We start from the raw sequence: 230,686 nt of genomic DNA, 5'->3' as shown, positions 1-230,686 counted from the left end.
GCAACAATCCCCGGGAACTGATGTATATATTTACACGAGCATTGTTTTTAAAGACGTCTTGAATGGTGTAGTAACTGCACAAACAAATACCGGAGTAGCGGTTTATACAACTTCAGATGGAGGAGATACTTGGACAACAGGTTCTGGCTTAGTTGGTGTACCTTATAAATTAACATACGTAAGTGGTGATACTTATTTCTTGGTAACTAACGGTGGTGATATTCAAAAGTCAACTGATAATGGTTTGACTTGGGCTTCTGTTTTTTCTGGTGGTGGATTACTTCTTGGTATTGAATTTTACGATGCAAATATTGGTATTGCAACTGCAGAAAATGATGTATTTAAAACAACCGATGGAGGTGCAACATGGGTTGGTTATGAAGTAATTGAAGGTGCATTATGGCGCGATGTAGCTTGGTTAGATCAAGACAATGTTACTTTAGTTGGAACTCCAGAACTTATATTTTCTTCGGAAGACGGGGGAGATACCTGGCCAATCAATAATTTAGATACTTCAACATTAAATGAAGCCCTATACGAGGTGCTCTTCACTCCAAACGGAACAGGTTATATTATTGGTTCTCAAGGTGTAATGTTTCGCAAAACACCAGAAACTAACGACTTTGCTATCATGTCCAGATATGATACTACTACGGAAGAATGGACGACTCTTGGAAGCCTTGGTTTTCCATTAGATAATACGCTAAGTGGTGGGTACAACATTTCGGGTGATGGGACTATGGTAATTGGTAATTCTTGGGCTGAGCCAGCACCGGGAACGTCAGGTTTAGGTGCGCACGCTGTAGCTTGGACGGAGGCAACCGGAATCATTGATTTAGGGACTCTTTATCCAGACGTTAACAGAAGCACCAGAGCGGAAGCTGTTAGCGACGATGGTAATGTCATCGTAGGATGGCAAGATTTTAACGGTCCATGGAAATCGGCTGTATGGAGAAAAGATGCGAACGGAGATTTTCTTCCTAACGAATATTTACTATTAGACCCTGCCGGAGACCCAACAGATGAATTTAATCAATTAGGTGAATGTAGCGCTATTTCTGGAGATGGAATTGTAATTGGAGGTCGTGGAGATTATGCAAACAATTACGAACCTTGGATTTGGACCGAAGCAGAGGGATATACGTCATTAGGAACTTTAGCTCCAAATGGTACAGGAAGTATCACTGGAATGAATCATGATGGATCTATAATTATTGGGTATTTTCAAATTGGACCTTGGGATCCAAACGTACCATTTATCTGGACTACAATAGGCGGATTACAAGATTTCCATACCTTTATTTCTGATGTACTAGGATATGATATTGGCGAGGGTCATATTTATGCTCCTAATTCAATTTCATCAAATGGTGAGTTTGTTACAGGATGGGGATTTGATCCAACAATAGGGCAATTTGGTGAATTGTATACTTTCCGACTGCAACTACCTACAGTGCCATTAAATAATTCTTGTACGGATGCAGAAGCTCTGAATTGTGGTGATTTAGTAACAAATTCAACCATTTTTGGAACCGATAGCGGTGGAAACGCTTCTCCTGATGTATATTATAGCTATACAGGTTCGGGTAGTGCAGAAACAATCACGTTAAATGCTTGTGGTGATGACACTACTTTCCCTACAACTGTTCGTGTTTACAGTGATTGTACGTTGAGTACTCAAATTGCATTTAACGACAGTTCTTGTGTAAATCAACCTGAGTTGGAGTTCGAATCGGATGGAACGAGTACATATGTTATAATGGTAGAAGGATACAGCAGTACTGATGCTGGAAGCTTTCAGCTTGAGTTAACTTGTGAACCAATTATCTTAGGTGTTGGAAGTTTCAATCAGTCCAATATCGTTTTATCGCCTAATCCGGTACAAAATGTATTGCAGTTGTCCTCTCAATTTGAAGTAGATAACATACTTATCTACTCAGTTACAGGGTCGGAAGTACTATCTCAAGAGATTAAAAGCACCAACGCAGAAATTGATTTCTCTTCATTATCGGATGGTGTGTATTTTGTTAAAACAATTTCGGGTGATGCTATAGACACCTTCAAGATTATCAAGAATTAGATTCGTTTTTTAATAGTTGATTATTTTATTAATCCCTCTGAGAGAAATCTCAGGGGGATTTTTACGTCAAACATTTAAAGGTTTTTAGTATCTTCGAAAGGCAATCTAAAAAATGTAGTCAACTATCTATTATGAAGAAAATAAACATCGAGCTAAAATGGGCCATCTTATTCACCATTATGTTCTTAGCATGGATGCTTTTAGAGAAAACACTTGGCTGGCATGATGAAAAAATCGCCGATCACTCTTGGCTTACCTTATTTTTTATTCCATTCGCCGTTTTACTCAGTGTTTTGACCATTCGTGAGAAAAGAAGACGCTATTACAAAGGTTCAATTACCTGGTTACAAGCCTTTAAAGCTGGTGTTCTAATGAGTTTATTTGTTGCAATTTTATCTCCCATCGCACAATATATTACACATAATTATATCACACCTGAGTACTTTGTAAATGTTAAAAATCATTCAATTACAAATCAATTAATGACTATTGAAGCTGCAAACGAAGCTTTTAACATCAATAGTTATTTTTGGCAAGCTGCTATTGGTGCTTTTATTGGTGGTGTAATTACGTCAGCTATTGTCGCATTTTTTGCACAACGGAAAAGACCTAAAAAGGCAAAAAATAAAATTGATTAAGTATTGATTTCGATAGGATTTGATTATTAGATTCCTTAAGTTCTAAACGTGTAATCTCTCAAGTTAACTCACAACCTATGCTATTTAAGTCCTGTTTAAGTGTCTTTTCAGGAAAGGAATTTGAACTAAGAAAAGCCCTAAGAATCCCAATCCGTAAATGGTGATTTTGGAAACTTTCACTTCGGAAAATGGATTATGAATACTAACTTTTTCGATGGCGTCGAAGATTCCGAAGAAAGAAACATGAGACAAAGGAACTATAAATAATACTGAAGAAACTAGTAATACTACCAACCCTATAAAAACCCAAGCCATTTTTGAAATAAGAGGTTTGTATATTTTTTTAGCAGCTTTTTGCGCTACCACAGACATAACGTTAGTTAAAAAATCGGTCGATGGTTGTTGTAAACCCGCTTCTTTAATCAACTTTTTACTAATGTCATCTATTTTTTTATATCGCTCTTCCATTTGTATTTGATATTTCCGGCAGGATAGAATGTTTTAACAAGGTAAATAATTTTTTCCTGCTTCTAAATAATTTTACTTTAATGTTTTCTTCGGAAAGCTCTGTAATGCCGCTTATTTCCCGAACCGAGAGGTCTTCAAAATAATAGAACGTTATTATGGCCGCTTCCGACTCTGATAATTTACCTATGCAATCCCTAATAGCTTTCTTTCGTTCCTCATCCTGAAGAAATTGCAAGGCATTATCAATGCTCTCTACAGTACCTTCAGTAATATCTTCAATAAGCTCAATCCCTCTGTGTTTCTTGTTCTTCCGAAGCGAATCCAATGCCTTTCTATATACAATACTATACAACCAGCTGGAAAATTTGGCCTCTCCTCTATAACTTGACAAAGATTCAAAAGCCTTAATAAACGAATCCTGAGCTACTTCTTCTGCCTCTTCTTTCGACTTTAAAATACGCACAGCAATGGTAAATACAAAATCCTGATATTTCTCCACGAGATATCCAAAAGCCATGGTATCACCTGCCAAGGTTTTTTCTACATATTGTTGGTCAATGGTTGAGCTCATTGTTACATAAGACGTGAAGTGTTGTAATTTGGTTACAATCTTTTTCATAAAAAAAATAAAGAAAACTGTAACCTGAATTTAAAATGCGTCGTCTTAGTAGCAAATAATCATTAATCAATCTAAAAAATCAATTATGGAAGTACTAATAGTAGGAATTATATTCGGAGTTATTTTTGGAATCATTTATCTGTTCGTTTCTGCCAGAAACAGGGAACGGCTCGCATTAATCGAAAAAGGCGCAGACGCTTCTATTTTCTATGGTAAAGACCGTAAAATCACACCCGTTTGGAAAGTAATAGTAATCAACCTTGCTTTGCTATCTATGGGTATCGGTTTGGGCATATTTATCGCAGGAATACTTGACTATTCACTGGGAGTTGAAGAAGAGGTAGCCTATCCTGGAACTATATTCTTTATGGCAGGTCTGGGGCTTTTTGCCGGCTATTATTTTACAAAAAAATTGAATCATGACGCTTAATGCGACTTGTTTTTAGTGGGAAGGCCATTTTGAAATAGCGATATTTTGAAATGGTTTTTTCTTTGTAAAACGAATTGATATTTTCATTAAATAAAAAGGCCCAATTACAAATGTATTGGGTATTTAAAGCGAGAGTAGCTTTTGAAGAAATTGAAAAGGTAAAAAGCTAATGTTTTATTTCAATATCACATTACTATAGGTTGCGTTAATGGTAAACATACTTTCAGGGTTTTTATTTTTATGAAACCCTTTCACCAGCACATTTTCTTTATTTTTGGTTGCATTCAACTCCATTGATTTGGGATATTTCACGGTCGATTTCTTTCCGTTAAAATAAAAGGAAAATGGTGTTTCAGGAATTTTCACGCTTGCATCTGTGTTTTCCAGGATTACATCAATCGCTTCAAAATTATTAGCCAATTTATTCACGTAAAGATTTCCGAAGGAACCTGACAAAAAAGCATTCTTATAAATGGTGTTGATTACTACGTCGCTGGAATTCGCCTTTAAATTGATCTTCTGCACCTCATTAATTTTACAATCATCTACATAATTAATCTGAAGCACCCCATTTACCCAGTTGTTTACTGCTACCGGTGCATAGGAAGCATTGATGAGGGTGTTCCCCCCATCAATACTGTTTGCTGTAAAAGGTGCATATTTTAAAGTCGCATTTATGTTATAAACATCGGCCATTTTCACTTCTCCATGACGCACATTAATGTCCGTTTTGGTTCCTTTAGGCATTTTTATAATAATTTTCTTCTTAGCATTAGAGTGCTTACTGTTAGCTTTTTTGTTTCCATCCATAATAATAATTTTCTTGTTATTATCATCAAAAAGACCCTCATCAGAATCATCAAACTGCTTTGCCCATTGCTCAATATCTTTTCCTAAACTCTCTCCCCATTTTTCCATTTCCTTACCAAAATCCTCACCCCAATCTTCCATCTTCAATTCAAATTCTTTGCCCCAGGCTTCCATTTTCTTTTCAAATTCTGGCCCAAATTTAAGTTCAAATTCATTCCCGAATTTTTCACCCCAATCTTCCATAACAACTTCAATATTATCAGTCCACTTATCCACATCTCTCAACCACTTATCTACAGCTTTCACGCTAACATTAGTATCATACTTTTTATTCAATTTTGCCACATAACCGTTTTTATCTTTTTCATATTCGGTAGCATCAAAGGTCATTGTTTTAGAGTGATTGATATTAATTTGGTTCCTATCATCCCCCCATTTTACTTTAGGTCGGGAGTTGTTAAAAGGCCAAACCGGCATTTTTTCAAGATTCGGAACGTCGGGAACAACTACATCCCAGTTCAAATTTCCTAATTCTTCAAAAAGAGGCATTTCTTTAAGGTGTTCCAAACCTCTCAAAAGATCATGCGATTCAGAATTTCCCCATAGATTGGCCGATGAAGAGCTTATCACAACTTTTTTACTGTTTCCAAGAACGTTCAGATTCCACTTGTCGAATATTTCTTTTTTGTCTTTTTCTGAAAGCTTATTCCCTTCAATAAAAGCCTCAACTTCAACATAATCTTTATTCCATGTCTCAATAATCACATCCGAATAGGCAACATCGACCGAAACTAACGCGTCTTTATTTACCTTAAAGCTCTCCTTGAAACGATCTTGCGAAAGCACTAAGGAACTAACCAACAGCAATAATACTGTGATTAATTTATGATTGATAACTGTTAAATTGCTCATTTTCTAAATTTTTAAGTTCTTTTAATTTGTTTTTAAGTTTGAACAGCATTTCCAAACGTAATTTCAAATTATCGATTAAAGCAGTCACTGTTTCCTCAGTTGGTCCTACTTCATTCATTTCACTATTTAGGCGAATATATTCTTCATCCAATGTTCTAATCCGAAGCATATATCCATCTATAACTTCTTTATTCTCATCCGTTATTTTTAAAGAGGCCAATTGTACATTGATTCCAGTTTCATAAAACTCTTCTATCTTTTTCAAATCCGGCGAAATATCACCTAATGTAAATTGAGGTGCCGCTTCTTTCTGGGGAGTTTCAACATCAACGACCTGCGTATCTATCCTATCCTTTACAGCTAACTGTTGATAGCCAAAATATGCCAAGCCGATAAGTACAATACCAACTGCTGCGATTTTCATCCATACAAATGATCTATTCTTTTGTTTCTTCGGAAAAGATTCTGCTAAGCGCGCTTCAAATCGGGCTTCATGTCCTGTATTCAACTTCGGACCGACTTCCGTTCGCTCTTTCATCATTTTTCTAATATCCTGTGCCATAACGCAAATGTTTTAATGTTTCCTTTAATTGTCTCTTCCCTCTGTGCAAATTGGTTCTTGAAGCACTTTCAGAAATTCCTAAAACCTCTGAAATCTCCTGGTGGTCATAACCTTCTAATAAAAATAGTTGCACTACCACTTTATAATTTTCTGGAAGTTTCTCTATCGCATCTTTAATTTCGGTAACAGTAGTTTCATCAGAAACAGACCAGTTACTTTCTTCTTCCGCAATATGAACCACTTCTTCGTTAATTGGTTCTGCAACAATTTTTTTGGATTTGATGGTATCCAGACATGTATTAATTACTATTCTCTTTAACCAGGCTCCAAAGGTGACGTCCCCTTTGAACTGGTTAATTTTCCGAAACGCTTTAATAAACGCTTCTTGCATGGCATCTTCTGCCACCGCTGTGTCTTTCATATAGCGGTTCGCTACAATAAACATTCCTTGGCTGTACTGCTTATAAAGCTGCATTTGCGCCTTGGCATTGTTCTCCTTGCATTGTTCAACTAATAGTGAGTCAGACACTTTTTTGGATGGTTTTTTGGTTGCTGTTCGGTTTAAAGACGACACAATTTTCTGAATGTTTCAGAAAGTGAAAATAAATTTACTACCTTTCTTAATCTAAGATGCAACATTATGAGCAAACTTATCAAAATACTATTATGGCTAGCGGGATTGACGTTAGTATTATACTTCGTAGTTGGACCAATTATGAAGAGCCAAACGAAAAAACATAGTCCGGAAAAAACCGTAGTATACGAAAAAGATAATCTAAAGATCGACGTATTCTATTGCAGTCCGGCAAAAAAAGATAGAGAAATATTTGGGAGCCTCGTACCCTACGGTGAAGTTTGGAGAACTGGAGCCAACGAGGCTAGTACCTTTACTACAAATAAAGACCTTGAAGTTGCTGGCGAAACCTTAGCCGCTGGAAAATATACTTTGTGGACCATTCCAGGGGAAAATGATTGGAAGATTATTTTTAATAATAAAATGTACGATTGGGGAGTGACCATTACAGGGCAGGTTGCCTCGCGTGAAGCTGAGTATGACGCTTTAATAGTTAATGCTAAGGCTTCAAAAACTTCTGCAATTATGGAGGATTTTACAATTAATTTTTCCGAAACTTCCCCTCTAACAACAGTAATGACAATTGCTTGGGACGATGTAATAGTCCCGGTAGCCATTCGTAAAAAACAATAACGGTGAATATTTACTATCCAAAATGAAAAAATATCAAGATTTCGAAAAACTAAATCGTTTGTTAGTTGGCAGTTTTGAGGCCGAAAAGCTATATTTTAATGCAGCAAATGAAGCTCCAAAAACTGAAATCAAACGGTACTTAAATTATATGTCGGTAGAACGTAATCGCATGAGTCATGATATCTCTAACGAATTACATTCACGGGATATTGAACCTTTAAAAGAAGATGTCGAAAAAAACAACCTCGATCATTCCAAAAAGATAAAAGAAGGCATAGGATTAGAAAAAGTAATACATCAATGTCTCACGAGAGATAGAAATAATATTATACGTTACAACGAACTATTGGAACGTAAACAACTTCCCGATTCAATTTTAGATATTCTAAAAAAACAACTTTTAAAAATTGAGAATTACATCATAAACGTTGAAAAGTTGCTAGAATAGTTCTTTTAACGAAACTTTATCTTAATAAATTTATAAATATTTATGATTCACATGAAGGATATCATAAATTTATTAAATGGAGAAAAACTACAAGGAATTTAATAAGCTCAACCTTCTATTATTGAGTTTTTTCGATTGTGAAAAAATTTATTATAATGCAGCACAAGATGCTCAAGTAACTTCAGTAAAAAGGTTTTTAAACCATATGGCTACTGAGCGAAATAGGATGAGCTTCGACATTTCAAATGAATTATCTAGTCGAAAAATAAAACCGTTAAAAGATTTTAGTGATAGCGGAGTTTCTAATAGATCTTGGAAGGAGATTAAAGAAGCATTGGTAAATCACAACGAAACTGAACTTCTATTATCTTGTATTTCAAAAGACGAGGAGAATGTAAAAGCTATGACAGAATTGATCGATACAAATAAACTACCGGATTCCGTTCTTGAAATGCTCTACGAAAATCGCAAAAAACTTCATTGGTATATTAAACAAGCAAGGGAACACCTTATTGAACATTTTGAGAAAAGCTCGAAAAAAGAAGAAATCTACGAGGAAAAACTCTTAAAATCAGAAAAAGATAAAGGCAAAGTTATAAATATAAAAAGAGCATTTTAATAATGCTCTTTTTATATTTATAGTTGTTGGTGGATGCTATTCGTCTAACAACAAATTAAGAGTTACCGTAATATTATCCTTTGTCGCTTTTGAAAACGGACAAATTTCATGAGCCTTATTAATTAAGTCCTCACCGGTTTTAACATCGACTCCCGGAATATAGCAATCTAAGGTCGCTTCTAAAAATGCTCCGTCTTCATCTTCACAGAATCCAATAGTCGCAGTCACACTGAAATCATCTGATAGTTCTATTCGCTTTTTCTTAGCAATTACTTGAATAGCCCCCCCAAAACATGCACTATAAGCACATCCAAAAAATTGTTCCGGGTTTGCGCCTTTTCCGCCGTCACCGCCCATTGATTTTGGCACTGAAAGATCCATATCTATATTTCCTGCTTCTGTTGACACGTGTCCGGCTCTTCCTCCTACCGCTGTAGAAGTTGCTTCATATAATGTTTTCATTTGTATTATTTTTGTGTTATAATCCTTCAATATACCACCGAAAGATGGCTTTTTAAAAACAATATTCATAAAATTGTCATAAATTCACCTAATGGCAGAATTGAGAAAAAAGGAAGGAGCTTTAAATGAAAAAGAAGGAGTTTTGCAACCAAATTCGGTTAGCACTGAAGCTTCGGCTGCCATCATATTGAATAGAAAAAAGAAATCTTCCGCAGAAAAATTAATCAAGGAGTTACTAAAAGGAGATACTGCAGCTCTAAGCCAAGCCATTACCTTAATTGAAAGTACCGCATCTAGGCATCAACTGCAGGCAAGACAAATTATCGAAGCTTGTTTGCCACATGCAAATAAATCAACACGACTTGGTATTACTGGTGTGCCTGGAGTTGGCAAAAGCACCTTTATCGAACAAATTGGAAAACGTTTTATCGATCAAGGCAAGAAAGTTGCAGTCCTTGCAATAGATCCTAGTAGTTCCTTAAGTAAAGGCAGTATTTTAGGTGATAAAACCCGAATGGAGGAACTTGTAAAAGAAGTCAATGCTTTTATTAGACCCTCGGCAAGTGGCGATACTTTAGGCGGAGTTGCACGCAAAACGCGTGAAAGTATTATCCTATGTGAAGCTGCTGGATTTAATACAGTTATCGTTGAAACTGTGGGGGTTGGTCAGAGTGAGACGGCTGTCCATTCTATGACCGATTTCTTTTTGCTATTAAAATTGGCAGGAGCCGGAGATGAACTTCAGGGAATAAAACGAGGTATCATGGAAATGGCCGATACCATCGTTATTAATAAAGCAGATGGAGAAAATATAAAAGCTGCAAAGTTGGCGAAAACCGAATTTAATCGTGCCTTGCATTTATATCCTATAAAAGACAATGGGTGGACTCCAAAAACAGTTACTTGCAGCGCCTTAGAAAATGAAGGAATTGATGATATTTTAGCAACTATTCAGCAGTATTTTACAGAAACCACTAAAAACGGAAGCTTTCAGAAAAAAAGAACAGCACAAAACAAATTCTGGCTTATTGAGACCATTAATGACAGTCTAAAAACTGAATTCTACGAAAACCCTTCCGTAAAGAAAGAATTGAAAACACAATTGGAGTTAGTAGAAAAGAATTTAACGACTCCTTTTGAAGCTGCGAATAAAATTTTAAATGTTCAGTAATCACTATTTCTTCAATTGTTTCATAATGTCTTCCATCATCTCTACTTGAACTTGCTGAATAGTTAACAATTCTTCCTGTTGATGCATAATAAGATGATCGATCTTTTCATGAAGTATCCTAATTTCTAATTCCGATTTTAAATTGATCATATAGTCGTCACTAGCTCGTGCACGATCCTTTTCTTCCTGCCGATTCTGACTCATCATAATTACCGGTGCCTGCAATGCCGCAAGGCAGGATAAAATAAGGTTGAGTAGTATAAATGGATAAGGATCAAATGCCTTGCTAAGCAAAAAAAACATATTAATAATAATCCATACCACGATAAAACTTCCAAAAATAATAATGAATTTCCAGCTTCCACCAAAGGATGCAATGCGGTCTGCCAAACGCTGTCCGTATGTAAAATTCGTTTTTAATTCGCTGATATTTATTTTCGTTGTAAGAGTTTCCTGACCTTCAATAGAACTTAGGACGTCCTTTTCTAAATCGCTCAGCTCACCAATTTCATTAAAAAGATAATTAGCTACATATTTTTGTCTATACTGATTTAATTCTGTGATAGAAATCATACCATTCCGGTTAAAATGAGGGTGCTCCTTTTTAATAAGGTCAAAAATTGATTTACGAACAATCTTGGCCTGTATTTTTTCACTTTCCGGAAATTCATTTTTGGAAATGGAACTGAAGAATGTTGTCATAATTTTGTGGATTAAAACCACTTAAATTTACAAACATTAGCATTAATTTAAATCGGTTTGACGCATTAATTGCTACCTTTATTTAGAGTCAAATGGATTCTCTTATGCCAAAAAAATTAAATCAGCTCGCAGCAACTGCTATATGCGGGAATGATATTAGTTCATCTTGTTTGTATGTATCGGCACTAGCAATTGTCTATGCGGGGCAATATGCCTGGCTATCCTTACTAATGGTAGCTTTGGTACTTTTTCTCTTTAGAAAAATATATGGAGAGGTTGTTGGTGCATTACCCTTAAATGGAGGTGCGTACAATGCGCTACTTAATACCACGAAAAAATCTACTGCTTCAATTGCGGCAGCTCTTACGGTGCTATCGTATATGGCAACTGCAGTGATTTCTGCAAGTGAAGCAATAAAATATCTTCATAGTATTTGGGGATTTATTCCGATTATCTATACAACGATCCTGCTTCTATTAGTTTTTATGGCGCTGGCAGTTATAGGTATTGGAGAATCATCGAAAGTGGCTATAGTTATTTTTATTTTTCATCTATTTTCTCTTAGTCTTCTTTGCGGTTTTTGCATCTTCTATTTTTCTGAAAATGGCTTCGAAATACTCGCTACTAATTTTGAAAATCCAATGGAAGTAGGTTTAATTACCGCCCTCTTTTTAGGATTTTCGGCCGCTATGCTAGGAATAAGTGGCTTTGAAAGCTCCGCCAATTATGTAGAAGAACAAAAGAAAGGCGTATTCCCAAAAACACTTCGAAATATGTGGATTGTTGTTACAATTTTCAATCCGTTAATTGCTTTTTTAGCTTTGGCAATAATCCCTATGGATCAAATTATTCCAAACCAAGATGCCCTGCTTTCTTTTATGGGAACAACCGTTGGTGGAGACTGGTTGTCCTTTATAATTGGTATTGACGCAGCCATGGTGCTTAGTGGTGCCGTGCTTACATCTTTTGTGGGTGTTGGTGGATTGATGGAACGAATGACACTCGATCGAATTCTGCCCAAATTTCTTAAAAAGAAAAATAAAAAAGGAAGTTCGTATTTTATTTTTCTACTGTTCTTTGTGCTTTGCACCTCGATTCTCATTGTTACAAAAGGAGACCTGGCTAAGCTTGCCGGAGTTTATACCATTGCCTTCCTGTCGGTAATGGTGCTATTTGGAATAGGAAATTTAATGCTAAAGATAAAACGTAAACGACTACCACGACCGGAGCGTTCTTCCTGGTTCGGATTGATTATTGCAATTATTTCCGTTATTGCTGCGATTATTGGCAATATCATTCTCAACCCTCATTATTTGGCCATTTTCATTGAATATTTGATTCCAACCCTGGTTGTGGTTTATTTTATGCTCTATAGAATGTATATTTTAAAGACATTTTTGTTGTTTCTGAATTATCTATTTCCTGAAAAAGGTAAACTCTTCCGAAGCATCAGTCAGAAAACCAGACGATTAATGAACGAGATAAACTCTCAACAATTTGTTTTTTTTACAAACCACGATAATGTAGCTACATTAAACAAAGTGATGCTGTATATTAAAGAAAATGAAACTACGAAAAAAGTGAAAATTGTTGCTATTTTGGATGCTGGTGAAACTGTCGCACCTAATCTTAAAACAGATGTAGGAGTATTAGACAGAGCATATCCCGAAATTGCTATTGAATTTATAGAAGAGCGAGGTATTTTTAGTCCCGACAAGATTCAAGAACTCTCGAAACGATGGAAAATCCCTACGAATTTTATGTTTATAGGATCCCCGGGGCCGGATTTCCCCTATAGCATACAAGAATTAGGCGAGGTTCGATTAATTATATAATTTAGATTTTAAGAACTACACTGTTGTTTCAACATACCTTTTAAAATTATCAAGAATAGCCTGCCACCCCCCTCGTTGCATTTCTATAGAGTTCATTGACTCGGCATCGAATTTCTCTATCAATTTTGTCGTGCCATCTTCGGAAATGAATTCAACACTAACTTCCCTTCCGTCTTCTAGCGTATATGTTATTAATTTCTTCGGAATTATCTGGTTATACACACCTTCAAAATCAAAACCCATACTGCCATCTTTAGCTTCCATTCGAGAACTGAAGCTTCCGCCTTCTTTAAGATCATTTTTTGCCTTTGTAGTATGCCAATCCTCTGAAGCACTATTCCAATTTAATATGTGTTTTTCTTCGACCCACATACTCCAAACCCTCTCTATTGGCGCATTAATGACTACGTCAACTTTAATTACATCCTTTTCCATTACTTAGACTTTTGCTATTAAAAATAATAAAGAATTAAACAATATTAAAATAAGGAAGAATAATTAACAAAGAGTGACAAAATTAGAATTGCTATTTAAAAAGTAATTGAAACTCCCACGACATTTATATCGCCTATTTTGGAGAATGAATAATTAGTTTCAAAAGTGGTTTTCCTTTCTCCAACAGAATCATCAATTTTCTTGGTGATTCTTCGGTTCGAAGCATTTTTGCCAATGGCATAGCCTATTAATATCGCTAAGGGGTAATCGGATACCCAATGCACTCTGGAGCTCATCATTTGAAAACCTAAAACACCCATTAAAGAATACCCAACCGGCTTTATCCATTTTTTTTCGGGATAATTGGTTGCCAACACTGTAATAGTAGCCATTAAGGTGGTAACATGGCCGGAAGGCATCGCATCGTAACTTGGCGTGTGATCCTGATAGGCTTTAAAACTGGGAAAAGGTGTCCAATGCCCCCCAGGATTACCGTTTTCAATAGCAGCGCTTGGGCTTTCCCTTCCTGTAGTCCTTTTCATTACCTGAACCACAACTCCTGAGGTGAGGAGCACTTCCATCAGTACGCTGGCTGTATTTATAGCTCTGTAATCATTATTTATTTTGCCGGAAGTGTATAAGCCTGCACTTATAAACATGGGGACCAGACCATATCCTAAATAATAAATGGCACCATTAATATCTTGGGGAATTAGCTCCACTCCCAACACACGAATATAGCGTACATCATCGGCCAGCCCCCAAGGTTCACCAATTTCCTGTGCATTGTCCAATAATTTTTGATCTACAGGAATTAGCGCTGCAGTACTTCCCAATGCCATCCCTGTCCATAATATGTTTTCTTTTTGAATTAAGAAACTCCCAAAGTCAACCATATTTTGAGGTTGGTTGGTAAGAATGTCAAAGAATTTTGGTTTGGTATAACCGTAACTCACCCCGTTTCCAACATCAAAATACTGTATTTCTGAATTGAGATTATCCTTTTTTTGTGACAAGGCAATTCCGAAGAAAAACAATCCAACAAACAATAAAATGATATGTTTTTTATCCATGTATTTAAAGATAGTAAAAATTTGTCCTGTTAAAATTTATACGTTAAACCAAGTAAATAGGTATCATCTCCTCCTTTAAAACTGAGTTCATAATGATCTCTTTGTTGTGGCGTGGTGAAAATATAAGTACTTCCAACCCCAACTACAATACCTCCTAAAACATCCCACATATCGTGACGATCATTATAGCCTTCTAACCTGCTGTAGGCCACGAAACCGGCCAAAGCATAGGCAGGAGCACCATATTTCCAACCATATCTACGCTGAATAAAAGAAGCACCCGAAAATGCAGAGGAAGTGTGACCAGAAGGGAATGCGTGGCCATCTGTTGCGCCTTCAGGTCTTGGTTTATTAATCGCGTATTTTAGTCCATATGTCAATGCCAGCGTTGTTGCATACGACTTGGTTAATTGCCAAAGCCCCTCTTTATCTTTAAAAATTATAGTACTTAAAGCGGCTCCTGCAGGAAGCGCAATTTGAAGCACGTCACCTATATCCTGAATCGTTTTTTCTGTTTTATCCTCACCGCTAAGATGAGATTGACCGAAAATTGGAGTACAGGAAATGAACACCACGATTAAAAGTAGTCGTTTCATAAAATTAGTTTAATTAAACACTTAAGTAACACAAACATTTAGCGCCTTTGGTAATAGTTCTATCTTTATTGTATCCTTTTCAATTTTAAGGCGTTCTCCATCTTTTTGAGCTTTAAAAATGTGGTCATTACTTTTTCTAACTATTAGCGAGTTCGTTTTTATAAACTCGACTTCTTTTAACCAATAGTGCTTTTTTATAAAAAACAAGATGGTAAAAAACACCATTTTAATTGATGAAAGCTTGGGAACAATGATAACATCAAGAACACCATCTTGCAACGATGCTTTTGGAGTTAGGCTCATTTTATAGCCCATTTCATTTGAATTGGAAACAAATAGTAGAAAGGGGTACACCTTTTTTTGTTCATTCAAATAACTGATTTCAACACAATTTGAATAATTATAAGTTTTCAAAGCCTTTATCACTGCTTTAATATATCCCCATAATTTTCTCTTCTTATTATCCTCAAAATCTGAAATTACGTGGGCATCAAATCCAATTCCTGTATTACTAAAGAAGTACTCATTGTTAATACTTCCGGTATCGATCTTAATTACTTTGAAATTTTTAATAATTCTCAATGCCTTTACCGTATCCCTTGGAATTTTTAAGTTAGAAGCTAAGCCATTCCCCGACCCCATTGGTACTATCCCGAGAATCACATTGGTACCCACCAAACATCCTGCAACTTCATTAATGGTGCCATCACCACCGCAAGCGACAATCACTTCTGCTTTTTCTTTTATAGATTCCTTTGCTAGTTCTATGGCATGACCGGCAAACTCTGATTCCTTAATTTTTATATCATATATGTCATTTCCAAACACCTTATTCATTAGTTCGGGCGATAGCTTATTCCTCCCGGATCCGGCTACAGGATTGACTATAAAATGTATTCTAGTTATCAAGTCCCAGGGTTTTAAGTTTTAATCCGCCGTTCGAAAAAAGATAATCTGCCACCTGATAATACGAAATGGTTTCTTGCAAATAATTTGAATCGGCTTCCTGTGTAATAAGTTCGTTTGTTGCCTTGTCCCAACGATAAAAGTTAGATTTTTTCTGATCGCCAAGAACCATTAATTGATCACCTTTTAATAACCCAAGTTTTCTATAATTACCTATAAAAGCTCTTTCTTCGGAAGGCTGCATAGATAAGATGTCTCTACCAAATAGATTAGAGTCATATTTCCAATGCAACAATGAAAATAAGGTGGGAAACATATCAATTTGAGATGACATTTTTGATATCTTCTCGGAAGGAAGTCCTGAATTATAAATAAGCGCTGGTATGTGATAATTTTTGATATCCAATTCTTGTTTTCCGGCACTGGAAGCACAATGGTCTGCCATGATCACAAAAACTGTGTTCTCGAACCATGGTTTCAGTCTTGCTTTATCTAAAAACTCTCCAATGGCAAAATCTGTGTATTGTACCGCCCCATGTCTATTACTCCCGGAAGGAATTTCGACCGTTCCTTCAGGATAAGTATAAGGTCTGTGATTGGAAGTAGTCATCACGAAATCGAAAAATGGTTGCCCATTTGCATGTGCTTTATCGGCTTCCTTTATTACTTTATTGTAGATATCTACATCTGCCACGCCCCATGCATTTTCAAAAGTAACCTCCTCATCTTCAATATTCGTCCTTTGTGTTTTTACATTAGCATCTAACAAAAATCCTCGACCTCTATCTACTATATCGAAACCATTTCCGCCGAAAAAAGTATTCATATTGTCAAAATAACCGTCCCCGCCATAAAAGAAATTTCTTTGATAGCCCATCTGTTTAAAGATTTCGCCAATCGTGAATAATGACCCATTATTCTCCCTTTTCACAATACTTCTGCCGGGCGTTGGCGGGATAGAAAGTGTAATTGCTTCCATGCCTCTCACCGTTCTGGTACCAGTTGCAAAAAGATTTGTAAAGAATAAGCTTTCGTTCGAAAGTGAATCGAGATTCGGAGTGAGCTTGTGTTCATTTCCAAACGACCCAAGAAAATCTGCACTCAAGCTTTCAATACAGATAAATATCACATTAGGTGTTTTCTTCTGGAGAGTATCGCCAGTGTTTACTGTTCTGAAAATAGAATGATCTGATGTATTCTTTAAAAGATCTCCTTCGGAAGTGAATTTGGAATTTACTTGATCGAACGCTTCTGAAGCATCAATGGAATTATAAAATTCGGTATAGGAAAGTTCGTTATTTCTGAAGGCTGCAAAAAAGGAATAAATACCCGATTTTGCCAACTCATTATTGTATCGATTCTCACTGAATTCGGCATCTTTGTTTTCAACGAATAATGCAAAAATGACAGTTATAATACCGAAAATTAAAACAGGTAGTATCTTTTGTTTGAAAGTAGAATTACCATTAAATGTAGCTTTAAACACCTCTTTTTTAATTGTTAAGAATAGTAATCCAGCCAATAAAAGCAGTATTGCACCAACTAATAAGGGAATTGGATAAGACTCATGTATGTTATTAACTACTTCATAGGTGTAAATTAGATAGTCAACGGCTATAAAGTTAAATCTCCGCTGAAATTCCTCCCAGAAGGTAAACTCAGCAAAAAACGAAAAAAGAAAGATGATCAAGCCAAGGGAATATGCAAAATAGGTAATCACTTTATCGACAAATGAACCGTACCATTTCTGAGGAAAAATAAGTAGATATAAGGCATAAGGCAAAGCAAAGAAGGAAACTGTCCCCAAATCGAACAAAAAACCAATTACGAAGGTATTTCCAAGCACAAAAAAAGAACTTTCAGTGTTTGAAAAACTCCAGATTAAAAGTATCAATCTAACAATAAATGACAAGGTTAAAAACGTAGCAACGAAATACCACAGTAGCCTGAACCTGTCAGGAAAAAGTTTAGAAAACACCATAAATCTGGTTAGAGTTGTTTTGGCTTATGCCAAGCTGCTAATATAATTAATTTTACCAATCGTCTCCATCATTATCTTCCACTTCATTTCTAACATCATCATTTTCGAGCAATTCTCTATATTTCAAAATAGAAATATATCCTAATATGAAGCGACGATCCGAACTAATAAAAATAAATAGTGCTGTTTAATCTATAAACGTGAAACCAATCAAAGAAAGTATTTAAAAAGTGTTTTTAAACCAAGTAACCTGAGCTTCCAAGCCATCCTTCAATCTGGTTTGGGGATTGTATCCCAACAGTTTTCGAGCTTTATCGATATTGGCTTTGGTACGTGACTGATCTCCCGGTCTTGCAGGTTTGTGATCTATAGCTATCTTTTTCTGAAGGATTTCTTCAACAGTTGCAATTCCGTGGGCAGTAGTGTTTTCTTCTTCGGTACCCAAATTGAAAATTTCGCCATTGCAAACGGATTCCTTTCCAATTACACTTACCACTCCATCGATAATATCCTGTACATAGGTAAAGCTGCGCAGATGTTCTGAGCTACCTTCATACAATGGGAAAGGCTTATTGTTTAGACCACAATCGATCAAGCGGGTATATAATTTATCCGGGCGTTCCCGAGGTCCATACACCGAATACAATCGCAAAGAACAAGATTGTAATAAGTTTCTTCGTGAATAAGCGAGTACCAATTGCTCTGCGGCCAATTTGGTCACTCCATACCAGGATGCGGGTAATGGAGCCTGATCTTCTGTTAAGGTAGCAACAAGTCCGTAGATAGAAGAAGTCGCAATATTTACAAAAAATGGTTTTTTATCAAGAACCTCTACTGCATCCAACAGACGTTGAGTAGCTTCTACATTATTACTCTTATAATCTTTAAAACTACTAGCAGCAGAAATGCCGGGTTGGGCTGCAAAATGAAAGATATGTGACAAATCTTCTGTAATCTCTTCGCTTAAATCATCGAATCTTAAGTCAATATCGCGAACCAATATTCCTTTTTCTGCTAATGCATCCGCATTTAGACGCTTCAGAGAAATATCGTAATAATTCGAAAAATTATCAATTGCAACTACCTCATGGCCCAAATCGGCTAATCTTTCCGAAGCATGGGAACCAATAAAACCAGCGGCACCGGTAACTAATACTTTCATTTAATTTTTTGTATTCATTATACTATTCAAAAGTAAACAAAATCGAACTTTAGAAAACCGATTCCGTAAAAAGTTAACAAATCCATTTATCATAGAGATAAACATTTAAACCGTTCTCCTCTTAAACTAAAAAAAATTACTTTTGCAGAAATATTTCACATTCGCCGTATGTACGAGTTTACAATAATAGTTCCTGTTTACAATGAGGAGGAAAATCTGGAACGTGTAGAAAAAGAACTACTGGACTATAGTAAAATTGCGACGAAGAAAACTTCTATTCTCTTTGTAAATGATGGTTCCAAGGATAATAGTCAGGAGTTAATCGAAGCTATTTGTAAGCGAAACGAAAACTTTAATTTTATAAATTTTACAGAAAATCGGGGATTAAGTGCTGCGATAAAGGCTGGTTTTGATTCAGTTGAAAGCGAATTAGTTGGCTACATAGATTCTGACCTACAAACGGCCCCCGAAGATTTCAATCTGTTACTAGCCAAAATTGGCGAATACGACCTGGTGACGGGGGTTCGGGCAAATCGAAAAGATTCTTTTGTAAAAAACATGTCATCTACCATTGCTAACGGGATACGCCGTGCATTTACGCATGATGGTATGGATGATACCGGCTGTCCATTAAAAGTGATCAAATCAGACTATGCCAAGCGAATCCCAATGTTTAAAGGCTTGCATCGTTTTTTACCAGCGATGATCTTGCTTCAGAATGGGAAGATAATTCAGGTACCTGTGCAACATTTTCCTAGAATGGCGGGCACGGCGAATTTTGGTGTCTGGAATCGATTAATTGGACCATTAATGGATTGTTTCGCCTATTTATGGATGAAGAAAAAGTACATTAATTACGAGATTAAGAATAAAGGATGAGCAACTGGCTGATTTATGGAATTGGCTTTTTAGCTCAAATTCTCTTTTCCGGAAGACTGCTACTGCAATGGATTCTTTCTGAAAAAAGCAAGAAAATTGTCACTCCATCTTTATTCTGGAAGCTGAGTTTACTCGCATCATTTCTACTATTTGTCTATGGGCATCTTCGCGATGATTTTGCGATCATGTTAGGGCAAGCACTTACCTATTACATTTATATTCGGAACCTCCAATTACAAGGCGAATGGCAGAAATCCCCGAAGGTATTGCAGTGGTTTTTATTATTCTTTCCGGCTATTGTTGTGATCTACGCATATAATAACGGAGCCTACGATTTGCAGGAACTATTCCACAATGACGATATTCCTTTATGGTTGCTACTCCTAGGGATTGTTTCTCAAATTATCTTTACCCTTCGATTTATTTATCAGTGGATGTATTCTGAAAAGACCAAAGTTTCGCAGTTACCGGTAGGATTCTGGCGAATGAGCGTAATCGGGGCCTCATTGATCCTTACCTACGCTATATTTAGAGAGGACCCCGTTTTGTTTGTGGGTCATATTGCCGGATTAATTATCTATATTCGGAATATATTTATCTGGAAAAAACAATTTAATGCAGGCGATTAATAAAAACCATTTACTGCTATTACTTCTCACATGTGTTGCTATTTTCTTTGTGAATCTGGACGCTCTACCTGTAAATATTATGGAAGCTCGAAATTTCACAACGGCTAGGGAGATGCTTCAGGATGGTCATTGGTTGCTCACAACTTTAAACGGGGAAGCCAGATATCAAAAACCACCTATGCCCACTTGGCTTACGGCTTTTTCGGCAGCTATCTTCGGAATTAAAAGCGTAGCTGCCATGCGATTACCGGCTGCGTTAATAACCCTCATTCTAGTACTTGTTAGTTATAAGCTTTCAGAAAAAATCACTCAAAATAAGAGTTACGCATTTATAAGTTCATTGGTATTGGCAACTTCCTTTTATATAGTGGCCTCGGGACGTGACGGACAATGGGATATCTATACGCATGGTTTTATGATGGTATGTATTTTCCAATTATACCTATTGTTTAGTCAGGAGAAACGTAAATATCTTCATGCATTATTAGCAGCTGTATTTTTTGGATGCTCCTTTTTGAGTAAAGGTCCGGTGTCTTTTTACGCTTTACTCCTACCCTTTTTAATTGCCTACGGAGTGGTTTACAAATACAAAAAATTTAAATCGAGAGTGATACCGCTTGTCGTATTTTTGGCAGTGGCGCTGGTACTTTCCGGATGGTGGCATTGGTATACTTATACCTACGACCCAATTACCGTAGCACAGATTACAGAACGGGAAACTTCGAATTGGACAGGTTATAATGTGCGGCCGTTTTACTATTATTGGAGCTTCTTTATTCAAAGTGGTATCTGGACTATTCCTGCATTTATTAGTCTTTTGTATCCTTATTTAAAAAGCAGGGTTTTTAACAAAAAAGCATATCTATTTACCTTTTTATGGACCATGGGATCGGTAATTTTGCTTTCCCTAATTCCTGAAAAAAAATCACGCTATTTACTACCGGTGCTTATCCCAATGGCTTTGAATATTGGGTTTTACATAGAATATTTGATTCGGAAGTTTGCAGATTTAAAGGATAAGCGAGAAACTATCCCTGTCTATTTCAATTTTGGATTGATTGCAATTATAGGGCTCATTTTTCCAATTGCCGGTTATATTTTTCTGAAGGATGGGCTGGAAGGAAGCTGGATAAGGTTTGCTATACTTGCAATCGTATTATTTTGTATAGGATTTTTTATGCTTCGGAATCTCTTCCGAAGAAAAATTCTACCCGTATTTTATTTAACTATTGCTTTCATCGCATCAGTTACGACCATTGGGTTACCGCTTGTAAGTGCGATTACCATCAATGATGAATACAAACCGCTTTCACTTCTAAATGACTGGCAGGCTTCGGAAAATCTGAAGGTGTACGAGTTTACCTATTTCACACCGGAATTAATTTGGGATTATGGCGATGAAATCGAGGTATTAGCTGTAGATGGAAAGATAAATATTCCTTCCGAAAAGCGGTTCGGATTGTTGGTTGGAGAGGAAGAAACTGAAAAATTTAAAGAAGTTTTTAGTGCTTATACGATCGAAAAAATTACCAGATACGACATGAATCCTCAGGGGAAGGAACATAGGTCACATAAAACCAGGCTGTATCGGGATTTGTATTTGCTTCAGAAATAGTACTGCAGTCAAGGCTTCACAATGTACTTCCTGTGAGCCCACTGTTGTAATCTAAATATTCCCCATCCAATAATGCTTCCGAAGAACATACCGGTAATAACATCCAGCGGATAATGAACACCAAGATAGATACGGCTATACCCTAGCATGACCGCCCATAAAATAAGTAGAAACTGAAGGTAATAATATTTCTTACGCAAAAGCAGCCCTAGAAATACAGCTACGGCCATAGAACTGGCGGCGTGCGCAGAGAAATAGCCAAACCTTCCACAACCATCGGCTATAAAACGCATACTGGCCTGCAAGCTTTCCACTTTACACGGTCGTGGTCGCATAATATTGTATTTAAAAAGGTTCGCCAACTGATCGGTTGCTGTAACCAACACAGCTGCAGCGAGCATTACGACAAGCGTACCTTTTACTCCAAGTTCACGATATACAAGATATAATAAGATTGCGTAAAGAGGGATTGACGACCATTTTTCGGTCACAATCAGCCAAAATCCATCCCAGGTTTCGCTGCCTAAATTATTAAGAAACAGGAAGAGTTGAGTATCATATTTGAGTAATTCCTCAATCATTTTCGTACTGCTCTATTTCACGATCGTAAAACTCGGTTGCTAGTTTGATGAAATTTTCGGTTTCGGTTTCGAGCTCCTTTTGATCATGAGCATCAAAATCTTCTAACCATTCTACCTCGTCGTCTTCAAGATTTATAATAAATCGAGGAAATTGTGTGTGAACAACAAAAATGGCTGTCGGATAATCACTATTATCACCCAGTATAAATTTTGGAAACTCCATGATATATGTTTTATAAATTCGTTAGATCAGTTTCATTAAGCGGATTGATCAATCATCTCTTCGTTGGGTTCCACTTCTGTAAGTTTATTTTCTTCGGAAGTGATGATCAATTTCTTCGAAAGATAATTAAATCTGATGAAAAGCATGATAGCGGAAGCAGTAAGTCCCGCTAATAATCCTAGCCAAATTCCGCTACTCTCGTAATCAGTATGCATGCTAAGATAGTATGAAACGGGGAAACCAATAAGCCAATAGGCAATAAAGGTTAGCACCATAGGTATTTTCACATCTTGCATACCTCTCAAAGCTCCAAGGGCAACAACTTGTATGGCGTCACTTATTTGGAAAATTGCTGCTATAAACAAAAGTGTGGATGCAATACTCACTACTTCATTATTATCGATTAGATTACTAATATCATCAAGATCCAGATATAATTCGGGCAACATGGTATTAAAGACCATAAATAGAGCTGCAAAAACAACTGCCAATAGTATGGTCAGCACAAAAATTGAAAACGCAATTCTTCTTAATTCTTTAAAATTTTGAAGCCCTTTTTGATTCCCAACCCGTATCATGGCAACTACACTGAAGCCCATCGCCACCATAAAGGTCATTGAAGACAGGTTTAAGGCAATTTGATTGGCCGCCTGTGGATTTTTTCCTAAAATCCCAGAAAGCCAAATAGCGGCTGTAAATACAGCTACTTCAAAAAACATTTGCATTGCCGATGGGAATCCGAGGTTAATTATTTTCATAAGCATTTTCTTACTTAGAGTAAAGAGCTTAATATGAAGCACGAAAGGCTTCGATTTGGGATGCTTGGCGAGTAAATACCATAGATGAGCTACCATTATAACTCTGGATGCCAATGTTCCGATAGCCGCTCCAACAACGCCAAGTTCGGGAGCTCCGAACTTTCCGAAGATAAACATATAATTGAGAAGCACATTAACTAGATTGGCCAAGATAGTCGCATACATTGGGTAGCGGGTCATTGACAAGCCATCACTGAACTGCTTAAATGCCTGAAAGATTATTAATGGTATTAAAGAAATTGCGACCAAAGTCAAATATGGCATTGCCAAATCAACAACCTCTGCTGGTTGTTTCATAGCATACATCAATGGTTTTGCGAACATTACCATTAAAAAGAGGGCGATTCCAAGGACGGTACATAAAAATAGTCCGTGTTTAAAAGATGACTTACCAGCCTCAAAATTTCCTTCACTATCGGCTTCAGCGACTAAAGGGGTTATTGCGGTTGAAAACCCAATTCCGAGAGACATAGCGATGAACATAAAACTATTTCCGAGGGATACCGCTGCCAACTCTGCTGTTCCCATTTGTCCAACCATGATATTATCGACCAAAGCCACTACAGTGTGTCCTAACATCCCCAGAATTACTGGAGTTGCTAAGGACATATTAGTCTTAAATTCTTTAGTATATGCGGAGAACAATTTGATAAATTTTGAGGTGCGAAGGTAAAAAAACCAAGCCTTGAAAGTGCATAAACTTTCTTATATTTAACATTTAAAGCAATCTTATGCAATCGAAAGCTACAACACCTGAAGCCTATTTGAAAGAACTCCCGGAAGAACGAAAAGAGGTTATCTCCAAAATCCGCAGTAAAATTCTTGAAAATCTTCCTAAAGGATTTGAAGAAACTATGAGTTACGGGATGTTGGGTTATGTGGTTCCTCATTCTAAGTATCCGGATGGCTATCATTGCGATCCCAGAACTCCTTTGCCGTTTATTAATCTTGCTTCACAGAAAAATCATGTAGGTTTCTATCATATGGGCATTTACAGCGATCCGAAGCTTATGGAATGGTTTACAACCGAGTATCCAAAACACGTATCGGGAAAACTAGACATGGGTAAAAGTTGTATTAGGTTTAAAAACATGAAAAAAATACCCTACGATCTTTTGGGAGAATTAGCTTCTAAGATGACTACAGATCAATGGATTGAGCGTTATGAAAGTGCGATAAAAAAATAATTATATCTTACCATCGAATCGAAAGGCATATTAGCGAAATTTTTGAAAACACCTGAGTTAATCATAAACTCGGACTCGTTTTCCTTTACTAGCTTTTTTACTTCTGAAGCCAGCGTATCGCTATCAGAAATAGAATTTCCAAATGAGCTGATAATTGGCAAACAAGCGGAATTTTTGTTTGAGACACTTCTGAAGCTTTCGTCTCGTTATATTATATTGTTGTCTAATATTCAGATTCAAGGCAGAGATAGAACGCTAGGTGAGCTAGATTACCTTGTTTTAGATCGTAAAACGAGCAGCACGCTTCACATTGAATTGGCATGCAAGTTCTATTTATTCGATGCCAGCTTAGGCGATTCTCCGGAAGCACCTTGGATTGGCCCCAATAGAAAAGACCGTTTAATAGATAAATTGGGAAAGCTTAAAAAACAACAGTTTCCATTACTTTATAGAAAAGAAACTCGCGAGCAACTTTTGCCTTTACAAATTGATATCAATTCAGTGCAACAACAACTTTGTTTAAAGGCATTTTTATTTATTCCGAAGGAGCTGTCTAAAGAAGTATTTCCGAAGAACTATCAATCGTGCATTTATGGATATTGGATACATTCTTCCGATTTTTCTTCTGAAGATAAAGATGCACTTTACAGAATAACCAATAAAAAAGAATGGTTATTACCTCCAGTAAATTTATCTGAATGGCAGCATTTTTCCGAAGTAGAAAAGAAAATAAAAGAATCGATAGGAAACAAAAAGTCGATTCTTATCTACAAAAAACGCAATACTAACATACAGCCTATTTTTGTAATCTGGTGGTAAAAAAAAAGACCGTTCTTTCGAACGGTCTTTTTAGTTTTAAACAGTATAAACTTATACTCTTTTCTTCATTGCTAGTGTGAAGAATTGACCTGAAATAAGTCCTGATGTAGGCTCTGGCGCTACAACAAGAAAAAGTTCATCCACTTGTAAACTTAGGTTAAACCCAGTAATAGTGAAAGTCGCTTCATTTTCTCCAGCTAAAATAACAATTTCTGAATCAAACGAATAGTTTTCAGCAGGTACATTAGTACCAGATTCAACTACTGAAATTGTAAAAGTTCTATCTACCGATGAAGCATCAGTAATATACAAAGTAGCAGAAGTAGTTTTCTCAGTCTGTCCCGGATTAAAAGTCATTGCTCCAGTTGCTGTAGTAAAACCAAGAATCGGTTCAAATTCAGATGGTGCATCATCATATGTTTCACAGGAAACACTAACTAAGGCTATCATTATAATAGCAAATACTATATTTATTTTTTTCATCTTTTTTACGTTTTTAGATTAATACCCAGGGTTTTGAACAATATTATTGTTCGAATCAATAATCCCCTGATCTATCGGTAATTGAAATTTAGTGCTTCCAGCGCTCAAAGTTAGAATTTCGGAAGGAACTCCAGTACCGTCGGCTTCATCACCAGCGTTAGTTCTTTCGATAGGTAATCCCCATCTCTTAAGATCGTAGAAACGTTGGTATTCGAAAGCGAATTCTAAACGTCTTTCCAAACGGATTGCATCTCTAAGTGCAGTTCCAGTTTCGCCACTTGGTGGAGCAGTGTATCTTCTAGATCTCACTTCATCAAGAGCATTTCTTGCTGGCACTTCACTTCCAAGGTTAAATAAAGCCTCTGCCTTATTTAATTTTGCTTCAGCAGCACGGAAAATTTTAATGTCAACAACACCATTAGTTTGACCAGTTTTACCTAGTAACTTACGGATAGCGTTATAATCTTTACCATTAGAATCTGTACCAAAAGTGATATAAGCAGCTTTTCTGATATCATCTGCTGAGTAAGTGTTAAACAATTCAAAAGAAACAGCATATTCTGGTAAGAAAGTTCCGCTTAACGGTCCTTGACTCCATGTAACACCAACTCCTGCGTTTAATACGCTAGCTTCATTAGGAATAGAAAATATTAATCCGTCTTGGCTTGAATCATCCCAAACATTAACAACATTTGCACGTGCAGCTACAGAAGTTGTAACAGCATTCGCAGCATCTATTGAGTTCTGCCATTGTCCCATATATAAATATACTCTAGACAATAAAAGATTTACAGCATTTCTATTTAATCTACCTGGATCATTAGTCACATTTATACCTGCTACTGCATCTGTTAAATCAGTGACAATTTTTCCATAGACTGCACCAACAGTCTCTCTTTCCGGAGTTATGTTTGGATCAGCTTCTGTTACATATGCAACACCAAGGCTTCCATTTGCATCACCTGATTGAGTAGGTATTTTTCCAAAATTCTTTACTAGATCGAAATGAGCCATTGCTCTCAAGGCTTTTGCCTCTGCTACAATATTCGTCTTATTCTCTCCTTCAAAAGTTTCAGCAAAGAACAATACCTGATTTGCGCGATATATCAAAGAATATGCATCACGATACAAATTCCCTAAATTACTCTGACTAGGAGAATATCTGAAGTTATGAATGGTAGATTTACTTGTTCTACCAGATATCGCCATAGTTACATTATCGCTCATTACGTCTGGAGCACTTAATAACGCACCAGCATCACTTGCACCGTAATATCCTGTTGAAGTCGAACCATCTCGACCAACTCTCACCAAGGCAATATAAACACCACGGATACCATTTTCAAAATCATCTACCGAAACGAAAGCGTTATCAGTAGCAAGCCCGTCAAAAGGCAATTGATCCAACTGTTTATCACAAGAAACGATAGTTCCAGCTAAAACGACCAACATTGTTATTTTAAATATTATATTTTTCATTTTATAATTTTTTTTTAATTAGAAACTTACGTCTAAACCTACTTGAATAGATTTAGTATTAGGGTAACTATATAAAGTAGCTTCACCTGGTGCTACAGAATCTGCAAAAGAGATAGTTTCACCTGATGATAATCCTACTTCAGGATCACCAAAGAATTTAGTAAAGGTCAATAAGTTCTGTCCTTGAACATATACTCTTAAGTTACTAAGTGGAGATTTCTCTAAGGTTTTCTTTGGAAATGAATACGAAAGCGTAACATTTCTCATACGAATATAATCTCCTCTTTCTAGAAAACGATCTGTATTAGCAGCCAATGAACCTTCGTCATTTCTATAAATTGGACTCATGCTCACGTCTGTATCTCCAGGTTGTTGCCAGTAATTGAATGCTTCAGTTGCTTGATTTGCATCTACAGCTAAACCATCTGAAACTACATTACTCTTAACAAAGTTGTTAATCCAGTTACCATACTTGAATACAAAATCGGTACGAAGACCAAATCCTTTGTAAACAATGTTGTTAAAGAAACCACCTTCTTTATCAGCGATAGTAGATTTCCCTTGGAATACTCTGTTTTGATTATCATCTTCCGGCATTTCGTCTGCAAAATATGTGTTACCATCTGCACCATAATACATAGGACGACCAGTGTTAGAATCTAAACCAGCATAACGAATTAAGAAATGCTCGTTAATCTTAGTTCCTTCATCCCATCTAATGTTAAATGTGTTAGGTGGGTCAATTGGAGCTCCATTTGGAAGAGAAACAATTTCAGATTTAGTCAGTAATAGAATATTTCCTCCTATTGTCCAAGTTACATCCGGGCTTCTTACAATATCAGCTTGTAATGATAATTCAATACCTCCATTTTCAATTTCAGCCGCATTACCTGCTACTGTATCAACTCCAGATTCATCAGATCTAGGAATATCAAATAATAACTCGGTAGTATTACGAACGAAATAATCTCCAACAAAACTTATTCTTCTATTAAACATATTAAGTTCAATACCAACATTTGTTGTTTGAGTAGTTTCCCATTGTAATTCCGGGTTAGGGAAGTTAGAAGGTTCAGTTGCAAGACCTCCTGGATATTGAGCAAATCCTACAAAACCTTGAGCTTCGTATCTATCAATACCAGATCTGTTACCAACAGTACCAATTGCTGCTCTAATTTTAAGATCATCAATGGCATCTACTTTAAAGAAATTTTCTTTTGCTACGTTCCAACCAATACTTCCACTATAGAAAGTACCATATTGTACATCACTACCAAAGTTTGAAGAACCATCACGTCTAATAGAAGCAGAAGCTAAATATCTTTGGTTAAAGTCATAATCGGCAAAAGCACCATAAGAAACTAAAGTCAATCTATTTCTTGTTGTAGAAGCGCTATCGGTAAAACCGGCATTACTTTGAGTCGTTAACAACGGTGAACTAAAACCTCTACTAATTGCAGAAAGCGTGTTAACCTCGTTAAAGTTATATTCAAAAAGACCAAGAATATTTAAGTTATGATTTTCAGTAATAAGCGTATAATTCAATCTATTACTAGCAGTCATATCTAAACGTTGCGTATTTGCATCCGTTTTTCTTCCTGGGAAGTCAGCATTTCCAATAAGATCATCTAAAACCCCTCCAGGTTTTGAGTAAGTTTCTCTTCTTCTATTTAAATGGTTTACAGCAAAACTAAAACCATAACTTAAACTTTTAGAGAACTTCACTAACGCATCTACATTGGCCAAAGTAATATTTTCTACTTCAAAAGCTGGCTCAGTTTCCAACGCACGTCTTACAGGATAACCTGTTGTAGTAGTGTTGTAAATTGGTTCACCATTTTCATTATAAGTAATCTGATCGAACTCATCCAATACAAATTCTGTCTCATAAGGATTTACATCCAACATGTGACGGAATGGATTCTGAGAGTTATTTCTATCTCTTGGCTCATCACTTAAAGATCGTGCATAACCAACATTCACACCAACTGACAACCATTCTTTCGCGTCAAAGTTCACGTTCAATCTAGAGTTCAATCTTTCAAAACCAGAAATCTTATCAATGATCCCTGTATTTTTGTCATGACCTACAGAGAAAAAGTAATCCATTTTCTCAGCACCACCATCGATAGAGATGTTATTGTTTTGAACGTAACCATCCTTCAACACTAACTCTTCCCAATCTAATGCATTTCTTGTTAAACGATCACGCTCAGGAGATCCTGGTTGAGTAGTAACCCCTGGCAATGCAGCAGCTCCAGCAACACCAAGAGCATACATATCTCTTTCGTATTGTAATTTCTGAGTTGCATCCATCATAGTATAATTAAGATCTACTCTTGTAGTAGTACCAAATCGTGAGCTATAACGAACCGTTGCGTCTTTATTTCTATTTCCAGTTTTAGTAGTAATTACTACAACACCGTTAGATCCACGAGAACCATATCTTGCAGTTGTAGCGGCATCTTTTAAAATTGTAATGTTTTCGATATCACTAGTTGCAATATTTCCAAGCTCCTCTTCACGGATTGGAGCACCATCTACTAAATATAAAGGAGATGATCCACCAGCACTCAATGAACCTGTACCTCTAATACGTACAAAGGCCCCTTGTCCTGGCTTTCCGTTAGCAGCAGTTACCTGTACCCCGGCAGCTTTACCTTGTAAAAGGTTATCCACACTCGTAGTAGGTGCCAACTGAGATATTTCACTCGCAGAAATAGAAACAACGGCAGATGTTTGTACCGTCTTATTTCTAGTAGAATATCCTGTTACAACTACTTCTTCAAGAAGTGCTCCAGGTCTTAACGACACACTCATGGTGTTTGAAGCTCCAACTTTAAGTTCTTGAGTTTCAAAACCAACATAACTAAATGACAGTGTTTGTCCCACTGCAGCTGAAATTGTGTAATTCCCATCAAAATCAGACTGGGTTCCTGTATTTGTCTGTTTAATTATTACGTTAGCCCCAGGCAACGGCAAACCAGCATCATCTGTAACAGTTCCTGTAACTGTTTTTTCTTGTGCTAGTACCATAGTCATATTAAAGAATATAAGCACTAACCATAAATAGTAACTTTTTTTCATAAAAAAAAATTTAATTATTAATAGAGTTAATTTAAATTTCAATCACAAAACCCTTAAAATTCGTTAAAATCTTAACTTTTATTAAACATTTTTGCAAAAATCAACAAAAAGTAAAATTCAGCTACAACCTTCCAAGGGTCTATTTGACGGGCGAAATATACTAAAAAAATACTTATTGGTGCATTTTTTTAAAATAGTCTTTTATATTTTTTTTAACTCAGCGTTAATTTCAAGTTAACTTGGATTTTTTAATATAAAACTTCTAAAAAACCTAGTCTCGCCCACAATTTCATTTTTTCAGAAATAAACCAATTATTTAACAATAAGTCTAAATCTGAAACATTATCATCTTAATATCGAAAATAATTAGTCTTGTTTTGTCTCTCGTCGAAAGCAAACCTTACGAATTCGAAAAAAACATCACAATAAAGATTAGTTTTTTATCGATTTTAGCTCACTTTTCGTACCGTATTTATCAAATAGATACACTAAACTCGCCATGGTTGCGCCACCTAATTCCAATTCACGTTGGTTTACTGCTTCAAAAGTATCGCTTGCAGCATGATGGTAATCAAAATATCGTTGAGAATCGGGTCGTAATCCCGCCAATACCATTCCTTTTTCCTTTAAAGGTCCAATATCTGCACCGCTACCACCCTTTTCGAAGTAATGTATTAAATATGGTTTAAATAAAGTCTCCCAACTTTTTACCTGAGCAAAATCCTCATCATCAATATCGAATGAAAAGCCTCTTGGTGTAAAGCCCCCAGAATCACTCTCCAATGCAAATACATGGGTTTCTCCTTTCAGTTTTGCCTCTTCTGCATATTTCCTTCCACCTCGTAAACCATTTTCTTCATTCATAAATAACACCACCCGAATGCTGTGTTTGGGCTGATAATTTATTTTTTTAAACAATCGAAGTACCTCCATCGACTGAACACAGCCTGCACCATCATCATGAGAGCCATCTCCAAGATCCCAAGAGTCGAGATGTCCACCGACTACCATATATCGATCCGGATATGTACTTCCGGTTATTTCACCTATCACATTATAAGATTGTACATCCGGATAAATTTTGCAATTTTGTTTGAAGTAGAACTCAAGTGTTGGAAGTAGTTTTAGCGTATTACTTAGCAATTCTGCCCCTTTAGTGCTAATAGCACAGGCTGGTATCCGTTCACTTGCCGGAGCATCGCCATACGTCATAGATCCAGTATGCGGAAAATCATCTAATCTTAAGTTCATGGATCGAACCACTACTCCAACTGCACCGTATTTAGCCGCTTCCATGGCACCAGCATATCGCTGATCCACACAACCACCATAAGCTTCGAAGGTGTGGATAAGATCAGCTTTCATTGGACGGTTATAAAATACGATTTTACCTTCAATTTGAGCTCTTCCATAACGCTCAAGATCCTCTATCCCTTGAACTTCAATAACTTCGGCCTTTATTCCAAGATCGGGTGTAGCTACCGACCCACCTAGTGCGCAAATATTTGTAATAATTGACTTACCTGGTCCGGTTTCCAAATATGCGTATTCGGGAAAACCTCTGGTCCATTTAGGCACCATAACAGGTTGAAGCCATACTTTATCTAAGCCTAGCTTATTTAATTCGGCTTCAGTATAATTAACCGCCTGCTCCGCATTTAATGTTCCCGAAAGTCGTCCGCCAATCTTATTTGATAAGTAATCCAACCAATCATAGCTCTTTCCGTTTAGAAGAGCCATGTCATAAATAGAACGCATAGTGAGCGAATCTTGCACATTCGATGTTTGTGCAATTCCTTCCGAAGCGAAAAGAATGCAAACAAATAATAAGGTAAGTTTTTTCATAGGTGTGATTTCGAGACTATTTTTCTTGAAGGCTTATTTTTCAGAAGCAAAACTAATCATTTTCAAGTCGTTTTCTGTAATCGTCTATCTGCGCCTTAATTTTTGGATCCAACTCTGGCTCCTTTATATCTGTATACTTCTGAAGCTCCTCCAATAAAATTTTAGCGACAATATATCGAGCTGAAGGCTTATCGTCCGATGGAATTATATACCAAGGCGCGTGAGGCTTGGAAGTTCTGTTAATCGCATCCTGATAACATCTCATATAATCGTCCCATAATTCTCTCTCATCCAAATCTCCTGGTGAGAATTTCCAATTTTTATTGGGTTTATTAAGTCTTCGTAACTGTCGGTTTTTCTGTTCGTCTTTTGAAAGGCTCAGAAAAAATTTAAAAATAATCGTGCCATTTTCCGAAATGGTCTTCTCAAAGTCATTAATCTGCTGAAAACGTTTATTCCAGAAAGCCTCATCTATATCAGCTACACTTTTCACATCCGGAAGGTTCTCGCCCAAAATATAATTTGGATGTACTCTGGTGACCAATACATTCTCATAATGTGTGCGATTGAAAACTCCAAACTTTCCACGAGCAGGCAGTGCAATATAATGCCGCCATAAATAGTCGTGCTTTTTCTCCAAATCGGTAGGCACTTTAAAACTATGTACCACAACACCTCTTGCGTTGAAATCTTTAAAAACTTCCCGAATAAGGCTATCTTTTCCTGCAGTATCCATTCCCTGAAGACACACTAACACCGCATATTTGCCATGGGCATAAAGTGTATCCTGTAGTTTTCCTAGTTTCTCTCTTGTCTCTTCGAGTTCATTTTCTATTATATCTTCGGAAGCATCCAGATCGCAAAGTGTCTTTTGATTTTTAATATCGATCGGTGACGTTACCTTATATTCCTCTAATTTAATTTCCTTCATATCGGGCTTATTTACTGGCAAATAATTTTACATCCTCTTCGCTTACTTTCGTTCCTCCTAAAATAATAAGACGCTCTACTACATTTCGAAGCTCCCTAATATTTCCTGTCCAATCGTACTCTTGAAGCAATTTTAATGCTTTTTCTGAAAAAAACTTCTGAGACGTTCCGTGTTCTTCAGCAATTTTTTTTGTAAAATAATCTACCAATAACGGAATATCCTCTCTTCTTTCATTTAGAGGAGGAACCTTGATTAAAATAACAGCTAATCTGTGATATAAATCTTCCCTGAAATTTCCTTCAGCAATTTCCTTTTTTAGGTCTTTATTTGTGGCGGCAACTACTCTAACATCAACTTTAATATCTTTATCACTTCCTACCCTTTGCACTTTATTCTCCTGCAATGCTCGTAATACCTTGGCCTGAGCCGACAAGCTCATATCCCCAATTTCATCAAGAAAAATGGTGCCTCCGTTAGCGGCTTCAAATTTACCTGCCCTGTCTTTAACAGCAGATGTAAACGCACCTTTTACATGTCCAAACAATTCACTTTCTATCAACTCACTAGGAATCGCCGCACAATTCACTTCGATCATAGGACCTTTAGATCTCACGCTTTTTTGATGTATCCAATGTGCGACCAATTCTTTTCCCGTCCCATTAGGTCCGGTAATAAAGACTCTGGCTTCGGTTGGAGCCACCTTTTCAATCATATCTTTAATTTGAGCAATTCCAGATGACTCTCCTATCATCTGATAATTCTTACTCACTTTCTTCTTAAGGAGCGTATTTTCGACCACAAGCTCTTTTCGGTCGAGTGCGATACGTACGGTATTCAACAATCGATTAAGGTCGGGCGGTTTTGAAATATAGTCGAAAGCTCCCAATCGCATCGTATTTACTGCCGTATCCAGATCGCCATGACCTGAGATCATAACCATTGGGATTTCGGGCTTAATCTTTTTTGCAGCTTCCAGTACTTCCACACCATCCATCTTAGGCATTTTGATATCACAAAGCACAAGATCGAAGTCTTCTTTTTTGATTAACTCAATACCTGCGAGCCCATCTTCCGCTTCGGAGACTTCATAACTTTTATTCTCTTCTGATAATATTTTAACTAGCACTCTTCTAATTGCAGCTTCGTCTTCTATAATAAGTATTTTCGGCATGTTTAATATTTAAATTTTATTCCAGTTCTAAAATATAGCGAATTTTCATCGTTAATAGAATATACTTTAGCTCCATCTTTATCTTCCAGTCTGAAATTGTTATAAAGCGTATGACCGCCATAGGCATAGTACAATAGGTGTTTTGTAAAAAAGTGTTCGTATCCCAAGCCGGCAACAACATTGGTCATTGAAATATTATCTGCGATACCAGTCTGGCCCGATTGCACCGGAAAATTTTGCTGTATGTTAGCAGAAAAGTTATCTAATGTTACAAATGCCTGCAGTGCGTCCTTATGATTATCATTGAGATAGTAACGAAGGTTACTTTTTGGCACTCCTATAGTATAAGTCCAATTTGGCCTGAATTCTTTGTTTAAATTAATTAATGGTAGCGGATAATTTCTGCCCGGCGTTGTAGAATATGCAAGTCCTAAGATGAGTCTGGTCTTTGCATCCGGTGAATCTTCGCTATTAGACCAAATGGCATAGATTGCACCATCGTAAACAATATCATCACTCACCAGGCCATCATTAAAATCGGATCTTATACTAACACCTCCTTTAACACCAATTCGCCAATAATCTGTTAGTTTCCAAGTATAACCCAGATACAGGTCCATTCGTTGAACTGCGTTGGTCACTCTTCCACCAAAAGCCTGAATTGCGGCAATATCCTGGGCGTCTTTTATTTGAATATCGGTATATCTGTATTCTATTCCTGTTACTAAGTAGTTCTTTTTTTCTCTACTCAGTAAGAAAGGAACCTGTATTAAAGCTCGATAGCGCTGAATAGAATTATTTGAATTTGAAAATGGTACTTGTAAAAACTCAATTCTTGCTAAATCTGTACTTTGTGCATTTAATTTAGTGAGCAGACAAAGTAATAGTATGTAGAATACTAGCTGTTTTTTCATATAATTTTTTAATTAATCTTCCAGCATCGAGTTGGAAGAATCTTCTTTTACTGGCTGAGTGAACAAGTGAACATCTCTTTGTGGAAAAGGAATAGAAACTCCATTTTCTCTAAAAAGTGAATCTATACTAAAACGAATTTCACTTTTTATACGAGGATCGGCGAAACTATCATTCACAAAAAAGAGAACGCTAAAATTTAGAGAAGAGTCTCCAAAGTCTTCAAATAATACAAATGGCTTAGGAGATTTTAACACACCCTTCTGATTTTCAACACTTTTAAGCAGAAGATTTTTTACTTTCTCTGTATCACTTCCGTATGCGACACCAACACTTACAGATTCTCTGGTAGTGCGGTGGTTTTGGGTGTAATTATATATTGTTTCGGTTATGAATTTATGATTCGGAATAATCACGATTTTATCATCTCTAGTTATAGCTCTAGTTGTTCGAAGCTTAATTTCAATAACGCGCCCCACTTTCCCATTTATTTCCACAATATCTCCTACTAAAAGTGATTTGTCAAGAATAATAAAAATACCCCCAATTATATCTTGAAAAAGCTCCTGTAAGGCGAGTCCTAGTCCAACTAACAGTGCGGCAGATGCGGCTAAGAAAGGAGTGACGTTAATACCTGCCAAACTTAAGGTAGCAAAAACGACAATAACGTAGGTAATATATTTTATAAACTTAAAGACACTGATAAATTTATTCTTATCGGTAGCGTCCATTTTACGGGTGAAGAGCATTCGTATCCACTTCAGAAGAAAACTGGCAACCACAAATGAGAAGAGCACTAATATCAATAGACCTACGGTGATATTAATTTCCTTATTCCCGCTTCCGAAGTGAAAACCAAATTCTAGGAATTCTCGAATACCTCCCCAAATATCATCAGTGACAACCTCCTTAATCTGCTCAGTAACATTTTCCTGCACTATCTTATTTTTAATATTTTAGCCATTTGATTAATTCTCTGTAACTAGGCTTTTTACCATACATTAAAATTCCTACCCGATAAATCTTTGCTGCAAACCATACCGTTCCTATAAATGTAGCAAATAAAATGATTAATGAAATTATTTGCTGCCAAATAGGGACACCAAACGGGATACGCATGAGCATCACCACCGGCGATGTAAACGGTATATACGAAAATACCTGTGAAACGGTTCCGTGTGGATTATCGATCACAGTAAAAAACCCAACATAAATCGCGAGAATCAATGGCATTATTATAGGTAGCATAAACTGTTGGGTATCTGTCTCACTATCTACAGCTGCCCCAATGGCAGCATACAACGACGCGTATAATAAATAACCTCCTATAAAGAAGAACAGAAACATGATTGTTAAATTAACAATTGGTAGATTATTAATTTCCATAATCACATTCCGCGCAATTTCCTGAGTGCCACCATCAACTGCCTGATTAATCACTTCCTGTTGCGGCGTTTGAACTGTCGAAGGGTCGATACCAAAGATACCTGTGATCACAATGCTAAAAACACCCAATAATATTACCCACGCTAAAAACTGTGTAATACCTGCGAGAGAAGTCCCAATAATTTTCCCAAGTAGCAATTTCATTGGCTTTACAGACGAAATGATCACTTCTATAATTCTACTGGTCTTTTCTTCAATTACAGAGCGCATAATCATATTTCCGTAAATGATGATAAACATAAAAAGCAAGTAACCTGCGACGCCACCAAAACCGAGTTTTAAATAAGAACCCATCTTTGAAGTTTCCTGTCCTTTAAAAGTCTCTTGATGCGCGTTCACCCGAATATGTAACTCACGAATTACTTCTGAATTAATTCCAGCGTCCTTTAATTTTAAGGAATTCACTTTTCGTTCAACTACATTTTCCACTTCATTCATTATTTGCAAAGAAGGAGAATCTTCTGAATAAAATGTCACCCCTTCCGCCAGGGTTTCAAGGTTTTCAGAGTTTGGAATATAAAGAAGTCCGTAATTTTCAGATTCTTCACTTATTTGCTTTGCTTCGGAAAGAGATAGCTTATCAAGTATGTTATAGGAAATTGTGGATGTATTTTCGAAATCTTTCAGAAACAAACCACTTTCATCTAAAACTGAAACGATACGTACCTGATCGTTATTTAATTGCGATAAATAAGCCACCAAGCTAAAGATTCCAACCATAATCAACGGACTCAAAAACGTCATGATTATAAAGGACTTGTTGCGTACCTTATTTATATACTCTCTCTTTATAATTAATGGAAGATGATTCATTAGTTGTGTTAGTTATTTTTTACTGTTTCAATAAAAATATCACTTGCAGAAGGAATCACTTCAACAAAATGATTCAATTGACCTTTGGAGGTTAAAAAACTCACAAGCTCATTTGGCGAGGCTTTTTCCGGTATTTTTATTTTATACTGCAATTCGTCATTAATGCTTTTAAATGAGGCTGGAGAAACGTCAAAACGCTCTCTTATTAAGGAGTTTACAGCTTCTTTATTTTCAGTAAGCAACCCAACTTCGTAAGTGTTAGATCTGTATGCTCTTTTTATATCTATAAGTTTCCCATCCAGAATTTTATTGGATTTATGAATTAACGCGATATGATCACACATTTCCTCTACAGATTCCATTCTATGTGTGGAAAAAATAACGGTTGCACCTTCGTCTCTTAAATTTAAAATCTCATCTTTAATTAGATTCGCGTTTATAGGATCAAAACCGCTAAAAGGTTCATCGAAAATGAGCAATTTTGGTTGATGAAGTACAGTAACAACAAATTGAATCTTTTGCGCCATACCTTTGGAAAGCTCCTGAATTTTTTTGTCCCACCAATCACCAATTTCCAATCTGTCGAACCAATATTTAAGACGTATTTTGGCCTCTTGCTTAGACAGTCCCTTTAACTGAGCTAAATACAAAACCTGTTCACCTACTTTCATGGTTTTATACAAGCCTCTTTCTTCAGGCAAATAACCTATATGTCGAATATCATCGGGCGCCAATGGTTTTCCATCGAGAAAAACCTCACCCGAATCTGGCATTGTAATTTGATTAATTATTCTTAAAAATGTTGTCTTCCCTGCTCCATTGGGGCCTAAGATGCCAAAAATACTCCCTTTGGGAACCTCTATTGAGATGTTATTTAATGCTTTATAGGGTCCAAAAGATTTTGAAACATTGGTCGCCTTTAAAAGTTTTTCCATAATTTTTTAGTTGTGTAAATATATCGAATTGCTCAGGAAGCCGATAGTCAATTAAGAGTAATTTATGCTATTTGTAGTAAAACATTCTCCTTTGTTACGTCCTCCTGCTTTCTATTTTATAATTGCTTTACCCTTAGCACTTAAAAGCAAAACCCACCCTCCATTTGCATGGAGGGTGGGAAAAAATTGCTATGAAAAAGAAAAATTATCACTACTTAGAAGTAGCGATATCCAAATATAAACAAAAATATCAAATTAACGTTTATTTAAGAAAACATATCTTTTACTTTCTCGAAAAATGACTTGTCTTCCTTTTCTGGCTTTGGCTGAAAATGGTCGTCATTACTCATCTTTTCGAAAAATTCTTTTTGTTCTTTGGAAAGTGTTTTAGGTGTCCAGACATTTATATGAACTAACAAATCTCCCGTTCCGTATCCATTAATACTTGGAATTCCTTTATTTCTAAGTCGAAGAATCTTCCCACTTTGGGTTCCCGCATCGATTTTAATTCTTACTCTTCCGGTAACTGTTTCTATTTCTTTAGAAGTCCCTAATGCAGCTTCAGAAAAACTCACATAAAGGTCGTAATGTAAATTATCACCCTCCCTTTGCAGGCCTTCATGAGGTAGTTCCTCAATAGCTACAAGTAGATCTCCGGGGATGCCATTTCCAGGCGCATCATTTCCTTTCCCGCTAACTTTTAATTGCATTCCATCAACCACTCCCGCCGGGATTTTAATCATCACCGTTTCTTCTACAGACAACATTCCATCGGCATCGGCATTGGTTGGTTTTTTATCGACTATTTGCCCTGCTCCACTACATGTACTACAAGTCGCAGACGTTTGCATTCGTCCAAGAATCGTATTCTGGATTCTCGTTACTTGCCCACTTCCGTTACATGTACTACAAGTTGTATATGTAGTCCCCTGAGCTACCTTTTTACGTTTTACTTTTATTTTCTTTTCAACTCCATTCGCTATCTCCTCTAAAGTAAGTTTTACGCGAATACGAAGGTTACTCCCTTTCACAGTTCGGCGACCACCGCCACCAAAACCACTAAAGCCGCTAAAACCACCACCTCCGCCAAAGATATCACCAAACTGACTAAAGATATCATCCATATTCATTCCGCCGCCGCCGAAACCACCACCACCTTCAAAGGCTTGATGTCCAAATCTGTCGTAACGAGCTTTCTTATCAGCATCACTCAACACCTCGTAGGCCTCTGCTGCTTTTTTAAACTGCTCTTCCGCCTTGCTGTCGCCTGGATTTTTATCAGGGTGAAATTCTATGGCTTTTTTGCGATATGCCTTTTTAATCTCGGCAGGTGAAGCACTTTTAGATATCCCTAATATTTCGTAATAATCTTCTTTCATCAGTTACTATGTTGTTTTTGCTGAAGTCTTTTTAGAATTCTTTGATGATCCACATCTATTTTGAATATGGAAAATACTCATCTATTTATTGTCCGATAACTACTTTAGGAAAACGAATTACTTTTTCACCTAAGGTATATCCTTTTTCTAAAACGTCGATCACCTTCCCTTTTAGATCATCGTTCGGAGCCGGAATTTGAGTAACCGCTTCAAGTATTTCAGCATCAAAAACATCTCCCTGTTTAGTATCGATACTTTCAAGACCTTTAATACGAAGTGCTTCTACCAACTTATTGTTGATTAATTCAACACCAATAAGCAGGTTTTTATCATCGCTCTTTTCAATCTCCTTCATAGCGCGATCGAAATCATCCAATACCGGAAGTAATGAAACCATCACATCCTGACTAGCTGTTTTAAAAAGCTCGATACGCTCGCGGCCTGTTCTCTTTTTATAATTCTCGAATTCAGCAAAAAGACGCAAGTAGCGATCCTTCTCTATTTGTAAATCGTTCTGTGCCGCCTCCAAAAGTTCTAATTCAGTATCGTTTTCTGATACCTGACCTTCTTCCATTACTACTTCCTCTTCAACCAAATTTTCGATGTTTTTATCTTTCTTGCCCATAAATGACATACTTTTTTCTGTTTTTCTGAAGGATGCAAAAGTACTGCCATTTCTTTATAAATGTCAAAATGTCACAGAATTATTTTATTAATCCTTTAAGACAAATCTTCAGAAGAGATAAATACATTTGCCATTCAAACCATAAACACATAATATAATGAAAAAGTCCATCTTAAAAATTTCACTTATTGCTTTTATTTCTTTGGGAGTAGTATCCTGCAAAGACAGTAAAGACAAAACAAATGAAGCAACAATCGAAGCTGCCGAGGCTAGTAACACGGCAACCGACTATACTGTTAATACTACCAATTCGGTGATTAGCTGGGAGGGTAATAAACCAACCGGTTCGCATGTGGGTAACATCAGATTATCAGCAGGAAGTATTTCAATCAATAAAAATGAGATAGAAGCAGGAAATTTTACCATCGATATGAATTCTATCGTGGATAAAGATCTGGAAGGCGAGGATAAAGCAAACCTTGAAGCCCACTTAAAAGGTACAGTAGCGGGGAAAGAAGGTGATTTTTTCGATGTGAATACTTATCCTACAGCTACTTTTGAAATAACTAATTCAACTACTTCAGCACCTGGTAAAACCACAATTAAAGGAAATCTTACTATAAAAGATAAAACAAATCCGATCGAGTTTCCAGCAACCATCACCCTTACAGAAGGAAAATTACTTATAAAGAGTGAAACTTTCAGCATTGATCGTACAAAATGGGGTGTGAATTACGGTTCGAAATCTATTTTTGACAACCTTGGAGATAAGTTTATCTCAGACGAAATGAAATTAACTGTAGAACTGCATGCTACAAAATAATTGACAATATTGTTGGTTTGAACCCGGTCGAAGTCAGTTAAATATGGCTTAAAAAATTATCGTCCGGGTTCAGGTCGACATTTGCAGTTATATTACACAATTAATCTAGGACAATAAGTTAGTTGTAGCCGCATCAATATTCGAATACTTGAACATATAACCAGTTTGCTCGATTTTACTGGAACTTACCAATTGACCCTCGGTCACCAGACCTGCCATTTCTCCTAACATCAATTTTAAAAGAAATTTTGGAATATTAGGCATCCAAAGTGCAGCATCAACTTTTTTAGCAATGAGTTTTGTAAGCTTGGTATTAGTTACCGGAGTAGTAGCGACCCCATTGTAGACGCCCTCGAGTTCTTCTTTTATGATAAAGAAATACATTTCAACCAGATCTTCGATGTGAATCCACGACTGCCATTGTTGTCCATCACCAAGAGGTGCTCCCACACCCATTTTAATTGGTTTAATAATTTTTGGAAAGGCTCCCTCATCCTTCGCTAGTACCATACCTGTTCTTAATATCGCTACATCCATTCCTAATTCCCTAAATCTCGATGCCGCTTCTTCCCATGCAACAACAACCTCTGCAAGAAAATTTTGTCCAACAGCATCACTTTCTTCTGTGTACAATGCGGTTTCCGAAGGAGGATAAATCCCAATCCCACTGGCCGATATAAAATGAGTTACATTATGTTCACATCCCTTGAGTGCGGTAAAAAGTAAGTTTGCAGTTTGAACTCTACTTTTGATAATTACACGTTTATAGCTTTTTGTCCAGCGTTTTGCAATGTTGGCCCCTGCCAGATGAACAATTGTAGTCACACCTTCAAATGCTTCTAAATCGATATCATTTTTGTCAGGATTCCAGTAAAAGCCTTTGTAATCACTTTCGTTTTCGATTTTTTCTTTCCGAGTAGTTAAATAATGAACATTTATACCTTCAGCGCGGCACTTTGCAGATAATCTGCTACCTATAAATCCTGTAGCCCCGGTAATTAAAACCTTCATTTTTATTTTAAATTTACGAGATAAACTAATGATTGGCAAAGGTCTTAACGCAACATTATGATTGATAGTTGTTTTTATTTATTGAGCGAAAGAATACCTATGTTAGATTTCAAATGAAGTAAATGTAAAATTACTTATCGCTTAAAATAATTACTTAACAGCACGGAGCATTTGAGAAAAAAAATCTCGAATACTCCTTACTTAACAGCGCGGAGCATTTCACGTTTTCCTGGGGGGCCTGGGAGACGTTCGGTTGTAAATCCAACGGTTTGCATTGCTCTACGTACACTGCCTTTCGCAGCATAAGTCACCAATACACCTTTAGGCTTTAAAGCATCATACATTCTTTGGAATACAGCTTCTGTCCATAGTTCAGGTTGTACTCGTGCACCGAAAGCATCATAGTAAATAAGGTCGAATTCTGAAGTTGCTTCAATTTCTGAAAAGAACTTTTTCTGTTTCCTTAGTTGAAAGTTTTTATGTATTTCTGAAGGCTTTTCCCATACAGATGTATGTAGTATTTGGAATTCATCTTCCGAAGCATTTATTAAGGAAGGATAATTTAATTGTGCTATTTCTGAAGCCGATACAGGATATCCCTCCACACCGGTATAATCAATTTTCCAATCGCGTTCTATAGCTTGTTGAAGGGTTAAATACGCATTGAGTCCCGTTCCAAATCCGATTTCGAGTATGGAAATGGACTTCGTATCCCTTTTCTCCACAGCATAATGTAAGCCTGTCTTTATAAAAACATGCACGGCCTCAGCAATTGCACCGTGTTTAGAATGGTATTGCTCATTCCACTCCGGAATATGAATAGTAATAGACCCATCTCCGGTGGTTAAGAATTCACGTTTCAAATTTTACTGCTTTTCCGGGCTTTCTACTTCCGGAATTAAGACTCCATTAGAAACAAACGACAAGGTGCGTTTAGGCTTTGTTATTGCAGCAATTTCTTCTGGTGATTTTCCAGCATCTTCAGCATAGTGACGTTGCTCGTCAACGCTCACTTCTTCCACAAATGCTTTTCCTTCAACGATCACTTTCTGTCCTGCAATATCTTTAGGCATAAAGAATCCGTAGTCTTTAAACTTCACCATAGCCTCTTCTTCGCCCATATCCATGCGCATCCAACAGCCTTTACTTTGGCAAACAGATTTTACTTCAGATTGAAACTTTAGGTTTAAAGTATCACCCGGTTTTAAACTTTTGAAACGCTCCTGAATTTCAGCGTCATTTAGTACATTTTCAGCTGTAATCTTGTCACCAAAAGATTGGTAATTAACGGCTATCTCTTCTGTTTCAGAAGAAACGACTTCCTTCTTTTTATCATTGTTACAACCAACCGCAAACAGTGCCATCAAGGCGACAAAAAGTATGTTTTTCATTTTAAGATATTCAGAAATTAATAATAATATAAGTTAAAGCAAATTTATCATTTTTTTAGATTTTTTGTGGTTAATATTTTACCTATTTTTGTAGACTAACAACCGTTCACATGAATAAAGTCACACAAGATCAAATTAAAGTCCAAAAAATAGGAACCTCAAAAATTGATCAAGTCGATTTCAATAAGCTGTTATTTGGAAAAGATTTTTCAGACCATATGTTTGAGTGTGATTATATTGACGGTAAATGGCAAAATCCGACTATCCGTCCTTTCGGCCCTTTAACACTATCGCCTGCCGCGAAAGTGTTTCATTACGGGCAAGCTGTATTCGAAGGAATGAAAGCATATAAAGACGATAATGGCAAAGTATTTCTTTTCCGCCCGGATGAAAATCAGAAGCGAATAAACAAATCAGCTGTAAGAATGGCAATCCCGGAATTCCCGGAAGCTCTTTTCTTTGAAGCATTGCATAAATTAATCGACCTGGATCGTGATTGGATTAAACCCGGAAACGGAAACTCCTTATACCTCCGACCATTTGTTATGGCAACACAAGCTGGAGTATCGGCTTCGCCATCGGATGAATATAAATTCATGATATTAATGTCACCAGCGCAGGCCTACTATACTGGTGATGTACGTGTCGTTATTGCAGAGCATTACAGCAGGTCTTCTAATGGAGGAGTTGGAGCGGCAAAAGCAGCAGGAAATTATGGTGCACAGTTCTATCCAACAAATTTAGCCCGTGAAAAAGGATTTCAACAAGTGATCTGGACCGATTCAGATGAGCACAAATATCTGGAAGAGGCAGGAACCATGAATGTTTTTTTCAGAATTAACGATACGCTCATAACTGCACCTATCAGTGATCGTATATTAGATGGGGTGACTCGTAAAAGTGTGATCGCTCTTGCAGAAAAAGAAGGAATTCCAATAGAAGTACGTCCGGTATTAGTTTCCGAAATAGTCGCAGCAGCTAAAAATGGCACACTAAAAGAAATCTTCGGAGCAGGTACTGCCGCCGTTATTAGTCCGGTGAGTGCCTTTGGTTACAAAGAAGATGTGTACGAGCTTCCTTCTACAGATGGAGGTTATTCTACTAAGTTTAAAAAAGCATTAATGGATATACAGTACAACCGAAGTGAAGATACTTTTGGTTGGAGATATGAGATTTAGAACCCTCATTTAACCCTCATCCTAGCCTTCTCCCAATGGGAGAAAGAATCATTTAAGGTTTCATATTTTAGTGCTTTATTCCTTTTCCAGAATAGCTTTGATGTTTGGCTTAAAATAATTTGGGCCTTTCAATACTTTTCCATCTTCCCGGAAAATTGGTTTTCCATCAGTTCCCAACTTACTCATATTACTACGTTGAATTTCGTTAAAGACTTCCTCAATTTTATGCTGCATTCCATGTTCAATAATGGTTCCACACAATATATAGAGCATATCCCCTAGGGCATCTGCTACTTCCACAAGATCGTGGTTATTTGCTGCCTCCAGATACTCTTCGTTTTCCTCCCGCATTAGCTCATAACGCAAAAGGTTCTTTTTAATGTCTAAATCGGCGGTTGGATTATTCTCAATCCCCAATCCGAAAGCGGAATGGAACTCATGTACAGCTGCTATTTTATTTTTCATATAATTACCTGAATTTCTACTTTACAATTTATACTATTTCATTTTATGGCGTTCCCCTCCTTCACTAAGGTTCGGTGAGTCGCGCTTTCACTTCTCGCTTTTTTCATTTCCGCTCTGGCGAAAATAAAAAAGAGCTCAGACAAACCGTTCTATCGCTAACGCAAATGACTTTCAGGCAAATTCCAAAAGCCAAATCTCAAATTCCATATTCCATATTCCATATTCCATATTCCATATTCCAAAAAACGAAATTAAAACACCATCATCATCTCAGTTTTTGTAAACTTTATTAGCGAATAAAGAATCGAGACGTAATAGTAGTAGGTCTTTACAAATTTGTATTTTTGCAATCGTAAAACTACAAATTTATGTTCAGTACCGGTCAATTGGTCTTCGCCATTTTATTTTTTATCGGATTTGTAATCTTAATAATCTTTAGTTACCGGAAAGACAAGATGCTTCACAAAAAACATTACAAAGGCAGCTTTTGGATATTAATTGGCTTTATTGTTTTTGTATTGCTTTTACTTGGAATAAAGACATATTTAAAAGGATAAAAAAAACCTCCTTGCTTTCACAAGGAGGTTTTTGCTTCCGAAGAAAAAACGAACTTAGTTCTTCTCTGGTAAATTATTGTAGTTTTTAGAATATTCCATCATCTGTGATGCAAACGATTCAGGCTGCTCTATACTAAAGCCTTCAATCTCTCCACTGTCGCTCATATCTGCAACGATTACAGGATTTACAAATCCACTGTAAGGAGCTGATGTAAACTGCTTATTACGCTCTAAAACCTCAGCATGAATTGCTTGATCAACTTTTACACCGTAACCTTCAACCAAAGCTTCCACAGCAGCGTAATCACCTTCAGACTTAATACGTTGTGTTTCACGTAATAATTGTCCGAATAGACCATGTAACTTATCGTAATCATTGATCTTGAAATAGGTTTTTCCATCACGGGTCACCTTTTCAATAACGTTGTCAGCTTTTCCTTTTTCATAAGCCCAGGCAGATACCCATTGACGATTACGCATATGTGCTTCTTCCACGTCGTCACCCAAATTCAAACGAATCAATTGTGTCATCATTCCATTTCTGATATAACCATCGTAAGCAGCTCTTCCTACCATTTTCCAGTCATCCACCAATCCAAGTTCCTGAATTTTAGGATTGTATAGATAATAAAGACCTACTAAATCTGCACGACCTTCTTCCAAAGTAGAAGCATAATTTTTTAGCGTCTCCTTTGTTTCACCAACTCCAGGGTTTAATTGTCCTGAAGCATGCCCGATTACTTCGTGCAAAGCAGTATGCAACTTATCACCTACCTGCCCGTACTTTTCTTCCAATTCAAATTCTTCTTCGCTGTTTACATATTCTTTTAAACGTCCAGAACTTCCAGCGTTGTTATAAGCATGAATGATATTCCCTAAAGAAACCGACTTACTTCCAACCTCAGCACGAATCCAGTTTGCGTTTGGTAAATTCACGCCAATTGGAGTACTTGGTGAAGCATCTCCAGCCTCTCCAGCAACATTCACAACTTTATAAGAAACTCCTACAACATTCTTTTTTTTGTGCTCTTCCATTAAAGGTGAATTATCTTCAAACCATTGAGCATTTTCAGAAAGAACAGCCATTTTTTCAGACATATCAAAATCCTTAATCTGTACAATTGTTTCGTAAGAACCTCTATATCCTAATGGATCGTTATATACCTCAATAAAACTATTTATATAATCTACATTACCATCGGTAGCAGCAGTCCAAGCTACATTATAGTCATCCCATGTTTGTAAGTCACCTGTCTTATAATACTTAATCAACAGACCTAAAGCATCACCTTGTGCTTTATTTTCGGCTACTCCTTGTGCTTTTTCTAACCATTCTACAATCTTATCGATCGCAGAACCATAAAGTCCGCCAGACTTGTAAACACGTTCCTTCAATACACCATTTTCTTTTACCAACTGAGAATTTAAACCATATGATAACGGCTTTTTAGGATCTGGAGATTTCTTTGCTGCATAAAACGCTTCAACATCCTTGTTAGTCACATTCGGTCCATAAAAGTTCACTGCAGAAAGACCTACATTGTCAACTCCTTTTCCTTGATTTACTTTTTTAGCATCTTTATCGTTAAAAATCACCTCAAAAGCTTCTCCTTCTAGCTTAGTACTTGTAGCTGCAAGTAATTCTTTTAAGTATTCTGAAGAAAAATCAGGTTTCATCTTATCATTAGAATAATGATGATGGATCCCGCTTGAGAACCAAACTCTTTTCATGTAAACTTCGAAGTTTTTCCAATCTTCTGAAGCCTTATCGCCATCGTAGTTTGCGTAGATATTCTCCAACGCTTTACGAATCGTAAGGTTATGTCGATAGTTTTGGTCCCAGATGATATCTCTACCTGACAAACCTGCTTGAGTAAGATAATATACCAGCTTTTGTTCCTTCAAGGAAAGATCATCCCAACTTGGAATCTGATACCTCAACACTTTAATATCGGAAAATTGCTCTACCAAATAATTAAAATCATCGGTCTTCACCTCGGCAACTTCCGGCTCCGGCATATCTTTAGTTCCTTCTTTACAAGAAAATAAAAGGGCAGTACTCATAGCTATCGCTATAACAAAAGTATTCTTCATTTTATTCATTTTTAGTTTTGACAAATGTAACAAAATAATAGAAGTGATTATCATTCCGAAAATTTGTTTAAAATATGCTGCAATACCTTAAAAAATAGCCAACTAACGGGTTTAAGCAATAATAATTTCATTTCAACACATAATGATTTTTTTCAGATTCAAAAGGAAGGACAAAAATTGATTATCTTTAACATCTATAATCTAATTCCCTATAACCATGAAAATTTTAAAGTATCTATTCTTTCTTATTCTAATCGTATTAATTGGCGGTGCCATCTATTTTGGAACCAAGGACGGAAACTATGATATAACAGATACAAAAGTAATTAAGGCTCCTGCAGAAGTAGTATTTAACATCGTAAATGACTACAAAACATGGGAAGAATGGGGACCCTGGAAAAAAGAAGACTCTACTATGATTCTCACCTATGCCGAAAAAACTGAAGGTGAAGGAGCGTCTTATTCCTGGAAAGGCGAAATGGATGGTTCCATGACTACAACGAAGGTAATCCCAAATAAAGAAATTGAACAAGATCTCACCTTACTTACGCCCGGAGGTGAAAGAAACCCCAAAGTATACTGGAATTTTGAAGAGGTTGAGGGAGGCACGAAAGTCACTTGGGGCATGAAAGGAGAACACCCTTTAATGGATAAGGTTTATTATGCGACTAGTGATATGGATTTTGACTCACAAATGCACGAAATGAATCAAAAAGGACTAGAAGGTCTTGAAACTCTTGTAATGAAAAAAATGAATGAATATTCTATTAATGTTGATGGTGTTACTAATTATGGTGGAGGTTATTATATGTATAACACTACCTCATCAATGCAAAGTGATGTCGGTCAGAAAATGGGCCCAATGTTAGGGCAGGTATCGGGATATATGCAAGAAAACAACATTCAAATGGCAGGAATGCCTTTTACAATCTACAACCAAATTGATGAAGCCAATGGAAATGTGATCTTTTCGGCTTGTATTCCTGTGAGGGAAAAAATTATCACCCCCGCAGGAAGCCCTGTTCTTTGTGGTTTTATGCAGCCCATTACAACTATAAAAACTACGTTAAAAGGAAAATACGAGCATCTGCCTGAGGTATACAAAGAAGCGAAGAAGTACATAGCCGAAAATAACCTGATAATTCACCCTACTGCCAAAATGTTTGAGGTGTATAGTACCGATCCGGGAGAAGTGCCAAATCCGGCTAACTGGTTGACCGAAGTCTATATTCCAATCCTTGGAAGTGGAATTAGTAATAATTAATTCATGAAGCAATTACTCCTTGTCTTTTTAGGTGGCGGCTTGGGTAGTTCACTCCGATATTGGATTGGCACTTTACTTAACAGCCCAAAAGATGGGATTCCATATGGCACCTTTGCAGCCAATATAATTGGAAGCCTAATTATTGGAATAATTTTAGGAATTGCACTCAAAAACAACTCCCTATCGAATAATACGGTGTTGTTTCTAGCCACTGGATTCTGCGGCGGATTTACGACCTTTTCAGCATTTGCGTACGAGAATCATGTTTTCCTGAAATCCGGAGATCTTACTTCCTTTGCCTTTTATACCTTCGGAAGTCTCGTTGTTGGGTTTGCCGCTGTGTTTTTAGGAATGTGGCTTACCAAACTAATTTAGTGCTTTCCAAAATCTTTTACACCAGCTTCAATTCTAATAAGAAGATCGTTCTGTTTAGGTGGAATCGGACAAGAATACTTAATACTATATGCGCAATACGGATTATAAGCTTTATTAAAATCTATGAATATTGTTTTTCCTTCAGGAATGCGAGCGTCCAAAAATCTACCGCCTCCGTAAGATCCGTCACCGCTGGTTAGGTCTGTAAAGGGTAAAAACAAATAATCTTCATACCCTTCTTCTTCATAGGGAGTAGTACTTTGAAATAAATCCAGCTTAAACTGTTTCCCGTCTATTTCAAATTGTGCTTCTCCGTATTTTACATATTCCGGAAGACGATCTGTGGTAGTTGGCATAAGAAAAGGTTTCTCATCTGGAGTGCGATTAAAAATGGCTTCAACTTGAAAATCTAAGTTTATAGGGTAATACTTTAATTCCTTAAAGTCTTTCAAATCCTTCTCGTCCAAAATTGAAGTTTCAGGATCAGCAAATTTCTCGCTTTCTGAGATTTGATAGGCTTTAATTTCATCAATAATTTCCTGTTGTGCCCAAATCGTATTCGCAATTAGCAGCAATATTAAAATTATATGCTTTTTCATAAAAGAACATTTTCGTAAAAATATAAAACTAATTAAACTTCTGTATCTTTATCCCTTCTGAAAAAATTTCAATGTATTTAAAAAGGAGTTTCATCATTTTTATTTTGCTTCAAATAAGCATGGTGTCGCTTTACGGACAGCATATTGGGCTTCATAAAAAATCCTTGAAAGTCCTTGCTTCCGAAGAAAAAATAAACGTCATTTTTGCTTACGACGAACTCACCTTCGATGGGCGTTATATTTCCGAAAAAGACTTCCTAAAAATCACCACTTCAAGAATAAGTAATAGAGAAAATTCTTTGGTAGCTAATCAATGGAAAGCAGATTATCTCAAAGCCAAAAAGATTATCTGGCCGGAAGCTTTTATCACCGAATTAAACACTGCCTTAGGGCAATATAGAAACGCACCCGCCTTTGTTTTAAACGATCCTACCACCAAATATACCATGGTAATTCATACATATTGGATGGACTTTGGATGGGATATCGGGCTCATGAAAAGACCTGCGAAGGCGACTATGACTATCTACTTTTATCTTTCATCCGATCCTGAGAATTTTATCGCTTCTACCAAGCTGAAAAAGCGAGAAGGTTTAGTTGCAGATAGCCGTTATGGTAATAATTTAGGCTCAATTCCATCACTCGAAAGCATGCAACATGTCTACGAACGAATTGCCCCGGACCTGGCGAAAGCCCTTAAAAGAATTGTAAAAAAATAATGAAGCAACTTACCACTAGTTTATTGGCAGCATTCTGCCTCCTATCAACTTCCATTTTAGCACAACACATCGATATCGATAAAAAGGCACTTTCTTTTTTGGCTTCGGAAGAAACACTCAATATTCAAATTGACTTTAACGGAGTAGTGATTGATAATAACGTCTCGGAATCAGATTTCCTTGTAAAAATGCATAAAAAAATAGTAAACCATAGAGATCAAGCTGAAGCAGATCAATGGGCTAAAGATTATGTTGAGTTTAAAAACGAAATTTGGCCAGCTACGTTTATTGAAGTCTTAAATAATAAACTGAAAGATTATAAAAATGCACCTCAGTTTATTGAGAACAATACTGATGCTAATTATCTTCTAAAGGTTAAAATACCATGGATGTATTATGGGTATGACGCCGGAATTGTAAATGAACCCGCAAAAGTGACCATGCTTTTAGAATTTTCGAAAAGTGATGCTCCAAACGAGCCACTATTTACAACCGAAATTAGTCGTGCCATGGGAAAATACAATAAAACCGATGGCGATGGTGAAGGTGTTGGCCCCAGCTTAAATAGGATGCGAAAAGCAATAACAACAGCTGCGTATAAACTTGCTAAGGCACTAAAAAGAGTTGTAGATTAATTCCGAATCGATTTTTTTGCTACATTTGACACTCAGAAAAGTAGAAATGAAAAATTACTTATATACCAGAACATGGACCACAGATCGTGAATCACGATGCCGGTTTCGTATGTGTTGATTATAAGTAAATAGAATATATCAATATAGAAACGTCCGGCCATTTAGCCGGACGTTTTATATTTATACTACCAATCATGAGAAAAATATACCAAAACTACATAAGTAATTTTCAAGGCCTTTCGAAAGAGATTTGGCTCTTGTCTCTCGTTACATTTATTAATCGAGCCGGTGCCATGGTGATACCTTTCCTATCACTTTATCTGGTAAATTCGAAAGGATTTACATTACCGCAGGTTGGCTGGATAATGACATCTTTTGGATTAGGATCGCTTGCTGGAACCTGGTTGGGTGGTAAATTAACAGACTCTATTGGGTTTTATAAGGTGATCGTTTTCAGCTTATTTATAAGCGGGGTAGGATTTATACTGCTTCAGTTTATTGATACATTTTACGGTTTTTGTGCCGCGATATTTTCATTGATTTTTGTTGCCGACGCCTACCGACCTGCCATTTTCGTAGCAGCAGATACCTACAGCAAACCGGGAAATGTAACTCGAAGTATAACCCTCATCCGATTGGCAATTAATCTTGGGTTTTCAATAGGGCCGTTAATTGGTGGAATTATTATCGCCAGTATTAGTTACACATCATTATTCTGGATCGACGGAATTACATGTATCCTAGCATCTGTAGGTTTGTTTTTACTTCTGAAGCCAAAAGAATCAAAAGAAGAGTTGAAAGGAAAGGCGATTGTAAAAGAAGGTATCTCACCCTATAAAAACGGGGTTTATATGTTATTCTTTATAATTATGGTAGCGAACGGAATTATGTTCGTACAATATTTTAGCGTAATGCCGCTATACTATGAACAGGCCCATTTTCTAACCGAAGACCTCATCGGGTGGCTATTCTTTATTAACGGTGCGGTAATCGTTATTTTTGAGATGCCATTAATCGCTTGGTTAGAAAAGAAAAAACTATCTAAAACCATGGCAACATTCTGGGGAATCGCTCTATTAGCCATAAGTTTTATTGTCCTAAATGTAAGTTCTTGGAGCGGAGTTTTGGTCATTGCTATGTTACTAATGACGCTTGGTGAGATGATAGGATCTCCCTTTTCGAATGCATTGGCATTAGAAATGTCTCCAAAAGGCCGAAAAGGAAGCTATATGGGATTATACAGCATGAGTTTTTCGCTATCCCATATTTTTGGACATAATGGCGGCATGAATATGGTAGACAGCTTTGGGTATACCAATACCTGGAACTATATTTTCATCTTTTTAGTAGGTATAGGTGGTCTGTCTCTTTGGTTGCATTATTTATTAAAAAAACCTTCAGAAGTAGTACCTTCGGATGGAATAAAATGCAAAGCTAACGTTTAATATATATGAATATAAAGTATGTTCTTTTAGTTGTTTTCTTCGGAATTATCTCTTGCGGAAATCCTTCGGAAAAGAAAGATGTAGCGAATACTTCCGAAGTAGACATCATAGAAAATAGTAAGGTTTTTCCGAAGCTCGACACTTCGCGATATAATGTAGGTTTTTTAATAATGGACGGAGTTTACAATACAGAACTCACCGCACCTTTCGATATTTTTCAACACACTATTTTCAGAGAAAATATAAAGGCAATGAATGTGTTCACCGTTGCGAATACCGATAAACCTATTCGCAGTTTTGAAGGCATGCGTATTCTTCCAGATTTTAATTATCTAAAAGACAGTATTCCTATCATCGATATTCTGGTTATACCAAGTGCCGAACATCATCTCGACAGCGATCTAGAAGATCAGGAAATGCTTAATTTTGTGAGACGAACTAACAAAGATGCCCAATTTATGACTTCACATTGTGACGGAGCATTCGTACTGGCAAAAGCTGGATTGTTAGATAAGACTGTTTCTACCACCTTTCCTTCAGATATAGATGCAATGCGAGCAATGTTCCCGAAATTGGACATCAGGAAAGATGTCTTGTTTGTACATGATGGAAAATACATTACCTCAGCAGGCGGTGCCAAAAGTTTTGAAGCTGCTCTCTATTTGTGTGAGTTCTTGTATGGCAAAGAAATCGCTCAATCTCTAGCTGGAGGCCTCGTAATTGACTGGGAACTTGAAAATGTGCCGCATTTAATTATTGAAAAGACCGAATCCCATTAAATTGGTTTTATTTTATTATTCGCAACTACATGAGAGAGCACAATCTGTGTTTTAGTTTCTCCATAAGTAATTAACTGATCGATAAAACTTTCGAGGTGTTTTTGGTTTTTAAGAACAACTTCCATTACAATATTTTCATTCCCCGTTATTCTATAACAATTGAGGACTTCATCGTAAGTTTTTACCTTTTCCAGGAATGGCTTTAACTTACCCATAAAAGCACGTAAGGTGATAATCGCTTTTAGTTGATAACCTGTTTCGAAAGGAGAGACCATGGTTTTATAAGAATGAATAACCCCCGAATCTTCCATCTTTTTAATACGTTCATTTACTGCAGGCGAACTTATACCAACACGTCTACCAATCTCCGCATTAGACATTCGCGCATTCTCCTGCAAGCAATTTAAAATATTCCAGTTTAGTGAATCTATTTTCATTTGTACAATTTTACGTATTAAAAACATAAAAATTAAAGCAAATATACGTTTTTACTTTAAAATCGATAGTTTAATATGAAAACTTGTCACTAAATTTGAGACTCTTTGATAAAAGAATAATTAGATAACAATGATACCGGTAATGCCCAACAAATTCCCCCAATCACCTATGTACAAGAAGGCTATGGATATATTTACACTATCCCGAAATATTTCTTCTTATCTGGTGCATGATTTAGCGTCTTTACATTCTAATGGCTCCGAAGATCCGAACATTTATTTTACAGGAGATATTGTACAACAATCTATTTCTTTAGCTCCCGAAATCCTTAAAGCTGAAAGTCAGCCTTTCGCAGAAGAAAAGCACAAATACGCCGCTTCTGTGATTCGCTTAACGAATTCTTTATATAAAAACTGTGAGCGTTTGGAACGTTCTCATAGTAATGGTAAAGACTTTCTTCCTATGCTTAGAACTGAAATTAAGAAATTCAGGAAACTACAACGTAGCTGGATGCTAACTTTATAGTATCCTTATCTAAGACATTATATTTTTCTTAAAAATCTTGAATCGAATTTAAGCGAACTGCTTGTTACTATTTTTAATTCCGAAAATAAGGTGTGATTTGGGTTGATTAGAATATTGCGTTCTTGTTTTAGAACTGCAGAAGGTACTGAAAGCCCTAAACTGCTTTCCGAAGTCAACCATTTAGAACCATGCACCTGCGTATTTGCAGTAAACGGAACAGCATTCCATGTTTTGATAGACCTTTCCGGATTAAATATTGTAACTGCATCATCAGGGACGCTGACTTCTAAAAAAGAATAGTCGCTGTCCAGATACTTAAAATCCATATGCACTAAAATTTCGAGAATACAGAGCGACAAATGTTCAGAAAAATACAACATTGCATCTCCGGGTTTATTCCAACGCCCTCCAAATAAACGGGCACCTTCTCCACTAAGATCTTTTATAAATTTGTTTTTTGTAGCCCTGTATAGTTTCAATACAATATCGATTAAGAATAAACACCCTGTTCTATTCTTCCCAAAATATCTTTGATAAGTTTTGTGCCAAAACTGGTATCGAGATAATCCAGCGGTTTTTTATAGTTTAAAACACGAATTTCACTATTTACCCAATGACTAAAATTCTCTATAGACCCTAATACTTCGATACCACGGCTTATAACTTCGGCAATTTCAAGAATTTGCTCAGTGCTATAAACATTGAGTAACTCATTATCATTTTTACGTTGTATTGTTCTATGTGAAACATGAATAAGGTTACTCATTTTTTCCATAGAAATACCTAAAATATTACTTACCGTAGCAACCACCGATTTTGGCAAACCTTTACGCGTAATTTCTATTAAATCGATATCACTATTGATGACCCGCCCCACTTGCACACTACCACCCAAAACACTTACTATTCTATCGTATTTGTTTTGAAGCCCGTAGAAAACTTTTGGCTCTTTGGTTAAGTTTTGAATTTTTAAATTTCTCATGACCACGACATTTGACACAAATATACTATTTTTTGTCGTGTTTAAAAAATTATTCTTAACCTTTTCCCCTATATTCTAGCATTTTACATCTAAAATACAAATCTAAAGATGTCTTGAAAATTACATATTTCTTCGATACTGACCCCCTACTTCGAACAAAGCAGAAGTAATTTGCCCTAAAGAACAAACTTTGGTTGCTTCCATCAACTGTTCAAAAATGTTATCGTTATGGATGGCCGCATATTGAATTTTCTCAATAGCTTGCTCAGTTAACGATTTATTTCCCGAATGTAGATTCTCCAGCGTTTGGATTTGGAATTGCTTTTCTTCCTCTGTTGCACGTATCACTTCCGCAGGCAGAACAGTTGGTGACCCGGTACTACTTAAAAAAGTATTTACACCAATGATTGGAAATTCACCATTGTGCTTCAAAGTTTCATAATACAGACTTTCCTCCTGAATTTTGCTGCGTTGGTACATGGTCTCCATGGCTCCCAATACACCACCTCGCTCAGTAATACTATCAAATTCTTTTAAAACCGCCGTTTCAACAAGATCTGTAAGTTCTTCAATAATAAATGATCCCTGAATAGGATTCTCATTCTTGGCAAGTCCAAGTTCCTTATTGATGATTAACTGAATGGCCATTGCTCGACGGACACTCTCTTCTGTGGGAGTTGTAATAGCCTCATCGTATGCATTCGTGTGTAAAGAGTTACAGTTGTCATAAATTGCATATAAAGCCTGTAAGGTTGTTCGTATGTCATTAAAGTCAATCTCCTGCGCATGTAACGATCGTCCCGATGTTTGAATGTGATATTTCAACATCTGTGCTCTCGGATTAGCTCCGTACTTTTCCTTAAGTGCCTTCGCCCATATTTTTCGTGCTACTCTTCCAATCACCGAATATTCCGGATCGATTCCATTACTAAAGAAAAATGAAAGGTTCGGTCCAAAATCATTGATATCCATGCCACGGCTCAAATAATACTCCACATAAGTAAAGCCATTTGACAAGGTAAACGCTAATTGTGTAATAGGATTCGCACCTGCTTCAGCTATATGATATCCGCTAATTGAAACAGAATAAAAATTGCGCACCTTCTTTTCTATAAAATACTCCTGAACATCTCCCATTAATCTCAAAGCAAATTCCGTAGAAAAAATACAGGTATTTTGCGCCTGATCCTCCTTCAGAATATCTGCCTGCACAGTACCTCTAACCTGCATCAAGGTATCAAACTTTATTTTAGTATAGACATCCAAAGCTAATACCTGATCACCAGTCACTCCTAAAAGCATAAGCCCTAAAGAATTATTGCTCTCTGGTAATTCCCCTTGATAGGTAGGTCGTTTTACCCCTTTTTCCTTATATATTTCATCAATTTTCGCCGAAACTTCCTTTTCTAGTCCATTTTCAGTGATGTATTTTTCACAATTCTGATCGATGGCAGCATTCATAAAAAACCCTAAAAGCATCGGTGCCGGGCCATTGATAGTCATACTAACTGAAGTCATTGGATGACTAAGATCGAAACCGGAATACAATTTCTTGGCATCATCAAGACAGCAAACAGAAACACCTGCATTCCCAATTTTTCCATATATATCCGGTCTGTGATCCGGATCGTTACCGTATAAAGTCACACTGTCGAAAGCAGTAGAAAGTCGTTTTGCAGGTAAGCCCATACTCACATAATGAAAACGCCTGTTGGTACGCTCTGGTCCTCCTTCTCCTGCAAACATTCTTGCTGGATCTTCCCCTGTTCTTTTAAAGGGATATAGACCTGCCGTATATGGAAATTCTCCCGGAACATTCTCCTGAAGCGTCCAATGTAAAATATCGCCCCATGCCTTATATTTTGGCAGCGCTACTTTAGCGATCTGAGTATGAGATAAGGATTCGGTATGAGTATCAATTTTTATCTCCTTGTCTCTCACTTTAAAAGCATAGATCGGATTTTTATATTTATTGACTTTTTCTTCCCAACCTGTAATTACCTCCCAATTGTAAGGGTCCAGATTTAGTTTTACACGATCAAATTCGCCCAAAAGAAGTTTGATTAGATCTTTGTTTTCTTCGGAAGTGGTCACAGTTTCATTCGCGATTCCTGCTTTATCCAGCTCAGGCATTTTTCCGGAAACTGATTCTATTGTTTTGAATATTCCGTATAATTTTTGCGCGAATTCAGCTTGATCGCTTGCTTTTTTATCGTAAGCTCTGTTACTTTCTGAAATTTCTGAAAGATAGCGTGTCCGTGCCGGCGGAATAACAAATATCTTTTCAGACATTTCATCCGAAATCACATAATCACTTTTTAAATCTGAAGCCGTTTTTTCCACTATTTCATCCATAATGGCCTTGTACAGCTTATTCATACCCGGATCATTAAACTGTGATGCGATAGTACCATACACAGGTAAATCATCCTGATGCGTTTCCCACAATTGATGATTACGCATATACTGTTTCTTCACATCTCGTAACGCATCCAATGAACCGCGTTTATCAAATTTATTGATGGCTACCAAATCGGCAAAATCCAACATGTCAATTTTTTCCAATTGAGTTGCCGCTCCAAATTCAGGAGTCATAACATAAAGTGAAACATCACTATGCTCTATAATTTCTGTGTCACTTTGCCCAATTCCTGAAGTTTCCAGAATAATAAGATCGTATTCGGCCGCTTTAAGCACCTGGATAGCCTCCTCAACATATTTAGATAAGGCAAGATTACTTTGTCGAGTCGCCAAACTACGCATATAGACACGAGGAGAATTAATGGCGTTCATTCTAATTCTATCTCCCAGTAAAGCTCCGCCTGTTTTTCGTTTCGATGGATCGACAGAAATTAAACCAATTGTCTTTTCAGGAAAATCGATTAAAAATCTTCGAACTAATTCATCTACCAATGAGGACTTCCCTGCTCCTCCAGTTCCAGTAATACCTAGAACTGGCGTCTTAGTTTCTTTATTTTTTTGATGTATCTTCTGAAGGGTTTCCCTGGCAATTTCCGGAAAATTTTCGGCTGCCGAAATAACTCTTGCAATGGCACCCGGTATTTTTTCTGAAAGCTTATCTAACTCACCATTCAATTTATCACCAATCGGATAATCCGAAGTTTTTACCAAATCGTTTATCATTCCTTGAAGTCCGAGCTCCCGCCCATCATCAGGTGAATAAATTCTGGTTATTCCATAGTCCATTAATTCTTTGATTTCCGAAGGCAAAATAACACCACCACCACCACCAAAAATCTTGATATGTTCTGCGCCTTTCTCCTTAAGTAAATCGTACATATACTTAAAGTACTCGTTATGTCCTCCTTGATAAGATGTCATCGCTATTGCATTTGCATCTTCTTGAATAGCAGTATTTACAACTTCTTCAACACTTCTGTCATGTCCTAAATGAATGACCTCCACACCAGTGGATTGAATAATACGACGCATTATATTTATTGCTGCGTCATGACCGTCAAATAAGGAAGCGGCTGTTACTATTCTCACTTTATTAACAGGGATGTAAGGAGCTTGTTGTTGCATCTAATTTTACTTTAAACTAATGAGGCACAAAATTACGGAAATCCTAGTAAAATTCCATCTCTGTCGGGATATTAGATTACAACCAAAAAATTAGAATACCTTTTATGTTTTTTCATATTTTTTTTGTATATTGCAATCTATTATTAAACAATTAAAATCTAAACATTATGAAAAAAATTTACTTTTTAGCTGTTGCAGTTATGGCGTTTACTTTTGCTGCTAATGCTCAATTTGCTCTCGACGACTTTGAGGCATACAATCTAGGACAAATGGGAACTCAAGCTGCTCATTGGGACACATGGTCTGGAAATCCTAATACTGGTGAAGATATTACAGTAGTAGATATTGAAGCTCAATCTGGTTTTCAATCAGGTTTAGTAGGACCAGGTGGAGGTTCTCCAGAACAAGATGTTATCTTGAACTTAGGAAATAAAACTTCATCAACTTGGACTGTAAAATTTGCAATGTTCATCCCTACTGGAAAAACTGGTTATTACAATTTACAAGGTCAACTTGAGCCAAATGGTGGAGCTGGAAGTGGAGCTGGTGTATTTAATTCTCCAAACTTAGTATTCAACAATACTCAGGCTGCAAATGGTGCTCCTGGTCTTGGTGGTGCATATCCTAATGTAACTGATCCTGATCCAACGTATTCTTGGGCTTACCCAGAAAACGCTTGGTTTGATATTGAAATTTTCTACGATGTTACTAACTTAACATGGCAAATGAAAGTTGACGGTGTAGATGTACCTGCTCAACCATTTGATGCTGATGCTACTGTAGGTGGTATCGACTTTTATGCAATCGACGCTAACAATACATTCTATATAGATGATGTATTATATGTTGAAGGTGCAATTGGAGCTACAAATGATTTCGCTGCAGATAATTTCAAAGTTTATCCAAATCCTGTACAAGACATATTAAACATTAGCTCTAAAGTTTCTGTTGATACTGTTACTGTATATGATGTACTTGGAAAAGTTGTTCTTCAAGCTCAACCAGGAGTTATTTCTCCTAAAGTTGACATGAGTGCACTTTCTTCTGGAGCTTACTTGGTACAAGTAACTATCGGAGATGCTTCTAAGACTATCAAAGTTATCAAATAAGAATATTAATTTCTTATTTATATAAGCTAAAGACCCTTCTTACGAAGGGTCTTTTTTTTATCTTTACATTCTGAAAAAATCAATAATACCACTACCATGAATTTAAAAAAGATCGCCTTAGTTTGTTTATGTTTTATCTCCGTTTCCTGTGCCGAACTTCAGCAGGTAGTTAATACGCTCCCAAACGGACAAACAGGAACTGGAATTGATATTGCAGCAGGATTAAGACAAGCACTTGACTTTGGAATCGATAAGCAGGTTACCAAACTCACGCAAAAAGGTGGATTCTATAATAATTCTCTCGTAAAAATAATGCTGCCGGAAGAGCTCCAAAAAGTAGACAAGACGTTGCGTGATATTGGATTGGGATCCTTAGCAGATGAAGGCCTTGAAGCAATCAACAGTGCTGCAGAGAACGCCGTAGGTGAAGCTACCCCTATCTTTGTGAATGCAGTTAAGCAAATCACCTTCAATGATGCTAAAAATATCCTCCTTGGCTCAAATACAGCTGCAACATCCTATTTAGAAACTAAAACTTCTAGCGTACTCTACACCAAGTTTAATCCTGTGATTAAAAATTCATTCTCCAAGGTAGGAGCAGATCAGATTTGGGCAAATATTATTAACAAGTATAACTCCATCCCTTTTGTGAATAAAGTAAACCCGGATTTAACAGATTATGTGACTTCAGAAGCTCTTAAAGGGGTGTATAAAATGATTGGAGTGGAAGAGCAACAAATTCGAACTAATCTATCTTCACGTACAACGACATTATTGCAACAGGTATTTGCACTTCAGGATTAATGCAAGCTTTTAAAGTAAATAAATGAATCCTTTAATCTTGATCCATACCAGCTAAAATATTCTCCATCAACTAAAAGCACCTTGCATTCAAGTGTGTTCTGAAGTTCTACAACATCACTTTGTTTAAAAGGAAATGGTTCAGTTGAAAGCAACACCAAATCTGCTTTTTTAAGATCACTTAGTTCGACCTCCGGATATCTAGACAGTGGATCGACATCTATATTTTGAAAATGATTTAACTGAAGGAGTTCATTAATAAATGTCTGCCTACCAGCTATCATAAATGGATTTTTCCAAATGAGATAAGCGACCTTCATTTTTGGCTTATCCTTTATAAATTCTGAAAAAAGCCCCAATTTACTATTGATTTGACTAGATATTCCTAAAGCTTTTTCAGAAACTAAGAAAATCTCCCCTAGCATCTTTATCATTTCCAAGGCATCTTCAATCGTGTAAATATCACTTACCCAAACCGGTGAAATTTGAGAGCACAATGCTACAATCTCCTCTGTGTTCTCTTCTTTATTACAAATTATTATATCCGGGGATAATTCTTTTATTTTCTTAAAGTTTACATTTTTAGTGCCTCCAACAATCTTTGTAACTTTCCGAAGAGAAGATGGATGCACACAAAATTTAGTGATACCTACAAGAGCATCTCCTAAACCCAAATCGAACAGTAATTCAGTTTGCGAAGGCACCAAAGACACAATTCGCTTAGGCACTCCTTTAAGAGGAACTATTCTGTTAAGTTGATCTCGCATCCTTTTTATAATAGAAGTATTTTATTGATTCAAGGATAAGTGGACAATTTCTAAAGGTCTTTTTTATATGAAAGTTGCGATACTCAATACGCACACAATTTAAGTTAGAGTAGACAATATCTTTTCCATTTGCAATTGCAATTTCTTAGCTTCAATTGCTGCCGCCTTATCAAAATCCCTCTCGTTTGAAGCGTAAAGTATTCCACGGGATGAATTAATAAGCAATCCAACATCCTTGTTCATACCATATTTGCAAACATCTTCCAAATTACCACCTTGAGCCCCGACTCCAGGCACAAGTAGAAAACTATCAGGTACAATTGCCCTGATTTCTGTGAGATACTCGGCTTTAGTAGCACCTACAACATACATCAGATTCTGTGAATTTTCCCATTGCCTTGATGTAGCAAGCACTTTTTTATAGAACTCAGTTCCATCAGTCAATTTAGTCTGAAAATCGAAAGCACCTTCGTTTGAAGTCAGGGCTAAAAGAATGGTATGTTTATCAGGAAAACTTAAAAATGGTTCCACCGAATCTTTACCCATATAAGGTGCGACAGTTACGGAGTCGAAGCCTAAATCCTCAAAAAAAGCCTTGGCATACATTCTAGAAGTATTACCAATATCACCACGTTTCGCATCGGCAATAGTATAGATTTCCGGGAAATTAGAATTGAGATATTTTATTGTTTTTTCAAGTGCCTGCCATCCTTTTATCCCATACGCCTCGTAAAATGCCGTATTTGGTTTATAGGCAACAGCCAGATTTTGAGTTGCATCGATGATGGCTTTATTAAATTCGAAGATTGGGTCCTCTTCATTTAATAAGTGCTTCGGAATTTTTGCAAGGTCAACATCCAGACCAACACATAAAAAAGATTTTTTTCGATGTATTTCAGAAACCAGCTTAGATATTTTCATTTGCTATTTATAATTTATCGCTCTTTTTCCCAAACTTCAAAGAAACCGTAATTCTACAGTTTTCATAATCTACTAGAAAGTCTCACCCGATTCTTTTAGTTTTTCAGTATTACTCACCAATTGCAATTCATCGATTATTTTTTGGATATCCCCATCGATGATGTTACTAAGATCATAAAGTGTTAATCCAATTCGATGTTCTGTAACTCGACCTTGTGGATAATTATAGGTTCTAATCTTTGCACTACGGTCACCACTTGTAACCATTGACCCTCTTTTTATAGCATCCTCAGCTTGTTTCTTCGCCAATTCGAGATCATATAATCTTGATCTCAATACTCTAAAAGCCTTGTCCTTATTTTTATGCTGCGACTTTTGATCTTGACATTGTGCTACAAGTCCAGTGGGCAAGTGTGTAAGTCGAACGGCAGAATACGTTGTATTCACCGATTGTCCTCCCGGTCCTGACGAGCAGAAAAAATCGACACGCACGTCTTTTGCCTCAATTTCGACATCAAATTCTTCAGCCTCCGGAAAAACCATTACAGTGGCGGCACTGGTATGCACACGACCTTGTGTTTCGGTTTGAGGAACACGTTGTACACGATGCACCCCTGCTTCAAATTTCAATGTTCCGTATACATCATCTCCTTCAATTTCCATCTGGATTTCTTTAAACCCACCACTAGTACCTTCACTAAAATCGATTACGCTTGTTTTCCAACCTTTACTTTCACAGTATTTTGTATACATTCTAAATAAATCGCCGGCAAATATACTCGCTTCATCTCCTCCTGTTCCTGCACGAATTTCCATCACCGCATTCTTTGCATCTTCAGGGTCTTTTGGCACCAGTAAAAATTTAATCTCATCTTCTAATACAGGAATTCTTGATTTAGCCTCATCCATTTGCATTTTAGCCATTTCCACCATCTCAGTATCACTTCCATCCGATAATATCTCCTCAGCTTCTTCTATGTTGTTAGTAAGCTCGATATACTCTTCGCGCTTACCCATCAAGATCCTGAGGTCCTTATATTCTTTCGTTAGTTGTACGTATCTTTTTTGATCAGTAATAACATCTGGCTGAATGATAAGATCGCTAACCTCATCGAACCTTTGTTTTACTATTTGAAGCTTTTCTAACATAAATTATAGTATCAATATACCTTCTCAACAGGCAGATGCAAATTTACGATAAATAAGACAGTTTCGTCAAAAGCCTAAAGAAATCTTCAGAAAGGGAAGCAACCTATTTTGAGTTGATTTTAAGTGATGTTAAAACAACTTCTGATTCAATTTTTCAACGTCCTTTTTCCCTAGTAGACAATAATGAACCAATAGACACATGCTAAGCAATAATAATCCTCGAGCAATATGTATTGATGCAATTCCGAATGCGATATCGTAATATGCAATTGCCCTAAATACTTCAGCAAAAATAAAGGTGAAGACAAATAGAACAAATACCAAACTTGCTTTTGAACTGTAGATATAATTATATAGAATCGCTAAAAAGCCCAGAAATACAAAACTCATTGCGCTGATAAGAGTAAATACGTAGTGCGTACTGCTAAGAGTCAGTTCCCGTATCATCTGAACAAATTCATATAATAAGTAACCGTCAATCAAAACCATAACTACAAATATCACAGTTAGAAGTGTATTCATCTTCCGGAAATTGACCTTTGGTGCCACGGCATTTATTAAGACTAATGATGATAATAGAAATAGAATCATCGATATAATTGCCAACCAGTTGCTTTCATATCCAATGGTTGCGAAACTCGATAAACCACTAATAAAAAGAAATAAAAAAATTAAGGAATGTATCTTTTTACCTTGAAATACATATAACAAGCTCAAAAACGACATATAAATTAAGCCTCTAATCAATCTATATGTTAAAAAATCCCCTGTTGAGTGAACTATAATACCTAGCACAAAGAAAAATATTGAAGTAAAAATTAATATTTTTTTATACTGCTTTCTTAGGAGTAAACTCTTTGCTGTAGCCAAATTTATTTTATTAAAAGAACATTTTAAATCCTCAGTCTAATTAATACTCAAACACTCCAAATTCACTTTTAATGGTGAGCTTTTTCTCTTCTGAAGCAGCTACCCTCCCAATTATCTGCGCTTTTATATTAAAAGATTCAGATATCTCTATAAGATCTTGGGCAATATTCTCAGGAACATATAATTCCATTCTATGTCCCATATTAAAGACCTTATACATTTCCTTCCAGTCGGTTTTACTCTCTGCCTGTATAAGACGAAATAATGGTGGAACCTCTAATAGATTATCTTTAATGATGTGAAGCTTGTTTATGAAATGTAAAATCTTAGTTTGTGCGCCGCCACTACAATGCACCATTCCGTGAATATCGGTATTTGAATACTTCGATAGTATTTTTTTAATAACTGGAGCGTAAGTTCTAGTCGGTGACAGCACTAATTTACCGGCATTTAAGGGAGTATCCTTAATATTATCTGTTAATTTCTTTGTGCCGGAATAAACCAAATTCTCCGGTACCGATTTGTCAAAGCTTTCAGGATAGGTATTTGCCAGATATTTTGAAAATACGTCATGACGTGCCGAAGTTAGCCCATTACTTCCCATACCGCCATTATATTCAGTTTCGTAGGAGGATTGACCATAAGAAGCCAAGCCAACAATGACATCGCCCGCCTTTATATTTGAATTATCAATGACTTTACTTCGTTTCATTCTTGCGGTAACTGTAGAATCCACAATTATCGTTCTTACTAAATCCCCCACATCTGCAGTTTCCCCACCAGTTGAATGAATACTTACACCATAAGCAGCAAGCTCTTTTATTAGTTCTTCAGTTCCATTTATGATTGCGGAGATCACCTCTCCAGGAATAAGATTTTTATTTCGGCCAATAGTTGAAGACAGCATGATATTATCTACGGCACCTACACAAAGTAAATCGTCAATATTCATTATTAGCGCATCCTGAGCAATACCTTTCCATACAGAGATATCTCCGGTCTCTTTCCAATACATATAAGCGAGTGAAGATTTAGTACCTGCACCGTCTGCATGCATAATAAGACAATAATCGTCATCACCGCTTAAGTAGTCAGGTACGATCTTACAAAACGCTTGCGGAAATAGACCTTTGTCTACATTTTTTATTGCATTATGAACATCTTCCTTTCCGGCAGAAACTCCTCTTTGGGCATAACGATCTGATATTTCTTTACTCATGACTGTATCTTAATAGTGCAAAAATACATAATGAAAAAACGTCCCAAAAGAATAGGACGTTTTTTATGTATATATGTTTGTTTAAATTAATCCCAGTCTGGCATTGCTGCACCTGTAAACAAAAGATCTTCCGCTTTTGAACCATCCAATGTAATAGTATAAATTGCAGGGACAGCAGTTAAGTTATTGTTCTTTCTAGTAAATATAACTGTTCCTTCTGCTGGTGAATAACGAGGATATAGGTCATTCTGACCAGTTACAGCTTCAGAATCTAAAATGGATTCAGTGCCGCTCGCTAAATCGAACTGATACATTCTACTTTCGATTATTCTATAATTCGAATTTTGACTTTGACTATCATCTTTAGTGTAAAGTACGGTTTGCCCATCGAAAGAAATGTTTATTCCTCCAATCGCACCAGGCTCATCTTCAAGAACTAATTGGTCTTCAACGCCAGTACCGGAGGTAATATCCAGAGTAAAGATACGAACATTGTATCCATTAATGTCGTTGGTTTTTAATACGAGTAAATTCTCATTAAACTGAGGAGTATCTACTTCAGAAATTAATGAACCATCAGTCGTTTGAAATACCAATGTTGCGCCTCCAGCATCCGGATCAATTCTATATAATTTGTCGAAATTTGGATAGTACAATAACTGACCATCGGTCGCCCAACAAAAATCTACATAATCATCTCTAAACCCTTTTACCGGTCTACTATTCGTAATTTGATCAACTTCAGTACCATCATAATTCATGGTAAACAATTGGGTATTTCCGCCCACGGTCCTTAAAAAAGCGATTTTCCTCACGGTTGAATTTCTTCTTGGTCTAAAACTGTTCTGATTTTCGCTGGTAAGTTGAATAAGATTCACATCTGTATCTCCCTCTTCGCCAATATCGCCTGAATAAATGACACTATTGTTATTTACCGTTTTTACTAAGAGTATAGGGTTGGTCAATTCTGTTAAAGTAGTAAACTCGGATACAGGCGAAACTACTGGTTCATTGATATCGTCTGAAACGGTAACTTGCCAGAAGTAATTAGTAGCCAATTGAAGGTTTTGAACTGTAACAGTTGTATCTGATTCTGTTTCGAATATTTGAATTTCATTGGTATTACCATTTCGTAATTCCATACTGTAGGTTAGATCGTCTTCGTCCTCATCTATAGTTGTCCAGATAAAATTAACCGTGAAACCTAATTCTGTGGCATTATCTGGCGGAAATAATAAGGTCGGTGCGAGAGGTGGAACATTATTCGCGAGAGATTTTACAAGTTCAAAGACTACGTTAGTGACATTTGAATCTGTTACATTGGCCGCCTGAAATTTTGCTATGTACTCATCTAATGAAGCTTGAACCGAATAATCACCTGAGGCGACATTATCGATTTCAAACTCTCCGTCTGCATTAGTAAACACTGTATTTGTAGCAGGGGTAGTAGTAATTTTTACATTTGCTAAAGGTGTATTTTCGCCCTCTTCCACAACAGTTCCACTAATAATACCAATACCATTTTCATTAAACCCTTCTTCAGAACAAGAAAAAAGCGCTGTTACAAAAAGGCAGTACACACATATTTTTAAAAATCTTTTCATCTTTATTGCTTTGTTTCAAGTTGTTTAACTACTGTTTTAGTAACTCTGGTTCTTCCGAAGTAATAATTAACCCCTACACCAAAGCTGTAATAATAATCGTCTCTTTTACCACTTTCAATTAAGTCAATTTCATCTGAAAATGTAAAATTGCTTTCTGCAAATGCCTTAACATCGAAGGTATCCGATAATTTAAATATGACTCCAACACCAGCCTGAACTTTAGGTGCTGGGGATACTCTTGGTATTTGGTTAAATCTCTTATCTAAATCTAGTAAATAACCAAATCCAACATAAGCGAACGGGGCCAAATCGTCATACGGCAACATATTGTATTGTGCATTAAGGGTAATGTCTGCAAATTCTTTTTCAAAAGACTGTCCGGTCTTAAACCTTAAGTACGCACCTTCCAGCTGTAAACTGAGATTCTCTGAAATAGTTCGTCCAAAACCAACCGAGGCTCCAAAACCAAATCGTTTTTTTGCATAATCCCCATTAAACAATGGCGATATACCAGCAACAGATATACTATTTTTAGCTTCACTAACGGTTTGTGTTCTGTCGTAAAGAAGCTTGGATTCTTCAAATGCTTTCTCTTCCAGATAACTATCAACCAGTTCTTTGTCTTTTTGCGGTCCATCTTTTGTCGACCATAATTTATCCTGGATTCCTTCAATGATAAGAGACTCTACAGATTTTTCGATAGCATCTTTTAAAGCTAGCTGAACAGGTTCATTCTTAGTATAACCGGTTTCAGCTTCAAGAAGTCTCTGAAAGTTCACATATTTGAACAAACTCACATCTACTGCCTGTGATAAGATTGTTTTAGAAATATAAACAGTTTTTAATATACGCCCATTCGATGTTGAAACGGCACGTAGATAAACGGTAATACGATCTTCTCTATACTGAGTAGACCCTCCTACTCCAAAATATCGTGCTCCCAAACCTCCAGTCAATATGTTACTATCATAAGAAACAACTCCTCCTTCTAACAAAATACCCGCATATAATAATGGAGGTAAATTGGGTTCGTTGGGATTCGAGTTCTTTCTATATTCGTCACGGGTGGAACGAATTATATTCCGTTCACTTAATAAATTTCCTAAATTTTCACGTTCAATTGGTGTGAACCATTTAGAATCTTCAAGCGCCTTTACCAAAATTGTAGTGGCTCCTTGAGAGACAGCGGTACTAAAAGTACTACCCGTTTCTGCGCTTTTATACTGTCCGGTTTGATCTTTGAAGTTATAAACCCCTACAACCACTGGTTCCATTGGCAGAGGGAATTCTTTTAATATGGCACTCTTAGGTGTTAGTTCTCCTGTTCTGGCATCCTGTTGAGTTACAGGTTGATTAAAGTATGTCCCACAACTAGACGCTAAAAAAACAGTAACCAATAAAGAGACAATTTTGTAATATGAACGCATATGCAAGTTTTAAGGGTTGGGAACTATAATCTGTGTTTGCTCTCCAGTATTAGTATCTAGAATATTTATAACTAATCCTTCTGCCGATTCGTAAATTTCGAGCGATAGAGTTCCAAAATTAAAGGTTCCTGGTTGTAGTCCGTCTCCTAACTGGGCATCGAACAAGCCTCTCGAAAGTTGACCTAAAATTTGTCGGTTCAAGTTTTCGGAAAATCTGTCCAATTCACTTCTTTCATCATCTTGTGCTTCCGGATCTTTAAATGAATTTTGGGCATTTGCAGCAGCAAGTAGCCACTGATGGTTGAAAGTATCTCCCCCAAAAGCGGGATTTATTGCTTTATATACAAGCTGCTGTCCAAAGCTGGTATAGGCAATCATACAAAAGACTATGGATATAATTGTTTTCATCTGTATAATATATTTAATAAAAAATAATTTGGAATGTCCAAATTACTAATTTTAATTGCTTTTTTTAAAAAGATAAGTCGTTTCGCAATAACTCTGCATCAATAACGCTTCACCACTTGTCCCTGCTTTTTCAAATAATTGAAGACGTACCGCATTGCATACCTATTCATTTCTTTTAAATAATCTTCTTTAGGTCTTAAGAAAAACTCAAAGACGGTCTCTCCTTCAATCTTCACTTCAAGTTTCGTGTTTCTACCTAATGCAAATACTTCTTTTATAGTAATAATTCTATTACTGTTTATTTCATTTTCCCGATAAGATTGATAAAAAATCTTATAAAAATCACTACCAGGTTTTGTTTTGGTCTCTTCAACTACAATTCCTCTTAAAACCACACCATCTTCAGCATCTGAATTAACATCGCGAGAAGTTGCATCTGTAAAACCTTTATCAGACTGGTCTATAAAAGTTTGTAACTCAATGGCATCCGGATCATTTCTAGTTGGATCATCATTAAGTACTATTCTATCTTTTCCTAAGATGCTATCATCTGTATCAAATATCAGCAAAAGAATTATTATTCTTGCAGGATCTTCGGAATTTATTGTGCTTTCGGAGAGATTTATCTTTGTATTTGCGGCTAAAACAAACCTTCCAGTCTGGTCTTTTTTAACCTTATCTTTGGTTAAAGGATCTTGTCTTATTACGGAGAGTACATATCGAAGACTTTGATTGATCTCGCTTCGATTGAAAGCTGAACCTTTTACTTCGATAAATTCATTGTTCATTTCTAAATTAATTTCTGCTTCAACAACGGAATTATAAATTTGACCGAAGCCACTTGGAGAGAAGAGCAGCGAAAGTAAACAGAAGCATATTAACTGTCTTTTAAAAAGGGGCATTATAGGATTTTAGTTAAAATTTCTTACGATCACTGATTGACCATTACCTTGCATAGAAATTTTTAGGTTTTCTGAAATGGAATTATCACCATACCAGACTAAGTTTTGACTATTGCCACTTTGTATGATTTCGCCCTTATGGAAATCAAGTTTGGCATTGTTAAAGTTAAGAACAGAATGATTATCCCCGTCTTGAATTACATTTTGTTCAATGCGATCTGCGCTTAAACTCACATAGACATCATTATTATTTCCTCTTTGAAAATAATTTATATCACTACTGTTTGAAGAAGTTTTGGATACGATTGAATTATTGTTACCGGCCTGACTAATAAAGACAGAATTTCTGGAGGTACCGTTTTGTTGTACCTGATAATTCTGAGTCGATAAGTAGTTATTCTCAGCTTTGTTACTCTGGAAACTATTTGTTTCAGAAGGTGTGTCTGTATATGTTTGGGAATAAGAAGTTGTAAATGCAAAGAGCATTAAACTAGCACATAATAAGCGGGCTATTGTTTTCATTTGTTTAGACTTTTTATTAATAGTAATATTCCTGTTTTTGACTAGGAATTTCAATTTAGATATTTAAGGTTTCAGATCTACTTAAAGCCCCGAAATACCTTACTTATTCCTTAGGTTGCATTAAATTAAGACATTTATAAGTATCAGGCAAGTAATTCCGAAGAATTAACTATAAAATAGGGGGAAAACCCCTTTTTACTACTTGTACTTTATGTCATTTTTTAAAACAAGTATAAGAGCAGGGAAAACCGTGCTCTTATACCGTTTTATAAGTAAGAATTAAAAACTTAATCCTTACAAGTATTACTTATACTCTTAGTTACTTTGAACTACAGTAGAAGTATTGTTGTTACCAATTTGACTAACAACACTGTTGTGGTTGTTTCCAGTTTGGATCACACCACTAGAGTTTGCATTTCCGTCTTGAAGTACATCACTAATGTTGTCAAAACCAACTTGCTTCACATCACTAAAGTTAAAGTTACCATCTTGAAGAACTGTACTGTCGTTGTTAGTTCCAGATTGAAACACACTACTGTTGTTAAGAAGACCAATTTGATCTACATCACTAGTGTTGTCATCACCTTGTTGAGATACACCAGAACTGTTGTTGTTTCCATTTTGGAATACATCAGAACCGTTATTGTCTCCATTTTGATTTACCAATGAATTATTAGCATTTCCAACTTGTCCAACATTAGAGAAGTTGTTATCTCCAGTTTGAAGTACAGCAGATCCGTTAAATAAACCTACTTGTTGTACTAATGAAAAGTTAGTGTTTCCAGTTTGTGCAACATAACTAATGTTGTTGTTACCAGTTTGTAAAGTAAGCGCATAGTTGTCGTCACCAGCTTGATCGATAGTACTAGTATTATCGTCACCGTATTGACCAGCACCAGCATAGTTGTTATCACCATTTTGGTCGATATCTCCACTGTTGTTGTTACCTATTTGCTCAGCTTGTCCAAAGTTGAAGTTTCCATTTTGGAAAGTGTTAGCATCATTGTCATTACCTGTTTGCCAGATATCAGAAGTGTTGTTTCCACCACCTGAACCATAACCTTGGTAAGTTTCAGCGTTGTTGTTGTTACCTTGTTGCTCAGTATAAGCATCGTTAGTATCACCCCACTGATCTACATAACTATTGTTATCGTTTCCGTTTTGGATAGTTTCGTTAAGGTTAGAATCCCCATCTTGCCATACAAAAGAATCGTTGTCGTTACCATCCTCATCAACACTAGAAGTGTTGTTGTCTCCAGATTGGATTACTTGAGAATCGTTACCGTCACCTAATTGGTCAACACCAGAAGTGTTAGAATCTCCAAATTGATCTACATCAGAAAGGTTTGTAACACCATCTTGATCAACATCAGACATGTTTAGATCTCCTGTTTGATCAACATCAGAATCATTGGTCATACCAGTTTGAGTTACCATTGAACCGTTTCCAGATCCTGTTTGTGTAACTGAACTAGTGTTTCCTTGTGCAAAGACTGCTGCTCCACACATAAGCGCTGCTGCGCATAACATTACTTTTTTCATAATTTTAAAAATTTAGTTTGGATTAATATTTATTTATTGATTTAATTACTTACTTATTTATTAATTGTTTTGTAATACTACAGAACCGTTGTTGTTTCCAATTTGGTTTACCATACTACCGTGGTTGTTACCATTTTGCTGAACATCACTATCGTTCAAGTCACCTTGTTGGTTAACAAGACTGTCATGTTGGAATCCAGTTTGGTATGTATAAGAGAAGTTACCATCACCTACTTGGTCAGTATCAGAATTGTTATCATCACCTACCTGAGCAGTATACTGTTGGTTACCATCACCTGTTTGATCTACATCACTAGTGTTGTTGTCACCAAAATATCCTTGGTATACTTGAGAAATGTTAGCATCTCCACTTTGACTTACACTACTAGTGTTAGAATTACCTAGTTGACGAGTATCTGAATAGTTATTATCACCAACTTGGGTAGTACTAGCATCGTTCAAATTCCCTTGAGCTTCTGTCTTAGAATAGTTATCATCACCTACCTGATTGGTAAAGGCATCGTTAGAATTTCCATTTTGGTCTACATCAGACTCATTATCGTCTCCTGTTTGTCCAACATAACTGTCGTTATCATCACCTGTTTGATCCACATCTGAATCATTCATGTCTGCACCACTGGCAGCATATTGATCCACGTGAGAACTATTTCCATTACCAGTTTGAGTAACACTACTCATGTTATCATTACTCATTTCAAATCCACCACCGAAATCGAAACCTTGGTGTACAGAAGAGATGTTATTATCTCCAGTTTGTAACATAGTACTCATATTCCCGTTACCTAATTGGTATACTTGAGAATAGTTACTGTTACCTTCTTGATCAACATCAGAGTTGTTCATATCTCCTTTTTGCCAAACATCAGAGAAGTTTGCATCACCACCTTGTTGACGAACATCAGAAAGGTTATCATTACCTATTTGATCTACATCACTAATATGGTCATTAGTATTTTGGTGTTGCCAAACATCGGAGTCATTGTTGTTTCCGTCTTGGTTTACATCACTCATACTATTATTACCCCATTGGTTTACATAAGAATCATTGTCGTCTCCGTCTTGATTCACTGTACTTTCATGATCGTCTCCGTCATTCCATACAAAAGAGTTGTTGTTGTCACCATTTTGAGTCACCGAACTAAGGTTATCATCACTAGTTCCAAGCGTAAATGTCAATTGATCAACATCAGAAGTGTTGTCGTTTCCTGTTTGATCAACTGTAGAGCCATTATTGTCTCCTGTCTGATCCACATCAGAATCGTTCATTGAGCCAACTTGACTTACTCCGGAAGAGTTCCCCAATCCGGTTTGAGTTACAGAGCTTGTATTGCCCTGTGCAAATACTAATGATCCACACATTAGTACTGCCATACTTAATATTAATTTCTTCATAATTTAAAAATTTAGTTACAAATTCCGTTAAACATATATAGTTGAAAATATATACTCATATTTCAAAAAACCAGGCGATACATCGCACTGCGTATTATGTGGGGAAGTATTGAATTTTTTATTTTGATAGACTCCTATTATGGATGGATTCAAAATATGCGCGGGGAGGCGCTTTCAATCTTATTGAACTGGTTTGCTGTAGTTCAATTTTATGTGTAGGGGATAAACTCATTTAGCACTTTAAATAGTCATAAATAGACTTGCTTCATAAGTTACTTTGGGGTATTTATAACTTTTACTTGAGGAGTTTGTAATTCAGAAATAAACCTAATTACCTCTCATTTACATGTCAAATTTGCAACAAAACTTTGAATAAAACTATACGTGCAAACACGTAGTACACTTATATTTAATCATTTGTAGGAATTTTCTTATTAACGCTTTTAACTTAATCAGTTGTAGGAAAAAAAAATCAGTTGAACTACCTGTTTTTGAGTAAAATGCCATATGTTAATGTTTTGTTAAAATTTAAATTAATGTTGAATACGTATTACACTTAGTGTCCATAATAGCAGGATGTTGCGCGTTTATGGTCGTATTGTCTAAATGTAAGAATAATCTTCAACGCATAGGGAACCTAGTATATCGATAGGAATTAATGAAATTACCTCTTTTATCTAAAATTCCTACAAAATATTGACTTATTACCTAAAGTAGCTCTATATGAATGTGTCGCTTTACCTAGGTTTTATGTAATAGACAGAAAGGCAACCCAACTGTTTATACTCAAAATTAACAAGAGCTTATAATTCATACGATTTTACCTACGAAAAAAGCATTGATTCCAAAGAACCAATGCTTTCTATTTTTATAGTGTCTAAAAATCCTTAGATTTAGTTAGTTACTCTGATTCACATTCGAATTATTGCTATTCCCATTTTGGTCTACATCACTTATATGATTGTTTCCATTTTGGTTTACAAAGCTATTATTCAAATCCCCCACTTGATCGGCTGTACTTAAATGCATATCTCCAGTTTGAAAAGTATTGCTATTATTCAAGTCACCTGTCTGATCCTGAGTGGATGTATTATCATCTCCCGCTTGAGAATTGTATGCATTATTGTTATTTCCATTTTGCACGATATCGGAGTTATTATTATCAGATCCTCCTGCATCTCCATACTGATCAATATGGGCATTGTTCAAATCACCAACCTGGCTAATCGAAGCATCGTTGTTATCATTATTTGCAGCTCCGGTAAACCCTTGATGCACTTGTGATGTATTTGAATTACCTATTTGAGATTCATTAGCGATATTGTTATTTCCTCTTTGTCGTGTATCACTGAAGTTAAAATCACCCACTTGAAAAACATCAGAATCGTTATTGTTTCTACGTTGAATCGTATAATTAACGTTCGAATTTCCAATTTGAGTCATATCCGACTCGTTTATATTACCTCTCTGAACAATGTCACTAAAGTTATCGTTCCCAACTTGATCCATATCCGAATCGTTATTGTTTCCTCTTTGTATTACTCTAGTTCTGTTATCATCACCAAGCTGATCTGAAATCGATAAATTCGCATCTCCCACTTGTCGAACATTACTTCTGTTACGATCTCCATCTTGCAATTCGCTGGCAAAATTAAAATCTCCATTTTGACGCATACGAGATCTGTTGTCGTCGCCAGATTGATCTGTATAGCTTTGGTTGAAATCTCCTGTTTGATCTGCATTGGATCTGTTACGATCACCATCCTGGAAAACTGTAGTAATGTTATTGTCACCAATCTGATCTTGAGCAGAGCGATTGCGATCTCCAACTTGGTTGTTATACGCAATGTTTGCATCTCCATCCTGAAGTATAGCTGATCTGTTGCGATCTGATCCTCCGGCATCACCATATTGATCTATATGACCATCATTAAAATTTCCATTCTGACTTACGGATGCCCGGTTTCTATCGTTTTCTGATGCACCAGCTCCAAAGCCTTGATGAATAGACGCGCTGTTAAAATCACCTGTTTGAAGAACATCTCCTTCATTTCTGTTTCCTAGTTGATCAACATCATTTGAGTTGAAATCTCCAATCTGATCCACATCAGAATCGTTCCTATTCCCAACTTGATCGACGGTAGAACCATTTGTCGATCCTGCCTGTAGAACATTCGACTGATTTAAATTACCTGTAGAATTTACGCTACTCGTGTTAAACTGTGCGAACAATGCGGCGCCGCAAAATAACATCGACACACTTAATAATAGCTTTTTCATAATCCCCTAATATTTAGTTATAACTTACTGTGTTAACTTAAGTTTCTATTTATTTCAATCCAGTTAAGGATACTTTGTTTTTAGTAATTAATTTAAGTTTGTCATCCTATTTTCCTGACTTATAAAATTTACGCAGGATTGCTCAAGTGGGGAAAGAGCCGCTTATTGATATTTAATATTTTGCTTAGTTTCTTAGTTACAAATACTGAATTCATTCAAGTAAATATTATAACTTTATTGTTGAGGAGAAATAACTCAGCACCTTTTTCAGTGTCAAATTATAAGTCAAATATCCAACAAATGTTTCTATTATACTATACGTGCATACACGTATGGCGTTGAAATTTATAGTATTTGTAAGTGGTTTCGTAATGAATTATCCCCGAATTTAGATTAAACGCTAGCTTTATAAGTCAAAGAACTCTTACAGCCTGAAGTTCTAAACGTTAAATTTTCATTTATTTTCTAAAACCTGCTTCAATAGACTAAAATTCAATGATTTAGAGTGAGATTTATTTCAATTTTTCTCTTCGGAAAGAATTATGCACTTACAAATTAATCATTGTTCGCTTCAGACGATTCTACATCACTAAGTATGCAGCGCTATTATTTCTTGCTTCAGTTACTTCCGAAGCATCAACCACTATGCGACCATTTCCGAAGAATAAGCCAAAAATATAAAGGGCACCTTTAAAAGATGCCCTCTACCTATTCAACTTATTTAGTAACCAAACTAATCCTTAATTCTGGAATACAGTTGAACTGTTATTGTCCCCTAACTGATTTACAAAACTAGTGTTGTTGTTTGTATACTGTTGGGTATCACTATCGTTATTGTTCCCTGTTTGTAGAACTTGACTATAGTGTTGGAATCCTTGCTGCCAAGTGTAAGAAAAGTTACCATCACCAACCTGATCTGTATCTGAATCGTTATCATCTCCAACCTGAGCTGTATATTGTTGGTTTCCGTTACCTGTTTGATCTACATCACTTAGGTTATTGTCACCAAAATATCCTTGATACACTTGAGAAATGTTGTTGTTTCCATCTTGATCAACGGTACTTATATTTGAATCTCCTAACTGACCAACATCTGAATAGTTATTATTTCCGTGTTGTTCAACATCACTGAAGTTTAAATCACCATCCTGCAACATATACGATTGGTTATTATCACCATCTTGCCAGTTGTAAGCGAAGTTTAAATCTCCAATTTGTTCCATCTCCGAAATATTAAAGTCTGAGTCATCAATTACATTGTAATGCTGATCGATATGACCGAAATTAGAGTTTCCTGTTTGGATAATAGAAGCAGAGTTAAAATCATTATTAAGACCTCCAACGAAACCTTGATGCACTTGTGCGTCGTTATTATCTCCTGTTTGCTCAACATTAGATATATTGGCATCACCTACTTGCAAAACTTCCGAATCATTAATATTCCCAGTTTGGTTTACTGCAGATATATTCATATTTCCATCCTGATCAACAGTGCTAATGTTTAAGTCACCGATTTGCCCTTGAAAAACAGTAGATATGTTCATATTTCCATCTTGATCTACATCACTGTTGTTGGAATCACCCCATTGATCGACATAAGATATATTCATATCCCCGTTCTGATCTACATCACTGATGTTGTTGTCTCCACCAAATCCTTGAATTACAAATGAATCATTCATATTACCGTCTTGGTCCACAATACTGTTATTATTAGTACCTCCTTGTAATACTTCAGATATATTCATGTCTCCACCATGCTGATACACATAAGAATCATTTAAAAGACCTACCTGTGTCACCTCACTAATGTTCATATTTGAATACTGAAAAGTCTCAGATTCGTTGTTGTTCCCAGACTGAGAGACATCGCTAATATTGGCATCACCCCATTGATCGGTGTAATTGTAGTTATTGTCTCCGATTTGACTTACAGTACTGTCGTTATTATCACCATCTTGCCACACGAAAGAATAGTTCAAATTACCGGTTTGGTCCACATCACTTGTGTTACCATTACTAGATGGTCCTTGCAGAACTTGAGATTCATTTAGAATTCCGTCCTGGCTCACATCAGAGTCATTGTTGTCACCTAACTGATCTACATCTGAATCGTTAAGTAATCCAATTTGTGAAACAGAAGAGGTGTTTCCACTCCCTACAGTGTTCACGTTGCTCGTGTTAAATTGTGCAAACATCATAGTTCCACACATTAGTGCTGCTGCACTAAACATCAATTTTTTCATAATTAAAAAGTTTTAGTTAGAAATTGTTTTAATTCTCTTTTATTCTGAAGAGCAGGGAAATTCTCGGAGCTAAAAGAAAGATGAGACAAATCTATACTGAATCTAATACTCTGGATATTAATTATGTAACAAACTATAGGAATAATGTATCAAACCAAAAAAATGCACGATGTTACAATATTCATATTGCATATAACATCGTGCATTCCAAAACAACATGAAATATTGTTCTGTTTTATGCTAGTTAGTTTTGTATATCCATAGTGTTTCCGTTACCTGTCTGATTTAAGTTATAAACCCCATTATTTCCATTCTGCATAACATTCATTGCATTACGATTTCCATTTTGCGACATCGTTGTTAAGTTCTCATCGCCGTTTTGTTGCAATGTAGATGTATTCCTGTTTCCTTCTTGTAACAAGTCGGCATTGTTGGCATCTCCAGTTTGTGAAACATTACCATCGTTAAAATTGCCACGTTGAACTATGGCAATTCGGCCACCACCACCACCACCATACGAAGAATGAGTCGCTTTATTCGAATTTCCAATTTGCTCACTTACTGTAGTATTCCCATCACCAATCTGTGAGATAAACAATTCATTATTGTTTCCTTCTTGTATAGCTTCGGAAGAATTGCCGTTTCCATTCTGACTTATTTCTGCCGTATTATGGTTGCCAGATTGAAGCAGTATTGCAAAATTTGTATCTCCCTGTTGTTGCATGGTTGCAGTATTTGAGTTGCCAAAACCATAAACCTCCATGGTTCCCTCTCTACCTGCTTGATCTGTAGAGGTATCATTATCATCTCCCAGCTGAAAAACATCTACTGTATTATCTCCACCCGATTGGTTTACATCTACTACATTCCTTTTTCCTTGCTGTACAACATGTGCTGCTTCATGAGCAACTAATTCACCATTACGGCTTCCTTGTTGAATGGTACCTGTATTAAAATTACCCGCTTGTGTAAATTCAGCGTCATGACCATCTCCGTATTGAGAAATCCCTCCTATGTTATTATTACCATTTCCCTCATAAAGCACACTACTCCCATTATTTCCGCTTTCCTGATACATTGGATTAGAATTTTTATTACCTCTTACACTCATATTTGTAGTATTATGGTCACCAATTTGTGTCACCTCTGCTTCGTTTCCATCTCCAACAATAATAGCGTTCGAAGTATTATTATTACCAATTTGTGTTGTAGCAAGAAAATTATCATCTCCTTCATATTGATTATAAATATCATTGTTGTTCCCTAACTGCACTCCGGGATCTCCTTGTTTATTACTTTTTAAGACCTCTACTCTTCTTCTATTACTATTACCGGTTTGAGTGGTTGTGATAGTATTTTCGTCACTGTCGTCTAAAGTGGTCTCCGCAACGTTGTCATTTCCCGATTGGGAGATCACATTGGTATTAGAATTACTAAATGTTCTAAATAAATAAGGAGTAGCTTTATCAATTCCTCCTCGATTTCTTCTCCCGTTCTGATTTATTTCTGAATAGTTATCGTCTCCAATAATTGAAATACTACCCTGATTTCTTCTTCCATCTTGAGAGATGATGTCAGTATTACCAGAACTACGACCTAATAAAGGTGTAGCCTTATCAATTCCTCCTCGATTCCTGTTCCCGTTTTGAGTGATTCTAGAATTATTGTTATTACCATTTTGAACAATATTTGCCACTCCGTCGTTACCGGAATGCCCTATATTATTAGTATTGTTATTACTCTTTGGTGAACCTGCAGCACTTCCAATACTGGAAGTATTACGATCGCCTTCCTGCTCAATTGAAGAATTGTTATCATCTCCTATTATAGAAATTGTTGCAACGTTATCATCTCCCGAACTTCCTAAATTGTCACTATTCCCACTACTTCTATACAGCAATGGCGTGGCTTTATCAATTCCTCCTCGATTCCTATTCCCGTTTTGAGTGATTCGCGAAGTATTATCGTCTCCATTCTGAACGATGTAAGACACACCATCTTCACCTGAAGAACCTAAATTACTGACGTTGTTATTACTTTTTGGTGATCCGGAGGCACTTCCAATACTGGAAGTATTGCGATCACCTTCCTGCTCAATAGATGAGTTATTATTATTTCCTACTATGGTAATAGCCGCAACGCCATCTTCTCCCGAGTGACCAATATTGTCACTATTCCCACTACTTCTATACAACAATGGCGTGGCCTTATCAATTTTCGATCGGTTACCATTTCCATTTTGAGAAATTCTTGAAGTATTGTTATTCCCATTTTGATCGATATATGAAACACCATCATCACCCGAGGAACCTATATTACTAACATTGTTATTACTCTTTGGTGAACCTGCAGCACTTCCAATACTGGAAGTATTACGATCGCCTTCCTGAATTATTGAAGAATTGTTATCATCTCCAATTAGTGAAATATTGGCGGTATTGTCGTCACCTGTTTGGGAAATATCATTGACATTGCGATGGCTTTTGTATAATAACGGACTACTCTTGTCTATAGTAGCATCATTGGAAACTCCATTTTGTGATATTGACGAATCATTATCGTTACCATTTTCAATAACATCGAAAGTATTATTTTCTCCCTGCTGTTGGACGGTTAATTTATTCCGATTTCCTTGCTGATCTGCAGTACCTTGATCCTGTGCGTAAATAAAACCACTAATTAATAGTGCGGTCACGCCTAAAAAAACATTTTTCATAATGATATAGTTTTAAGATTTATACTAAATTGAGATAATATTTATAATCACTATCTCTTTAGAAATAGTGATATGATATACATTCAGTATAATTCCATTGAGCATGTTATTTTAAAATGCCGCAGGGATACAATGGAATAGGGATTTGAAGTTTGCTACAATTGAATATTAAGGAGAATATTCTTTAAAAAGAAGTTACATAAGCTATTGCTATTCAGCTTACTATCAAATATCTGAAAAAAAATAATAGCTTCGTTAAAAATCTAGAAATTTTAATGTAGGATTGTACATCAAATAATGGCAAATAAAAAGGGCATTCAAATGAATGCCCTCACTCAACCAGCTTATGCAACTAGTTTGATTAATCCAAACAAGATTAATTATTTTGATTCACATTAGAACCATTATTGTTTCCAACCTGATTGACCATGCTATTATGATCATTTCCCGCTTGGGTAACCATACTCGTATTATCGTTTCCGTTTTGATTTACCATACTCGTTTGCTGCAATCCATCCTGGTCGACATCTGAGTCGTTATTATCTCCAAATTGATTTACAGATGAAATATGTCTATTTCCATCTTGAGTAACATACGAAAAGTTTAAAATTCCATTTTGACTAACAGTAGATTCGTCGCGGTTCCCGGTTTGGAAGGCCGCAGAGTAATTTAAATCACCCATTTGATCTACATCTGAGATATTTCGGTTTCCATCTTGAACCAAATAGGCATAATTGCTTATCCCGGTTTGGTCCACTTCTGAATCATTTCTATTTCCAACTTCAACAACGGTAGAACTGTTGCCGTTTCCAAATTGATTTACATCAGATTCATTTCTGTTGCCAACCTGAAACATTACTGAAAAATTTCCATCCCCATCCTGGCGTACTTCAGAATCATTTAAATCTCCTTGTTGTAATACTCTACTGAAATTGTTATCATTAGGATATCCTTGAAAAACTGTAGAGATGTTATCGTCGCCCAACTGATCTACATCACTGGTATTTGAATTTCCCCATTGCTCCATATAGGATACATTATTATTTCCTGTTTGATCTACATCAGATGTATTGGTATCTCCATCTTGCCAAACATAGGAATCATTCGTAACTCCCGATTGAGAAACTGAACTTATATTATCGTTGCTTAAGAAACCCTGCAACATTGTAGAAGTATTGCTTGTACCATTTTGACTTACTTCGGAATCATTGGAATTTCCAAATTGATCTACGTCCGAATTATTAGTCAAACCTGTTTGAGTGACAGTAGAACCATTTCCATTTCCAACTGAATTCACATCACTTTGATTGAACTGTGCCATCATTAAAGAACCGCACATAAGAGCCGCAAAACTCAAAATCACATTTCTCATAGCTTGAAATTTAAATTAATAAACCTTTATATGATTGATTGAAAAATGCTAAAGAGAAAAATACTTAATCAACATGAAATAACTGTGGGGAAGAAATCTTATGGGATTTCATTTAATCATAAAACTAATTTCAACAATTCAAATGGGGAAATGATATTCTGTTAATCGTGAATCTTAGGTAGGTTCTTTATTCGAATATTCTTACTGGAATCGCCAAAATACTGCATTAATCAATAGAATTTTCAAATACTTCCTCAAATATCGTGAAAAAGAAACTATAAAACAACTCCTTCGGGCTTTAATAATGCAACAAAATTAAATAGCTAAAGACCTCTCCTTTAGGAATATGTAAATTATTATTTGCAATTGAGGAGAAGTAGATTAAAAATTTATAATTAAAATAATCCGAATCATTTTCATTCCAGAATTTCTTGTGAATTACAAGGCATGATTCAACTTCAATAAATTTCAGTTTGATCGTACACTTTATATGTTTTACTTTGGAAAGCTTTCCGAAGTAAACAAAAAAAGGGCCTTCCGAAGAAAGCCCTATATTACTTACCGAGTAGTTCGGTATTAAAAGTTGTTTAGTTACTTTGAATAACCACAGAACCATTTCCATTTCCAAGTTGGCTTACACCACTTACATGGTTGTTTCCATGTTGAGAAACAGAACTATTGTTTAAGTCACCATCTTGTAAAACAGTACTCATATGCATGTCACCACCTTGGTCAACAGAACTATCGTTACCATCACCTAATTGGTCAACATCTGAAGTATTCAACATACCATCATGTTGCTTTACAAAACTGTCGTTAAAGTCTCCTAGTTGGTTTACATCAGAGTCATTGTCGTCTGAATTAAAGTATTGTTCAACTCTAGAGAAGTTGTTATCTCCGGTAGTCAATACAACACTTGTATTGTCATCACCTGTATATCCTTGAGCTACATAAGACCAGTTACCATCACCTATTTGATCTACATCAGAATTATTGTCATTACCTCTCTGATATGCATAACTTTGGTTACTATTTCCAGACTGATTAACATTAGAAATGTTAGCATCCAACCACTGGCCTACTACAGAAATATTATTGTCTCCGGATTGTAAAACCGTTGAAATTCCATTAGTACTATTAGTCGCCTCAAAAAATCCACCTTGATATACTTGAGAGTTGTTCATGTTTCCAATTTGATCTACATTAGAGTTATTATCGTCTCCCTGTTGTAAAACAGTAGAGTTATTAGCATCTCCTCCAACTTGAAATACATCTGAATAGTTATCATCACCATCCTGGAATACATCGCTTATGTGATCGTTAGTAATTTGATGTTGCCAAACAAAAGAAGTGTTATCATCTCCATTCTGATCTACATTACTCGTACTGTTAGTTCCCCATTGATTTACATAAGAATAGTTATCGTCTCCAGTTTGAGTTACAGTGCTCTCATGGTCGTCTCCGTCATTCCAAACGAAAGAATCGTTCGATATACCTGTTTGAGTAACGGTACTCGTATTATCATCACTAGCTCCCAGTGAAAAGGTCAATTGATCTACATCTGAATTATTGTCGGTTCCGTCTTGAGAAACAGTAGAACCATTCGAGTTACCAACCTGATCTACATCAGAATTGTTAGTAAGCCCTATTTGAGTTACTAAGGATCCATTTCCAGCCCCGGTTTGACTGACCGAGCTTGTGTTGCCCTGCCCAAACATCAAAGCCCCACACATGATGGCGGCTGCACTTAACATTACTTTTTTCATAATAGTTTGAATTAAAGGTTAATATTGATTACTTAATTGATTTACACATGAAAGCAGAAAATCTGTATGATATTAGAAAACTGCATATAAGAACCTTTCCAGGAGGTTACTTTGTAATATTAGTGTGGGGTAGAAAAAAGAGGAGAGGTTTGATAACTTATTATGAATCAATCAAATAACGTTAAAAATATCCTAAAAAACAATACGTACTTACACGTATATTACATTGAAATTATTGTTTTTACTTCGGAAAAGCCTTCCGAAGTAAACAAAAAAAAGGGCCTTCCGAAGAAAGCCCTTTATTAAAACCGAATGACTCGGTTATTTATGTCTCTTAGTTACTCTGTGTAACTGTAGAACCATTGTTGTTTCCAATTTGGTTCACCATACTTCCATGGTTGTTTCCAGTTTGAAGAACAGTACTAGTGTTCATGTCACCTGATTGGATAACAGAACTAGTATGATCGAAACCATTTTGATCTACATCACTAATATTATCATCACCAGTTTGAGCAACTGTACTTGTGTTTGTATCTCCAAATTGGTACGTATCACTCGTATTCATATTCCCAGATTGAGCCATGGTACTTGAGTTCATATTACCACCTTGGTTAGTATTACTTACATTGTCATCACCTGTTTGGTCTTCATCTGAAGTGTTAGAATCTCCAATCTGATTGTTACGGCTATAGTTGTTGTCACCTACTTGGTCGATAGTAGAGATGTTTAAATCTCCAGATTGTTGTATAATACCTACGTTACTATCACCTGTTTGAGTAATTGCACCATCGTTATCATCTGCTCCGTCTATAGAGAACAATTGGAATACACCAGCAGCGTTACCATCACCTGTTTGTGTAATAGCAGACTTGTTACGGTCGTTATCTTCAGAAGAAGTACCACGTAGCCCTTGCCATGTTGTAGCACTGTTGTTGTCTCCATTTTGTAATACGTCAGACTCGTTATCATTTCCTAATTGGTCAGTTTCAGATGAGTTACCCATTCCAAATTGGTCTACATCAGAGTTGTTACCGTTTCCTTCTGCGTCTAAAGCTGCTATATTATTATCACCTTGTTGGTTTACATCACTTACATTCATATTCCCTATTTGAGACATAGTACTAGAGTTCATCATCCCTATTTGGTCTGTATCACTATCATTGTCATCTCCTGTTTGATCTTCATCTGAAGTATTATCATCTCCTTCTTGAACAACATTTGAATCGTTATTATTTCCAACTTGATCTACAGTAGAACCGTTGAAATCACCACGCTGACGCACATCACTTTCATTATCGTCACCAGTTTGAACAACAGCACTATTATTATCATCACTATCGGCTCCAGTATCGTACTGATCTGTATGCGCATCGTTATTATCACCAGTTTGTGCTATAGAACTCATGTTACGATCGTTACCATCACTACTATTGCTAAAACCTTGGTGGTTATCAGCATCATTATTGTTACCATTTTGAAGTGTAGAAGCTACGTTGTCATTTCCATATTGACGTGTATCGCTATCATTATTGTCTCCATTCTGGTCAGTATCACTATTGTTATTATCACCAATAGAACGCACATCGTTGTCGTTCATGTTTCCATTTTGGTTAATAGTAGAAATGTTACTCATACCATCTTGTTCCATATCAGAGCTATTGTCGTCTCCAAATTGGTAAGTATCACTTTGGTTATTATCTCCAGTTTGCTCTTCAGTAGCATCATTGAAGTCTCCTTCTTGCCAAACATAGGTATCGTTATTGTCACCTGTTTGATCCTGATCAGAGTCATTATTGTCTCCAACCTGGATGCTAAAACCTATGTTGCTGTTACCCATTTGGTTAATGTCTGATGTGTTATCATCAGATCCATCAGCATCAGTATATTGATCATTGTGAGCAATATTTCCGTTACCATTTTGAGTTACGCTAGATTCATTTCTATCGTTCTCAACTGTAGAAGTACTAAAACCTTGGTGGATAGCTGAATTGTTGTTGTTACCATTTTGGATTACATCGGTTTCGTTATCGTTACCTCTTGAATCTACATCACTCTGATTAGAAATTCCGTTTTGAGCAACATCATTGTCGTTGCTACTTCCTTCCTGATCTACTGTAGAATTGTTCGTTGCTCCCGTTTGAGAAACTAAGGATCCGTTTCCGGCTCCAATTTGATTGACAGAGCTTGTGTTGCCCTGTGCAAACATCATTGCCCCACACATGATGGCTGCTGCACTTAATAGTACTTTTTTCATAATTGTTTGAATTAAATATTAATATTGGTTACTTATTGATTTACGAATTGAATTTCTGAATTACATCAGAAAATAGCATACAGGATCCTATTCTATAGTGGAGGTATACTTAATACTAATAAAACTCTGGGGTAGATAAAAGGTAAGGTTTGGCAACTTATTATGTATCAATCAAATAACGTTAAAATTATCTTAAGAGTCAATACGTAATAACACGTAGAGGTTTAAAAAGATGAAGATTTTTCAGTTTTCACTTACAAAAACCGTCGTTTTTACGATTTATGGTAAAAAACACCTATTAAGTGTGTGATTATCGTAAAAACGTCAAAAGTTAAAATTGTGTTAATATTTAAGAGTAAGCTGTTCTTCTTCAATAGTGTTTCATATTAAAATAATCCGCCATCAGCTTTAAATTGAGCTTCAGAATTATGGCAATTCTTTTCTTTTACTTCGGAAAAAATGACTGTAGTAAACAAAAAAAAGGGCCTTCCGAAGAAAGCCCTTACATCATTACCGAATGACTCGGTTATATATCCATCTCTTAGTTACTTTGAGTAACAATAGAACCATTGCTGTTTCCTAATTGAGTAACAGTACTAGTATGGTTGTTACCAGATTGCATAACATCACTCATGTTCAAGTTTCCGTCTTGCATTACAGTGCTCATGTGCATGTCACCATCCTGGTTCACAGAACTATTGTTATCGTCCCCTAATTGATCTACATCAGAAGTGTTATCAGCTCCATTTTGTTGCTTTACAAAACTTGTATTGTTATCACCTAGTTGGTTAACATCTGAATCGTTATCATCTGAATTAAAGTATTGCTCAACTCTAGAAAAGTTATTGTCTCCAGTTGTTAACACAGTACTAGTATTATTATTACCAGTATATCCTTGAGCTACATAAGACCAGTTACCATCACCAATCTGATCAACGTTAGAGTTGTTGTTGTTACCTCTTTGGTACATATAACTTTGGTTACCATTACCTGTTTGATCAACATCTGAAACGTTAGCATCTAAATATTGTCCAACTACAGAGATATTACTGTCTCCATTTTGTGTAACCGATGAAATTCCGTTTGTACTGTTAGTTGCTTCAAAGAAACCTCCTTGATACACTTGTGAGCTATTAGAATCCCCATTCTGATTTACATCAGAGTTGTTAGAAGTTCCTTGTTGCAACACAGTAGAGTTATTTAAATTCCCAATCTGATCTGCAGTACTAATGTTTAAATCACCATCCTGAGTTACAGAACCAATGTTATCATTCCCATCTTGGTTTACAAAACTACCGTTATCATCACCAGTTTGTGCAACAGCACTATTATTTCTTTCGTTATCAGCACCATCTTGTTGTATTACAGTACTATTGTTGCGATCTCCTGTTTGTGCAACGGTAGAAATGTTTTGTAGGTTGATTTGAGCAACAAAAGAGTTGTTGTCATCTCCAACCTGATCAACATCAGAGTTGTTTGCAGTTCCATCTTGTCCAACAAATGAAGAGTTACCATTTCCAGACTGATCTACATCACTAATATGATCATTCCCACCGGCACCAAAGTATCCTTGAAGTACCTGAGAAGAATTACTATCTCCATTTTGGTCTACATTACTTTTGTTATTAGAACCGTTCTGATCAACTCTTGAAAAGTTCAAGTTACCAATTTGGTATGTATCACTATCGTTTAAAGTTCCAACCTGGTCTTCATCTGAAGTATTATCATCTCCTTCTTGCCAAACATAGGTATTGTTGTTATCACCCGTTTGATCTTGGTCAGAATCATTAAAATCACCTACTTGGATACTAAAACCAACGTTAGCATCACCAGTTTGGGTGATATCTGAGTCATTATCGTCAGATCCTCCAGCACCGGTGTATTGGTCATTATGAGCAAGGTTACCGTTTCCATTTTGAGTTACGCTAGATTCATTTCTATCGTTCTCAACTGTAGAAGTACCAAACCCTTGGTGAATAGATGAGTTGTTATTGTTACCATTTTGGATAACATCAGTTTCGTTATCGTCACCTCTTGAATCTACATCACTCTGATTAGAAATTCCATTCTGAGCAACATCATTGTCGTTGCTACTTCCTTCCTGATCTACAGTAGAATTGTTTGTTGCTCCCGTTTGAGAGACTAAGGATCCGTTTCCGGCTCCAATTTGATTGACAGAACTTGTGTTGCCCTGCGCAAACATCATTGCCCCACACATGATGGCTGCTGCACTTAACATTACTTTTTTCATAATTGTTTGAATTAAATATTAATATTGGTTACTAATTGATTTACGAATTTAATTTCTGAATTACATCAGAAAATAGCATACAGCATCCTATTCTATAGAGGAGGTATACTTAATACTAATAAAACTGTGGGGTAGATAAAAGAAGTGAGGTTTGATTTCTTCTTTTGAATAATTCAAATAACGTTAAAATTATCTTAAGAGGCAATACGTAATAACACGTACTCAAGAATTTAGCTAGTCTTTTATGAGTAAAGACATACTAAAATGTCATTTTTTACGATAGAATGTAAAAAAAATCTATTAAATACACGAAAACCGTAATTTCGATTAAATGTTAAAATTTTGTTAAAAATAAACTTAAACAGTTTGTATTCAGATATGTAATCATTTTTAATAATTTGTTGTTGTTTAAAATTCAGTGGTTTAAATTCTAACAGTTTTCTTCTCTTCGGAAAGCATTCCGATGTAACCAAAAAAAGGGCCTTCCGAAGAAAGCCCTTTAGTTCAACTAGCTTACACAACTAGTCATTATCAATCCAAAACAAAGAATTAGTTACTCTGACTCACCATAGAACTATTCATGTTTCCATTTTGGTTAACAGTACTCATATGATTATCTCCTGTTTGAGTAGTCATACTAACGTTCATATTCCCCATTTGGTCTACATCAGAAATGTTCCCAGTTCCCATCTGACTTAATACTGCATTGTTATCGTTTCCAGTTTGATCTACATTAGATCTGTTTAACGAACCATTTTGAGTGATCAAAATATTGTTAGCATTACCTGTTTGAAAACTATAACTGAAGTTTTGATTTCCATCCTGATCAACATCTGATGTATTATCATTTCCAGTTTGGAAATCGGCTGCATAGTTAATAGTTCCATTCTGATTTACTATAGATCCATTGTTATTACCAGATTGTACTAAGTAAGCGTAGTTACTTGTTCCTATTTGATCCACATCCGAATCATTCATATTTCCAACTTGAATCGCTGTAGAACTGTTTCCATTTCCATTCTGATTAGTATCTGAAAGGTTATCGTCTCCTACTTGAAAAACAACTGAAAAATCTCCGTCACCAATTTGAGAAACAGAAGAAGTATTCATAACTCCTTGTTGTAATACATTCGAGAAGTTTGAATTTCCTCTTTGGATTACATCCGAATCATTATCATCTCCATTCTGAGTTTCGGTAGAATTATTCATAGCACCTCTCTGGTGTACCATTGCATCGTTTCCATCTCCTGTTTGAGTCTGAACTACTACATTGTCGAAACTTGTTCCTGCAAATGTTCCATCCTGATTGCTATTCGCATTGTTCAGGTCTCCAGTTTGCGTTTGAGTAGCATTATTGTTATTTCCTTGCTGACGAGATATTGCATCGTTGAAGTCTCCTAACTGTGTTTGCGTTGCCGTAGAATTGGTCGTTGTGATCAATTGTCTTGCTTCCGCATTGTTGAAATCACCTGTTTGTGTTTGAGTGATTACGTTATCATTGGTGTTAATACCACCCCCTGAACCTTGTTGTCCAAAAGCAGTGTTATCATTACCCGTTTGCAATTGAGTGATTAAGTTTCTAGCAGCACCAGAATTCTGGTTTCCAGTAGCAAGGTTGTTATCTCCAAATTGATCCTGATCGATAAGGTTTCCACCTACTGTTCCGCTCCCCTGATTTGCTTGAGCTTCGTTGTCATTACCTAATTGGTTTTGATCGATCTCATTATTGTTGCTTTTCTGAACCTGAAAAATCGTTCCGAAGATTGCATTTACATTACCTTGTTTTGCATTCGCAAGGTTGTTGTTACCATCCTGAGTTTGTGAAACTGTGTTGTTGTTCCCAACAGTATTGGTAATTGCAACGTTGTCATTTCCTGTTTGCAAAATAGTCGCATCGTTATTGTTTCCATTTGCTGAAGTTGTTCTGGAATCTCCCTGATTAACGGTTGCGTCATTTCTGTTTCCAGTTTGATCTACATCGGAAGTGTTTGTGTTACCTCTCTGAAGCACATCCGAATCGTTTAAATTTCCGGTTTGATTCACAGATGAACCATTTCCATTTCCTTGTTGGGTTACATCACTCGTGTTCATTTGAGCAAACATAATTGTTCCACAAAATAGTGCAGCAGCACTTAGCATTACTTTTTTCATACTTTCTTTTTTTTTAATATTTAGACATTAATTAATATTCCCTACAACTCGGATTGAGCAATAGAATTCTTTAAAAATTGAACATAGTTATGCTCATTTCTAATTTGTGGGGATAAATCGAAAGTTTTCAGAAAAACTAATCTTCGGTTTTATCAAGATTAATTTCTATCAGTAATGTGAGATAAAAAGAACTGATGTTTTTTGTTAGTTGTTTTTAAATCCCTCAGAGATTAGGATTAAAAACAGTTCAAATATGCAAAAAATAATGGTCACTTTTACATCACTCAATGGCCTGTAACATTATTATTTTCGTCTTGTAGGAAAACACTGAGTAATATTTTTTAAAATGGCAGTTATTCTGAATTAAATAAACGTCGAACTACTCCGAATCCTCATTTTTAAGCATATGTTAATCTTTCTATAAATCTTAAATGTTTAAGCTTTTAAAGGTAAAAACTAAACAAAAACAGCTATTTGGTGAAGGACTTTTTATTAAAAAAGAACCAATTGGTTCGAATAATTTCAAATTTAAACATCTTAAATAGTCAAATAATTTGTTTCACTTCGGAAGGCTTTCCGAAGTAAACAAAAAAAGGGCCTTCCGAAGAAAGCCCTTGATTTTAACCGAATAATCTGGTTAATGAAGTTACTTAGTTGTTTAGTTACTTTGTGTAACTGTAGAACCATTACTGTTCCCAATTTGGTTTACAGTACTCACATGGTCATTACCTGTTTGCATTACATCACTTGTATTAAAATCACCTAGTTGATTTACCATACTATCATTTCGTGGACCATTTTGATCTACATTAGAATCGTTGTCGAATCCATCTTGAGATACATCTGAAATGTTGTCATTACCGTCCTGAGTTACATAAGAGAAGTTTAAAACACCATCCTGTAAAACAACAGAACTGTTTCTGTTTCCGGTTTGAAAAGCAGCCGAATAGTTTAAATCTCCTATTTGATCTACATCCGATACATTGTTGTTTCCATCCTGAACTAGATATGCATAATTGCTTATTCCAGTTTGATCAACGGTAGACGTATTTCTATTACCAACCTCAATGACAGTAGAGCTATTCCCATTTCCAATTTGATTAGTATCAGAATCGTTTCTATTACCTACTTGAAAAACTACAGAAAAATTTCCATCCCCATCCTGAAGAACATCAGAATCGTTTCGGTTACCTTGTTGTAAAACATCACTAAAATTGCTGTTGCCAGGACCATAGCCTTGCAATACTGTAGAACTATTTAGATTTCCAATTTGATCTACATCGCTGTTATTAGAATCTCCCCATTGATCCACATACGAATCATTATCATCACCGTTTTGAATTACAGAACTTCCATTACTATCGCCATCCTGCCATACAAAAGAATCGTTATCATCACCGGTTTGTGCAACATCACTCAGGTTACCGTCACTAGAGAACCCTTGAATTACCACTGAAGTATTTGTAATACCAGACTGCGCAACTGTCGAACCATTGTTGTTTCCAATCTGATCTACATCAGAATCATTAGATAATCCTGTTTGTGACACCATTGAAGAATTTCCGTTCCCCACAGAATTGACATCACTCACATTAAATTGTGCCATCATTAAAGATCCGCACATTAGCGCCGCAGCGCTTAAAATCACTTTTCTCATAAGTTTAAAATAAAAGGTTAATATTGGTTTTCTTGTTAAATTATATATTCAAACATCTTTTCTGAATCTCTTCGGAAAGCTGTATGCAAGCCTCTCATTTAAATGTGAAGGCTACTTAAAAAAACATCTGTGGGGTAGTAATAAGAAGTGAAGGTTTGTTGTCTTCTTTTGAATGTGATAAATAACGTGAAAAATCACTTAGCAATCAATACGTGTATACTCGTATTCGCACACTTATCTAAGAATCAACTTGGTATAAGCGTTCAAAAAGCAGGTTTTGACGATATAACGACTCAAATTATCTTTGAAATACACAAAAATCCCACTTTATATATTTAAATAAATATTTTGATCTAAGTCTAGATTTGTTTGGCTTCGGAATGCCTTCCGAAGTGAAAACAAAAAAAGGGCCTTCCGAAGAAAGCCCTTGATGGTACTAATTGTGTTTAAAATACTACTTCGTAAACAACAATTCTCTGTATTTAGTCAATGGCCAAAGTTCATCGTCAACCAACAACTCTAATTTATCACAGTGGTATCTAATCTTCTCAAAGAAAGGTTTTACATCATCACAATATGCAATTGCTAATTTCTCGGTATCGGTGATTTTATTCGCTTTTTTACGCGCTTCAATTAAATTTGTAATATCCGAATTAATCGATTCTATATGAGCACTTATCAACTCGATAAGTCTCATTGGCTCGCTAGCATATTTTTTGAAATCCTTTCCGTAAATATCTTTTAGACCTTTTACATTTTCAATCAATATATTCTGATATCGAATAGTTGTTGGAATTACATGATTTCTAGCAATATCTCCAAGGATACGTCCTTCTATTTGGATTCTTTTTGCATACTCTTCCAATTCGATCTCATAACGCGCCTCCATTTCGACCTTGCTCATAATGCCAAGCCCTTCGAATAATGCAATGGTTTTCTTAGACACCTTAGCTTTCAAAGCTAAAGGAGTAGTCTTATTATTACTCAATCCGCGTTTTTTAGCTTCTTTTTCCCAGGCCTCTCCGTAACCGTCACCTTCAAATCGAATACGTTTTGAATCTTTAATATACTCTCTAAGCACATTAAAAATCGCATCGTCTTTCTTCATCTTTTTGTCCTTGATCAAACCATCGACCTTTTCTTTAAAGTCCATCAATTGCCTAGCAACAATAGCATTTAGTATAGTCATCGGATTCGCACAGTTAGCTGTAGAACCTACTGCTCTAAACTCGAATTTATTTCCTGTGAAGGCGAAAGGAGAAGTTCTGTTACGATCGGTATTATCTAATAATATTTCAGGAATTTTACCAACTACATTCAGCTTAAGATCTGTTTTTTCCTGAGGAGAAAGTTTTCCATTGGTTACTTTTTCTAATTCATCCAGCACTGCTGTTAATTGCGAACCAATAAAGGCCGAAATAATAGCCGGCGGAGCTTCATTTGCACCCAAACGGTGATCATTACTCGCGCTGGCAATAGATGCTCTTAACAACTCTTCATGCTCATTAACCGCTTTTAAGGTGTTGATAAAGAAGGTTAAAAACTGAAGATTCTTCATTGGTGTGCTCCCCGGGCCTAATAAATTGACTCCTGTGTTAGTAGCAAGTGACCAGTTATTGTGTTTTCCACTTCCGTTAACTCCGGCAAATGGCTTTTCATGAAATAACACCTTAAAATGATGTCTATCTGCCACCTTGCTCATTACATCCATTAATAAGGAGTTGTGGTCAACTGCAAGATTGGTTTCTTCAAATATAGGAGCTAATTCAAATTGGTTTGGAGCCACTTCATTGTGACGAGTTTTCACTGGAATACCAAGTAACATACATTCGGTTTCCAGATCTCGCATATAATTAAGTGCACGTGCTGGAATAGAACCAAAGTAATGGTCATCTAATTGTTGACCTTTGGCCGATGTATGTCCTAAAAGCGTTCTTCCTGCCAAGGCAATATCCGGGCGAGAGGCTGCCAATGCACTGTCGATTAGGAAATATTCCTGCTCCCAACCTAAAGTCGCATTCACCTTCGTTACATTTTTATCGAAATATTTTGCCACTGCTGTTGCGGCACTATCAATGGTTTGTAGCGCTCTTAGCAATGGAGTTTTATAATCCAAGGCTTCACCGGTATAGGCAACAAACACAGTAGGAATACATAGTGTTGTTCCGTAGATAAAAGCTGGAGATGTTGGATCCCACGCGGTATAACCACGTGCTTCGAATGTATTACGTATTCCCCCATTCGGGAAACTTGAAGCATCCGGCTCTTGCTGTACTAATTGTCCGCCACCAAATTTTTCGATTGCCTGTCCGTTATCCATAGTTTCGAAAAAAGCATCATGCTTTTCTGCCGTTGCCCCAGTAAGTGGTTGAAACCAGTGTGTATAATGTGTGGCACCTTTTGAAATGGCCCATTCTTTCATACCGGTAGATATATGATCTGCGATATGTCTTTCAATCTTTGACCCCTTATCTACAGCACCCATGACGCTTTGAAACGAATCCTTTGTAAGGTATTGTCGCATTGAATCTTGATTGAATACATTTGATCCGAAAATTGTTGAACGACGTTCCGGTTCTACAACATGGACTGTCTTTCTTTTTAGGGTTTCCTTGACGGCATAAAATCTTAATGTGGACATAGTAGTACTTTTTAAGTGTTTTTAGTTTTAAACATCGCAAAAATATATCTTTTTTCATTACACCCCCTATTTTTTATCAACAACTTGTTAAAAATTACATATTATTTAAGATAGACCCCCCAATTATGGATAAAAAATGAATTCGAAGTTGAATCTGACGTTGAAATTGAAATAATCGTCAGTGGTCAGTGGTCAGTGGTCAGTGGTCAGTGGTCAGTGGTCAGTGGTCAGTGGTCAGTGGTCAGTGGTCAGTGGTCAGTGGTCAGTATGAAAAACAGCATTTCCAAAAAGTTATCGAGAGTAATGCCAAATTAATATCGAGCTCTACCCCTAAAGTCTAGCATCTAGTGCCTTTTGTCTTACATCTATCTTCTTACGTCTTTCGTCTTTCTTCTAGCATCTAACCCGCAAACGCCAGGCTAATAAAGACAGCATAGGCTACGACAATAATTATCCCTTTAATACGGCCTATTTCGAATCGCTTCGGAAGAAATGCAAACGGAATAAGGATGGCTGCAAAACCTAACATCCAGAGGATATCATTGGATAAAATTTCCGAACTTTTAACCGCAATGGGCTGAATAATAGCAGTAAGTCCAAGTACTGAAGCAATATTAAAAATGTTGGATCCAATTAGATTTCCTAATGAAATTGCCTTCTCTTTTTTCAAGGCAGCTATTACCGAAGCTGCTAGTTCAGGTACGCTAGTCCCAATTGCGATCATCGTAACGGCAATTACACGCTCACTAATTCCCATGGCCTGGGCAAGATCTACAGCTCCTGTCACCAACAACTGACTACCAAAATAAAGTGCAACTCCACCTATAAGTAACCAAATAAAAATTTTAAAATTAGATGCCATTGATAAGCCATCATCAACACTATCATCTACCGGTTTTGTTTTACGTTGCTTCTTAGCTCTACTAATTAGGAGATAAAGATATATTCCTAAAATAACGATAAGTCCAACCCCTTCTCCTCTGGTTATTTCCAATCCCGTCCTTAATATAAAGTAAAGACCTATTGAGAGTAGCATCATCACCGGCCAATTGAACTTATAAAAATCCTTATCAATCGACAAAGGTGTGATGATAGCAGTAATTCCAAGTACAAGTCCAATATTGGCAATATTAGATCCAATTACATTTCCCAAAGATATATCGCTAAATCCGTTTAATGCCGCCTGTAAACTCACTAGCAATTCCGGAGCTGATGTCGCAAAAGATACCACAGTAAGTCCGATAACCATCTTGGATAGATGCAATTTAAAGGATAAAGCGACCGAAGAACGCACCAAAAACTCACCTCCTACTACTAATAAGATCAATCCCAGAAATATAAAAAGTAAACTCATATACTAATTTAAGACTGCGAATATACAGATTTGATTTACCATTTGCGAGCCGCAACTTATGGATTTTGGCTCCGTTTAACGAAATTATGTACGATCTGACACAATATAAAACTATAAAAATAGTTGTATAACTATAAAAATAGTTATAACTTTGATTTATGGAGCAACTCACAAATAAAGAAGAAGAGATCATGCAAGCTTTATGGCAGCTTGAAAAAGCTTTTGTAAAAGAAATTGCAGCTATTCTACCAAACGAGAATCATTACAACACGGTTTCCACCATTGTTCGTAATCTGGAAGAGAAAGGTTTTGTATCATATACGGCTTTCGGAAAAACACATCAATACTTTCCCTTAGTTAGTAAAGATGATTATGCAAAAGGATTCATGAATTCTGCCAGCAAACGTTTCTTTAACAACAACTACAAAAGCATGGTTTCATTCTTTGCAAAGGAGGAAAAAATTAGCGCCGGGGAGTTACGTGAAATTTTAGAAATCATCGAAAAAAAACAATAAAATGGAAGTTTTAATCTACTTGGGAAAATCGGCCTTTGTATTGGCATTATTCTATCTGATTTATGTCTTTTTACTTCGGAAGGAAACCTTCTTCAATTCAAACAGACACTTCTTATTAATAGGAATCCCTATTGCCTTGATTATTCCTTTTGTGGAGTTTATTAAAACCATATATATTGAAATTCCAGAACCAATTATCACTAAAAGTGTTGCTGTAACTTCCGAAGCTGATGCTTTTATCAATACAAATGTATTACAACACACAACACCTTTAGTTGAATGGTGGCAAATATTTCTAATTATTTATTTCATTGGCGTCTGTATTATGCTAATTCGCTTTATTAAGCAACTGTTCTCGTTGTTTCAACTATTAAACAAACAAGATTCTGAAGCCGTAGGAACCTGTATACATGTCAGGTCTAAAGACATGATTGCTCCTTTTTCATTCTTCAATTATATTATTTATAATCCCAAACTTCATTCGCGGGAGGAGCTTACAATGATACTTGAGCATGAGCAAATACACGCAGGTGAACGGCATTCAATAGATATCCTAATTGTACATCTATTGCTTGTTTTTCAATGGTGGAATCCGCTGGCATGGGCTTATAAACGTGCCATAACCGATAATCTTGAATTTATTGCAGATCGTAAAACCGTGCCTTTGGTTTCGTCTGCCAGACAATATCAGTTAGCCCTGGTAAGGAACTCATCACCCTTACCAATTCCGGCGCTGACCAATAATTTTTATCAATCTATATCCTGTCTACGCATTTTTGGCAAATCTTTTGCAATAAGAAAACCAATCGGACAGGTAAAAAAACGAATCGTTATGTTAAACAAACACACATCAAATCGAAACAACAGTTGGAAATTGGCAGCAATACTGCCACTATTAGCTGTATTTTTATGGAGTTTCAATGTAAAAGAAGTTGAAAAGTACCGAGAAGATGCAACTGCTTCAGATAGTAGTTCGACTAAAATCTTATCTGATATGGAAGGGAATTCGAATGCTGTGACAAATACTTCAGTAGAAATCCCACAAAAAGAGATCACCTCTTCTGAAGCTTCCACTCTTGAAAAACCAAACAGCAATCTGCTAGCTGCAGTTTCCGAAGAAAAAGAAAATCCTTCCGAAGAAAAAAGAGAAATGACAGCGCAAAACCATAAACAATTTCAAAATATGGCAACACAAGAAATTAGGCTTACTATAAGTAAAGAAACCACTCGAGAACAATTAGAAACAATGAAGAAAGACCTGGAAAGTAAAGGTTTCAGTTTCGACTATTCAAATGTTAGTTACAACAGTAATAACGAAATAACCTCCATTAGTATTAGTTATAAAGATGCAAATGGCAATGCCGGAAACTATTCGGTAAACAGTGACAACCCCATAAATACTATTGTAATCCAATCTAATGGAAATAGTATCTCTGTACGTTCTTCCGGTAACGGCGATTATTCATATAAAAACGACGAGACGATGGAAGAGAGAATGCAGGATCGTGAAAAAATGATGGAAGAAAGAAAGGAAGTTCTAGACCAGAGAAGAGAGGAAATGAATGCGAAAAGAAAGGAAATGCGCACTGAGGCTAATGAACGTCGAAAAGAGATGCGATATGAGTCTAATGACAGTAATGAGGGGACTAGAAAGGAGATGCAAGAAGAAATGGAAGTTAGAAAAGAAGAGATGAAACTGCGTCAAAAGGAGATGCAAACAAGAATGGATAGTATGCGTGGAGATCATGTTGCGCATGAAAATCATACTCACAAAATGTCGAAAGCGCATGAAAAGCACTCAAAACGGACTCAAGCCAACTTGTCACCCGAACATTTAAAGCATATCACAAAAGATGACAGTGATGCCGATCTGGATGCTTTGGTGAATGAATTTAATGCTGATGGCATATCGTTTTCGTACGGCGGACTTAAAAGAAACGAAGCCGGAGAAATTACCAAAATAAAATTAAAGTTAGATAATAATAACGGATCGGTTTCCAAATCCACTTACGATCGAAATGGTAATGCTATAGGAACGATAACGGTAGGGTCACATAATGGAACCACGGTTATGAAAGGATCAAATTAGAAGCTTTCACAATTATTTTCTATATAGGAAGTAATGTTTTACTGCTTCGATGTACAATCGTTTTGCTTCATCGGGAGTTATATTCTTAGCCTGAAATAGCGCATTTGTCTTAAATGCACTGATTAAAGGATTGCTACTGCTGGGTTGATCTATTGAATTTGTTGCTCTTTTATAATACGCATATAGCCGCAGTAAAAAATCGGCCGGATAGGTTTCAGTATGCTCATTTATACTTTGAACAGCGTTGTTAAAGGCAATATCTAGATCTGAAGAGGTCATTTTGAAGCTAAAACTGTTAATCCGCCGCTCACTTTCTGATTCAGCGTTACATTAATCTTAGTGTCTAAGGGTAAAAAGACATCAACGCGAGATCCAAATTTTATAAATCCGCTATCGGTCGCTTGTGAAACCTCCTGCCCTTCCTTGGCATAGTTTACAATTCGTTTCGCCATTGCGCCTGCGATCTGCCTATATAGTACATCGCCAAATCCTTGAGATTTAACGACTACAGTTGTTCTTTCATTTTCTTCGGAAGACTTTGGGTGCCAGGCAACCAGGAATTTACCGGGATGGTATTTACTAAAAACTACTTTCCCACCCACAGGATACCGAGTAACATGCACATTAATGGGTGACATGAATACTGAAACCTGTAATCTTTTTTCCTTAAAATATTCTTTCTCGAAAACTTCTTCTATCACCACAACTTTTCCATCTACAGGTGATAAAACCTGAGAGTCATTAGCAATAAAATTTCTTTTTGGATTTCTGAAGAATTGCAATATCAAAATTAGAAAAACCACAAGAATTCCAACTACAATACCGCGAATCGTATCATTTTCAACGAAAGTCCCCATCAGTAATGTGATGACAATACAAATTGACAATGCGATTAAAATTATTTTATAACCTTCTTTATGAAACATATTCTATAACTTCTAAAAATGCAAATATAAATGGACTCGCATAAACTATACTATCTAATCTGTCGTAAACTCCTCCGTGACCAGGCATTAAAGCTCCACTGTCTTTCACTCCGGCTTGTCGTTTAAACTTGGACTGAATTAAATCTCCAATAGTACCAAAAACTGATACAATTACAGCTAGAGAGATCCAAATCCATAAAGCGTTATTATCAATGGTAGAGATATAATGAGTACTTAAGTATTCAAAGATAAGCAAGCTGGCACATATTGAGCCTACTAAGCCGCCTAGAAATCCTTCAATGGTCTTTTTAGGCGAAATTCGCTCTAGTAATTTATGCCTTCCGAAAGTCTTACCAATAACGAATGCAAAAGTATCGTTAGCCCAAATAAGTACGAATACGCCCATAATATAGTCGGGGCTAAATTCGCCTGTGTGCATGGGAATTAATGTAAGAAAAACGAAACCACTAATGAGGTAGAAAATGACGGCTATATACTTCTTCTTTTCAAACATCGGGATCTTACTAACCCATAGCAAATCCTTAAATAAAAACAGATTCACAAAACAAGATAGAATTAAAAGAAGTGAGACAGCATTTTTATCAAAGACTGCGTAACTTAAAAAGTAGAGTGCGGCTGCGAGCAAGAAGTAAGCGAGATAGCTTCCTAAATGGATAAGCTTTAAAAATTCTCTTAAGGTGATTGCTGCAAGGAAGAAAAAGAGTACCATGAACCACTCGCGCGAGGTAAACATAGAAAAGACAACTATAGCGATGTATAAAACACCAGATATAGTCCGCACGATAACTTCCTTCATATTATAGGTCTTCCAAAAGCAGCAAATATAGGTTTTTTGTGCTACTTCCGTAACTCATAAAGTCCTTTTCTTTTTCAGTTTCGAAGTCCTGAATAGTTGTAATATTACTTGGAATATAGTTGGTACTTTGATTTTTAATCTTGCGTAGCCCTTCACTGATGGATTCAACTAACTGGCTGGTAGTGGCAAAAATGACAAAATTTGAAGGTAATTCCTTTAGGTTCTTTTCTTTGATCTGATTAGATGAAAGTAGTATAGAACCGTTATTCCCAATTAATGCTTCACAGGTAGAAAGAAAGAAGGTCGCGTTGGGTTTTTTAATAAAATTGAGATTAAAACCGTTAAATCGAGATGTGAGGGATTCATTGATACAAAAAACATCTCTTTCGTACCAGTCATTTTCGAGTAAGATATTATCGAAGGCTTCCAACACTTCTTCCATATTACCACAGTAAAGGAACTTACCACCGTTTTTGTTAAAACAATAAGTAAACTTCTCATCTACAGGTAATTTCTCTTCAGGATAATACTTACCACGCTCAGAATCTTTGGCCTTTCTGGCCTTTTCTTCCGACTTATAATTTGGGTTTAAAAGTCTCTTAAACAGACTCATTTATAACTAATTGAGGGGTTCTTATAAACGATATACTTCAAATATATAAAATCTATACAGAAGTACCATTATGATAAAAATAAAGTTTTGGACCTTCATCCAAAACTTTATTTTTTTAGGTTGTTATTACTTTTTCATCTTCATTCTTCTCAAAAGGTCTGTTTCCAAATATCTTTTGAAGATTGTCTTTAAAGATCACTTCCTTCTCAAGAAGTACATTAGCAAGCTCTGTTAATTTATCCTTGTTATGCTCTAACAAATCAATTGCTCGCTGATACTGACTTTCTATAAGCTTAGAAATTTCCTTATCAATCATCTCTGCGGTTTTCTCAGAATAAGGCTTTGTAAAACCATATTCAGATTGACCACTGGAATCGTAATACGTTAGATTTCCGATCGCATCATTTAAACCGTAAATGGTTACCATGGCTCTCGCTTGCTTAGTCACCTTTTCAAGATCACTTAATGCTCCGGTAGAAATTCGATTAAAAATCACTTTTTCGGCAGCACGACCACCAAGGGCAGCACACATCTCATCCAACATTTGTTCCGGCCTAACAATTAATCGTTCTTCCGGCAAGTACCAAGCTGCTCCCAAAGACTGACCTCTAGGGACAATAGTTACTTTCACTAATGGAGCTGCATGCTCTAACATCCAACTTACTGTAGCGTGACCTGCTTCGTGATATGCAATTGCCTTTTTCTCATCTGGCGTGATAATCTTATTTTTCTTTTCCAGACCTCCTACTATTCTATCAACGGCATCCAGAAAGTCTTGCTTATCTACGGCCTTCTTCTCATTTCTTGCAGCAATTAACGCTGCTTCATTACACACATTGGCAATATCGGCTCCAGAAAATCCGGGGGTTTGTTTAGCTAAAAAGTCCAGATCTAGCGAATCATCTGTTTTGATAGGGCGTAGATGGACTTCAAATATTTCCTTTCGTTCTCTCACATCCGGTAAATCTACATAGATTTGCCTATCGAATCGACCTGCACGCATCAATGCCTTATCAAGTACATCTGCGCGGTTAGTGGCCGCAATAACTATTACATTAGAGTTTGTTCCAAAACCATCCATTTCGGTTAACAGTTGGTTTAGGGTGTTTTCACGTTCATCATTGGAACCTGAAAAATTGTTTTTACCTCTGGCTCTACCAATTGCATCAATTTCATCTATAAAAATTATTGATGGAGCTTTTTCTTTTGCTTGTTTAAATAAGTCACGAACACGTGATGCTCCAACTCCCACAAACATCTCCACAAAATCTGAACCTGACAATGAGAAGAAAGGAACTTTTGCTTCACCAGCTACTGCTCTTGCCAAAAGTGTTTTACCTGTTCCCGGAGGTCCAACTAATAATGCACCTTTCGGTATCTTACCACCCAAGGCTGTATATTTATCGGGTGTTCTAAGAAAATCTACAATCTCTTGTACTTCTTCTTTCGCGCCTTCCAGACCGGCAACATCCTTGAAAGATGTTTTTACATCTGCTTTTTCGTCGAATAATTTGGCTTTAGATTTTCCAATGTTGAAAATCTGTCCTCCAGCTCCACCAGCTCCACCACCCGACATACGTCGCATAATAAATATCCATATTCCAATTATAACGATGAAAGGAAGTAATCCTAAAAGGACTTCTCCCCAAACATTGGATTCTGTATTCCAGATTAAGACAGTACTTAGGTTTTCCTGTTTCTTGATCTCTTTTACGTTGTTTTCGAAATTCTGAAGGTCTCCAAATTCAAACTGATAGTCCGGATCATTAGGACCTGGTGCTAAAAAGTTGGTGTTTTTATTATCATTGTGAATTGCCTTCGCTTTTGCATCTTTAGTAAGAAACACTTTGGCCATTTTATGGTTTACAACCATCACTTTATCAACATCTCCATCTCTTAAGAATTGCTCAAATTGAGATTGAGTTGTTTTTTGAGGCTGTCCCCAACTTCCACTACCAAAAAATTGAATCCCAATAAATACTAAAAAGATAGCGGCATAAATCCAATATGCACTAAATTTTGGTTTCTTAATCTCTGGTTTTTTATCTTTATTTCCTTCTGCCATGAGGCTTTTTTGTTTTAATAAGTTGTTTCTATTTTTACTGATACTGCATCTCCCCACAATCCTTCTATATCATAATACTCGCGGATATGCTTTTGAAAAACATGAACTACAACGTGAACATAATCAATTAATATCCACTCGGCATTGTCACTTCCTTCGACATGCCAAGGTTTTTCTTTTAAAGCTTTACTTACCGTTTTTTGTATCGAATTTACAATCGCATTTACCTGCGTATTTGAAGTACCATTGCAGATGATAAAATAGTCACATACAGTGTTCTCTATTTCTCTTAGATCTAGGATTTCAATATCTTGTCCTTTAACTTCTTCAATACCTTTTACAATTTGTGTAATAAGTTGATCTGTCCCTTTTTCTTTCTTCGACATTAACATTTTTTTCTTTGCGCAAAGTTATTACTTTTTTGTTTCTTTAAGTACTTTGCCGACGTAATAGTAATACATTCTTTTTGATAGTGAAGATAATCAAACTTAGTGCCACCGATTCTACAAATACCTACCTAAAAGAAATGAGTAAAACCATTGATTTGGCAGACCACACCATAGTAGTTACAGAGAAACAAACTAAAGGTCGTGGGCAGCTTGGATCTACCTGGCAATCGAAGGATGGCCAAAGCCTTACATTTAGTATCTTCAAGAGATTTTCCAATCTTAAAATTGAGCATCAATCTCTCATTACTTTCGCGGTATCTATTGGCGTGAAAAACGCCTTGGAAGTTCTTAATATTCCCGTCATGACTATAAAATGGCCAAACGACATAATGTCATACTCCAAAAAACTATGCGGAATTTTAATAGAAAACCAAATCGAAGGGACAAATATCACCAGCTCCATTATTGGTGTCGGACTTAATGTAAACAATTCTGAATTTGATAAGTTACCACAGGCATCGTCTATGAAATTGGCTTCCGGTAAAGCTTTTATCCTTGAAGAAATTTTACAATTGGTTTCTGAAGCAATTCTGAAGCAATTGGAAACCATCGAATATTCGAAAAATAATAATTTAGAAGCCACCTACGTAGCTTCCTTATTCAGAAAAGATAAAGTGACCGCTTTTAATGATCAGCGTAATCAAAACTTCAATGGAATAATAAGAGGCGTGGATAGTACAGGTCATTTACTTCTGGAAACAGAAAATGAAGAGATAAAATCGTTCGAATTAAAACAACTTAAAATGCTTTTTTAAATTGAGTTGGTTCTCGATACAATCTTATGCTCCTTACAGTCGCATAAAGATCACTCGAACTGACGGTATTTAAAAATTTGATCCATTTTACTAAGTGGATTAATAGTTCGATTGTCACTTCGAGTGATTTTAAGGTGCGGAGCTAGCTTAAAATAGTATCGAGAAGCTCTCAATAATCCTTGTAGTTCCAAAATGGCAGAGTAACAAAGTTTCAAAGTTCGAAAAGCCGAATATCAATCACTCGAACTTAAAAAATTTAAACATCAACCAATTTCTTTCTTCTAACTTCTTGCTTCTTGCTTCTTTATTCTACATTCTTTCTCCTAGCTTCCAACTTCCAGCTTCCAGCTTCCAGCTTTCTAAAGTTTTCCTAAATTTTCCGAAAGGGTCGCAATAAACTTAGTTATTGGTCCTTTTATCATCATCGACATCATTGTATTGAACTGCCCGTCAAAGAGGAATTCAGCTTTGCAACTACTGTCATCAATTTCATCAACTTTGGTTGTTAGTGTAAAAGGGATTTTATCGCTAATTGCTCCTAAGATTACTTCATTAGGTGAGTTGACTTCCTTTATTTCCAAAGCAATTTCGGGCATTCCCTTAAGTCCGAACACAAATGCATTGTCACGAATAAGCTCAAACTTGTTAATTGATTCGGGCATCAATTGCTCAAAATTCTTAACATCACTCAAAAATTCACATAATTCTGCTCCAGATTTTTGAACGGTTACTTTATTGCTGTTTAATTTCATAAATTAATTTTTTAGTGTGTTAAGGTTGACGCTATGATCGTGCCACTTTTTATGTGAATATACTAAAATGATTAAGGCTTCCAATTGCCAGGATCCTTCCGCCATTGCGACAAAAGTTCTACTTCATTCGATGATATATAATGAGTTTGTTCTGCCTGGATTAATAGGTTTTCATAATCACTCAAGGTATGCAATTCTATATTATTTTTTTTAAAGTTCTCTTCAGCTATATCAAAACCATAGGTAAATAGCGCCATCATTCCTTTTACATTTACATTCGCTTCACGTAAAGCTTCAACTGCGAGTAAACTACTTTTCCCTGTACTAATTAAATCTTCGACTACCACAACATGCTGATTTGCCTCGATATGTCCTTCAATCTTATTCTGACGTCCATGCGCCTTCGCTTCAGGACGGATATAACAAAATGGTAAATTCATATAATCTGCGACCAACATGCCTATGCCTATAGCTCCTGTAGCCACTCCCGCGATGGCATCAGGTTTGCCATATAATGACTCTATCTGATTTGACAAATGCTCTCTTAAATAATTCCTAATCTCAGGGTATGAGAGGGTTATGCGGTTATCGCAATAGATAGGAGACTTCCAACCCGATGCCCATGTAAAAGGGTTTTGTGGTTGTAATTTAATTGCATTAATTTGCAAAAGTAATTCGGCGGTTTTTTGAGCCGTCTCTTTGTTTAATATCATACTGCAAATGTATAAAGTTTTTGTCAAAGAAATTCCCATCATTCTCTCAACTGAGAAAAAAATTGGAAAGCAGTACACCTCTATTCCTTTAAAGGAAGTTAAGTTCAAAAAACTTATAGCTGAGATTAACAACGGAGAATTGCTATATGTAAATATTTACCATAAAAATGCTGAAAAACTAGAGCTGTTTCTTCGGAAAAAACTCCCAGTAGTTGAAGCAGGTGGCGGCATGGTTTACAATAGCAAAAAAGAAATCTTGTTTATCCGAAGAAATTCTAAATGGGACCTTCCGAAGGGAAAAGTAGAAAAAGGGGAAACCCACGAAGAAGCTGCCATTCGAGAAACCATCGAAGAAACCGGAGTACAGAATCTTGAAGTAAGAAGATTTTTACAAAAAACCTATCATGTTTTTCAGCGAAACGATAAATTCAAGCTCAAAATCACTTATTGGTATGAAATGTATTCAGACTATACTGGGCCTTTAATTCCGGAAGCTTCCGAAGGGATAAAAAAAGTGAAGTGGAAGAATTTCGAGAAATCTCAAAAAGCATTACAGGATTCGTACGAAAACATCAAACTTCTTTTCCCAAAAGAATACCTACTGCCACACCCTAATGATAGGATATCGTAAATGTGCCTTTTCGTAATTGGGTGATTGCTTATGAATCCAATCTAATTGCGCATACCAATTCGAAGCAAAACTTTTATCTGCTGCTTTCTTGGTGTCAAATTCTAACTTTAATTCCGAGTTTTCATTTAAGAAAGTCAATGCCTGGTCTTCCCAGACATAGGGAGAGAAACCTTCTTTTTGCTGTAAGATTGTATCGAAAAAATTCCAATTAAAAAATGAATCTACAGCCTGAGGCTCCAGTATTTCCAAAAGATACCTCATCCCAGCCTGATCTGTTTGCACAATAATATCTCCTTGATGCACCGCAACATTCTCGGTCTTAGTATCAACTTCCGTATTATAGTGAAGATAATGCCCTTCATACGGACCCTTGGTCGTTTCATACTTCTTTATATGGTAAACCTCAGCTTCCAGTGTACTATCCTTTTTAATTTCTGAATACGCAATCTTGTTCAGTTTTAGTAATTCTAACACATTCCAATAGCCTTTTGGTATAATGTAAGCAGATGGTATCTTCACACTATCTGAAGCCTTGAAGGTATTGTAATACACAACCTCTTTTTCAAAAGCTTTGGAACGGTCGTACTTTAAACGTTGCGAAGCTGTTATTTCACTTGGGATCATAGTCCCTTCGTAGCCCTTGAAATTTAAGACTGTGGTTTTTGTGCTATCAATTTTCCATTGGGTAGCATAGTAATCTCCGGATTTAAAATTCGACGCTGCGTTTTTTCTCATCTCCTTGATTAAATCAGCGTCTTTATCGGCTATACTAATAAAACTCTTCATTAACTCATAAGTTCCTTCAACTCTTTGTTTATAAGGCTTAAGCATATGAGTTTCTACCATCATCCCCAACGTATTAAACAATGCCGCATATCCGGTGGAATAACGTGGCCCGTCGAAAAACTGAGAAAAACCACTATCAGGAGTGCGGTTAAACACATTTACATAAGGAGTAATATCCAACGATTTTACATTTAATGAATCCTCCAATTGCGGTCTAAACGAGGTGCTAAGATAATTTCCTAAGGCACCTCCCAATTTATTATGCTGCGTAAAAAGATGCGTTAACACATATTGGTAATCGGCGCCATTACTTACATGGTTATCTATAAAAAGATCAGGATTTACAGTCCGAAAAAGGTGTGTAAAAGCTCTTGCATTTTTAGTGTCGGCTTTTATAAAATCCCTGTTTAGATCATAATTTCTGGCATTTCCTCGAAAACCGTACTCTTTAGGACCGTTCTGATTGGTCCTTGTCGTGCTATTCCGATTTAGAGCCCCGCCAATATTGTACACAGGAATCACAGCGACAAGTGTATTTACCGGCGCTGCGATTTTTCCATTTGCCAAGTCTCTCATAAGAAGCATAGATGCGTCAATTCCATCACTTTCTCCCGGATGAATTCCATTATTAATAAGGAGTACATTTTTTCTGTTTGCTTCGGAAAATTCCGATTCAAAACTACGATCGGGATTGAAGGTGATTAAATGCAAAGGTTCACCGGAATCTGTCTTGTGCATGGTGTACATGGCTATTGACGTATTGGCTTCGGCAAGTTGTGTGTAAAACTCGATCACCTCGCTGTAAGTGGCTGTCTCGGTACCTTCAGAAGATTCAAAAACCGTTTCAAAATTATAATCCTGCTCTTTTTTTTCCGAAGTACAAGAAAAAAGAAAGAAACCGAAGCAAACAATTAAAAGCTGTCTCATTAATTTTTTAAACAAATATAGTCGATTCCGCGATATAGCCTTTATATCTCCTTTCTATTGACATTACTTTTATATCTTTGCCCAGCTTTGAGAAGCAATTAAAAATACTCAAAGAAAATAAATTTACTATGAAAAATTTTACGCTTATCGGTGCCTTATTTTGCACACTTGCAACCGTTTTCTCTCAATCTCGAATTAGCGAATTGGGAATCAACGCACCTATTATATTTTCGGCAACCAGCCAACAAAATCTTGCTCCCTGCTCGGAAGAAAACCCTAACGATGGAACTTATGAAGAAGGCTTCAACTGTTCTTCTTCATCGTCCATACTTGCAGCTAACGACCTTATCGTAGCAGCCGATGAAATTTTCACGCTAAACCAAATTACGGCTAGCATTTTTGCCAATAATGGAATTACTGATGTGGAAGTAAGATATTACGACGATGCTTCGGGATTGCCAGGTTCTATTATTGGAACTGAAGTAGGCGTAGTACCCACTTCACAAACTGTAATTGGCGCCAATTTTGGCTACGATGTAAACGAAATTATATTAGACCTTGCTCCTTTTGTATTTAATGGACAATCGGGATCTGAAACCAAATACTGGGTAGAACTTATTGCTACCGATGGAAACGTGACACCAAACGTGTTTTGGGTAGCGACCTCAAGTTCTGCAAATGGAGAAGCTATTGCACAATTCAATGGCAGTTGGTCTAAGCCCAGCCCTAACTTAGACGGAGTTTACATCTGGTCTGGAGATTGTGATATTCTGCTAAATACAAATGAGTTTACGTCTAATAAAGTAACCGTTTTCCCAAATCCGGTTCTAGATATCCTTACTGTTCAATTACCAGAGAGTATTTCTGTAAAAAGTGCTTCTTTATACGATGTCCTCGGAAAAAATACGGGTGCAAAGCTATTTGAAGGTACAATGAACACTTCGAACTTAGTCGCAGGAGTATACTTTTTATCTGTGACTACTTCTGAAGGCACAGTGACTAAAAAAATTATAAAGAACTAAGTATAAAATACTTACGAAATTAAGGTCCCTGCTTAGAAATGAGTAGGGACTTTTTTATTGGGTTTATTGTTAGAATCGCGATTTTTATTAAATTCATGTTAAAATCACCTCTTAAATAACTGAATATCTGAAATATGTAGATTAGATAAATATGTTAAAGGCTTTTTTGGCAAGTTTCAAGCAAATTGTACTGTCATATTTCTATAACTTAGCGCCTCATTTAAAAAATTTAGATATGAAAAAAATTACTTTATTACTTGCGGCATTTGCTGCAACAACTTTAATGAACGCGCAAACTACAATGTCGCATTCAACCGATCAAACAGACATTACTGGTAGTGTTGCATGTGCAGCTGGTGGTACGGCTACAGAAAATAGCTTTTGGAGATCTTATACTCCTGCAGATTTTGGAGTAACAGGCGACATGGCTGTAACTGCAGTAGAATTTGCAGTAGGTTCTGCAAATGGTGCTGCGGCTCCGTTTACTGTTCTATTGAATCTTTATACATCAGATGATGTTTTCCCAGCAGGTACTTTTACTTTAGTATCTACTCAAACAGTTCCTGTAGTAGAAGGTGATACTGGTACAATTTTAACTGTACTTTTAGACACACCTTTCAATGTTGACCCTTCAACAGAAATCATCATGGAACTTTATGATAATGATGCTGCGGTTAATTTCCGTATCGGTCAGAATACATTAGGAGAAACTGCTCCTTCTTACCTTTCTTCTGCTGCTTGTGGTATTACTGTACCTACTCCAACTGAAGCTGTTGGTGGTGGATTTCCTGACGATTTCATTATGAATGTAACTGTTGATGCTCCACTTGGAGTTAATGACGTATTATTATCTCAAGTTGCTGTGTATCCTAACCCAACTACAGATGTACTTAACATCGCTGTTCCTTCTACTGTTGAAGTAACTGCTGCTGTATTATATGATGTATTAGGAAAAAACACAGGTGTTGCTCTTAACAACGGAACTATGAATACTGCTGCATTAGCAAAAGGTGTTTATATCCTATCTGTTAACACAACTGCTGGTACTCTTACTCAGAAAGTTGTAAAGAACTAAATTATAGTAATTACAATTCTTATTAAAGCCTCTGCTGTTTCTCAGCAGAGGCTTTTTTTATTAATATATCTCAGGCAACAACTTAAAACTTCAACCGGAACACTAACCCGGAAAATAGTAATAAGTCAATAAATTAAAATAATCAATACAAAAAAGCCCCGCTTGAATCATCAAGCGGGGCTTTTACTATTTAAGTTTATTCTGTCTCTAACTATTCATTGATATTAGAAACTCCTCATTATTTTTAGTTTGCTTAAAGCGATCGTTAATAAATTCCATTGCTTCAACAGGGTTCATATCTGCTAGGTATTTACGCATTACCCACATTCTTTGAATTGTTTTATCATCCAAGAGAAGATCATCTCTACGTGTACTTGAAGACGTAAGGTCAATAGCAGGGAAGATTCTTCGGTTCGAAATTTTACGATCCAATTGAAGCTCCATATTACCGGTTCCTTTAAATTCTTCAAAGATTACCTCGTCCATTTTAGATCCGGTTTCTGTAAGTGCCGTAGCGATAATAGTAAGTGATCCGCCATTTTCAATATTACGAGCCGCTCCAAAGAAACGTTTTGGTTTGTTTAATGCATTTGCATCTACACCCCCACTTAATATTTTACCACTAGCAGGTTGTACCGTATTGTAAGCACGAGCTAAACGTGTAATTGAGTCTAAAAGGATCACTACATCATGTCCACATTCGACTAGTCTTTTAGCCTTATCGATTACTAGATTTGCAATACGTACATGCTCAGATGGTTCTTTGTCAAAAGTTGACGCAATTACTTCACCTTGCACATTACGCTGCATATCTGTAACCTCCTCTGGACGTTCGTCAATTAGAAGAATAATCTGATAAACTTCTGGATGATTGGCCGCTATTGCGTTAGCAATATCCTTAAGCAACATAGTCTTACCTGTTTTAGGTTGAGACACGATCATACCACGTTGTCCTTTTCCTATAGGAGCGAATAGATCAATAATTCTTGTGGAAATTGTACTCTGTCTATCTGCTAAATTGAATTTTTCATCCGGAAATAATGGTGTTAAGTGTTCAAATGAAATACGGTCACGTACAACATTTGGATTCAACCCGTTTATTTTACTAACCTTAATTAATGGAAAATACTTTTCTCCTTCTTTAGGAGGACGTACTTCTCCCAATACGGTATCTCCAGTTTTTAATCCGAATAATCGAATCTGCGACTGAGATACATAAATATCATCGGGAGATGATAAGTAATTGTAATCACTAGAACGAAGGAATCCATAACCGTCCTGCATAATATCGAGAACACCTTCACTTTCAATGATGCCATCAAATTCGAAATCCGGTTCGCGATATCTATTTCGGGAATCCTTATTTCCGTTATTACGATTTTCCTTCGGATTGTTCTGTTTTTTCTCTCTTGGCTGTTTATTACGGTTATCCGATTTATTCGTATTACCGTCTCTGCCACCTTTTCTGCTATCTGAATCTTTTGGAGTTCTGTCTGATGGTGTTTTGTCGTCAGTTCCTTTTTCCTGAGTTGAAGCAGCCTTATCTTCCTCTACTTTCTTTCTCGGATTGGGTCTTGGATTCGGTTTTTGAGGTCGATTATCGTTTTTAGGCTCGCGGCTGCGAGGTTCTTTTTCCTTAGCACTTTTATCGGCAGCTTCTTTTTTGGCTTTTGCAGCTGCCTCTCTTTTTTGCAACGGAGTTTCTTTTTGAGCAGGAGCCTCTTCGGACTCAACCTGCGGAAGTGCCGCCTTTACCACTGTCGGGTTGGCAGCTTGATAATCGAGAATCTGATATACCAGATCCAATTTTTTTAATGTTTTAAACTTAGGTACACCTAAAGTTTTCGCTAGTTCCTGCAATTCAGGTAGCTTTTTTACTTTTAATTCTGAAATTTCTAACATTTATAATAGAATACGTTAATTGATATTTTCTTTCCTTAGAGGAGATGAAATTGTTCTGAAAATTTATCGAAGACTAAGTAACCGTGATTGAATTGGTTACGATTTGATTGTACAATAATACAATAATAAATTAAATACTACATTTATATTTTTAAAAAGAAACAGTATTTTTGTCTTCTTTTAACAACATTTAAGAATGTTACAACGCATACAAACTATATATCTATTAATTTCCGCGCTGGTCATGGGAGCCCTTTACCTTTGGTTTCCAGTTGTTTTAGATACTTCAGGAAATACCATCATAGATAGAAGCGAACCTTTGGTATTTATACTAATATTTGTTTCTATTGCGTTAGCTATAATATCAATATTAACTTTTAAGAAGCGACAGCTACAATTTGTGCTCAATCGTTTAAATATCATATCAAACTTTGTATTACTGGGAGTTTTCGTTTACAGGTCGCTAACATTATCCGGAGAAACTTTGGTTTCTGAGAAGGGTATTGGGGTGCTACTTCCTATCATTTCTATCGTTTTTTTAGTGCTGGCCAATAAGGCCATTAAAAAGGACGAGGATCTCGTAAAATCTGTGGACCGTCTACGTTAAACCAATCTTAGTATATTAGTGCGAACCCTTGAAGAATGCCATCTTCAAGGGTTTTTTTTGTTTCATCACCCTTTTAATGTCTTATATCCTATTAGCACATAGGTCAATAACTACCTTTTGAATTCAATTACTTCCAGATTTTTAATCTCTTTTCCGTCTATCTCAAAGCGAAGCATAGTTCGTACCTTATGAAACCCATGCAGACCAACTGCCCCGGGATTCATATGCAATAAGCCTCGTTTTTTATCATTCATCACTTTTAGTATATGCGAATGTCCGCTTATAAAAAGTCTGGGCGGATTACTATAGATTTCTTCACGTATCGCCGGACTATACCTGCCGGGATATCCTCCAATATGTGTGATAAGTACATCTACTTCTTCACATAAAAATCGATTATTTAGTGGAAACTCAAGTCTGGCCTTAGCATCGTCAATATTCCCATAGACTGCGCGTAAAGGCTTTATTTTCTGAATAGCGTCGGTTACAGATAAATCCCCGATATCCCCGGCATGCCATACCTCATCGGCTTGTTTAACATACTTGAGAATCTTTTCATCAATGAAACTATGTGTGTCGCTAAGAAGTAGGATTTTCGTCAATTTTGAAGCATTAGTTTAGTTGTTTCAAAGTTACAAAGTTTCATACTAATTAAATCCAGATAGTAACTTCTAATGAGTTTCATTTTATATGAAACGAACTAAAAATATCATAATTTACCTTCGTCAGTTCGAGTAATCCCAATTTTTCATCGGGATTGTATCGAGAACTTAGTAATTTTGCAAATCAAATTTAATCAATTGAGATATTTTATTGAAATAGCCTATAATGGAACTTCTTATTTTGGATGGCAAATGCAACCTGATGCTATCTCTGTACAGGAAGAACTTGAAAAAGCTTTATCTACTTTGCTTCGGAAAGATCTTAAAGTGATTGGAGCCGGCAGGACGGATACAGGTGTTCACGCCCGACAATTATATGCTCATTTTGATTTCGATACTATTGAAGATGCTTCAGAATTAACGTTCAGGCTAAATTCTTTTCTTCCGAAGGATATATCAGTTAGAAATATACTTGCCGTAAGAGAAGATGCCCACGCAAGATTTCATGCGACAGAAAGATCCTATGAGTATATCATCTCTACTCAAAAAGATCCTTTTTCCGAAGGTTTGGCACATCAACTACATCGTAGACCCAATGTCGCCTTAATGAATGAGGCTGCTAATGAACTATTGAGCCATCAAAATTTTCAATGCTTTTCACGTTCCAATACAGATGTAAAAACGTATAATTGTAAAGTAACCAAAGCAATTTGGGAGGAAAATGGAAACAGGCTTAGCTTTACCATTACATCAGACCGCTTTCTGCGAAATATGGTAAGGGCAGTCGTTGGCACCTTATTGGATGTGGGCTTTGGCAAAACAACTTTTGTAGATTTCCTTGAAATTCTTAAAAGTAAAGACCGAACCAAGGCAGGTGCTTCTGCGCCGGCACACGGATTGTACCTTATGGAAGTAGGATATCCGAAAGACATTTTTATAGTAAAATAAAAGAAATCTCTGCTCGGGCAGTGAGTAATATGGCAGCATCAGGAAACGCATTCGATTTTAAACTTTTTAAACGGTTACTTGCATTTACAAATGCGTATCGTAAGACATTTTATTTTGTCGCATTCGCAGCTATTGTAATGTCCGGCCTTGCCATTCTTAGACCATATTTATTGAAGCGCGCGATTGATGAATCCATACTCCCAAGAGATGGTGAAAGTTTTTTCATCTTCCTCTCTCTCATGCTGGGCGTTTTATTTTTAGAGGTCCTTTTTCAATTTGCCTTTGTGTTCTATGCTAACTGGCTTGGACAAAATGTAATCAACGATTTACGAGTAAAGCTCTTCAAACTTATGACCAGCTTTAAAATGCAGTATTTCGACAAGAGTGCGGTGGGTAGGCTTACCACCAGGGCAGTAAATGACATAGAAACCATCTCTAGTATTTTTAGTGAAGGATTATTTATGATTATTAGTGATTTGCTGAAAATGGCAGTGATCGCCGGATTTATGCTCTATCAGAGTTGGAGACTTGCATTAATCGTATTTATTATTTTACCACTAATTCTTTATGCTACGCGTGTATTTCAACGGGCTATGAAAGTAGCATTCGAAGATGTTAGAAATCAAGTGGCAAATCTCAATTCTTTCGTGCAAGAACGAATCACAGGAATGAAGATCGTTCAGATTTTTACACGGGAAGAAACTGAATACGCTGAATTCAAAAAAATAAACGAAAAACACAAAAAGGCCTGGGTAAAAACAGTTTGGTATAACTCAATTTTCTTTCCTATTGCCGAAATGGCTTCATCAGTCGCAATTGGATTGGTAGTATGGTATGGCGGTCTAAATGCTGCTGAAGGAGGTGTCATCACCCTCGGACTTATTGTTGCCTTTGTAGAATTGGCGCAGATGCTTTTTAGACCGCTTCGTCAGATAGCCGATAAGTTTAATACCCTACAAATGGGAATGGTGGCTGCGAATCGTGTTTTTGCAATTCTCGATACTAAATCACACATCGCTGATGAAGGCGACAAGCTTTTGGAAAACACCAATGGAGAGATTGAATTTAAAAATGTTCGATTCGGTTATATTGAAAACGAGGAGGTAATTAGAGACATTTCATTTACGGTAAAACCTGGTGAGACCATCGCGATTGTAGGTGCCACAGGAGCTGGAAAATCGACCATTATTAATTTATTGAATCGCTTCTACGAAATTAATAGCGGTACCATTTTAATAGACAATACCTCAATAAAGGATTTTAATCTAAATTCTTTACGAAGTAATATCGCAGTGGTACTACAAGACGTTTTTCTGTTTGCCGATACCATTCTTAATAATATTACCCTCAACGATCCTTCAATTTCAGAGGCAGAAGTGATTGCAGCTGCGAAGGAAATTGGCGTTGATAGATTTATCAATTCGCTCCCCGGAAAGTATCATTATAATGTGAAAGAACGAGGCTCCATGTTATCTTCAGGGCAGCGGCAGTTGATAGCTTTCCTAAGAGCCTATGTTAGTAAACCTAGTATTCTAATTTTGGATGAAGCTACATCATCGGTAGATAGCTATTCCGAAGAAATGATTCAAACAGCAACCGAAAAAATTACCAAAGGCCGTACTTCTATCGTAATTGCACATAGATTGGCTACCATTAAAAAAGCTGATAAAATTCTCGTTATGGATGCAGGGAAAATTGTAGAATCCGGAACTCATAAAGAACTACTTAAAAAAGAAGAAGGTTTTTACCGAAATCTTTACGAGGTCCAATTTATGACCGAAGAAGCTATCTAAGGAACTCTGATACATTTCAGAAAAAAGAAAAGCCAAAGTCAGTCTGTTTTCAATAATCTTGGCACCACGATTGGCAAAATATTTATCGTTGAGAAACAGCTCCTTCCGAGAGTTTTAACAATTGATATTAGGCGGTTAAGTCTTTGTTTAAGATCTCGTGAAGTTCTTCCAGATCATCGAATAACACAAAATCCCCATCTCTCAAATATGAAACTTGTCCGTTTTCTTCGGAAACCACCAAACATACGGCGTCGGTCTTTTCAGTTATACCAACAGCTGCTCTATGTCGCAATCCAAACCGTAAAGGAATCTTTCTATCGTTTGAAACAGGCAGGATAACTCTCGTTGCCGTTATCTCCATATCTTCAATGATCATCGCACCATCGTGCAACGGACTATTCTTGAAAAAAATGCTTTCAATTATAGGCTGATTCACCTCCATGCTCATGGTATCACCAGTGTTTTTCACAAAATCGAGACTGTTATTACGCTTTAATACGATTAAGGCCCCGGTATTCGAAGACGACATCTTTCTACAGGCCTCAATAATTGCCTTGATATTTGTTATTGGAGTATTGTCATCCGAAAGCAACTTGAATTTATTAAAAAAACGTCGTCGGGCATTAAAATTTGTAGAACCCAACATCAACAAAAATTTTCGAATTTCCTGTTGAAACACAACAATAAGGGCAAACATTCCAACTCCTAAAAATCCGCCCAGAATCTTACTAAGCAACTCCATTTCTAGCAATTCGGTGAGCTTCCAAATCCCGTACATGATTACAATTCCCACAAAAATATTGATAGCCACTGTACCCTTCACTAATTTATAAACATAGTACAGAAGCAATGCAACTAGCACGATATCAACGATGTCTATAATACGTATGTCTAAAAACTCCAACGGGACTTTGTTTTATGTAAATGTACTTTAAAAATTTCGAAATTATTAGCTGTTGTTTTTCAGGTTTTCCAGCAGTTGTACACACTCTACCGCTTCTGCAACATCATGCACACGCAGAATAGATGCCCCCTTCATAATAGCCACAGTATTTAATACAGAAGTACCGTTCAACGCCTTTTCTGCCGTTGATTCCAGCGATTTATAAATCATTGATTTTCGCGAAACCCCTACGAGTATAGGCAGGTCTAAATGTTGAAATAATTCGAGCTGCTTCAGAAGTTCGAAACTTTGTTTTCTGGTCTTTGCAAATCCAAATCCGGGATCGATTATAACATCATTAATACCAGCTTTTCTGGCTTCAGAAATCCTTCCAGAAAAATAAAACAACACCTCCTTAGTGACATTTTCATAAGCTGTGTTTTCTACCATATTTTGAGGCGTTCCCTTCATATGCATTAGCACATAAGGCACCTTTAATCCGGCAACGGTCTCCATCATTTTTTGATCTGCCAAACCGCCCGAAATATCATTTATCATACATGCACCAACTTCAATTGCTTTTTTTGCGACCTCACTTCGGAAGGTATCTATCGATATAAGTGTCTTTGGAAAAGCTTTTAGTATAGCCGTTATCGCCGGAATTACACGTTTTAATTCTTCTTCTTCTGAAACATCCTCGGCTCCGGGACGCGAACTATAACCTCCCACGTCCAGAAAAGTAGCGCCCTCATTCAGCATCTTATCTGCCTGCGCTACAATTTCACGTATTGAAACGGTTTTTCCACCATCATAGAACGAATCCGGAGTGCAATTAATAATCCCCATAATTCGGGGAATCGATAGGTCGATAAGGCTGCCTTTACAATTGAGAGTTTGCAATTTTTTAATCTGATTTATTTAAGCGAAATTTACGCAAAATCTTACACATCGAAATGTCCGAAACATCGAAACAATACAATGCTGTAATCGAAAGCTGCAGATCCCTGTTTATCAACAAAATGAAGGATTATGGGAGTGCCTGGAGGATTCTAAGACTTCCTTCACTTACAGACCAGATTTTTATCAAAGCACAAAGAATTCGCGGATTACAACAAAATAAAGAGCAAAAAGTAGATGAAGGACAGGTAAGCGAGTTTATAGGAATCATCAATTATTCGATCATGGCCTTGATTCAGTTGGAAAAAGGTGTAGCTGAACAACCAGATCTATCGCTCGAAGATGCCACGACACTTTTCGATGAAAAAGTTTCAGTTACCAAACAACTCATGATGGACAAAAATCATGATTACGGTGAGGCATGGCGTGAAATGAGAGTGAGTTCCCTTACCGACCTTATTTTACAGAAACTATTACGTGTTAAACAAATTGAAGACAATAAAGGAAAGACGTTGGTGTCGGAAGGTATCGATGCGAATTATCAGGATATGATTAATTACGCGGTTTTCGCTTTAATTCACTTGAAGGAATAGCTCATAAAAAATATCAAATTAAAAGCACCAAATGACAAAAAATTAGTTTGAAAAAAGAGTATGATTTAGAAGAGAGGACTTTCGTGTTTGCAAGAAATTGTCGATTTATGGTAGAAGAACTAAAATCGGTAATTTCTAATTTTGAAGATGGAAAACAATTAATAAGATCCTCTGGTTCGGTTGGTGCAAATTATATAGAAGCAAATGAAAAATTAGGAGATAAAGATTTTCTCTATCGTCTTAAAATAGCGAGAAAAGAGGCAAAAGAATCACTTTATTGGCTGCGTTTATTAAAGTCAATGAATATTGATAATGCAGAAATTGATACTTTAATTCAGGAAGCAGAAGAACTGAAGAAAATTTTATCATCAATTATTATAAAAAGCAAATAATACCACAGCATTGAATTTTGGAATTTGGTGCTTAGAATTTTGAAATTTATATTTATGAAAGTACTTGTTAATATTTCACGATTATTCGTCGGAATTTTATTTATCATTAGCGGACTCATAAAGCTCAATGACCCTGTTGGGTTTTCATTTAAGCTGAAGGATTATTTCGCACCTGAGGTTCTTAATTTGGAGTTTCTAGTTCCTTACGTTCTTATCATGGCGATCTTTATCGTGATCTTTGAAGTATTAGTGGGAATCATGATTCTAATAGGTTATGCAAAAAAGTTCACACTTTGGAGCTTACTTCTTATGATCGTTTTCTTCACTTTCCTTACCTTCTATTCTGCCTATTTCAACAAGGTAACCGATTGTGGATGTTTCGGAGATGCCATAAAACTTACTCCCTGGGAGTCCTTTACAAAGGATATTATTTTACTCGTTTTTGTTCTGATTTTATACTTCGGAAGAAAACATATTCAGCCATTCTTTTCAAAAAATATAAGAAGCATCATCGTGTTCGCTGGTTTTGTATTCTGCCTGGCGATTACGTATCATGTGTTGCTACACCTACCAATTATTGATTTCAGACCTTATAAAATTGATGCGGATATAACCGAAGGTATGTCAGTACCCGAAGATGCTCCAAAACCGATTTTCTCTTACGATTGGAAATTTAATGTAAACGGCGAGGATAAAATTTTTAGTACTAGTGGAGATTATCCGAAAGTAGACGGAGAATTTATTAGTGTAGACACCAAGGAACTACAAGCAGGTTACGAACCTCCTATTCACGATTTTACTATTGAGCGAGAGGATCAGGATTATACAGAACGTTTCCTCAATGAAGAAAATTTGATAGTGGTAATTGCCTATAGTTTAAGCGCAACCGAGAAAGATGGTTATGCAAATATTCGACAAATAACAGATGAGGCTGTAAAAAAAGGCTATAAAGTAATTGGCTTGTCGGCTTCTTCACAGAAAGTAATGGATGCGTTGGCAGACGATTACAAACTCAATTTTAAATTCTATTTCTGCGATGAAACTACCCTTAAAACTATTGTGCGTAGCAATCCGGGAATTCTTGAATTGCAATCCGGAACCATAAAGCAGAAACTTCATTGGAATGATGCACTGAAAATGAAACTCGTTCAATTGGAAAATGCCAGCCCGGAACTGGATATGAATTTAAAAAGAAGGCTAGATAGTATCGCGGTTCTGGATCAACGATACCGTACTTTGATGCAAGCCACTTCTGTTGAAGAACGAAATAAAATTGCCGAAGAAATGGGTCTTGAACCTGCCGATTATTCTGGTGACTTAACGGCTATGCAGCAGGTGATTGATAGTTCGAACATGGAATTCGTGGAACATATTTTTAAAACTAGAGGTTACCCCGGAAAATCTGTGGTTGGCGAAGAAAGCAGCCTCGCAGCTTGGTATGTACTTCAACATAATCCCGATAAAATTCCGGCCTATTTACCGCTTATCAAAGACGCAGCAGACGCCGGGGAAATCTCAAAACGCTCGGCAGCTATGATGGAAGATCGTTATTTAATGCACGAGGGAGAACCACAGGTCTATGGAACTCAGGGCATGAAATACGACGATGCACGTGGATCATTTATTTGGCCTATTATAAATCCGGAAACAGTTAATCAACGAAGAAGTGAAGCCGGATTCGACCAGACTATTGAAGAATACTCCAAATTGCTTTTTGGAGATAATTTCGAGTATAAAGTGCTAACTGTAGATGATGTAAAAGAGAAATAGTGGCAGGATATATATTTCAAAAATTGGGCTATGCGCTGCTTACCTTATTTGGAGTAGTCACTGTCATATTTCTATTATTTACTATTCTACCAGGTGATCCAGCTCGTATGATGTTGGGACAAAACGAAAATGCAGAGCAAATTGCAGTTGTAAAGAAAAAATATGGCTTCGATAAACCTGTCAGCGTTCAGTATTTGCAGTACTTAAACGACTTATCACCTATTTCGTTCCACAGCATTAACCCGGATGATTACACCTACCTTTCCAAAGAAAAATACACTGCAACCTCTTTATTCACGATTGGAAATACAATAACGGCACTTAAGTTTCCTTACCTGCGAGAGTCTTTCCAAAAAAATGGTAAAAAAGTGAGTTCTGTCATTGCCGAAACGCTTCCAAACACTGTGGTTCTTGCAGTATCAGCTATATGCATCGCCATTATACTAGGGGTTTTTTTAGGAATTATTTCTGTCCTTTTTAAAGATGGTTGGATCGACCGCATTATTCAATTACTAAGTACATTTGGAATGAGTGTGCCTTCTTTTTTTAGTGCCATCCTGTTTGCCTGGCTCTTCGGATTTGTATTGCACAAATACACCGGGCTCAATATGACAGGTAGTTTATACGAAGTAGATGATTTTGGAAGTGGCACATATATTCAGTGGAAAAACCTCATCCTTCCGGCAATAGTATTGGGTATTCGTCCGTTGGCGGTTGTGAGTCAGTTAATGAGAAATTCTCTACTTGAAGTTTTGAATCAGGATTATATACGAACGGCAAAAGCTAAAGGTTTATCATTCTTTACCATTATAAGACGTCACGCGCTTAAAAACTCGTTGAATCCGGTGGTCACAGCTGTTTCAGGCTGGTTTGCTTCCATGCTCGCTGGAGCTGTTTTTGTGGAGTATATTTTTGGATGGAACGGCCTTGGAAAGGAAATCGTTGAAGCCTTAAATACGCTGGATCTCCCTATCATTATGGGTGCTGTTATAGTGATTGCCAGCTTATTTATTATGATCAATATATTGGTGGATATCCTTTATGGCTGGCTGGATCCGAAGATTAGTAGTTAGATGTTAGATGTTAGATGTTAGATAAATTTAAAAAAATGTGGTTATGAAATTAATAGTATCGATTTGTATTTTTCTTTTGACGTTCGCTTCGGAAGCACAACAATTGACGTTTTCGGAAGAGGCATTAAATGATGTCTTTTTGTCTGAAGCTAATGAAGAAACAACTTTTTCCGAAGTCCTTCAGAAATACAGAGGAAAGACTGTTGTTATAGATATTTGGGCAACCTGGTGCAAAAATTGTATTACCGGGATGCCAAAAGTTAAAAAGCTTCAGAAGAAATACAAAGACGTAACGTTTTTATTCCTATCGCTCGATAAGGACACCGAAAGTTGGAAAAAAGGAATCAGCAAATACGAAATGGAAGGTGAACACTATTATATACCTTCGGGCTGGAAAGGTGGATTTTGCAGCACCATAAACCTGGATTGGATTCCGAGATATATGATTGTTAATCCGAAGGGAGTAATTAGTTTGTACAAAGCCATTAAAGCAGATGATAAAAAAATTGCCAAAATACTTAACAGCAAATAGGTCAGATGCCCAAACTTTATGACCTTTGCCAAAATTGAACGAGTCAATCTTATATAAACCAATTAAAGGAGCCACAGCATGAGAAAGAAAATAGTAGCCGGAAACTGGAAAATGAACAACGATCTTTCCCAAACACAAGATCTTTTAGCATCTCTTAAAACACAGGTAATTCCGGAGGACGTAAGCGTTATGGTTGGACCTTCATTCACTAATCTGTATCAGGCTTTTCAATCTCTAAAAGACCATCCTATTGAAGTCATTGCACAAAATATGCATCAATCTTCAGAGGGTGCTTATACCGGTGAGGTTTCTGCACCTATGCTAAGAAGTGTTGGAATAACTACCGTAATTCTGGGACATAGCGAACGTCGGGCTTATTTCAACGAAAATGATGCCTTGCTGGCCGAAAAAGTTAATACCGCATTGGATAATGATATGAAGGTGATTTTCTGTTTTGGTGAAGAATTAGACGAACGTAAAGCCAATAATCATTTCAATATTGTAAAATCGCAGTTGGAAAAAGGTCTATTTCATATCTCAAAAGAGCATTGGAGTAACATTGTACTTGCCTACGAACCGGTATGGGCCATTGGAACCGGCGAAACTGCAAGTCCGGAGCAAGCGCAGGAAATGCATTCGTTTGTTAGAAAAACCATTGCAAGTGAATATACGTCTCAAATTGCCGAGAACGTTTCTATTTTATACGGCGGTAGTGTAAAACCTAATAATGCGGCTGAGATCTTTGGAAAAGAAGATGTAGATGGCGGCCTTATTGGAGGTGCTGCACTCGATGCCCAATCGTTTATGGCGATTGTAAACGGATTTGGAAAATAAATAACTATGTCACAAATCTATATTGAATATCAATTTACGGTAAACCCCTTGCAACCGGGAACAGAGATTCTTATCGCTGAGCTGGGATATGCAGGTTTCGAGAGTTTCGTAGAAAATGAAGAAGGTGTTAAGGCCTATATTCAGAAAGACGAATGGAAGAAAGAAATGTTGAATGATATACAAATCTTAGCTTCGGAAGAGTTTACAATTGATTTCACTTTTTCTGAAATTGAACAAGTAAATTGGAATGCCGAATGGGAAAAAAACTTCGAAGCCATTGAGGTCGATGGAAAATGTATTGTTCGCGCTCCTTTTCATGAAAAGGCCAATCTGCCTTACGAAATAGTGATCGAACCAAAAATGTCTTTTGGAACCGGACATCATGAAACTACCTTTATGATGCTTCAGCATATACTTGAAAACGATTTTAAAGACAAGCATGTTTTGGATATGGGCTGCGGAACTGCCGTTTTAGCGATACTTGCTGAAATGAGAGGTGCCAACAAACTAGATGCTATCGATATTGATCCCTGGTGTTTCGAAAATTCCGAGGAAAACGTCGAAAGAAATAATTGCAAACATATTACCGTAGGATTGGGTGATGCTTCATTACTTTCAGAAAAAAAATACGATGTAATTATTGCGAACATAAATAGAAACATTCTACTTAACGACATGGCAACTTACAGAGCCTGTTTGGAAAAAGGAGGCGAACTTTACCTCAGCGGATTTTACACCGAGGATCTACCTATTATAACCGAATGTTGCAATAAGTTAGGTTTTACCTACGTTGATAACAAGGAACGCAATAATTGGGTTGCTGCCAAATTTAGAATCTAGACAGGAATTGCGTTTTTATCTACCCGAATTATTAAATTATTAAAGATTTTATTGGGAATTGTTATTTGATTTTCAGAATTTTATATTGTTATGAGTACCAGAGAAAAAATACAGGAAGAAGGATCGGTTGCCGAGTTAGAAAGCAGTCACAATGAGATAGTTTTGTACAATGACGAGGTTAATACTTTTGACCATGTCATTAATGTGTTAATCTACGCCTGTGAACACACTCCCGAACAAGCCGAGCAATGTTCTATCATTGTTCATTATAAAGGAAAATGTACTGTAAAGACTGGCAGTTACGACGAATTGAAGCCTCGATGTTCCATGCTTTTGGATGCCGGTTTAAGTGCAGAGTTGATTTAGTTCTACCTTTTTTACTTTATTCTTGGCCTCGACTGGATTACATAATGTGATCCAGCAAAGCTCCGCTTTGAAAATACAAAATCCGAACTTATAAATTCAAGCGAGCTTGATTTAACGTTCGGATTTTGTATTCATTCGTGACCTCGACTGGATTCAAACCAGTAACCTCTTGAGCCGTAATCAAGTGCGCTATTCAGTTGCGCCACGAGGCCGTTTGTAATTCCGAATAAGAAATAAAACTAATTATTCCTGTTTCGGGCTGCAAATATATTCCTTTTTACCCTTTTAGAGCAATACTTTCTAAAAAAAATAACATTCTTTTCCACTCTAGTGTTAAATCGAAGCAGTTAAACTTTAAAATCAATCGTAATTATTGGTTTCTAAAATCAAATTGTCTAATTTAATAGCTCGTTTAACTCGCGTAAAATTGTATACAATGAAATCTACCAAACGTTTGGATTTAGCCATCACCAAGCTTTATACCGCCTTTCACAACGGTACGTTAAACCCAGAGTGTTGCAAAAGTTGTGCGGTAGGGAATATTTGTGATAACTTGGATTCCTGGAAACACTTGAGCGATTTTCACGGATCGGTTGAACTTAATTATGTGGGTAAAATCAATGAAATGTTTGGCCGAAGAATAAATGGCTACTCCCCTTCCGAACTCCTTCAAATTGAAGCGATCTTTCTCTCGGCTTGCGGCTACCAGATACCATTTGGTCCTCGTTCTAAAAAACCCAATAATCCAACGGATAAAGAATTACAATTCAATGGTTTGTCGGCAGTCGTCGCGTTTTTATGCGAACTAGATTCTGTGGATAACAGCATGGATTATTCCAGATTGTTTCAATATCAAAACAACGAACCACTTTATAAACTCTCTTCTATCGCTGGATTCGACATTATTGAAGCATCAAATGTTTACTAAAGCATTGTGCAGAATTTATTAAATGGTTACATTTAAGAATGGTAAACCTTCAGGATTATATTCGCGATATTAATGATTTCCCCAAGCGTGGTGTTGTATTCAAAGATATCACACCTTTACTGGCTAGTAAGGAAGCTTCCGAAGCTTGTCTGAACGGGCTTGTAGATCTTCTTGAAGGGCAGAAAGTGGATAAAGTTGTCGGAATAGAATCCAGAGGTTTCTTTTTTGGTATGCTGCTCGCACAACGCTTAAATGCTGGGTTTGTTCCAATCCGTAAGTCGGGCAAGTTACCCTTCGATACCATTAAAGAGCCTTATTCTCTCGAATATGGGATGGACGTTCTGGAAATGCATGAAGATGCTATTAAAAAAGGAGAAAAAGTATTGCTACATGACGATGTCCTTGCAACTGGCGGCACTGCAAAAGCAGCCTGTAAGCTTATCGAAAAGTTGGGAGGCGAGGTCGTTCAATGTAATTTTATAATTGAACTCGGTTTTTTAAGAGGAGGAGATAAATTGAACCGCTATGAAATTCGGCCGCTAATTAGTTATTAATCCAGCGCGTTTTTAGTAACCCATAACTTATATCCAAAAATCGCCATCTGAAACTTAGATGCGCTTGCCAAATCCAATCTCTTTTTGGTAAAACTAGGAAGTACTGCCTTATTGATTTTCGCGAGGGTTTTAAAAATGGCCTTTTTCATAACTTAAAAATACTAAATTAAAAGGCTCTCGATAAAGTTCGGAAGCCTTTTGTACTCTAATTTTTTATTTCAAACTCGCAAGACTGGTTTTAATCATCTCAATTTTAGCGATTGCATCTGCCTCTTTCTTCCGCTCAATTGCTACAACCTGGTCCGGTGCATTGTTTACGAAACGTTCGTTTTTCAGTTTGCCTTGCACACTCTTTAAAAAGCCTTCGGTATATTTCAGTTCTTCGGAAAGCTTTGCGATTTCTTCTTCAACATCAATCGCTCCAGCAACCGGGATAAAATACTCGTTCGATTTTACTCTGAAAGTAAGCGCTCCATCAATAGCTTCGGAAATATAATCCAGTTGGGAGATATTACCCAATTTTGAAATAACAACATCAAATCCTTCTGAAGCTTTTTCGTTGTTAATAACAGACATTGAAATAGCATCCTTAAACGAAATATTCTTCTCTTTACGAATGGTCCGTATTCCTGCGACTACTTCAGCCGCGAAATCAAATTCTGCATTTAATTGCTCATCAAATCCTTCCGAAGCAGGCCATTTAGAGACAATCAATGCCTCATTTGCACTTCTTTCAGAAATATGTTGCCAAATCTCTTCAGAAATAAAAGGAACAAAAGGATGTAATACCTTTAAATTGTCTTCCAAAATTGAAATGATCTCTTTATACGTTTTAGCCGAAATAGGCTCCTGATAACCAGGTTTTACCATTTCAAGGAACCAAGAACAGAAATCATCCCAGATAAGTTTATACGTAGACATCAAAGCATCGCTAATTCTATATTTTGAATATTGATCCTCTAATTCGGCCAATGTCTTCTGAAACTTTGAACGATACCATTTTACGGCAATTCCGGCAGTTTCAGTTTCTTCTTTAGTTTCTGAAACTTCCCAACCATCGATAAGTCGATATGCGTTCCATATCTTGTTTACAAAGCCACTACCCTGCTTACAAAGATCTTCATCGAACATCAAATCGTTTCCTGCAGGCGAACTCAACAACATTCCAACTCGAACGCCGTCTGCACCATACTTATCCATTAATTTAATTGGATCTGGAGAATTACCAAGAGATTTACTCATCTTCCGACGTTGCTTATCTCTTACAATACCGGTTAGATATACATTTGTAAATGGTTTTTCACCTCTGTATTCGTATCCCGCAATGATCATACGAGCAACCCAGAAAAATAGTATTTCGGGAGCCGTTACAAGGTCATTGGTTGGGTAATAATAATTTATTTCTTTATTGTCCGGCTCAAGAATCCCATTAAACACACTGATAGGCCATAACCATGACGAAAACCAAGTATCCAGGGCATCCGGATCCTGAGTAAGATCTGAAGTCGTTAAATTAGCATTTCCCGATTTTGTACGGGCTTTCTCAACGGCAGCTTCCAAGTTTTCGGCTACAACAAAATCTTCTTTCCCATCCCCATAGAAATAGGCCGGAATTTGCTGTCCCCATAATAACTGTCGTGAAATGTTCCAATCGCGAACATTTTCCATCCAATGACGATAGGTATTAATAAATTTCTCAGGAACTAACTTTACATCTTTTTCCAAAACTGCATCCAGAGCTGGTTGTGCCAATTCCTTCATCTTCAAAAACCACTGATCGCTCAATTTTGGCTCGATCACGGCACCGGTCCGTTCAGAAGTTCCAACCTTATGCATATGTGTTTCAATTTTCAACACCACACCCATTCCCTCTAACTCCTTAACGATCTCCTTTCGAACTACAAATCGATCTTTGCCTTCGTAATGCATTCCGAAGCTATTCAAAGTACCATCATCATTTAGAATATCGATAACTTCCAAACCGTGCTTGTCGCCAAGCATTTTATCGTTTTCATCATGAGCAGGTGTTACTTTCAAGCATCCTGTCCCAAATTCTACATCCACATATTCGTCTTCAATAATTGGAATCACACGGTTACAAACCGGTACAATGGCCTTCTTACCTTTTAAATGCGTAAATCGCTCATCGTTGGGGTTAATACAAATTGCGGTATCTCCTAAAATTGTTTCCGGCCTTGTGGTTGCAATAGTTAAGGTCTCATCTGAACCTTCAATTTTATAATTAAGATAGTATAAATTTCCTTGTTTTTCTTCGTGTATTACTTCTTCATCAGACAAGGTAGTTTTAGCTTGAGGATCCCAGTTCACCATACGGTAGCCACGATATATATTGCCTTTTTCGTATAAATCGACAAAAACCTTAATCACAGAAGCCGACATATTGTCATCCATGGTAAACTTTGTGCGTTCCCAATCACACGAAGCTCCCAATTTTTTTAGCTGTTCAAGAATAATACCCCCGTGTTTGTGAGTCCATTCCCAGGCATGTTCTAAAAACTCTTCTCTTGAAAGGTTTGCCTTATCAATTCCGTCTGCTTTTAACTTTGCAACCACTTTAGCTTCAGTCGCGATAGAAGCATGGTCGGTTCCCGGCACCCAACAGGCATTGAATCCCTTTAGACGTGCACGACGAATTAACACATCCTGAAGTGTATTATTAAGCATATGCCCCATATGCAGTACTCCGGTTACATTGGGAGGAGGAATAACAATGGTATAAGGCGTTCTTTCGTCAACTTCTGAGTGGAAATAGTTGTTGTCCATCCAGTATTTATACCACTTATCTTCAATACTTTTAGCATTGTATTTTGCCTCTAAAGCCATCTTTGGTCTGATTTTTGAAAAGTAATTGGCAAAAGTAGTTATATCTTAAGTATAATAAAAGTGAATAACTTATTTTGCACTTTGTAAGAAAGATACCTACATTAGCATTTACTAAATTAATGAAATCATGAAAAAATTAGTACTTATCGCTGTTGTTGCACTGGTTAGCTTTGCAGCAAACGCACAAGCAAAAATCGTATTTAAGTCGGATACCATTGATTATGGTGAGATCTCTAAAGGAAGTGATGGAATTCGTGTGTTTGAGTTTACAAATACAGGTGACGCCCCTCTTATAATTTCTGATGTAAAATCAAGTTGTGGTTGTACAGTTCCTAAAAAACCGGATGGACCGGTAGCACCAGGAGCTTCGAGCACTGTTCAAGTAAAATACGACACGAATAGAGTGGGTCCAATTAGAAAAACTGTAACTGTTTATTCTAACGCCGACGAACCTATCAAAGCACTTAAAATAAAAGGCGAAGTTTTAGCCGATGACAAAAGTGTCTTGGAAAAATCAGAATAGAAAGTAGCTTTCTAAAACATCTATTGGCGGTTTCAATGAATAATTGAAACCGCTTTTTTTATATTACTTTCTGAAGTTTAAACTTTACTTTAAACACGTTTCCGGCCCGATCCACCTGAAGCGATATGCGTTTGCCTTCATCTGAAGTGAACAACGAAATAATTTGATAAAGCTCAAATCGAAATGCAGGTTTCCCGTTAATAGATAAGATTTCATCTCCCTCCAGAATGCCCGCGCGACCGGCTGGTGAGTTTTCTCTAACATCTGCAACCACAAATCGAGGGGCCATAAAAAATTTAAATACAGGACTGACTTGAATCGTTACTTTAGAAATGCTTTCATTCATCCTGTCTGAGTTTCTAAAATCTGATGTCGAATTATCAATATCCTTAACGAGTGTCATTCCGCTATGTTCAATTGTAAGGCCACTCATATTATAATTAAACGGCTGATTGAAATTTCCATTTCTTCTCAAGTACATTTTTCTAGAAGGGTAATCGAAAATCACGGTAAAACGTTTCAAAACATCACCTCCCAGGCTACCATCACGGCCTTCTACCAACACTACGTCTTCCAATGCAGCTTTATTAGGAAATGCCACATTCACTTCTGAAAGTTGAAATCTGCCAATGTCCATTTTTTCAATTTTAGATCGTTTCCCATAAATATGACCACTCAGTCCTAAGCCGAGAAAGTCGGAAAAGTAGTTTTTAGGTACTTCAATAATACTATGTTCTTCATCAAAAAGCCATAGTGCATCACTTGAACCAGAATCTACGAGTAAGGTTGCCGTTTTTTGTTTTTGTGCCAGAGAAACATCAAAATCAACATAGGGTTTGTTCTTTCTGAAATTAAGATCAAATGATTGAAATGCACGACCTATTCTTGGCCTGTCGGCAGAAGGATCGTAAAATGTAATTTTCTTACCAATGTAGTCAACTTTTACAATGAATTTTTTAAAAAAGTCATATCCAAGAATTCCATGAATTGGGACACCCATTCTAGGAGAAAAATTCAAAGTTTTATCAAAAATTATATAAATGGAATGACTTCTATCCGTTGCTTGACCAAGAGTAATGATGTTATTTCTGCTTACATATGCTTCAACGCCCTCACCACCTCCAAGTCCTCTTAACTTAACAGGCTTTATATCATTAACTCTAATCGAATCGGCTTGAGTAACACCAAATAGGATGGTGGCATTTACCCCTGTATCCAATAAGAATGATAATTTCTCTCCATTTAATTCGACAGGAACAATCACCAAATTGTTAATCAATTCGAATACTATCTTGTCTTTTTTTACACCTTTTTCAAAGTTAAATCCGCTCTGTGCAAATATCAATGCATTACAACAAAGGCAGAGTCCCACAAAGACAGTAAAAACAATTGTATTTTTTTTTATTTTCAACCTAGTTAAGATATAAAAAAAAACACTAAACTGAAGCAAGGCGTGTGGTAATTATAAAATTAATTTTGCAACTTTGTGATTAAATTATTTATTATGCCAGCAGTCTCCAGAAAAGGTTTACAAATGCCTGAATCACCAATTCGTAAATTGGTTCCCTTTGCCGAAATAGCTTATAAAGCAAATAAAACCGTTTATCATTTAAACATTGGTCAGCCGGACATTAAGTCTCCAACAAAGGCTATGGAAGCCGTTGCGCACCACTCCCTGGAAATTCTCGCCTATACTCGATCGGAAGGCTCTCAGGAATATCGCGAGAAAATAGCAGCATATTACCATAAGAACAATATTCCTGCAACCGCTAACGACATTATTGTTACTACTGGTGGTAGTGAAGCTTTACTTTTCGCCATGGGTACTATTGCAGACACAGGAGACGAGATTATCATTCCGGAGCCATTTTACGCGAATTACAATGGTTTTGCGACCGCTTCAGGTGTAAAGATTGTTCCTGTGATCTCTAAAATCGAGGATAATTTTGCTTTACCTCCTATTTCAGAGTTTGAAAAACTAATTACGCCAAAAACCAAGGCGATACTTATTTGTAATCCAGGGAATCCAACCGGATATCTATATTCCAAAGAAGAAATACAAAAATTAGCAGCTATCGTTAAAAAACACGACCTTTTCCTTGTTTCCGATGAAGTTTACCGTGAATTTACCTACGATGGTTCCAAGCACTACTCTATTCTTGAAGAAGAGGGTATGGAAGAGTATGGAATTATTATAGATTCTGTTTCCAAGCGTTATAGTATGTGTGGCGCTAGAATAGGATGTCTTGTTTCAAAAAATAAAATGGTAATCAAGACCGCCTTAAAGTTTGCGCAGGCGCGTCTAAGTCCGCCTACTTTTGCACAGATCGCCAGTGAAGCAGCTTTGGACACACCTCAAAGTTATTTTGATGAAGTTATCGAAGAGTATGAGGATAGAAGAAATACGCTGGTAAAACATTTACAGAACATTCCCGGTGTGAAGGTAGGAGTTCCTAAAGGGGCCTTCTATTGCATTGTTGAACTTCCTGTAAAAAACAGTGATGCTTTTGCACAATGGTTATTGGAAAAATTTGATGTAGATGGTGAAACTATTATGGTGGCTCCAGCGGCAGGATTCTATTCAAGCCCTGGCGTTGGACTGAACCAAATACGCATTGCTTATGTTTTAAACAAAAAGAGTCTTGTTAGAGCCGTTGAAATCTTAAAAATAGCGTTGAAACAATACAAGGATTAATGCATCTTGAAATAAACAAATCGCTAAAAAACTTCAACACCTTCGGGATTGATTGTCTAGCGAAACAGTATATTTCTGTTACGGATGTTTCAGAATTAAAAACAATACTTGCAGACCCTATTTGCAGCAATCCATTTGTACTTGGAGGTGGTAGTAATATGCTACTCACCAAAGACATTGAAACCCTTGTTATTCATCTTAACCTAAAAGGGATACAAATACTTTCAGAAGACGAGGACTCAGTTGTTGTTGAAGCCATGGCTGGGGAAAACTGGCATGAATTTGTATTGTATTGCATTGAACATGATTACGGCGGACTTGAAAACCTTTCACTAATTCCCGGAAATGTAGGCACTTCTCCCATCCAGAATATTGGAGCGTATGGAGTAGAATTAAAAGACAGCTTTGTAAGTTGTAAGGCAGTGGAAATTAGCAGTCAAAATGAGGTTGAATTCAATAAGGCCGAATGCGATTTTGGTTATAGAAACTCAATCTTTAAACAACAAGCAAAAGGGAAATTCATTGTTACTTCAGTAGTTTTTAGGCTTAGCAAGAAAAACCATATTAAGAGTATTTCGTATGGTGCCATAAAGGATCAGCTTTCAGAAAAAAACATTGAAAATCCTAGTATTAAAGATATTTCGGAGGCCGTTATTGCAATTAGAAAATCTAAATTACCAGATCCAAAAGAACTCGGAAATAGTGGTAGTTTTTTTAAAAACCCGGTCGTTAATACGGAAACTTTTCATGCTTTTAGATCGAAATACCCGGCAGCACCTTTTTACGAACTATCCCCCACTAGCTTCAAAATACCGGCAGGTTGGCTCATTGAGCAAGCTGGTTTTAAGGGAAAAAGATACGGAGACGCCGGTATACATAAAAACCAGGCATTGGTCTTAGTAAATTATGGCAATGCCAGCGGTCAAGAAATCTGGGATCTTGCTATTCACATTCAGGAGAAAGTGAAAGAACTTTTTGGCATTTACATCGAACCTGAAGTAAATGTAATCTAGTTAACTGATAAAACGGAGTTCATTAAGTGAAGAATTCCATTCGAGCCGAGAATATCGGTCTTACCTAAAATGGCTTTTTGTCCACGAACATCCGTGATAACAATATCTATATCGTCTCTTGTCGCTGTATAGGTTGCTCCAGACAATGTTGTAAATTCGTATTTTCCATTGCCCTTTTTTATATTTTGAACTAAAGCAGCTGAGTCTAATTCACCCTTTATTATATGGCTATTCACTAAGTTGAGCAAGTCCGCTTTGTTAGCAGGGTTAAGCAATGACGTCATTATATTTTTATTTACTTTATCAATAGCATCATTGGTTGGTATTAACAAGGTATAAGGGCCTTCATCTTTCGACAGCATATCGGTCACACCTGCAGTAAGCATGAAACTAACGAATTTCTTCGCTTCTTTAGTAGCCATCGCTTTAGCCAGAATACTGGAAACTATCTCGCTTTCCTGAACGCTAAGCTCTTTCTTTTTTACAGGGGTTATTTCTGTTTTAACTGGAGTTTCTTTTACTTCATTCTTACATGAAAACAAGGCGATAGACAAAGTACAAACAAGAAGCGTACGGAAGAGATATTTCATTTTTTTAATCTTTGTTATTTGGGCTAAAATTAACCAAATTTGATGCACATCACCAAGAAAGATTGTATTTTTGTACTATCAAAAAAGTATCATGGGAATTTTTGTTATAACAATTGTATTATTACTGCTTGCATTTGCTGGAATCGCTATAAAAATATGGGGTAAGAAGGATGGTAAATTTGCGGGTACCTGCGCCAGTCAGAGCCCTTTTTTGAATAAAGATGGTGACGCTTGTGGTTTCTGTGGAAAAACTCCGGATCAGTTCGAAAATTGTACTGAAGAAGTACATTCTTAATCTTTTCTGAAACCTGAACTACTTTCAATGTTGCTACTTTACGTTTTTGGAATATTCACTTTTATTAATTGTGTTTACTTACTTATTTTTTCCAAATTTTCTTTTCTGAAGCCTTCCGGAGAAATAACTTCGGAAAAATTTCCAGTTTCAGTCATAGTTTGTGCGAAAAATGAATCCGAAAATCTGAAGCATAACCTTCCCTTTCTTCTTTCACAGAAACACCCGGAATTTGAAATTATTTTAATTAACGATGCTTCTAGTGATGACACACTGGAGGTGATGGAATCCTTTGCCGAAACTGATGAGAGAATACAAATCGTAAATGTTGTTAATAATGAAGCATTTTGGGGCAGTAAAAAATATGCACTCACTCTGGGAATAAAAAAAGCGAAAAACAAAAGACTCTTATTTACAGATGCAGACTGTAAGCCTGCCAGCGATTATTGGTTATCGAGAATGGCGGCAAAATTTACTACAAACAAACAGCTTGTCTTAGGTTACGGCGGCTATGAAAAACATTCGGGTTTGCTTAATTACCTCATTCGTTTTGAAACACTACTTACGGCAGTTCAGTACTTCTCCTATGCTAAAATAGGGATTCCGTATATGGGAGTTGGACGAAATCTAGCTTACAACAGTGATCTGTATTATGCAAATAATGGTTTTATCTCACATATAAAAGTCGCTTCAGGTGATGACGATCTTTTTGTAAACGAGGTTGCCACTGCCAGTAACACTGCCATTTGTTTTAACGAAGAAGCTTTTACCTATTCTATTCCGAAGAAAACATGGAAATCATGGAGACTTCAGAAAAAAAGACATATCAGCACCTCAAAATTATACAAGACAAGTCATAAGGTATTGTTAAGTCTTTTCTATCTCAGCAATTTATTGTTTTGGGGGCTTGGGATAGCCAGTCTATTTATAGTAGATTGGAAGTTGCCACTTATCCTCATTGGAATTCGGTTTTTAGTGTATATGATTGTTATGGGAAAGGCAGCTTCCAAATTGAAAGAATCGAACTTGATTCCGTTTTTACCCGCTTTGGAATTATTTTTAATTTTCGTACAAATGAGTATCTTTATTTCTAATTCCGCTTCAAAACCCACACATTGGAAATAGAAAACGAAGTACTTCTTACTCAAATTCAGAGCGCTAAATCTGGTAAGCAAAGCGCCTTTAAATTCTTACTTGATCGTTTTTGGAATGAAGTATTTGGATTTCAGATGAAGCGAGTAAAAGACGAATGGGATGCCGAAGACATTGCTATTGAAACCTTTTCGAAAGCTTTCGACAAAATAGAGAGTTTCGATGAAAATTACACCTTCGGAACCTGGCTTATTACTATTTCAAAAAACATTCAGATCGATAAAAGTCGCAAAAAAAATGCGGCAGTCTATCTCAACAGTTCCGAAGCTAGTCAGGAACAAGTAGATAGAATTCCGGATGACTCTCCAACCGCCGAAGATCTACTTATTACGGAACAAAACCTCGCCGAACTACTATTGTATATCAAACAACTTAAACCACATTATCAGGAAGTAATCAATCTTCGATATTTCCATGAAATGAGTTATAATGAAATTTCTGAATCACTCGATGAGCCACTAAATAACGTGAAAGTCCGACTTCTTAGAGCCAAAAAACTACTTGCCGAAATTATTACACAAAACAGAAAAAAGTAAAAGATTCTGTTTTGATTTCAGCCTTGTAGATTCAACGCGTTAAGTTCGCCATAAACTTTTGTAAATTGGAATCAGGAATTTGTACCTTTGCACGCAACTATGAGCACAGAAACTGTAGATTTTCAACGACCAAGTCCGAAGCCAAAATGGCTACGAGTAAAACTTCCCACCGGTAAAAAATATACCGAATTACGTGGTTTGGTCGAAAAATACGACTTGCACACCATCTGTACCTCGGGAAGTTGTCCCAATATGGGAGAATGTTGGGGAGAAGGTACTGCAACTTTTATGATCCTTGGAAACACCTGTACTCGTTCCTGCGGTTTTTGTGGTGTTAAAACTGGCCGTCCGGATACTTTGGATTGGGATGAACCTGAAAAAGTAGCACGCTCAATTAAAATCATGAATATTAAGCATGCGGTTATTACATCTGTAGACCGCGATGATCTTAAAGACATGGGCTCTATTATGTGGGCCGAAACGGTGAAAGCAATTCGCCGAATGAATACTGAAACTACCTTAGAAACCCTAATACCCGATTTTCAGGGAGCTACCCGAAACATAGATCGTATAATTGCAGTTAAACCTGAAGTCGTGTCACATAATATGGAGACGGTAAAAAGATTAACACGGGAAGTCCGCATACAGGCAAAATACGAACGCAGTTTGGAAGTATTAAATTATCTAAAACAGCAGGGTATCGAACGAACTAAGAGTGGAATCATGCTTGGATTGGGTGAAAAAGAGGAAGAAGTTCTGAAAACTATGGAGGATTTGCGGAAGGTAGATCTAACGATTTTAACCATCGGACAATATTTGCAACCTTCGAAAAAACATCTGCCGGTAAAGGAATTTATTACACCCGAGCAATTTAAAAAATACGAGACGATTGGCCTTGAAATGGGTTTTCGTCATGTAGAAAGTGGAGCTTTAGTACGATCCTCTTACAAAGCCCAAAAGCACCTCACTTAAGCTTCAAAATACATAATGGCATCTACCATAAAAATAGGCATCAACGGATTTGGACGCATCGGGAGAAATCTTTTTAGATTGCTTATAAATCACCCCGAAATTGAAGTGGTTGCAGTTAATGATTTGGCAGATGCAAAAACACTAAGTCATTTATTGAAATACGACAGTATTCACGGTGTACTGAAGGAGGATATATCGTTTTCAGAAAAGGAAATTATAGTAAGTGGTAAAGTTATACGGTTTTCTTCGGAAGCAAATATCGAAAATCTCACATGGGGAGACGCAGACATTGTGGTAGAGGCTACCGGAAAATTTAAAAGCCGCGAACAACTTCAGAAACATATAAAAGCAGGAGCCAAAAAAGTAATACTGAGTGTACCACCAATCGATGATGATATAAAGACTGTTGTTCTTGGTGTGAATAATGAAATCATCGAAGCTTCAGACACAATTATTTCTAATGCATCTTGTACTACTAACAATGCGGCACCGATGCTAATGATTATTGATCAACTTTGTGGTATTGAGCAAGCTTATATTACAACAATTCATTCGTATACCTCCGACCAGAGTTTACATGATCAACCGCATCGGGATTTAAGAAGAGCCAGGGCTGCCGGACAATCGATAGTGCCCACTACCACCGGAGCTGCCAAAGCATTGACGAAAATTTTCCCGGAACTCGCAGATGTTATTGGCGGATGTGGAATACGAGTACCTGTACCGAATGGTTCATTAACAGATATCACTTTTAACGTAAAAACAGAAGTGAGTATCGAAACAATAAATAAAGCTTTTCAACTTGCTGCAGAAAATGAACTAAAGGGAATTCTGGAATATACCGAAGATCCAATCGTCTCTGTAGACATTATTGGAAACCCACATTCCTGCATTTTTGATGCCTCCATGACCTCTGTTATTGGCAAAATGGTGAAAATTATTGGTTGGTACGATAATGAAATTGGCTACTCATCAAGAATTATTGATTTAATCATTGAAATATCGAGGAAATGACTATATTTATCGCCTAACTACATAAGGTAGATGAATAAACTTCGTGCTTCTTACAAGATTTGCATGCCTTTTTTGGTGTGTTTATTCGCCTATACAACAATGTTTGCTGTTCAAAACGCTCAGGATACAATTGCACAAATTGCTAAGTACAGACAAAATGCCGAAGCGGCCATTGTGATTCAGGATTACGACGAAGCGATTCTCAACTTAAGCTTGGCGGAAAAACTTTTAACCACTTTCAATGATGACGATTCTAAAACCAACGTTCTTCTTACATCTGTAGGTTTAAATTACTATCTAGAAAACTATCGGAAGGCGGCATCTGAAAGCAACAAATTAATAGAGCTACTACTTAAAACAAACAAAAGAAATGAGTTAGGAAAGGCTTACAATAGATATGGTTTTGTGCTTACCAGAACCAATGAATTACAAAAGGCACGCATGTATTTTCAGAATGCAGACGAAATTTTTACTGAGCTTAACGAAGAAAAAAATCAATCGGATGTATTAATGGGTATGGGAATTCTTGAACTTAAAGAAGGGAACCCAAAAAACGCCGTGAACTATTTCGATGCTGCCATTCCCCTTTATCAAAACTTCGGATACAAATATCAGGAGGCTTTTTCACAATTAAATAAGGCTAATGCATTATTACAACTTGAAAATACCTCTAGGACAAACAATGTAAGACTTGCAAAACAAGCACTTGAAGCAGCGAATATCTTAATCGATGCCAATGATTATACGAAGCTAAAAATAGAAAGTTATAAGGTTGCATCAGAGATTGCCTTAAAGGAACGAAAGTATAGGTCTGCTGCTGAGCTATTAAATATATATTCCACTAAAAACGATTCCATTCACCAAGTTTATATTTCTATTATTACGAAAACTATTGAGGAAGAAGCTAATTTAGGAAATCTTACTGAAATAATTGAGACTCAGAAGAATGACCTTGATCAGAAAAAGAAATCTATTAACTTCGGTAAAATGACTAATGGTCTTAGTATTGCACTAATTGTAATACTATCTTTACTTACACTCTCATTATACAAAAACAACAATTTAAGAGCTAAGGCTAACGAATTATTACAGGATAAGAACAATGAGCTCCTTCTAGCCAAAGAAAAGGCCGAAAAAGCATCATTGGCAAAGGCACAATTCCTTTCTACTATTACTCATGAACTACGTACTCCATTATATGCTGTAACAGGTCTTACACATTTACTGATGGAGGAGAATCCAAAGGACTACCAAAAAGAGCATCTAAATTCTTTAAAATTCTCTGGCGAATATTTACTATCTCTGATAAATAATATACTTGATCTCAATAAACTAGAAGCTAATAAGGTAGAGGTAGAAAAGACTACATTCAATTTAAAGAAACGTATCAACGATGTATTGGTTGCGTTGAAGAAATCTGCAGACGACCGTAAAAATAACCTTCATCTTGAATTCGACGAAAGTATCCCTGATCGACTTGCCGGTGATCCATTAAAACTATCTCAAATTCTTATTAATTTAGTAGGTAATTCTGTGAAATTCACACAAAACGGAGATGTGTTTGTGAGAGTTCAGAAATTGGATCATGGCAACAATAAGGTGATGCTCCATTTTGAGATCGAAGATAATGGGGTTGGTATATCCAAGAAAAAACAAAAAAGCATTTTCGAAACCTTTTCACAAGGCTCATTGCAAATTAATCGAAAGTTCGGTGGTACCGGACTAGGTCTTTCAATTGTAAAAAATCTGTTAGAATTAATGAACAGTAAAATTCAATTGGACAGTCAATTAGGTCAGGGATCAAAATTCTGGTTTAATATTAACTTTCAAATTTCCGAAGAGATGACAGAAGACAATAACCCAAACAACATCATCTATGATGTGGATTATATGGCGTTGGAAAATAAAAATGTGTTGGTCGTAGAAGATAATAAGATCAACCAAATGATTACGAAAAAGATTCTGGAAAAGAATAAAATGAGATGTGAGGTCGCCGATAATGGAACAGATGCCGTTAAGATGGTTAAGAAAAATGATTATGATGTTGTTCTAATGGATATTCATATGCCGGGAATTAGTGGAATAGAAGCAACTCAGAAGATTCGTGAATTTAATGAAGACATACCCATCTTGGCCTTAACAGCCGTTACCATTGATGAAAATCTAGACGATTTCTACCGTGCCGGTTTTAATGAAATCATTCCTAAACCATTTAAGCCGGAAGAGTTTTTCGAAAAAATATACCGCTCCATAAACAGTAAAAACAAATTTGTAAAAGCTAACTAAATCGAGCTTCGTCAATACTATCTAATACCGATTGTTTTAAGAAGTGTTCCTGCTCTTTTAATATAATCGTTTTTATAGGTAGATAATAAATAGCAAACTTTCCCAAAGCCGGCTGTAATCTTACATAATCTTTTTCTGTAGTGAGAATGATCTCACTTTCCTTTAATTTATTTATTTCTGAAGCCGTAAAATGATGATGATCCGGAAAGGTCTTGTGATCGAATACATAATGCTCTTTTCTTAAAAAATCAACAAGTGGTTTCGGATTAGCAATTCCAGTTACCAGCGTAAAAGACTTGTCTAAGAGATAATCAAGCCGCTGTGTTTCTGTAGGACCATAGATGAGTTTATCGTATCCTATTCGGGAAAAATACAGCTTCTGTTTCTCCTGAAGATTCAGTTTAAGCTGAATTTTCTGCATTTCTGCATACGCCACTCCATCAGGGCATTTAGTAACAATAATAATGTTGGCTCTTTTAGCACCAGATGCAAATTCTCTTAAATTTCCGGTAGGAAGCATAGAATCATTATAGTAAAGATCATCATAAGGCGTAAGTAGAATTTGGGTCGAAGGCTTTACTTTTCTGTGTTGAAACGCATCATCCAACAAAATGATTTCTGCTTTTTCTTTTAGCTTTTCTATCCCAGTGCGACGATCTTCACAAACCGCTACTGTTATCTTCGGAAACTTTTGCTTAAATTGAAGCGGCTCATCTCCAACTTCACTTACAGTACTATTTTCTTCAACCAATCTAAAACCACTCGTTTTCCTTTTATAACCGCGACTTAGCACAGCGACCTTAAAGTCCTTCCGAAGAAAACCAATTAAGAATTCGATCATTGGAGATTTTCCGGTACCTCCTGTGGATAGATTTCCAACACTCACTACAGGAATATCATAGCTTTTACTTTTCAGTAAATTATGGTTGTAGAAAAAATTCCGAAGAGCGGTAACGCCTCCATACAAGACCGAAAAAGGAAACAGGATTTTCCGTAGCAATTTCATTTGGCGAAAATACAAATTCACAGGCAGGTGATATCTTTTAATTAAAAATAAATTCCAAGATTCACAAAGCTATTCAGAAACAAAAAACAGAATCTAGTATCTTTACTCCAAATTAGAATAATGAAGGTCAAAGATGTAATACAATTACTCGAGGAACTAGCACCTCAAGCATATGCCGAGGATTTCGACAATACTGGATTATTAATAGGCGATAAAAACAATGAAATTACAGGCATCCTTGTCACTTTAGACACCTTAGAAAGTGTAGTGGACGAAGCAATTTCAGAAAAATGCAATCTCATTGTGAGTTTTCATCCCATTGTTTTTTCAGGACTGAAAAAGATAACAGGAAAATCGTATGTCGAACGTGTTGTTCAGAAAGCAATAAAGCACGATATAGCTATTTTCGCGATCCATACGGCCTTAGACAATGCCTGGAACGGGGTCAACGCGATGATCTGCGAGAAATTGAAACTTCAAAACCGACGGATTCTACTTCCGCAGAAAGCCACCATTAAAAAATTACAAACCTATGTTCCTTCAAAGGATATAGATATGGTGAGAGAAGCACTGTTTTCTGCTGGAGCGGGAGAGATTGGAAATTATACAAACTGTAGTTTTACAACATCCGGCACCGGAAGTTACAATGGTAATGAGGATTCTTCACCTGTGATTGGCACCAAAGGAAAAACACATTTTGAAGACGAAATATCACTTAGTGTTACCTTTCAAAGACATTTAGAATCTAAGGTAGTATCAGCTTTAATCAACGCACATCCCTATGAGAAAGTTGCTTATGAAATTACTACCCTTGAGAATGAAAATCAGCATATTGGTATGGGAATGATCGGTGAATTTTCTTCGGAAATGGAAGCCTCTCGGTTTGTAGCCTTTCTGAAAGATGCCATGAACACAAAATGTGTACGTCATTCGAAGCTTACAGCACAAAATATTAAAAAGGTTGCCGTTTTAGGCGGAAGTGGAAGTTTTGCCATTGAAGCTGCAAAAAGAGCCGGAGCCGATGCATTTGTCACTGCAGATTTGAAGTATCACGACTTTTTTAAATCAGAAAACAGCATTTTATTAGCGGATATTGGTCATTATGAGAGTGAACAGTTCACAAAAGAGCTTTTACATTCTTTCCTTAATAAAAAAATCACTAATTTTGCAGTCGTTTTAGCGCAAACAAACACCAATCCTATTAGCTATTCTTAAAATATGGCATCAAAGACTGAAATTACAGTAGAAGAGAAATTAAGAGCATTGTTCGACCTTCAATTGATCGACTCTCGAATTGATGAAATTCGAAATGTTCGCGGGGAACTTCCGTTAGAAGTAGAAGATCTTGAAGATGAAGTAACCGGAATGAACACCCGTCTTACAAAACTCAAGACTGATCTTGAAGTGATCGAGGATGACATCAAAGGAAAGAAAAATCTTATTGAGGAAGCAAAAACCTTAATCAAAAAATACACTACGCAGCAAGATAATGTGCGTAACAACCGTGAATACAACTCTTTGAGCAAGGAAATCGAATTTCAGGAATTAGAAATTCAATTGGCCGATAAGCACATCAAAGAATTTAAGGCTCAAATTGAGCAGAAAAATCAGGTGATCGAAGAAACAGGCGTTCGTGTAAAGGCTCGTGAAGATCACTTGAAGCACAAACAAGGTGAATTGAACGAGATTCTTGCCGAAACTGAGAAGGAAGAGAAATCTCTTATTAAGGAGTCGGAGAGTTTTGAAAAGAAAATCGAAGATCGTCTTATTAACGCATACAAGAGAATTAGAACCAACGTAAAAAATGGACTAGCAGTTGTTCCCGTTGAACGTGGAGCATCCGGAGGTTCGTTCTTCACCATTCCACCTCAGGTACAGATGGAGATTGCATCTCGCAAAAAGATCATTACCGACGAGCACAGTGGTCGTATTCTGGTAGATCCAGAGTTGGCGCAAGAAGAGCGCGAAAAAATGGATGGGATCTTTGCTAAAATGAAATAGTAAAACCTATATAAATAGTAATTAAGCCTTCACCTAAAAGTGGAGGCTTTTTTTATGCCCCATGAAAGGAAGTAGTCTCACAACCGACTTAGCTTAAAATTGATTTCTTATGAAAAAATACATGTTCTTCGGAATTTCCATGCTCTTTATTGCCATGCAAGCATCTTGTCAATCTTCGAATGAAAAAAACAAAGAAGCTGAGTCTATGGCTCAGCAACAGCAGGATCCAGTTGAAGTTGAAATGAAAAACGGCTTAGCACGCGCCTATTTTGCGAGTGGATGTTTTTGGTGTGTTGAAGCTGTATATGAAAGTGTGAAAGGTGTTAATGAATCGATTTCGGGATATAGCGGGGGCCATACGAAGAATCCAACGTACGAAGCCAGTAATACTGGCCGTACCGGACATGCTGAAGCAGTGGAGATACTCTACGATCCAGAAGTTGTTAGCTTTAGTCAGTTGGTTGATGTTTATTTTGGTTCACAGAATGTAACACAGGTCAACGGACAAGGACCCGACAATGGTTCTCAATATCGTTCCATAATATTCTATCAAAATGAGGAACAAAAGAATATTATCGACTCCAAGATTAAAACACTGGAAAAAGAAGTAGGTGAAGGAAAGGTCGCAGCTCAAGTACTTCCTTTCGAGAAGTTTTGGGATGGTGAAAATTATCATCAAAATTATGAGCGACTTAATCCGAACAACCCTTATATCCAAAATGTTTCTGTCCCAAGGTTAAAACGATTTCAGAAAAAATTCCCTGACTTATTAAAAGAAGGAGCACATTAATTAGTGACTTAATGCATTTTTCGTATTTTTAAAGCTAATCAAGACGCAACTTAATATCTTTTAAGCGTCTTTTATTAAAATGCTTTGAAAAAACTAATCGCAATATTAAGTTTATTAATTATTCTGGGCTGTGGCTCGGATGATGATGCATCAAGTCATGAGAATAATAATTTTGTTCTCATCGTGACTATTGATGAAACCACATTAGACTCAGCTACAATTAGCTGGAACACTCCAACAGAGGGAAATTACCTTTATCGCGTTGTACTTAACAATGACATTTTAACTGACGGTCTACAGACTAACACTTATACATTTACTGATCTTAATGAAAATCGAGGTTATAACGGGACAGTATTTGCGGTAAATCAAAATGGAGATGAAACTTTTGGTAATTACAGTTTTACAACTGAACCATTGAGAGATTACCCAGGAGTTCTTAGACTTACAACACAATTAGAAGTTGATAATTTTCAATACACATCAGTTGCAGGACTAGAATTAGAAGGCCAAGATATTACAAACATAGATGGACTCGCAAATTTAGATTTCGTAAAAATTCGTTTTAATTTAATAAATACTAAGGTCTCTAATCTTGATGTGATTTCAAATATGACTTTTGTCCCTGATTATAGATCTTCAATTGAGGTTAGTAATAATAATCAATTGGTAGACATAAATGGACTCAGCCTATTTTTTCTCGCTGGATATGATATAAAAATTGAAAATAATCCATTATTAACGCAAATAGACGACATTCAATTTCATCAGGAAGTAAGAGACGTTATAATTTCAAATTGCCCTATTTATTCTATCCCAGTTATGAGCACACAAGAAAGCCGTTATTTGTACCTGGAAAATCTTCCATTAACAAATTTAAATGCATTCTCAAATTTAGATACAACGGGAGGATTGATGCTTGTGGAAATGCCGAACCTAAATAATTTATCAGGTTTAAATGAACTTAAAAAAGTTTGGAGTTTTAGAATAATTAACAACCCAGTTTTTGAGAGTTTTGAAGGAGCTCCCTTACTTTTTTCAGCTCCACACCCTAATGTTTATTTCACTTCACATTTAAATCAAAATTTAACTAATTATTGTGGCCTTACAACGTGGATGAATAACACATATATCCACATAGACTATGACTATGATGGTAATATTCTTGAACACCATTATAAAGTTAGTAATAATGCCTATAACCCTATTGAGACACAGATAGAATCCCCAACAGAGTGCTCACTTTAACGCTTTGTAGCCAATACCTCGAAAACCAGTGGATACAGTCCGTTAGTTAGTTCGTAGAGCCCAGCCTTATTTTTTACCAACCCGGGGAAAATATCATACGGAGAAGCATCGTGTTCTCTTAAATACTCAATCTGAAGTCCTGCTTCGGTCAAGGACGATATTACTTCTCCCAAACCATGATTCCATCCATACTCCTTGCTTATCATTTTAGACCCGGTATCTCCATACGTACCTTCATATTCTTCATAAATCGCTTCCTTTTGCTGATACCCATATTTCATCTCAGGTGGAGAAACGGTATAATCGAACATCCAGGCGATGGGATGAAATTCTACCATATAAAAAACACCGCCAGGCTTCAGACGTTCAGAAATCATTTTTGCCCATGGTCGTAAGTCCGGTAACCAACCAATAGTACCGTAAGATGTAAATACTATATCGAATTTTTCAGAAACAAAAGAAGAAGTATCCAGAACATTACAGCACACAAAGTTTGCATCTAATTCTAGTTCCTTGTTTAGATTCTGCGCCAGTTTTATCGCTTCATCAGATATATCGACGCCAGTACACTTAGCCCCCATCCTACTCCAACTCAAGGTATCTTGTCCAAAATGACATTGTAAATGGAGTAAAGATTTCCCTTTCACCTCTACCAAAGCCTCTAATTCGAAAACATTCAAAGTGGTTTTACCTTCCTTAAATGCCTGCATATTATAAAACTCGCCTGCAGCATGCACCGCAACTTTTTTATTCCAGGTTTCGCGATTGGTATTAAATGCTTTTTTTAAATCCATCCTTAAAATAATTTGGTTTCAAAAATAATAGTTTAACATGAATTAAACATAAATTAACATAAACACACAAAATAATTAATACTAGCGTTAAAGCATGTTAAATCAATAATCATTTAACGAAACAATTAATATTTTCGTAATGTAAACCAACAAACACAAACACTATGAAAGATTTACTTTGGTTAATTATCGTTATTTTAGTTATCGGTTGGCTAGTAGGATATTTTGCTTTTCCAGCTGTCGGTAGTTTAATTCACATTTTATTAGTTTTAGCAATTATCGCTATACTGTATAAAGTTATAACGGGAAGAAAATTATAAACCATCTAACTAACACTTAAAACAAACATTATGAGAAAAGTATTTTTTATTTTATTCGCCTTTGGTATTTTAGGGACTAGCCTTACAAGTTGCAGAGAGAAGTCGACTGTTGAAAAGATCGCCGATGACGTTGAAGACGCAATAGATTAATAACTTGATAATTGATTAAAGGTCCTATAAAAATAGGGCCTTTTTTTATACGCTATATCCTTTCGCTAAGAGTTCTTTCCATTCAGGATGCCGCTTTAGATAGGCCGCAATAAATGGGCACAATGGCACTAGTTTTAAATTCTCATCTTTAATTTGCTGCAATACTTGATTTGCCATAGATGACGCCACTCCTTTACCTTCCAATGCCTTAGGGACTTCAGTATGTGTTAAATACACCTTATCCTCTGCCCTTATATATTCGATAAGCGCAAGATTTCCCTCGACTTTTGCCTCGAAACGTTTCTTTTCTTTATTTTCTGAAACAATCACTTCCATCACAATGCTGTATTATGTGAACCATCACAAAAAGGTTTATTGTCTGAATGTCCACATCGACAGAACGCGGTCACTCTTTTCTTCGTCTCTTCGCTTCCATCGAAATGCTTAACATGCAACGTACCATATACCATTAATGGTCCTTTATTTATTACTTCGATTTTGATTTTTTCTTCGCTAACTTCGGAAGTGGTTGCAGGCTTACCGACTGCATTCATATAATAACTAAGCGCCCCCGAAGGACAGTTATCGATTGTAGCTTTGATTTTTTCAGTTGAAGAGTTCTCCGGGTGAATCCAAGGCTTGTCTTTCGGTTTAAAAACATCGGGAGAACCATGGACACAATTTGCCGAATGTATACACAAATTTGGCTTCCAAACTACAGTAAGCTCCCCGTTCGAATATTCTTTTTGCTTTTCCATACTTAAAAATACAAAAATTATTGCTTCAAAAATACTTTGACTATTTTTACTGAAACATTTCAGAAACTATGAAAAAGCTGATTTTTATACTTTGTATTGCACTTTCAACAATTGCCTGCAATAACAACAATCATAAAGCCGATACTAAAGGATCCAGAGAGTTTATCCCTGATCATGATGCCAATCCTAATCTTACAACTGCCCAGCAGATTGCTTACGCTAATGGAGTGACTCATTGGAAAAATGTTTCAGAGATTAACTTCACCTTTAATGTAGACAGAGGTGAAAATCATTTTGAACGCTCATGGAATTGGAAGCCCAAGACCAATGATGTTATGATGCGTTCTACTTCAGACACTATACGTTACAATCGATCACAAATGGATAGTATTATTAAAAAAACAGATGCTGCCTTTATAAATGATAAATACTGGCTATTAGCTCCTTATAATCTGGTTTGGGATCAAGGCACCGAATTTTCAGAAAAGAAAAATATGGTTTCACCTATTTCAAAAGATACACTAGATCTACTTACAATTACCTATGGAAATGAAGGAGGATATACCCCGGGCGATGCCTATGATCTTTACTTCGGAAAAGATTATCGTATCAAAGAATGGGTTTTCCGTGAAGGGAATGACAGCATACCAAGTATGACAACTACCTGGGAAGATTATGAAAATTTTAACGGAATTGAAATTGCAAAAATGCACAAGGATAGCACTGGCAATTTTAAACTATATTTTACAAACATTTCTGTGAAACTTACTCCTTAATTAGTCGCTTAGTCAATAGTATCTTATCATTCTTATCCTTCAGAACAACAAAATAAACTCCCTGTTCAAAGGCCGAAACATTCAGGTTGCATCGATCTTCAGTGTCGAATTGGACAGCTACTTCATGAATGCTTCTTCCTAAAAGATCATAAAATGTGAGTTGCGTTTGTGCCTCAGTATGGTAAAATAAAATCACTTCTTCTGTTGCTGGATTTGGAAATAGAGCCCCTTCCGAAGCTAATGCAGCTGTAAAATAACGTTCTGCAAAGCGAAATGCTTCATGTCCAATTTTTTCACCAAGTATTCGCCCCGGAATATCATCGATTGGCGGATGAATTCCTCCCCAAATTCGTGACAAACTTGTCTGGTCACTAGCATCACGATACGTAGCCCATTGTAATTGCACATCGGCTGATGGCCCTTTTTCAAACTTTAAAAAACTATCTGCAGGTGCATTAAACGTTCCCATTCCGCCGGGAAAAAACGCATCGCCGGTAAAAAGCGTGAGTATTTCGGCAGCGGCTCTCGAAAAAGTGGAATGACCTGAAACATATCCTGCGAATGGGGGTGTAACAAAAGATGGCCTTTGATATGGAAACCATTCATCGGCAAAGATCCAACCCACCCCTGCAACATCAGTATTGGGATCAGCGATAACACCAGGGCCTCGCCAAGCAAACAATTTAATTTTACCAACATTTTCATTAAAGGCTCCCGCCAAAGGATCACCTTCCTGAACGACTTCAATCATGCCTGGGCTCAAAGGCATACCGTGCGGATTGTAATTTAATAAATTTGAATCAGACGACTGTCCGTTATCTGCCATATACCGAATCGCGCTTATCGGTCTTATATAATCGTAATACCCTTTTAAACCCCAAGAGGTAACTGCAACATCATGCATGGCTCCACCTAGAATAAAATAGCCTTTTATATCCCATTCAAGATCTGTTAACACCCTTCCTCTACCTTTAAATTTCTTAGCCAATTGCGGTTGATCACTAACATAATTTAAAAGTGTAAACCAATGTCCGGGGGGTGTCTCACTTTCGGGGCCATCTGCCCAAAACTCAGCCAATACCCGCGTATAATCACCTCTCAATACCATATTTGGTTCATATGGCAAAGAGCTTACTGGATTAATAGTACGACCATGACTTGGATCTCCACCATCTTGATAATTATAGAATGTTTTAAACCCGTTGAAGGTGGTCGGGAAATTAGTTGAGTCGTAATTTCCAATGGCGGCCGGTGAGATATCGATCATGACTCCATCCGCAGGATCCATATGCGAACTCCAGGCCGCGACCAATGAAAAGCCCCATTTATAAGGATCATCCATGCCCAATCCGTCCTGAATATATGAAGGTTGACCGGGATCATGATAAATTACATAATCATTTCCATTAACCGTATTAATCGTTTTTTCTTCCTCTTGTAACGAAAAGGGTATCACACTTCCCCATTCCGGACCTAAAAAAGGAGGTTGCCCACCTGGGATTGTATTTCCACTTTGATCTATCCAGTTTTCAACCCTTAGAGGCTGCCAATGATTGGGATTTGCAATAGTAGGATTTCCCGAAATATCGGTATTTAATGGTTCGTTCACAGGTTCATACGACTGATTTTCATAGCCTAATGCTTCGTTAGAACCATCTTGTAATCCGAATGCAATTAACTGCGCTGCGATATAATTTCCTAAGGCTGCTCCATCTCCATTGTTATAATCGACTGAGGTATAATTTAAGTCATAGCCCAAATTTTGCATCAAGGCATCTATCGAAGTAAATATATTCTCTTTCCTGGGTGCTTCGGAAAAGCGATGACGAATAAGACGATACACTGCATAACTAATCGCTTTTTTTCTCGCTTCGGAAGGATCTCCTGCTGGCGAAAAACCTTCGAACTCACAATAAAAACCACCTACTTCCTTATCAAGGAAAAAAGTATCTGCATTTGGGTCGAAGACAGCCCATGCGTCGTACATAGCGACAGAGGTGTGGAAAAGATTTCGAGCATGAACTGTTGGGCGCGCAAAATCGTTACGAATTCCGTTTAACACTTCTTCGTTCCATTGACGCGCAATAGACTGTCCGAAAATTGTTAAGGAACAACCAATCACAAAAAATAAAGTGAGTATTTTTTTCAATGCTATATTATTAAGGTGATCGAAAAAGATAATTAAATTAATAAATAACTGTCTGAGCCTGTCGAAGAAACTTTTAGAATGCACTTCGACAAGCTCAGTGTGACAACTTATATCAAATTAACATTTAGAAAAAGCTCTAAGTAACAGCCACAAATATACGACATACTAACTTTTAACTGGACGGTCTAATTTATACTTACTTCAAATTATAATTCCTATTTTTGTTTAGAGCCGAAAACCAGTCCGAAATTATGTTCGAAAACAGCTTAGAATACGCCAGAAAATGTGATGCTTCCGATGCATTAGCGTCTTTCAGAAAAAGATTTCATATTCCAAAAAGTGCTTCAGGTGAGCCTTTTGTTTATCTCTGCGGAAATTCTCTCGGATTGCAACCTAAGGCTGCATCAGAATATATTCAGAAGGAATTAAGAGATTGGTCGTCTCTTGGGGTTGAAGGACATACTGAAGCAGAACATCCCTGGTTACCTTATCACGAATTTCTCTCGGTTAATATGGCCAAGATTGTAGGCGCAAAGCCTTCCGAAGTAGTGATTATGAACACTCTTACCACCAACCTTCATTTAATGATGGTTACTTTCTTCAGACCAACAAAAAGTAGATATAAAATTGTCATTGAAAGTGATGCTTTTCCAAGCGATAAATACGCAGTAGAAAGTCAGTTAAAATTCCATGATATCGATCCCAAGGATGGACTAATTCTTTGGAAGCCAAGAAAAGGAGAAGAGTTATGTCGTTTTGAAGATCTTGAATTAATTATGAAAGAGCATGGTGATAGTATAGCCTTGTTAATGATAGGAAGCACGAATTACTACACAGGGCAATCTTTCCCGTTAAAAAAAATAGTTGAATTAGGACATAAACACAATACTAAAGTAGGATTCGATCTAGCACATGGAGTTGGAAACATTCAACCCAACTTGCATGCTTCAGGTGCGGATTTTGCGGTTTGGTGTACTTATAAATATCTTAATAGTGGCCCTGGAAGTTTGGGAGGCTGCTTTGTTCACGAGCGTCATGCCGATGATAAGGATTTAAAACGATTTGCCGGCTGGTGGGGACATAACAAAGAGACACGATTTAATATGAGGCACGAATTCGATGCCTTATCGGGCGCGGAAGGATGGCAATTAAGTAATCCGCCAATTTTATCGATGGCTGCCATACGAGCATCTCTGGATACTTTTGCAGAAGCAGGATTTGATAATCTTCGGAAAAAATCGGTGACATTAACCGGTTTTCTAGAATTTTTAATTGATGATCTCAAGGATGATAGAATATCTATAATCACCCCAAGAAATCCTGATGAGCGTGGTTGCCAATTATCGATTCAAGTAAAAAGTGCTGACAAAAGTTTACATACAAAGTTAACGGAAGCCGGAGTAATTAGTGATTGGCGCGAACCTGATGTAATTCGGGTGGCGCCTGCACCACTTTATAATAGTTATGAAGATGTATTTCACTTTGCAACTCGCTTAAAAGATACTTTAGATTAGTCATGCAAATCCGATTTATAACAATCGAACAAGTTGCTTGACCGTAAATTAATATTCACTTAAAATTGATCTTCAGTTTGAAGAACACTATGAAAATTAAAGAACACATTTTGATTGTTGGCGCAGGTCTTTGCGGGAGCCTTTTAACTCTTAGATTAGCACAACGCGGATATATGGTAACCCTAATCGAAAAACGACCCGATCTTCGTCAAGTTGAACAAGATGCAGGAAGGTCGATTAATTTAGCACTTTCAGATCGAGGTTTGAGAGGTTTACGATTAGCGGGTATAGATTCTGAAGCAAAAAAACTATGTATTCCTATGCATGGTCGTATGATACATGACCGACAAGGAAACACTTTTTTGAGCAAATATAGTGGTCGATCTAATGAATATATCAACTCTATTTCACGCCCTGGACTCAATATGTTGCTGCTTGATGCCGCCGAACAAATGTCTAACGTTGAGATAATTTTTAATCATGGCTGTAAATCGGTAGATCTGGAAAATGCCTCAGGAACTTTTAAGAATTACAGTACCGGAAAAGAAGTCAATTATAGTGCAGATATTCTAATTGGAACTGACGGCGCCGGCTCTTCGGTGAGAAAAAGCATGTTTAATCATAAGAAATTTTTGTTTAGTTTTTCACAACAATGGCTTACGCATGGTTATAAGGAACTTGAAATACCGGCTACTAAAGAAGGAAAATATCGTGCCGATAAGGGAGCGCTACATATTTGGCCAAGAGGTGAAGATATGCTGATCGCACTACCCAATTTAGACGGTAGTTTTACAGTTACTTTATTTCTACCATACTCCAATAGCGAGTATTGTTTTGATAAGCTTACGACGGCAGATAGTGTATTAAGTTATTTTAAAAAGGAATTTCCGGATGCTTTAACACTAATGCCTAATCTAGCCGAACAGTTCTTCGCGAATCCAACAGGTCCGTTAGGCACCATTAAATGCTCTCCCTGGAATTGCTACGGAAAATCTTTAATCATGGGGGATGCGGCACATGCCATAGTTCCTTTTTACGGACAAGGGATGAACGCTTCTTTTGAAGATGTGGTGGTATTTGATGAAATTCTGGAAAGCTTCGAAGGAAAAGAAAATGGTTCAACAAATTGGAATACTGTTTTCTCTGAATACGAAAAGAATAGATTAAAAGATACAAATGCAATCGCAGATTTGGCTGTAGATAATTTTCATGAGATGAAAGAACATACGGCTAGTGAGTTGTTTCAGAAGAAAAGAAAACTTGAAATGTCATTTGAAGCTGAGTTTCCTATGGATTACTACTCTAAATATTCCTTGGTGACTTTCAATGAGAAGATTACCTACGAGGAAGCCTTAAAACGAGGAAGAGCTCAAGACAAGGCAATATTAAACTTAATCGACGATGGCAAACTAACAGAAGAGATGAGCTTGGAAGAGAAGCTAGCCATAGTTAAAAAAGAAACCAAAGATGTACTGCATGACGATGCTGTAGTGCGCAATTTAAAGTAAATTCCAATAGCTCTGCCAGCGCAGTTGTAGGGATAATTAGTGTTCAATAAAATAGGTCTCGACTGCGCTCGAGCAGAACTTAAAATGACAAACAAAAGCAGATTAGTAGAGGGAAAAGCAACACCAAGAGGTGCCTATCCGCATGTTAAACGAGTTGGAGATTTTATTTTTATGTCGGGAACCAGTTCAAGGTTGCCGGACAATAGTTTTGCAGGTGTACACAAGGTGGACGAGATGGGAACGATGCGATTGGATGTAAAGGAGCAAACGCGAGCGGTACTTGAAAATATTAAGGATTATCTGGCATTAGAAGGAGCGACTATGGCCGATGTCGTTGATGTCACTTCTTTTTTAGTGAATATGAATGATTTTGCGGGTTACAATGAAGTCTATGCCCAATATTTTGACAAAGAAACAGGACCTACGAGAACTACAGTCGCTGTGCACCAGTTGCCACATCCTAATCTCGTAATTGAGATCAAGGCGATGGCATTCAAACCGAAATAAATTAATCATGAGACGAATTTTGGCATTATCAATTTTGATTTCAGTAATTATTACTCAATCGATCTTTGCACAAACTCAAAAAGTCAGTATCGAAAAAGTTCCTTTTGCAATTGGTGAAAGTGTAAGATTTTATTCAAAAATATTGAAAGAGAATAGAATACTTAATATCTATTTACCAATAAGTTATTCGGAACTTTCCGAAAAAAAATACCCTGTCATTTACTTGTTAGATGGCTCTGCACATGAAGATTTTGTACATATTTCAGGTTTAGTACAGTTTGCTTCATTTTCTTGGATCGATATGATTACGGAAACGATTGTTGTAGGTATTTCAAACATAGATAGAAGCCGTGATTTCACTTATAAATCGAACAATATGCAAGATAAACTAGAGTACCCAACGGCTGGTGAATCTGGAAACTTCATTGAATTTATTGAAAAAGAACTTCAGCCTTTAGTGACCTCGAATTACAGAGTAAATGATCAAAACACATTAATTGGTCAATCCCTTGGTGGATTACTTGCAACTGAAATACTATTTAAAAAACCTGATCTCTTCAACAATTATGTAATTGTGAGTCCTAGTTTGTGGTGGGATGACGAATCTTTACTAAAATATTCACTTAAAGAAAATACTTCTAAAAAGTTTATTTACTTAGCTGTTGGCAAGGAGGGACAACCGATGGAGCGCTTAGCCTATAGATTAAAGAACAAACTAGAGACAGCAAAAAACACATCCTCAAATTTATATTTTGAATTATTACAGCAACAAAATCACGGAGACGCTCTCCATCTAGCTGTATACCATGCATTTGAACGAATGTCTTATAAAGAAAAGAAAAATGATTAAGGTTCTAAACTACATCAACGGAAGCTATTGTGAACCAATTTCCGGTAAATGGTTGGATAATTACAATCCATCCAATGGAGAGGTGTACTCAAAAATTGCAAAGTCTGAAGCCCGTGATATTGAGCAGGCTTATGTGGCTGCAAAAGAAGCTTTCAAATCATGGTCAAATACCACCATCGATGAGCGAAGTCGTATTATGCTCAAAATCGCAGATTTAATTGAAGATAATTTATTGAAACTTGCGAACGCTGAAGCCATGGATAATGGCAAACCACTAAGTCTGGCGTTAACTGTTGATATTCCCAGAGCATCTAGTAATTTTCGATTCTTTGCAAATGCAATCACACAATTTTCAAGTGAGGCTCATGAAAGTGTTGGCTTAAACACGATGAATTTCACCTTACGACAACCCATTGGTGTAGTGGGATGCATTTCGCCTTGGAATTTACCATTATATCTTTTCACATGGAAGATTGCCCCTGCTATCGCTGCAGGAAATACTGTTGTTGCTAAACCAAGTGAAGTGACGCCAATGACAGCTTTTTTGCTAGGTGAAATATGCACTAAAGCAGGATTACCAAAAGGAGTATTAAACATAGTACACGGAGAAGGCCCAACGGCCGGACAAGCAATAATTGAACATCCTGAAATTAAAGCAATTTCATTTACCGGAGGCACTAAAACAGGGGAACATATTGCCAGAACTGCGGCACCTATGTTTAAAAAATTATCGTTGGAGCTTGGCGGAAAAAATCCTAACCTCATTTTTGCCGATTGCGACTATGATAAGATGTTAGCAGTTACGGTTCGTTCATCTTTCGCTAATCAGGGTCAGATTTGTCTCTGCGGAAGTAGAATCTTTGTGGAAAAACCTATTTACGAGAAATTTAAAAAAGATTTTGTAGCTAAAGTAAAAGAGCTGAAAGTTGGCGATCCTTTTGAAGCGTCTAGCAATATAGGGGCCTTGGTCTCCAAGTCTCACATGGAAAAAGTACAATCTTATATTAAACTTGCAGAAGAAGAAGGTGGAAAAATTTTATATGGCGGCAAACGAGTAACGGTTAAAGGTCTTGAAAATGGTTATTATTTGGAACCAACAATCGTCGAAGTTTATGATGATCAATGTAGAGTTAATCAAGAAGAGATCTTCGGACCGGTTGTAACCATTATGCCTTTTGAAAGAGAAGAAGAAGCATTAAAAATGGCGAACAGTGTAAAATATGGGCTTTCGTCCACGCTTTGGACCACAAATATTAATCGAACCATGCGTATGAGCAAAAAACTGGAAGTGGGAATTGTGTGGGTCAACACCTGGTTGAATCGCGATTTAAGAACACCTTTTGGAGGCACTAAAAATAGTGGAGTAGGTCGTGAAGGCGGATTTGAAGCCCTTCGATTTTTCACTGAGGCTAAGAATGTGTGTATCGCGTATGAGGATGAATAATGAATAGTGAATAGTGAATAGTGAATAGTGAAAATTAATAAATCACATTAACTGATAAACTTTTAGACACTGAAAATTTGAAAATTGGTTCTATGTAACTTTGGAGCATTGCCACTTTGGAAAAAATTAATGAAGAAAGAAAACAAACGATATGAACTTAGATTTAAAAAATAGAAATGCTATTATCTGTGGAAGTACCGCCGGTATTGGAAAAGCTTCTGCCATACAACTGGCTCAGATGGGCGCCACAATAACATTGGTAGCCAGAAATGAAGAGAAACTGAAGGAAACCTTGTTGGAGTTACCTTTTAAAGACGGACAGAAACACAATTATATTGTAGCCGATTTTAATGATCCTGAAGACCTTAAATTAAAAATTGAACAGCGGGTTAAAGAAAAGAATTTTCATATTCTACTCAATAATACTGGTGGTCCTCAAGGGGGTCCGATTTTTTCGGCAGATGTTTCAGAGTTTACAAATGCTTTTTCGCAGCATCTGGTTTGCAATCAGATATTAGTACAGGCGGTCGTTCCCGGAATGAAAGAAGAGGATTTTGGTAGGATCATCAATATCATATCGACTTCTGTAAAACAGCCTATTGACGGGCTGGGAGTGAGTAATACGATTCGAGGCGCAGTTGCAAGTTGGAGCAAAACCCTAGCTAATGAGTTGGGTCAATTTGGAATTACTGTAAACAATGTACTTCCCGGCTTTACAGCTACTGATCGCTTGGATGATATCGTGGGAAATGCTGCCAAAAGGATGAATAAAACAGAAGCTGAAGCCAGTGCATTTATGAAGAGTCTCGTTCCCGCTAGACGTTTTGCACAACCTGGTGAAATCGCAAATGCGGTGGCCTTTTTATCAAGCGAAGCAGCAAGCTATATCAATGGTATTAACCTTCCGGTAGATGGAGGTCGTACCAAGTCCTTGTAATCCTAACGTGGATTTTTATTGACAGTAGGTAAGCAATCAGAAAGTTTGTAACTTTAGCTGAGTTTTAAAAGACGCATTTTGAAGTTAGTAAAGACTTTCGGGCAAGGATTGAGGCGGCATCCCCTGTAGTGCCAATATAGTAGAGTGAAACTCACTTTTTGAATACTACAGGGATATAGACGAAAGCCTGATCTAACGAAGCCCCGAAGTATGAGTGGCTTTGTTAGAGCACGCCAAAAATGCCATCAATAGATAAGACTAACTATTCGAAAAGAGATTCTACTTAGTTCACGGCGTTTTACATTTTGAAACAAAAAAACCTGTTAATCAGGAAACACATATGAAACGAAAACTACGCATTAACGGTCATTCGCACTTACTTCCTTATCCGGAGGAAATTCCGCAGTTTATGAAGGACAAGGAAATTTTTTGGGTGGATAAGGATCGAAAATTTATGCTTCAGAAAGATTGGAGTCGACCTGTGACAGATTCCAGTTTCTTCCTTGATGATAAATTGGAGTGGATGGAGCGATTTAAGATCGATCATGCGGTGGTTTTAAATCTGTCGCAACTATACGGAAATGGGCTGAGGGTTGAAGAAATGAAGCAGGCGTTGCGTTTTCAGAACGATTTTAATGCTAAGGTGCAGCGGGAACACCCTTCGAAATTTACTTGCGGATTCGTGGTGCATCCTGGGTTTGTAAGAGGTGCACAATGGGAAATGGAACGATGCGTGGAGGAATTGGGCATGCAATTATTGTGTTTGCCAACGCATTATATGGACACTATTGGGACATGGCGTTGCATTTTTGACGAAGAGAATGAACCTATTTTTGAAATGGCTAGTAAATACAATCTTGCCGTTGAAATCCATCCGTACGATGGGGAAAAATTTATAAAATTAGAAAATACGGCCTGGCGTTTTCACCTTATTTGGATGTTAGCTCAGTGTGCCGATGCATATCATTTTTTGACTTTAAATGGATATGCCGATAAATATCCGAATATGCGTACCTGCTTCGCGCATGGGGGGCAGTTGGCGCAGATGAATCTTGGAAGACGAATTCAGGGATTTGATGGGAGACCGGATTTATTTGAAGGAAAGACACATCCACGAAGAGCTGTGGGACATAAAAACATCTTCTTTGACACCTTGGTTCACGATACCGGTTCTTTAGAATTGCTCGTAAAGAATCAGGGCTCCAAGCAGGTATTAATGGGACTGGACGACCCTTATCCTTTGGGTGAAATGGAAAGTGCGGTGCAATCTTCGTATCCGGGAAAAATATTGGATCTGGCTTTGGAGCGTAAGATTTTAAATGAGGATCAATGCGATGCGATCTGGGAAACAAATGTAGTTCAATGGTTGTGTGGTGATGACGAAGCCGCCAAAGCAAAGCTCTATAAACGAATTCTGGGCTAATATGACCGAGGTTACAAAGTTTTATATCTTTTCACATATTTTCATTTCGTTTATTGGTGCGGTTCTCCTGATTGCAATTTGAGACTCACTTTGAGAGAACTCTTCCTCTCTCCTATTTGTTTGTTTAAAGTGACCGAATTATCTCCTTTAAAGTATGTGGCTTTTATAATGGGTGTATGGTTTTCGGCTAATTTCTACGGGCATTTCTTTGCAGGTAAGATTGCCAAACTCACCTCGGCTTCGAATGGGGAGCCTACTATTTTTTCTGAAGGTTATTTTGGCGATATAGTCACCGCTATTACTGGTCTTAACCACGAGTCTGCTTTAAACGGTGGCGAAGTATTACAACAGTTATTTTCGTATGTTTCTGTGTATGCAAGTTTTGGAGTAATTAGTGTAATTGTAGGTATATTTGCCATACTAATTTCACCTGTTATTAAGAAGATGATGGCAGGTATTCATTAAAGAATATGGACTTTTTACCTGAAAAAATTGACAACTATGCTGTGGCTCATTCGCAATCGGAACCAGAATTGCTTCAAAAACTAAATAGGGAAACCTGGCAGAAGCAAATGCAACCACGAATGCTGAGTGGTCACTTTCAAGGACGAGTATTGAGCATGCTTTCGAAACTAATTAAACCACAATGCATTCTCGAGATAGGAACTTATACAGGGTATTCGGCCTTATGTCTTGCAGAAGGAATGGCTTCGGAAGGAACGCTGCATACCATAGACATCAATGAAGAATTACACGATTTTCAACGTCGGTATTTTAATGCTTCAGAGTTTGGAGATCGTATTTTTCAATACACAGGAAATGCGTTAGAAATTATTCCGAAGCTAGAAAAAAACTTCGATCTCGTCTTCATAGATGCCGATAAAAATAATTATCCAGCTTATCTTGAAATGCTGCTTCCGAAGTTAAAAAAAGGCGCTGTCATTTTAAGCGACAATGTACTGTGGAGTGGAAAAGTAGTGGAAGAAATCTCGGAGCAGGATGAAGACACTAAAGCAGTGATTAGGTATAACAAAATGCTGAACACAGATTCGAGGTTGGAATCGGTGTTGTTACCAATTAGAGACGGACTTACCATTAGCCGTGTGAAGTAAATTTACGGTGTAAAAATCTTATTTTTGATTGCGTAAATTACTAGTCCGGTGCGGTTTCTAAGGTTTAATTTTTCGAAAAGCACATCTCGATATCCTTCTACTGTTTTAGGGCTCAAGCACATAATATCAGCGATTTCTCGATAGGTTTTTTCGGAACATGCATGTTTTATAAATTCAATTTCTCTTTCTTTAAGAGAAGCAATACCTGTGTCTTTATTGCGAAGGGAATCTACTAATATTCTGGCAATAGTATTCGTGTGATAATAACCATTATTAATCACTTCCAAAAGAGCTTCATTGAGTTCAGCTTTTTTAACATCCTTCATTAGATAACCTTTTGCACCTGCACGTAGCATTTTAAGAATGGTGTTTTCTTCTTCTTCAATAGAAAGTGCTAATACTTTTACATCCGGGAAATGATCTTTTAAATAAACAGTGGTTTCTATACCATTTAGTATAGGCATATTGACATCCATTAAAACGACGTCGGGAATATTTTCCTTACTTTCAAATTTATCAATCAGCTCCTGACCGTTATTACATAAATACAAAACTTTGAAATCATCGAAGGCTTCGACCAAAGAACCAATTGCTTGTGAAAGTAAAACATGATCATCCACAACTACTACCGAATATGCCATAATTATTAAGTTTTATATATAAAAAAAAGTTTAGTTCCTTTACCGGGTTCAGATTCAATCCGGACATCTGCGTTTATCAACTTGGCGCGGTTCATCATATTACTTAGACCTATGCCACTAAAGGTACTAATTTTATTGGCATCGAATCCAACCCCATTATCGCAGGCGTCGATTTCGAGCGTTTTGCCAGAATAGCGAACTTTTACTTCAAGTTTTGTTGCTTTGGAATGTTTAATAGTATTGGTGAAAAACTCTTGCAACATTCTAAATATAATGATTTCTATTTTATGATCTATCGCAAAATAACTTGCAGTGCATTCCATCGAAGTAGCCAAATACCGCAACCTATTGAAGCGTTCTATTTCCAATTGTAGGGCTTCGACTAATGTTAGATTTGTAAGTGTATCGGGGTTAATATTTTTTGAAAGGCTTCTAAGCTCGTCCAAACTTTGTCCTAAGGTTTCTATAGCCTCATCAATCGCCTCCGGATTATCTTTGGCGTTTTGCATTTGAATTTTAGACAAAGTGAGCAGTTGCCCAATATTATCATGTAACTCCCAACTAACGTTTCGCAGGGTATCCTCTTTTATTTCAATTTGAGTTTCAATTATTTCTTCTTTGAATCGGTTTTCAGCTTCCCGTTGTTCTCTTAAAAGCCTATTTTTTCTTTTCTGAAAAAGTATAAAAAGAAGAATCAACGTCACAGCTAAAAGCAATGCAATTACTGAAAAAATGATTAAAAATGATTGTACTTCTTTTTCGTCCATAAAAATCCGATTATATAACAACCATAAAGAATACAATTTAAGCTAAGTAAAATGATCATCCTACTCAAAGCTCCAGTATTTAAATATTTAGATAGCTGGGCCAATGGCACCATTCCTAGGTAAAAAAGCAATAGTCCTATTGAAATCCAAAAACTTAATTTGTATTTAACAATAAGCACTTCATCACTGTTGAGCAGTTGATAAAAATGAAACATAGTCAACACCAATAATCCTATCGAACCTGCTATGAAAGCATAGGCTCTATTTCCAAATGATTCTGGGAGAATGTATGCTAAAATCGAAAGTATAATAAAAAGACCGGACACTAAGTATACGGTCTTTCTAAAAATCCGCTTTCTTAGAATATTGTGGTACCAATAAAAGTAGAATAAAAACGAAATAATCATAAATATTTGATAGAACCATTCAACAGCAATTCCATTGTAAATGCATATCACTCCAATAATTTCAATAATGAACGTAAGCCATAAGAAATATAAGAAATGCTTTTCACTTGAATGCTTATACTTATTGAAATAAACGGTTGCCGCTATTGCAGCTATGAATTCTAAAACATTTACGATATTGTATAAATTATCGGTATTCACTTAATTCTAAATAACAAATTAATTAATAGTTATTTGGCGGCAAACCACCATGTCCCATATTTAAAGGACTTATTCCTTCTATATTCCCTTCATTTTCTTGGATTGGAGCGAAACCTTTCCGTAAAGGTGATGGCTCTTGCGGAGAAGTTGGAGTAAGAAAAACAGTAGTATATCCAAAAGTATCATCCCCATTTGGCGATGGAGGATAGGCGGCCAAATAAATGCGAATACCCAAATTATCCAGGTTTCGTTCTCCTGCTTCATACTCTACGTATTCAATATATTTTTTTAAAGTGTCTAGAGAGAACCAGAATTCTCGAGTATCCTGATACCCAAGAATCTGTCCTATTGTATCATATCTCGTGCTAATGTAATTATTCTCAAGTCCATCCGCTTCTTCATAACTTATGACCTGTCCCGGAGGTGGCACAGGATGCTCACAGGATGCGAAGACAATTAAGAATAATGTTACACTAAAAATTGATAATAGAGGTTTAATCAGAGTTTTCATAATCAAATGATTTTAAGGTTTCTATAAAGTTAGAGATAATTAATTAATAATTGTGAGGACATCTATTCGATAACAGTTTAGGGGATATAACCCATAGTATTTCACAAAGAAAGTACATAATCTTAAAAAATACGGGGAGCAATTAACTTGAATTGTTTAGGGGTAAAACCCCTTTTAAGTCTAGAATTACCCTCATACAAAAAGGTGATACGCCCGATCGATTCAAGGTTTTTATCTTTTTGAAAACCAGCCTTTTAACTCTTGTCAAGATTAACACTTCATTGCATCTTTGTCTGGAAATTGTGAAGCATATTTCTTAATTGTTTAAAATTACTACACTAGCTATTTAGAATATTAAACGATGACACAAAAGTTAAACCATTTGTTACATATGTGACACAGCTTCATCAATTTCACAACTAGTTTAGCAAAATAATAATCAATAAGTATTAACCTTTAAAAAGTGAATTATGAAAAAAACAATGTACATCGTACTATTAACAGTTTTCTCGGTTGGCTTTTCCTATGCTCAAAGTTTGAGTCAGACTGTAATAGGTAGTTCGGGAGCAACCATTACCGGTGCTTCTAACTCCCTGGGCTTTACAGCGGGAGAAGCTGCAGTTGGCGACCTTACAAACGGGGTTAACCTAGGCCAGGGATTTTGGCTTGGAGCGACAGCAGAACTCGTATTAAATACAGAAGACTTCTCACTTGAAATTCAGACAACAGTATTTCCTAATCCTGTAACCGACTACCTAAACTTATCTTTTAATGAGATGGTAGGGGAAGATTTTGAAATTATGTTATACGACTTAAACGGAAGAATGATCTTTCAAAAAAAACTGCTTAATGCATCCGAAAATGAAACCTTGAATTTCACAACATATAGCAGCGGAATGTATGTGTTAAACATCGTCCAGAGTGCTACTAACAAATCAAAAACTGTAAAAATTATTAAAGACTAATTATTATGAAAACAACAACAACTTATATCGCAATCGCAACACTTTTACTAACTTTCACAGGTGTCTTTGCGCAGAATATTCAGGATGAATCTCAATCATCAAATGCCGATTATTTGGCTAAAAAGGAACTAGATCTTCAAGCCGCTAATCGTGCAGATCTTGACGCTCAACCTATTATAGTATCAGAGAATCAAAACAAATTGGCTGCTGCAGAACGTATCAATTATCAGGCTGTAGCTCGAGACGCTGGAGGTGTACTTATGGCAAATACAGCTGTAACTGTTGATTTTGAGATTAGAGACGGAGCCGGTGGACCAGCAGTGTTTAATGAAACTCATAACTTAGTTACTAATGTGACTGGAGTATTTTCTACACAAATAGGTAATACAGTTTCATTAGCAAACGTTAATTGGCTAGATATCAATGCTTGGTTACAAGTAGATCTTAATGGAACAGACGTGGGAGAAACTCGTATGGGTAGTGTTCCAACAGCTTTACATAGTAAAAATAGTGGAGCTGTTATGATTTATGGATCGGGTACAAACAATGCCGATAAAATGATCGCACAACATTCGCCAGCATTCCCGGGATGGGGTATTGGTTATAACGATGCTACAGATGTAATAGATTTTATGTCTGGTGGAACTAAAACTATGCGCGTGGATTTAGGTAATGGATCTATAAGCACCAATAGCAATGTGGAAGTATTACAAACTACTACCACACCCGCTCTAAACAGGGTATATGGAAACTCAATGCCTATTGCTTATGGAAGTATTGATTCTGGCGGGTCAATTAGTACTGGTTATGGTATTACTTCAGTTTCTAATACTGGTGCGGGAACATATGATATAGTATTAAATCATGATACTAATATCAGCAACTCAATCGTGATGATTACTCCTTTTACAGGAGCAATTGGTGTTCCAGAGATCTGTGGATACAATCCAACAGGTACTAATACATTTACCGTAAATATCCAAACGGTAGGTGGTGCTGGACAATCAAGTGCCTTTGCATTTGTAGTTTATGGTAATCATTAAAAACAACCTTAATTCCAATTGGAATTAGTCTATATAAAAAGGTTCAGAAATAATTTTTCTGAACCTTTCTCTTTTGTCTTTTTAAATCGCTGAGCCGTTTACAAGGCATCAATATTTCCTTAGCCTATAGTACTACTCTTGTTAGGGTAAAACTCTGCACTTTGTCACAGTTTATTGAGCATCTGATTTAGAGATCAGGATGTATATTTAGACCAAACCAAAGCTGCGATTCCCACTGTTCTTGCCGTCGCAACCGAAGAACCTCCGACATGCTTTACAAGATAACAGTAAACTCTATCTAACAACATAAGCTTATTAGCAATTTAGATACATCAGGCAATTAACTTGAATCGTTTAGAGGTAATACCCCCTTTTAAGTTTAGAATTACCCTCATACTAAAGGGTGATACGCCCGATCAATTAAAGGTTTTTATCTTTTTGAAAACCAGCCCTTTAACTCTTGTTAAGATTAACACTTCATTGCATCTTTGTCTGGAGATTTTGAAGCAAATTTCTTAATTGTTTAAAATAGCTATACCAGCGATTAAGAATATTAAACGATGATACAAAAGTCAAAGCATTTGTTACATATGTAACACAGCTTCAACAATTTCACAACTAGTTTAGCAAAATAATAATCAATAAGTATTAACCTTTAAAAAGTGAATTATGAAAAAAACAATGTACATCGTACTATTAACAGTTTTCACAGTTGGCTTTTCCTATGCTCAAAGTTTGAGTCAGACTGTAATAGGTAGTTCGGGAGCAACCATTACCGGTGCTTCTAACTCCCTGGGCTTTACAGCGGGAGAAGCTGCAGTTGGCGACCTTACGAACGGAGTTAACCTGGGCCAGGGCTTTTGGCTTGGAGCGACAGCAGAACTCGTATTAAATACTGAGGATTTCTTACTTGAAATTCAAACATCGGTATTTCCTAATCCAGTAACCGACTACCTAAACTTATCTTTTAATGAGATGGTAGGAGAAGATTTTGAAATTATGTTATACGACATAAACGGAAGAATGATCTTTCAAAAAAAACTGCTTAGTGCATCCGAAAATGAAACCTTGAGTTTCACTTCATATAGCAGCGGAATGTATGTGTTAAACATCGTCCAGAGTGCTACTAACAAATCAAAAACTGTAAAAATTATTAAAGACTAATTATTATGAAAACAACAACAACTTATATCGCAATCGCAACACTTTTACTAACTTTCACAGGTGTCTTTGCGCAGAATATTCAGGAAGGATCTCAATCATCAAATGCCGATTATTTGGCTAAAAAAGAAATAGATCTTCAAGCCGCTAATCGTTCAGATCTTGACGCTCAACCAATTATAGTATCAGAGAATCAAAACAAATTGGCTGCTGCAGAACGCATCAATTATCAGGCGGTAGCTCGAGACGCTGGAGGTGTACTTATGGCAAATACTGCCATAACTGTTGATTTTGAGATTAGAGACGGAGCCGGGGGACCAGCAGTGTTTAATGAGACTCATAACTTAGTTACTAATGTGACTGGAGTATTTTCTACACAAATAGGTAATACAGTTTCATTAGCAAACGTTAATTGGCTGAATATCAATGCTTGGCTACAAGTGGATCTTAATGGAACAGACGTGGGCGAAACTCGTATGGGTAGTGTTCCTACAGCTTTACATAGTAAAAATAGTGGAGCAGTTATGATCTATGGATCGGGTACAAGTAACGCTGATAAAATGATCGCACAGCATTCGCCAGCATTCCCGGGATGGGGTATTGGATATAACGATGCTTCAGATGTAGTAGATTTTATGTCTGGTGGAACTAAAACTATGCGCGTTAATCTAGGTACTGGAGCTATAAGCACCAATAGCAATGTGGAAGCGCTTCAAACAACTACATCACCTGCACTTAACAGAATGTATGGAAACTCATTACCGATTGCTTTTGGAAGGGTTGACGTCAGTGTTACCACGGGATATGGGGTTTCATCTGTATCGAACCCATCGACTGGAGTTTACTTAATAACGCTGGATAATTCGGCTGCTTCAGCAGGTGATTTAGTCCCTATGATTACACCATTTACACTTGTAGGAAACGGTGAAATGACCGGTTTCAATCCAATAAGTGCCAATAGTTTTGAAGTTAAAATATTCAATGAAGCTGGAGCTCCGAAGGCCTCTGCTTTTAGTTTTGTTGTGTTTGCAAATCGATAAAAACTCTAAAGCCCTCTTCAAAACATAATCAGTTTGAGGAGGGTTTTATTTATACTAGTATTTTTTTTTCATAGCACTATATGTGCAAATAAAAAGGTTCAGAAAAAACGCCTCTGAACCTTTTGCTTTTTTACTCAATAAGTACTATTATTATTGAACCGCTTGCAAGGCATCTATATTTCCATAGCCTTTAGTACTACTCTTGTTAGGGTAAAACTCGGCACTTTGTCGCATTTTATTAAGCACCTGATTTCGAGTCCAAGATGTATGTTTAGACCAAACCAAAGCTGCGATTCCTGCTGTTGTTGCGGTCGCGACCGAAGAGCCTCCAACGTACTTTTTGTCGCCATTATAAAATCCTAATACCGCACCAGTGCGTCCATCATCATTGTCTCGTTCCATTACAACCGTAAATTCAATCTCACTTCCATCATGACAGGTATCGCATTGTTGATAGCTTCCATCATCAGTGATTCCGGTTACAGCAACGGTTTCATTCATACTTGCAGGAAAAATAACCGGATACCAATTAGTTAAAGCCGTAGAAGTACCACCAGCAGCGAAAATCAATTTCCCTCTATTATAGGCATATTTAACACCATCACTTACGTTGCCAATAGACCAAGGATAACCAACAGACATAGAGATTATCTTAACATCACTGCGATTTCCAAGAGCCACTAATGCATTCTTCACACCTTTACGTTCGTGATAATCATTTAAAAGTACATCTTCTGTAGCTCGATAAGACACCAAATTACAATTATAAGCCACTCCTACCGGCATATAATTATCATTCCGGGGAGAAGCAATGGTGGAACCCATTGAAGTACCATGACCACATTTATCGTGCGGCCCATCTGTGTTATTAGACCACCACCACGGAGAATCGATAAAAGTTCCATATTTCTGAATACTCCTACCACTGCTATACCCATCGTTGAAATTACTTCCCAAATACGGCTGACTTTGAGAAACACCTGTATCAATAAGGCCCACGGTAATTCCGGCGCCGGTACTATGTGCCCATGCTGCCTCGATATTATGTTGATCAAATGTCCAACTTATCAAAGCATTTGGAGCTATCGTTCGGTAATCATTATTGTTTAAATTCTGCCCATCTTTACTACAGCCACTAGAAGAAAATTCCTGTGGATAGTACCCGGAAGATGTATAAAAAGAATAACCGTTTGGTTCCAAATAGCGGATATCATTTCTTTTTCTTAATTCTGAAATGGTTTCCAAAGACTTCAACTGCACATCGATTACATTCAAAATCGCATCATCTTCAATGATTAGTTGTTTTTCTGAAAGACTTTCCACTTCAGAAACTAAAGCGATTATGTCATTTTTTATATTAGTGAGGCGTAGATCTTCACTAGTTCTGAAGCTTTCTCCCTTGGCTCCATATCCGATGGTAATAAATTCATTTCCATGCACTGCAGCACTCCAAAGTACCTGATCGGAGACATCTTTCCAACTAAATATACCCGTTGTATTGAGGCGCTCATCAATTATTTTATTGATCTGTTCAATATTTAATAACTCCTGTGAAGTTTGTGTGGTGTTGCTCTTATTCTGTGATGCTTCGGAAGCTTCAGAAGAGACATTAGTATTTTCTAATTGATCTTGCGTACAAGAAGTCATCAGAATACAGACAAAGGCAAAAATGCCCAGAATATTTTTTTTCATTATGCGATGGTTTTTGTTAATTCCATCAAGATATGAAATTTTTAAATCTTCAGAAGAAATCTTTTACATAGAAAATGCCCCATCATAGCAAAGGCAGTGCCTACCAACGCACCTACCAATATGTCGCTGGGATAATGTACTCCCACATAAATTCTGCTAGTCACAAATAAAACTGGCCATAAATAAGCAAGGAAAATCCAGTTCGTGAACTTTCGAAGTGATAATACTACAAAGGTGGTCACAGCAAAACTCGATGATGCATGTCCTGAAAAGAAACTATGATTTGTGGGTTTTTGAAGTGCCCTTATCAAATCATTTAAGGCTTCCACATTATTGGGTCTTAGACGTGCTACAAAATCTTTAACTAAGTCGGTAAAGAAGATAGTCACGATAAAAGTCAGCACCATAAATAAAACGACTAAAGCGCCGTTTTTTGGTTTGTAATAGTAAAAAATAAGAACAATAAAAAGAATAAAAAGAGGGATCCAGGTTTCTATTTGAGTTACCAAAATCCAGAAACTATCCCATCGCTCAATTCCCAGGTTATTAAGAAAAACAAACAACTCCCGATCCCAAGTTTTCAGGGTTTCAATCATTAAAATTTCCTTTTAACCGGACCTGTAATTTCCTCTATATCATCTTTAACCCCATCAAGTTCCTTCCGAACATCTTTAGTAATGTCGAGATCTATATCGTGTTTTTCGGCACTTTTAGTGATTTCTTGTTTAATATCGTTGGTGGCATCCTTAATTTGTCGCATCCCTTTCCCTAGTCCTCTTGCAATTTCCGGAACCTTGTCGGCACCAAAAACAAGTAGCACCACAAAGAGTATAAACCCAATTTCGGCACCACTAATAAATAAAGAAATAGCCTGATAAGTCATGCTGCAAATATACAAATTCGGAAGTCAGAATTTGTTAATCTATTTTGAAAATATTAAAAACAAAAAACGCTGCAGCAATACTAGATTGTGCAGCGTTTTTTTGTTTAAAAATGCTAAGAATTAATCCCCTTTTACATTTTGCTTAAAGGTATTGAACTCACCTAATTTCTTACGTTTTGGCCAACTGTTATTTGAAGTATCGATATCGGCTGTTTCTTCGTCCGGATCTACCATGATCTTGGTAATTTCTTTTTCCGAAGCAATTACTTTCCCAACAGCAGCATCATTCTTTCTCCAAATTTCAGCAGGATAAGTAATACGTTCTGTTGTACCGTCGCTATACGTGTACTCGGCTATAATTGGCATAGGAATTCCTCCCGGCTTTTCGAAAGTAACTTCATAGAAAAAGTTCGGATTCTTCATACCCGCTCTATCATCTACCGGTACATTATCCATAATATACTGTTGCAAGGTAGAAACATCTGCCAAGGTTGAGGTTCTCATACTTTCTTCAAAATCCTCGCTATCCTCGTCTACAAGATAGACCAATGGCGGAAGATCACTTTCTTTCATCCCTCTGGCTTCCATCATTTCTCTTACTTCCTTGTTCATTTTTGAAGTCACATAAAATTTCTTCACCTCCTTTACACCTATATCAGTATAATCTGTTGTATAGAACCATGCTCTCCAAAACCAGTCAAGGTCTACTGCAGAAGCATCTTCCATAGTACGGAAGAAATCCTCTGGTGTAGGATGCTTAAACATCCAGCGTTGTGAATACGTTCTAAACGCGTAGTCAAAAAGCTCACGACCCATAATGGTTTCACGAAGAATATTAAGTCCGGTTGCCGGCTTGGAATAAGCGTTAGCTCCAAAATTATAAGTGTTAAGTCCTTTGGTCATAATAGGCGCCATTTCGTCCTGCTCCCCAGCCATATAATCTATAATCTTGTTCGCCGGTCCACGTCTAGAAGGATATTCCTTATTTGGTGCAATAGCATCCGGGTACCACTCACCAAAATCTTGTTCGGCCACATATTGTACGAAAGTATTTAACCCTTCATCCATCCAAGTCCATTGACGTTCATCACTGTTTACGATCATCGGGAAATAATTATGTCCTACTTCATGGATAATCACACTCATCATTCCATATTTAGTACGCTCACTGTAGCTACCATCTTTTTCCGGTCTACCGTAGTTCCAGCAAATCATCGGATATTCCATCCCTTGGTTCTTAGCATGCACCGAAATCGCTTTATTATAAGGATAATCGAATGACATTCTAGAGTAAGATTTAAGTGTACTAGCCACTACCACGGTTGAATAATCTTCCCATAGTGGGTTTCCTTCCGGAGGATACATAGAAACTGCCATTACGTCCTTATTTCCAATTTTTACAGCCATCATATCCCAGATATAACGTCTGGAAGTTGCGAATGCGAAGTCTCTTACAAATTCCGCTTTTAATTTCCATGTTTTAGTTCCTGCAGCAAATCCTTTCGAAGCTGCTTCCACTTCATCCTGAGTAACAATAATAACTGGTTTGTCATAAGCCTTTTTTGCTTGCTCATAACGATTCATCATTTGCTTAGAAAATACTTCTTTTCTATTCTGAAGTACTCCCGTACCGTCCAATATGTGATCTGAAGGAACCGTAATGTTTACTTCATAGTTTCCGAAGGGAAGAGCAAACTCATCTCGTCCCCAAAACTGACTATTCTGCCATCCTTCAACATCATTATAAACTGCCATTCTTGGGAAAAACTGTGCAATTACATATCCTTTATTTCCATCTTCAAACTCTTCATAACCACTTCTGGCACGGTTAACAACGTGATTATTTACATTGTACCACCATTTAATAGAAAATTCGAATTTCTCACCCGGCTGAAGATTTTTAGGCATCTCCACTCGCATCATCGTTTGATTGATTGTATACTGAAGATTTCCACCTTTAGAATCTTTTACCATCTCGATATTAAATCCTCCATCGTATGGACTACCCATATAATTCGTTACGAAATTTGAAGCCATATCTGCAGGAGTAGCGCCACTTCCTTCAATTAACGGTGTTTTAGAATCTTTAGCACGAACATTTTGATCTAGCTGAACCCATAGATATTCCAACACATCCGGAGACTTATTGGTATATGTAATAGTTTCGTACCCACTTAGTTTCGAAGTTTTGTCGTCCAGCACAATGTCCATTACATAATCAGCTTGCTGCTGATAATAATTTGGTCCGGGTGCACCGCTAGCAGTTCTAAACATATTAGGAGTAGAAAACTCCTGATACATCTGCTTAAACCTGTTTTGGTTAGTGTGTCCCGGTTTACGTTCTACCTTCTCTTCCTCTTGTCCAAAGGTCATTCCCGCGCTTAGTAGAACTACAACGAGCAACATATATTTTGTTAATTTCATAATAATTACTTGTGATTTATATTTAATAAGGGTCTAAAAATACTTTTTATTAGGAATTTAAGAATTGTTTAATTCAAGTTTAACAATCCTTTAGGATTATCTCTTTCCAGAATTAAGCTTTTACGTTTGCCTTTTTCCTTAAAATGAATAATATTTTGTTGTTCTTCAAACAAATCCATTAGTAGCTTGTTTTCAACTTCAAATGTCTTGAGAGAGGAAACTCCTGTCACCTCGATATAGACTTTTACCATGTCGATTTCGTATTCCTTTCCTATATAATTTAATTCTACAGGCTTGCCATTGACCCATATTTTTAATTTCTGAAGAACATATTCTTTTAGATATAAAGCATCGCTTTCTGTTTCGCGTTTGGTATCTAGAGAAATATCTGGATTATAACGTTGTTGCAGCACATCTTCAATGTCATCAATAAATATTTGAGAAATAATCTGAAGGCTTTGCTTTTCTTCAACATATTCAACCTTTGTGATGCTTACATAAAACTTGTGATCTGAAGCTCCCACTAGAATTGGAAAGAGTAATAATAAGGTTACAACTTTTAAAATTTTCATTATTATTTGGAGAATTAATTAATGTAAGACTTTTTTAATAATGCTTCGTTACAAATATCATTCCTTTGGTTCAATTATTCTGGAAAGATACTCTAAACTCTTAGATTCTAAAATTTGCAGGACATTAGCGAAATTCTCTTTTTTAAAATCATCTTGAATGTCAGAGGTTTCTATACAAAACAACATAAAATCGTACATTCTTTCCTTCGGAATATTATATGCTTCCAAAAAGAACTGATGTCCGTAAAAGCTAAGTATCTGAGCTGCTGTCATGTTTTGAGCCTCCCATTTTCGCTTTATTTTTAGTTTCTTATAATAGCCGCTAATATGCTTGTACATCGCTTCGATATCTAACGCTGTCGCCAATCCAAAGTAAGGCACGATAGGCACTATCTTTTCTTCAGGAATCCCTTTAAAACCGGGAATTCCGACATCATCGAAATTGAGGTCTTTTTCTGTCTTGATGTTTTTAAGGTCGGTCGCTATATTACCTGACAAATTATTTCCTAAAACTACCTCATCCAGCTCGTTAATAAGTTTGGTGAGTGTAATTGTTAGAAATCCGGAATCGAAAATCTCATCACTTATCGGAATTTTTTCAGGGTAATAAGCAATCGAAGAAATTACAAGGGTATCTTTTCTTTTTACGCCAATTGAGAAGTTTCCATATTCATCTGTAATGGCATTGTATCGCGACGTAGTATTTAGAACATGAATACCTTCAACGTCTTCATCATTTGTAATCTTAGCCTGAAGAACTTTAGTCTGTGCAGATATAAACGTGGAAAAAAACAAAACGCTTAATAGAATACAAAATTTAATTTTCTTCACGCTGTTTATTATATTCGATGCTTTTTTGATGTACGAAGTCTAAAAGGACTATTTCGTTATTTCCCTTTAAATACTCTCGCTGCATCCCATTTTCTTCAACATAATAAAGAAAGTCATTAACTAAATGCGCCGGAATATCAAAATTTGAAATAACAAAATCATTACCAAATCGCTGACGCAATCCACGTCCTACCAGCTCGATTTCATCATTCTGTTCTTTAACTGTCGTTTTCACTTCTTTTTTCGAAACTATTAAACTAAAAACACCCGCAACAAGTCCTAAAATATCTCCGCCATACTGCTCTTGTCCATTGTGAAATGCGTCATGTGCTGCATTACCTCTTATGGCGCTATACTGGTCATCGGCAAACTCGTAATCAAAATTCAGGGTTTCATACGACAGATTCAGTTTGGATTCTATTTCGATCGTTTTAACCCTTCCCACATCGGCAATTATATTTCCCGATAAATCGTAAGGACGCACAATCACTTCATCAAGCTGATTCACGACCGGATTAAGGTATATACCCATATTCCGGCTATCAATAACTCCCTTATCCACAATTACCGTAAAAGTTGAAAATTGTAAAGCAGTAATTGCGACACGGTCATTTTCGGCTACCTCCAGTTCGAAGGTTCCATTTTCTTTAGTAATTGTGCCTTGTTGAGACGAAATATTGTAAATCGAAACACCCTCAATATCTTCTCCTACCGGAGCTTTTACTTTCCCATTTACTTTAATACGATCTATGTCCTGTGCCATGAGAGTAAATGGCAATAAGAATATAAATAGATAAAGTAGTTTTTGTCTCATTCTATAAATTTACGCATAGTTTTCTTACAATTATCTTAAAGTATTATAGCAGTATTGTTAAATTTACTTAATATGATATCCGAAAGTACCGTTCTTTCAAAACGGACGTAGTACATTGCTCATTGAATATTGAATATTGATTATTGATTATTGAAAAAGATTCCCATGAAAAACTTAATTATAGCTAGTACCTCAACAGTCTTTGGTGGAAAATATCTGGATTATCTATTGGAAACTCTTGCAATCTTCTTTTCTGAAACTGATGAGATTATTTTTATTCCGTATGCACGTCCCGGAGGAATTTCACACGACGATTATACGGCAAAAGCTTCCGAAGCGTTTAAAAAAATTAACAAGAAAATTGTTGGTATTCATACATTCGATAGTCCCAAAGATGCTCTTTTAAAAGCGAAAGGTGTATTTACCGGCGGTGGAAATACCTTTGTTTTGGTTTCAAAATTATACCAACATCAACTAATAGAACCTCTGCGAGATGCAATTTTTAAAGGGCTTCCCTATTTGGGCACTAGTGCCGGAAGTAACATTTGCGGAGTAAATATTCGAACCACCAACGATATGCCAATTGTCTATCCTCCCTCTTTTAAAACCCTGGGAGTGGTTCCGTTTAATATCAATCCGCATTATCTGGATCCTGAATCGAACAGTAAGCATATGGGGGAAACCAGAGAAACCAGAATACAGGAATTTCATACTCAAAATACCATCCCGGTTGTGGGGCTCAGAGAAGGTAGTTGGTTAGAAGTAAAAGGAGATACAATAAAATTAAAGGGAGAATTAAAAGCCCGAATTTTCACGCAAGGAAAAAAAGCTTTTGAAGTTGAAACCGATACCGTTCTTGAGAATTTATGATGTAAAAATGGAATCTGACTATAGTTCCTTTATAAAATGATAACCTTTAGCCACAAATCCCTCGTTATAATAAAATTTGTGTGAAGGAAAATTATGCACATAGGTATTGAGCTCCACCCATCTGCATTTTTTACTCAAAGCAAGATCATAAACAAATTGCATCAATCGTTTTCCAAGACCTTGATTGCGATATTTTTCATCTATTATGACGTGATCAACTTCAATACTTCTTCCAGCATAATGACGGGTCTGATACCACATCCCACAAATTCCAATCAATGTTTCTGCATCATAAATCCCTAAACACTCATAATTTTGAGTTATCATCTCAAGAATTCTTTCTTTTAAATCTACTTCGGAAACTTTACCCTCTCCCAGCTTTTGAAGCCAAGGAACGATGATCAATATATCCTTAGCGGGAATAATCCGAAATGAAATTGTTGAATCTATCAAAATAGTACTAATTTTAAATCGTTACTAAGATATAAAATGAACAGAAACAAATTCATAAAAATTACGGCTTTAGCTTCAGCAGGAATTGGAATCTTACCTCAACTGTCTTTTAGGTCCTTTCAAGAAAGTTTTACAAGAGATCAACTTATTGGAAAAGGAAACAAAGACATTGTTGGCAACACCTACACTTCAAAAATGCAAAAAGATACTTCCGAAGCTTTCCAAAAGATGAAACTTGCCGCTTCCGAAGAAAACATACAGATAGAAGTCGTGTCTGCTTATCGTAGTTTCCAGAGACAGAAAGAGATCTACGAGGGCAAATACAAAAAATTCACCAAGCAGGGACTTTCACCAATGGCGGCCATCGAAAAGATAATTGAATATTCTACTATCCCCGGGACTTCTCGTCATCATTGGGGTACCGACATAGATATTATTGACGCCAATGCAAAACCCAGACCTGCAAGTGTGCTTCAGCCGCAACTTTTTCATGGAGATGGTCCTTTTTGTAAACTAAAAGATTGGCTCACTAAAAATGCTGCTACCTACGGTTTTTATGAAGTATACACAGACAACGCAAACCGAAAAGGTTTTAAATACGAACCCTGGCATTTTAGTTATGCTCCCGTTTCCATACCCATGCTCGCCGCTTATAAAAAGTTGGATGTACAGAAAATTCTTCAGGAAGAGAAAATTGCCGGTAGTGAATATTTTTCCGAAGCTTTTATCGGAAAATATCGAAGCGAGAATATTTTGGATATAAATCCCGAATTACTTTAGTAACTTTAGTACGCAAAAAACTGAAAATCATGAGAGGTAGCTGGAAAATAAGAATATTCATTGGACTTGCCATCGTAGCATTTGCCTTCTTTAAAAAGTGCTCTAATACTGAAGAAAACCCTTATACAGGTAAATCTCAGTTGATCTCACTTACTACCGAAGAGGAAATAGCAATCGGACTCCAAAGTGCGCCACAAATGGCACAGGAATACGGCGGATTATATCAGGACGCCGAAGCACAGGCATATGTAGATATGGTTGGCGCAAAATTGGTAAACAATAGTATTGCTAAGCAAACGCCATATCAATATGATTTTCACCTGCTCGCAGATCCCAACACTATCAATGCGTTTGCGCTTCCCGGCGGACAAATATTTATTACCTACGCCTTGTATTCGAAATTACAAAATGAAGATCAGCTCGCCGGAGTATTGGGTCATGAAGTAGGTCACGTTTTAGGACGACATTCGGCCGAACGGATTGCGAATACTGAGTTCTGGCAGACTATCTCACAAGGAGCTTCAGTGGGAGCAGATGCCGGTGGTTTAGTTTCAGGGATTGGTCAAAATGTACTGTTAGGCAACGGTCGCGGCGACGAATTGGAAAGTGACGATCTTGGGGTTCGTTTTATGCTCAAAGCCGGTTACAATCCGCGGGAAATGATAGGCGTTATGCAAATACTAAAAGATGCGGCCGGTCCCAGTCGAGTTCCCGAATTTCAAAGTACACATCCCGATCCAGACAATCGTATCGAAAATATCGAAGCATCCATTCGGAAATACGGCGGATAATAGCAATATCAAAACGAATAATGTACGTCTTTGCATCACATTAAATTGCTTGAAAACATCCTTCCCCTACCCTTCCTTCGAAGGAAGGGAGTTTATTTTAAAGCAGTTTTTTAAGTATCTCTTTGAATGGAGACCTTGAGTGATGTCTTATCAAGTTACAATTTCTATAATATTCATAATTCAACCTTCATTTGTTAAATAAAAACTAAATCATCTCGCTTCTTGTATGTAGATCTTACTCAGGCGGGTTTTTGTTTTTATCTTTGCATCATGAACAAAAAGGTGCTTTTACTCATTTTGGATGGCTGGGGAATGGCTCAGGATCCATCTGTTTCTGCGGTTGATCAGGCCGAAACCCCATTTATTGACTCTTTATATAAAAAATATCCGCACGCCCAATTGCTTACCCATGGTATGAACGTTGGTCTGCCAGAAGGTCAAATGGGAAATAGTGAAGTAGGACATATGAATCTTGGCGCAGGGCGAATTGTGTACCAGGATCTTGCAAAAATTAATCTGGCAGTTCAAAACAACATTTTAAAAGAAGAACCTGTTTTAAAGGACGCTTTTTCTTATGCGAAAATAAACCGTAAGAAAATTCACTTACTCGGACTTGTCTCGGATGGCGGAGTGCATTCGCATATTGAACATTTAAAAGGAATATTAACTGCTGCCCATAGCGAAGGCCTTGAAAATGTATTTGTTCATGCGTTTACAGATGGTCGGGATGTAGATCCCAAATCGGGCGCCGGACATATTGCCAATTTACAGGAACATATGCAGAAGACCACAGGGAAACTGGCGACGGTTGTTGGGCGTTATTTTGCCATGGACCGTGACAAACGCTGGGAGCGTGTTAAGAAGGTTTATGATCTTTTGGTCTTCGGAAAGGGTAGCTTTTCCAAAAATGCTGTAGAAAGTATTGAGGCGAGTTATGCAGAAGGAGTCACAGATGAGTTTATTGAGCCTATTGTTCTAACTGAAGCTAATTTACCACTCGCAACTATTGCTGAAGAAGATGTAGTAATATTTTTTAATTTCAGAACGGATCGTGGTCGAGAACTAACTGAAGTACTCACTCAAAAGGACTTTCCTGAGTTTGGGATGAAGAAACTTCCACTCTATTTCGTGACCCTGACAAATTACAAAGATTCATACGATGGAATTAAAGTAATCTACAACAAAGATAATATTACGGACACGCTCGGTGAAATTCTTGAGCGCAATAAGAGAACGCAGATACGAATTGCGGAAACTGAAAAATATCCGCATGTTACCTTCTTTTTTAACGGAGGAAGAGAAATGCCGTTCGAAGGTGAAAAGCGGATTCTTTGTCCGTCGCCAAAAGTAGCCACTTACGATTTGCAACCCGAAATGAGCGCCTATGAAATTCGAGATAAGATCATTCCGGAGATCAATGCGAAAACTGCTGATTTTATTTGCCTTAATTTTGCAAATCCAGACATGGTAGGACATACCGGTGTTTTTGAAGCCGCTGTAAAAGCTTGTGAAACAGTAGACACTTGTACCCGAAGTATTGTAGAGGCAGCTCTGGCAAATGATTATACAACGATTATAATCGCCGATCATGGTAATAGTGAAACTATGCGTAATCCAGATGGTTCACCAAATACAGCACATACAACAAATCCGGTTCCAGTGATTATTGTTGATCCGGAAATAGCTTCGGTTGAAGACGGAATTTTAGGAGATATCGCTCCTACTATCTTAAAATTAATGGGAATTGAAAAACCTAAAGTAATGACACAGCATTCAATTGTATAAAAATTTAGAAAAATGAAAAAGCTACTATTATTAATTACTGTTCTTGGCATTACTGCTTGTAATATGGGCAAAGAAAACAAGAACTCAGACGAAATCACTTCCGAAGAAAATAACATGGAAAAATCAAATGAAACTATGAATAAGCTCGTCGATGATCCGGAAGAAGAAGGGTCGAAAATGCTTATAGGTAAAATTAATTATGCCGGATTAAAATCGGAACCATTCGATATTTGGTTTAATCAAAGTAATAAAGAGCATATGCTCGATACAACAGCAATAGATTTAATAAAACCACTTCTTGAAAATGTGAGTATTAAAGTTTTTATGGGAACCTGGTGCGAGGATAGTCAGAGAGAAGTACCCGGACTTTATAAGGTCTTAAACGCGTCTAATTACAACATAGATACGGTTGAAATGATCGCGGTTTCTCGTGACAAGGACACTCCAGCCGGTCTTGAAAAAGGATTTGACATTCAATATGTACCCACCATCATTTTTGAAAAAGATAATAAGGAACTTGGACGTATTGTAGAATACACTCAGGATTCATTAGAGAGGGACATATTAGCCATTTTAAACGGCAGTGACTATCAACACTCATACGCCGAATAAATATCTGAAAACGGTATTTTCTTTGTAATTTTGGCAATCAATAGAGAACATGATGAATGAAACGTATACCATAGCAGTCGATTTTGACGGGACCATAGTGGAGGATGAATATCCAAAGGTTGGAAAGCCCGTGTTATTTGCCTTTGAAACCCTTAAAAAACTTCAGGAAAAAGGTCACAGACTAATTCTATGGACGTATAGAAAGGAGAAAGCATTAGATGATGCGGTAAGTTTTTGTAAAGAAAATGGAATAGTGTTTTATGCTGTTAACAAAAGTTTTCCTGAAGAGGTATTTGATCCTCGATATAGCCGAAAAATAAACGCAGACTATTTTATCGATGACAGAAATGTTGGCGGTTTAATGAGCTGGGGGGAAATATACCAACAATTTGTGGGTGGGCAAATGTCTCCTGCAGCCACAAAACCTAAGAAAAAAGGGTGGTTTTCTTTTTAATAAAGTACAATGATCATAGTAAAGACACTAGAAGAAATTGAATTAATGCGCGAGAGTGCTCTTGTTGTTTCCAAAACACTTGGAATGCTGGCAAAAGAAGTAAAACCTGGCGTTAGCTCGCTTTATTTAGATAAACTCGCAGAAGAATTTATTAGAGATCATGGCGCTGTTCCAGGATTTTTAGGTTTGTACGATTTTCCAAATACGCTGTGTATGAGCCCAAATGCTCAAGTAGTACATGGTATTCCTAATGACACACCATTTGCAGAAGGAGATATTATTTCTATCGATTGTGGTGCTGTAAAAAATGGGTATTACGGGGATCATGCCTATACATTTGCTATAGGAGAGATCGCTCCCGAAGTGGAAAAACTTTTAAAGATTACCAAGGAATCACTATATGTTGGTATTCGTGAGCTCAAAGTAGGAAAACGAGTTGGAGACGTTGGTTATGCTATACAAGAGTATTGTGAAGCTCATGGTTATGGCGTTGTGCGTGAACTGGTAGGTCATGGATTAGGTAAAACCATGCATGAAGATCCCGAAATGCCAAACTACGGTCGAAGAGGCCGGGGAAAAAAGTTCGTCGAAGGTATGACGGTTGCGATAGAACCTATGATAAATTTAGGAACACGTCGCATTGAACAACTCGATGATGGTTGGACCATTCTTACTGCAGACAGAAAGCCAAGTGCTCATTTTGAACATGACGTTGCAATTGTAAACGGTAAACCCGAATTACTTTCTACTTTCGCATATATCTACGATGCGTTGGTTATTGAAAGTGACGAGGAAGATGAATTCAGAGCTAAAGAACTTGTCCTTTAATCTGTTTCGCGAAGATTCACGGAAACTATAAATGACTCTTCTAAATAAAACGAATTTTACTTTTGAATAAAATCTTTAAATTTTTTCTGAATCTCATTCCGCGAACATTATTGATTAGAATGAGTTATCTGGTACGTCCATTTGTCGCATTTTTCTTAAGAGGCGAAACTTACACAGACCCGATAGATGGTAAATCGTTCAGAAAATTTCTGCCTTATGGTTACGAGAAAGTACGTGAAAATGTATTATCTCCCGGCACTTTATCATTAGAAAGACATCGATTATTCTGGTTATACCTAAAAAACGAAACTAAGTTTTTTACTGAAAAAGTAAAGGTCCTTCATTTTGCGCCGGAGCAGGCTTTTTATACGCGTTTCAGGAAAATGAAGAATCTAGATTATACTACTACCGATCTCAATTCACCTATCGCCGATGTGAAAGCAGATATCTGTAATCTGCCTTTTCACGATGATACTTACGATTATATTATTTGCAACCACGTTTTAGAACATATCCCGGACGATACCAAAGCGATGCAAGAATTATATAGAGTATTGGCGCCAGGAGGTACAGCAATACTGCAAGTTCCTTATGAGGCTGATAGAGATAAAACATTTGAAGATGATAACATCACAGACCCTAAAGAGCGTGCTGCCATCTTTGGACAGTACGATCACGTACGTGTTTATGGAATGGATTATTTCGAAAAACTGGAATCGATTGGATTTTCGGTTGAAGCCGTAGATTATACTAATAAATTAAGTGACAAAGAAATACACAAATTCCGATTAGCAAAAGGAGAATTATTGCCTGTTTGTAAAAAATAAACATTCACTTTAAACTGCTTCGACTCAATGACATATATATTAAGGGTATAATATTGATTGTTTTATTCTACCAATAATCTTCGGAAGCCATCGGTCATATAAACTTGTTCGGTATGTAAACTATCTGAATACGTAAAATAAGCTTCAATTTCCAACTTATCTTTCAATAAAACTTTTGCTTTTTCAAATCCTAAAGCCATGATGGTAGTCGCATAGGCATCAGCTATAGCACATGTTTCAGCAACTACTGAAGCACTTGTAATGTCACTTTGTTCGGCAGATCCGGTTAGCGGATTTATAGTATGGACATATTTTTTTCCGGTAAGCGAATCGGTTCTAAATTTTCTATAATTTCCCGATGAAGCCATCGATTTATTTTCCAGTCTAATTTTAGCGTCGTAGTTTCGATCTTCAAGTTCTGAATGGATCGATTCAATTCCCGCTATCCAGGGTTTCTTTTTAGAGATATTCTTACCTTTGGCTCTAATTTCACCTCCTAGTTCTATGAGGTAGTTTTTAACCTTATTAGCTTCTAAATATCTTCCCAAACAATCAATCCCGTAGCCTTTTGCCACTGCATTAAAGTCGAAGTAAATATTCGGATTCTCTTTTTTAATGGTGCCGTTTTTGGTTATTGATACTTTATCGAAACCAACAAATTGCATAAGCGAATCTAAAACTTTCTCATCTATTTTGTTCAAGGCCTTGATATCACCAAATCCGTAGGCGTTACGGAGCACCCCTATTGTAGGATCGAAGTAACCATTTGATTTTTTGTGCACTGCTTCAGAAATACGAAACACGTCTTTAAAAATTGAATCAATCACAAGGGTTGAATCCCCTCGATTTACTTTTGAAATATCGCTGTTAGGCATATAAGTACTCACCGATCTATTGACTCCATAAATCACAGAATCGATTCCTTTTTGCACTTCAAACTCTTCCGAAGAAAAGAATTGAATCGTATAAATTGTACCAAATGCTTCCCCTTGTAAAACATGGAATTTGACTTCTTCCTTTTCACAGGAAACTAAACATATAACCACTAAAATTGTCGCTAAATACTTCATAAGATCTCTTGTAATCCGTTATACACCATGGTGTAATCTTCATCTTTAAGAACCGGTAAGGCATAGTCACCTCCATGGCCGAGACCTACACCCGCATAATACGTTTTTGCTTCAAATTTCTGCGCATGCTCCTTTATGGTTTGCATAAAAACGGGATCGTATACATTAGCATCCTTCGGATAATGAACCGCTCTTACAATAACGAAATGCAGAATTTTATCTTTTAAAGCTACAAATTGAGGGTCTTTTTTGAGCTTGGAATTTACTCCCATAAACTCATATCCTAACGCTTCCAAATTCTTTCCAACGATATTCATCGCCAAGTTGTGTAGTTCTTGTTCGGTTAATTCTTCACTCATATTCCTTTAAATCTCACAAATTTAGTGTCATTAAAATAATAAGTCGGAATTTCGAGATACTGATTCATTTCTAGTTCGTACCACGGACTTATCTTCAAATCATTTAAATTTTTCAGCAAATGTACGCTTTGTGCCGGTGTATTTCCTTGAGCTAAAATAAATATTTTTTCACCTTCGGAATTGATTGCCATATCAGCAAGCATTACAATATGACCGGGGCTTCCGGCATAAACGAGCATATCTCCTACTTGAAGTTCTTCCGAAGTTTTTATCTTAGGTAATTCGTCATAAAGGGATTGAGTACCCGAATACATAAAAATTAGATTGAGATAACGATGAAAATTTTCTTTGGAATTATTTGCCGAGGCGGTTTTATGAAAGCTCACTTTGTTAGCATTTATTTTTGGACGAAACCCCTCTGCATATTGTTTCCAGGAGCAGTAATGTCCCGATGTGAAATTAAAACCTATTTCATCTTTACGGTTCATATCCCATAAATACTCGGCACGAATCCGGATCAAAGCATCTGCACATTGCTGAAGCCCGTTATCGGGGACGGCAAGTTCAAAAATGCCAACATGACCACTTTGATAGACATAATCATTACCATCGTAATTGACGATCTTCGCTCCAAATGGCTTTAATTTATAATTCTGAATGTAGTTCTGAAAAGAATTTGCGGGATACAAAGTTCTAGTAAAATCCTCGGGCACTTCAATTCGATCGATCACAGTAAGACCTTTCTCTTTCACATGCTCGACTGGAGCAATCACAGAAATTGCCACATTTTTTATCACCTTCCCTTCTTTTGTAAAGAACAAATAGATTAGGCCGGCGGATATCAAGCTTAGGAAAAGAAGCTTTTTCATATAATTAATAACTTCTTTCTACTTCCTTTATTTTAAATCTGAATGATTCAGTCTTTATTCCTGTTGAACTTTCAAACGTTTTAATTTCCGAAGCATAAAAAAACCGCCTTCATATCCAAATAAAGGCGGTAGGATTAAATCAATAAATAAATACTAATTAATATTTCACAATTCGTTTTGTAATTGATCCGTTTTCCGAAGAAATTTTCACAAAATACATTGCCGATTCTAAGTTAGAAAGATCAAGATGATAATCGTTTTCATTTGCAAACGAAACTTCATTCACTTTTCTTCCGCGCACATCATAAACCTCTGCTTTAGCTATCATAATACCCGGCGATACAATTGTTATCATATTCTGAGTTGGATTTGGATACAATGCTATATCTTCCAATGTATTATTTACCGTACCCAACACAAGTCCTTCAAACTGAATAGTAAATCGGTTGTTGAAGGTCCCGGCATCTGATAAGAATGTGTAATTAGCTTCACTTAAATTAGTAACAGTATTTTCTTGATGATCTATTAAATACACCGTTGCCTCTTCAATTAAAGTTCCTTCTAGATCTGAAATAGAGATCACATAAGGCAATCCAGCATCAGCTTGGATTAAGGTTGAGAATCCCATTGGAATAGTAATATCAGGGTTGAAAGCTTCTCTTCCCTGAATACCAAGTTGTTCGCTTCCATCTAACAAATGTGTATAAAGCGAAACAACGGTTCCAAGTTTTTGAGTATCGTAACCTTGATCCAATCCGGCAGTCGCATTTTCTAAAAATCCAATTCCGGTAGTACTACCCATATGATATTGACCTTCGCGAACCATTATCCATAATAGATCCTTTTCAACAGGTCTTCTTAAAGTGGTATTTCCACTGGTTAAGCGCATGGCGTTGTTGAATGTAACATTTCCTCCTGCATTGGCTTTAATTCCGAAGCCTTGTCCTGTAGAAATAATACCATTTGGAGTGGTGGAAGTTCCGGGATCGTTAGAGGCCGGTATACCCATTGTCCCGTTATAAGTGGAAATATCCTCCATACTAAAGTTCTCATTCAATGGCCCCGGAATACCACCAGCCGGAGTAGTTAAATGTTCCCAGAAATAAACCTCATCAACCATTGCATTGGATGAAATAAATAAAGCAGCATCCATAGCAGAAGCGTACGGATTCGAAATTACATTTGGACTATCTTCTTTATCATCGCCAAAATAGGCAGGATATAAAATTTCACCATTATTTAAGGTACCTTGATTGTAGACGTAATTATAGGAACCACTATTCGCAAAAGACGGTCGAATTAAATAGCCTTCCCCTGCGTTTAAAGTTCCTGAAAAATTAGCCCAATCGTTACTATCCTGATCGTGGAAATTCACTCCCACTACCGGAGGTGTGCCGACGTAAGGATCAAAATTTGCAGTTGTGTGAAATAACACTTGATAAGCCGGTAATCCATCTGTAAATACATTTTCGTCATCAGCTGTCATAGGACTTCCCATTATCATAAAATCACGGGCATTCAAAGCTGGAGTAGTAAGTTGAACATTAATCGTTCCATTGTTTGTGACTAATGCAGCATCATCAATCTGTACCACATTTCCTGTGTGTTCTACGATCAATGACGATCCCGCATCCACTGTTATATTACCATCTATACTCATATAATCGTCTGCACCCACGGTAACGGTAGCATTATTATTGATCTCACAAGAACATGCGTCTATATCTGCAATAGACGTATTATAGCTCGTGCTGAAAACTGCCTTTTTACCAGCATCGGGATTCCCATTGTCCCAACTTCCGGTATAGATCGTTGTTTCACCAATCACAGTAACCATGGCATCACAAGTTGCCATGCCGCCAATTCCATCATCTGCTGTAACAGTTACTGTATTTACACCTATATCTCTACATGTAAAATTGGATTGACTAAGTGTAAGTGTTACTGGGCTGCCGCAATTATCTGCCAATGCTTCCGTAATAAGTGGGATAAACCTCACCACGTCGTTCGTGAGTGCGAAAGGCACCCCGTTTCTACCAGGTACGAAAAATCCTGCTGTGCCATTGGCATTCTCTACTCCTTGTGTACGATTTAAACCACCACCATTTGGTGCTGAGGTTGTATGTACTTCAATGTGAGAGGATCCTTCATAAAGTTGTACCTGAGTGGTAATCTGATTTCCTGTTCCATTAATATTATATTGTCTGATATTTATATAGTCAACTACCAAAATTCTATTTGGCGCAGTACCTATTGTTGCATATTGTACAGTTCCACCCAACTGTGGGCTCATATCGTCCCAAAAGTAGGCAATCATATTATTCGGTCCACCGGTATTTGGAATTGCCACCGGCGTCCAGGAAGCACTACCTGTAGTTCCGGAATTGTCGAATGATAAAAATCCATTGGACTGCAAGTAAAAGTTTGTAAAATCATTTCCGAAGAAAGAAAAAGTAAATCCTAAGGGTAATAAGCCGGAAGGTCCATCTTCAATAAGACTGACACTGGTAGCAGAACCTGAAATATCGATGGGGCTAAAAGTCCCTGTCTGATCTACGGTGTACTGAGTAGTATCGGGTGCAGTATTGGCAACGTCACTATTAACAATTGAAGCATTTCCGGCACCGTCCAAGGTAACAGTAATATCGTTACATACTAAAATTGGAATACCATCTGTGACTTCTATTGTTTGATTTAAATTAGCAGTTGCACCAGAACAAGTATCAAAAACAGTATAAACTACGTTTGCAGTTCCTACACCAGCTACGGTTGGATCGAAAGTATAAGAAGTTCCATTTCCGTCATCAGTTACACCAGTCCCACTATAGGTACCTCCTACAGGTGCACCACCGCCAACACCGTTTTGTACTCCATTTGTTATACAAACCGTATCGATATCGGCTACAAAGACTGCGCTTCCAGGTGGAAGATCGAAAGCTTGTGTTCCATCATTTTTGCTGCCAGTAGATCCTTGATTGGCACTAAAACCTAATCCTCTTCCTGCAAAAGCGGTCCAAATAAGACACTGATTAGCGCCTCCATATAGATTTAAATCGGCCTGAAGAATAGCATCTCTACCATCTACAAATCCAGGATTACACGGTTGCAATTTCAATCCTTCCATAACCAATGCTAAAGCAATATTATTTCCTCCAGTACCATTATAGACATCAGGGTCAAAACCATATTCATCAATTAAATCCCAGGTCATTTCCCAAAGCATCATTGCCCAAACAGACCCTACCCCATGAGGTGCAACTTCTGTTTTAATAGAATCGTAAGTGTATGTATTAGTATCGGTGTCGTAACGTTGTGATCGAATACCGGCACCGGTTGAAACTTGTCCGGCCAACCAAGTACCCATTCCTCTAGGATCTGTTCCTGCATCACCAGGTTCGATTGTTAAGACAAGTCCAAAATAATCACTCCAACCTTCACCCATTTGTTCCTGATTACCAAGACATCCGGTTGTGCCTGGGCCTCCAGTTAATCTGTTAGAAATACCATGACCATATTCGTGAGCAATTACTCCATTATCAAAATCACCATCACGATCTCCGGTAGCACCTCCATATACGCATATGAACATTTGCATGGTAGGATTACCTCCGTCGGCTGGTGTGCCAAAAAAAGCATTACATTGCCCTGTTTTTTGACCTTCTCCTACTACATAGTCACTTCCCGCTCCCCCATTTCCATAATTGTTTTCTTGAAAATTTCCAGCAGCTTCAGTAAACCCATATTCATAAGTTACATCGTGCATAATATTCCCCATATAAAACATATTGGTAAGTGCAGCATTTTCTTGCGTTAAAGCGCCTGCATTTAGATCCAGAGTAAAGTTAAAGTTTAAGCTTCCTCCACCATTCGCTCTATTCCCGGTATTAAATCCAAACGCATCAATATTATTTCCTCTAGTATCTGTAAATTCTGCTCCTGCTGAACCATTTGTATCATGCCACCCAAAAGGTGAACCTGTTCCATCCAAATGAGGATCTACAATAGAAGTTCGAGCACCATGGTTCGGACTTTCAACCGGTATGGCAAAAACGTTATAAGTACCAATTAATGCCGTAGAGTTTTCTTCGGAAACAGTTGCTTCTTCAGACTTGTTTATAGGTCCGATAAAAGCTTCATGCGAATGACTATGCTCTAAATAACACTGCGCAATAAAATTATTCTTACTTAGAATTTCACCAGTGTTGGCGTCTACTCTAAAATTCCACCAATCTTCAGGGCTGTTGACATCATCGATAGAAAGCTCCCAAGATAATTGGATAGTATTATTTTCTGTTAGCTGATAAATGAGTTTCACCGGAATGTTAATTCTAGAAATTCCTCCTGTATTGAATGTCACCTCTTGGTTCACACCTCCTTTTCGATTGACTTCTTGAAGATTACTGATAGAATAATTCATTTTCTGAGCTACTGAGAGTATCGCATCTCTTGCACTAAGTGCCGCAGTCGTAGTTTGAGTTATTAACTTAGGACGATCTATAAAGGCATTATTTACCTTTATTACTTTTCCGGAAGCATCTATATGCACACTTGATTCAGTTCCATTGATACCAATACCGTTAATAGCTTGTAGAAGATAAATATGGTGGGTTCCGGAGAGAGAACTAATATGTTCTGCAGTAATCACAATATCATCTGACTTTCCTTCTTTTACCAATTGGGCTAAATATTCAGAAGTCATAGATTGTTTTTTCTCAGGTTTATTATTCTGAGCAATAACAGAAACAGTAGACAGACTTAAAATTGTCATGACCAGGGTGAACATAATTCTCTTGATCACGTTGTCATAATCGATAAAATTTTTTCTTTTCATTTTGAATAATTTTAAGGGGATATGAATAAAAATGTTTTTTTGAAAATGTAAGTATTCACGCACGTAGATTAAAATAGTTACGTTTCAACTATTTTTTTAACTCTATATCGGAATTTCTTATGGCTATTCTCTTAAAAATACTAAAAAAGTATTCTGAACACTACAACTGATGATAAAAATTATTCATGAAAGGAAAACTTTTGTTTACTGACCTACAGGAAGATATAAATTTGAGCAAAAAAAAAGCCCGTTTTCCAAAATGGAAAACGGGCTTTAAAAAATTTAAGTTTACTCTATTCTTTTGCGATTCGTTTAGTTATCGAATTATCATTAGAATAGATTCTTGCAAAATATATTGCACTGTCAAATCCAGACAGGTCAACAGAAGTAACGTTGTTTGAATTAACATCTGAAGTGAACAATAATCTTCCTCTTACATCATAGATTTCTACCTTAGTAATTGTTGTTGTGGTAGAAACTATATTGATCACATCTTGTGTTGGATTTGGGAAAACCGAAATATCTTCCATTTGAGATTGGTCATTACTAAGTACCAACTCCTGGAATTGAAGTGTAAATCGATTGTTGAATGTTCCTGCCTCTGACAAGAAATCATAAGTACCCTCACTTAAATTGGTAATAGTATTTTCTAAATGATCTACCAAATAAACATTGGCGGCTTCAATTAACGATCCTTCCAGATTAGAAACTGAAATCACATAAGGCAATCCACCGTCAGCTTCAATCATTGTAGAGAATCCTAATGGGATAGTCAATTCAGAATTGAAAGCTTCTCTTCCTTGTATACCAAGTTGTTCGCTACCATCCAATAAATGTGAATAAAGCGATACTACAGTTCCAAGTTTTTGAGTGTCGTAACCTTGATCTAAACCGGCAGTAGCACTTTCTAAAAATCCTATTCCGGTAGTACTTCCCATATGATATTCACCTTCACGAACCGATATCCATAATAGATCCTTTTCAACGGGTCTTCTCAAAGTAGTGTTTCCACTTGTTAAGCGCATCGCATTATTAAAAGTGATATTTCCACCTGCATTAGCCTTAATTCCGAAGCCTTGTCCAGTTGAAATAATTCCGTTAGGTGTAGTCGAAGTTCCCGGATCGTTGGATGCAGGCAGTCCCATTGTACCATTGTAGGTAGATATATCTTCCATACTAAAGTTTTCTCCCAATGGTCCCGGGATACCAACAGCAGGAGTAGTTAAATGCTCCCAGAAATAAACCTCATCAACCATAGCATTGGAAGAGATAAACAAAGCAGCATCGATGGCAGAAGCATACGGATTCGAAAGAATATTCGGGCTTTTTTCCTTATCAACACTAAAATAAGCGGTGTTCAAAATTACACCGGTGTTTAAAGTTCCTTGACTAAATGTGTAATTATAAGTTCCACCAGATACATATGAAGGTCTTACCAAATATCCTTCGCTCTTATTTAGCGTTCCAGAAAAATTTGACCAATCATTGCTATCCTGATCGTGGAAATTTACTCCTACTACTGCCGGTGTACCTACATAAGGATCGAAATTTGCCCCAGTATGATGTAATACTTGATACGCACTATTAAAGGTCGTTTCAGTTGAAGCAGTCATAGGACTCCCCAAGATCATAAAATCACGCGCATTTAATGCAGGGGTAGTAAGTTGTACATTGATATTCCCATTATTTGTTACTACAGCGTTATTTTCAACCTGAACTATACTTCCAGCGTGTGCCACGTCTAACGTACCTTCTACTAATATATCTCCATTCACACGGATATATGATGAAGCAGGAACAGTAACTGTAACCCCTGAATTGATAGTAAGTTTACATGCTTCTAAATTACCGTTGGTCGCTGCATTATATAGTGCGTTGATAATTACGGTATCGGTAGCATCAGGCGCTCCTGCAGGAGTCCAGCTTCCGTCCCAAGTTTTTGTAACTCCTGGGCAAGTATTCGCAATAGATATACCCCACATTCCTCGACCAAAGGTACCGATGTACAGTATATTGTCCGTGTAGTTTATTTCTAAATCGTCTACTCTAACATTTGGTAAACCTGTTCCCATTTTTAACCAATCTGCAATGTTAGTTCTAAAATAAGGTCCTAATTCTGTTCCTAAATAAAGAGTTTCATCTGTTGACGTTCTGTTTGCAACAACCTTCTTTATAATAATGTTTGGCAATCCTGTACTAATATTTGTCCAAGTGACACCACCATCTACAGACTTGTATACTTTATTGCCAGCAGAATATCCACTTGCCGAAGCGTAAACAGTTAAAGAGTTTGGCACTGCAGAAAAACTATTTAGGGTTACTCCAGCTGGTGGTGTTATAGTTGTCCAAGTAGCACCATCGTCATCACTACGCTTAGCTGTTACGGTAGTACCTACATCACCTATGGTGTAAATTCTTATTGATCCGCCATTTGGAGTAACATCGATAAATTTAGTAGCAGTAAGGCCTGAACCTAATGCAGTCCAATCTGCTGGTATTCCAGTCCCTCCTTTATTAATCGATTTTTTTATGTCACCATGGCAAGCATAAATGATATTAGCATTCGAAGGATGTACAGACATTTGTGAAACAAAGGCTGCGTCAGTATTCGATCCTAATATGTAAGTAGCCTGGTCATAACCATCAGCATATCCAGCATCTGCGCGATATAATTGTCCATTAGTACCACCTAGATATCTAATATTCGAATTTACAATGTCTATTCCTGCTGAAGTACCATCACCAGCAATCGCTGAAAGCCATTTATTTGGCCCAGCACCTTGCATTATCTTAGAAAAACCATCATTATCTTGGTTCGCCATCATAAAATTATCTCCGCCTGCTTCTTGGGTAACTGCAATATTATACGGTTGTGTTATTATTAAGGTATTTGAAATATCATTCCAAGGTGTCGCTGTAGTTGCGCTAAAAGGCCCTTTGTGAACACCACCGTCATGACCATTTAAAACCATTTCAGTATTTCCTACAAATGATATATGATGGTGGTCTGCGTGGATATAAAACCCTACACCGGCTGGCTCATTATACGCATTCATTAGCGTAGTAAATGAAGCGCCTCCATCTGTAGAACGGAATCCATTAACACCAGCTACAAGAATATTCAACTGATTTATTGGTGAAACAGCAATATTTATATTGTATCCACCTTGCGAATTAAATCCTGTTAGAGTCGTGGTACTAATTAAATCTGCTGCTGTATTATTATATGCATATCTATACTTTCTGAATGAGGCTTCTTCTGTTATTGAACCCATACTTCTTTGGTCTTCAAGAATACCATAGAAATAATCGTCATCATTGGCAGAACTAACAATTTTCAATTTTTGTTGACCACTACTAAGTCCTTCTATAGTACCATGTAGGGCGAAATTCGCACCTCCGTCTGTAGAAAAATACAATCCACCATAACTATCAGAAACCACAACCTTCGTAGCATCATTAGGGTCAAAAACAATGTTTTGAAAACCTTCAGTATAAGGCGAATATGGATAAGTCACTGGAACTAGTGACCATGATGAACCACTGTTTGTAGAAACTCTAATCTCATCATTTGTTAATGCAAATATCTTAGCACTATTCCCCGGAGCAAATGCCAAGTCTCTAATATATTCATTTTGGTCTAAACTAAACGTTAAACCTGTCGGGTCCCAAGTTTCTCCTGCATCTGCAGATTTAAACACACCTATTGAGGATACATGCTCGCCATCTTCATCTCCGGTCGCCATATAAATAATATCGGTGTTAGTTGGGTCAACAAGGATGTCAGTAACTCCTAAACCTGCTAGGAAATCAGATTTTGGAGACCAAAGTGCTCCATTGTTTATAGTTTTCCAAATACCACCCGCTGCAGATCCTGCATACATAATATCAGTGTTTGAAGGGTCTTCTGTAATTACATTTACTCTTCCTTTCCCAGGATAACCAACATAACCATTTGCTAAAGGTCTATCTACAGGACCTACTTGCGTCCAGGGATTTGTTTCTGGAGATCTGCTTTCAACTTGAGTTTCCATTAACTTCCCAATATAATCACCTTTAGATAAAAGCTGATTTGAAGCAGTTGGAAAAGAACCATCAACATTTATTTTGTCTTGCCAAATATAAGCCCATCGTTCAAATTGTTTCATCGCCTTATTATTCGCCTTAATGGAAAGATCCATTGCAGCAAATTCGGCTCTTTTTTGAGTCACTATCTCGTAAAAGTTTGCGTTTTGATCTGTAACTTTAGATTTATAATCTAAAGTTCTTGTGGACTGTGCCTGAGTGAAAAAACTCAAAAATAAAGCCATCGTAAAAAGCCCCATTTTTAGGGATTTTAGTAGAAGGGATTCAGGGTTATTTTTAATCATAATATTTTCTTAAATTAAATTAAGCGGCAAAGATAATTATCCTACTCTTACTTCCTAATTATTCATGCAACAATCACTACTCATTCACTACTCAATTAATGAATGCTGAATTTAATTACATAATAAGAGGACTGTTGTGGATTTATAAAGTGAAAAATCTTAACGATAACGCCTATGTTTATTTCTTCGGAAATACGCTTAAAACAGTTGCTTTTTTCTTAATAATAAAAGTGCCTTTCGATGCTTCCTGGATGTGGAAAACAACAGTAACATCTTTGGCTAAAGATTCATTCAGGTATTTTGTAGTAGCACTAATGTAATAGTTTCCCGGCTCCAAAGGATTTTCCGAAGACATAACCAATCCATCTGGAAGTCTCGCAATCGAAATATTCATTTTTTGATCAGAATCCTCTATGTTAATAGCTTGAAGTGTAATAGTTTTGGCAATCGAGGCAGTTGCACTGTATTGCATAAGTATAGGTTGATCCGGTCGTCCGGCAGGCAGTATCTTTTTTTCAACATCCCCAATAGATAATGATTGGCAACCTGTAATTGCCGCAAAGCAGAAAATTGAAATCAAATGTAAACTCATACTCTAGATTAATAAGATTAATACAAAGTAATGCTTTTGTTAGTGATTAAACTTAAATATTAAGATTAAAAAGTATCCATAGCAAAAAGTATTCAATGAATCTTTTCACTAAAAATAAAAGCCCAAATCGTAAAATTTGATTCAGGCTTTTTTAAGAAGTTGGTAAATTAATATTTTACAATTCGTTTTGTAATCGATCCATTTTCCGAAGAAATTTTCACTAAATACAAGGCGCTTTGAAGATTTGAAATATCAATCCTTTGGGTAGCTTCGGAAGTGATTGCCACTGTTTTCACACTTCTTCCTCTAAGGTCGAAAATCTCAATACCGGTTAGTACGGTATTAGGAGAAACGATATTCAGAACGTTTTGCGCAGGGTTAGGAAATACTAAAACATCTGCTAAATCAAAATCGCTCGTCGATAATGTTCTGGAAACAAACTGAAGGGTGAATCGATGATTATAAGTTCCTGCTACTGCAACAAACTCGTAATTTGCTTCACTTAAGTTGGTAATTGTGTTTTCGGTGTGATCGATTAAATAAACAGTTGCTGCTTCAATCGCATTTCCTTCGATATCGGAAATCGAAATCACATATGGAAGTCCGCCATCTGATTCAATTAAAGTTGAGAAACCCATTAGAATAGTAATTGAATCATTAAAAATTTCACGCCCTTGTATTCCCAATTGCTCACTTCCATCTTCAAGATGTGTATATAGAGAAACTACGGTTCCCAATTTTTGGGTATCATAACCATTATCTAATTGCGGGCCTGCATTTTCAAGAAATCCAATTCCGGTGGTACTTCCAAGATGATATTGCCCTTCACGAACAGTCAACCAAATAAGATCTTTATCTATGTTTTTTCTAAGATTGGTGTTTCCACTCGTCAATCGCATAGTATTTTTAAACACCACGTCACCCGGAGCATTGGCCTTAATTCCGAAGCCCTGAGCGGTTGCAATAATACCATTTGGTGTATCTCCACCGGTAGAAGACGGAATTCCCATAGTGCCATTGTAGGTTGAAATATCTTCCATATTGAAATTCTCACTTTGAGGCCCAGGAACACCCATTCCAGGAGTTGTATTATGTTCCCAAAAATACACCTCATCGATCATCGTATTGCCGGTGATTAACATATCCGCGTCAATAGCCGAGGCATACGGATTTGAGAGAATATTTGCACTGGATTCTTTGTCGGTATTGTAATCTGCAACATAAACTATCTTTCCATTATACAGTGTCCCTTGATCGAATGTATAATTGTAACTTCCACTTTGCGTATAAGAAGGTCTTACCAAATAGCCTTCAGCTGCATTTAGTGTACCTGAGAAATTTGTCCAATCATTCTGTTCCTGATCGTAAAAATTAACCCCTACAATTGGAGGAGTTCCTACATATGGTTGAAAATTTGAAGTCGTATGATTTAGCACCTGATAAGCAGGCAAAGCATCTTCAAAAGCAGTTTCGTTTTCCGAAGTCATCATACTTCCAAGAATCATAAAATCACGCGCGGTTAAACCGGGTGTTGTGACATTTACATTTATCGTTCCGTTGTTAGCGACTGTTGCATAATCGTCAATCTGAACGACATTAGCAGTATGTTCGACAATGATAGAACTGCCACTTTCAACCGAGATATCGCCAACCACATTTAAATAATTATCGGCTGCTATAGTAAGGGTCGCATTGTTTTCAACATCACATGAACAAGCATCAATACTTCCGGCAGCAGTACTATAACTAGAGGTAAAAACTGCCTTTTTAGTAGCTGCTAAAGGTCCGTTACTCCAACCAATTCCATCCCAGCTAGTGGTAGGCTTATCGAAACATGGCTCTCTAATAATAATCGCGTAATCTTCGACCTCACCCGCATCGCTTCCGCAAGGTTGTGGAGCATCGAAATAGGAATTTCTGGTCCGTAAAACAATCACTTCATCTCGCACAGCATCAAATGGAACTGCAATAGTTCCGAAGGACTGATGAGAACTGTTATAAGCTGACATTGTGATAGCTTCGGAAGCTTCGAAATCCCCATTCTTATTATAATCAATCCATGCACCGGCATCATCAAGTGCAAAATGAGTTACCATTTGAATCATTAATTCATAAGAATCACCTGCCGCCAGTTCAATAGGCGTTGTGTCGTAATAGGTATAACCATCTTTTCCACTATTATTCACAAAACCGTTTAGAGATACGGAGTTTATATAATCTGAAGTCGTGCTCCCATTTCCGGTAGCTTCGCAATGAGAGAAAGCTTTCACAGTGTACATAAACTTATAAGTTTCGGAAATATCTCCGCTACCACCTTCAGCAAAAACCTTAAAATACATCCTCGTTCCAATCGGAAAATTAGGAATAGCAGTATCAGATATCCAAATATCACCAGCTGTATTGGTCATCGGAATTACATTTCCGAAGCTAGGAGAATCCTCAGACCAGGCAACATACACATTGCTTAAAGTTCCCGTATATGAAATGGTTGAAGTTACAAACTGATCAATATTTTCGAAGGGCTTGTTATCTGAGGGCTGGTCTGTAATTTTTGTGGTTAGAATCTTCGGGTACGAGGCTCTGTCGACAATCGAACCTTCCCAAAGTCCTCTTCCCCATGTAGCTGCTTTTAGCGTATTGGAACCGTTCACTATTTCCAGTTCTTCTATAGTTGTGTTAGGTAAATTAGTATTGTAGAGTGTCCAATTGGTATCATTCATAGGCATGGTATATATCCCAATTTCAGCACCTAGGTAGATATTCGAATCGGTAGTATGATCGATAACCACACTTTGAACGGGCATATTTCCCAGATTGTGCGTAATGTTAGTCCAGCTACTCCCTCCATTAACGGTTTTGTAAACTTTCTCACCGTTATTTTCGTATGAAGCATACACAACAATGATCACATCGTCGTTATTAGGATCGAAGGCTATGTCCCGAATATCTCCATTGGGTAAATTACTTTTAATGCTCGCGAATGATACACCACCATTTACTGATTTATCGATAAAGCTACCTGCAGAAATAATAATAATGTTAGAATTATTCTCTGCAACAGCAGCATCCTGGATGTTCCCACTAAAACTAGCTGGGCTTCCGCTCGCCGTCCAGGTTGATCCAAAATCCTCGCTCACATAAACAGACTGACTAAAATTATAAACCCGCATCTGGTTATTGGGATCGTAAGCAAAAGGAGCTTCCCAATCGGCATTTCCACCTCCACTCTGCCCTGATGGAGAGACACCACCCACTGTGAGACCTCCATCCTGAGTTCTAATTCTGCCACCATATTGAACACTACCAATAGCCCAATCGTCATTTAAGGGATGGAAAATTCCCTCCATTCCATCTGCTCCATAAATCTCTAGCCAAGAATTTTCTTTTTTTATACTTGTCCCATTATCCTGTGATCCACTAATCGATCGAAAGTGATTGGACTGACTCGCGCCTAGTTTATAATTTTCACGAATGGCAGTCCCCTGACTTAGGATATCCCAAGTAGTACCATTATCATCACTTTTGCAAAGAAATCCATCGCTAGCAACATAAAACACACCACTCACCACCTTTGCGTTTCTCAAATCTGCATGAACATAAGAAGTTGTTGAGCCAAATCTTTGTTCATTAGTTCCTGTTCCATGGGCTGAGTTACCAAGACTCCAAAAACTCGTCTGATTAAAAGTGGCTCCACCATCGGTACTGATTTCAGTATCGACATATCCATAAAGTATATTTTGGTCGTCAAGATCGCTCACCACAAAACCTCCGTGACAACCGGATGCGGGATTAGATAGAAATGTAAAGCTCGCACCTTTATTTGTAGATTTCCACACTCCATTACTAGAAGCAAAATAAACACAATCTACACAAGAAGGACTTACCGACAAATATCCCGTCGCATTCGAATTCCCTGATATGGTGCTCGAATTACTAAAATTTAGACCGGTATTATTTGAAATTAAGATGGTATTTCGAGTACCACTAATCTCGTTTGTAAGGTACATCGTGTTGGCATCTGTAGGATGAAAGGCAATGTTTGAAATATCTGCAGCCGTTAAAATCCTGGTCCAAGTCGCAAGATTGTCGTCAGATCTAAACAATCCTTCGTTGGTTCCAATAAAAATAAGATTGGCGATCGTTGGATGATAAAATATTTTTTTGATTTGAAACGAATCTCCCAAACCTCCGAACCCAACATTTGTAGGATTAAAATTTGAAAGCGCCCAACTGTTACCGCCGTCTATTGATTTGTAGATACCATGTGAATAGCCGTTTCTAGCGTTTCGAATATTAATAAGAACAGTGTTTGGATTCGAGGGCGCTACGGCTATGGTATTTACTCCGCTAGCAAATAAAAAGTCAACCGAACCACCAGTCCAATTAGCACCGCCATCTATAGATTTCCAAAAACCACCACTTCTCGAGCCAAGATATAATTGATTAGGATTAGCCGGATTCACATAAAAATCTTCTACCCTGCCTAATCCTGGTGAGTAGTGACCCGAAATATTGTCGATAGTAAATGGGCCAAGTTCACTCCAGTTTGAAACAGCAGCGTTTAAATTATTGGTTGGATTTGTGCTAAGGAATTCCTGGTATGAATGTTCAACAAAAAAAGGATCTACATTATCACGTCGTCCCGAAGGATAATACTTATACTCATTGGCTGCCCGCCATCGCTCAAATCCTTTTAAACCACTTCCTTTGGCGGTCTTATCCATTGAATTGAAATAGGCTTCAGCTTCATTGACAACCTCATAAAAATTCACAGTATTATCTTCCATTAGAACCTTATAATTCTGGGAATTCAAATGAGAAGAACAAACAAGAAATGCAAATGCAATAAGTACTTTTAATTTCATAATTGTAATAAATTTATCAATGGCTAGTCCTGAAAATCAAGGATATAAACTTACTGTAATTTATTTAAACATGAAATTACCTTTTTAGAAACCTTCAATAAAACTGTTTCATAAAATCAAAAAAGCCCGTATCGAGAAATTCGACACAGGCTTTTTATTTAATGAACTAGGGAGTTTATTGCTTTATAATGCGTTTTGTAATTGATCCGTTTTCCGAAGAAATTTTCACAAAGTACATCGCGCTTTCTAGATTTGATATGTCTATAGTTTGGTTAGCTTCGGAAGTGACTGTTACATTTTTCACACTTCTTCCTCTTACATCAAAGATTTGAATTCCTGTTAATAAAGTATTTGGCGAAACTATATTCAGAATGTTTTGAGTTGGATTTGGGTATACTGAAATTGTATCCAATTCTGAAGCATTTACATCCAATATCAACGACTCGAACTGAACCGTAAAGCGGTTATTGTAAGTTCCTGCTTCGGAAACAAACTCGTAATTACCTTCACTAAGGTTAGTAATAGTGTTCGTAAGGTGATCGATTAAGTAAACCGTAGCATCTTCAATAAGACTTCCTTCTAAATCTGCGATCGAGATTACATAAGGTAATCCACCATCTTCTGTAATTAAGGTTGAGAAGCCCATTGGGATAGTGATTGCATCGTCAAATACTTCCCGTCCTTGGATACCAAATTGCTCGCTTCCGTCCAGAAGGTGAGTATACAATGAAACGACAGTTCCAAGTTTTTCGGTATCATATCCTTGATCCAGTCCTGACGTTGCATTTTCTAAGAAACCAATTCCTGCAGTACTTCCCATATGGTATACTCCTTCCCGAACTGTTAACCAAAGCAAGTCTTTAGCCACCGGTCTTCTTAATGTTGTATTTCCACTGGTCAATCGCATTGCATTGTTAAAAGTGACATTTCCGCCTGCGTTAGCCTTGATTCCAAAACCTTGTCCTGTTGAAATAACACCGTCTGGTGTAGTCGAAGTTCCCGGATCGTTCGAAGCAGGAATTCCCATTGTACCATTATAGGTTGAAATATCTTCCATGCTGAAATTTTCATTTAGCGGTCCTGGAATTCCATTTACGGGAGTCGTTAAATGTTCCCAGAAATAAACTTCATCAATCATCGCGTTACTGGAAATCAACATAGTTGCATCTATTGCCGAAGCATATGGATTAGATAGAATATTCGGACTGTCTTCCTTATCATCACCAAAGAAGGCAGCGTAAGTGATTACACCATTGTTTAACGTACCCTGATCGAATACATAATTATAGGTTCCACTTTGCGTATATGAAGGTCGGACTAAATATCCTTCAGCTGTATTTAAAGTACCTGAAAAATTTGTCCAATCATTACTCTCCTGATCGTGGAAATTAACTCCAACTACAGCTGGTGAACCAACATAAGGAGTAAAGTTCGCCGTGGTATGATTAAGCACTTGATATGCTGGTACTCCATCTACAAAAGCAGTTTCGTCTTCCGAAGACATTGGACTACCCATGATCATAAAATCACGTGCTGTTAATGATGGTGTTGTTAAGTTTACATTTATTGATCCATTGTTGAGTACTACCGCAGTATCATCAACTTGTACAATACTTCCTGTGTGAGCTACATCTAAGGTTCCGTCGACAGTTATGTCACCATTCACTCGTATGTATGTCAATGCAGGTACAGTAACCGTAGCTCCCGAATTTATCGTTAGTTTACAAGCTTCCAGGTTTCCATTGGTAGTAGTATTATAAGTTGCATTAATTATAACTGTATCAGTAGAACCTGGTGCTCCTGTAGGACTCCAGCTTCCATTCCATGTTTTTGTAACTCCAGGACAACTTACCACAAAGGCAGCTGCAGGACCGAAATAGAAGGTACCTTCCATTCCTGTAAAATTACCTGTGAAAGTAACATGACTTCCAAAAGTTCCAATTGAGAGTGGAGAAGTTTCAGAAATACTTCCTCCCACTTCTCTGGCAGCAACTAGATCTGTACGTGAAACTCCTACAGTTCCACCAATCGCGGTTTCCCAACCGGCTACTTCTGCTTCCGTAGCATAAAAAGTAACCGAAGTACTCCCACTAGCAACAGAATTTCCAGTAATAGCATCAAATGATTTATCCATTACCAAATCAGGAGATACACTGCCATCATATGCCTGAGCTCCTGTTCCGGAACGAGACACAAATGTTTCTACACAACCATAATCATCGGCATTATTATTTGTAATATCCAACATGACATCACCAGAAACGGCATCGGTAGAATAAACAGTTCCCGCTCCGGACAATAGAATTTGATTACTACTTCCACTGTTGACAGCTGTTTGAACATTGGTATTGCTTTCCGCAGAAACCACTACATTATCAACAGCCATTCCGTATAGCCAGGTTGCACCATCATTATAACGAAACTGAATTCTTACATTCGCTTGTCCAATATATGTGGTTAGATTAATTGTATTATTGTTTACCCATGGAGTCGTGTAGACACTTCCACCATTGTCTACAGAAGTATTAGTAAGATTTAGTATAGATGTAAAAGCACCTCCTGTACTAATTAATACATCACCTACTTCGGTACTTATATCTGCAAAGGCATGATCGAAAGTCAAGGTTGCAGAGGTGTAGTTTCCTACCAAACTGAATGCTGTGGTAGTTAATAGATCATTCGCTTTATCACAATTACAAGCATCATCATTACTGAAAGCAAAATTACTCGAATTTCCTGTAGTACTCCAATAAGAACTTGTTAGGTTCCCGTTGCCTCCAAACTGAAATACATCTGATCCTGAATTCCCTGAAGTTGTAAAATCGAAAGGAGAATTTTCAAAATCTTCACTAAAAATAATATTTGTGGTAACCGGTGTAATAACGGCATCATCATCATTAATCGTTAATGTGAAGCTGTCTGCATTTGTATCGGCAATAGCATCTCCTCCGTTAGCGTTTACCGTAAAATCGATTATTGCTGTTTCAGACCCTTCTACAAAACCATCATGATAGACTCTTACAACCATATTCTGGGAAACAAGAGAACCTGAAAGAAATGTAACCGTTGGTGTTTGAATAGCGTAATCCAATCCATCGGTAGCTGTTCCACCATTCACGGCAAAAGTAACCGTTGCATCTTGCGAAGGCTCTTTAGCGATTAATAAGGGAACATTAATGTCTGTATAGTTACAATCGCTTTCTTCTGTAAAATCATCGGAAAGATTTGAATACGCAATTAATGGAGTACTTGATACTACAACTCCGGTAACAATTAGTGAGTAATTTTGTGACCCACTACTAAGCGTACCTTTGTGTGTTACTGTTAATGTATAGGTTCCTGTAGCACCTGAAACATCTACTCTTTCGTAAGGATCTACAATATTATCACCGGTGCCATTGGTAGTAACTCCTGTTAATTTCCAGGGCGTATAGTTAGGTCCATTTTCTAAGCGGATATCCAGGTCATTAATTAAGGCTGGAGTATTACTATTAGTTCCATTATTTATAGCTGCTGCAGGATCTGTCCAGGAAATAGAAGCCATAAGTGGATCTGTTCCGTTAGATTGCACTGTAACAGAATACGTCTGTCCTTGCGTTAGTGTTAATTCACTTACAATAGCACTTCCTGTAGAAGCTGCAGCCGTGGTTAAGGTTTCTGCTGCTTTTTTAGCGTTTAATAATCCCCATCCAGTTTGTGCATCGGGACCAATTGGTGCAACATCATCTGCGGTATGCAATGCCAATCCTTTTAAAGTAGATGCCAGCATAAAGCTTCCATGTAAATTCACATAATGTTCCTGTAATAAAAGCAGGGTTCCGGCAACATTTGGAGAAGCCATTGAAGTTCCTGTAATTGAATTGTAAGCAGTATCTGAAGTTTCATAAGTTGAATACAGCTGAGTACCATTCCCCATAATATCGGGCTTAATACGGTAATCATCTGTAGGACCTTCGCTACTTCCTGAATTACGGGTAACAGAATTTAAACTCCCGTCTCCGTTAATTGAAGCATCTTGTCCGTTTGCAACAACCATATTGTTTTTTGCTGTCGCATGTCCGGATAGTTTATCGTAAGCGGTCTGTCCATCCAATGGAGCTCCATTAGAAGAATTATCTGCACCGTCATTTCCTGCTGCCACCATCATTAAAAAGTAAGGTGCATTGTAAGCGATTTGATCCCAGTCACGAGCATCCGAGCCATATTGACCAAACCATTCGTCCGGAATACCTGAAGCGCCATAACCATATGAGTGATTTGAAATAAGCATACCGGCTGCAGCTGCTGTTGTTGCTTCAGAAACATCACTGTTCCAATCGTAACCCACTGCATCTGCTCGTGGCGCCATTCCTTTAGAATTTGCTACTACACCAGAAGCCATTATAGTTCCTGTTACGTGGGCAGAATGATAATGTAGTGCGGTAGTTCCATCACCTATCGAAAATCGATTTGTACCACCGGCACCATCGTATTCTTGATGTGATGTTCTAGCCAAACCACCATCCCAAACATGAGCCGTTAGATCATCTCCATCTAAGTTTAAACCAAGACCACCTCCACTATTCAAATAGTTGGCCCTTGTAGAAGCAGAAGCTGCAACATTATAGGTCTGATAGTAAATAGGAGTTCCATCATCGGCGATAAACTGTAATTCGAATAAAGTCCCTTTATCATCTTCATATCGAACAGGAACATTATGCAACAATGCATAAGATGCTATCTGTCCTTTATTTGCTGAATACTTTGACTCAGAGATATCACGAAGCTCGGCTAACTTAGCCTGATCGTAACTATCGGTAACCGATTGTATTTGCTTAGCATACTTATTTGAAGCATTATTTTGTGAAAAACCGTTTAGACTGAAGCAAAACAGTGCAATGGCAATAAAGTAATTAATTCTCATTCTAGGTTAAATTTGGGGGTTAAATGTAACTATGCATCATTTGATAATTGTCAAAAATAACACTTTATCGTTGATACGCAACATTTTAGCGATATTATTATAAAATATCCTAAACAACCTCCACTTAATTATCACCAAAGAATTAGTCAGAATTTTAAAAAAGCCAATGATATTAGTGATTAAATTTGGCACTTTCTTAGCAGCTCCCAAAGAACATCTTAGCGTTATAAATGCAATAAACCCTCTCCAAATAGTATGAAAAGGGTTTATTTCAACAAAACAATAAAACTTATGCGGTTCGAAGTAAATCCATTGTGTGAATTTCCAGTTGTTTAAGGTTGTCGTTATAAAATGAAGCATCAATTTTCGACATCATTATAAACGCTAACTCATTATAGAGTTTTCTGTGTTGTACAAATAATCTTCGTTTAAAACTTTTCATGGCATTACTTTTTTATCAATCTTTTTACAATAGTTCCTTCGGAAGTGATTACCGACACAAAATATACTCCTGTCGCTTCAGTTGAAATATTCAATTTCACATTATTTTCATTTCTGAAACTTTCAGAATATATTATTCTTCCCATTAAATCTCTAAGCTCAACCTTTTCAATTGGGACTATTGGCGAAGAGATCTGTAGTACTTCTGAAGCTGGATTAGGATAGATCGCAATTTCGTCTAACACATGACTTTCAGTCTCCAAAACGATAGATTCGAACTGAAGGATAAATCGGTTGTCAAAAGTTCCTGCATCTGAAAGAAATTCGTAATTCCCATCGCTAAGATTAGTTATTGTATTCTCTAAGTGATCGATTAGATAAACGGTAGCTTCCTCGATATTACTTCCATCCAATTCCGAAATCGAGATAACGTAAGGCATTCCCCCATCAGCTTCAATTAAAGTTGAGAATCCCATCGGAATAGTAATTTCAGAATCAAAAATTTCACGGCCTTGAATGCCTAATTGTTCGCTTCCATCGGGTAAGTGAGAGTAAAGTGAAACTACAGTTCCTAATTTCTGAGTATCGAATCCGGGATCCAAATTTTCCGAAGCACTTTCAAGGAAACCTATTCCAGTAGTACTTCCCATATGATATTCACCTTCCCTAACAGTTAACCAAATTAAATCTTTGGCAACCGGTCTTCTCAGCGTTGTATTTCCACTTGTTAAGCGCATAGCATTTGTAAAACTCACGTCTCCGGCTGCATTTGCCTTTATTCCGAAGCCCTGTCCTGTAGAAATAATACCGTTTGGTGTGGTTGAAGTTCCCGTATCATTGGATGCAGGAATACCCATGGTTCCATTATAGGTCGAAATATCTTCCATACTAAAATTCTCCGTTAATGGTCCCGGAATTCCACTTATAGGTGTGGTAAGATGCTCCCAAAAATATACCTCATCAACTATTGGATTTTGGTCAATAAACATAGTGGCATCCATTGCAGAAGCATACGGATTAGCAAGCACGTTCGGACTATCTTCTTTATCATCTCCAAAATAGGCGTCATAGCTAATCACACCGGTGTTCAATGTTCCTGCTTCATATAAATAGTCGTAAGTTCCACTGGAAGTATAAGATGGACGAACTAAATAACCCTCTGCCGGACTTAAAGTTCCTGTAAAGTTCGACCAATCGTTGCTATCCATATCGTGAAAATTTACCCCTATCACTGGTGGTGTTCCGACATAGGGATCAAAATCGGCGGTAGTATGATTTAACACCTGATACGCTGGTAACACATCGGTGAATACGGTTTCATCCTCCGTGCTCATCGGACTACCCATGATCATAAAGTCTCTAGCTGTGAGATCGGGAGTTGTTAATTTCACATTAATGGTTCCTGCATTCGTGACAAGAACATCTTCATCAACTTGGGTTACATTCCCTGTATGTTCAACAACTAAACTTGAACCAGCTTCAACACTAATGTTGCGTTTTACATTTAAGTAATCTCCGGCTTCCACAGTAATAGTGGCTCCAGAATTAATTTCGCATGAACAAGCATCTATATCGGCTGTCGAAGTACTATAAGACGAACTAAACACAGCTTTGCTTCCCAATGTTGGGGCCGAATCACTCCAGCTACCTGTCCATGTGGTTGAAGTTCCTTCTACAGTAACTTCTGCCGTACAAGTATCAATTCCTCCCATTCCGTCATCGACGGTTACCGTCACAACATTTACTCCAATATCATCGCAAGTGAAGTCAGATTTGCTTAGGGTGACGATCACCGGACTACCACAGTTGTCAGGCATTCCGGGGCTAATAGGTTTAAATATCACCATGTCTTCGTCTGCAGTCCATTCTGTATAGTTTCTTCCCGGAGATGCATAGCCTTTGTCTCCCAGCTTATTTTCTATTCCTTGGGTTTTAGGGAAATCAACACTTTCAATTAAAGTATTATGTATCTCGATGATATTTGTTCCTTCATAAAGATGTACCTGCACTGTTACTTTTTTAGCTGACAGGTAAAATGGTACATCCTCATAACTTACCACGAGTTTTCTAAAAGGCTCGGTTCCCACGGTTTTATACTGAACCACTCCCGAAACATGTGGGCTTAGTGCAGTCCATGCAAGGGCAATCATCCCATTGGGTAGACTTCCTTTGGGAATAACAGTTGAAGAATAGGAAGGAATACCTGACAGACCTGTTCCTGTAAGGGATACGAAACCATTGGAAGCGATATAAAACTCGTCGTACGAAATTCCGAAGAAAGAAAAATCGAATCCAATTGGTAATGGGCCGGTTCCTGAATCTTCAGCTAACGTCACTACTGTTCCTGCAATCACTGTGGGAGCAAATACTCCTTCATCATCAACTTCATATCCCAAACTTCCATTTCCTTTGATAATATTTGCTATTACGTCATCATTTTCGATAGTAGCTTCTCCCATAGCATCTAAGGTCACGGTGGCATCTTTACAAATCACTATCGGTAAAGTATCGGGAATTACCTCTATGGTAGCCATCGCCGATGTTCCAGTGCAGGCGTCGAAATAGGTTATCGAATGTGTTCCAACTCCAGCAGTAGCTGTATCAAATTCGAAGGTCTTTCCGTCGCCCGCATTGGTTACAAAAGAGCCACTATAACTACCTCCAACTAGTCTTCCACCACCCAATCCAGTTACGATGCCTTCAGAAACACAAAGCTCCAATCGACTTGGAGTGAACGACGCCACGGGCATATCGAAACCAGGAATTCCATCAAAACGATCGAAGGTTGAGCCCTGATCGGCATCTACGCCAAGGCCTCTTCCTGAAAAAGCCAGCCAGATGAAGCATTCGTTTTCCCCGCCTGTAAGCGCGAAATCAGCATCTAGGATGCCATCACGAGCATTTACAAAACCTGGAACTACGGGTGTAAATTTCATTCCCTCCATAACAAGTTTTAGTGCAATATTATTTCCGCCAGTTCCAGAGTGAAGATCTGGATCGAAACCATATGCATCTATAAGAATCTGAGTTAAATCATATAACATAGTCGCCCAGATAAAACCAATACCATGAGGCACTGAAATTGAACCGGCATCGGCTACATCTCCATAGGTAAAACCATTTACCGAACCATCTGTACTATAAGGTGCCGGTCTAATTCCTGGTCCGACAGGCCCCAGATCTTTTAAAAAGTTTCCTACAGGTCTATCGGAACCAAAATTATCATCGTTCATTGTTAGCATATACCCAAAGAAATCACTCCAGCCTTCTCCCATCTGTTCAGCATTGGCAAAAGGATGTATGAAGCATGCCCCTCCAACCAATCTAGTAGAAATACCATGAGCATATTCATGGGTAACTACGAGGGCATCGTAACTACCATCTTGTAAACCTGGCGACATTGGCCCATCGCAGATGTACATTTGCATAATGGGGATATCCCCGTCTGGCGGTGTCGCAAAATTTGCATTACAGCGATTACCACTAGTAGGTGCAAGATCTGCACTATCCTGAGCTTGAGCATCAACACTATCTCCTTCTTCACCACCTAAGCCGAAATTAGTCGATTGAAAATTCCCTGCTACTTCATCGAACCCGTATAAATAGGTAATATCATGTATAATATTATTCCAATAAAACAAATTTGTAATTGCAGCGTCTTCAGACTGATCTGTTGCAAAATAAACCGGCAGTCCTGCTGCAGTTGCTTCAAACGCATAATCGAAGATTAGTCCTGGAGCAGATTCCGGAGTATGATCTGCTTCTGTGCCCACATCATCATCCTCGCCATCATCAAAGGCCGAAATATTATTTCCTTTAGTATAGGCATAAGTGGTAGTTCCAACTGTATGCCATCCATCGGGAGAAGCTACAGGGTGAGAGGGGGCAGGTATAGGAACCCTTGGAGTATCGTAAGGACTTTCAAATGGCATTGGAAAAACCTTGTAGGTTGGAACTAAAACAGCTCCTTCACTTATCTTCTTACCAACATCAGCTATTGTTATTTTATCTGTAATTTTTGATGTTTTTAACTCAAGGTTTGTGGCCATAGCATTATGTCCTTCCTCGCTATGATCTCCTGTGATATTGCAAGAAACCGTCCAATTGTCTTTATCAATAATTTTTCCCGTCGCCGCGTCCACTCGAAAATTCCACCAGTCTGCAGTGTTTTTTTCATTCACAGACAATTCCCAAACCAATCGTGTACCTTCAGTTTGCTTATAGTAATACATTAATTTCACTGGAATGTCGCGGTTAGAAATACCTCCTCCATTGAAAACTCCTTTTTGGTTAATACCACGAAGGTTTCCCTTTTGTTGCAAATTGAAAACAGTATATCCCATTTGATTTGCCACTGCTTGAATAGCTTCTTCGGGACTAATACTTGCTGCACTGTTTACTATCGTATTTTCAATGGATGCAACAAAGTTTACATGAGCTCTAATGGTTGCTCCGTTAGATGCCTTGTGCATACTTGATTCGGTTCCATAGACTTCAATTCCGTTGATTGCTTGTCGAATGTAAGTATGTTCTACGCCACTCAACGAACTTGTATGTTGTGATGTAATGACATACTCATTAGTTGCCGAAGGATTACTCATAAGTTCCTCCAGAAATTGTTGTGAGGTGATCCTCGGATTATACTGCCTCGTTTTTGATTGTGCTGTTAATTGAAATGTGGCAAACAGCAGTATTGCAATTGCACCCATAATTCCCTTTAAGCGTACTTGCTTTTTTAAAAGTGTATTCGTTCTCATGACTATTTAGTTTAAAATTATAGTCCGACGAGGAAAACGGACAGTCTATTTAATAGTCATTTCTGAAATGGGCTTTGTAACCTATGAATCGATTTTTATTTTGTTTTTTTCTGAAGACCCCTCCGCCTGCGGCACCTCCCCTTGAAATAAGGGGAGGATGAATTGATGAGGATTGAACCCAGAAATGTACATCCTCATCCCGGCCTTCTTCCAGGAGGAGAAGGAGTGATTTTTTTGTAAATGCTTCAGAAGAACCGCGATGATAAAAGGATTAGGGTCGCTTAGGAAGGCTTTACTGCAAGGAATGAAATGTGGCGGTGAGGAGAATGTTTCCGAAGAGACCCCTCCGCCTACGGCACCTCCCCTTAAAATAAGGGGAGGAACTGTTATATAGAGCTTTATAGAACTAAAAAAAAGCCGTTTCAGAAAAACTGAAACGGTTTTTAAATAATATGAATATGTTGTTATTGTTTAATAATTCGCTTTGTAATTAATCCATTTTCCGAAGAAATTTTCACAAAATAAAGGGCACTCTCAAGATTTGAAATGTCTATACGTTGCGTTGTTTCGGAAGTGATTGTTACTCTTTTCACACTTCTTCCTCTTAGATCAAAAATCTCAATACCTGTTAATGCGGCATTTGGAGATACAATATTTATAGTGTTTTGAGTAGGATTCGGGAATATGGAAACAGCATCTAATTCTGAAGCATTTACATCCAATATCAACGACTCGAACTGAAGTGTAAATCGGTTGTCATACGTTCCTGCCTCTGCGACAAATTCATAATTACCTTCACTTAGGTTGGTCACAGTGTTTTCGAGGTGATCGATCAAATAAACCGTAGCTTCTTCGATTAAACTTCCTTCCATATCTGAAATTGAGATAACATACGGCAATCCGCCATCTTCGTCAACTAAAGTAGAGAAGCCCATTGGGATAGTGATTGCATCATCAAATATTTCACGTCCTTGGATACCTAGTTGTTCGCTTCCATCAGGTAAATGAGAATATAACGAAACCACTGTTCCTAATTTCTGAGTGTCGAATCCGGGATCAAGGTTTTCCGAAGCACTTTGAAGGAATCCTATTCCGGCTGTGCTTCCCATATGGTACTCTCCTTCCCGAACAGTTAACCAAAGTAAGTCTTTTGGTACCGATCTTCTCAAAGTTGTATTTCCGGTAGTTAAGCGCATTGCGTTATTGAAAGTTACATTCCCTCCTGCATTGGCTTTAATTCCAAAACCTTGCCCTGTTGAAATAACTCCATTAGGCGTGGTGGAAGTTCCCGGATCGTTTGAAGCAGGGATTCCCATAGTACCATTATAGGTCGAAATGTCTTCCATGTTGAAATTTTCATTTAATGGTCCCGGAATTCCACTAACTGGAGTTGTTAAGTGTTCCCAGAAATAAACTTCATCAATCATCGCGTTATTAGCAATCAACATAGTTGCATCAATAGCTGAAGCATAAGGATTGGATATCACATTCGGACTGTCTTCCTTGTCATCACCGAAGAAGGCTGAATATGTAATTATTCCATTGTTTAAGGTACCTTGATTATACTCATAGTTATACGTTCCTCCTGCGGTGTATGATGGACGTACTAAATACCCTTCTCCAGGTGTTAGTTGTCCAACAAAATTAGACCAGTCATTACTTTCTTGATCGTGGAAATTAACACCAACAACTGCTGGTGTACCTACATATGGAGTAAAGTTCGCCGTTGTATGATTTAAGACTTGATAAGCACTAAACATTGTATTATTAGCAGCAGTCATTGGGCTTCCCATAATCATAAAGTCACGTGCATTCAACGCTGGAGTAGTTAATTTTACATTAATAGTTCCATTATTAATTACAACTGCGTCATCAGCTACCTGCACAACACTTCCTTGATGTGACACAATAATTGAACCTCCTGTTTCTACTTTTATATTTCTTTCGACCGACAAGTATTCTCCGGCACCTACTGTTACTACAGCGCCATTTTCTACTATTAATCCACAAGCTGTAATATTTCCAGTGCTGGTATTGTAACTATCTTTAAAGATAGCTTCGGTAGAACTATTAGGAGCACCATTACTCCAACCACCTGCCGTAGTGTATGTGGTAGATCCACTGATACAACCAGCTTCACACTCAACAATATTTAATTCGGCAGCGGAAGCCCAATTATTACCATTAACCTCACTCAAAGCTCTTAATCGAACATATCTTCCTTCTTTTGGAGTAAAAGTTACTAATTCTTCGGCAGAAGAATTAGGCCACGTACCTGTTGCAACCGCAGTTCCATAGTTACCGGTGTTATTAGTTATATATATTTCATAATTCGCAATTCGACCATTCGAACCTGACTGTCTCGGTAAATAGCGAAAAGCTTTAATGACTTTTGCACTACCTAAATCCAGAACAATTTCATGAGGATACACAGCTGCTGGAGCACTGTATTTCGTATGCCAGAATGTACTAGAGTCATTATCTAAAACACTAGCTGCCGATTCATTTCCAGAAGTTGTTTGTTGGCTACTTACAGAATGAATAGAAATTGTATTTTGAACAATTGTTGATTCACTTAAACACACCGGGTTTAATTCTTCAATTTTAAAATCAAGTATTCCTGATCCCCAAGAAGCAAATCGCATGGTCTTAGTTGATGCTATATATTGTACATCTGTGGTATTAAAAAACCCAGCACCTTCAGATAATGAATACCATTTTTCTTCAGCCACATTAAAAACAAAAGCACCTATATCTGTACCCGCAAATACAAATTTCCCATCAGGGGTAACTTCCATTCCACCTGTCTGGGTATCATCACCTGTTGGATAATCTCCAGTAACATCTATCCATGTAGTTCCTCCATCTTTCGATAAAATTGAACCTACATTATTACCGAGAGTAGGGCCACAAAATATAACCCAATTATCATTACCTGGAAGCACTACTCCACTTCCAATGTCTCCTTTTGTCCAACCTCCATTTGTTTTATTAAAAGGAGTGTTTATTGCTGTACCAAAAGTATTTCCTCTATCATTAGAGATATAAACATCTCCATCTTGGAGCATATATAATTTATTAGCATTCACACTACCTTGTGCTAATGCTGCTACTTGATTAATTCCTTTGGTTATCGTAAGACCTGTCAATGTTGTGCCATTCCACTTTGCACGGTGTAAATTTTTCCGAAGTACCCAAAGGGCTTGATCAGGGTTATGACGATCGATATATGTTTGTGCCCAGTACATTTCAGTAGCTCCCGTAAAGTCAACCGTTTGACTAGAGCTAAACTGTCCGTGTATAGCTCCAATTGATTGAAAAGCACCTCCATTACCATACACTGAAACGGGAGACCAAACTTTAGAACCGTTATAATCCCACTTCCAAGCAGAAACACCATCATAGCTATCTATTGTTTGCCCGTCTCCACCAATTGATTGATAAAAATCTAAAACATCACCACTTGTTCCTGGTATAATGCTTTGAGATCCTTGATCTTGAGTTGCAAAATTTATATGATCTGGATTATTACTACCCGTAAAAATTGTTTTTCGATACACTAAAGGAGTAATTGTACTCAATAAATTAATGTTGATGAAATGTGCATTTGCATAATCTGTATTATTATAACCTGCTCCTGGAGCTGGAAAATCGGTCCATTCTTTATAAGAAACATACATTCCCCCATCAGAACAACGAACAGACAATATATTACCACTACTATTATAGAAAAAGTGAGAAGATTGAAAATCTGGATGGTAATTAAATCGAATGCGATTATGATAATCTGCAACCGATAAGTTAGTACCGTTTTGATAATTACCCCAACCCGTATGATCTGTTTGTACATTATCTAATCCGTCTGTTGAAATAACAGGAATTGCATATCCTCCTAGAGATATCTCAGTATTTGTAGGGTGTACAGCCATAAAGAAACCTGCATCCATTGGTCCGCTTGTATCTCCATACCAATTTCCATTAGGGGTTTTTGTTGTCCAATTATTTCCTTCATCTGTAGAAACGTAGTATTTTTTATTTTCGGTCACATATAGTTTACTATCATCACCGCCTATACTAAATGCTGAGTTTGTGTGCGATGACGTATATGTACCTCTTAAATCAAAATTCGTTTTAGCAGCGTTCAGTTTATAAAAACTTCCGCTTCGCGCTAAATAAACCTCTTGAGCATTGCCTTGTACAGCATATCTAGGCGTATATAAAAACGAACTCTGTGATGATGGGAAGGTTTGGAGCGTTGAAAAACTAGCACCAAAATCAGTAGAAACATAAACAGTGGTCCCTTCGGTAACGTATATTCTATTGGAATCTTGCCTATTAATTACAGCACTCGTGGTAGCAGCAGGAAGCCCTGTGGCTAATACCCATGTTGCACCTTCATCATCAGAGTAATACACGGGTCCACTCTCTATTTGTGCTACTAAGCGTACTTGACCAGTTATTTGAAATGCGAACAGATTCTGATATCTGTTAGGCCAGTTTGGAGTTATTATTTGAAAATCATCTCCCCCGGTTCCAGTTGTAGGGTTATAAACAGTTCCTTTATGTATGTAAGATGACGAATTATATTCTCCTACATAATGATTCCAGGTAACTCCATATATGATATCTGTACCATCTAACATTTCGGCAAACTTAAATGCACCAGGCATATTTTTAGGAGCTCTGTTTACCCATTCGCCGGTTAAAGCTCCATTGGCATATGACGTAATAGCCTGCGCCTTATTGTGGTTAAAGGGTCTCGCAAATTGAGCTGTTTTTAATAGTTTTCTTTGGTGATTAGCAGCTTCTTCAGGAGTCCAAAGAGCATTTTTTTCAGGGTGACCCGAACGTTCTCTTTTTCCTTTTGTTTCAGGTCGTTTAGCGACTTCATCATAAGAAGATGCTTTTTCATTACAAGAGATAGGTATAGCAAATAGTATCGCTAAAAAAAGAATTATAGGGGCATTTTTCATTTTTACAGTTTTAGAAATAATGGTTTCAAATGTAACACTTTATCGATATTATTTACCATTAAACGTTGTTTTTTATTTTTTATCAGTTGCGCATTTTAATTTAACTGCAGAAATTCTTCATCATACTGATAATCAACAAATTGAATTAACCCCAATACATTAACAATGTTAAAGTGCACAACGGGTTTATTTACTAAAAGCTAATATTTTACAATTTTTTAATAGCTCATAATAGATGAAAAACATTTTAACAGGAATAGAAAAAGCCGAATACAGTCTGTATTCGGCTTTTAGTAAATTTATTTGATAAGAGTCTTAGTTAGCCTCCAAAATCATCAAATCTGATGTTCTCGTCCGGGATTCCGAAATCTTCTCCCATTTTCTGAACCGCTTGATTCATTAATGGAGGACCACAGAAATACAACTCGATGTCTTCCGGAGACTCGTGAAGATTTAAGTAGTTGTCGATTACCACTTGGTGGATAAACCCGACAAACCCATCTCCAGGAGCATCAATATTTTCTTTTACCTTCCAGTTGTCTTCTTCCATAGGTTCGGACAAGGCTAAGTAAAATTTAAAGTTTGGGAATTCATTTTCTAGCTGTAAAAAGTGATCTAAGTAGAATAATTCACGCTTAGAACGACCTCCATACCAATAGGTCACTTTTCTACCAGTCTTCAAGGTTTTGAAGAGATGATACAAGTGTGAACGCATAGGTGCCATTCCTGCTCCACCACCAACATACAACATTTCTGATTCTGAAGGATTGATGAAGAATTCACCATAAGGTCCAGAAATAACAACCTTATCACCTTTTTTCTGATTAAAAATATATGAAGAAGCAATTCCGGGATTTACATCCATCCATCCATTTTTCGCACGGTCAAATGGCGGAGTTGCGATACGAACATTCAACATGATCTCACGCCCTTCTGCAGGATACGAAGCCATTGAATAAGCACGCTCTACAGTTTCGTTATTTTTCATCACTAATGGCCACAAGCTGAATTTATCCCATTCGGCTTGAAATTTATCCGGTGTTTCATGTTCTTCCGGGTGTGCTGTAATGTCCATATCTTTGAAATTGATCTCACATGGAGGAATCTCGATTTGGATATAACCACCTGCCTTATAACCCATATCTTCAGGGATCTCAACAACAAATTCTTTAATGAAAGATGCTACATTGAAATTTCTTACTACCGTCGCATCCCATTTTTTAATTCCGAAGACTTCCTCAGGAATATGAATATTCATATCCTGTTTTACTTTTACTTGACATGACAAACGGGCACCATCTTTCAACTCTTTTCTACTAAAGTGAGGCGTTTCTGTAGGAAGTGCTTCTCCTCCACCCGAAAGTACGTGACATTCACACTGAATACAGGTTCCTCCACCACCACAAGCCGATGGAAGAAATATCTTCTCACTACTTAGGGTTGTGAGCAAAGTACCTCCCGAGGCCACTTCGATCACCTTTTCGTCATTGATAGTAATCTTTACAGGACCGGACGGAGAAAGTTTCTGCTTTGTAAATAATAAAAGTGAAACCAAAAGCAAGGTCAGCACCATAAAGGCGATGACTGTTGCTATAATAACTCCTAATGTGCTTACTGCTAAAAACATATTATTGCTGTGTTATTTCTGAAACTTCAACAGCTTCAACAGAGGCTGTATTTTCGTTAATCATTTCCTTTTCTTCGGAAGCTTTTTCAATCTGTGCTGTTTGCACTTCTGAAACTTCAGCATCGTCACCTCCTGTTAGCATTCCTCCAAAGCTCATAAATCCAATCGCCATCAATCCGGTAATAATAAAAGTTATCCCCAACCCTCTTAAAGGTGGTGGTACATTACTATATCTAATTTTCTCACGAATAGCAGCAATAGCAACAATCGCAAGGAACCATCCGATTCCCGAACTTACACCGTAATTCAAGGCTAGTCCTAAAGTTGCGATATCACGCGACTGCATAAACAAGGAACCTCCTAAAATTGCACAGTTTACGGCAATCAATGGAAGAAAAATACCTAATGAATTATAAAGCGATGGTGAAAATTTCTCCACAATTATCTCTACCAATTGTACCATTGTAGCAATTGTAGCGATAAACAAGATAAACGATAAGAAACTTAGATCGTATTCTGCGTACTCAGGTCCAAGCCATGCCAACGCACCGTCGCGTAAAATATACTGATCCAATAACCAGTTCATAGGAACGGTAACGGCCAATACAAAAATAACCGCAGCTCCCAATCCTACTGCAGTAGTAACCTTCTTTGAAACCGCAAGGTATGAACACATCCCAAGGAAGGTTGCAAATACCATGTTATCTATGAAGATCGATTTGAAAAATAATTCTATGTGCTCCATTTTATAAGATTTTAGACTTTAGACTTTAGATTTGAGATTCTCATATCTCACATCTATTATCTCAGATCTATTTAGTTTTCTTCAATTAATGCTTTATTTCTTGAACGTTGTACCCAGATTATGAGTCCTACAATGATCAATGCCATTGGTGATAATAACATAAATCCGTTATTTTCATAACCAATAGAATACAATCCTGTTTTAGCGATAGGATCTCCCAGTACTTTAAAACCGAGTAATGTTCCAGACCCTAGTAACTCACGAAAGAATCCAACGATGATTAGAATAACACCATAACCAGCGGCATTTCCAATTCCATCAAGGAATGAACGCCAAGGTCCGTTTCCTAAAGCAAATGCTTCAAAACGCCCCATAATGATACAGTTTGTGATAATCAAACCAATAAATACAGATAATTCTTTACTTAGTTCATATGCAAAAGCTTTCAGTACTTGATCAACAATAATTACAAGCGTTGCAACTACAATTAGTTGTACAATAATTCTAATTTTCGATGGGATGATATTCCGCATCAAAGAAATTACCACGTTTCCAACACCCAATACGAACAATACCGAAATGGCCATGACAATAGAAGCTTTTAGCTGTGCTGTAATTGCAAGAGCAGAACAAATTCCCAGTACCTGTATGGTAATTGGGTTGTCATCTGCCAATGGGTCTAAAATTAACTTACTGTCTTTTTTCGAAAGTAATCCCATAATTTATTGTTTTAAAGTTTTTAGATAAGGCAAATACATTCTCATATCCTTCTTGATCATTGCTGTAACTCCGTCTCCGGTTATTGTAGCTCCTGCCAATGCATCCACTTCATTATCGTCTTTGTCTTTATTTAAAGGATCATTATTACCTTTTGCCACAGTAATCCCTTCAAACGCTTCCCCAGACAAAATGTGCTCCCCTGTAAAGTCATCCATAAAGTAACGTTGTTTAATTTCTCCTCCCAATCCTGGAGTTTCACCCTTATGATCGAAAAATACACCTTGAACAACAAAATCTTTATCGATTGCTATAAATCCCCAGATCGCATCCCAAAGTCCTTTTCCTCGAACGGGAATTACATAAAAAGTCTCTCCCTCTTTCTCACCAACAAACAGTGGCAATCTTCTTTTATAAGATGGGTCTTTTGCTTTCTCCTTTTCTTTATTAAGATCAATAAGAAAAGCCTCTTTATCTTCGGAAACATCTGTACCTTGGATTACTAGTTGCTTTTTAACGTACTTATTAAAGTCTGCTTCAACCGTTTTAGTTGGGATAAAATTCACATCGCCATCTCCTTCGTTATCATTTACGCCCATTGCATACAGTATATTCTGCATCTTTTCAAAGCGTTCGTTTTGCTTGATCGTGCTTCTTAAACCTTGCGCAAGTCCGGCGAGGATAGATCCTACTACCAAAACCATTACAATCGCAAAGATGATCGTATAACTATTTTTATCTGTATTCTTTGCCATGATTACGCTGTTTTAACTTTTAAACGCTTCATTCTTTTCTTTATATTGCCTTGAATCACATAATGATCGATCGTAGGTGCAAACACATTCATAAGCAAGATCGCTAACATTACACCTTCCGGATAAGCAGGATTAAAAACACGAATAAGGACAGAAATAAATCCAATTAGAAATCCGTAGATCCATTTCCCTTTATTTGTTTGAGAAGCAGTTACCGGATCGGTTGCCATATAGACAATACCAAAGGCTAAACCACCAATTATAAGATGTTGCCAGAATTCGGTACTCATTAATCCGTAGAATTTACTAGTTTCAGTAATTATACCCGCATCCACTACACTATTAAAGATAAAGCCCATAATAAGTGCTCCAACAACCGCCGACACCATAATTCTCCAGCTTCCAATTTTTGAATAAATCAGGAATAAGGCACCTAATAATATTAGTAGTGTGGAAGTTTCTCCAACAGATCCGGGAATAAACCCGTAGAACATATCCAACCAGTCGTAACCGGCAGGGTTGCTCTGAGCAAGACTTCCTAATATTGTTTCTCCTGAAATCGCGTCGGGTTGTCCAACTCTTTCAACAGCACCGTGAACCCATACTTTATCACCACTCATCCATGTAGGATATGCGAAGAAAAGAAAAGCACGAATGGTCAATGCAGGGTTTAAGATATTCATCCCTGTTCCACCAAACACTTCTTTTCCTATAACCACACCAAAAATAACGGCAATAGTAAGCATCCAAAGAGGAATATCGATAGGTACAATTAAAGGAACTAACATTCCCGTTACTAAGTACCCTTCTTCAACCTCATGACCTTTAATCATTGCAAATATAAATTCTACAGCAAGACCTACTCCATAGGATACAATTACTAGAGGCAATACTTTCCAAAGTCCGATAACCAGGTTATCCCAGTTCCAGAATTCGCTGCTAAAAAAACCACTAGAAACTGCCTGAATATCTCCTAGTGCCAAGTGATATTGATATCCAGCATTAAACATACCGAAGATCAAACACGGTACTAAGGCCATGATAACAGTGTTCATTGTACGCTTTAAATCATCTGCAGCACGAACATGCCCTCCAGAGTGTGTAGTCTCATTTGGCAGATATAAAAAGGTATGGATTGCGTTAAACGCAGGAGCCATCTTTGTCCCTTTATATTTCTCTTTTAGCTTATGTAAATTTTGTTTTAAGCCCATAGCGTTACCCTATTTCTTTATACATTAAATCAAGACCATTTCGAATAATTTCCTGATGTGGTTGCTTAGATACACAGATAAACTCTGTAAGTGCAAAATCTTCAGGAGCTACTTCGTACATTCCCAAAGCCTCCATAGCATCAAGATCCTGAACCATACACGCCTTCAGAATTTGTAATGGATAAATGTCTAAAGGAAAAACTTCTTCGTAATTACCAGTAACTACAAATGCTCTATGTTCTCCGTTAGTATTTGTGTCAAGATCGTATTTTTTCTTCGGAAACATCCAAGAAAAAGTCATTGCTCTTGAAGGAGAAATCTTATTAAAAACCGGCTTGTTCCAACCGAATAGTTCGTAATCGTCTCCTTCAGGAATCACTGTGATAGCATCACTGTAATATCCTAAAAATCCTTTTGGTGATATTTTATTACCGGTTAAAACATTTCCGTTGATAACACGTACGTTTTCTTCGTCTAAACCAGCATCGTACAAGAAAGTAGAAACCTCAGCTCCAATTTTCGTTCTATAATATTTTGGTGTCTTTACAGGCGATCCTGCCAAAGCCACTATTCGTTCTGCATTAAACTTTCCAGTAAGTAATAACTCCCCAATAATTACCAAATCCTGAGGTGAAACCGTCCAAACAGTCTCTCCTTTGTTTACTGGATCGATCTTAGCGATTTGCGTACCTACGTTCCCTGCCGGATGTGGCCCGGAAACACGGTGTAAATTAATCCCTTGTAGATCAGAAAATGGTGATTTAGCCTCACTTCCTACCGAAACATGTACCTGACCAGAAGTTAATTTTCCAAGAGCCGTTAAAGCAGCTTGCAAAAACTTTTCTTTTCCTTTTAAGGTGTAATCATAGTCGGCAGCCAATGGAGCCGTCGCGTAGGCAGATACAAAAATCGCTTTCGGACTTACATCCGGATTTGCAATCACATCGTACGGACGTTGTTTAATAAACGGCCAACAACCTGAAGCAAGCAAATGTTCTTTTAGAGCATTCGCTTCGATGGTTTCCGGATTTACACTTCCGAAGTCCTTAAAGGAGTCTTGTGAATCTGCTTCGATAGTGATTTGAGTAATAACTCGCTTTGCACCTCTTGCAATAGTCGTTAAGGTTCCGCTTACGGGAGAAACAAACTTAATTTCTTCCTTACTTTTAGAATAAAAAATCGTGTCACCTGCCAAAATCTTCGCTCCTTCTTTAACCACCATTTTAGGTGTAATCAAGTGAAAGTTCGATGGATTTACAGCAAATGTTCTTGAACGTGGCGCGTTGGAAAGTGTTTTATCAGCTTCGCCTTTTAATCTAATTGTAAGACCTTTTTTAATCTTAATGTCTTTAGACATAGAATACTTGTGTTAAGTTCTCTTTTGTTCCGCTCCCGATGACATTCGGGTTTGGGAGTGCAAATTTATAAATTTAATGTAGCATCACATAATAAAAATTTATAATTTTCTTAAGAAATGACTATAGGATTTCATAAGGTGATTTTGAGGCACAAAATTTGCTTATCTTTAACCACTAAAATTTGTTCAATGACAAAACAATTTTGCAGCACGCTATTACTTTTAACTTTCCTTCTTCCTGTAATAGCACAGGTTCAGGAAAAGAATGAGCCCTCGTACATTAGCACCGTCGAATTTAAAGGATCATCTGCCCAATCGGAACTACCAATTATTCGGCTAGGTGAAAGGCTCGAACTTTCGTTCGACGATATTCATGGTGACGAAGCAGACTATTACTACAAAATAACACATTATAACTTCGATTGGACTCCAAGCGACCTTTCCAAAGGGGAATACCTTAATGGTTTCGACGAGGTTCGTATTGAAACTTACGAAAACTCGTTTAACACGCTTCAAATATTTTCTCATTATACATTGTCTATCCCAAATAGGGAAACTAGATCGATCAATAAGAGCGGAAATTATCTTTTAAGCATCTATAACGACAGCAATGAACTGATTTTCACCCGTAAATTTATGGTTTATGAAGATTTATTAAATGTTGAAGTTAGTATAAAACGCTCACGGGATATTTCTTATATCCATGAAAAACAAGTGGTACAGTTCGAAATAGACTCTCCTACCTTGCTTCTAATAAACCCCAAACAGAATGTGCATGCATTGGTACTTCAGAATAGTAATATAAAAACTGCGATCACCAATTTAGTACCTCAGTACACAATCGGGTCAAAACTGATCTATCGTTATGATAAAGAAGCTGCTTTTTGGGGAGGAAATGAATTTCTGTTTTTCGACAATAAAGATGTTCGTTCGGCATCCAACGGTGTACGTCGTGTGGAAGTAACCGATATTTACGAAAATTATCTATATACCAATATCTCAAGAAAAGATCGCCCCTATACTTACAACCCTGATATCAATGGTAATTTTGTCGTTCGAAATATCGATGTCCAGAATCCGGATATTGAAGCCGAATATGTGCGCATGCACTTCAACCTCATGTATTATGATGATATTGCTGATAAAGAACTGCACATCTATGGCAATTTTAACAACTGGACAATAGATGGCTCTACTTATATGAAATACGATTCAAAAAGCGATACTTATAAAAGCACTCGCCTTTTTAAACAAGGATTTTATAACTACAAATATGTGTTAGTAAATCGGGACGGCAGCATTGATGAAGGAGCCATAGATGGAAACTTCTGGCAAACAGAAAATGATTATACCGTACTGGTCTATTACCGAGAAATGGGCGCCAGATATGATCGAATTCTAGGCAGAGGCGCTGCAAACTCTACCAACATTACCAATAATTAGATCGTTTTTTTTGTAAGTTCTTTTCTGAAAATACATCCAATAAAAAAAATTACAATGAAAAAAGACCTGGCTCTTTTTAACAAGATCGCAGACCGTTTATTGAAAACTGAAAGTGAGCAACCAGTAGCAACACCTATAGCTCCGGAAGAACTTTTCAACACTCTGGATATTTCTCTAAAAGATACCCCAGCTTCTGAAGCATTTTTTGAAGAGACATTAGAGAAGTTAGTTCTCAACACCCCTCGTACTGCAACAAAGCTTTTTTTTAATCAGTTATTTGGAGGTCGAAATTCCAAGGCTACCCTTGGTGATCTATTGGCAGTGTTACTTAACAATAGCATGTACACTTATAAAGTCGCGGGTCCACAAGTTGGGATTGAAAAAGAAATCTTACATAAGGTATGTGATATAATTGGCTATGCTAAAGATAGTGATGGGACTTTTGCACCGGGCGGTTCTATGAGCAACTTTATGGCTATGGTTATGGCGAGAGATGCGTTTAACGCTTCTATAAAAAACAGCGGCGTATCACAAAAACTAACCTTATACACCTCTTCCGAATCGCATTATTCTATACCTAAAAATGCTGCCTTTATGGGCGTTGGCCGAGATCAGGTACGATATGTTGAAACCAATGAAAAAGGGCAAATGCGGCCTGAAAAGCTGGAAGTGGCCGTTAAAAAAGATATCGCCAATGGTTTTCACCCTTTCTTCGTCAATTCGACCGCAGGAACCACAGTTTTAGGAGCTTTCGATGAAATCCCTCCACTAAGTGTAATTTGCAAAGCATATAATTTATGGCTTCATGTAGATGGCGCATATTGCGGAAGTGTCATTTTCAGTAAAAAGTATAAACACCTACTCAACGGACTCAACCAAACAGATTCCTTTAGTTTTAATGCACATAAGATGCTAGGAACTCCACTCACCTGTTCCATAATTATTACACAGCATAAAAAATATCTAAACGACTCGTTCTCCAATGATGCGGCCTATTTATATCAAACAGATGGTGATGATTACAACCTTGGAAAGACATCGATTCAATGTGGTAGAAGAAATGATGCTTTAAAACTCTGGACATTATGGAAATCTGTAGGTACCAAAGGCCTCGAAAAGATAGTCGATAATCAGTTTCATTTGGCCAATGTAGCAAGAAATTACATCCAGAATAACCCAGAATATTCGCTCTTTAGCTACGAAGAATCCATTTCGATCTGTTTCAATTATAAAAACATTCCGGCACAGACATTATGCACAGAGTTATACGAGAAAGGAAAACTCATGGTTGGATATGGCACTTTCAATAATGTGCAGTTTATTCGCCTCGTCACAATTAACTCCGGGAATACTGAAACCGAAATTCTTAACTTCTTTCAAGTGCTGGAAGAATTTGTGGCAACAAACCCATCACTACACAGACGCGAGATTTTTGAGCAATAAATAGCAAAAACGCCTTATCTTTATTGTATGAAGGACAAAAAAATCGCGTCATACAACAATCGAAAAGCCGTCAAGTATCGAGGTGTGGAATGCCTAAATTGTAGCCAACCTTTAGATCTTAGCGACGTATATTGTCCCTATTGTTCTCAATTAAATAGTACAAAACAACTTTCGTTAAAAGATTTCGTCGGACAGTTTTTGAGCAGTATTTTTACCTACGATTCCCGACTTCGATACACCATTAAAGACTTACTGTTTAAGCCGGGAGTCATGACCCGGAATTACGTAAATGGACAGCGACTCAAATACGCAAATCCCTTCCGATTTTACCTAAGTGTTTCGATTATCTACTTTTTGCTTCAAGGTTTACTAATAAGTCTAGGAAGCCCCGATTCCTTGGTAAATTTTAATACAGATTCCGCACTAACCGCAAACGACACTCTTTCCGAAGCCAATAAGGAAAACATCAAAGTAACACATCAAACAAACTCAATTGACGACATCAAATTTACAGATGACGCGATCGTTCTAAACAATGACACTATCTCAACTTGGGAAAAGAAAACTGCGGCTGATATTAAATTTGTGAGTGAAGAAGAACTTGCCGCAATGCCCTGGGGAGAACGAATTTCAGGGCGTTATTCTCTTTATAAAGACTATTACAATGTATATAAAATCAAAGATGCTAACGTAGCACTCGACAGCCTTCATCATAAAAACACTCCATTCAATCGCTGGATATACAACAAGAATGATTCGGTACAGCGTTTTAAGGATAGTCCCGTTGCCTTTTTCGAATATATGATTCAAAAAATTCCATTCTTTCTGTTCTTTTTTACGCCATTTTTCGCCATTTTCTTCTGGCTTATTTATTCAAAAAGCAAATTTAGTTTTATTGAACATATGATATTTATCTTCCATATTTTCAGCTTTCTATTTCTGGCGATGCTACTAATCCTTATCCCTGATATATTAATTGGCGCCAAAATACTTACTGGCATATTATTCTTGCTTATCGGACCCTTTTATTTTTATAAAGCCCTACGCAATTTTTATAAACAAGGACGCTTGTTAACTATTATTAAATTCGTATTTTTAAATATAGTTTTCGGCATAAGTGCCACATTTGCTATATCAATATTTTTTCTAATCTCAGCTGCCACGTATTAATGGTTCAACAAGTAACGCAAGGTATAAAGGTCTCCGTCAAGACCAGTTTTGAAGGCACATTTTATAAGGACTATAAAATGCAGTATGCCTTCGGATATACCGTTACTATTGAAAATCAAGGAAAAGATGTGGTGCAATTATTATCCAGACATTGGCGAATCAGCGATGCCTTGAACAATGTCGAAGTAATTGAAGGTGATGGTGTAATTGGCAAGAAGCCGGTTATTCTACCGGGAGAAAAACATGAATATAGCAGCGGTTGTTTGCTGCTTTCGCCCTTTGGATCCATGAAAGGACATTATAATATGGTGAATTTCACGAGCACTCGTAAGTTTAGAGTGATGATCCCTTCCTTTAAATTGAGTGAACCTTCAGCAATGAACTAGCTTCCGAGTAGGCTACTATCTTTTCAAATTTTATCTTTTTATTTTTCTGAAGAATATGGCAATACCCACAATGAGAGTCGTGGATAAATTGAAATGGACTTGTAGCATCAAATACTTCTGAAGCTTTATAGATACCGTCAAAATCCATTTCATGATGATCATTGTACCTCTTTATTCTGAAGTGATCTTTCGGCAATTTTTCAGAAACCAATTCAAACCAGGCATTACTTCCTGTTCCAGTCAATTTTTGAGCATTAATAGGCAACTTTGGCAATTCCCGCATTTCTGAAGCAGGACGATTTTTATGAAAATAATTAGTGAGATTCTCTTTAAAAGCGGTACTATTGAACCCGCTTATCACTCCATTTTCAACTACGTAAACCTCATTTTTGGTTGCTGCTTTTTCTACATTTCCTACAGTACTTGGAGTGAAAAGTTTATTAAACTTTAAGGCCATTTGAATTTCCTTTTCCTGAGTTGCGGCCAAAATCGTGTCTGTGACAAATCGAGAACAATTGCTCTCCGTCTGACTGAAAGCTCCATAACGTACACTTCCTTTTTGTTGCAACGTATAAATAAAATCGTTCGCCAAATTATAATCAACCGACTCACAGACTGAAGCGATCAACCTTCCTTCTCCGTGTGTTTTTTGAGGGTTTGCGTCTAGCCACAATAAAAACTCCTTTAGATTTTTCAAACTGTGATTCTCATCAATTAAGGCATTAAAGGGAAGTATAAGTTCAACATCTGTATTAGCCCCTCGCACCCTGCCATGTCCCTTTGGAGTTACATACCTTCCGAAGTCAAAATAACGCGCCTCCCCGCTTTCATTCTCAATGAGTACCAAAGCCGCGTGGCCAGCTTTAATGTAGTGACGGGTTCCCAGCCCTACCAACGGAAGAAATTTACAAATCCATTCGTCACTCACAGTTACGAAAGTGTCTGGATAAGCCAGAACAATTATTTTACCAGTGTTTTTCAAATTGAATTTTCTTTTTTGAACCAGTCCTTTGGAGTTCGTATTTCAGATGTTTCTCCCGACTGAAGATCTTCATATCGTAAGATTGATTCTTTACCCTTTATAAATTGAGTAATACTCTTGGTTTTTACAAAACCGCGATCCATAATAAGATTAGAGTTGATATCACCTTCGCCAGTAGTTTTATGAAAATTTAGTAATTCAGCTTCAGAAGGAGATAAATGTTTAAAAATAAATTCAGAAAACCACCGCTCTCTTTTTTTCTTTATTTCTTCAGAATATAATAGAGAAGACGACCATATTTGAGGTGCAATAGGTTGTTCAGAAAAATGTGCTTTAATCCCGTCCCAAACTAATTCATACAACTGGAGCTCTTTTTCCCAATCGACTAATACTACAGTGAAAGGCTCAATTCCATTATAATTGTATGCAGATACTGCATCCGTAACCACTTCCGAAGTTAAAAGATCTGTAACAATAATTCCTCTACTCATTCTGTATTGATCGGCTCTTTTATGCGCAGTGAAACCTCCATTCATTAAACACACTAACCGTTTTCTACTACTCACTCCAAACCAGGTTCCCCCTGCGACCTCATCTTTAGGAAACAACAGACCGGTTTCCTTTAAATGATAAAACTGGGGCGCAAGTGTTTTTCGACCAGGAGCTTCATCGCGGTTTGATGTTAGAACAAATCCATCTGAATGTTTAGGGATAAATGTAACGGTACACATAGCGGTAGTGGTCTCTATTAAGAATGGAAACTTACGAAAGAATGTTCAATATTCAATGTTCAATTCTAAAACTCTATCAGTTCAAGTAATTTTGTGGAGTGAAAACGAATTTTCCTGAAGTTTAGTGAATATTGAGAATCCAGTACCATCTAAAAATGATTTCAACCTCAAAGAACTTAGCATTCGTTTTTTCCGATTCGGAACATGTGTTTTGAAGTCCTGAAATTTGTACCTTTGCAGCTTAATTAAATCAAAGAAATAAAGAGATGGGAAAAGGATTTTTTGAAGTGCCAATTGCCGTTAACGAACCTGTTAAAGACTATGCTCCCGGTTCGCCGGAAAGAGCAGCAGTTTCTGCGGCTTATATAAAAATGTACAATAGCAAAGTTGAAGTGCCATTATACATAAACGGTAAAAACGTGAAAACAGGAGATACTGCGACTATGTCACCTCCTCACGATCATAAACACATTTTAGGAACCTATCATAGAGCCGATAAGAAGAATATTAAGGATGCTATTTCCACGGCTTTGGATGCTCGTAAAAATTGGGCAGAAATGCCATGGGAACAACGAGCAGCTATTTTTCTACGTGCTGCCGAATTAATCGCCGGACCGTATCGTGCAAAAATTAATGCAGCAACCATGTTGGGGCAATCTAAAAATATCTATCAGGCAGAAATAGATGCTTCTTGTGAGTTGATCGATTTTTTACGATTCAATGTTCAGTACATGACTGAAATCTACGCAGAACAACCGGAATCTACTTCTTCAACCTGGAATCGATTAGAATATCGACCACTAGAAGGTTTTGTATATGCCATTACACCTTTCAATTTTACTGCAATCGCGGCTAATTTACCTGCCAGTGCTGCACTGATGGGAAATGTGGTTGTTTGGAAACCAAGTGACAGCCAGATGTATTCTGCTAAAATTATCTTAGATATTTTTAAAGAAGCAGGCGTACCGGCAGGTGTAATAAATATGGTAATGGGTGACCCGGTTATGATTACCGACACCGTTTTAGCGAGTCCCGATTTTAGTGGAATTCACTTTACCGGTTCTACGCATGTCTTCAAGGATATCTGGCAAAAAATTGGAACGAATATTCACAACTATAAGACTTATCCGCGAATTGTTGGTGAAACCGGAGGGAAAGACTTTATTGTCGCACATAAATCGTCAAATCCGAAACAGGTAGCAACAGCGATGATACGTGGAGCTTTTGAATTTCAAGGACAGAAATGTAGTGCTGCGAGTAGATGTTATATTTCAAAAAGTATTTGGAAAGCTGTGGAAAAAGAATTGATTGCTGAAATGGCTACTCTTAAAATGGGATCGCCAGAAGATATGAGTAATTTTATTACAGCAGTGATTCATGAAGGCTCATTCGATAAATTAGCCAAATTCATTGATAAGGCTAAGAAAGATAAGAAAGCAAAAATTATTGCGGGTGGAAAGTACGATAAAAGTGAAGGTTACTTTATTGAGCCCACCGTTATTGTTACTGAGGACCCGAAATACACAACCATGTGTACCGAGTTATTCGGCCCTGTTTTAACGGTATATGTATTTGAAGATAAAGACTGGCTTAAAACCCTTACGTTAGTTGACGAAACAAGTGAGTATGCACTTACTGGCGCTGTTTTCAGCGAAGATCGTTATGCGTTGGAGGTTGCCATAAAGGCGCTTCAGAATGCGGCAGGAAACTTCTATGTTAACGATAAACCAACAGGAGCAGTTGTTGGACAGCAACCATTTGGAGGTGCTCGTGCTAGTGGTACAAATGATAAGGCAGGAAGTAAACTGAATTTATACCGATGGATTTCTCCAAGGATGATTAAAGAAACCTTTGTAACTCCAACAGATTACAGATATCCTTTCTTAGGATAATCTTTCCGAAGTAAAAATAAAAAACCCGAAACAAAATTGCTTCGGGTTTTTTCGTTTGTATGAATTAGTGATTGTTACTGATATTCTTGATCTACATTAATATGTGCGGTCTGAGCATTTCTTGCATTATTATCTACATCAACAATCATAGCGACTAGCTCAAGGTTATTGGTATCATAATCTTCAGGGATTTCGGCGGCAAACGTCATACCTATTTCTTCTAAAGGTCCGGCTGCACCAATAGTATTCCCTAGTGTTTGCGTTAAGGATTGTCTCAACACTTCGTTATGCTCAAATTCCAGGATTGGATTTCCCAACTGGTAGTATGGACTTGACGGATCATCGTTGTAATAATTTGTTTGTTTGTATATGATTCCATTTTCTATTAGATAAAGCACTAATTTATCTCCAGCCTGTGTACCTGTTTCAAAAACCATATCAACTTTTACCGTAAGGGTAGTTCCGGCTAGTTCAGAAACGATTCCTATTGCCAGATTGGTATCTTGCCCTGCCATAGCTACAATATCATTAGAAGTATAAGGGCTTACCCAAGGAACAGTTCTATTAATTCTAGCTCTTGGCAAACCACCAATATTGAATGCATTCCTTAAAATTGGAAATTCATTGTAGTGATATGGGTCCGGGCTACTGTTTGCAGTTTCGTGAATTGCAACAATAGCAAGATGTTCTGTAAGTTCATGTGTATCTATTATGGCCGCTGCAACACTAGGGCAGAAACCACACCAGGTACCTGTATAATCTTCAATTACTACTTTTCTCTTCGGAATAATAACCTTAAAAGGTTCCACGTTGGTTGTTATTTCTACACCATTTTCGGTATAAACACCATATACTTCGAAATCACCAATAACGTCTGAAGAAAAATTACTTCCGGTAATCTCAACTCCATCCACAAAAAATGTTGTGATATCTGTCACATCATCTCCATTTTCATTTAAAATTCTAAAAGGAATGTCCTGATTTCTCAAGGAAGCCTTTCTCACGATTTTCTCAACCGTAATTTGAGCAGTAGGACCTGTAAGGGGTACATTTTCTTCAGATTTACTACATGATACTAGAAAAATTAGCGTCAATGCTAATAGAATTTTTGGTATGTTTTTTGTTTTCATAGTTATATTATGAATTTATATTATACAATAATACTAGTTTTTTATCATAGTTTTTCTATAGGATAATAGAAAATGAAATGTAGTATTATAAATTTATTTTATGAATTTTATTACCTATTATTGCTTAATAATTAAAACTTCTCAAGATGAAAAAAATTGTATTTCTTTTATGTTTGTTCCTGACATTCAACGCTTTTGCTCAAGACGAACTACCTAATGTAGATTTAACTACAACCGAAGGTGAGACCATTAATATACAGGATGCAGCCGATAGTGAGAATATTGTCATCGTATCGCTTTGGGCTACATGGTGTGTTCCTTGTCTGAAGGAATTGGATGCAATTAGTGAAGTTTGGGAAGAATGGCAGGAGGAAACAAATGTAGAATTAATAGCGGTTTCTGTGGATGACAGTAGAACAGTAAAGCGTGTAAAACCATTAATTAATGGTAAAGGATGGGACTACACCATACTTCTTGATAGTAATAACGACCTAAAGCGAGCTTTGGGTGCTTCTACAGTTCCTTTAACTCTTTTAGTAAAAAACGGTAAAATTATGCATCGACATTCTGGTTATAGTCCGGGAGCCGAATTTGAACTTTACGAGAAAATTAAAGAACTAGCAGATTAAATTTCTTTTTAATAACACAACCAACCTTTTTAATGAAATATTTATTTTTAAGTGTCGCAATATTGTGCAGTGGATTTCTTATTGCTCAAGACAACGGAAATTTCTTTGGTGGATTTGAGTCAAATTCGCAATGGCTTTTAGCAGATGACGGAATTAATTTTCCGGCTCCCGAAGATCAATTTAGAGCTAACAATTATTTTCAACTAAATTTCAACCTCGGTAATTTTACTGCGGGTGCACAGTATGAATCCTACCTACCTACATCACTATTGGGTTATGCGCCTATCTATGATGGAAACAATGGAATTGGAACCTACTATCTGAATTTTAAAAATGAAACCATCGATATTACCGGAGGTTTTTTTTATGAGCAATTTGGAAGTGGACTAATCCTTCGCGCATGGGAAGATAGACAACTAGGTATCAACAATGCTTTAAGAGGAATACGCTTTAATTTTAAAGCTACCGAATACTTGGACTTAACAGGAGTCTTTGGACAGCAACGAAATGGTTTTGAAGTGTCTCAAGGTGCCATTCAAGGTATTAATGCAGAACTAGATCTTAGTACAGCGCTTGACATTGAGGCGGTAAATCTAAAAGTAGGTGCCAGCTACGTAGGACGAAATCAAGATAATGGAACAAACGACACCATACCCACTACGGTGAACGCATATGCGGGAAGACTTGATATGGTTGTAGGGAACTTTTTTACTGGTATTGAAGTAATTACCAAAGACCCGGATATCATTGCCAATGACGAGATAGTCTCATCAAACAAGTTATACGACGGTACGGCTATGCTTGTCAATGCAGGTTATGCTCAAAAAGGTTTGGGATTAAACGCAACCTTCAGACGTCTCGAGAATTTTAGTTTTTATAGTGACCGATTGGCGGAAGGAAATACTTTCAATCAACAAATTTTGAATTATGTACCCGCATTAACAAAACAGCAGGATTATTTGTTGACCAATATTTATGTGTATAATTCACAGCCTCGTTTGGTTATTGAGACTTTTAACAAGCAATCGGGTGAAGTTGGAACCCAGCTGGATGGTTATTATTCGGCTCCAAGTGATAGTTTCCTCGGAAAGC

At 37.0% G+C, this 230,686-nt stretch carries 200 protein-coding genes and 1 tRNA gene (2 of these 201 cut by a window edge); 86 read left to right on the top strand and 115 right to left on the bottom strand.

What is annotated here, in order from left to right:
- Positions 1-2,080 carry the 3' portion of a YCF48-related protein gene (locus BXY75_RS13500; protein WP_121908289.1) on the top strand. Its footprint begins 572 nt before the window's first position, so 2,080 of the gene's 2,652 nt are visible here — the last part of the coding sequence; the start codon falls outside the window, past its left edge; its stop codon occupies positions 2,078-2,080.
- Between the two features lie 131 nt (positions 2,081-2,211).
- Positions 2,212-2,718, top strand: coding sequence for a DUF4199 domain-containing protein (locus BXY75_RS13495; protein ID WP_121908288.1), 507 nt, complete (start codon positions 2,212-2,214; stop codon positions 2,716-2,718).
- Between the two features lie 84 nt (positions 2,719-2,802).
- Here BXY75_RS13495 and BXY75_RS13490 read toward each other — a convergent pair whose 3' ends face one another.
- Together BXY75_RS13490 and BXY75_RS13485 are read right to left on the bottom strand one after the other, a co-directional pair.
- Positions 2,803-3,186 carry a hypothetical protein gene (locus BXY75_RS13490; protein WP_121908287.1) on the bottom strand — a complete coding sequence of 128 codons (384 nt, stop codon included), beginning with the start codon at positions 3,184-3,186 and terminating at the stop codon, positions 2,803-2,805.
- On the bottom strand, positions 3,170-3,805 hold the full coding sequence (locus BXY75_RS13485) for an RNA polymerase sigma factor (protein WP_245962973.1): 636 nt from the start codon (positions 3,803-3,805) through the stop codon (positions 3,170-3,172). Before BXY75_RS13485 ends, BXY75_RS13490 begins: the two co-directional genes overlap by 17 nt.
- An 85-nt stretch (positions 3,806-3,890) precedes the next feature.
- On the opposite strand from BXY75_RS13485, the gene BXY75_RS13480 reads away from it, so the two are divergent.
- On the top strand, positions 3,891-4,235 hold the full coding sequence (locus tag BXY75_RS13480; RefSeq protein WP_121908286.1) for a DUF6249 domain-containing protein: 345 nt from the start codon (positions 3,891-3,893) through the stop codon (positions 4,233-4,235).
- Positions 4,236-4,409: 174 nt separating this feature from the next.
- Here the strand turns inward: BXY75_RS13480 and BXY75_RS13475 are convergent, their stop codons facing one another.
- From BXY75_RS13475 to BXY75_RS13465, 3 genes are read right to left on the bottom strand one after another with little or no spacing between them, the layout of a single operon-like run.
- On the bottom strand, positions 4,410-5,957 hold the full coding sequence (locus BXY75_RS13475) for a DUF4097 family beta strand repeat-containing protein (RefSeq protein WP_121908285.1): 1,548 nt from the start codon (positions 5,955-5,957) through the stop codon (positions 4,410-4,412).
- Positions 5,929-6,519 carry a hypothetical protein gene (locus tag BXY75_RS13470; RefSeq protein WP_121908284.1) on the bottom strand — a complete coding sequence of 197 codons (591 nt, stop codon included), beginning with the start codon at positions 6,517-6,519 and terminating at the stop codon, positions 5,929-5,931. The genes BXY75_RS13475 and BXY75_RS13470 overlap by 29 nt, the downstream gene beginning before the upstream one ends.
- Complete coding sequence (locus BXY75_RS13465) at positions 6,503-7,048, bottom strand: RNA polymerase sigma factor (protein WP_121908438.1); 546 nt, start codon at positions 7,046-7,048, stop codon at positions 6,503-6,505. Before BXY75_RS13465 ends, BXY75_RS13470 begins: the two co-directional genes overlap by 17 nt.
- 111 nt (positions 7,049-7,159) lie before the next feature.
- On the opposite strand from BXY75_RS13465, the gene BXY75_RS13460 reads away from it, so the two are divergent.
- The 3 genes from BXY75_RS13460 to BXY75_RS13450 all read left to right on the top strand — a co-directional run bounded on the left by BXY75_RS13460 (position 7,160) and on the right by BXY75_RS13450 (position 8,793).
- Positions 7,160-7,726, top strand: a complete 567-nt coding sequence (locus BXY75_RS13460) for a DUF2911 domain-containing protein (protein ID WP_121908283.1) — start codon at positions 7,160-7,162, stop codon at positions 7,724-7,726.
- Positions 7,727-7,748: 22 nt separating this feature from the next.
- Positions 7,749-8,174 carry a hypothetical protein gene (locus BXY75_RS13455; protein WP_121908282.1) on the top strand — a complete coding sequence of 142 codons (426 nt, stop codon included), beginning with the start codon at positions 7,749-7,751 and terminating at the stop codon, positions 8,172-8,174.
- Between the two features lie 76 nt (positions 8,175-8,250).
- A complete protein-coding gene (locus BXY75_RS13450) occupies positions 8,251-8,793 on the top strand; it encodes a DUF2383 domain-containing protein (RefSeq protein ID WP_121908281.1) in 543 nt (180 codons plus the stop codon).
- 36 nt (positions 8,794-8,829) lie between these two features.
- Here BXY75_RS13450 and BXY75_RS13445 read toward each other — a convergent pair whose 3' ends face one another.
- Positions 8,830-9,255 (bottom strand): organic hydroperoxide resistance protein, encoded by a 426-nt coding sequence (locus tag BXY75_RS13445; RefSeq protein WP_121908437.1) that lies wholly within the window; start codon positions 9,253-9,255, stop codon positions 8,830-8,832.
- A gap of 91 nt (positions 9,256-9,346) precedes the next feature.
- Between BXY75_RS13445 and meaB the strand changes: the two genes are divergently transcribed.
- A complete protein-coding gene (meaB, locus tag BXY75_RS13440) occupies positions 9,347-10,426 on the top strand; it encodes a methylmalonyl Co-A mutase-associated GTPase MeaB (protein WP_121908280.1) in 1,080 nt (359 codons plus the stop codon).
- A 3-nt stretch (positions 10,427-10,429) separates the two neighbouring features.
- Here meaB and BXY75_RS13435 read toward each other — a convergent pair whose 3' ends face one another.
- Positions 10,430-11,128 (bottom strand): DUF1003 domain-containing protein, encoded by a 699-nt coding sequence (locus BXY75_RS13435; protein ID WP_121908279.1) that lies wholly within the window; start codon positions 11,126-11,128, stop codon positions 10,430-10,432.
- Positions 11,129-11,232: 104 nt separating this feature from the next.
- On the opposite strand from BXY75_RS13435, the gene BXY75_RS13430 reads away from it, so the two are divergent.
- Positions 11,233-12,963: an APC family permease gene (locus BXY75_RS13430; protein WP_121908436.1), complete on the top strand. Its 1,731-nt coding sequence runs from the start codon at positions 11,233-11,235 to the stop codon at positions 12,961-12,963.
- A gap of 15 nt (positions 12,964-12,978) precedes the next feature.
- On the opposite strand, the gene BXY75_RS13425 is transcribed toward BXY75_RS13430, so the two are convergent.
- From BXY75_RS13425 to BXY75_RS13400, 6 genes are all read right to left on the bottom strand, one after another.
- Positions 12,979-13,398, bottom strand: a complete 420-nt coding sequence (locus tag BXY75_RS13425; RefSeq protein WP_121908278.1) for an SRPBCC family protein — start codon at positions 13,396-13,398, stop codon at positions 12,979-12,981.
- Between the two features lie 95 nt (positions 13,399-13,493).
- The gene (locus BXY75_RS13420) at positions 13,494-14,471 is read right to left on the bottom strand and encodes a phosphatase PAP2 family protein (RefSeq protein ID WP_121908277.1); all 978 of its coding nucleotides are present in this window, start codon (positions 14,469-14,471) and stop codon (positions 13,494-13,496) included.
- 29 nt (positions 14,472-14,500) lie between these two features.
- On the bottom strand, positions 14,501-15,067 hold the full coding sequence (locus BXY75_RS13415) for a phosphatase PAP2 family protein (RefSeq protein WP_121908276.1): 567 nt from the start codon (positions 15,065-15,067) through the stop codon (positions 14,501-14,503).
- 21 nt (positions 15,068-15,088) lie between these two features.
- Positions 15,089-15,976 (bottom strand): diacylglycerol/lipid kinase family protein, encoded by an 888-nt coding sequence (locus tag BXY75_RS13410; protein ID WP_121908275.1) that lies wholly within the window; start codon positions 15,974-15,976, stop codon positions 15,089-15,091.
- Positions 15,966-17,819: an LTA synthase family protein gene (locus BXY75_RS13405; protein ID WP_317125254.1), complete on the bottom strand. Its 1,854-nt coding sequence runs from the start codon at positions 17,817-17,819 to the stop codon at positions 15,966-15,968. The genes BXY75_RS13410 and BXY75_RS13405 overlap by 11 nt, the downstream gene beginning before the upstream one ends.
- Before the next feature lie 358 nt (positions 17,820-18,177).
- Entirely contained in the window at positions 18,178-19,116 is a 939-nt protein-coding gene (locus tag BXY75_RS13400) for an NAD-dependent epimerase/dehydratase family protein (protein ID WP_121908273.1), read from the bottom strand.
- Between the two features lie 168 nt (positions 19,117-19,284).
- On the opposite strand from BXY75_RS13400, the gene BXY75_RS13395 reads away from it, so the two are divergent.
- The 3 genes from BXY75_RS13395 to BXY75_RS13385 are packed head-to-tail and all read left to right on the top strand — an operon-like array spanning position 19,285 to position 22,239.
- Positions 19,285-19,995: a glycosyltransferase family 2 protein gene (locus BXY75_RS13395; RefSeq protein WP_121908272.1), complete on the top strand. Its 711-nt coding sequence runs from the start codon at positions 19,285-19,287 to the stop codon at positions 19,993-19,995.
- Entirely contained in the window at positions 19,992-20,624 is a 633-nt protein-coding gene (locus tag BXY75_RS13390; protein ID WP_121908271.1) for a lipid-A-disaccharide synthase N-terminal domain-containing protein, read from the top strand. The genes BXY75_RS13395 and BXY75_RS13390 overlap by 4 nt, the downstream gene beginning before the upstream one ends.
- The gene (locus BXY75_RS13385; RefSeq protein ID WP_121908270.1) at positions 20,611-22,239 is read left to right on the top strand and encodes a glycosyltransferase family 39 protein; all 1,629 of its coding nucleotides are present in this window, start codon (positions 20,611-20,613) and stop codon (positions 22,237-22,239) included. The genes BXY75_RS13390 and BXY75_RS13385 overlap by 14 nt, the downstream gene beginning before the upstream one ends.
- 8 nt (positions 22,240-22,247) lie before the next feature.
- Here the strand turns inward: BXY75_RS13385 and BXY75_RS13380 are convergent, their stop codons facing one another.
- The 3 genes from BXY75_RS13380 to BXY75_RS13370 all read right to left on the bottom strand — a co-directional run bounded on the left by BXY75_RS13380 (position 22,248) and on the right by BXY75_RS13370 (position 24,470).
- Positions 22,248-22,730, bottom strand: coding sequence for a phosphatase PAP2 family protein (locus BXY75_RS13380; protein WP_317125253.1), 483 nt, complete (start codon positions 22,728-22,730; stop codon positions 22,248-22,250).
- Between the two features lie 82 nt (positions 22,731-22,812).
- Positions 22,813-23,043: a hypothetical protein gene (locus BXY75_RS13375; protein WP_121908268.1), complete on the bottom strand. Its 231-nt coding sequence runs from the start codon at positions 23,041-23,043 to the stop codon at positions 22,813-22,815.
- 35 nt (positions 23,044-23,078) lie between these two features.
- A complete protein-coding gene (locus BXY75_RS13370) occupies positions 23,079-24,470 on the bottom strand; it encodes an MATE family efflux transporter (protein ID WP_121908267.1) in 1,392 nt (463 codons plus the stop codon).
- A gap of 122 nt (positions 24,471-24,592) precedes the next feature.
- Between BXY75_RS13370 and BXY75_RS13365 the strand changes: the two genes are divergently transcribed.
- Complete coding sequence (locus tag BXY75_RS13365; protein ID WP_121908266.1) at positions 24,593-25,048, top strand: DUF1801 domain-containing protein; 456 nt, start codon at positions 24,593-24,595, stop codon at positions 25,046-25,048.
- Between the two features lie 42 nt (positions 25,049-25,090).
- Entirely contained in the window at positions 25,091-25,867 is a 777-nt protein-coding gene (locus tag BXY75_RS13360; protein ID WP_262697293.1) for a DUF1853 family protein, read from the top strand.
- Positions 25,868-25,918: 51 nt separating this feature from the next.
- On the opposite strand, the gene BXY75_RS13355 is transcribed toward BXY75_RS13360, so the two are convergent.
- The 12 genes from BXY75_RS13355 to BXY75_RS13300 all read right to left on the bottom strand — a co-directional run bounded on the left by BXY75_RS13355 (position 25,919) and on the right by BXY75_RS13300 (position 40,973).
- Positions 25,919-26,350, bottom strand: a complete 432-nt coding sequence (locus BXY75_RS13355; protein ID WP_121908264.1) for a hypothetical protein — start codon at positions 26,348-26,350, stop codon at positions 25,919-25,921.
- A gap of 18 nt (positions 26,351-26,368) precedes the next feature.
- A complete protein-coding gene (locus tag BXY75_RS13350) occupies positions 26,369-27,829 on the bottom strand; it encodes a RagB/SusD family nutrient uptake outer membrane protein (RefSeq protein ID WP_121908263.1) in 1,461 nt (486 codons plus the stop codon).
- An 18-nt stretch (positions 27,830-27,847) separates the two neighbouring features.
- Complete coding sequence (locus BXY75_RS13345; protein WP_121908262.1) at positions 27,848-30,916, bottom strand: SusC/RagA family TonB-linked outer membrane protein; 3,069 nt, start codon at positions 30,914-30,916, stop codon at positions 27,848-27,850.
- A gap of 432 nt (positions 30,917-31,348) precedes the next feature.
- Positions 31,349-32,761: a M28 family peptidase gene (locus BXY75_RS13340; protein ID WP_121908261.1), complete on the bottom strand. Its 1,413-nt coding sequence runs from the start codon at positions 32,759-32,761 to the stop codon at positions 31,349-31,351.
- 52 nt (positions 32,762-32,813) lie between these two features.
- A complete protein-coding gene (locus BXY75_RS13335) occupies positions 32,814-33,692 on the bottom strand; it encodes a PPK2 family polyphosphate kinase (RefSeq protein WP_121908260.1) in 879 nt (292 codons plus the stop codon).
- 7 nt (positions 33,693-33,699) lie between these two features.
- Positions 33,700-34,863 (bottom strand): sigma-54-dependent transcriptional regulator, encoded by a 1,164-nt coding sequence (locus BXY75_RS13330; protein WP_121908259.1) that lies wholly within the window; start codon positions 34,861-34,863, stop codon positions 33,700-33,702.
- 2 nt (positions 34,864-34,865) lie between these two features.
- Entirely contained in the window at positions 34,866-35,777 is a 912-nt protein-coding gene (locus BXY75_RS13325) for a DUF6268 family outer membrane beta-barrel protein (RefSeq protein ID WP_121908258.1), read from the bottom strand.
- Positions 35,778-35,789: 12 nt separating this feature from the next.
- Positions 35,790-36,716 (bottom strand): mechanosensitive ion channel family protein, encoded by a 927-nt coding sequence (locus BXY75_RS13320; protein ID WP_394347378.1) that lies wholly within the window; start codon positions 36,714-36,716, stop codon positions 35,790-35,792.
- A gap of 7 nt (positions 36,717-36,723) precedes the next feature.
- Positions 36,724-38,034: an ABC transporter permease gene (locus tag BXY75_RS13315; protein ID WP_121908256.1), complete on the bottom strand. Its 1,311-nt coding sequence runs from the start codon at positions 38,032-38,034 to the stop codon at positions 36,724-36,726.
- An 8-nt stretch (positions 38,035-38,042) separates the two neighbouring features.
- Complete coding sequence (locus BXY75_RS13310) at positions 38,043-38,969, bottom strand: ABC transporter ATP-binding protein (RefSeq protein ID WP_121908255.1); 927 nt, start codon at positions 38,967-38,969, stop codon at positions 38,043-38,045.
- Positions 38,970-39,235: 266 nt separating this feature from the next.
- A complete protein-coding gene (dnaJ, locus tag BXY75_RS13305) occupies positions 39,236-40,348 on the bottom strand; it encodes a molecular chaperone DnaJ (protein ID WP_121908254.1) in 1,113 nt (370 codons plus the stop codon).
- Between the two features lie 85 nt (positions 40,349-40,433).
- Positions 40,434-40,973: a nucleotide exchange factor GrpE gene (locus BXY75_RS13300; RefSeq protein ID WP_121908253.1), complete on the bottom strand. Its 540-nt coding sequence runs from the start codon at positions 40,971-40,973 to the stop codon at positions 40,434-40,436.
- A gap of 157 nt (positions 40,974-41,130) precedes the next feature.
- Here BXY75_RS13300 and BXY75_RS13295 point away from each other — a divergent pair, with 157 nt between their 5' ends.
- Entirely contained in the window at positions 41,131-41,796 is a 666-nt protein-coding gene (locus tag BXY75_RS13295) for a YceI family protein (protein ID WP_121908252.1), read from the top strand.
- A 105-nt stretch (positions 41,797-41,901) separates the two neighbouring features.
- Here BXY75_RS13295 and BXY75_RS13290 read toward each other — a convergent pair whose 3' ends face one another.
- The 3 genes from BXY75_RS13290 to BXY75_RS13280 all read right to left on the bottom strand — a co-directional run bounded on the left by BXY75_RS13290 (position 41,902) and on the right by BXY75_RS13280 (position 44,198).
- Positions 41,902-42,807, bottom strand: coding sequence for a TIGR01777 family oxidoreductase (locus BXY75_RS13290; RefSeq protein WP_121908251.1), 906 nt, complete (start codon positions 42,805-42,807; stop codon positions 41,902-41,904).
- 197 nt (positions 42,808-43,004) lie between these two features.
- On the bottom strand, positions 43,005-43,670 hold the full coding sequence (mnmD, locus tag BXY75_RS13285; protein ID WP_121908250.1) for a tRNA (5-methylaminomethyl-2-thiouridine)(34)-methyltransferase MnmD: 666 nt from the start codon (positions 43,668-43,670) through the stop codon (positions 43,005-43,007).
- Positions 43,671-43,673: 3 nt separating this feature from the next.
- Entirely contained in the window at positions 43,674-44,198 is a 525-nt protein-coding gene (locus BXY75_RS13280) for a DUF4920 domain-containing protein (RefSeq protein WP_121908249.1), read from the bottom strand.
- Positions 44,199-44,308: 110 nt separating this feature from the next.
- Here BXY75_RS13280 and BXY75_RS13275 point away from each other — a divergent pair, with 110 nt between their 5' ends.
- Positions 44,309-45,376, top strand: coding sequence for a branched-chain amino acid aminotransferase (locus BXY75_RS13275; protein WP_121908248.1), 1,068 nt, complete (start codon positions 44,309-44,311; stop codon positions 45,374-45,376).
- Positions 45,377-45,451: 75 nt separating this feature from the next.
- On the opposite strand, the gene BXY75_RS13270 is transcribed toward BXY75_RS13275, so the two are convergent.
- Positions 45,452-45,841 (bottom strand): pyrophosphohydrolase domain-containing protein, encoded by a 390-nt coding sequence (locus BXY75_RS13270; protein ID WP_121908247.1) that lies wholly within the window; start codon positions 45,839-45,841, stop codon positions 45,452-45,454.
- 611 nt (positions 45,842-46,452) lie between these two features.
- A complete protein-coding gene (locus BXY75_RS13260) occupies positions 46,453-48,492 on the bottom strand; it encodes a dipeptidyl-peptidase 3 family protein (RefSeq protein ID WP_121908435.1) in 2,040 nt (679 codons plus the stop codon).
- Positions 48,493-48,709: 217 nt separating this feature from the next.
- On the opposite strand from BXY75_RS13260, the gene BXY75_RS13255 reads away from it, so the two are divergent.
- Both BXY75_RS13255 and crcB read left to right on the top strand, forming a co-directional pair.
- A complete protein-coding gene (locus BXY75_RS13255; RefSeq protein WP_121908245.1) occupies positions 48,710-49,756 on the top strand; it encodes an SRPBCC family protein in 1,047 nt (348 codons plus the stop codon).
- Positions 49,757-49,759: 3 nt separating this feature from the next.
- Positions 49,760-50,131: a fluoride efflux transporter CrcB gene (crcB, locus tag BXY75_RS13250; protein ID WP_121908244.1), complete on the top strand. Its 372-nt coding sequence runs from the start codon at positions 49,760-49,762 to the stop codon at positions 50,129-50,131.
- Here the strand turns inward: crcB and BXY75_RS13245 are convergent.
- Positions 50,128-50,730, bottom strand: coding sequence for a DUF1684 domain-containing protein (locus BXY75_RS13245; protein WP_121908243.1), 603 nt, complete (start codon positions 50,728-50,730; stop codon positions 50,128-50,130). The two genes, crcB and BXY75_RS13245, sit on opposite strands and share 4 nt — an antisense overlap.
- A gap of 71 nt (positions 50,731-50,801) precedes the next feature.
- Here BXY75_RS13245 and BXY75_RS13240 point away from each other — a divergent pair, with 71 nt between their 5' ends.
- From BXY75_RS13240 to BXY75_RS13225, 4 genes are all read left to right on the top strand, one after another.
- On the top strand, positions 50,802-51,449 hold the full coding sequence (locus BXY75_RS13240) for a hypothetical protein (RefSeq protein WP_147437284.1): 648 nt from the start codon (positions 50,802-50,804) through the stop codon (positions 51,447-51,449).
- Entirely contained in the window at positions 51,449-52,084 is a 636-nt protein-coding gene (locus BXY75_RS13235; RefSeq protein ID WP_121908241.1) for a hypothetical protein, read from the top strand. Before BXY75_RS13240 ends, BXY75_RS13235 begins: the two co-directional genes overlap by 1 nt.
- A gap of 194 nt (positions 52,085-52,278) precedes the next feature.
- On the top strand, positions 52,279-53,529 hold the full coding sequence (locus BXY75_RS13230; protein ID WP_121908240.1) for an MDR family MFS transporter: 1,251 nt from the start codon (positions 52,279-52,281) through the stop codon (positions 53,527-53,529).
- 5 nt (positions 53,530-53,534) lie between these two features.
- Positions 53,535-54,308 carry a DJ-1/PfpI family protein gene (locus tag BXY75_RS13225; protein ID WP_121908239.1) on the top strand — a complete coding sequence of 258 codons (774 nt, stop codon included), beginning with the start codon at positions 53,535-53,537 and terminating at the stop codon, positions 54,306-54,308.
- On the opposite strand, the gene BXY75_RS13220 is transcribed toward BXY75_RS13225, so the two are convergent.
- Positions 54,305-54,745, bottom strand: coding sequence for an Lrp/AsnC family transcriptional regulator (locus BXY75_RS13220; RefSeq protein WP_121908434.1), 441 nt, complete (start codon positions 54,743-54,745; stop codon positions 54,305-54,307). The genes BXY75_RS13225 and BXY75_RS13220 overlap by 4 nt on opposite strands.
- A 169-nt stretch (positions 54,746-54,914) precedes the next feature.
- On the opposite strand from BXY75_RS13220, the gene BXY75_RS13215 reads away from it, so the two are divergent.
- Positions 54,915-55,271 carry a hypothetical protein gene (locus BXY75_RS13215; RefSeq protein WP_245962972.1) on the top strand — a complete coding sequence of 119 codons (357 nt, stop codon included), beginning with the start codon at positions 54,915-54,917 and terminating at the stop codon, positions 55,269-55,271.
- A gap of 17 nt (positions 55,272-55,288) precedes the next feature.
- Here the strand turns inward: BXY75_RS13215 and BXY75_RS13210 are convergent, their stop codons facing one another.
- The 3 genes from BXY75_RS13210 to BXY75_RS13200 all read right to left on the bottom strand — a co-directional run bounded on the left by BXY75_RS13210 (position 55,289) and on the right by BXY75_RS13200 (position 59,799).
- On the bottom strand, positions 55,289-55,750 hold the full coding sequence (locus BXY75_RS13210; RefSeq protein ID WP_170152897.1) for an RES family NAD+ phosphorylase: 462 nt from the start codon (positions 55,748-55,750) through the stop codon (positions 55,289-55,291).
- 11 nt (positions 55,751-55,761) lie between these two features.
- Complete coding sequence (parS, locus tag BXY75_RS13205) at positions 55,762-56,253, bottom strand: type II RES/Xre toxin-antitoxin system antitoxin (RefSeq protein WP_121908236.1); 492 nt, start codon at positions 56,251-56,253, stop codon at positions 55,762-55,764.
- 120 nt (positions 56,254-56,373) lie between these two features.
- Complete coding sequence (locus BXY75_RS13200) at positions 56,374-59,799, bottom strand: methylmalonyl-CoA mutase family protein (RefSeq protein ID WP_121908235.1); 3,426 nt, start codon at positions 59,797-59,799, stop codon at positions 56,374-56,376.
- Positions 59,800-59,999: 200 nt separating this feature from the next.
- Between BXY75_RS13200 and BXY75_RS13195 the strand changes: the two genes are divergently transcribed.
- Together BXY75_RS13195 and BXY75_RS13190 are read left to right on the top strand one after the other, a co-directional pair.
- Positions 60,000-60,908, top strand: a complete 909-nt coding sequence (locus BXY75_RS13195; protein WP_170152896.1) for a T9SS type A sorting domain-containing protein — start codon at positions 60,000-60,002, stop codon at positions 60,906-60,908.
- Positions 60,909-61,004: 96 nt separating this feature from the next.
- Entirely contained in the window at positions 61,005-61,712 is a 708-nt protein-coding gene (locus BXY75_RS13190; RefSeq protein ID WP_121908233.1) for a DUF4197 domain-containing protein, read from the top strand.
- Here the strand turns inward: BXY75_RS13190 and BXY75_RS13185 are convergent.
- The 23 genes from BXY75_RS13185 to BXY75_RS13070 form a co-directional block, all read right to left on the bottom strand.
- The gene (locus tag BXY75_RS13185; protein ID WP_121908232.1) at positions 61,709-62,476 is read right to left on the bottom strand and encodes an ABC transporter substrate-binding protein; all 768 of its coding nucleotides are present in this window, start codon (positions 62,474-62,476) and stop codon (positions 61,709-61,711) included. The two genes, BXY75_RS13190 and BXY75_RS13185, sit on opposite strands and share 4 nt — an antisense overlap.
- Before the next feature lie 99 nt (positions 62,477-62,575).
- A complete protein-coding gene (pyrF, locus tag BXY75_RS13180; RefSeq protein ID WP_121908231.1) occupies positions 62,576-63,397 on the bottom strand; it encodes an orotidine-5'-phosphate decarboxylase in 822 nt (273 codons plus the stop codon).
- A 72-nt stretch (positions 63,398-63,469) separates the two neighbouring features.
- Entirely contained in the window at positions 63,470-64,546 is a 1,077-nt protein-coding gene (prfA, locus tag BXY75_RS13175) for a peptide chain release factor 1 (RefSeq protein WP_121908230.1), read from the bottom strand.
- A 129-nt stretch (positions 64,547-64,675) separates the two neighbouring features.
- A complete protein-coding gene (locus tag BXY75_RS17025) occupies positions 64,676-65,068 on the bottom strand; it encodes a hypothetical protein (RefSeq protein WP_147437283.1) in 393 nt (130 codons plus the stop codon).
- 388 nt (positions 65,069-65,456) lie between these two features.
- Entirely contained in the window at positions 65,457-66,635 is a 1,179-nt protein-coding gene (locus tag BXY75_RS13165; RefSeq protein ID WP_121908228.1) for an AIR synthase related protein, read from the bottom strand.
- 86 nt (positions 66,636-66,721) lie between these two features.
- Positions 66,722-68,239: a carboxypeptidase-like regulatory domain-containing protein gene (locus BXY75_RS13160; RefSeq protein ID WP_121908227.1), complete on the bottom strand. Its 1,518-nt coding sequence runs from the start codon at positions 68,237-68,239 to the stop codon at positions 66,722-66,724.
- A 2-nt stretch (positions 68,240-68,241) separates the two neighbouring features.
- Positions 68,242-69,666 (bottom strand): CsgG/HfaB family protein, encoded by a 1,425-nt coding sequence (locus BXY75_RS13155; RefSeq protein WP_121908226.1) that lies wholly within the window; start codon positions 69,664-69,666, stop codon positions 68,242-68,244.
- A 9-nt stretch (positions 69,667-69,675) separates the two neighbouring features.
- Entirely contained in the window at positions 69,676-70,074 is a 399-nt protein-coding gene (locus BXY75_RS13150; protein ID WP_121908225.1) for a curli production assembly/transport component CsgF, read from the bottom strand.
- A gap of 98 nt (positions 70,075-70,172) precedes the next feature.
- Entirely contained in the window at positions 70,173-70,862 is a 690-nt protein-coding gene (locus BXY75_RS13145) for a CsgE family curli-type amyloid fiber assembly protein (protein WP_170152895.1), read from the bottom strand.
- Positions 70,863-70,985: 123 nt separating this feature from the next.
- Positions 70,986-71,498 carry a hypothetical protein gene (locus tag BXY75_RS13140; protein ID WP_147437282.1) on the bottom strand — a complete coding sequence of 171 codons (513 nt, stop codon included), beginning with the start codon at positions 71,496-71,498 and terminating at the stop codon, positions 70,986-70,988.
- Between the two features lie 315 nt (positions 71,499-71,813).
- Positions 71,814-73,040, bottom strand: coding sequence for a hypothetical protein (locus BXY75_RS13135; RefSeq protein WP_121908222.1), 1,227 nt, complete (start codon positions 73,038-73,040; stop codon positions 71,814-71,816).
- Positions 73,041-73,100: 60 nt separating this feature from the next.
- Positions 73,101-74,453, bottom strand: coding sequence for a hypothetical protein (locus tag BXY75_RS13130; RefSeq protein WP_121908221.1), 1,353 nt, complete (start codon positions 74,451-74,453; stop codon positions 73,101-73,103).
- Positions 74,454-75,350: 897 nt separating this feature from the next.
- Positions 75,351-76,733: a hypothetical protein gene (locus BXY75_RS13125; RefSeq protein WP_121908220.1), complete on the bottom strand. Its 1,383-nt coding sequence runs from the start codon at positions 76,731-76,733 to the stop codon at positions 75,351-75,353.
- Between the two features lie 740 nt (positions 76,734-77,473).
- Positions 77,474-78,979 carry a hypothetical protein gene (locus BXY75_RS13120; protein ID WP_121908219.1) on the bottom strand — a complete coding sequence of 502 codons (1,506 nt, stop codon included), beginning with the start codon at positions 78,977-78,979 and terminating at the stop codon, positions 77,474-77,476.
- Between the two features lie 244 nt (positions 78,980-79,223).
- Positions 79,224-81,695 (bottom strand): hypothetical protein, encoded by a 2,472-nt coding sequence (locus BXY75_RS13115; protein WP_121908218.1) that lies wholly within the window; start codon positions 81,693-81,695, stop codon positions 79,224-79,226.
- 376 nt (positions 81,696-82,071) lie between these two features.
- The gene (locus tag BXY75_RS13110; protein ID WP_121908217.1) at positions 82,072-83,067 is read right to left on the bottom strand and encodes a hypothetical protein; all 996 of its coding nucleotides are present in this window, start codon (positions 83,065-83,067) and stop codon (positions 82,072-82,074) included.
- A gap of 587 nt (positions 83,068-83,654) precedes the next feature.
- Entirely contained in the window at positions 83,655-84,833 is a 1,179-nt protein-coding gene (locus tag BXY75_RS13100) for a hypothetical protein (RefSeq protein ID WP_121908215.1), read from the bottom strand.
- A 334-nt stretch (positions 84,834-85,167) separates the two neighbouring features.
- On the bottom strand, positions 85,168-87,087 hold the full coding sequence (locus BXY75_RS13095; protein ID WP_121908214.1) for a beta strand repeat-containing protein: 1,920 nt from the start codon (positions 87,085-87,087) through the stop codon (positions 85,168-85,170).
- A gap of 541 nt (positions 87,088-87,628) precedes the next feature.
- Complete coding sequence (locus BXY75_RS13090; protein WP_121908213.1) at positions 87,629-89,338, bottom strand: beta strand repeat-containing protein; 1,710 nt, start codon at positions 89,336-89,338, stop codon at positions 87,629-87,631.
- Positions 89,339-89,887: 549 nt separating this feature from the next.
- A complete protein-coding gene (locus BXY75_RS13085; protein WP_121908212.1) occupies positions 89,888-91,489 on the bottom strand; it encodes a beta strand repeat-containing protein in 1,602 nt (533 codons plus the stop codon).
- A 658-nt stretch (positions 91,490-92,147) separates the two neighbouring features.
- Complete coding sequence (locus BXY75_RS13080; protein ID WP_121908211.1) at positions 92,148-93,146, bottom strand: hypothetical protein; 999 nt, start codon at positions 93,144-93,146, stop codon at positions 92,148-92,150.
- A 454-nt stretch (positions 93,147-93,600) separates the two neighbouring features.
- Positions 93,601-95,787, bottom strand: coding sequence for a glutamine synthetase III family protein (locus tag BXY75_RS13075; RefSeq protein WP_121908210.1), 2,187 nt, complete (start codon positions 95,785-95,787; stop codon positions 93,601-93,603).
- Positions 95,788-96,187: 400 nt separating this feature from the next.
- Positions 96,188-97,141 carry a calcium/sodium antiporter gene (locus BXY75_RS13070; protein ID WP_121908209.1) on the bottom strand — a complete coding sequence of 318 codons (954 nt, stop codon included), beginning with the start codon at positions 97,139-97,141 and terminating at the stop codon, positions 96,188-96,190.
- 158 nt (positions 97,142-97,299) lie between these two features.
- Here BXY75_RS13070 and BXY75_RS13065 point away from each other — a divergent pair, with 158 nt between their 5' ends.
- Positions 97,300-97,656 carry a BlaI/MecI/CopY family transcriptional regulator gene (locus tag BXY75_RS13065; protein WP_121908208.1) on the top strand — a complete coding sequence of 119 codons (357 nt, stop codon included), beginning with the start codon at positions 97,300-97,302 and terminating at the stop codon, positions 97,654-97,656.
- 1 nt (position 97,657) lies between these two features.
- Complete coding sequence (locus BXY75_RS13060; protein ID WP_121908207.1) at positions 97,658-99,745, top strand: M56 family metallopeptidase; 2,088 nt, start codon at positions 97,658-97,660, stop codon at positions 99,743-99,745.
- A 12-nt stretch (positions 99,746-99,757) separates the two neighbouring features.
- Here BXY75_RS13060 and BXY75_RS13055 read toward each other — a convergent pair whose 3' ends face one another.
- From BXY75_RS13055 to rsfS, 6 genes are all read right to left on the bottom strand, one after another.
- Positions 99,758-100,024, bottom strand: a complete 267-nt coding sequence (locus BXY75_RS13055; protein ID WP_121908206.1) for an acyl-CoA-binding protein — start codon at positions 100,022-100,024, stop codon at positions 99,758-99,760.
- Positions 100,021-100,671, bottom strand: coding sequence for a phosphatidylserine decarboxylase family protein (locus tag BXY75_RS13050; protein ID WP_121908205.1), 651 nt, complete (start codon positions 100,669-100,671; stop codon positions 100,021-100,023). Before BXY75_RS13050 ends, BXY75_RS13055 begins: the two co-directional genes overlap by 4 nt.
- Positions 100,661-101,488 carry a phosphatidate cytidylyltransferase gene (locus BXY75_RS13045; RefSeq protein ID WP_121908204.1) on the bottom strand — a complete coding sequence of 276 codons (828 nt, stop codon included), beginning with the start codon at positions 101,486-101,488 and terminating at the stop codon, positions 100,661-100,663. Before BXY75_RS13045 ends, BXY75_RS13050 begins: the two co-directional genes overlap by 11 nt.
- Before the next feature lies 1 nt (position 101,489).
- A complete protein-coding gene (locus BXY75_RS13040; RefSeq protein WP_121908203.1) occupies positions 101,490-102,101 on the bottom strand; it encodes an LUD domain-containing protein in 612 nt (203 codons plus the stop codon).
- Between the two features lie 115 nt (positions 102,102-102,216).
- On the bottom strand, positions 102,217-104,166 hold the full coding sequence (gene ftsH, locus BXY75_RS13035) for an ATP-dependent zinc metalloprotease FtsH (RefSeq protein WP_121908202.1): 1,950 nt from the start codon (positions 104,164-104,166) through the stop codon (positions 102,217-102,219).
- A gap of 14 nt (positions 104,167-104,180) precedes the next feature.
- The gene (rsfS, locus tag BXY75_RS13030; protein ID WP_121908201.1) at positions 104,181-104,552 is read right to left on the bottom strand and encodes a ribosome silencing factor; all 372 of its coding nucleotides are present in this window, start codon (positions 104,550-104,552) and stop codon (positions 104,181-104,183) included.
- An 86-nt stretch (positions 104,553-104,638) separates the two neighbouring features.
- Between rsfS and BXY75_RS13025 the strand changes: the two genes are divergently transcribed.
- On the top strand, positions 104,639-105,370 hold the full coding sequence (locus BXY75_RS13025; protein WP_245962983.1) for a biotin--[acetyl-CoA-carboxylase] ligase: 732 nt from the start codon (positions 104,639-104,641) through the stop codon (positions 105,368-105,370).
- 359 nt (positions 105,371-105,729) lie between these two features.
- Here BXY75_RS13025 and BXY75_RS13020 read toward each other — a convergent pair whose 3' ends face one another.
- Positions 105,730-106,122, bottom strand: a complete 393-nt coding sequence (locus BXY75_RS13020; protein WP_121908199.1) for an SRPBCC family protein — start codon at positions 106,120-106,122, stop codon at positions 105,730-105,732.
- A gap of 71 nt (positions 106,123-106,193) precedes the next feature.
- Positions 106,194-106,835 carry an orotate phosphoribosyltransferase gene (gene pyrE, locus BXY75_RS13015; RefSeq protein ID WP_121908198.1) on the bottom strand — a complete coding sequence of 214 codons (642 nt, stop codon included), beginning with the start codon at positions 106,833-106,835 and terminating at the stop codon, positions 106,194-106,196.
- 7 nt (positions 106,836-106,842) lie between these two features.
- Here pyrE and BXY75_RS13010 point away from each other — a divergent pair, with 7 nt between their 5' ends.
- The gene (locus BXY75_RS13010; protein WP_121908197.1) at positions 106,843-107,466 is read left to right on the top strand and encodes an NUDIX hydrolase; all 624 of its coding nucleotides are present in this window, start codon (positions 106,843-106,845) and stop codon (positions 107,464-107,466) included.
- On the opposite strand, the gene BXY75_RS13005 is transcribed toward BXY75_RS13010, so the two are convergent.
- Entirely contained in the window at positions 107,434-109,179 is a 1,746-nt protein-coding gene (locus BXY75_RS13005) for a M14 family metallopeptidase (RefSeq protein ID WP_121908196.1), read from the bottom strand. The genes BXY75_RS13010 and BXY75_RS13005 overlap by 33 nt on opposite strands.
- A 128-nt stretch (positions 109,180-109,307) precedes the next feature.
- Here BXY75_RS13005 and BXY75_RS13000 point away from each other — a divergent pair, with 128 nt between their 5' ends.
- Both BXY75_RS13000 and BXY75_RS12995 read left to right on the top strand, forming a co-directional pair.
- Positions 109,308-110,201: a T9SS type A sorting domain-containing protein gene (locus tag BXY75_RS13000; RefSeq protein ID WP_147437281.1), complete on the top strand. Its 894-nt coding sequence runs from the start codon at positions 109,308-109,310 to the stop codon at positions 110,199-110,201.
- A gap of 235 nt (positions 110,202-110,436) precedes the next feature.
- Complete coding sequence (locus tag BXY75_RS12995) at positions 110,437-111,276, top strand: T9SS type A sorting domain-containing protein (RefSeq protein WP_170152894.1); 840 nt, start codon at positions 110,437-110,439, stop codon at positions 111,274-111,276.
- A 207-nt stretch (positions 111,277-111,483) separates the two neighbouring features.
- Here BXY75_RS12995 and rho read toward each other — a convergent pair whose 3' ends face one another.
- Entirely contained in the window at positions 111,484-113,178 is a 1,695-nt protein-coding gene (gene rho, locus BXY75_RS12990) for a transcription termination factor Rho (protein WP_121908193.1), read from the bottom strand.
- A 196-nt stretch (positions 113,179-113,374) separates the two neighbouring features.
- Between rho and BXY75_RS12985 the strand changes: the two genes are divergently transcribed.
- Positions 113,375-113,785, top strand: coding sequence for a DUF4293 domain-containing protein (locus tag BXY75_RS12985; RefSeq protein ID WP_121908192.1), 411 nt, complete (start codon positions 113,375-113,377; stop codon positions 113,783-113,785).
- A 110-nt stretch (positions 113,786-113,895) separates the two neighbouring features.
- Here BXY75_RS12985 and BXY75_RS12980 read toward each other — a convergent pair whose 3' ends face one another.
- Positions 113,896-114,387, bottom strand: coding sequence for a metallophosphoesterase family protein (locus BXY75_RS12980; protein WP_121908191.1), 492 nt, complete (start codon positions 114,385-114,387; stop codon positions 113,896-113,898).
- Positions 114,388-114,585: 198 nt separating this feature from the next.
- Between BXY75_RS12980 and truA the strand changes: the two genes are divergently transcribed.
- The gene (truA, locus tag BXY75_RS12975; protein ID WP_245962971.1) at positions 114,586-115,335 is read left to right on the top strand and encodes a tRNA pseudouridine(38-40) synthase TruA; all 750 of its coding nucleotides are present in this window, start codon (positions 114,586-114,588) and stop codon (positions 115,333-115,335) included.
- 29 nt (positions 115,336-115,364) lie between these two features.
- Positions 115,365-117,128 carry an ABC transporter ATP-binding protein gene (locus BXY75_RS12970; protein WP_121908189.1) on the top strand — a complete coding sequence of 588 codons (1,764 nt, stop codon included), beginning with the start codon at positions 115,365-115,367 and terminating at the stop codon, positions 117,126-117,128.
- A 127-nt stretch (positions 117,129-117,255) separates the two neighbouring features.
- On the opposite strand, the gene BXY75_RS12965 is transcribed toward BXY75_RS12970, so the two are convergent.
- Together BXY75_RS12965 and folP are read right to left on the bottom strand one after the other, a co-directional pair.
- The gene (locus tag BXY75_RS12965) at positions 117,256-118,032 is read right to left on the bottom strand and encodes a diadenylate cyclase (RefSeq protein ID WP_121908188.1); all 777 of its coding nucleotides are present in this window, start codon (positions 118,030-118,032) and stop codon (positions 117,256-117,258) included.
- Positions 118,033-118,077: 45 nt separating this feature from the next.
- Entirely contained in the window at positions 118,078-118,857 is a 780-nt protein-coding gene (folP, locus tag BXY75_RS12960; protein WP_121908187.1) for a dihydropteroate synthase, read from the bottom strand.
- Positions 118,858-118,964: 107 nt separating this feature from the next.
- Here folP and BXY75_RS12955 point away from each other — a divergent pair, with 107 nt between their 5' ends.
- The 8 genes from BXY75_RS12955 to BXY75_RS12920 all read left to right on the top strand — a co-directional run bounded on the left by BXY75_RS12955 (position 118,965) and on the right by BXY75_RS12920 (position 125,308).
- Positions 118,965-119,501, top strand: coding sequence for a DUF1599 domain-containing protein (locus BXY75_RS12955; RefSeq protein ID WP_121908186.1), 537 nt, complete (start codon positions 118,965-118,967; stop codon positions 119,499-119,501).
- A gap of 47 nt (positions 119,502-119,548) precedes the next feature.
- On the top strand, positions 119,549-119,893 hold the full coding sequence (locus BXY75_RS12950) for a four helix bundle protein (protein WP_121908185.1): 345 nt from the start codon (positions 119,549-119,551) through the stop codon (positions 119,891-119,893).
- Between the two features lie 54 nt (positions 119,894-119,947).
- The gene (locus BXY75_RS12945; protein ID WP_121908184.1) at positions 119,948-121,663 is read left to right on the top strand and encodes a BT_3928 family protein; all 1,716 of its coding nucleotides are present in this window, start codon (positions 119,948-119,950) and stop codon (positions 121,661-121,663) included.
- Positions 121,663-122,736 carry an ABC transporter permease gene (locus BXY75_RS12940; RefSeq protein WP_121908183.1) on the top strand — a complete coding sequence of 358 codons (1,074 nt, stop codon included), beginning with the start codon at positions 121,663-121,665 and terminating at the stop codon, positions 122,734-122,736. Before BXY75_RS12945 ends, BXY75_RS12940 begins: the two co-directional genes overlap by 1 nt.
- A 43-nt stretch (positions 122,737-122,779) precedes the next feature.
- Positions 122,780-123,268: a TlpA family protein disulfide reductase gene (locus tag BXY75_RS12935; RefSeq protein ID WP_121908182.1), complete on the top strand. Its 489-nt coding sequence runs from the start codon at positions 122,780-122,782 to the stop codon at positions 123,266-123,268.
- Positions 123,269-123,346: 78 nt separating this feature from the next.
- Positions 123,347-124,102 (top strand): triose-phosphate isomerase, encoded by a 756-nt coding sequence (tpiA, locus tag BXY75_RS12930; protein WP_121908181.1) that lies wholly within the window; start codon positions 123,347-123,349, stop codon positions 124,100-124,102.
- A gap of 6 nt (positions 124,103-124,108) precedes the next feature.
- Entirely contained in the window at positions 124,109-124,942 is an 834-nt protein-coding gene (gene prmA, locus BXY75_RS12925) for a 50S ribosomal protein L11 methyltransferase (RefSeq protein WP_121908180.1), read from the top strand.
- A 90-nt stretch (positions 124,943-125,032) separates the two neighbouring features.
- On the top strand, positions 125,033-125,308 hold the full coding sequence (locus tag BXY75_RS12920) for an ATP-dependent Clp protease adaptor ClpS (RefSeq protein WP_121908179.1): 276 nt from the start codon (positions 125,033-125,035) through the stop codon (positions 125,306-125,308).
- Positions 125,309-125,446: 138 nt separating this feature from the next.
- Here the strand turns inward: BXY75_RS12920 and BXY75_RS12915 are convergent.
- Positions 125,447-125,520: transfer RNA gene (locus BXY75_RS12915), tRNA-Arg, on the bottom strand.
- A gap of 224 nt (positions 125,521-125,744) precedes the next feature.
- Between BXY75_RS12915 and BXY75_RS12910 the strand changes: the two genes are divergently transcribed.
- Complete coding sequence (locus BXY75_RS12910) at positions 125,745-126,236, top strand: Na(+)-translocating NADH-quinone reductase subunit F (protein WP_121908178.1); 492 nt, start codon at positions 125,745-125,747, stop codon at positions 126,234-126,236.
- Positions 126,237-126,274: 38 nt separating this feature from the next.
- Positions 126,275-126,790 (top strand): adenine phosphoribosyltransferase, encoded by a 516-nt coding sequence (locus BXY75_RS12905; RefSeq protein ID WP_121908177.1) that lies wholly within the window; start codon positions 126,275-126,277, stop codon positions 126,788-126,790.
- On the opposite strand, the gene BXY75_RS12900 is transcribed toward BXY75_RS12905, so the two are convergent.
- On the bottom strand, positions 126,787-126,939 hold the full coding sequence (locus BXY75_RS12900; protein ID WP_121908176.1) for an SsrA-binding protein: 153 nt from the start codon (positions 126,937-126,939) through the stop codon (positions 126,787-126,789). The genes BXY75_RS12905 and BXY75_RS12900 overlap by 4 nt on opposite strands.
- A gap of 64 nt (positions 126,940-127,003) precedes the next feature.
- Positions 127,004-129,634, bottom strand: a complete 2,631-nt coding sequence (locus BXY75_RS12895) for a valine--tRNA ligase (protein WP_121908175.1) — start codon at positions 129,632-129,634, stop codon at positions 127,004-127,006.
- Between the two features lie 127 nt (positions 129,635-129,761).
- Between BXY75_RS12895 and BXY75_RS12890 the strand changes: the two genes are divergently transcribed.
- The gene (locus BXY75_RS12890; RefSeq protein ID WP_121908174.1) at positions 129,762-130,157 is read left to right on the top strand and encodes a DUF1573 domain-containing protein; all 396 of its coding nucleotides are present in this window, start codon (positions 129,762-129,764) and stop codon (positions 130,155-130,157) included.
- Positions 130,158-130,215: 58 nt separating this feature from the next.
- Here BXY75_RS12890 and BXY75_RS12885 read toward each other — a convergent pair whose 3' ends face one another.
- On the bottom strand, positions 130,216-131,568 hold the full coding sequence (locus BXY75_RS12885) for an aspartyl protease family protein (RefSeq protein ID WP_170152893.1): 1,353 nt from the start codon (positions 131,566-131,568) through the stop codon (positions 130,216-130,218).
- Positions 131,569-131,661: 93 nt separating this feature from the next.
- Between BXY75_RS12885 and BXY75_RS12880 the strand changes: the two genes are divergently transcribed.
- Positions 131,662-132,852: a pyridoxal phosphate-dependent aminotransferase gene (locus BXY75_RS12880; RefSeq protein ID WP_121908172.1), complete on the top strand. Its 1,191-nt coding sequence runs from the start codon at positions 131,662-131,664 to the stop codon at positions 132,850-132,852.
- Positions 132,852-133,865, top strand: coding sequence for a UDP-N-acetylmuramate dehydrogenase (murB, locus tag BXY75_RS12875; RefSeq protein ID WP_121908171.1), 1,014 nt, complete (start codon positions 132,852-132,854; stop codon positions 133,863-133,865). The genes BXY75_RS12880 and murB overlap by 1 nt, the downstream gene beginning before the upstream one ends.
- Here the strand turns inward: murB and BXY75_RS12870 are convergent.
- Entirely contained in the window at positions 133,862-134,455 is a 594-nt protein-coding gene (locus tag BXY75_RS12870) for a fasciclin domain-containing protein (RefSeq protein ID WP_121908170.1), read from the bottom strand. The genes murB and BXY75_RS12870 overlap by 4 nt on opposite strands.
- A gap of 91 nt (positions 134,456-134,546) precedes the next feature.
- On the opposite strand from BXY75_RS12870, the gene BXY75_RS12865 reads away from it, so the two are divergent.
- The 6 genes from BXY75_RS12865 to BXY75_RS12840 all read left to right on the top strand — a co-directional run bounded on the left by BXY75_RS12865 (position 134,547) and on the right by BXY75_RS12840 (position 140,707).
- On the top strand, positions 134,547-134,750 hold the full coding sequence (locus BXY75_RS12865) for a membrane or secreted protein (RefSeq protein WP_121908169.1): 204 nt from the start codon (positions 134,547-134,549) through the stop codon (positions 134,748-134,750).
- A gap of 27 nt (positions 134,751-134,777) precedes the next feature.
- Positions 134,778-135,872, top strand: coding sequence for a glycosyltransferase (locus tag BXY75_RS12860; protein ID WP_121908168.1), 1,095 nt, complete (start codon positions 134,778-134,780; stop codon positions 135,870-135,872).
- Positions 135,863-136,435, top strand: a complete 573-nt coding sequence (locus tag BXY75_RS12855) for an RNA polymerase sigma factor (protein ID WP_121908167.1) — start codon at positions 135,863-135,865, stop codon at positions 136,433-136,435. The genes BXY75_RS12860 and BXY75_RS12855 overlap by 10 nt, the downstream gene beginning before the upstream one ends.
- 99 nt (positions 136,436-136,534) lie before the next feature.
- Positions 136,535-137,407, top strand: coding sequence for a lipoyl synthase (lipA, locus tag BXY75_RS12850; protein WP_121908166.1), 873 nt, complete (start codon positions 136,535-136,537; stop codon positions 137,405-137,407).
- A 15-nt stretch (positions 137,408-137,422) separates the two neighbouring features.
- Entirely contained in the window at positions 137,423-138,421 is a 999-nt protein-coding gene (gene gap, locus BXY75_RS12845) for a type I glyceraldehyde-3-phosphate dehydrogenase (protein ID WP_121908165.1), read from the top strand.
- 30 nt (positions 138,422-138,451) lie between these two features.
- The gene (locus BXY75_RS12840; protein ID WP_245962970.1) at positions 138,452-140,707 is read left to right on the top strand and encodes a tetratricopeptide repeat-containing hybrid sensor histidine kinase/response regulator; all 2,256 of its coding nucleotides are present in this window, start codon (positions 138,452-138,454) and stop codon (positions 140,705-140,707) included.
- Here the strand turns inward: BXY75_RS12840 and lpxK are convergent.
- Positions 140,700-141,713: a tetraacyldisaccharide 4'-kinase gene (gene lpxK, locus BXY75_RS12835; protein ID WP_121908164.1), complete on the bottom strand. Its 1,014-nt coding sequence runs from the start codon at positions 141,711-141,713 to the stop codon at positions 140,700-140,702. The genes BXY75_RS12840 and lpxK overlap by 8 nt on opposite strands.
- 120 nt (positions 141,714-141,833) lie before the next feature.
- Here lpxK and BXY75_RS12830 point away from each other — a divergent pair, with 120 nt between their 5' ends.
- The 4 genes from BXY75_RS12830 to BXY75_RS12815 all read left to right on the top strand — a co-directional run bounded on the left by BXY75_RS12830 (position 141,834) and on the right by BXY75_RS12815 (position 145,752).
- Positions 141,834-142,928 (top strand): Nif3-like dinuclear metal center hexameric protein, encoded by a 1,095-nt coding sequence (locus BXY75_RS12830; RefSeq protein WP_121908163.1) that lies wholly within the window; start codon positions 141,834-141,836, stop codon positions 142,926-142,928.
- 3 nt (positions 142,929-142,931) lie between these two features.
- The gene (locus BXY75_RS12825) at positions 142,932-143,714 is read left to right on the top strand and encodes a zinc ribbon domain-containing protein (RefSeq protein ID WP_121908162.1); all 783 of its coding nucleotides are present in this window, start codon (positions 142,932-142,934) and stop codon (positions 143,712-143,714) included.
- 109 nt (positions 143,715-143,823) lie between these two features.
- On the top strand, positions 143,824-144,504 hold the full coding sequence (gene msrA, locus BXY75_RS12820; RefSeq protein WP_121908161.1) for a peptide-methionine (S)-S-oxide reductase MsrA: 681 nt from the start codon (positions 143,824-143,826) through the stop codon (positions 144,502-144,504).
- An 84-nt stretch (positions 144,505-144,588) separates the two neighbouring features.
- Positions 144,589-145,752 (top strand): fibronectin type III domain-containing protein, encoded by a 1,164-nt coding sequence (locus tag BXY75_RS12815; RefSeq protein WP_121908160.1) that lies wholly within the window; start codon positions 144,589-144,591, stop codon positions 145,750-145,752.
- Here the strand turns inward: BXY75_RS12815 and BXY75_RS12810 are convergent.
- Positions 145,749-146,546 carry a class I SAM-dependent methyltransferase gene (locus BXY75_RS12810; RefSeq protein ID WP_121908159.1) on the bottom strand — a complete coding sequence of 266 codons (798 nt, stop codon included), beginning with the start codon at positions 146,544-146,546 and terminating at the stop codon, positions 145,749-145,751. The genes BXY75_RS12815 and BXY75_RS12810 overlap by 4 nt on opposite strands.
- A 164-nt stretch (positions 146,547-146,710) precedes the next feature.
- On the opposite strand from BXY75_RS12810, the gene BXY75_RS12805 reads away from it, so the two are divergent.
- The gene (locus BXY75_RS12805; protein WP_121908158.1) at positions 146,711-146,866 is read left to right on the top strand and encodes a lmo0937 family membrane protein; all 156 of its coding nucleotides are present in this window, start codon (positions 146,711-146,713) and stop codon (positions 146,864-146,866) included.
- 195 nt (positions 146,867-147,061) lie between these two features.
- On the opposite strand, the gene BXY75_RS12800 is transcribed toward BXY75_RS12805, so the two are convergent.
- A complete protein-coding gene (locus BXY75_RS12800; protein ID WP_121908157.1) occupies positions 147,062-147,352 on the bottom strand; it encodes a GNAT family N-acetyltransferase in 291 nt (96 codons plus the stop codon).
- The gene (locus tag BXY75_RS12795; RefSeq protein ID WP_121908156.1) at positions 147,352-147,774 is read right to left on the bottom strand and encodes a (4Fe-4S)-binding protein; all 423 of its coding nucleotides are present in this window, start codon (positions 147,772-147,774) and stop codon (positions 147,352-147,354) included. The genes BXY75_RS12800 and BXY75_RS12795 overlap by 1 nt, the downstream gene beginning before the upstream one ends.
- A gap of 68 nt (positions 147,775-147,842) precedes the next feature.
- On the opposite strand from BXY75_RS12795, the gene BXY75_RS12790 reads away from it, so the two are divergent.
- Positions 147,843-148,550, top strand: coding sequence for a hypothetical protein (locus BXY75_RS12790; protein WP_121908155.1), 708 nt, complete (start codon positions 147,843-147,845; stop codon positions 148,548-148,550).
- Here the strand turns inward: BXY75_RS12790 and BXY75_RS12785 are convergent.
- Positions 148,540-150,699, bottom strand: a complete 2,160-nt coding sequence (locus BXY75_RS12785; RefSeq protein WP_211331824.1) for a T9SS type A sorting domain-containing protein — start codon at positions 150,697-150,699, stop codon at positions 148,540-148,542. The two genes, BXY75_RS12790 and BXY75_RS12785, sit on opposite strands and share 11 nt — an antisense overlap.
- A gap of 251 nt (positions 150,700-150,950) precedes the next feature.
- Between BXY75_RS12785 and kynU the strand changes: the two genes are divergently transcribed.
- From kynU to BXY75_RS12740, 9 genes are all read left to right on the top strand, one after another.
- Complete coding sequence (kynU, locus tag BXY75_RS12780; RefSeq protein ID WP_121908154.1) at positions 150,951-152,213, top strand: kynureninase; 1,263 nt, start codon at positions 150,951-150,953, stop codon at positions 152,211-152,213.
- A gap of 89 nt (positions 152,214-152,302) precedes the next feature.
- A complete protein-coding gene (locus tag BXY75_RS12775; protein ID WP_121908153.1) occupies positions 152,303-153,721 on the top strand; it encodes an FAD-dependent oxidoreductase in 1,419 nt (472 codons plus the stop codon).
- An 84-nt stretch (positions 153,722-153,805) separates the two neighbouring features.
- Positions 153,806-154,228, top strand: coding sequence for a RidA family protein (locus BXY75_RS12770; RefSeq protein WP_121908432.1), 423 nt, complete (start codon positions 153,806-153,808; stop codon positions 154,226-154,228).
- A 7-nt stretch (positions 154,229-154,235) separates the two neighbouring features.
- Complete coding sequence (locus tag BXY75_RS12765; protein ID WP_121908152.1) at positions 154,236-155,078, top strand: alpha/beta hydrolase; 843 nt, start codon at positions 154,236-154,238, stop codon at positions 155,076-155,078.
- Positions 155,071-156,522: an aldehyde dehydrogenase gene (locus BXY75_RS12760; protein ID WP_121908151.1), complete on the top strand. Its 1,452-nt coding sequence runs from the start codon at positions 155,071-155,073 to the stop codon at positions 156,520-156,522. Before BXY75_RS12765 ends, BXY75_RS12760 begins: the two co-directional genes overlap by 8 nt.
- 151 nt (positions 156,523-156,673) lie before the next feature.
- Entirely contained in the window at positions 156,674-157,459 is a 786-nt protein-coding gene (locus tag BXY75_RS12755; protein ID WP_121908150.1) for an SDR family oxidoreductase, read from the top strand.
- A gap of 340 nt (positions 157,460-157,799) precedes the next feature.
- Entirely contained in the window at positions 157,800-158,882 is a 1,083-nt protein-coding gene (locus BXY75_RS12750) for an amidohydrolase family protein (protein ID WP_121908149.1), read from the top strand.
- A 90-nt stretch (positions 158,883-158,972) separates the two neighbouring features.
- Entirely contained in the window at positions 158,973-159,347 is a 375-nt protein-coding gene (locus BXY75_RS12745; protein WP_211331823.1) for a hypothetical protein, read from the top strand.
- 5 nt (positions 159,348-159,352) lie between these two features.
- Positions 159,353-159,994, top strand: coding sequence for an O-methyltransferase (locus BXY75_RS12740; protein WP_121908148.1), 642 nt, complete (start codon positions 159,353-159,355; stop codon positions 159,992-159,994).
- Between the two features lie 2 nt (positions 159,995-159,996).
- Here BXY75_RS12740 and BXY75_RS12735 read toward each other — a convergent pair whose 3' ends face one another.
- From BXY75_RS12735 to BXY75_RS12720, 3 genes are all read right to left on the bottom strand, one after another.
- On the bottom strand, positions 159,997-160,635 hold the full coding sequence (locus tag BXY75_RS12735) for a response regulator (RefSeq protein WP_317125252.1): 639 nt from the start codon (positions 160,633-160,635) through the stop codon (positions 159,997-159,999).
- A gap of 5 nt (positions 160,636-160,640) precedes the next feature.
- Positions 160,641-161,402 carry a sensor histidine kinase gene (locus BXY75_RS12730; protein ID WP_121908146.1) on the bottom strand — a complete coding sequence of 254 codons (762 nt, stop codon included), beginning with the start codon at positions 161,400-161,402 and terminating at the stop codon, positions 160,641-160,643.
- 630 nt (positions 161,403-162,032) lie between these two features.
- Positions 162,033-162,521: a hypothetical protein gene (locus BXY75_RS12720; RefSeq protein WP_121908144.1), complete on the bottom strand. Its 489-nt coding sequence runs from the start codon at positions 162,519-162,521 to the stop codon at positions 162,033-162,035.
- 470 nt (positions 162,522-162,991) lie between these two features.
- Between BXY75_RS12720 and BXY75_RS12715 the strand changes: the two genes are divergently transcribed.
- The 4 genes from BXY75_RS12715 to BXY75_RS12700 all read left to right on the top strand — a co-directional run bounded on the left by BXY75_RS12715 (position 162,992) and on the right by BXY75_RS12700 (position 166,730).
- Entirely contained in the window at positions 162,992-163,486 is a 495-nt protein-coding gene (locus BXY75_RS12715; RefSeq protein WP_121908143.1) for a T9SS type A sorting domain-containing protein, read from the top strand.
- A gap of 5 nt (positions 163,487-163,491) precedes the next feature.
- On the top strand, positions 163,492-164,529 hold the full coding sequence (locus BXY75_RS12710; protein ID WP_121908142.1) for a hypothetical protein: 1,038 nt from the start codon (positions 163,492-163,494) through the stop codon (positions 164,527-164,529).
- A 669-nt stretch (positions 164,530-165,198) separates the two neighbouring features.
- Positions 165,199-165,693, top strand: a complete 495-nt coding sequence (locus BXY75_RS12705; RefSeq protein WP_121908141.1) for a T9SS type A sorting domain-containing protein — start codon at positions 165,199-165,201, stop codon at positions 165,691-165,693.
- A 5-nt stretch (positions 165,694-165,698) separates the two neighbouring features.
- On the top strand, positions 165,699-166,730 hold the full coding sequence (locus BXY75_RS12700) for a hypothetical protein (RefSeq protein WP_121908140.1): 1,032 nt from the start codon (positions 165,699-165,701) through the stop codon (positions 166,728-166,730).
- Positions 166,731-166,880: 150 nt separating this feature from the next.
- Here BXY75_RS12700 and BXY75_RS12695 read toward each other — a convergent pair whose 3' ends face one another.
- The 7 genes from BXY75_RS12695 to BXY75_RS12665 all read right to left on the bottom strand — a co-directional run bounded on the left by BXY75_RS12695 (position 166,881) and on the right by BXY75_RS12665 (position 173,946).
- On the bottom strand, positions 166,881-168,422 hold the full coding sequence (locus BXY75_RS12695) for a S8 family peptidase (RefSeq protein ID WP_245962969.1): 1,542 nt from the start codon (positions 168,420-168,422) through the stop codon (positions 166,881-166,883).
- Between the two features lie 41 nt (positions 168,423-168,463).
- Entirely contained in the window at positions 168,464-169,018 is a 555-nt protein-coding gene (locus BXY75_RS12690; RefSeq protein ID WP_121908138.1) for a phosphatase PAP2 family protein, read from the bottom strand.
- Complete coding sequence (locus tag BXY75_RS12685; protein ID WP_121908137.1) at positions 169,018-169,305, bottom strand: Sec-independent protein translocase subunit TatA/TatB; 288 nt, start codon at positions 169,303-169,305, stop codon at positions 169,018-169,020. The genes BXY75_RS12690 and BXY75_RS12685 overlap by 1 nt, the downstream gene beginning before the upstream one ends.
- A gap of 120 nt (positions 169,306-169,425) precedes the next feature.
- Positions 169,426-171,729 (bottom strand): M1 family metallopeptidase, encoded by a 2,304-nt coding sequence (locus BXY75_RS12680; protein ID WP_121908136.1) that lies wholly within the window; start codon positions 171,727-171,729, stop codon positions 169,426-169,428.
- Positions 171,730-171,797: 68 nt separating this feature from the next.
- On the bottom strand, positions 171,798-172,301 hold the full coding sequence (locus BXY75_RS12675) for a DUF6702 family protein (RefSeq protein WP_121908135.1): 504 nt from the start codon (positions 172,299-172,301) through the stop codon (positions 171,798-171,800).
- A 57-nt stretch (positions 172,302-172,358) separates the two neighbouring features.
- Positions 172,359-173,132: a hypothetical protein gene (locus tag BXY75_RS12670; protein ID WP_121908134.1), complete on the bottom strand. Its 774-nt coding sequence runs from the start codon at positions 173,130-173,132 to the stop codon at positions 172,359-172,361.
- Complete coding sequence (locus BXY75_RS12665; RefSeq protein WP_147437280.1) at positions 173,119-173,946, bottom strand: peptidase associated/transthyretin-like domain-containing protein; 828 nt, start codon at positions 173,944-173,946, stop codon at positions 173,119-173,121. Before BXY75_RS12665 ends, BXY75_RS12670 begins: the two co-directional genes overlap by 14 nt.
- Positions 173,947-174,111: 165 nt before the next feature.
- Here BXY75_RS12665 and pepE point away from each other — a divergent pair, with 165 nt between their 5' ends.
- Positions 174,112-174,816, top strand: coding sequence for a dipeptidase PepE (pepE, locus tag BXY75_RS12660; protein ID WP_121908132.1), 705 nt, complete (start codon positions 174,112-174,114; stop codon positions 174,814-174,816).
- 18 nt (positions 174,817-174,834) lie between these two features.
- On the opposite strand, the gene BXY75_RS12655 is transcribed toward pepE, so the two are convergent.
- The gene (locus tag BXY75_RS12655; protein WP_317125251.1) at positions 174,835-175,269 is read right to left on the bottom strand and encodes a GNAT family N-acetyltransferase; all 435 of its coding nucleotides are present in this window, start codon (positions 175,267-175,269) and stop codon (positions 174,835-174,837) included.
- A 36-nt stretch (positions 175,270-175,305) separates the two neighbouring features.
- Here BXY75_RS12655 and BXY75_RS12650 point away from each other — a divergent pair, with 36 nt between their 5' ends.
- The 7 genes from BXY75_RS12650 (at position 175,306) to BXY75_RS12620 (ending at position 181,346) form a co-directional block, all read left to right on the top strand.
- Positions 175,306-176,049, top strand: a complete 744-nt coding sequence (locus BXY75_RS12650; RefSeq protein WP_121908130.1) for a M15 family metallopeptidase — start codon at positions 175,306-175,308, stop codon at positions 176,047-176,049.
- 26 nt (positions 176,050-176,075) lie between these two features.
- Positions 176,076-176,840, top strand: coding sequence for a M48 family metalloprotease (locus BXY75_RS12645; protein ID WP_121908129.1), 765 nt, complete (start codon positions 176,076-176,078; stop codon positions 176,838-176,840).
- A 270-nt stretch (positions 176,841-177,110) separates the two neighbouring features.
- Complete coding sequence (gene gpmI, locus BXY75_RS12640; protein ID WP_121908128.1) at positions 177,111-178,625, top strand: 2,3-bisphosphoglycerate-independent phosphoglycerate mutase; 1,515 nt, start codon at positions 177,111-177,113, stop codon at positions 178,623-178,625.
- Positions 178,626-178,637: 12 nt separating this feature from the next.
- Complete coding sequence (locus BXY75_RS12635; protein ID WP_121908127.1) at positions 178,638-179,237, top strand: TlpA family protein disulfide reductase; 600 nt, start codon at positions 178,638-178,640, stop codon at positions 179,235-179,237.
- Positions 179,238-179,289: 52 nt separating this feature from the next.
- Entirely contained in the window at positions 179,290-179,691 is a 402-nt protein-coding gene (locus BXY75_RS12630; protein ID WP_245962982.1) for a BT0820 family HAD-type phosphatase, read from the top strand.
- Positions 179,692-179,700: 9 nt separating this feature from the next.
- Positions 179,701-180,519, top strand: a complete 819-nt coding sequence (map, locus tag BXY75_RS12625; RefSeq protein WP_121908125.1) for a type I methionyl aminopeptidase — start codon at positions 179,701-179,703, stop codon at positions 180,517-180,519.
- Positions 180,520-180,581: 62 nt separating this feature from the next.
- Positions 180,582-181,346 carry a class I SAM-dependent methyltransferase gene (locus tag BXY75_RS12620; RefSeq protein ID WP_121908124.1) on the top strand — a complete coding sequence of 255 codons (765 nt, stop codon included), beginning with the start codon at positions 180,582-180,584 and terminating at the stop codon, positions 181,344-181,346.
- Between the two features lie 62 nt (positions 181,347-181,408).
- On the opposite strand, the gene BXY75_RS12615 is transcribed toward BXY75_RS12620, so the two are convergent.
- The 17 genes from BXY75_RS12615 to BXY75_RS12535 all read right to left on the bottom strand — a co-directional run bounded on the left by BXY75_RS12615 (position 181,409) and on the right by BXY75_RS12535 (position 219,788).
- Positions 181,409-182,416 (bottom strand): FAD:protein FMN transferase, encoded by a 1,008-nt coding sequence (locus BXY75_RS12615; protein WP_121908123.1) that lies wholly within the window; start codon positions 182,414-182,416, stop codon positions 181,409-181,411.
- The gene (locus tag BXY75_RS12610) at positions 182,413-182,775 is read right to left on the bottom strand and encodes a Na(+)-translocating NADH-quinone reductase subunit F (RefSeq protein WP_121908122.1); all 363 of its coding nucleotides are present in this window, start codon (positions 182,773-182,775) and stop codon (positions 182,413-182,415) included. Before BXY75_RS12610 ends, BXY75_RS12615 begins: the two co-directional genes overlap by 4 nt.
- Positions 182,772-183,644 (bottom strand): DUF4846 domain-containing protein, encoded by an 873-nt coding sequence (locus BXY75_RS12605; protein WP_121908121.1) that lies wholly within the window; start codon positions 183,642-183,644, stop codon positions 182,772-182,774. The genes BXY75_RS12610 and BXY75_RS12605 overlap by 4 nt, the downstream gene beginning before the upstream one ends.
- Positions 183,645-183,801: 157 nt before the next feature.
- Positions 183,802-188,475, bottom strand: coding sequence for a M36 family metallopeptidase (locus BXY75_RS12600; RefSeq protein ID WP_121908120.1), 4,674 nt, complete (start codon positions 188,473-188,475; stop codon positions 183,802-183,804).
- A 293-nt stretch (positions 188,476-188,768) separates the two neighbouring features.
- Positions 188,769-192,800: a T9SS type A sorting domain-containing protein gene (locus BXY75_RS12595; RefSeq protein ID WP_170152891.1), complete on the bottom strand. Its 4,032-nt coding sequence runs from the start codon at positions 192,798-192,800 to the stop codon at positions 188,769-188,771.
- Between the two features lie 223 nt (positions 192,801-193,023).
- A complete protein-coding gene (locus BXY75_RS12590) occupies positions 193,024-193,437 on the bottom strand; it encodes a hypothetical protein (protein WP_121908118.1) in 414 nt (137 codons plus the stop codon).
- Positions 193,438-193,604: 167 nt separating this feature from the next.
- Complete coding sequence (locus tag BXY75_RS12585; RefSeq protein WP_121908117.1) at positions 193,605-198,302, bottom strand: T9SS type A sorting domain-containing protein; 4,698 nt, start codon at positions 198,300-198,302, stop codon at positions 193,605-193,607.
- Positions 198,303-198,477: 175 nt separating this feature from the next.
- Positions 198,478-203,205 (bottom strand): S8 family serine peptidase, encoded by a 4,728-nt coding sequence (locus BXY75_RS12580; protein WP_121908116.1) that lies wholly within the window; start codon positions 203,203-203,205, stop codon positions 198,478-198,480.
- A gap of 289 nt (positions 203,206-203,494) precedes the next feature.
- The gene (locus tag BXY75_RS17165) at positions 203,495-203,647 is read right to left on the bottom strand and encodes a hypothetical protein (RefSeq protein ID WP_170152890.1); all 153 of its coding nucleotides are present in this window, start codon (positions 203,645-203,647) and stop codon (positions 203,495-203,497) included.
- A 4-nt stretch (positions 203,648-203,651) separates the two neighbouring features.
- Entirely contained in the window at positions 203,652-208,403 is a 4,752-nt protein-coding gene (locus BXY75_RS12570; RefSeq protein ID WP_121908114.1) for a M36 family metallopeptidase, read from the bottom strand.
- 464 nt (positions 208,404-208,867) lie between these two features.
- On the bottom strand, positions 208,868-213,376 hold the full coding sequence (locus BXY75_RS12565) for a discoidin domain-containing protein (RefSeq protein ID WP_121908113.1): 4,509 nt from the start codon (positions 213,374-213,376) through the stop codon (positions 208,868-208,870).
- 319 nt (positions 213,377-213,695) lie between these two features.
- Entirely contained in the window at positions 213,696-215,003 is a 1,308-nt protein-coding gene (gene nqrF / locus BXY75_RS12560; RefSeq protein WP_121908112.1) for an NADH:ubiquinone reductase (Na(+)-transporting) subunit F, read from the bottom strand.
- 1 nt (position 215,004) lies between these two features.
- Positions 215,005-215,748: an NADH:ubiquinone reductase (Na(+)-transporting) subunit E gene (gene nqrE, locus BXY75_RS12555; RefSeq protein WP_121908111.1), complete on the bottom strand. Its 744-nt coding sequence runs from the start codon at positions 215,746-215,748 to the stop codon at positions 215,005-215,007.
- Between the two features lie 71 nt (positions 215,749-215,819).
- Positions 215,820-216,467, bottom strand: coding sequence for an NADH:ubiquinone reductase (Na(+)-transporting) subunit D (locus tag BXY75_RS12550; RefSeq protein ID WP_121908110.1), 648 nt, complete (start codon positions 216,465-216,467; stop codon positions 215,820-215,822).
- 3 nt (positions 216,468-216,470) lie between these two features.
- Complete coding sequence (locus tag BXY75_RS12545; RefSeq protein ID WP_121908109.1) at positions 216,471-217,220, bottom strand: Na(+)-translocating NADH-quinone reductase subunit C; 750 nt, start codon at positions 217,218-217,220, stop codon at positions 216,471-216,473.
- Between the two features lie 2 nt (positions 217,221-217,222).
- Positions 217,223-218,431, bottom strand: coding sequence for an NADH:ubiquinone reductase (Na(+)-transporting) subunit B (locus tag BXY75_RS12540; RefSeq protein WP_121908108.1), 1,209 nt, complete (start codon positions 218,429-218,431; stop codon positions 217,223-217,225).
- A gap of 4 nt (positions 218,432-218,435) precedes the next feature.
- On the bottom strand, positions 218,436-219,788 hold the full coding sequence (locus BXY75_RS12535; RefSeq protein WP_121908107.1) for a Na(+)-translocating NADH-quinone reductase subunit A: 1,353 nt from the start codon (positions 219,786-219,788) through the stop codon (positions 218,436-218,438).
- A 189-nt stretch (positions 219,789-219,977) separates the two neighbouring features.
- Here BXY75_RS12535 and BXY75_RS12530 point away from each other — a divergent pair, with 189 nt between their 5' ends.
- The 4 genes from BXY75_RS12530 to apaG are packed head-to-tail and all read left to right on the top strand — an operon-like array spanning position 219,978 to position 224,230.
- Entirely contained in the window at positions 219,978-221,231 is a 1,254-nt protein-coding gene (locus tag BXY75_RS12530) for a type IX secretion system plug protein (RefSeq protein ID WP_121908106.1), read from the top strand.
- Between the two features lie 54 nt (positions 221,232-221,285).
- Positions 221,286-222,674, top strand: a complete 1,389-nt coding sequence (locus BXY75_RS12525; RefSeq protein WP_121908105.1) for a pyridoxal phosphate-dependent decarboxylase family protein — start codon at positions 221,286-221,288, stop codon at positions 222,672-222,674.
- Positions 222,675-222,701: 27 nt separating this feature from the next.
- Entirely contained in the window at positions 222,702-223,844 is a 1,143-nt protein-coding gene (locus BXY75_RS12520) for a DUF3667 domain-containing protein (protein ID WP_121908104.1), read from the top strand.
- On the top strand, positions 223,844-224,230 hold the full coding sequence (gene apaG, locus BXY75_RS12515; RefSeq protein WP_121908103.1) for a Co2+/Mg2+ efflux protein ApaG: 387 nt from the start codon (positions 223,844-223,846) through the stop codon (positions 224,228-224,230). Before BXY75_RS12520 ends, apaG begins: the two co-directional genes overlap by 1 nt.
- Here apaG and BXY75_RS12510 read toward each other — a convergent pair.
- Both BXY75_RS12510 and BXY75_RS12505 read right to left on the bottom strand, forming a co-directional pair.
- A complete protein-coding gene (locus tag BXY75_RS12510; RefSeq protein ID WP_121908102.1) occupies positions 224,199-225,212 on the bottom strand; it encodes a DUF6695 family protein in 1,014 nt (337 codons plus the stop codon). The genes apaG and BXY75_RS12510 overlap by 32 nt on opposite strands.
- On the bottom strand, positions 225,209-225,943 hold the full coding sequence (locus BXY75_RS12505) for an NRDE family protein (protein ID WP_121908101.1): 735 nt from the start codon (positions 225,941-225,943) through the stop codon (positions 225,209-225,211). The genes BXY75_RS12510 and BXY75_RS12505 overlap by 4 nt, the downstream gene beginning before the upstream one ends.
- Before the next feature lie 266 nt (positions 225,944-226,209).
- On the opposite strand from BXY75_RS12505, the gene pruA reads away from it, so the two are divergent.
- The gene (pruA, locus tag BXY75_RS12500) at positions 226,210-227,835 is read left to right on the top strand and encodes an L-glutamate gamma-semialdehyde dehydrogenase (protein WP_121908100.1); all 1,626 of its coding nucleotides are present in this window, start codon (positions 226,210-226,212) and stop codon (positions 227,833-227,835) included.
- Between the two features lie 74 nt (positions 227,836-227,909).
- On the opposite strand, the gene BXY75_RS12495 is transcribed toward pruA, so the two are convergent.
- Positions 227,910-228,965 (bottom strand): Omp28-related outer membrane protein, encoded by a 1,056-nt coding sequence (locus BXY75_RS12495; protein ID WP_121908099.1) that lies wholly within the window; start codon positions 228,963-228,965, stop codon positions 227,910-227,912.
- 146 nt (positions 228,966-229,111) lie between these two features.
- Between BXY75_RS12495 and BXY75_RS12490 the strand changes: the two genes are divergently transcribed.
- The gene (locus BXY75_RS12490) at positions 229,112-229,594 is read left to right on the top strand and encodes a TlpA family protein disulfide reductase (RefSeq protein WP_121908098.1); all 483 of its coding nucleotides are present in this window, start codon (positions 229,112-229,114) and stop codon (positions 229,592-229,594) included.
- A gap of 32 nt (positions 229,595-229,626) precedes the next feature.
- Positions 229,627-230,686 carry the 5' portion of a DUF6029 family protein gene (locus tag BXY75_RS12485; RefSeq protein ID WP_121908097.1) on the top strand. The gene runs 587 nt beyond the window's last position, so the window shows 1,060 of its 1,647 coding nt (coding positions 1-1,060); it begins with the start codon at positions 229,627-229,629; its stop codon lies off the right edge, out of view.

It is taken from the genome of Ulvibacter antarcticus (assembly GCF_003688405.1).
GTDB lineage: Bacteria > Bacteroidota > Bacteroidia > Flavobacteriales > Flavobacteriaceae > Ulvibacter > Ulvibacter antarcticus.
Note: the sequence above shows the minus strand (reverse complement) of the source record. Positions and strands in the feature narration are given on the sequence as shown.

Coding starts and splice junctions, on each gene's coding strand:
- BXY75_RS13495 (WP_121908288.1), top strand. CDS start 2,212: ATGAAGAAAATAAACATCGAGCTAAAATGGGCCATCTTATTCACCATT.
- BXY75_RS13490 (WP_121908287.1), bottom strand. CDS start 3,186: ATGGAAGAGCGATATAAAAAAATAGATGACATTAGTAAAAAGTTGATT.
- BXY75_RS13485 (WP_245962973.1), bottom strand. CDS start 3,805: ATGAAAAAGATTGTAACCAAATTACAACACTTCACGTCTTATGTAACA.
- BXY75_RS13480 (WP_121908286.1), top strand. CDS start 3,891: ATGGAAGTACTAATAGTAGGAATTATATTCGGAGTTATTTTTGGAATC.
- BXY75_RS13475 (WP_121908285.1), bottom strand. CDS start 5,957: ATGAGCAATTTAACAGTTATCAATCATAAATTAATCACAGTATTATTG.
- BXY75_RS13470 (WP_121908284.1), bottom strand. CDS start 6,519: ATGGCACAGGATATTAGAAAAATGATGAAAGAGCGAACGGAAGTCGGT.
- BXY75_RS13460 (WP_121908283.1), top strand. CDS start 7,160: ATGAGCAAACTTATCAAAATACTATTATGGCTAGCGGGATTGACGTTA.
- BXY75_RS13455 (WP_121908282.1), top strand. CDS start 7,749: ATGAAAAAATATCAAGATTTCGAAAAACTAAATCGTTTGTTAGTTGGC.
- BXY75_RS13450 (WP_121908281.1), top strand. CDS start 8,251: ATGGAGAAAAACTACAAGGAATTTAATAAGCTCAACCTTCTATTATTG.
- BXY75_RS13445 (WP_121908437.1), bottom strand. CDS start 9,255: ATGAAAACATTATATGAAGCAACTTCTACAGCGGTAGGAGGAAGAGCC.
- meaB (WP_121908280.1), top strand. CDS start 9,347: ATGGCAGAATTGAGAAAAAAGGAAGGAGCTTTAAATGAAAAAGAAGGA.
- BXY75_RS13435 (WP_121908279.1), bottom strand. CDS start 11,128: ATGACAACATTCTTCAGTTCCATTTCCAAAAATGAATTTCCGGAAAGT.
- BXY75_RS13430 (WP_121908436.1), top strand. CDS start 11,233: ATGCCAAAAAAATTAAATCAGCTCGCAGCAACTGCTATATGCGGGAAT.
- BXY75_RS13425 (WP_121908278.1), bottom strand. CDS start 13,398: ATGGAAAAGGATGTAATTAAAGTTGACGTAGTCATTAATGCGCCAATA.
- BXY75_RS13420 (WP_121908277.1), bottom strand. CDS start 14,471: ATGGATAAAAAACATATCATTTTATTGTTTGTTGGATTGTTTTTCTTC.
- BXY75_RS13415 (WP_121908276.1), bottom strand. CDS start 15,067: ATGAAACGACTACTTTTAATCGTGGTGTTCATTTCCTGTACTCCAATT.
- BXY75_RS13400 (WP_121908273.1), bottom strand. CDS start 19,116: ATGAAAGTATTAGTTACCGGTGCCGCTGGTTTTATTGGTTCCCATGCT.
- BXY75_RS13395 (WP_121908272.1), top strand. CDS start 19,285: ATGTACGAGTTTACAATAATAGTTCCTGTTTACAATGAGGAGGAAAAT.
- BXY75_RS13390 (WP_121908271.1), top strand. CDS start 19,992: ATGAGCAACTGGCTGATTTATGGAATTGGCTTTTTAGCTCAAATTCTC.
- BXY75_RS13385 (WP_121908270.1), top strand. CDS start 20,611: ATGCAGGCGATTAATAAAAACCATTTACTGCTATTACTTCTCACATGT.
- BXY75_RS13375 (WP_121908268.1), bottom strand. CDS start 23,043: ATGGAGTTTCCAAAATTTATACTGGGTGATAATAGTGATTATCCGACA.
- BXY75_RS13370 (WP_121908267.1), bottom strand. CDS start 24,470: ATGTCCTTAGCAACTCCAGTAATTCTGGGGATGTTAGGACACACTGTA.
- BXY75_RS13365 (WP_121908266.1), top strand. CDS start 24,593: ATGCAATCGAAAGCTACAACACCTGAAGCCTATTTGAAAGAACTCCCG.
- BXY75_RS13355 (WP_121908264.1), bottom strand. CDS start 26,350: ATGAAAAAAATAAATATAGTATTTGCTATTATAATGATAGCCTTAGTT.
- BXY75_RS13350 (WP_121908263.1), bottom strand. CDS start 27,829: ATGAAAAATATAATATTTAAAATAACAATGTTGGTCGTTTTAGCTGGA.
- BXY75_RS13345 (WP_121908262.1), bottom strand. CDS start 30,916: ATGAAAAAAAGTTACTATTTATGGTTAGTGCTTATATTCTTTAATATG.
- BXY75_RS13340 (WP_121908261.1), bottom strand. CDS start 32,761: ATGAAAAAACTTACCTTATTATTTGTTTGCATTCTTTTCGCTTCGGAA.
- BXY75_RS13335 (WP_121908260.1), bottom strand. CDS start 33,692: ATGAAGGAAATTAAATTAGAGGAATATAAGGTAACGTCACCGATCGAT.
- BXY75_RS13330 (WP_121908259.1), bottom strand. CDS start 34,863: ATGCCGAAAATACTTATTATAGAAGACGAAGCTGCAATTAGAAGAGTG.
- BXY75_RS13325 (WP_121908258.1), bottom strand. CDS start 35,777: ATGAAAAAACAGCTAGTATTCTACATACTATTACTTTGTCTGCTCACT.
- BXY75_RS13315 (WP_121908256.1), bottom strand. CDS start 38,034: ATGAATCATCTTCCATTAATTATAAAGAGAGAGTATATAAATAAGGTA.
- BXY75_RS13310 (WP_121908255.1), bottom strand. CDS start 38,969: ATGGAAAAACTTTTAAAGGCGACCAATGTTTCAAAATCTTTTGGACCC.
- dnaJ (WP_121908254.1), bottom strand. CDS start 40,348: ATGAAAGAAGATTATTACGAAATATTAGGGATATCTAAAAGTGCTTCA.
- BXY75_RS13300 (WP_121908253.1), bottom strand. CDS start 40,973: ATGGGCAAGAAAGATAAAAACATCGAAAATTTGGTTGAAGAGGAAGTA.
- BXY75_RS13295 (WP_121908252.1), top strand. CDS start 41,131: ATGAAAAAGTCCATCTTAAAAATTTCACTTATTGCTTTTATTTCTTTG.
- BXY75_RS13290 (WP_121908251.1), bottom strand. CDS start 42,807: ATGAAGGTTTTAATTACCGGGGCTACAGGATTTATAGGTAGCAGATTA.
- BXY75_RS13280 (WP_121908249.1), bottom strand. CDS start 44,198: ATGAAAAACATACTTTTTGTCGCCTTGATGGCACTGTTTGCGGTTGGT.
- BXY75_RS13275 (WP_121908248.1), top strand. CDS start 44,309: ATGAATAAAGTCACACAAGATCAAATTAAAGTCCAAAAAATAGGAACC.
- BXY75_RS13270 (WP_121908247.1), bottom strand. CDS start 45,841: ATGAAAAATAAAATAGCAGCTGTACATGAGTTCCATTCCGCTTTCGGA.
- BXY75_RS13260 (WP_121908435.1), bottom strand. CDS start 48,492: ATGAAGAATACTTTTGTTATAGCGATAGCTATGAGTACTGCCCTTTTA.
- BXY75_RS13255 (WP_121908245.1), top strand. CDS start 48,710: ATGAAAATTTTAAAGTATCTATTCTTTCTTATTCTAATCGTATTAATT.
- crcB (WP_121908244.1), top strand. CDS start 49,760: ATGAAGCAATTACTCCTTGTCTTTTTAGGTGGCGGCTTGGGTAGTTCA.
- BXY75_RS13245 (WP_121908243.1), bottom strand. CDS start 50,730: ATGAAAAAGCATATAATTTTAATATTGCTGCTAATTGCGAATACGATT.
- BXY75_RS13240 (WP_147437284.1), top strand. CDS start 50,802: ATGTATTTAAAAAGGAGTTTCATCATTTTTATTTTGCTTCAAATAAGC.
- BXY75_RS13235 (WP_121908241.1), top strand. CDS start 51,449: ATGAAGCAACTTACCACTAGTTTATTGGCAGCATTCTGCCTCCTATCA.
- BXY75_RS13230 (WP_121908240.1), top strand. CDS start 52,279: ATGAGAAAAATATACCAAAACTACATAAGTAATTTTCAAGGCCTTTCG.
- BXY75_RS13225 (WP_121908239.1), top strand. CDS start 53,535: ATGAATATAAAGTATGTTCTTTTAGTTGTTTTCTTCGGAATTATCTCT.
- BXY75_RS13220 (WP_121908434.1), bottom strand. CDS start 54,745: ATGAAAATAGATTCACTAAACTGGAATATTTTAAATTGCTTGCAGGAG.
- BXY75_RS13215 (WP_245962972.1), top strand. CDS start 54,915: ATGTACAAGAAGGCTATGGATATATTTACACTATCCCGAAATATTTCT.
- parS (WP_121908236.1), bottom strand. CDS start 56,253: ATGAGAAATTTAAAAATTCAAAACTTAACCAAAGAGCCAAAAGTTTTC.
- BXY75_RS13200 (WP_121908235.1), bottom strand. CDS start 59,799: ATGCAACAACAAGCTCCTTACATCCCTGTTAATAAAGTGAGAATAGTA.
- BXY75_RS13195 (WP_170152896.1), top strand. CDS start 60,000: ATGGCGTTTACTTTTGCTGCTAATGCTCAATTTGCTCTCGACGACTTT.
- BXY75_RS13190 (WP_121908233.1), top strand. CDS start 61,005: ATGAATTTAAAAAAGATCGCCTTAGTTTGTTTATGTTTTATCTCCGTT.
- BXY75_RS13185 (WP_121908232.1), bottom strand. CDS start 62,476: ATGCGAGATCAACTTAACAGAATAGTTCCTCTTAAAGGAGTGCCTAAG.
- pyrF (WP_121908231.1), bottom strand. CDS start 63,397: ATGAAAATATCTAAGCTGGTTTCTGAAATACATCGAAAAAAATCTTTT.
- prfA (WP_121908230.1), bottom strand. CDS start 64,546: ATGTTAGAAAAGCTTCAAATAGTAAAACAAAGGTTCGATGAGGTTAGC.
- BXY75_RS17025 (WP_147437283.1), bottom strand. CDS start 65,068: ATGAATACACTTCTAACTGTGATATTTGTAGTTATGGTTTTGATTGAC.
- BXY75_RS13165 (WP_121908228.1), bottom strand. CDS start 66,635: ATGAGTAAAGAAATATCAGATCGTTATGCCCAAAGAGGAGTTTCTGCC.
- BXY75_RS13160 (WP_121908227.1), bottom strand. CDS start 68,239: ATGAAAAGATTTTTAAAAATATGTGTGTACTGCCTTTTTGTAACAGCG.
- BXY75_RS13155 (WP_121908226.1), bottom strand. CDS start 69,666: ATGCGTTCATATTACAAAATTGTCTCTTTATTGGTTACTGTTTTTTTA.
- BXY75_RS13150 (WP_121908225.1), bottom strand. CDS start 70,074: ATGAAAACAATTATATCCATAGTCTTTTGTATGATTGCCTATACCAGC.
- BXY75_RS13145 (WP_170152895.1), bottom strand. CDS start 70,862: ATGAACAATGAATTTATCGAAGTAAAAGGTTCAGCTTTCAATCGAAGC.
- BXY75_RS13140 (WP_147437282.1), bottom strand. CDS start 71,498: ATGAAAACAATAGCCCGCTTATTATGTGCTAGTTTAATGCTCTTTGCA.
- BXY75_RS13135 (WP_121908222.1), bottom strand. CDS start 73,040: ATGAAAAAAGTAATGTTATGCGCAGCAGCGCTTATGTGTGGAGCAGCA.
- BXY75_RS13130 (WP_121908221.1), bottom strand. CDS start 74,453: ATGAAGAAATTAATATTAAGTATGGCAGTACTAATGTGTGGATCATTA.
- BXY75_RS13125 (WP_121908220.1), bottom strand. CDS start 76,733: ATGAAAAAGCTATTATTAAGTGTGTCGATGTTATTTTGCGGCGCCGCA.
- BXY75_RS13120 (WP_121908219.1), bottom strand. CDS start 78,979: ATGAAAAAATTGATGTTTAGTGCAGCAGCACTAATGTGTGGAACTATG.
- BXY75_RS13115 (WP_121908218.1), bottom strand. CDS start 81,695: ATGAAAAATGTTTTTTTAGGCGTGACCGCACTATTAATTAGTGGTTTT.
- BXY75_RS13110 (WP_121908217.1), bottom strand. CDS start 83,067: ATGAGAAATGTGATTTTGAGTTTTGCGGCTCTTATGTGCGGTTCTTTA.
- BXY75_RS13100 (WP_121908215.1), bottom strand. CDS start 84,833: ATGAAAAAAGTAATGTTAAGTGCAGCCGCCATCATGTGTGGGGCTTTG.
- BXY75_RS13095 (WP_121908214.1), bottom strand. CDS start 87,087: ATGAAAAAAGTACTATTAAGTGCAGCAGCCATCATGTGTGGGGCAATG.
- BXY75_RS13090 (WP_121908213.1), bottom strand. CDS start 89,338: ATGAAAAAAGTAATGTTAAGTGCAGCAGCCATCATGTGTGGGGCAATG.
- BXY75_RS13085 (WP_121908212.1), bottom strand. CDS start 91,489: ATGAAAAAAGTAATGCTAAGTGCTGCTGCACTATTTTGTGGAACAATT.
- BXY75_RS13080 (WP_121908211.1), bottom strand. CDS start 93,146: ATGAGAAAAGTGATTTTAAGCGCTGCGGCGCTAATGTGCGGATCTTTA.
- BXY75_RS13075 (WP_121908210.1), bottom strand. CDS start 95,787: ATGTCCACATTAAGATTTTATGCCGTCAAGGAAACCCTAAAAAGAAAG.
- BXY75_RS13070 (WP_121908209.1), bottom strand. CDS start 97,141: ATGAGTTTACTTTTTATATTTCTGGGATTGATCTTATTAGTAGTAGGA.
- BXY75_RS13065 (WP_121908208.1), top strand. CDS start 97,300: ATGGAGCAACTCACAAATAAAGAAGAAGAGATCATGCAAGCTTTATGG.
- BXY75_RS13060 (WP_121908207.1), top strand. CDS start 97,658: ATGGAAGTTTTAATCTACTTGGGAAAATCGGCCTTTGTATTGGCATTA.
- BXY75_RS13055 (WP_121908206.1), bottom strand. CDS start 100,024: ATGACCTCTTCAGATCTAGATATTGCCTTTAACAACGCTGTTCAAAGT.
- BXY75_RS13050 (WP_121908205.1), bottom strand. CDS start 100,671: ATGTTTCATAAAGAAGGTTATAAAATAATTTTAATCGCATTGTCAATT.
- BXY75_RS13045 (WP_121908204.1), bottom strand. CDS start 101,488: ATGAAGGAAGTTATCGTGCGGACTATATCTGGTGTTTTATACATCGCT.
- BXY75_RS13040 (WP_121908203.1), bottom strand. CDS start 102,101: ATGAGTCTGTTTAAGAGACTTTTAAACCCAAATTATAAGTCGGAAGAA.
- ftsH (WP_121908202.1), bottom strand. CDS start 104,166: ATGGCAGAAGGAAATAAAGATAAAAAACCAGAGATTAAGAAACCAAAA.
- rsfS (WP_121908201.1), bottom strand. CDS start 104,552: ATGTCGAAGAAAGAAAAAGGGACAGATCAACTTATTACACAAATTGTA.
- BXY75_RS13020 (WP_121908199.1), bottom strand. CDS start 106,122: ATGAAATTAAACAGCAATAAAGTAACCGTTCAAAAATCTGGAGCAGAA.
- pyrE (WP_121908198.1), bottom strand. CDS start 106,835: ATGATATTAAACAAAGAGACGGCTCAAAAAACCGCCGAATTACTTTTG.
- BXY75_RS13010 (WP_121908197.1), top strand. CDS start 106,843: ATGTATAAAGTTTTTGTCAAAGAAATTCCCATCATTCTCTCAACTGAG.
- BXY75_RS13005 (WP_121908196.1), bottom strand. CDS start 109,179: ATGAGACAGCTTTTAATTGTTTGCTTCGGTTTCTTTCTTTTTTCTTGT.
- BXY75_RS13000 (WP_147437281.1), top strand. CDS start 109,308: ATGAAAAATTTTACGCTTATCGGTGCCTTATTTTGCACACTTGCAACC.
- BXY75_RS12995 (WP_170152894.1), top strand. CDS start 110,437: ATGAAAAAAATTACTTTATTACTTGCGGCATTTGCTGCAACAACTTTA.
- rho (WP_121908193.1), bottom strand. CDS start 113,178: ATGTTAGAAATTTCAGAATTAAAAGTAAAAAAGCTACCTGAATTGCAG.
- BXY75_RS12985 (WP_121908192.1), top strand. CDS start 113,375: ATGTTACAACGCATACAAACTATATATCTATTAATTTCCGCGCTGGTC.
- BXY75_RS12970 (WP_121908189.1), top strand. CDS start 115,365: ATGGCAGCATCAGGAAACGCATTCGATTTTAAACTTTTTAAACGGTTA.
- folP (WP_121908187.1), bottom strand. CDS start 118,857: ATGGGGATTATTAATTGCACTCCGGATTCGTTCTATGATGGTGGAAAA.
- BXY75_RS12955 (WP_121908186.1), top strand. CDS start 118,965: ATGTCCGAAACATCGAAACAATACAATGCTGTAATCGAAAGCTGCAGA.
- BXY75_RS12945 (WP_121908184.1), top strand. CDS start 119,948: ATGAAAGTACTTGTTAATATTTCACGATTATTCGTCGGAATTTTATTT.
- BXY75_RS12935 (WP_121908182.1), top strand. CDS start 122,780: ATGAAATTAATAGTATCGATTTGTATTTTTCTTTTGACGTTCGCTTCG.
- tpiA (WP_121908181.1), top strand. CDS start 123,347: ATGAGAAAGAAAATAGTAGCCGGAAACTGGAAAATGAACAACGATCTT.
- prmA (WP_121908180.1), top strand. CDS start 124,109: ATGTCACAAATCTATATTGAATATCAATTTACGGTAAACCCCTTGCAA.
- BXY75_RS12920 (WP_121908179.1), top strand. CDS start 125,033: ATGAGTACCAGAGAAAAAATACAGGAAGAAGGATCGGTTGCCGAGTTA.
- BXY75_RS12910 (WP_121908178.1), top strand. CDS start 125,745: ATGAAATCTACCAAACGTTTGGATTTAGCCATCACCAAGCTTTATACC.
- BXY75_RS12905 (WP_121908177.1), top strand. CDS start 126,275: ATGGTAAACCTTCAGGATTATATTCGCGATATTAATGATTTCCCCAAG.
- BXY75_RS12900 (WP_121908176.1), bottom strand. CDS start 126,939: ATGAAAAAGGCCATTTTTAAAACCCTCGCGAAAATCAATAAGGCAGTA.
- BXY75_RS12895 (WP_121908175.1), bottom strand. CDS start 129,634: ATGGCTTTAGAGGCAAAATACAATGCTAAAAGTATTGAAGATAAGTGG.
- BXY75_RS12890 (WP_121908174.1), top strand. CDS start 129,762: ATGAAAAAATTAGTACTTATCGCTGTTGTTGCACTGGTTAGCTTTGCA.
- BXY75_RS12880 (WP_121908172.1), top strand. CDS start 131,662: ATGCCAGCAGTCTCCAGAAAAGGTTTACAAATGCCTGAATCACCAATT.
- murB (WP_121908171.1), top strand. CDS start 132,852: ATGCATCTTGAAATAAACAAATCGCTAAAAAACTTCAACACCTTCGGG.
- BXY75_RS12870 (WP_121908170.1), bottom strand. CDS start 134,455: ATGAAATATCTCTTCCGTACGCTTCTTGTTTGTACTTTGTCTATCGCC.
- BXY75_RS12865 (WP_121908169.1), top strand. CDS start 134,547: ATGGGAATTTTTGTTATAACAATTGTATTATTACTGCTTGCATTTGCT.
- BXY75_RS12860 (WP_121908168.1), top strand. CDS start 134,778: ATGTTGCTACTTTACGTTTTTGGAATATTCACTTTTATTAATTGTGTT.
- lipA (WP_121908166.1), top strand. CDS start 136,535: ATGAGCACAGAAACTGTAGATTTTCAACGACCAAGTCCGAAGCCAAAA.
- gap (WP_121908165.1), top strand. CDS start 137,423: ATGGCATCTACCATAAAAATAGGCATCAACGGATTTGGACGCATCGGG.
- BXY75_RS12840 (WP_245962970.1), top strand. CDS start 138,452: ATGAATAAACTTCGTGCTTCTTACAAGATTTGCATGCCTTTTTTGGTG.
- lpxK (WP_121908164.1), bottom strand. CDS start 141,713: ATGAAATTGCTACGGAAAATCCTGTTTCCTTTTTCGGTCTTGTATGGA.
- BXY75_RS12830 (WP_121908163.1), top strand. CDS start 141,834: ATGAAGGTCAAAGATGTAATACAATTACTCGAGGAACTAGCACCTCAA.
- BXY75_RS12825 (WP_121908162.1), top strand. CDS start 142,932: ATGGCATCAAAGACTGAAATTACAGTAGAAGAGAAATTAAGAGCATTG.
- msrA (WP_121908161.1), top strand. CDS start 143,824: ATGAAAAAATACATGTTCTTCGGAATTTCCATGCTCTTTATTGCCATG.
- BXY75_RS12810 (WP_121908159.1), bottom strand. CDS start 146,546: ATGGATTTAAAAAAAGCATTTAATACCAATCGCGAAACCTGGAATAAA.
- BXY75_RS12805 (WP_121908158.1), top strand. CDS start 146,711: ATGAAAGATTTACTTTGGTTAATTATCGTTATTTTAGTTATCGGTTGG.
- BXY75_RS12800 (WP_121908157.1), bottom strand. CDS start 147,352: ATGGAAGTGATTGTTTCAGAAAATAAAGAAAAGAAACGTTTCGAGGCA.
- BXY75_RS12795 (WP_121908156.1), bottom strand. CDS start 147,774: ATGGAAAAGCAAAAAGAATATTCGAACGGGGAGCTTACTGTAGTTTGG.
- BXY75_RS12790 (WP_121908155.1), top strand. CDS start 147,843: ATGAAAAAGCTGATTTTTATACTTTGTATTGCACTTTCAACAATTGCC.
- kynU (WP_121908154.1), top strand. CDS start 150,951: ATGTTCGAAAACAGCTTAGAATACGCCAGAAAATGTGATGCTTCCGAT.
- BXY75_RS12775 (WP_121908153.1), top strand. CDS start 152,303: ATGAAAATTAAAGAACACATTTTGATTGTTGGCGCAGGTCTTTGCGGG.
- BXY75_RS12770 (WP_121908432.1), top strand. CDS start 153,806: ATGACAAACAAAAGCAGATTAGTAGAGGGAAAAGCAACACCAAGAGGT.
- BXY75_RS12765 (WP_121908152.1), top strand. CDS start 154,236: ATGAGACGAATTTTGGCATTATCAATTTTGATTTCAGTAATTATTACT.
- BXY75_RS12760 (WP_121908151.1), top strand. CDS start 155,071: ATGATTAAGGTTCTAAACTACATCAACGGAAGCTATTGTGAACCAATT.
- BXY75_RS12755 (WP_121908150.1), top strand. CDS start 156,674: ATGAACTTAGATTTAAAAAATAGAAATGCTATTATCTGTGGAAGTACC.
- BXY75_RS12750 (WP_121908149.1), top strand. CDS start 157,800: ATGAAACGAAAACTACGCATTAACGGTCATTCGCACTTACTTCCTTAT.
- BXY75_RS12740 (WP_121908148.1), top strand. CDS start 159,353: ATGGACTTTTTACCTGAAAAAATTGACAACTATGCTGTGGCTCATTCG.
- BXY75_RS12735 (WP_317125252.1), bottom strand. CDS start 160,635: ATGGCATATTCGGTAGTAGTTGTGGATGATCATGTTTTACTTTCACAA.
- BXY75_RS12730 (WP_121908146.1), bottom strand. CDS start 161,402: ATGGACGAAAAAGAAGTACAATCATTTTTAATCATTTTTTCAGTAATT.
- BXY75_RS12720 (WP_121908144.1), bottom strand. CDS start 162,521: ATGAAAACTCTGATTAAACCTCTATTATCAATTTTTAGTGTAACATTA.
- BXY75_RS12715 (WP_121908143.1), top strand. CDS start 162,992: ATGAAAAAAACAATGTACATCGTACTATTAACAGTTTTCTCGGTTGGC.
- BXY75_RS12710 (WP_121908142.1), top strand. CDS start 163,492: ATGAAAACAACAACAACTTATATCGCAATCGCAACACTTTTACTAACT.
- BXY75_RS12705 (WP_121908141.1), top strand. CDS start 165,199: ATGAAAAAAACAATGTACATCGTACTATTAACAGTTTTCACAGTTGGC.
- BXY75_RS12700 (WP_121908140.1), top strand. CDS start 165,699: ATGAAAACAACAACAACTTATATCGCAATCGCAACACTTTTACTAACT.
- BXY75_RS12695 (WP_245962969.1), bottom strand. CDS start 168,422: ATGAAAAAAAATATTCTGGGCATTTTTGCCTTTGTCTGTATTCTGATG.
- BXY75_RS12690 (WP_121908138.1), bottom strand. CDS start 169,018: ATGATTGAAACCCTGAAAACTTGGGATCGGGAGTTGTTTGTTTTTCTT.
- BXY75_RS12685 (WP_121908137.1), bottom strand. CDS start 169,305: ATGACTTATCAGGCTATTTCTTTATTTATTAGTGGTGCCGAAATTGGG.
- BXY75_RS12680 (WP_121908136.1), bottom strand. CDS start 171,729: ATGAAATTAACAAAATATATGTTGCTCGTTGTAGTTCTACTAAGCGCG.
- BXY75_RS12675 (WP_121908135.1), bottom strand. CDS start 172,301: ATGAAAATTTTAAAAGTTGTAACCTTATTATTACTCTTTCCAATTCTA.
- BXY75_RS12665 (WP_147437280.1), bottom strand. CDS start 173,946: ATGAGACAAAAACTACTTTATCTATTTATATTCTTATTGCCATTTACT.
- pepE (WP_121908132.1), top strand. CDS start 174,112: ATGAAAAACTTAATTATAGCTAGTACCTCAACAGTCTTTGGTGGAAAA.
- BXY75_RS12650 (WP_121908130.1), top strand. CDS start 175,306: ATGAACAGAAACAAATTCATAAAAATTACGGCTTTAGCTTCAGCAGGA.
- gpmI (WP_121908128.1), top strand. CDS start 177,111: ATGAACAAAAAGGTGCTTTTACTCATTTTGGATGGCTGGGGAATGGCT.
- BXY75_RS12635 (WP_121908127.1), top strand. CDS start 178,638: ATGAAAAAGCTACTATTATTAATTACTGTTCTTGGCATTACTGCTTGT.
- BXY75_RS12630 (WP_245962982.1), top strand. CDS start 179,290: ATGAATGAAACGTATACCATAGCAGTCGATTTTGACGGGACCATAGTG.
- map (WP_121908125.1), top strand. CDS start 179,701: ATGATCATAGTAAAGACACTAGAAGAAATTGAATTAATGCGCGAGAGT.
- BXY75_RS12615 (WP_121908123.1), bottom strand. CDS start 182,416: ATGAAGTATTTAGCGACAATTTTAGTGGTTATATGTTTAGTTTCCTGT.
- BXY75_RS12610 (WP_121908122.1), bottom strand. CDS start 182,775: ATGAGTGAAGAATTAACCGAACAAGAACTACACAACTTGGCGATGAAT.
- BXY75_RS12605 (WP_121908121.1), bottom strand. CDS start 183,644: ATGAAAAAGCTTCTTTTCCTAAGCTTGATATCCGCCGGCCTAATCTAT.
- BXY75_RS12600 (WP_121908120.1), bottom strand. CDS start 188,475: ATGAAAAGAAAAAATTTTATCGATTATGACAACGTGATCAAGAGAATT.
- BXY75_RS12595 (WP_170152891.1), bottom strand. CDS start 192,800: ATGGGGCTTTTTACGATGGCTTTATTTTTGAGTTTTTTCACTCAGGCA.
- BXY75_RS12590 (WP_121908118.1), bottom strand. CDS start 193,437: ATGAGTTTACATTTGATTTCAATTTTCTGCTTTGCGGCAATTACAGGT.
- BXY75_RS12585 (WP_121908117.1), bottom strand. CDS start 198,302: ATGAAATTAAAAGTACTTATTGCATTTGCATTTCTTGTTTGTTCTTCT.
- BXY75_RS12580 (WP_121908116.1), bottom strand. CDS start 203,205: ATGAGAATTAATTACTTTATTGCCATTGCACTGTTTTGCTTCAGTCTA.
- BXY75_RS17165 (WP_170152890.1), bottom strand. CDS start 203,647: ATGAAAAGTTTTAAACGAAGATTATTTGTACAACACAGAAAACTCTAT.
- BXY75_RS12570 (WP_121908114.1), bottom strand. CDS start 208,403: ATGAGAACGAATACACTTTTAAAAAAGCAAGTACGCTTAAAGGGAATT.
- BXY75_RS12565 (WP_121908113.1), bottom strand. CDS start 213,376: ATGAAAAATGCCCCTATAATTCTTTTTTTAGCGATACTATTTGCTATA.
- nqrF (WP_121908112.1), bottom strand. CDS start 215,003: ATGTTTTTAGCAGTAAGCACATTAGGAGTTATTATAGCAACAGTCATC.
- nqrE (WP_121908111.1), bottom strand. CDS start 215,748: ATGGAGCACATAGAATTATTTTTCAAATCGATCTTCATAGATAACATG.
- BXY75_RS12550 (WP_121908110.1), bottom strand. CDS start 216,467: ATGGGATTACTTTCGAAAAAAGACAGTAAGTTAATTTTAGACCCATTG.
- BXY75_RS12545 (WP_121908109.1), bottom strand. CDS start 217,220: ATGGCAAAGAATACAGATAAAAATAGTTATACGATCATCTTTGCGATT.
- BXY75_RS12540 (WP_121908108.1), bottom strand. CDS start 218,431: ATGGGCTTAAAACAAAATTTACATAAGCTAAAAGAGAAATATAAAGGG.
- BXY75_RS12535 (WP_121908107.1), bottom strand. CDS start 219,788: ATGTCTAAAGACATTAAGATTAAAAAAGGTCTTACAATTAGATTAAAA.
- BXY75_RS12530 (WP_121908106.1), top strand. CDS start 219,978: ATGACAAAACAATTTTGCAGCACGCTATTACTTTTAACTTTCCTTCTT.
- BXY75_RS12525 (WP_121908105.1), top strand. CDS start 221,286: ATGAAAAAAGACCTGGCTCTTTTTAACAAGATCGCAGACCGTTTATTG.
- BXY75_RS12520 (WP_121908104.1), top strand. CDS start 222,702: ATGAAGGACAAAAAAATCGCGTCATACAACAATCGAAAAGCCGTCAAG.
- apaG (WP_121908103.1), top strand. CDS start 223,844: ATGGTTCAACAAGTAACGCAAGGTATAAAGGTCTCCGTCAAGACCAGT.
- BXY75_RS12505 (WP_121908101.1), bottom strand. CDS start 225,943: ATGTGTACCGTTACATTTATCCCTAAACATTCAGATGGATTTGTTCTA.
- pruA (WP_121908100.1), top strand. CDS start 226,210: ATGGGAAAAGGATTTTTTGAAGTGCCAATTGCCGTTAACGAACCTGTT.
- BXY75_RS12495 (WP_121908099.1), bottom strand. CDS start 228,965: ATGAAAACAAAAAACATACCAAAAATTCTATTAGCATTGACGCTAATT.
- BXY75_RS12490 (WP_121908098.1), top strand. CDS start 229,112: ATGAAAAAAATTGTATTTCTTTTATGTTTGTTCCTGACATTCAACGCT.